The organism is Rhodococcus sp. H-CA8f (genome assembly GCF_002501585.1).
Classification (GTDB): domain Bacteria; phylum Actinomycetota; class Actinomycetes; order Mycobacteriales; family Mycobacteriaceae; genus Rhodococcus_F; species Rhodococcus_F erythropolis.
Window position 1 is genome coordinate 402,421 of sequence record NZ_CP023720.1, and the last position, 229,174, is coordinate 631,594.

Sequence of the window (229,174 nt, forward strand, 5' to 3'; positions counted from 1 at the left end):
AAGTGCAGCACGTTGGAAATCGTTCGCGCTGCAGTGATGGTTCGGGTGGTGTGGTTGGGGTGCCCCTCGAGCAAGATTTGCGCAATCCGCGTTTGCAGGCGCTGCGAGAGTTCCAGACCTTCGGCCCGGAAACATTCGCTGGGCTCGCCGAACAACACTTCGCGTTGGTAGATACCGGTGTTCTCGTCGTTTCGGCGACTCGCGATCAGCAGGGGTGAAACCAGCTCGAGCACACGATCTTCTGTGCCCGTCGATTTGGCCTCACGCTCTTCTCCCAGTTCGATCTGCTTGCGGTACTCCGCGTTGTACACCATGAGCAGTAGCTCGGCTTTGCTTGCGGCGTAACGAAAGAGGGTGCCACCGGCTACATCGGCGCGATCGGCAATTTCTTGAGTTGTGACTGCGCTGTAGCCCTTTTCCGCGAACAGTTCGGCCGCGGCGTCGAAGATGCGTGTCTGCTTCTCGAGTTTGTTGCGTTCACGACGACCCAACTCTTGGTCCGATTTCGTCATCCCGCTCACCTCGTCTCATTTCGGATCACGCTCATAAATGAGTCTACTCCGAAATATTGAGAGGGTGGGGTCTCCTCCGTCACATCACCGCAGGCCGCTGACCCAACCGGCGAACACGTCGGAGAACACGTCTGCTTCGCACGCATGCGCCGATTCGGGGTAGGCACATTCGGGGTATCCGGCGACGACGGCGGCAAGTTCGGCATTGCAACACTGCGCCAAGAGGCCGCGCAGGAGGTCCGCGGCCGACCAGCCGGCGATGGATGCTGCGGGGATCCCCTCTTCCTCGTACACCTTCACCAGATCGTCATGCCTCCAGGACAATTCCTCGGCCACCAGTGCATCGGGATTGAAAGACATGGCGCGGTCGAGTGATCCGCGCAGAAGCGAGTGTGGATCGTCCTCACCGCGCAGCCTGGTCGCGAGGTCGGCCGGTGCCTTCTGCATGACGAACATCCAGGGTTTGCCGTCGGGAAAGACTCCGCCGAAGCCTGCCACGTTGAAGGGGAGGTGGCTACTGAGAAAATCTGTCTCCACGTCGACGTGCTGATCGTCTCCGAGGTGAATGAAGTGGCCGGACGCGATCTCCTCTCCGGTTGCCGGCTCGGCCCACGTGTTGTTCCACAGGTCGGTCATCCGACTGCCGTCGGGAAAATCGAGAACCTCGAAGAGGAAACCCATGTCGTCACCACTCTCCGTCGAAGTGGGTGGTTACTCCACCGGTGAGTCGAGAAACCGTTTGAGCCGAGGTCGCGAGGACGACTCGGCTTGTCTCGAAGGTCATCTCGTCGCGTTCGGTGTCCTCCGATTCGGGATCCTCGGCGAGTGAGAAGTCGAGTTCCACCTCTCGATCGGTGCTGGAACAGACCGAGATCATCAGCCCGAGTCGTTCGTCGGTGAACGCCGGTAGCGATTTCTCGGGATGAAAGTCTGCGGCCGCGTGAAAGAAGAATGCCGCCAGCCGTTCGACAAATCCTTCGTCGGTGTGTCTGCTGAGATACTGATTGAACCGATCGGGGCTGAGCAGGCCTACGTCGAAAACGAGTGTGGGTACGTCGGATTCGAAGACAGCGGCGGGTACCGCATGACTGCGAAGGAATACCGCGGCGCCGCCGTACCCCGGCAACCTGAACCCATCACGCATCTGGTGTACTCCCGTCGCAGAGGTGTCCTGTCCACGCTAGGCCATAGCCCGGACGCGTGCTGCTTACCGGACACGTCGGTTGATGGAAGAATTACCGCCTATGAGCGCTGTCCTGTACCCGCCCGTCGAACCGTACGAGTCGGGACTGTTGGAAGTGCCCGATCGTCAGAGCCTCTACTGGGAGACCGTCGGTAACCGGCCGGTGTCCCGGTTCTCTATCTCCACGGTGGCCCCGGTTCCGGGTGCACTGTCGGTGCCAGGCGTTTTTTCGATCCCGAAACCTTTCGCGCAGTTCTGTTCGATCAACGAGGCTGTGGGCGCAGCCTTCCTCTCGCGAGTAGCCCGGACGTCGATCTCACCGTGAACACGACGGCGCACATCCTCGACGACATCGAGCGTCTTCGTGAACATCTCGGTATCGAACGATGGATCGTTTCCGGCCTTTCTTGGGGCGTCAGTTTGGGTCTGGTGTACGCCCAAGCGTTTCCCGAGCGGGTGATCGCGATGGCTTTGGGCGCGATCACCGGCGGGACGAGAGTGGAAATCGAATGGATCACCCGTGCCATGGGCAGGATATTTCCGCGTGAATGGGAAGAGTTCGTCGCGCCGCTGCCGGTGGAAGAGCGTGACGGGAATCTCCCGGCGGCATACGCGCGACTGCTCGCCGATCCGGATCCTGTTGTGCGGGAAAATGCTGCGGTGCAGTGGTGCCGCTGGGAAGACGTACATGTGTCGCTGATGCCGGGGTGGACTCCGAGTGTTCGATACCAGAATCCGGACTTCCGTCGGGTGATGACCAGGCTGGTCACGCACTACTGGGCCAACGATTGCTTCCTCGCGCCGAATCAGATCCTGGACGGAATGGACCGTCTCGCCGAGATTCCCGCGATTCTCGTGCACGGCCGGTATGACATTTCCGGACCACTCGATACTGCCTGGGCGATCCACCAGCGTTGGCCGGGCAGTGAGTTGGTGGTGCTCGACGACGCCGGGCATGGCGGGGGTGGATTCAACGAGGCAATTGTGGAAGCGCTGAATTCACTGGCTCATTCGGTCTGATCGAGTGCTCCGGCGTGCGCCGCAGCGAGCGCGCCGGCAGCAGCGCGATCGGCAACCGACTGGTCGACAGGTAGATCGGCGACCAACAGGCGATAGTAGATGGGCGCGGCGACGGCCGCCAGAAGATCAGCAGCTGAGACCTTTTCGGAGATTTCCCCGCGTTCGACTGCTCGGCGGACCACGATGTCGGCCAGTTCGTAACGTGCGGAATAGAACTCGCGCTTGAGTCTTGCCACTTCTGGCGTACGAACCGCGTCCGAGAACAGTGCAGCCACCAACGCGCCGCCCGACTCGCTTGTCACCAGTGCGACTATCGATCTGGCCATCTCGCGCAGGTCGGATTCGATGGAACCGGTATCCGGGATGGGGACGGTAGTTGCCGACACCTCGACGGCCGCGTCGGCCACCAGTTGGGACAGCGTGCTCCATCGCCGGTAGATGGTGGTCTTGTGGACTCCGGAACGGGCGGCTATGTCCTCGATGCTCATCGCTGCAAATCCGCGTTCGGACAGTTCGGCCGCGGTGGCCGCCAGGACGGCCTCGCGCACCCTGGCGCTACGCCCTCCGGGCCGTTGTGGTGTCGAGGTCATGGGTAAACCTTATCGCAACAAGGTGTTGTGTTAGCTGGAGACACATGGTTCACTGAGCTAATGCAACTGATCGTTGCGTTAGAGATGAATTGAGGGGTGTTTCCCATGTCATACGAATTTCCTGTCGATCACCGAGGCCTCTTCGAAGAGCGCACAGGACAGTTTCTGAGCTTCGGGCTCCCCGTCTCGGATCTCGAGGAACTGCGCGCGTCCATCAACTCGACCTGGGCCGACGCGCCGGGTGGTTGGTCGTACGAGTGGTCGGCGCTGGCGGCGAAGTACTCCGCGGCCGGCAATCATTCCCTGGCAGCGATGATCTACGGAATCGCCAAGTTCCCGGTGCTGGCCAACGAATCCCGTCGACGGGCTCTGCGCAATCAGGTGGACGAATACGTCAAGGCAGCAACAGGATTCGGGCTCGAGTTCGAGCGTCGAATCCTCTTCCTGCCCTACCGAAACGGCGAGATCGAGCTACCGGTACACATCCTCTCGGCGGACGGACGGTACGAAGACGCACCCGTCCTGTTGCTCAGCGGCGGCGTCGACGGCTGGAAGATGGACATGCATCCGTTGGCCAGTGCGTTCGCGACGAACGCCGGGGTGACGGTTGTTGCTTTCGATCAGCCGGGAACTGGTGAATCACCCGTTCCTCTTGATGCTTTCGGTGACGAGGTGATCGACGGGCTCGTATCGACGGCTCGCGCTCTCGGCAACGGGCAGGTGGCGCACCTGGGAGTCTCCTTCGGCGGCAACTTCGCCGTGCGCTCGGGGTTGACCGGCGCCGTCGATGCGGTGATCAACATCGGCGCCCCGGTCAAGGGTGCGTTCGAGACCGTGAATGCCGAGCGCCTGGTCTACGGCATGGGCGACATCGTCGGAAACGCACTGGGTTTCGATGCCCCGGCAACCAAAGAGGCGCTGGTACAGGGTCTCCGTGCGTTCGATCGCAGTGTCTTGATGACCGCCGACGACGGCCGGACCCCGATGCTTGTGGTCAACGGGGCCGACGACGTTCACATCCCGCTCTCGGACACAACACTCTTCGAAGAGCGCCCGAACACGCAGGTACACGTCATCCCGGATGCGGGGCACTGCGCAGTGACCAAGCTGCCCGAGTTGACGCCGATGATGATCGACTGGCTACGAGATGCCCTGTCAGGAACCGCTCCACGAACCGGTAGATGATCCGCCGCCGAAGCTGGCAAAACGATACGTCGCAAGAACGGCCTTGTGATCGGTCGGCCACGGCGTCGGTGAAGCGATGAAGTTGTCCTGGGAGTTCTCCTCCACTCTTTTGTTGTGCACGATCGTCTTTCGGGGTCCGATGATTCCCACAGATCCCAACTTCAGGTCGGAAGCGCGGTCGGCGAAGATGTAGTCGATCCGATCGCGTTCGTCTGCCTCGGGTGCCCAGGTGAGCTGTGAGGTGTCGACGTCGGGATTGTCGGACGGCCAGGTGAAGCCCGGGTGTGTAGCCGGGTTCGGGTACTTGCTGCGGTATGCATCGACAAATCCGGCTTCGTCGAGCAGACGGGTGGATTCCCACGGAATGACGACACCGTTGTGGTCGAACAGATTTCGCGTGCCGTCGGTCCAGTCCAGGGCCGACGGTTCGTTGAAATCGCCGCCGAGGATGACGGACCTGCCCCTCGCCCGTTCTGCGGCCGCATCGTCGATGAACGTCGAAATTGCCAGGGGTCGTCCCGAATTGACGTTCACACGCTGAACCGTCTCGGGGTCCGTGACCGGACCGGACGGCATCTTGTTCCAGCCGAACTCGGAGAACTCTCCAGGCGTGGGAACACCCGCGCCGTATCCGCGCGGTAGATAGGTTGCGTAGGACGTGTAGGCCAGATGTGCCGAGTAAGCAGCGATTTGTTTGCCGTCGACCGTCACGACTGCCTTGATCATCGAGTTCAGGTCGGCTGTTTCCTCGATCGGAAACTTGGAGAGAATCCCCACGTCGGAGGACGCTGCTCCGTAGAAGGTGGTTCCTGACTTGGTCAGCATGTCGGCCAATACAGTTGTCGCAGTGCCGGCTTCCGACAGGAGAACTATCGACGCCTGGGTCGAGATGATCATGTCGGCGATCAGCTGCAGGCCACCGTTGATCTTGGTTCCGCCGTGCCAGGTATTGAGGGAGAGCACTTTGACCTCCTGCGCGGGGTTCGCCCCCGCGACGGAGGTATTGGCACCCAAGGTAAATGCGCTTGCGGTGACTGTCCCTGCGGCTACCGCCATCGCCTTGACCATCTGGCGGCGCGTCAATCCATTCATCAGATCCCGGCTCTCGTTGTCGTGTGCTCGAACCCCCGGAAGATGATTACCATCGCTACCTAAACGGACAGTTAACCAATTGCAAAATGGCAGATTTCCACAGAACGCCGCGCGGGCAATAGTCTTCTGGTCGTGGTACTCAGTGAGCGTTTCCCCGGTAACAAGACCTTCGCGAAGGTTCGTGTCCTGCCGCCGGTGGTGAAGTTGCTCCTTCTTTCGATGGTGCTGTTCAACATCGGGTTCTATCTGGTTGTCCCCTTTCTCGCGGTGCACCTTTCGGAGGACCTCGGATTCGCGGCCTGGATTGTCGGCCTGGTCCTCGGACTCCGGATGTTCAGTCAGCAGGGCATGTTCTTCATCGGTGGAAGCCTCGCCGACAGGTTCGGCAAGCGTCCGATCATTCTGCTGGGCATCGCAGTTCGCGTGGTCGGCTTCCTGATGCTCGGATTGGCCGAGAGCATGGCGGCGGTGATCGTAGGTGTGCTTCTGGTCGGGTTCGCCGCGGCTCTGTTCGCACCCGCAGTGGAGTCGGCCAACGCCGAATACGGACGCGAACTCGAGACCTCAGGAGTCATGCGTCGTACGGATCTGTTTGCAGTGGAACAGATGTGCAGTCGTCTGGGAACCGTGATCGGTCCGGCGTTGGGTGCTGCTCTGTTGATGTTTCCGTTCTCGTGGACGGCGTCGAGCGCGGCGTTGCTGTTCGCGATCATGTGGGTCGGGTTCTTCATCTGGTTCCCGCGGCCGGGCGATGCCCACGACGGCCCGGTGTCGACCTATACGCTGCGCGACGTCTGGCGAAGCGTCCTGACCAACAACAACTTTCTGCTCTTCGCGACGCTCTGCAGTTTTCAGCTGGTTGCGTACAGCCAGCTGTACCTGATGCTTCCGGAACAGCTCGAGCGCGGAATCGGTTCGCAGTCGGCGCTGGGATGGTTCTACGTGGGCGCAGCGGTGTTGGTGATCGTCGGACAGGGGCCGACGGTCGCGGTTGCCCACCGCATCGGGCATCGACGCGCGATCACCTTCGGGCTTGTGCTCATTTCGGTGTCGTTCCTGGTTCCGCTGGTCACCGGCGTCGAATCCGCAGCTTCGGCGTCGACGCAGATAGTCGGTCTGGCGGTGTGGATCGGGCTGCTGCACCTGGGACAGATGTTGATGGTGCCGCCGATGCGAGACACCATTGCCATCCTCGGTCGTGAAAGCAACCTCGGAGCGCACTTCGGCATGCTCAACACGATCGGCGGTCTGCTCGCGCTCCTGGGAACCGTGGGAGTCGGATTCGTGTACGACCTAGTCGACAACGGCCACGCAGCGCCGGCGTCACCATGGGTGATCGTTTCGGTCTGCGTGGCCGTGTCGGCTGTGGTGTTGTGGGTGTGGTCCGGTCGAACGAAGGTTATCGACCCGCGATCGTCTGATTGATCTTTGCTACAAAATCTTCCAGCACAAACGGAATGGTGAGCGGGTTCGGCATGGACACCGCGTCACTGACGATGGGGTCCAAGCTGATCAGGCCGCCGGTCTTGACCACGTTCAGATTGGTGAACGCCGGCTGCGTCTGCATCTCGGGGCGCGCCTTTTCGTAGTTGTCGAAGAGCAGGTAGTCGCACTCGAGGAGGTCGTAGTTTTCGGCGGAGATCTCGTAGTTCAGCTTGCCCGCGAACCGATCCTTCAGTGCGGCAGGAGCCGTGAATCCCAATTGCGTGAGCAACTGAGCGCGCGCTGCCTCAGGGCTGAACGCCCGCAGATTTCCGTCGCTCCAGCGAATGACGAGAGCTGCTGTCTTGCCTTCGAACTGGGGGTTCTCCGCGCGGGTGCGAACGATGAGGTCTTCGACTTCCTGGACCTCCTGCTTTGCCTGCGCGGGAACGCCCACAGCCGTACCGATGCGGGTCGTGACTTCCTGCCAGGGCAGCACCCAATCCGTCTGATCGGCGGCGTGAAGCACAGTCGGCGCGATGGCGCTGAGCTGCTTGTACAGATCCTCGTCGATCGCGTTGTTGACGGCGATGATCAGGTCAGGCGCTGCTGCCACGATCGTTTCGATGTCGAAATCGGTGGTGGCGTTGGCCAGTGGTGTCGGCTCGGCGCCCTGGACTGCCGAGTCGGCCCAGACTCCGATTCCGTCGTCGGTCGATCCCTTCCACACCGGGACCAGGACGGGCGTCAGCCCGAGGGAAAGCAGTACGTCTGCGTCGCCGATGCCGACCGCTGCGATGCGGCTGGGTGCCTGCCCGATGGTGGTGGAGCCGAACTTGTGGTCGATCGTCACCGGGAAGGCGTTGGCCTCGGCGTGAGCACCTTCGGTGCCGGGAGTGGATTCGTCCTTCGCGCTGTCGCCGCAGGCAGCAAGGGCAAAACCTGCTGCTGTTGCGAAGGTGACGGACAGCATGGCACGGCGGCTCAACATTGGGTTCACAGCAACCTCGGGTTTCATGGTTATGGGACCCTAACCATAGTGGAGCGGCAGTGTCGGCAGTGTTTGTTAGTCTCCGCCCATGACGGCGGTTCTCGACTACACATCAGCAGGACCGTTCACCCGCATCGACGGAGTGGACCCGCTCGCCCTCGAGTCACTCCCCACCGACCCCGTGCAAATATGCCGGGTAGTGCCGTACCTGGTGGTCCAACCCACCGATGCACGGTCGCTGAATCTGCCTGCCGACCGATTCGACGAAAACCAGATCCGGCCGGCAAGCGTTCTGCTCCAACGCTTGCTTGCGCTCGATCCGGCACCGGTGACCTCCGCCCGAGAACCCGACAAGCGGCTCGTCGGAACCTGTCGGCACTTTGCTGTTTTGAGTTGTGCGTTTCTGCGCCACCGCGGAATTGCCGCTCGCGTCCGCTGTGGTTTTGCCACCTACTTTCAACCGGGACAGGGCGTGGACCACTGGATTACCGAGTACTGGGACGACGCCGGCAAGCGGTGGATCCGCATCGACTCGGAGATCCTCGGACAGAACGTCCTTCCTCACGCCCATAACCTGCAGCCGGGAGAATTCCTCAGTGGTGGTGAGGCGTGGTTGGCGTATCGACGCGGCGAGATCGACGCCTCCCAGTTCGGGGTGTACGGAACCCAGAACTGGGGAGCCGCCGAGATCCGCGGCAACGCTGTGAAAGACCTTGCCGCGATGAACAAAGTCGAAACCCTGCCATGGGACGAGTGGGGCCGCATGACCGACGCCTACGACGGAAAGACCGGTGCGGCGTACGACGTACTTCTCGACGACATCGCCGACGTCTGCGCCACTGACGATCCCGTGGCCGTGCGAGCGTTGTACGAGCACGAGGATTTACGCGTGCCGGAGAAGCTGCTTACTTTCTGAGAGACTTGCCTGCATGAATCAGGAGCACCGCCAACTCGAGTACGGACTTCGATTCGACTGGGGCCTGCGCGGCGCCGAGGCGATCGCTGCGGGAGTCGATACCGCCGTTGTGGTCGACGTCCTCTCGTTCACGACGACGCTGAGCGTCGCCGCCGATGCGGGAATCGACGTACTTCCCTTTTCCTGGAACGACGAGAGGGCGGTCGATTACGCGCGTGATGCCGATGCGGTTCTTGCAGTGCGACGAAGTGTGGCCAGGGAGGGGCAGATCAGTCTGTCTCCCAGGACGATTCGCGAGTCCGAGGTCCCGAGTCGGCTGGTACTGCCGTCGCCGAACGGGTCGACTATCGCGTTTGCGTTGGCGTCCCAGGTTGCGGTGTGTGTCGGCGCTTCATTGAGGAACGCTTCCGCCGTCGCTGATTGGATTGTGCACGAACATGGTCCGGGATCGCGGGTTGCGATAGTCGCATCCGGGGAGAAGTGGCCCGGTGGAGAGTTGCGTCCTGCAGTGGAGGATCTGTGGGGCGCCGGCGGGGTTGTCACGGCGTTGACCGCGGCTGGTTGGGAAGGTTCCCTGTCGCCCGAGGCACAGATGGCGGCGGATGCCTGGACAGCGGTGTCGGATTCGTACGAGGACCGCCTGCGGGACTGTGCCTCAGGGCGCGAGTTGATCGTCATGGGGTTTCCACACGACGTCGCCATCGCCTCGGAACTCGACGACAGCGACACCGTACCTGTTCTCGAAGATCGTGTGTTTCGAGGTCAGCGCACCGGGCGTCGATTGAACAAACTCCGCGCCCAGAGGTAGGAGAGGAAGGTGATTGCGACGCACCATCCGATCGCGAGTATGGCGTTGTTCCCGATCGCTTCGCCGAGAAGAAGTCCTCGAAGAGTCTCGATGATCGGAGTGAACGGCTGATACTCGGCAAACCATCGCAACACGGTCGGCATCGAGTCGGTGGGGACAAATCCGCTTCCCAGGAAAGGTAAGAGGATCAACACCATTGGAAGATTACTGGCCGTCTCGACGCTCTTGCTGACGAGGCCGAAGGCAACGGACAACCAGATCATCGCGATGGAGACCAGGATGAGTAGAGCAAACGCGGCGACCCACTCCACGAAGCCTGCAGTAGGCCGGAAGCCGACGGCTATCGCCACGGCGATAACTACAACGAGGCTCACGATCGTCTGAAGGAGACTGCCGAGAACGTGACCGGTCAGGACGGACGTGCGCGTGATCGCCATCGTGCGGAATCGTGCAATGATCCCCGCGGTCATATCGGTTGCGACGGAGATGGCAGTACCTTGTGCCGCTGATGCCACAGTCATCAGAATAATCGCCGGTGCAACGTAATTGACATACTCGGCTCGGCCGCCACCGCCTGGGCCGAGGCCGTTCCCGAGCGTTCCGCCGAGCACGTAGACGAACAGCAGTAGGAAGACGACTGGCATCCCGACAAGCATCACCGTCATCGACGGATATCGAAGGATGTGTCGAATGCTGCGACGCAGCATGGTTTTCGAGTCCTGATAGGCAAGCGTCATGGTGGTCATCGCGCGTCGGTCCTTTCGGTGGCGGTCAGAGTCAGGAACACGTCGTCCAGGTCCGGTGTGTGCACGGAGAGTTCCTTGACGTCGATCGAGTGAGCGTCGAGTTGGTCGAGAAGAGAGCGCAGCGAGCGGACACCGCCGTCGCTGGGAACCTGCAGGACATAGGCGGCATCGTCACGGGTAGACTCGTCGAAAACAGCAGCAGCAGAGTCGAGTTGGTCTCGATCGATGAAGTGAAGACGAATGTGGCCGCCGGGAATGCGTCGTTTGAGTTCCGCTGCCGTACCTTGGGCGACTATCCGTCCCTGATCGAGGACGGCGATGTGGTCGGCCAGTTGATCGGCTTCCTCGAGGTACTGCGTCGTGAGGAAGATGGTGACACCGCCCTTGACCAACTCCCGGATGATCTGCCACATGGTGCGTCGACTCCGGGGATCGAGGCCGGTGGTGGGCTCGTCCAGGAAGATGATCTCCGGTCGTCCGATCAACGTCATTGCCAGGTCGAGCCGTCGGCGCATTCCGCCCGAGTACGTCGACGCGAGTTTGTCCGCGGAGCCCTGCAGATCGAACTTCTCCAGGAGTTCGTCAGTGCGAGTGCGGCGTTCGTCCTTGCCGAGGTGGTGAAGATCGGCCATGAGGAGAAGGTTTTCCTCGCCGGACAGGTAGTCGTCTACCGCCGAGAACTGTCCGGTGACACCGATGCGCGAACGCACCGCGTCAGGATCGTCGGAAGGGTTGTACCCGGCGATGCGGATGTCGCCGCCGTCTGCGGGAACGAGGGTCGAGAGGATTTCCACGATGGTGGTCTTGCCGGCGCCGTTGGGGCCGAGGAGTGCAAAGACGGTTCCGCGGTCGACGGAGATGTCGATTCCGTCCAGTACCGTCTTGTCGTCGTAGGCCTTCTTCAGGCCCGTCGCGGTGATGGCTGGTTTACGGGACATCAGCGTTCCTTTCGCTAGATCTTCTTGTTGGATTCTTCTCGGGGCTCCGAACGTCGAATGACGATGTCGCCGTAACTGGTTTGTGCCCGGACGTCTACCCGGCGTTCAGTGGAAGCCGGACCGTGCGTGGCATTCATCTGGTTGTCGACGCGGCCGAAGGACGTATGCGCGTCGAATCGTGCGGCGGTTCCGGATCGAACGCCGATATGGATTCGCCCGGCGGCCGTCTTGGCGGATACGACTCCACTCTCGATGGTCTCGAAACGGATGTCGCCGTTGGCGGTTGCGGCACTCGCGTCGGATTCGGCGTGTTCGACGGCGACGCTTCCGTTGGCGGTCTTCGCCTTCAGCGCGCCGGTGATCGTGCCGATGTTGATGTCGCCGTTGGAATTCTTGACCTCCGCGTTGCCGTCGACGCGGCCGATGCGGATGCTTCCGGACCCGGTGCTCGTGTCGATGTCACCGGCCACATGCTCGACGATGATCGCTCCGGCGCCGGTGCTGACGTTGAGCGGTCCGGTCGTGTCCAGTGTGCAATCTCCGGCCGAGACCTTCACGCGTGAGCGTCCGAGAGTGCCTTCGGCGCGCAGGCTGGCAACTGCTGCAGTGCCTTCGAGTTCCGAGCCGGAGGGAAGCTGAACGGCGATGTCGACAGATCCTGTCTTCCCGAAAATGCCGAGACCGCGCTGTTTCGGAGTCTTGATCTGTAGCCGGCCACCTGCGAATTCGACGCGCGTTTGTTCGGCGACTCGAACGTCTACCTCGCGAGACGAGTTGCTGGGCAACACTTCCACGACAGTGTCGTTGCGGCTGCTCGCAGCGATCCGGATGTGTCCGACTGCCACGTCGAAGTTCAAGGTGATGGGGTCAGGTGTGCTGAATGTAGGCATGGTGATACTCCCGATGAGGTTGTCTCGGTTGGTGATAGAGGGTCGTGCGAAAGGTGAAGCCGGTGTCAGTGCACCCAGCCGCTGAAGCTTTCGGAGCCTTGGGACGTGCGCTGTCTCGGAGTGCTTCTGCTCATGCCGCCTTCCAGCGCAGTTGCAGCCGAGCGAACCAGCCACGCGTTCACGGAGATCCCGGCTTCCTTGGCCGCCGCCTCGATCCGGTCTTTGAGGTCTTGCCCAAGCCTCAGGTTGATTCGAGTCATCGAGGCGTCGTCGGACTCCGTGACGGGGCGCGGAGCCGGAGTCGGTTCCTCTTCGGCGGGGGCCGGAGCCGGTTCGCTGATGGCTGGTGCCACCACGAATTCGGGTTCGCGTCCCCGTAGGCGCAGGTCCACCGAGCCCGGGGCGAGGTCACGCGTGATCTCGGCGGCTGCCGCAGACAATGCGTCGAGAAGGGTGAGTCGCACTGCTGATTCCAGCGGTGCGGTCAAACGATCGGCGAGGGCCTTTGCGTCTTCTCCGCCTGCTTCGGCCGCCACCGCGAGTTCGTGGCGAAGGTTGTCTACGTACGGTGTCAAGTCCATGGCATCACTATGGCACCACTTTGGTGCCATAGCAATACTTTGGTGGCACCTTCGTGTGAGTTTGATGAGAAGTGCCAGCTCATCGGGGTGGTTGGCGTTTCGATTCTCGGCAGGCTGGCACACTCGTAAGGGTGAGTCCTGCCGAACCCAACCGTCGCCGCCGTATCTTGCTCTGGATTGCCGGGGTGCTCGGCGTCGTGATCGTGGTCGGGGCGGTTGTCGTCGCGGTCGCGCCTTCGCGGTATCTGCCCTGGGACACTGCCGAGTTCCCGACGGTCGACGCCAGTTCGGTGACTGCGGACCAGGCTCGAGTGCTCGAACTGCTGCAATCCGAGCACGAGCGGGACCGTCCGGGCACTTTCTATTCCGACGGTATCGACGAAGAATGGTGCGCCGATTTTGTCAGCTGGATAATGAGGGAAGCGGGTCGACCGTTGTCGAACCCGAACTCCGGAAGCTGGCGTATCCCGGGGGTGTACACCCTGCAGGAGTACTACCAGGGGATCGGCGCGTACGCCGAGAACGGCAGCGGGTACACCCCGAGCGTGGGTGATGTGGTGATCTACGACAGTTCGAGATGGGTGGGTCAGCACACCAACATCGTTGTGGCAGTGGACGGTGACTCGGCGATCACGGTCGGCGGCAACGAGTTCGGCAAGGTGCGGGTCCATGATCTTCACTGGCAATCCGACTCCGCCGTCGTGGGGTTCGGAAAACTTCACCCCTGATTGCTGTGGTTCGAGGTCAGGGCAAACCATCGAGCGGATGCACGTGCCTCGCCGCCGGCGTCGATGTGCAGCGTGTTCGTGCCGGTTCGCACGCTCACCTGCTCACCTCTCTTGACGGGCTGGGTGTACTCGAGGATCGCGCGAAAGGGTTCGCTTCGTAATTTTTCAGGCAGTGCATCTTCCACGGGTTGCCAATAGATCGCGTTGTTCACGTGATCGAAAGGGTCGAAATCGCTCGAGCGCAACGGGAATGGAGAATCCGCGTAATCGTCGGTGTCGGGGTCGATCCACCGACGCCAGTGAAGATGCTCATCCACGGCCGTCGATGCCAGGGCAGCGGTGAACTTTTCACTGATGGTTGCCGGCATTCCGGTTTTCGGGTCGATGTTGATCCAGAATGCCTCGGTCTCGATCAATCCACCGCTGTCGGACCTGATCCGAACCCGCATCGAACACCACTTGCTGGAGAGTCCGGAACACCAGCGCTGCAGATGAACTCGATCCGGCCAGACGACGGGTTCGAGTACGTCGATCACCGTCCTTCGCACCATCCACAGCGGGTGTGTATCCATGGCGCCGCGGTCGACGAGATTGTCGAAGCCCGCGTCTTGGAGGTAGCGCGCGATCGCGTCGAGGCGCAGTTGCTTGTCGGTGTGGATGTCGCCCGTACGCACCGGCCAGGAGGCCTGGAAGATGCTGCCGGTTGTCGGTAGTTCGGCCATCGCTACGTGATCGTCGACTTTTGTACGGTTCATCGGATGTGGGCTCCCGGTGTTCGCTTACCCGGTCGGGTGGCTTCACGCTTGCGTTACCCGCTGGCAGGATCTTGAACCATCTGAGTTCACTGTTTTCTGAATACAGATTTCGATGTACTGTCGTACGTATGGATGTCGAGGGCGTAGATGTGGTGACCAACGTGGCGGTGCTTGCGAGGTTCGGGCATGCCTTGTCCGACGAGACTCGGACACGGATACTGCTCGAACTGAAAACTGCCCCTCGGTACCCGTCCGACCTCGCTGAAACACTGGCTGTGACCAGGCAGAAGCTGTCCAATCATCTGGCTTGTCTGCGCGGTTGTGGCTTGGTAGTGGCCGTCCCGGAAGGGCGCCGGACCAGATACGAACTCGCCGACGCACATATCGGTCAGGCCCTCGACGACCTGCTCGGGGTCGTACTCGCGGTGGATCCGTCGTACTGCCCGGACAGTGAATCAGAAGGATGCTGCTGATGGTTGCGCCCGTTGACGGTGGCGGCCTCTCGACTGCCCGGCGTGCGCTCTTGTCGAGACGAATTCGCATCTTCGTGGCGATCACGATCAGCTACAACGTCGTCGAAGCGGTCATCGCGCTGGCGGAGGGCACACGGGTGTCGTCCGCAGCACTGTTCGGTTTCGGCCTCGATTCGGTGATCGAAGTGTCCTCGGCGGCAGCGGTTGCCTGGCAGTTCTCGGCTCCGGATCCGACGAGCCGTGAGAAGACGGCACTGCGAGTGATCGCATTCTCGTTCTTCGGGCTCGCTGCGTACGTCTCGTTCGACGCGATTCGGTCGCTGTTCGGTCTGGGTGAAGCGCAGCACACGAGCGTCGGAATAGTATTGGCTGCAGCCAGTTTGGCGATCATGCCGGCCCTGTCCTATGCGCAACGCCGAGCAGGTAGGGAGTTGGGTTCGCTTTCGGCGGTCGCGGATTCGAAGCAGACGCTGCTCTGCACCTACCTTTCTGCGGTCTTGCTGGTCGGTTTGCTGCTCAACTCGGTGCTCGGCTGGTCGTGGGCGGACCCGATTGCGGCACTGGTGATCGCCGTCATCGCCGTGAAGGAAGGCATCAACGCGTGGAAGGGTGATCCGTGCTGCCCGGTTGTGACGGTGCCCGAGAGCGGTGACGAGTGCGACTGCTGCTGAGTGAACACAGGTTCAGTTGAGTGAACACCGTCTGCAGCGCGTCGGAGAGGGTGCTCACTCGGTGAAAGGGGTGCCACCTTCTGCGCGGGTCTTGATGTGCGCGGCGCGTTGCTCGAGAAGACGGCGCAGATACGGGCCGACAGCCAACCTCAGTGCCAGGTGTCCGAGCGCGCCGAAAGGGGCCGTAACCGTGAAGCGGTCATGCATCCGCGTCCACCCACCCGGCTGATCGTCGAAGACGTGCTCGTGTTGCATTGCGGCAAACGGGCCGCGGACCTGCTCGTCTGTGAACGAGTACGGACGGTTGTACTGCGTGATTCGGCTTGTCATCGAGAATCTCCACCCGAAATGCCGAGCAGCGAACGACACCTCGTCGCCCTCTCCCAGCGTCGATCTACCCGTACTTGTGACTGCCACCTCATCTGTTGCGTGGAGCGAGGCGGAGTGTTCGTCCATGTCGAGTTCGAGATCGAAGATCACTGCCGGTGGAGCGTAGATATCGGTGATCACGACCACGGTGTGTTGCACAGTGCCAGTCTGCCAATGTTGGTTTGCGACGCCGACAAGCGGGTACGGGTCGGTGACCTGCGGTTCATCCGCGACGGGTGATGTTTTCGCTTCCCAGCCCCTCGAGACTGAGTATGGGAAGTGCATTCTGTCGAAAGGAACGCTGATGACTGCTCCACCGCGGGAACCCGCGAATCACCCTGTCCGGCAGGGTTTCGCGGTAGGTACGACGTTTGCAGCAGCAATTCTGCTGCTCACCGCAGGCATTGTCGCTCTGCTTCAGGGCATTGCGGCGGTCGCCGACAACAATCTGTTTGTCGTGGGTATCAACTACACGTACAAGTTCGACATCACGACGTGGGGCTGGATCCACATCATCTTGGGCATCATCGGAATCGTGGTGGCTCTCGGCCTCTTCACCGGTGCAGTGTGGGCCAGGGCGGCGGCGATAGTCATTGCGTCGCTCTCGATCATCGCCAACTTCTTGTGGATGCCGTACTACCCGCTGTGGTCGATCCTGGTCATCGCGCTCGACGTCGTTGTGATCTGGGCCGTCGCGACCTGGGACACAGACAGAGTCTAGGCGCCGAACAACTCGAGAGCAGTTGGTCCCGACCGAATCGACTCGGTCGGGACCATCGCTCGTGCGCGGGGGACGATCCGACGGAGGGCCGGCTCGGATCAGTCGGCTCGGGTCAGTCTGGGAGCCTTCGTAGTTCGGCTACGGTCAAGCCGAGGGAATCGAGGCGGGCCATGATGCTTCGCATAGCAGTGTGATCCGCGACGGGCCCGTACAAACTGGTGAATCCGCCGGCTGCACTGGCAACGCTGAGTTCGGGAAACGCCGCTTTGACGCGGTCCGACACTTCGCCGTCGATGAGGAATTGATACCGAGTGGGAGCATTCATCAGTGTCCGCTCCATTTCGTAGGGCCATGAGGTTCGGTCAGTACCGCGTCGAGCCTCGAAATCACGTGTCGTCAGGGGCAATCGGCGTCGCCGCTCGATCCAGGACTCCGTATCCGTGAGATCCAGTCTTGCTCCCACACGCTCCCGAGGCGTCATCCCCAACGGGTGAATGTCATCGCGGCTCCGTTCATCCCTTTTGTGTGAGGCTGCGAAGGAACGTCACCCCTAGTGTCGACCGGGAGAGAGAAGAGGTCGGCATGGGATCTGTCATCGGGGATCTTCTACCCTTAGCGGTCGGTGTTGCGGTATCGCCCATCCCGATCATCGCGGCGATCTTGATGTTGTTGTCCAAGCGAGCCGGTAGCACCAGCGTCGGATTCGCCCTGGGCTGGATACTCGGAATAGTTGTCGCCACTGTGATCTTCGTGCTCCTGTCCAGCAAGCTCGGCGACTCCGAAGGTGATCCCTCTGCGACGGTGTCGTGGATCAAGCTGGCGTTGGGTGTGTTGCTGCTTGCGTTCGGAGTCAAGCAATGGCGTGGCCGCGGTGGCGAGCATGAAACCCCGAAGTGGATGCAAGCCATCGACGACATGACCGCTGCCAAGGGCGTCGGCTTGGGCTTCGCGCTGGCAGCGATCAATCCGAAGAATCTGATGATGTGTATCGCGGCTGGAATCTCGATCGGCTCTGCGTCATTGGGCTCCGGCGAAGTAGTCGTCGCGGTTCTGGTTTTCACCGTCATCGCTGCATCGACAGTGTGCGTGCCCGTGATCGGTTACCTCGTTGCAGCGGAGCGACTGCGCGGTCCGCTGGCCAAGCTGAAGGTGTGGTTGCAGGACAACAACGCCACTGTGATGAGTGTGTTGATCCTGGTTATCGGTGTTGTTCTCATCGGTAAGGGCATCGGCGGTCTCTGACAACGGGAGGTAGTTATGGGATCGCTGCTACTGCAACAGATCCCGCTGGCACTCGGTATCATCATGAGCCCGCTGGCGGTTGTCGCCGTTGTCGCCGTGCTCTTTTCCGAACGAGCGCGTCTCAACAGCATCGCGTATCTGATCGGGTGGTATCTCGGAATAGTTGTCGCCCTGGCCGGGTCGTACATCATCTTGACCGCACTCCAAGTTCATCAGAGAACACACCCACCCCTGTGGGTGCCCATCCTCCACCTCGTTCTCGGCGTGACGTTGCTCGCGGGTGCCTGGTTCGTCTACACGCGTAGTCGGCGCGGAGTGCAGGCGATGGCGGCTGCAGTGGCTCCGGGAGATGTTGTCGCGGCGGCCCCTCAACTGCCGAAAATGCTCCAGTCGGTAGAACACTTCCAGCCGATGCGATCGGGTGTGCTCGGGTTCGCGCTGTTCGTTCTCAATCCCATCGACATGTCCTGTGCGATTGCCGCTGCCATGAACTTTCGCCTCAGCACCGTGGCGCCGACGTCGCAGATCGTCTCGGCCGTGATCTTTTCTCTGGTGTCCGTGACCTCGGTCGCCGTGCCTGTCGCCCTTCTCCTGATCAAGAAGGAGGAGGCCACCGAACCGCTGCAGAAGATCCGCACCTGGATAGCCACCAACACGCACTTGCTGAACGTCGGGCTCCTCGTCCTGATCGCGGCGATGCAGATCAGTAAAGGGGTGCAAGGGCTATGAGTGCTCCGCACACACGGACGTGGTGGGTCTTCGGATCACTGTCCGACTATCAGCGAGGCTGGCTTCGACCAGACATCATCGCCGGCCTCACGGTGTGGGCTGTCCTTGTCCCGGAAGCGCTCGCGTACGCCACCATCGCCGGAGTTCCGCCGGTGGTCGGGCTCTACGCTGCAGTTCCGTCACTGATTCTGTATGCAGCAGCTGGTAGTTCGCGGCATCTGATCGTCGGACCGATGTCGGCCACTGCCGCGTTGTCCGCGGCGATGATCGCGCCACTGGCGTCGGGAGACGACACCAGATTTGTCGCATTGTCGGTCGGGCTCGCGATCGTGACCGGACTCGTCGGATTGCTCGCAGGATTCATGCGCCTCGGATTCATCGCATCCTTCATCTCCGAGCCGGTTCTCAAGGGATTCATAGTCGGTTTGGCACTCACGATCATCATCGGTCAAGTACCAAAACTCCTGGGCGTGGACAAGGGCGAGGGGAACTTCTTCGTCCAGGCGTGGACGGTGATCAAGGAACTTGGCGAGGTCGACGGTCCGACGGTGGTCATCGGATTGCTCAGCTTGGCAATGGTTCTGGGAGTCAAGCGATGGCTCCCGCTCGTGCCAGGTTCGCTTCTGGTTGTGTTACTGGGGATTACCGCAGTGGCGCTGTTCGGACTCGACGACCGTGGCATCGACATCGTCGGACACATCGATTCGGGCTTGCCGACTATGGGCCTGCCGAGTGGAGTAGGAGCCGAGGACTACCTCGACCTAGTGGGGCCGGCCGTCGGTGTTCTACTCATCGGTTTCGCCGAAGGTCTCGGCGCTGCAAAGACATACGCGGCGAAGGCCGGATACACGATCGACGCCAATCGGGAACTGGTAGGACTGGGGGCCGCCAATCTCGGATCGGGCATCTGCTCGGGAATGGTGGTCAACGGCAGCCTCTCGAAGACGGCTGTCAACGGGGGAGCGGGTGCCAAATCACAGGTCAGCGGGTTGGTGGTCGCCGCATTGACGCTGCTGACACTGCTGTTCCTGACTGGGTTGTTCGAGAAACTACCGGAAGCGACACTATCGGCGGTGGTCATCGCCGCAGTGATCGAACTAGTGGATTTCTCTTCTCTCGCAGCGCTGTACCGGGTCTGGACAAAGCGATTGGGCAGCATCTACGGGCACGCCGCTCGGGCCGATTTCGCCGCCGCTGTCGCGGCGATGTTCGGAGTTCTCCTGTTCGATACCTTGCCCGGTCTGATCATCGGAATCGTCGTCTCGATGCTGCTGCTCCTGTATCGAGTCTCCAAACCGCACGTGGCCGCTCTGGCCAAGGACGGCACGCGCTGGGTCGACACCAGCAGCCATCCTGATCTGAGGACACTCGACGGCGTCGTGGTGGTCAGGGTCGAATCCGGACTCTTCTTCGCGAATGCCGATCACGTGCGTGATCAGATCACCGGCATGGTGACCACCGGGACCACGACGGTCATCCTCGACGCCGAGACTTCACCGTTCATCGACGTCAGCGCGGCCCAGATGTTGGCTCAGCTTCGAGATTCGTTGGCTCGCAAGAATGTGAGCTTCCGGGTGGCCCGCGACATCGGGCAGTTCCGCGATGTCTTGTCCGGGGCCGACGAGGGTGCGCTGAAGGTCGACGTCTATCCAACCGTCTCGCAGGCGCTCGAGGGTCGGGACAACACTTCAGCGTGAGGTCCGCAGCCAGATTCCCAGTGGCCCCGCATCTTTTGCGACCGATCCGACGATCGACGACGCGACCACCACGATGGCAGAGAAGATGAACAGCCACCCGATCACGGTGAACATCACGCCGAGAAGGCCGAACTCGTCCTGAGACGTTTTGGTCATCCGCGGCAGAAATAGAGTGCCGGCCACGTGCAGTCCGGTCAGACCCGTCGCGGTGAGCAAGCCGGACCCGACACACATACGAGTGGTCATGCGATTGGCGGTCAACAGCATGGGCACAGCAGTCCAGACCAGTGCCCACACTGCGTAGACAGCAACAAATTCCAGGAGACTGCCCACTCTCGGAACGGCATTCAGTTCGCGGCACAGCGCCGCACCGACCACTGACGCGGCGACGACGAACACGACCGCGATCCACCGCCATGCCTGGCGAAGCGTCGCAGTCGGCACGCTCCAGATTCGTCCGTACATCCGGCCAAGGGCGCGAGCGTAGGACGTGGAACTGATCAACAGCATGAGCAAGCCGACAATCCCGAACGCGGCCGCAGTGGAGGTGTCGGTCATCACGGCGTCGGGAAGCTGCACCCCGAGGTCGTCTCTGGCGACATCGGCCAAGGGCTTCAGCTTTTCCAGGGTGGACGCTGCGATCATCACCGGCAGCAAGGACGTGAACGCCTGGGCTGCCAAAGTCATGGCGCTGTCGACGAGTCCGACTTCGAAGACGTCGATCGTCGCGTCGGTAGCCAAGCGTCGGCTCGGCGTGCGTCTCGCCCAGACGGTCATTCGATCGCGCGTATCGGAGTACAGCTTCGGGGGCATGGAAGCAGTCTTGCTCAGATGAGTCCGCCGCGGCGCGCAGCCTTGAGTGCGTCGCGGCGGTTACTTACTTCCAACTTCCGATAGATCCCGCGTAGATGCGTCTTGATCGTGTTGACGGACAGGAACAGCGTGTCGGCGATCGACTCGGTGGTGTCTCCCGAGGCCAGTTCGCGCAGCACGGTGTATTCGCCCGGTGTGAGGATCGGTGCACTCACCAACTCTTGTGGACGAATGCGGTTGCGTACCTGTTCGGCAAAAGCCTCCTGATCGCCGAAGTGCCCACTGAACTCGTCGAAGATCGGACGCAGTGACGCGCCGTAGTCGAGGAAAGGTCGCAACAGCCCACCGGTTTCTGCGGCTCGCAGGGCTTTGTGCAGCGAACGAAACGACTTGCGCTCGTGACCGGTGGCAGCGTGGATCCCAGCCTCGAGTGTCCAGGCGTAGACGGTGTGGGCGAGCACAGGCTCTTCGGTGGATCCGAGGGCTTCGGAAACCTCGACGAGTGCTTCTGCGAACTTGTTGGACGAGAAAGCCACGGCAGCTCGCGCCAGGTGTATCTCGGAAGTCTCGCCGAACTGATCAGCCGCATCGCGCACGAGTCGGCCGGCCCATTCCACTTCGCCGACCGACAGGCATGCGTTCACGACCGGTGGGAGTAGGGCCAGAGTCGCCAATGAGAAGGTGCGCAGTGCGATCGCGCTGAGCATCGCATCGCGGACGTCGGCAGCGGTCGACCGTCGATCGGCCGCGTCGCCGAGACTGTGGAGCCCGAACGTGACGACGGTGTGCCACCCGAATGCCGGGACGCTGGCGCCGAGAACATCTGTGCTCCGGTAGTTTCCGATAGTCGGTATGCGGTACGGAAGTTCGCTGGTGGCGCAGAGATATGCAGCGAAGGCCACCACGGACGCGGACAACTCGTACTCCGCCGTCGTTGTGATTCGGTGTTCGACCGCGTAGTCGATGGCGTAGGTGGAGTGTGCCCTCATCGCCTCGATGTCCCCGCTGAGTGAGGCGACGAATCCCAGCCCGGTCAGTGCCTTCAGTACGAATCGCGACCTGCCTCGTAGTGTTCCGAGCGCGACCGCCTGGGTGTATTCGACAGTTGCCCTGTCGAACTCGCGTTTGAGTAGGAGGGCCGTCGCTACCTCGAGGTGAGCGTAGGCTTCGACGTCCGAGTGAGTGCTGTTCTGGCGCCGCACCAGGCGCGAAACCAATGGATTGTTGTCAGAAGTTGGCGAAGCGCAGGAGATTTCCAGACTCATCGCCAGGAACAGTGGCTCGTCCGCAATAGGCGGATGAGTTGCCTCGAGGAGATCGAGGCACGTTGTCGCAGAGGTCACGTCACCGGAATGGAGGGCGGCCGCAGCCAGGACCAGGCGGGTGATCGGAGATTCGGAGACCTGCGTCGGCGCGGATTCGAGCACTCGGACGACGTCTCCGCTGTGCCCGTCGAGTACGAGGCCCAGTCCGCAGCGCTCGAGAAAAGCGAGGATGCGGCACGGGTCGCCGATCGACACCTCGAGTTCGAGCGCCTCGAGTTCGAAGTGATGACTCTCGAACCAGGTTGCTGCTCGAAGGTGCGCGCGATTTCTCTCCTCGTGATCGACCCGGCGGAACTCCGCGCGGAGGTGTTCGAGGAGAAGGGGGTGGTAGCTGAACCACGTGGTGTGGTCGGCGGAGTCGGTCCGCGTCACGGGGAAGTTGTATTGAATCAGAGCGTCGATCTCGGACCGAGCATTCGAATCGGTCAGCGTTTCTGCGAGTTGAGCAGAGAACGAATCGACGACGGATGTCCGCAACATGAATGTCGTGACATGCTCGGGCAAGGATGTCAGGACCTCGTCGACGAGGAAGTCGGCGATCGGGCGCGGCGTATGGGTGAACTCGTTCAATGCATCACCGATGTCGCTCCGGCCTGCCAGGAACGCTGCGGTCAGGCGAACAACAGCGCCCCACCCCTTGGTGAAGTTCTCGACGATTGCGAGCTCGTCGTCGCCGAGGGTGATGTCGTATTCGCCGAACATCGCAGTGATCTCGGTGCGGTCGAAGGCGAGATCGGTGGATGCGAAGCGAGTGAGTCGGCCATCGAGCGCGAGACGATGCCAGGTGAGCGGAGGTTCGTATCGAGCAGCGACGATGATCGACAGATTGTCCGGCGTGTGCGTGAGTATCTGGTCGAGAAGACCGATCGACATCGGATCGTGAAGTGTGTGCACATCGTCGAGGATCAGCGTCGTTCGGCGATCGTGAGCTTCGACGGTTTCCGCGAAGTGCGCGAGCCACTGTTCGACGGGTCGTCTCGATCCCGCCTGTGCCGGGAACCCTTGCCCGGTGGGCGCGCGACCGGCCGGGTCGAGAGGCGTCGAGATGGCCTCGGCGAGGGATTCGCACAGCACCGACACGTTGTTGTCGCGCTCGGCCAACGTCAGCCAGGCGAGGTCCACGTCAGGGGACGCCCGCGAATACTCACGAGCCCAATTCGCCAGCAGCAGGGTCTTTCCCGCTCCGGCCGGTGCAGAAAGCAGCCCGACGGACCCGGGCCCCGAGCCCTCGGTAGTGGTGGACGCGGTGAGTTTCTGGTGCAACCGGGGACGTGGAACCAGTCCCTTGATTGCAGAGGGTGGGTGAAAGCGCCCGCTGACAGGCGCGTCCGACGCGTGAGTGTGCCCGACGCGGTGAGACGCGTCGAGCGTCACTGCAGCGGCATCACGAAATGGGCTGCTCATCCGACTCCTGTTCGACTGGCTGCACTGGACGTGACCGCTGGATCGACATACGTAACGAGTTAGATGATGTGAAACTACCCAATTCGGACACTTGTTAAGCGTCCAAATCAAAAGATTCGGACCAAAGTCCCTGATTTAGCGAGGGGTGCGTTCGAACTACGACGGCGTCGCCAGTGCTACCGCCTGAATGGCGGGGTGCGAGCAAACCTCGAATATCGGTCGAATGCCTTTTCCAGGCCCACGAGATCCGGATCTGACAACAAGGCCGCCAGAAGTACACGTGCCTGACCGGCCCGAAGATCGGTGGAAAATACAGCGCCTGCGGCGATCAAGTCGTGGCCGCCGCCACCACCTCCGTAAACCGGGGAGATTGGCCCCGAGGGCACACGAGTTGTCACTACCACCGGAATGTGAGCGCCTACGCAGTCTCGGACGGCCTCGACGATCGTCGGATTGGCATTTCCCGAACCGAGTCCGTCGAGAACGAGTCCATTTGCCCCGGCGCTCACGCAAGCGTCGATCTGTACGCGGTCTGCCCCGGGATACACGGCGATGATGTCGACGCGGGTGTTCGAAATCGGATGCCACGGCAATGGTTCGGGAGTGTGCAGCAGTGCCGGATCGATGCGCAAGGAGTGGAAGGCATCAAGTGCCGTCGTGTCGGCCTTTCGCGTACCTGCGGCCGGGTGGACCGAACCGCCGAAGGCGATGAGGACACCACGTCCCTGCGACGAGATGTCGAGTCCGGCCGCGATCGCCGCGGCCAGATTCGAACGAGCGTCGGACTCGGGATGGTCGAAAGTGCGCTGCGCCCCGGTGAAGACCACCGGACGTCGGTCGTCGTGGTGCAGGTCCAACAAGAACGCAGTTTCCTCCATCGTGTCGGTGCCGTGAAGCACGACCACCGCGTCGAGTCCAGGATCCTTCAATTCGTCGGCTACGGCGTCGCGAACACGATCCATGTCCGCGAAGGTCATGCTCGAGCTGTCCTTCGACATCACGTCCACGACTCGAAGATCGATGTCGGTCTGCTCATTGCCGAGCAGATCTGCACCGGTGATTGCGGGCCGACTGATTCCGTGCGCATCTCGGGTGCTGGCGATGGTGCCACCAGTGGTGACGACTGCGACTTTCGACACTGAGGTCCTTTCACGTCAAGCTGTGGGGCGATGGATGGCCAACTCGCGAATGCGATTCCTGGCGCCGTACCAACCAATCATCAACAGCGGTGCGATGATCGCGATGGAGCCGACGGTCCATGTTCCAACAGGGTTGTCGAATGCCATCAATACGATAACGACCGCAAGAAAGACCAGTGTCGCGATCCCGGTGTACGGTGCGCCGAATATGCGGAAGGGAGGGCGGGTGACTTTGCCTTGTTTCGCAAGTTGCCAGAGCTTCAACTGGCACAACACTATGACTGCCCACGCACTGATGATGCCGAGGGCTGCAAGATTGAGGACTATTTCGAAGGCTTGCGCTGGGACAACAGCATTGAGCCCGACGCCGAACAGAATGACCACGCCGGTGAGTGCGATTCCCCCGTACGGCACTCCGGCTTTGTTCATTTTGGCAGCGAAGGCAGGCGCCGAGCCTGCCATCGCCATCGAATGGAGTATTCGTCCGGTCGAATACAATCCGGCATTGAGGGAAGACAAGGCTGCAGTGAGAACGACCAGATTCATGATCGCATCCGCGCCTTGGATGTTGATCGAACCGAAGAATGTGACGAATGGACTTTCACCGGCGTGGTACTCCGTGTACGGGAGCAACAGCGAGAGCAGTAGTACCGATCCCACGTAGAAGACGAGGATCCGAATGATCACTGTGTTGATTGCCTTGGGTATCACCTTCCGGGGATTTTCGGTCTCTCCGGCCGTGGTTCCCACGAGTTCAATTGAGGCGTAAGCGAACACGACGCCCTGAATCACCACGACTGCCGGAAGTATTCCGTTGGGGAACAGCCCACCATTGTCGGTGATCAGGCTGAATCCGGAGGAATGCCCTTCGATGGGCGTGCCGAAGAGTACGAAATAGACACCGAACCCGAGGAACGCGGTCAACGCAACGACCTTGATCAACGCGAACCAGAACTCCAGCTCTCCGAAGACTTTCACGGACACCAGATTCAGTCCGAGAACCAACACCACCGCGATCAGAGCGAACATCCACTGATCGATGTGCCCCAGTGGCGCCCAGTACTTTTTGAAGAAGTTCATGTACAACGCCACAGCCGTGACATCGACCACGGCAGTCATTGCCCAGTTCATCCAGTACAGCCAACCCGCGGCGAAAGCCATCTTCTCGCCGAAGAATTCGCGTGCGTAGGAAACGAAGGATCCCGAAGTCGGGCGGTGCATCACCAGTTCGCCGAGTGCCCTCAGGATCAGGAACGCGAAGAACCCGCACAACGCGTACACGAGAACCAAGGCCGGGCCCGCCTGTTGGAGTCGCCCTCCCGCACCCATGAAAAGGCCTGTTCCGATCGCACCACCGATCGCGATCATCTGAATCTGTCTGGGGCCGAGCGCCTTCTGATATCCGAGATCCTCTTCAGCGGCAACCGCGGCGTGGGGTGTCTCTTCCCGTTCGACGGTCATCAAACCTCCTCCGCGACGGCGGTAGCATGAGGCTTCTCGCCCGCAACGCGGAGATTGGCGAGATGTTCGGGGCTGAGCAACCGATCGAGTTCCTCGCGGTCGAGCAGGCCCGCTTCGATCACGAGATCGGCGACGCGACGCCCGGAAATCAACGCCTCCTGGGCAATCCGGGTGGACGCGGTATATCCGATGTAGGGATTGAGCGCAGTGACGAGGCCGATGGAGTCTTCGACTCGCGCGCGCAACAGTTCGGTGTTGGCCGTGATACCGAGTACGCACCGGTCCGCCAGAATGCGGCAAGCCGCACCGAGGTGTCGCATTCCTTCGGACAGTGAGTGCACGATGATCGGCTCGAAAGCGTTGAGTTGGAGTTGCCCGGATTCCGCAGCCATCGTAATCGTCACGTCATTGCCGATGACTTCGTACGCGACCTGATTGAGGACCTCGGGAATTACCGGATTGACCTTGCCCGGCATGATCGACGAACCTGCCTGCACCGGAGGCAGATTGATCTCGTTCAATCCGGCTCGCGGACCAGAAGAGAGCAGCCGAAGATCGTTGCACACCTTGGACAACTTCACAGCGACCCGCTTGAGTACGCCGGAGAGGTGGACGAACTGGCCCACGTCTTGGGTCGCTTCGACCAGATCCGTTGCCAACACCAGCGGCAGCCCGGTTAGTGCGCCCAGGTCGGAACAGGCCACCTCGGCGTAGCCGGCAGGTGCGTTGAGACCGGTGCCGATAGCAGTGGCGCCGAGGTTGATCTCGTGAACGAGAAGAGCAGCCTCAGCCAGGCGCGCTCGATCCTCCTCGATCATGACCGCGTAGGTGCCGAACTCCTGACCCAGAGTCATCGGCACGGCGTCCTGCAGTTGGGTGCGTCCCATCTTCACTGTGTCGGCGAACTCGAGAGATTTGGTCGTGAACGCATTCTGGAGTACACGAAGTGCATCCAGCAGGTCCTCGATCGCGAAGATCGTCGAGATGTTGACGGCCGTGGGGTAGACGTCGTTGGTCGATTGGCTCAGGTTCACGTGCTCATTGGGGTGAAGTCGTTCGTAGTCGCCGCGCTGGTGGCCGAGGATTTCCAATGCGCGATTGGCGATTACCTCGTTGGCATTCATGTTCGTCGACGTTCCGGCACCACCCTGGATGACGTCCACCACGAACTGTTCGTGCCACCGGCCGTCCACGATTTCCTTGCATGCCTGTGAGATGGCCTCGGCTCGCGGGCCGTCGAGGATGCCCAGCTTCTCGTTTGCGCTGGCTGCGGCCCATTTGACGTAAGCGATGCCGCGGATCAGATGCGGGTTCGTGGAAATTGTTCGACCAGTGATCGGGAAGTTCTCCATCGCGCGCAAGGTGTGGATTCCCCAGTACGAATCGGCTGGAACTTCGCGATCGCCGAGCAGATCGTGTTCTGTTCGCGTTTCGAGCACTTGATCAATTCCTCGTGTCTCTTCGCGCGAGCATCACTCTGCGCGGTGGGTGTATTTCGGGATCGCAGCGCTGACGGACAAGTAGTAGACCCGCCCAGCTATCGGGCTATCAGGCTGTCTGACAGGTCTAATTGTTACCTCGCTCACTCCTGCACGTCAACCCGTCACCAGGTGCGATGTTTGACGCGGGACTTCGGCAGTCGCAACAATGACGGCATGAACCTGTCAGACAGCTGGGTCACCAGGCGACCAGTCGCCGCGCGGGTGAGTGCTGCCGAGGCAGTCCTCGCAGACCTTCGTGCCGCAATAGCCTCCGGCGATCTGGCAGTCGGAGAGCGTCTCCCGTCCGAAGCGTCCCTGGCCGAAAGGCACGGGGTCAGTCGATCGGTCATCCGTGAAGCCCTGCGCTCGTGCCACGCACTCGGGCTCACCGAGACAAAATCCGGGCTCGGCACCTTCGTCGTCAGTGATTCGATAGCGCGAGACCTCGATTTCGGCAGTTACGCGGCCAACGAATTGGTCGAAGCACGGCCTCATGTCGAAATTCCGGCCGCAGGATGGGCTGCGCAACGGCACACAGCGGAGGAACTGGCAGCCCTCCGCGGACTGGTACAGCAGATGCGTGACGAGGACGATCCGCTCGTATGGGTTGCACTCGACGCCCAATTTCACGGACTGATTGCAAAAGCCAGTAGGAATCGTGTCTTCGAGTCGGTAATCGTCGATATCCGTGAAGCGCTGACAAGGCAATCCGAGACACTCAATCTTGTTGCCGGTCGCCAGGAAAAGTCGAACGAGGAACACGAACGAATAGTCGAAGGAATTGCATCCGGGAGTTACGACCACGCCTCCAGGGCGATGGCCGAACACCTGGACGCCGTCAGGATGACGCTCGAAACACTTGTCCAAGAAAGTGATTCGCTGTGACGGCGCGGCCGCGCAGGTTTGTCCTCGCCTGCGCAATCTTCGCGGTATCAGTGACCGGAGCGTTGGCGGGTTGCAGTTCGTCCGACACCGCGCTGACGCCGACAACCGCGGCGTCAGCGACAACAACGGCAGCTGTACCACCTGCGGGTGTAAAGCCATCGTCGACGCCGGAATCCGAACGCACGCTCTTCGATGCTGTGGACCGCAATGATCCCGCAGCTGTTACCGCTGCCCTGACTGCCGGCGCGAACATCGAAGCGCGCGGCGAGGGCGAACGGACTCCACTCGTCGAGGCCACCAAGAACAACGCCGTCGCTGCGGCTTCTACGTTGATTCTTGCCGGAGCTGACGTGAACGCGAAGGATTCCATGCAGGATTCGGCCTTCCTGTATTCCGGAGCCGAGGGATTGAACGAGATTCTGGCACTGACGCTCAGCCATGGCGCGGATGTCGACAGCGTGAACCGTTACGGCGGTACGGCTCTGATTCCCGCGAGTGAACACGCGCATGTCGAGACCGTCCGGATGCTGATTGCTGCCGGGGTACCGGTCAATCACGTCAATGATCCGGGGTGGACGGCGCTTCTCGAGGCCGTTGTGTACGGCGACGGCTCGGCGCGCTACGTCGACGTGATCACTCAGCTTCTCGACGCCGGGGCAGATCCCTCGATCCGGGATGCGTCGGGAAAGACCGCATTGGACAATGCCGAAAGCCGTGGTCAGTCAGACGTTGTGGCGTTGCTGCAATCGCGGAGCTGACGCCAACGAGTCGGGCTCAGCCCGTAGGCCTGTCGAAAGCGTCGGCTGAAGTGTCCGGCGTCGACAAATCCCGCACGGCGCGCAATGGTGGCGATCGGCAGGTCGACGGTAGCGGGTCGAGCCAGTTCGTCCCGAGCCTTCTGCAGGCGCTGGGTGATGATCCACTGCTCGAGCCGGAATTCGTTGTCCGAACAGATCTTGTACAGCTGACGCAGTGAGATGCTGTGGGCGTGGGCAATTCGTGCAGGATGCAGCGCCGGATCGTGAAGGTGTTCGCGGATGTATCGGCGGACCGATGTCAACGTGAGTGCCGATCTCGGAGCGGAGGCGTCGGGATTTGCATGCGTGATCGAAGCGACCAAAGCGCGCGCCAGTTCGATCGAGGCCTCGCCCAATTGTTCGGCGGCAGGATCGGTCTCCAACTGATCTGCGCTGCGGAATAATTCACGAACGTGCGCGATCATCAAGGGGTACAGGTTGCTGTGGTGAGGTCGCGTGGCAGCGTCACGGATGGAGTCGATCGGTAGTCCCAGCCGATCCATCGGAACGTAGAGGCACTGGGAAGCGCCCGTTACCGTCCAGGAAAAATCGTAGGTCGACGTCAGGTCCGTCATGAGTAGTTCACCGGCCGGGACTCTGCGTTGCTCATCGTGCTGATCTAGATGGCCGATTCCGCTCTCCTGCAGGGCAATCGCGAGAACCGGCATCGACGCTGATCGCACGTGCCGCGGTGTTCTGGTCAATCGCATCCCCGTCGACTCGGAGCGGAACAGTGATGCTGCGCCCAGATTCCACACGTTCATCCGGGCGCTCACGCCCGCCGGATCCTCCAAGTGGATCGCACAGGGAACCGATGCGCGTCCCATCGCGTCGACGAAGGCGTCCGTGCGTTGGTCAGGCTCCAGCACGGAAGTATCCAGGAGCAAAGCCATGCAGCCTTGATACCCCGGGATGTGGACGCTCAACCAGAATTTGTGCACCGTGAGCCCAGAAGTCTGCACGGACAGTCACGTCCGTCGCAGCAGGTATTTCTAGGATCGAAACGGGTGTGTCCCGGCCTACCGCAGTTTCTCGCTTGCCTACGAGAGTGAAGGAAACGCATGAAGATCTCACGTGTATTCACAGCAGTTCTGGCAATGCTCATGACAGTCGCGGCCGGACTGATCTTCGGTTCCGGTGCTGCGGTGGCAGGCCCCAAGCCAACTGTCGTTCTGGTTCACGGAGCCTTTGCCGACGCCACCAGTTGGGACGGAGTTGCCGCCGACCTACGCTCGCGTGGCTATCGCGTCGTGACGCCGGACAATCCTCTGCGCGGGCCGGCTTACGACGCGTCCGTGATCGAGAAGACGGTTGCGGACATCGACGGCCCCGTCGTTCTCGTCGGGCACTCGTACGGCGGCGCGGTGATCACCAATGTCCACGATCCGAAGGTCCAGTCGCTGGTCTACATCGCGGCGTTCGGTCCGGTGGAGGGTGAGCCGGTACAGATCACGATCGACCCGATTCGATTTCCTGGCAGCCAATTGCTTCCTCCCGCTCTGGGATTGAGGATCGTCGACGATCCTCACGCGATCGGCGGGAAGAACGTCGACGGCTACGTCACGGACGAGTATTTCCATTCCGTCTTCGCTCAAGACGTTTCCGACGAGACGGCGGCAACGATGTTGGCTCACCAGAAGTCCGCCGCTTTGTGGGCGAACCTCGAACTCGGCGGGCCACCGTCGTGGGCGAACACACCGAGCTGGTATCTGGTCGCCGGTGAGGATCGCGTGATCCCAGCTTCGGCGCAGCGGTTCATGGCAAACCGGATGGGCGCGAACACCAGCGAACTCCCGACCTCCCATGCCTCGCTGGTCTCACAGCCAGGGGCAGTGGCAGACGTGATCGTGGCGGCCGCTCACGGGTGAGTGTGCGACCGCCACGAAAGTAGAAACAGGGTCAGGCGGAAACGATCACCGAGGAGCCGTGTCCGAACAGGCCTTGGTTGGCGGTGATACCGATGCGGGCGCCTTCGACCTGACGGCCTTCGGCTTGTCCGCGCAGCTGCCAGGTGAGCTCGCACACCTGCGCAAGTGCCTGTGCGGGAACGGCTTCGCCGAAGCACGCGAGACCGCCGGACGGATTGACCGGGATGCGGCCTCCGATACTGGTGTCACCCGCACGCAGAAGGTGCTCGGCCTCGCCCCGCTTGCACAGCGCGAGGTCTTCGATCCAGTCCAGTTCCACCGAGGTAGCGAGGTCGTAGACCTCGGCGACGTCGACGTCTTCGGGAGAGATTCCGGCTTCCTCGTACGCGGCGTAGCCGATGGATTCCTTGAACGTGCGCTCCGGAGCCGGGACGGCGGAGCTGGAATCGGTGGAGAAGTTCGGCATATCCATGATCGTCTGCGGGAACGTCGGCGTGACCGTCGAAATAGCCTTGATGCGAACAGGTTCCGCGATGCCCATCTTGCGGGCGTATTCCATCGACGTCAGCAAGATTGCGGCGCCGCCGTCGGACGTCGCGCAGATGTCGAGCAGGTGAAGGGGATTGGACACCACGGGGGAGGCCAACACGTTCTCGACGGTGACTTCCTTGCGGTAGCGCGCATTCGGATTATTGAGCCCGTGCTTGGCGTTCTTGACCTTCACGTTGGCGAAGTCCTCCGCGGTGGCGCCGTAGAGGTCGATGCGACGACGCGCGTTGAGCGCGAAGTACGCCGGGTTGGTCATACCCATGAGGCGGAAGCGCAACCAGTCCGGGTCGTCCCAACGCTCACCGGCGACGGGAGCGAGGAAACCCTTGGGGGTGGTGTCCGCGCCGACGACCAGGGCAACTTCGCTGAGGCCGGCCAGGATTCGTGCGCGAGCGGTGTCGAGTGCCTGGGCTCCCGTCGCGCACGCTGCGTACGACGTGGCGACGCGAGCGCCGTTCCAGCCGAGTGCCTGTGCGAAGGTGGCTCCGGCGACGTATCCGCCGTAACCGTTGCGGACTGTCTCGCCGCCGACGATGAAGTCGACGTCCTGCCAATTCACACCCGAATCGGCGAGCGCGGCGCGAGCGGCGGCAACGCCGTATTTCACGAACGACTGGCCCCACTTGCCCCAGGGGTGCATACCGACACCGAGTACTGCGACGTCCTTGCTCATGACTGCGACCCCTGATCAGCTGCGGCGACAGGCTTCCAGCGCCACGTCGTACGTACTCCGGTTTCGTCGGTGTACAGCGGCTCGACAACCAATTCGACGGTATTGCCGACCTTGAGATCATCGACGCCGAATCCGTCGGCCACCTGGCCGAGGATGACGATCCCCTCGGGCAGTTCGACTGCTGCAAGAGCAAAAGGCTCGTACGGATCCGAGCGCGGGATGTACGGCGGCGGGGGCTGGTACTGCGCGTCGGTGTACGACCAGACAGTGCCGCGGCGGGAGAGTTCCACGTCGTCGAACTCCTCGCTGAAGCAGCTCGGGTTCTTGCAGAACGTCGCCTCACGAGGGAAGGAAATGGTGCCGCAGGATTGGCACTTCGTGCCGATCAGAGCAGGTTCGTCGCCGGTGGTGAACCAACCCTCTACTGCAGGTGTCACACTCCCGTTCGGCGCCGGCGTTGCAGTCTCGCTCATGCAATCCTCATCTGGTTGGCGAGCCTGATCCGGGGGATCGTGGGCCCGCTGTGCCGCTTACTGGAACAGGTTGCAGTATTACACGATTTTGGCCGCTGACGGGCAAAAATTTTCGCTGAGTGGGACGCTGCCGGAACGCAGACGGCCCCGCCGGGCAGACGAGTCTGCAGGCGGGGCCGTGTGCGTGAAAGTAGCTGTTTACCTGTAGCGGATCAGCGAGCGCGAACGGGTCGACCGAATCGACGCGCCGGTTTCACCCGGGCCGCAGCGTCGAGGATGGAGGTGATCTCGACCTGATCCAGAACCTTTTCGCGGACACGGTCGTGCGCAGCGCCGCGTTCCAGTTCCGCCTTGTCGATGGCGTGCCAGCCCTCGCGGTCGACTACGTCGGACTGTCGTGCCCGGACCAGACGATCGACTGCGGAGTCGTCGGCGACCGGGTTGGTCAGGCGTCCGTCGTTGAAGTCGTCGACGAGCATCCTGATCGTTTCCTGCGCGCAGGACTTGTTGGTGCCGATGAACCCACTCGGTCCGCGCTTGATCCAACCGGTCGCGTAGACGCCGGTTGCGGGATCGCCGTTCGGAGCTTCGAGGACGCGGCCGTTCTCATTCGGAATGACCGAAGCACGCTCGTCGAACGGGACGCCGGTGATGGGCACTCCGCGGTAGCCGATCGAGGTGAGGACCAAGCCGGCATCGATGGTCTCGGTATCGCCCGTCGCCTCGATCTGCACGGTTCCGTTGGCGTCGACCAGGGCGTTGCGAGCGAACTCGATTCCACTGACCTGATCGTCGCCGGTGATCGACGTCGGCGTGAGCAGGTAGCGCAACGTGATGCGCTTGTTGCCGACGTCGACGTGATCGCGGTTCTTCAGGGCTTCGAGTAGACGCAACTTCTGCTCGACGGCATGCGGAAGCTCGCCGCGTTTTGCCAGTTCTTCGGTGGCCGAGTCGAGAACCATGTCGTCGGATCCGACAGAGAGTTCGATGTCCGGCAGTGCCATCAGGCCGGTGAACTCGGGGACTGTGAACGCGGACTGCGCGATTCCGCGTCGACCCACGATGACAACTTCTTCGACGCGACTCTTCCGCAGAGCGGCGAGTGCGTGAGCGGAGATGTCAGTGCCCGCCAACTTCTCGGGATCGGCCGTCAGAATGCGAGCGACGTCGAGCGCGACGTTTCCGTTTCCGATGATGACCGCGCGGCGATGCGAGAGATCGAAGACGTCGTCGGCGTGATCGGGGTGGCCGTTGTACCAGGCCACGAAGTCGGTGGCCGATGCCGTGCCAGGCAGATCAGCACCCGGAATGCCGAGACCACGGTCGGACGAAGCGCCGACTGCGTAGAGCACCGCATGGTGATTTTCGAGCAGTTCGCTGTGCGAGATGTGCTTGCCGATCTCGACGTTGAGGTAGAACTCGAAACCCTTTTGTGCGGCGATCTTGTCGAACAAGCGAGTGACCTGCTTGGTCTTCTGATGGTCCGGAGCAACGCCGGCGCGAACCAGGCCGTAAGGCACAGGAAGGCGATCGAAGACGTTGACCTGCACGTCAGGCTGAGTCAGCAACTCGTCCGCGGCATACATCGCCGACGGTCCGGAACCGACGATCGCAACGCGCAACGGCGGTCGGCCCTTGTCGACGTGGGCTGCCGGAATGACCTTGGCGAGAAGCGGCCTGGGCCGCTCTTCCTTGTAGAAGTCCGCATTGATGGACAGGAAGACTCGCTGCGGGTCGGTCAGCTTCGACTCGGGGACGATGGCGTCGACCGGGCAGGCCGAGACGCATGCGCCGCAGTCGACGCAGGCCTGCGGATCGATGTGCAGCATCTCGGCGGTGAGGAAGTCCGGCTCGTCCGGCGTCGGATGGATGCAGTTGACCGGGCAGGCGTAGACGCACGAGGCGTCGCTGCAACAGGACTGCGTGACTACGTGTGGCATGGCGCTATGAGTCCGATCTCGACTGTCCGGGAGCTACGCGGCGGCGTTGTGCGAGCTGCGGTGAGGTTCGCTACGGAAACGTGATGCGCGGCCGTCCATCTTGCAGGCCTTCCACACCAGGCGCGAGGCACGGTTCATCAGGCCGGTGTCGGTGGCCAGCATGCGGACGTCACCGAAGTAGTTGCGCAGGGTCTGGCGTGACTCGGGCAGATCCCAGAACAGGTCCTTCTTCACGGACTTCGGGATGTCGAACTGCTTCCAGAAGGACTTCGGCGGGATGACGATGGCGTCACAGAGAATGCGCATGACGATCGGGAACAGCAGCGAGAGGACGAACCGGTTCGGGCGTGACATCAGCGGGATGCGACGGCTCAGAAGCTTGTGCGCGAACGAGATGTGACGCGCTTCCTCGGCTACGTGGATGGCCATGACCGACTGCATGATCGGGTGGATCTGGCCGCCGGCGCGCAGGATGCTCTTCTGAATGTGGTCGATCGGCTCTTCACCGGCGAGGACACCGACGAAGAACAGTTCGGGGAACGGACCCGCAGCGAGGGGGATGAAGGGTGCAAGCATCTTCATCGGACGGCTCATGCCGGGAGCGTCGGCACCGATGCGGTTGACCATCTCCTGGAACATCATCGTGTGGTTGCACTCTTCGACCGACTCGTGCGTGCAGTAGCGCGCCTCGGCCGAATCGTTGGGCAGCGAGAAGACGTACTGCATCATGCCGCGGATCAGAATGTTCTCGAACTGGAGACCGACCTTCGCGACATTGGCCTGGCGCCACATGCCGATTTCGATCTGCCTGGCCTCGGACTGCGACTGGTACCAGGGGTGAGCACCCAGCGGGTCTGTCTCGGCCGGGAGGATCCAGCGGCGATCGTTCGGGACGACGGCAAACTCGGGGGAGTCCCAGTCGATGTCGAGGTACGGGTCGAAGTGCTTGTGCACCGAGCCCTCGGACAGGAGTCGAAGCGTCTCGTTGTACGAGTCGTCGGATGCTTCTCCGCGCTTGTCGAGCGGCGATGTGAGCGTCATGGCGTCTCCTCTTCGTTTCGGTCACCGCTGGTATTTCTCGCGGTGTTCGGTGGAATCGAGGGCCGGTTGTGTGATCGCTGGCACTCGGTCTGGGTTTAATGTAACCCGAGGTATCAGGAAAAGCTAGTGGCAGATACTCCTGGATCTCGACGAATTCTTGACACGGTCGAAACGGCGCCATAACTTACTTTTGAGTAATTTCCGCGGTGCGCTCGAAGTTGGCTGTTCAGGGATGGGTTCGCACCGAAACGCACGCGAAGATCGAACCGAGGCCGATGTGATCAGAACGCTGCTCAGCAATATTGCCTTGAGTCCGCCGACGCGTCTGCGCTCTCTTGTTCCGTCACGCGGTGTCACGCTCTCCGACAAGACGATCGTTCTGACAGGAGCTTCCTCGGGGATCGGCGAGGCGACAGCTCATCTCTTGGCTCGTCGGGGAGCCGAGATGATCCTGGTCGCGCGCGGTCAGGAAAACCTCGAACACGTACGGGACGAGATCCACCGCAGGGGAGGGTGGGCGCACATCGTGCCTGCGGACCTCTCCCGCGGTGAAGCCGTCGACGAACTCGCGGAGACGATCGCGGATCGATTCGGGTCGGTCGACATCCTCGTCAACAATGCGGGTCGCTCGATCCGGCGTACCGCGTTGGATTCGGTCGACCGATTCCACGACTACGAGCGCACCATGGCACTCAACTACTTCGGACCTACACGACTGACGTTGCGTCTGCTGCCCGCGATGCTCGAGGCGAAGTCCGGACACATCATCAACGTCGGAACCTGGGGAGTCACTGCCGGCGTGATGCCGAGGTTCAGTGCCTACCACGCGTCGAAGTCTGCTCTCAGTGCCTTCGGCCGAAGCCTCGGCGCGGAATGTCACGGCACCGGTGTCGATGTCACCACAGTGCAATTCCCACTCATACGAACACCGATGATCGCGCCGACGGCGGATTACGTGAGCCAGCCGGCGCTGACGGCCGATCAAGCTGCATCGTGGATCTTGCGGGCGATCAATACGCGTCCCGTCGAGCTGTATCCGCGGTACGCGGGGCTGTTACGAGCGATTGACGTTGTATCCCCTTCTGTCACTGACGCTCTCGTGCGAAGGGCCGGGATCTGAGGGGCTGGGATCTGAGGGGCTGGGATCTGAGGGGCTGGGATCTGAGGGGCTGGGATTTGAGGGGTTGGGATCTGACCAGAAACGTGCACCAGCACCGGGGCATGGTTCGTCCCCGGTGCTGATGTATTCGATTTTCGCGATTCACGCCGCTGTGGGTGGGCTGTTCCCGCCGATCGGCTGTTGATACGGATCGATCGACATCGGTGGATAGAACACCGACTTCCGATCCGGACCGATCTCCACCCGCCACTCCGTGTGGTGCATCGTCCGATGATGATGGCCGCACAACAAGATCAGATTGTCGAGATCTGTTGGGCCACCATCATTCCAGTGAACAATATGATGAGCATCGCACCACCCCGACGGCGTCCCACACCCCGGAAACGCGCACCCACCATCACGAACCGCCAACGCCCGCCGCTGCGGAACCGTCGCCGTTCTCGCTTCCTTACCGCAGTCGAGCGGAACACCATTCTCATCCAACAAGATCCGCGTCACGGTGCAGTCGCACGCCAGCATCCGGGCAGTGTCGATACTGATCGGGCCCACCCAATCCGTCCACGCGAATCCCAGCTCCTCGGTGGACGGCAACAGGTCTTTCAACGCCTGCAGGTCCGTCATGTCTTTCGCGGACGCGGTGACCGTGATGTGTGGTTTCACGCCGCCCTCGATCGGACCCAACCCCGCCCGCTCATACCGGCGCAACAACTCGCAAAACCCGTCCGCACGCCGTAATGCCGGAGTACGCGTGTCCTTGACACCGTCCTTCTCCGGCGTCGGCGCCGACAAACTCGACAACAACGTGATCAGACGGGCCCCGTTGACCGCATCCAGATCACCCTTCACAGTCACTCTGCCGTACAAGCCTTTCGAGGCGTAGAACTCGTTACGTTCGGAATCCTCGCCGACCGGGACCCCGTCCTCCCGTTTTCCGTACTGCTTCTCGATCCGCCGGATCGCCGCCCGCACCGCATCACAATCCGCGATGTTCTTCGACGCCAACCGAAGCAGAATCCCGCGGGCCTTGTCCACATCCGCCAGGGTCATGTTCTTCGGCGGATGCTGACAAAACGACGCCACCTGCCGGGCCTTCAACGCATCAACATCACCCCGGTGAAACGCATCGCCCACAACAGGTTCGAGCATCAACAACCGCGCCAAACCGACCAGCAGACTGCACTCACCGATCTCCAGATTCGTCGAACCGTGCAACCACTGCGCGATCGACCGAAAACCCTTCCCGCCGAGAACCTCACGGGAAAACATCTCCACGATCAGCAACACCATCCGCGACTGCAACTCGTGCCGGGCGCGCACCAGATCCAGAACCTCACCCTTGAGGCCCTCACCATCCAGCTGCCATGCTTCCCGACTGTTCATACCGAAAGTTTAATCGAACAAAGTTTCGAACACAAGAGATTGTTGATCGAAAATTGCTGCTATCAAATCGATTTCGACATTTCGGACATTCGGTTATAGGCGGGTCGCCGACGTAGTCCACGTGCGCCGACGAGTGCGAGCGCCACCATCAACCCGGAGCGTAACAGCATCACGTCGGAATTGTCTGAGCCCCAGCACATTGTGTAATCGGCGTCGATCATGTTGCCGCCTGTCCCCGGCAAGCGCATGGGTCCAGCCGAGCACCAGGCCCAGGAGTGTCATCGCCAGCGTAATGGGAACGAAGACCACCAGGACCCGCGAGAAATGCCCTCGAACAAGGCTGGTGGATTCGCGAAGATCGACGAGTAGTGGAAGCGCCGGACACGACGGACACCGATTTATTACTCATCGGTCTGGTGTCGAGTGCGCATCTGCAGTCCCGAGCCAAAACCAATCTTCAGCGCTTCCGGCGGCCGAACAATACGCCGACCGCCGAGATCATGATCAGCGCCACAAGAACGACGACGATGTGCGACCTGTCCGCGGCCGGTGCCACCGTTTCGCTTTCTTTGGTCACTGCATCAGTGAATGTACAGCTTATGCCTGGAGGGAACCATCCCCAGAAGTCTGTAATTCCTGCCGCTACCCTCTCCGCCCGGTCGGGAAGGAGATAATTGAATCGTGATGGGATTCCATAGTGATCAATGCACCAGCTGGGCTGATGTTGGAGGCGCAAAGAAAATGCGTCCAACAAATAGACCAAGGTTAGTGCGATCAGCGATATTGCTAAAGACGCTTGGCTTGCTCGTAATAATCGAATCTTCACGACTCGCCCGCAACAGTCACGTCATCACGAGGTGACGATGGTATTGGTTGCTGCGATCCACCGAATCCAGCCGTGCTCAAAATTGACCTGTCGACTTTGGGAGTCGCCGAACTCTCCTGACATCGGTAGTTAAAATCGGCCATCCTCGCAGCCCTGCCTCCCATAGTCAGCAAAGATAGCACCGTGGACACTTTCTCCGTGCCGAGAAACAATCGATCGTGAGATCGGGGAAGTGGTTACTGCTAGTCCGCGACAAACAGCTCGCTATTCTCATCGAATGGATCAGGCAGTGTCGAACTCGCAGGCAACGAGAAGGTCCGGTGCACTTCGTTGGGTTGCTTTGGTAAACGCACTTATCGCAGCGTCGGCGTCGGCGATGTATGTCGCAGCGAAATGCCATCTCACCTGGCCCGAACCTGCGGATAGTGCACTCTCGATCGCCGGTGCGGTCGTTCTCTGGGTCCTCACGGCGAGTGTTGCAATCGTGCTGCTCGGAGTGTGCTGGTGGCAGCGACGCCGATGGTTGTGGTCCGATGTCGCTGTTCCGGTTCTCGTGGTGATCGCACTCGGGATCGCGGCCGCGGGGCAGCCACATTTCGATCAGTATCGGGCAGACTTCGAAACCGTTGCACAGCAACTACTTCAAGAACCTGACGATCCCTATTCCGATGGGTATCATCGTGATCTACGAATCGGCAGATTCGATATCTCCTACGCCAACGTCAGCAGTGAAGGCCACGTCTATTTCTTTGACGCACGAGACGGATTGGATATCTTGGACAATCCCGGCTGGGTGTACGCACCCGATGGCGTGTCCGACAAGACCTTCAATCAGCTCCAGTTGGAAGACATCGGGGGCGGATGGTACCGATTCCCTCATCTTGTCGTTGACAGCTATTGAAACTCAAACCACCCGACCAGCATTCCGGAGGCGAAGGGAAGTAGGAGTACGAAAAGCGTCGTGAAGGTCAAGGCGGTGTCGGTGCGGCAACTGCCACCTCCGTCGTACCAGCGTGAGCAGATGTCCCCGAAGTCCCAACTCTCGCCGAACGCTGAACGAACCAACCTGAAAACGCGGCTGTCAGGATCAGGAGGAATATCACCGCCGCTGGCCGCCCGATCTGCCCTCGGCATTGCCGCCAGGTCGCGCACATCATCGGCAAATACAGCTCGGTGAAGTGCGGATGCGTCTCATGATGAAACAATACTGTTCGTCTGGTGATCCGCACGGATTCCGAAAGCCGATACCCCGGACCTTCTCCGAGGTATCGGCCTGAGGTCAGAGGCAGAAGAAACTGAGCGAACTGATTGCCGCGTTCTGCTCGAGCTGGCCTGCGTCTCCGACGTTGCCGGCGGCGACTGACAGATCTTGAAGGGAGAGAATAGCGTCCATTGTCATTTCCTTTGTTGATCGGCGTTCTTGCCGATGGATTTGATCGATCGAGTTTGCTTGCGGTGTTGATTTCATTCCAGGTTTTTCGCCTGGTACTTCTGTGCTCCAATCTGCCGTGGGTGATAACTTCCGAACAATTAGGCGATGTGGCAGTTCGACGCGCACATCAGTGGAAACGACTGTCGGGCAGTTGCCGATCCGGTATGTCGGAGCGACGCCAGTATTCCTGCAGATCCGGTTGCCCAGTCTGTCGAGAGTCTCAGGTTCTGTTCACCTGGAAAGTGCAGTCCTCCTGCGTGATTGAGGCTGTGTAAGCCCAGAAGCTGGAACTGCTGGGCAAGCGTCTGCTCACAATCGGCGCCGGCATATGGACTCTTGGAGAGTTCGCCGAGAAAGAGAATCAGCCCGGCTCGCCCGTTGAGTAGTCCGGCTTGGGCAGTGAATTCGACGGCGGCAGCGCGGGATATGGCAAGTAGCGCAGACGCGTAGCGCGGCTCGTCGACATGTCGAACAAGTTGAAGAAGTACCAGGCCCACGCCGACGGATCCCGATCCGAGGTACGGCATTGTCCGGCGCTCCTCTCTCAGCTGCATCGAACCGTCAGGGCACATCTGCATCACGGACAGGTCGATGTCGACAAGCTGTCGCGCGTGTTCCAGCGATCGAGGATCACCGGTCCGTTCGTAGTGGCGAGTCCAGAACAGCGCTTGCCCGCTCGGCCCTCTCATCAAGCCTCCGCGACCCGTTGTCGCCCAAGATGTTCCGTCGGTGAAGCGGACGTGTGCGCGAGCAGCCGGAAGGCGATCCCGCAGAGTTTCGGTGACGAGAGCGAGAGTTGACGATGCCGCCGGACATGACTCCGATTCCTCGAGTAGAAGGCACCCGATTCCGGAAAGGCCGCCGAAGAGGCTGGAGTCGAGATCGTCGAGTGGGACTCCACGCAAAGTCTCGACCCATCTGTCGGCAGTCGAGTGTCGTCCTAGCTGCCGAAAGGTATGCACCGCACCTGCGAGCCCGTCGAAGAAACCGAACCGTGGTTGCGTATCCGAATCAACTTGATGTTCAGTCCATTCCAGAACTGTCTCCAAGGTGTCGGTGGGAAGATCATCGGCGAGTAGGTTTCCGCACGAGCCGTGAGCAATGCCGTAACCGTTCACTTCGAACTGGGCGATGTCACCGGGAAAGAGTCGATCAGCGCGGGAGAGATCAAGTGTGGTGAGGATGCCGCAGCGCAATCGAGCGTCCATACGTTGCAAGGTTTCCCTCGACGACGTGTCCCAACGATGCGGGTGATCCGCCGGTTCCGGCGGCTGTGCGTCGAGCATCGAATAGAGCGAGGCGCAGAAGGCACGAGGAAGATCGAATCGAGACACCGCGTAGTCGATGAGTTCGGGAATCTTGTTGCGATCGAGGGGGAGCAATGTAGTAAGTGGGACAAAGAGTCCCAGCTCGATGCATCCCAAGGAGTATCGATCTGCCTCGATTCCTGTCAACTGTTGCGGTGCGGTGTACCCGGGAGCCCCGGTGGACCGGGGCGGTTGCTCGTCGATGCTGTGGGCCATCTCGAAATCGATGATCCGAATACCCGACGGTGAGCACATCACGTTGCCGGGGTGAAGATCGGCATGAACGATTCCGGCGTGGTGGAAGCTCTCGACTGCGGTAGTCAGCTGTTGTGCAATACCGAGCGCCCAGGTTCTGTATTCCGTTCGGGAGCTGAGTGTCTGATCCGCACGTATCAGCGGATAGCGGACCGCAATCTCCTGATTCAGGGGAGCGCCGGGAGCGCGCTCGGTGACAAGAAAGTGGTGTCCTTCGCGCTCGAACAAGTTGAGCGCGGAAGGTGAGTACGGGTTGTCGGCAAGGTGAGTCAGCGTGTCGTACTCGTTGCGGATGCGGTCGATTGCGTACCGGCCGTTGGCGTCCGGGGCGGTGAAGGGTCGACCCTCTTTGATGACCAGATTGATGCCGGCGTCGTCCAGCGCGGAGTAGATCCCCCCGCTGTTGCTGAAGTGCAGGGCTTCAGTGATCGAATAGGGGAAGGCGTCGCGTGATTTCAGCTTGTCTTGCTGCGCGCGAACGAAGTCCGGGATTTGTACCCAGTCTGGAGTTCTGAAGGAAGTGCCGCGCAGATCGGGTTCGAGCGATCCGTCAGGGCGCCGTATTGCCGGGACGCGATCGCCGAATGAATCGTTGGTGTGCATGGGCAGGTACGCGCCGTACCGTAAGTAGAGTGGTCCCCGGTTCCATCGCACATCGCTGAGGATGTATGGCCCGTCGGCAGCCGTGACAAGCTCGTCCAGTTCGGTGATGACACGTTGTGTGGCAACGCTATCCGCCGGATAGATCGTGATGAATTTTCCGCTGGATGTTCGATTGGCCTGCTTGCTGTTGGAGAACATGAGGTCTGCTGCCGTCCGAAGAAATTTGAAAGGCACCAGATTGTGGCCGCAATACTCGGAGACGGTATCGAGCAGCTCCTGCGCGTTGGCTTGGGTAGCGGAGCAGTGAATCTTCCATCCCTGTTCTGGCAGCACGCTGTCAGGCGGTTGGAAGTAGTTCCACGGTCCGCTTTGGGGACCGCGTCGCCAGAGTGACCAGTCCACCGACTTTGCAGGCTTAAAGTGCTGGTCAGTCGGTGCGTCAGGTCGAGTGGCCGTTCTGATTCGGTCGTAGAAATGCGAGTCGGCACGTGTGAATGCAACGTATCGCAGGTCCACGCTCTACCTCCGGGTCAGTCCCCCTGCGGTTTGTCATCGATTGGTGCCACGCCCCGAATCCCCTGTGGCTTGGATTGCTTGTGGCGGAAGGTTATCCGATTCCGGACATTTCGGGCGAAGATTGAAAACCTATCATTCGAAAGTACTAATGAAGGGCGTGGGTCAGGGGTTCCTGATCGCCCAACTTTTCATCTGCCCACATCGGCTTCGAGTTCGGTAGCCCTCTCTTGACGGACGGTCCGACTCGGTGGTAATTGTTTAGCGAGCGCTAAGTCAGGGTGCTCTCACGATCTCGGTTCGGCATCCGGTGCCACGAACTCGGGTGCCGGACCGCCCCAGCAATGCACGTCCTCGAAGGGAACGAAGATGACCAAGGCAGTGATCGTCGATGTAGTCCGGATCGCGTCTGGCAAGGGAAAGCCGGGCGGAGCACTGTCCGGGACGCACCCTGTCGAACTGATGGCGCACGTTCTACGTTCCATCGTCGATCGAAACGGCCTCGACCCCGCCCTGGTGGACGACGTGATCGGCGGTTGCGTCGGCCAGGCCGGTGAGCAGGCGCTCAACATCACCCGCAGCGCGGTCCTGTCGGCAGGGTTCCCCGAGTCGGTACCCGCCACCACGATCGATCGCCAGTGCGGATCAAGTCAGCAAGCTGCGCACTTTGCGGCTCAAGGCGTGATCGCCGGGGCCTACGACATCGTTATCGCGGCAGGCGTCGAATCCATGAGTCGTGTCCCGATGGGTACCGCGACGATGGGGAAGGATGCTTCCGGTCCGGGCATCGCGGCTCGCTACCCCGAAGGCCTGGTCAATCAGGGCATCTCCGCGGAGTTGATCACCGCGAAGTGGAAGCTTGACCGCGAGGCTCTCGACGCATTCGCTGCGCAGTCCCACCAGCGGGCAGCAGAGGCTGCGGCGCAGGGGCTCTTCGACAAGGAGATTCTGCCGATCTCGGTGACCAACGCCGCCGGTGAGACCGTCTCGCATACCGTCGACGAGACGGTTCGCGCGTCTACTACCGCCGAGGGACTCGCCGGCTTGAAGCCGTCGTTCTACTCGGAGAAGTACGCGCAGCGCTTCCCCGAAGCGCAGTGGTCGATCACTCCCGGTAACTCGTCGCCGCTCACCGATGGCGCGTCCGCAGCACTGATCATGAGCGAAGAAATGGCGTCGAAGCTGGGGCTGACCCCGCGAGCTCGTTTCCATTCCTTCTCCGTTGCGGGCGACGACCCGATCTTCATGCTCACCGCACCCATCCCAGCCACCCACAAGGTGCTCGCTCGCGCGGGTTTGAGCATCGACGACATCGACACCTACGAGGTCAACGAAGCCTTCGCTCCCGTTCCACTCGCCTGGGCTCACGAGTTCGGCGCCGATCCGGCAAAGCTCAACCCGTGGGGCGGCGCGATTGCACTCGGCCATGCCCTGGGGTCCTCGGGTACTCGACTGTTGACCACGATGGTCAACCACCTCGAGGCCACCGGCGGACGCTACGGATTGCAGACCATGTGCGAGGGCGCCGGCATGGCCAACGCCACCATCATCGAACGCATCTGAAACACATAACCTTTCGAAAGGAACTCTCATGATCGTCAACGACAGCGTCGCCGTCGTCACCGGTGGAGCATCCGGCCTCGGCCTAGCTACGACCAAAGCCCTTCTTGCCGACGGTGCCAGCGTCGTCATCATCGACCTTCCGTCGTCCAACGGTGAAGCCATCGCCAAGGAACTTGGCGACCGGGTCCGCTTCGCGGCTGCAGACGTCACCGACGAGGCTGCGGTCACCGCGGCACTCGACGTGGCCGAGTCCCTCGGACCCCTGCGCGTGGCAGTCAACTGCGCCGGAATCGGCAACGCAGTCAAGACGGTCAGCAAGAAGGGTGCTTTCCCGCTCGACGCATTCAAGAAGGTCATCGACGTCAACCTGATCGGCACCTTCAACGTTCTTCGTCTTGCTGCGGAACGTATTTCGAAGACCGAACCCATCGACGGTGAACGCGGCGTCATCATCAACACCGCCTCCGTCGCAGCCTATGACGGTCAGATCGGGCAGGCTGCGTACTCCGCGTCGAAGGGTGGCGTCGTCGGTATGACGCTCCCCATCGCCCGTGACCTCGCGTCGCTGCTGATCCGCGTCAACACCATCGCTCCCGGCCTGTTCAAGACCCCGTTGCTGGCCGGACTGCCTGAAGCCGCTCAGGCGTCGCTGGGTCAGCAGGTGCCTCACCCCTCTCGCCTGGGCGATCCCAGCGAGTACGGCGCGCTTGCTGCGCATATCGTCTCCAACCCTATGCTCAACGGTGAGACGATCCGCCTCGACGGTGCAATCCGTATGGCACCGCGGTAATTTCGGCTATTCATGACTCGCGAGGTGGAGCCGGTGAATTCGGTGGCAGTGGACTGGAGGACTTTCCCGCCGCTGGTGATGACCGACATCCTGATGGCTTCGCTCGAGCTGTTCGACGAGAACGGTTACCACGGCACGACGGTGCGGCAGATTGCCAACCGTGTCGGGGTAACCGTTCCCGCGCTCTACTATCACCACGCGAACAAAGAGGCAGTCCTCGTCGCTCTGTTCGAGATCTCGATGAGTGAGCTGAATACCAGAACCGAAGCGGCAGAGGTGGAAGCCGGCGAAGATCCGGTACGACGCTTCGCCTTGGTGGTGGAGGCGATTGTTCTCTACATGACCCACCGGTCGCGGCATGCTGCGTTGGACACCGAGATTCGGCATGTCTCACCGGAAAGCCGAAGTCGATACGCCGCCAGTCGTAAGCGGCTCGAGTTGCTCATGCGCAGGATCGTCGACGACGGTGTGGCATCGGGAGATTTCGCGGTCACCGACACCGAAGAGACCGTCCGGGCCATACTCGGTATGGCGCAGTCACTGCCGCGTTGGTTCCAGACCGGCGGGCCGATGTCGCCGACGCAATTGGCGCAGAAGTACGTCGACATCGCTTTTCACACGGTCGGTTATCGTCCGTAAAGTGCATTGCTCGTTAAACGAAGGTGGGCAACAGAGTGAAAACCTGTTGCCCACCTTCAGTATTCATGCTTCAGCATTCACTCCGTGTCAGAGGCGAGTGACTTCGAGTCCGCCTTCGTGGTAGTCGGCCCTCAGGCGCTTCTTGTCGAACTTGCCGACGCTCGTCTTCGGAACTTCCTGAACCACAGCCCAGTTCTCGGGGAGCTGCCACTTGGCGACCTTGTCCGAAAGATATTGCTGGAGTTCGGACATCGTGGTCTCGGAACCGGCGCGCAGAACAACCGCGACCAACGGGCGCTCGTCCCACTTCTCGTCCGGCACGCCGATGACGGCAGCTTCGGTGACGTCGGGGTGACCCATGACGGCATTCTCGAGGTCGACCGATGAGATCCATTCGCCGCCGGACTTGATGATGTCCTTGGAGCGGTCGGACAGGCTCAGGAAGCCGTCGGCCGTGATGGATCCGACGTCACCGGTCTTGAGCCAGCCGTCGTTGAACTTGTCTTCCGCATCGACGCCGTAGTACGACCCGGTGATCCAGGGGCCGCGCACTTCGAGCTCGCCGACGGAAACGCCGTCGTGTGCAACAACTTTGCCGTCATCGTCGATGAGACGTGCCTCGACGGATGCCGGGAAGCGGCCCTGAGAGTAGCGGTACTTCCACATCGCGTCGCCGGTGACACCGGCCGGCGGGCGGGCAACGGATCCGAGTGGGGAGGTTTCGGTCATGCCCCAGGCGTGCAGGACGGAGACGTTGTGGTCGGCTTCGAATGCGTGCATGAGGGCGGGCGGTACCGCGGAGCCGCCGATCAGAACCTCACGCATCGAGGAGATGTCCTGTGGGTTCTGCTCGAGGTAGAGGTGCAGGCCCTGCCAGATGGTGGGTACGGCCGCGGCGAACGTCGGCTTCTCGCTGGCGATGATCGCAGCCAACGGAGCAGGCTGGAGGAAGCGATCGGGCATGATCAGCGAGGCGCCGATCATGAACGCGGCGTAGGGAAGTCCCCACGACATGGCGTGGAACTGAGGCACTACGGCGAGTGCACGATCGCCCTGCGCGAGGTTGGGGCCGTCGCTCATGCAGACCTGCATGGAGTGCAGGTAGATCGAACGGTGGGAGTAGACGACGCCCTTGGGGTCGCCCGTGGTGCCGGACGTGTAACACATTGCGGCAGCGCTGAGTTCGTCGACCTCGGGCCAGTCGAACTCGGTTGGCTGATCGGCGATCAAGCCCTCGTATGTGTGAACCTGCACGCCCTCGGGAGCTTCGAGTCCCGCAGTGGAGGAACCGGTGACGATGATGTGCTTGACGGTTGTCAGCGACGGAAGCTGCGGAGAGAGAAGCGGAATCAGGGACGGATCGACGATGATCACGCGGTCCTCGGCGTGATTGGCGACGTGGATCAACTGCTCGGGGAACAGGCGAATGTTCAGCGTGTGGAGCACAGCACCCATCGAGGGGATCGTCAGGTACGCCTCGAGGTGCTCGGAGTTGTTCCACATGAACGTGGCGACTCGCTCGTCACCCTCGACACCGAGTCCGCGCAGGGCGTGCGCAAGCTGTGCGCAGCGCTTGCCGACGTCTGCGTATGACACACGGCGCGGGCCGGACTCGGTCCACGTGACAACCTCGGAAGCGCCGTGAACGGAGGCACCGTGGCGGAGAAGTTGAGCAATGGAGAGGGGGGCGTCTTGCATGGTGCTCAGCATGGGCTGCTCCTGTGTGGTGTGTGAGACCGGTGCTTTTGCCCACGGGCCCTCACAAACGATGTGCTGTGGCTGCCAGATTAGTCACAGCTGCGAAGTGCTCGCTAGTGACCCACTGCACTAGCGAAGAACCACGCTATGAGTAGCGCTCCCGGATCGACCACTCCGCGAGCGGCTTCGCCCACATAACTTGCACGTCCGCGGTTCGCGAGCATGGTTTCGGTCGACTCCGCGCCGGCCGCCGCCGCTGCCGCTGCGCTGGCCAGAGCGGCGTCCCGATCGGCTCCCGAGTTCACGGATTGCTCCAACGACTCGACCGCCGGAACTATCGCGTCGACCATCGTCTTGTCGCCGACGCGTGCGCCGCCGAGTGAGGTGATGTTGTCGAGCCCCGCCCGTGCTGCAGTCGCGATCGCACCGAGGTCGAGTTCGGAGTCCGCTGATTCTGCGGCGACGCGGAAGAAATGCCGGAACCAGATGCCGAACAACGCGCCGGACGTACCGCCGGCGTGACCGAGGTACGCCTGGGAGACTGCATCGAATATCGTTGCAGTGGAATAGGTGTCACGGATCGCCGAGATGTCGAGCTGATCCAGTGCGGCCACCATGTTGGTCCCGAAGTCGCCGTCTCCTGCTCGTCGGTCGAGATCGGTCAGGGCAGGTTCCTGCTCCAGTACCTTCGCGGCCCAGTCCGCAATCCAGCCGCCGACGAAGCTGCTTTCGGCAGTGCGTGAGGTGTCGGGTGTGAATGTGGGACCGAATGACTCACGCTTGCCCATGCCGCTGTACTCACGTGCCATAGCATTCGGCCAGGCGGGCGCTTTTGTTGGCGCGTCCCATAATTCGAGGATTTCTTTGTTTGTGCGAACAAGGGTGATGGATGCTCCGGCCATGTTCAATGCAGTGACGAACGTTCCGATCAGCGTCCGCTCGATGTGAATTCCCTGGTCGGCCAGATAATCTCCGAGTTCGGCGAACAGTAGTTGCAGCTCCATTGGGTGGGTGGCTCCCAGCCCGTTGACGACCGCAATGACGTGATCACCTTCGGCGAGACTCAGGGACTCGATGATCGGATCCGTCAGCCGTCGCACCAATTCCGGTGCGGGCAGGGCGTCCACGCGTTCTGTGCCGCGTTCGCCGTGGATTCCGATACCAAGTTCCATCTGCCCGTCCGGTAGGTCGAACGACGGCTCGTCAGCCCCCGGCAAGGTGCATGGGCGAAGAGCGACGGCCATGCTGCGAGCCGAGTGCGCGACGTGTTGTCCGATCCGGGTCACCTCGGCCAGGTCGTCACCGCGGGCGGCCGACGCGCCGCAGACCTTCTCCACCACGATCGTTGCCGCAGTGCCGCGTCGCCCCGGGCCGCGACCGTCTGCGCGTTCGGTCGCGACGTCGTCGTCGACCAAGACGACGTCCGTGTCGATCTTGTCCTCGCGGAGTAGTTCCCGTGCGATACCGAAATTCATCACGTCGCCGGTGTAGTTCTTCACGATGTGCAGGACGCCGCCACCGGCGTCGGCAGCTTTGGATCCTTCATGGATCTGCAGTGCGTTGGGTGAGCTGAAGATCAACCCGGGACAGACGGCCGTGAGCATTCCTTCGCCGATGAATCCGGCGTGCATGGGTTCGTGACCCGAGCCGCCGCCGGAGACGAGCGCGACTCGCCCGCGCGGAAGGGGCTGTGCACGAGTGAGGTATCCGGGATCGGGGTTCCACGCGATGTCGTCGGTGGATGCGATCAACCCGCGGAGTGCGTCGGGAACAAATGTCTTTGCGCTGCGCATGAACATCACTTCAGAGTAGGTCTAACGTCGAGTTCGGGCACGGATCGTGATCGACGAGAGGTGGACGGCGTGAAATTGGGGTTGGTACTTGCCGGTGGCGGTGTTGCGGGGATCGCCTGGGAAACCGGTTTTCTGTTGGGCGTTCAGGACAAATCGCCGGACGCTGCCGCAGCGCTGCTGGCAGCGGACGTATTGATCGGCACTTCTGCAGGTTCCACCGTGACTGCTCAGATTGCGGGCGGCGCGACACTTCAGGAGCTTTTCGACGCACAAACGGCCGCTGCGACCGGTGAGATCGATCCGGAGGTAGATGTCGAGGTCCTCGGTCAGATGTTCGTCGACGCGATCGCGGGCTCCGCGGATCGGTCCGAACAACTTCGTGCGCTCGGCGAGGCAGCGATGGCCGCCGACACCGTCGAACCCGCCGTGCGTCGTGCGGTCATCGAGGCAAGGCTGCCCAATCGGTTGTGGCCCGAGCGGGAGTTGCGCATCCCGGCGATCAACGCACAAACCGGTGAGTTGAGGGTGTTCGGCAGTGCTGACGGCGTAGAACTGATCGACGCAGTCGGAGCAAGTTGCGCCGTACCAGGGGTGTGGCCGGTAGTCATGATCGAGGGCGACCGGTACATGGACGGCGGAATGGCAAGTGGCTCGAATGTTCATTTGGCTGCCGACTGCGATGTGGTCGTGGTTCTTTCACCTGCTGCCGATCCCGCCCCGAATCTGCTGGGCGGCAGCCTACGAGAGGAAATCGACGCGATGACGCAGTCACGGGTACTGGCGATCTTCGCCGACGACGCCGTCGTGGAAGCGATCGGAACCAACTCCCTCTCGCCGGCGACAAGGCGCCCGGCAGCTGAACTCGGACGCGAACAGGGTCGCCGAACAGCTGACGAGATCGCTGCGTTTCTGGTGACGGCATGAGCGCCGCACGGATTGCCGTGGTCCTGCGTCCGGAGCAATCCCCGGAAGATCTGGTTCGGCATGCGGGGTATGCCGACGAAGTCGGTATCGACGAGGTCTGGCTGTGGGAGGACTGCTTCTTCGGTGGAGGAATAGCCACTGCTGCAACTGTATTGGCCGAAACCACGCGCCTGGGAGTGGCGATCGGTGTGCTGCCGACGCCGATGCGCAACACCGCGATCACGGCGATGGAGATTTCGGCGCTGGCCAGAGTTCATCCGGATCGACTGCGTGTTGGCTTCGGTCACGGCGTTCAGAGTTGGATGCGGCAGATCGGCGCCAAGGTCGAATCGCCGTTGACCCTCCTCCGGGAGCAGTTCGGAGCACTCGAGCGATTACTGCGCGGTGAGTCGGTGACGGTATCCGGTCGATACGTGAATCTCACGGACGTCAAGCTGGCGTGGCCGCCCGAGAAGGTGCCGCAGTTGCTCGTCGGTGCCACGGGGCCAAAGACTTTGGCGCTCAGTGGTGAGTTGGCGCAGGGCACCGTGCTCTCGGGTGGGACGACCCCGGAAGGTGTTCGCCGGGCGATCGCTCATATCGGAGCGCAGGATCTCGAGGTGGTCGTTTACGTCATCTGTGCATTTGGTTCCAGCGGTCGTGAGCGCGCCCTTGCCGAGGCCGCAGCGTCAGGGTGCGAGTCGCCGGAGGAAGCGATTGCCGTGGGGACCGCGGCCGACGTTGCGGCCGCAGCAGTGCGATGGGTGGACGCGGGTGCAACCACCGTGGTACTCCAACCGACCGTTGACGAGCCGGACGTTCGCGAGTTCATTCGCCTTGTCGCGCAGGAGGTTCAACCGCTGATGGTGTAGCTCAGGCGGCTAGTCGGGACAGAACTTCGTCGATGTCGGCAGTGCTCACGTCTCGATGTGTCACGAACCGAACCTTCCCGGCGACGGTGACTGCACCGACGTCGACAGCGGCGAGCTGAGCAACGGTGGCCGACGGATCGGCTGTGGCGGCGAGAACGATGTTGGTTGCGGGTTCGTCGACAGCCCAACCGCGTTCACGAAGGCCCGATGCCAGGCGTTGCGCATTGTCGTGATCGTCGGACAGGCGAGCTTGTGAGCGAAGCGCGACGATGCCGGCTGCGGCAAGCACCCCGCCCTGACGAACGCCGCCGCCGAGCATCTTGCGGATCCTTCGGGCTTCGGTGATCAATTCAGGTGATGCGGCCAGAATCGAGCCGACCGGCGCACCGAGTCCCTTGCTCAGGCACACCTGGACGGTATCGGCGCCGGAAGTCAGTTCGGTGGGCGAAACATCGAGTGCAGCAGCGGCATTCCAGAGGCGGGCGCCGTCGAGATGAATCTTCAAGCCGCGTAATCTCGCCGCGTCGACCAGTTTCGTCCACTCCGTCGGATTCATGACGGCGCCGCCGGCGAAATTGTGGGTGTTCTCGAGACAGAGCAGCGTGGTGTTCAACGTGAAGTACGGGCCGGGGGAGCCCGCCGCCTTCACGACGGTCTCGGGACTGGGACGTCCGGGTCCGCCGTCGTGCGGCAGCGCCATCGGCATTCCCTGTGCGAGCCAAGCAGCGGTGCCCAACTCTGACCCCAAGACGTGAGAGTGATCCGGTGCGAGGAACTGATCGCCGCGGCGAAGGTGCAGCATCAGCGCAATCAGGTTGCCCATCGATCCGCTCGGTACCCACAAGGCCGCCGGAAAGCCCAGAGTATGTGCGACCTCTTCCTCGAGCGCCGCCATGGTCGGGTCGTGATCGAGGACGTCGTCACCGACCTCGGCGTCAGCCATCGCCTTCCGCATCTCCGCATCAGGCTTGGTGACGGTGTCCGAGCGTAGGTCGATGTACGACGAAGTCATGGCTCATTCGATCAAGCCGCGTGTTCCGGCGTCAAACCGCGGCCTTTGCTGGACGGCTATTCCGGCCTGATAAATCAATATCGCTGAGGATGCCTTCCGTGTGATGATGGGCGCCGGCAATCGTCGGTGAAGAGAACAAGAAGTGGAAGGGACAGGCATGCGCGACTCGAAGCAAGCGTTGCACCTGCGCGGGCACTCACCCCGCGGCATTTCCCTTCCTGCATTCGGGGAACAGAGTGGCGCTGGATATATGCCGTTCCCCGTTTCTTGCATTTGCTCCTGACCCGTCTTCACGTCCAGGAGTTCCACTCCTCGACATGAACTGAGACGTCTCATGCGGAACCCGAACCGCGCATCTACCGCCGCTTCTCACAGTTGGATGAACCGGTCCGTCCGGGTACTCAACGCAACGTACGAGTACCTCGGTGAAGTGAGCGCCGATCGTGCGGTCGTCCTGATCGCCACCGGTTCTGCGCAGTCCACCGAAGACGTGATCCCGATATTTCCGGTGCGCTCCAAGCACGTCGAGATCCCACTGCCTCGGACGATCCTGCTTGCCGAGTACGTGTATGTTGCCCACCGGGTTACGGTCACCGATTCCAGCCGAGCGACCTTCGCCGGCATCTTCGACCGGGACGGTCGTCAATGTGCGTACTGCGCCGCCAGAGCAACGACCATCGACCACGTCCAGCCGCGAAGCCGCAACGGGCCCAACACGTGGGGGAATCTGGTGGCGTGCTGCAGTTCCTGCAATCAGCGCAAAGCGGATCGCACACCGGCTGAGGCCGGCATGCGGCTGCTGTGGGAACCGAAGGCACCTCGACGCATCGAGAAAGTGCAGCAGAAGATCTGGCGTGAATTGAGTCGGACGTGACGGTCCAAAGGAGTAAGTGATGTGCGCTGACGAAATCTCGAATCTGGCTGAGCTTCTGCCGATCTCGGACGACCCAACCTGGTGGCAGGCGGAATGTCGAGGAGACCCCGAGCCGGACCGCTGGTTTCCCTTTCCGTCCGAGGGATACGACTACGCGACCGACGTGTGCAACAGGTGCCCGATTGCGGAATCGTGTCGTGAATTCGCCTCTGCCACTGGTCAGACCGGAATCTGGGGTGGAGTGAAGTTCGAGCAGGGCAGGATCGTCGCGGCGTGAGGGATCAGATTCCCGGCTCCGCGGCGATCGTACCGGCCGATACCGCCCGGCACAGAGCGTCGTGGTCACGTTCGGTTTGATCGGCGTAGAGCCGAGCAAACCGGGTGAGGGCGGTGTCGACCGTGTCCGAGGTTCCCAGGTAACCGGAAATCAGTGACGCGCCACTGGTTCGTGCATGTCCCTTGGCCAGTAGGCGACCGCAGATCGCGACATAATCGGTCAAGGCTGCTGCATCGATATTGTTCAGGTCCACAGAACCTTTCATGTTCCGGAACTGACGGACGTAGTACTGGCGGTCGTCCACGGTGCACCACCCGAGCAGTGGATCACTGACTGTCTGGAGAGCCTGCTGGTATTCCGCGACGCGTCGTCCTTGATGGTCGTGCCAGGCCGAGTCACCGTGCACGAAGGGTGCAACGACGGATCGGCGAGCCTGCTTGAGCTGCAAGAAGATGACGTCGTCCGGGATGCTCCCTTCACACAGGGCGACATACGCACGCAGAGCGACGCTTCCGACTCCGACAACCCGGTGCGCAACGTCGATGACGTTGTATCCCGAGACGACTCGGCGCCAGTGTGGTGCAAGGGTTTCGAGATACTCGTCCAGACCCTCCAGGAGGAAGTCGGTGTCCTTCGGCGTGAGTCGTGTTGTGAGCGGCGGGTTCTCGAGCAACTGGCGCCGTCCGTGATCCTCGACAGTGAACCGAGGAACCGCGTGATCGCTCGTACGCCGTCGTGCCCGCTCCGCGGCGCGGCGGATCTCGGCCAGCAACCCGGGATCAGTGACGTGGTCGGTCAGTCCGTCGAGATCGACCCGGTCGAAGGAGCGATCGAACAGTGGACGCTCGGAAAGCTTTGCCAAGTGGAGGCGATATGCGGACACACACGAGGTTGTCGCTGTTTCGCATTGAGCTTCGGTGAGACCGTTCTGCCGCCCGGCCACCCAGATGCTCGCAGCCAACCTTCTCAGGTCCCATTCCCAGGGGCCCGGATGTGCTTCGTCGAAATCGTTGAGGTCTATGACAAGTTCGCGTTCCGGGGACCCGTAGAACCCGAAGTTTCCGACGTGCGCATCCCCGCAGATGACGGGAGTGATGCCGGTGGACGGGAGCTGCGCCATGTCCTCTGCCATCAAGCCGGCGGTACCGCGCAGGAAACCGTACGGTGAAGCGACCATGCGTCCCACACGAATCGGAACCAACCAGTCGAGTCTTCCCTCGTGTGCCGTGTTGACCTGATCGACCGGATCGCGTCGGTTGGGCGGGGGCGTCCAATCACCAAGCGACGATCGTGCTACTCGCTTGCGCAGGCCCTTCCCGATTTTGCGACGCTCACTGCGGGGCGTCTGACGCGCCCGCAAAGTCGCCCTGCCGTCCGGTTCGTTCTCGAGAGCCAGCTGACCGGCAGGCCTGTTCACCGGGTCCATGTCGGGCTCTCTTTCGTCGGGCGTGCGAAACTCGCGCTCGATCCTATGCCCGCTGGATTGCGCGCCGCGCGACGAGTTCCTTAACGACCCGCCTGGGCAATCAACTCGACAGCGCGGTCGGCGCACAGTTCCGGGTCCGGCATTCTCCCGATACCGAGGCATTCGACAACGGCGAACGACGTATCCGGTGTCGTTTCCACGCCGAGCGCCCACCCGAAGTAGTGATTCCAGGCGAGTACGGCTCGGTGGCCACTGTGCTGCGGAATCTCGCTGCCCAGAACGAGTACTGCGTCGAACGCGGGGCCGTCGCACCAGATGACCGATTCGGCGAAGGTGGAGCTGGCGACGGCGACTACGTACCTGTGACAAGTCGATTCACTCGGAATGGCGATGTGTGCACGCATGGTCGCTCCTCCGGCTCGGTTGCGATCGGAGGGTTCCCCGTTGCCGGCGCCGAAAAAACGCTTGGCAGATTACGTCCCGGCCACAGATCTACGACGCAGACGGTGTCTGAGATGTTTTTGTGCTGCCCGCGCGACCGAGCGAGTCGAGAGATACTGCTCGGCGGGTATCAACCGGGAACCGAACAAGTAGAACCTTTGGGCTTCGTCGTGGTCATGTGTGGCCGCGGAGATGAGCAGACGTTCGATCGCGGTGAACTTTCGCCCACCGGCGTAACCGCTCATGTAATCGATGTGTTTCGTCATACTCTCTCTGGCACTGCGGTATTCGGCCAAGGCAGCGTTCACGTTCCGATGCGAGTCGAGTGTGTGTGACGTCGTCTCCGTCAGCATTTGGGCGGTCGCGTCGACCAGCATCTGAGCGGTCTCCAGTGCCCACGAGCATCCGATGCCCCATAACGGGTCGTTGGTTGCCGCGGCATCGCCGATGAGTGCGAACCCGTTACCTACCGGGTCGGTGAGGATTGTGGAGAAGTGTTTGGTACCAACGATCTTCCCGATGATGTGCTCTCGGCGAACTGGCGGAGCGCCGGGTAATGCGTTGGCGTACGCGAGGAAAGCAGTAGACAGGTCGTCAGTGAACGGGCCGAGCTTGTCGAGGGCAGGGAAGACGACCAGCACGCTGATTCCGCCGTCGTTGGGGAGCAGATAGGCGACGTCGGGATCCATGAACCACGACAATGAAGATTCTCCGTCGGGTCGTTCGAGTCCGGAGAGTTGAGCGAAGTAGCTGAAGCGCCCGTTGGACGCACTCACCGAGTCGCAACGCGCGGATCGTGCGACGGTCGAATCCTTGCCGTCTGCTCCGACGGTCAATCGTGCTTCGACAGTGAAGGCCGAACCCTGTTCGGTGCCGTAGACGCCTGCAGTAGTGCCTTTCTTGGTCAGTAGTCCGGAAACACGATGTCCGAGAAGAAGGTCGACGTTCTGGTAGTCGTTCGCGAGTTGGCGCAGGAGGGGGTCGAGAGTTTCCCTTCGGACGTTGAATCCAGGCGGCGGTGAGTTCTCTGCAGCATCAGGGGTGATCATTCCCCACGGGGTCCAGAATTTCGGAACGGTTTCCACCATTCCCAGGGCGAGCAGTTTTTCCGTGGCGCCGAGTCGTTGCAAGATCGGGGCACCGCAGGGTTGTAGGTGGTGAGTGCACAGGACTTTGTGCGCCCGGATGTCGGAGCGAGCGTCGAGAAGCGCTATCCGCAGACCTTGCTGGGCGTACATGATTGCGGCCGCGCATCCTGCGATGCTCGCGCCGACAATCACAACGTCATAGTTTTCCCGTGCCTTCGAAGTCACTCGATCAGTTTAATGCATAAGGTTATAACTTAAATTTGACTGGATTTAGTCATCGTGTTCGGGCGTTAAGTCCCGAACCGCGGCCCGGATGGACTGTTCACGAAGCTCGTTCTCTCTGCGCAGTTCACGACGCCGACGACCGGCCTCGAATCGCTGCCTCGCGATTGTTCCGGTCGGCCGGAGTTGGGGTACCTCGGCCGGTTTTCCGTCGCTGCCCATTGCGACCATCGTGAAGTAGCAACTATTGGTGTGTCGAGATTTTCCGAGAAGAATGTCTTCGGTTTCGACGCGTATTCCGATTTCCATCGAGGTGCGCCCGGTGTAATTGACCGAAGCGCTGAACGTGACGAGTTCTCCGACATGCACCGGTTCGCGGAACACCACACGATCCACCGACAGGGTCACGACGTACGTCTGGGCGTATCGACTCGCGCACGCATAGGCGACCTGGTCGAGAAACTTCAGAATCGTTCCGCCGTGAACGTTGCCCGAGAAATTGGACATGTCCGGCGTCATGAGGACGGTCATGGACAACGTTTGTTTCGATGCTTGCTGCGACGCTTGCTTCAATTCGGGCAGGGAGTTCGATTCGGACATCGAGCGGGCCTCTTCGGGTCGGTGGACGGTGAAGAGACCGTATCCGGCCAAGAGGGTTACCCGCGCGTTCGGAAGAGCGCGGTGTCAGAGTTCGGGACAGGGCCAACGTGGAGGATGTATTCGCTGGTGGCGACGGGGCCGGCCGCGCTCGACCTGAGATAGGGCTCGAGCGTCGAGCGGAGGTGCGCTGACATCGAAGCCCAATTCCCTGTGCTTCGAACGGCCTCGCGAAAGTTCTTCAACGCCGGTGCCTGGTCGCACAGTTCCTCGACGGGATCCGATCCGGCTGGTAGTTGCCACTCGAGCAGGTGGGAGGCCGAGCTCACCGACTCCAATCCGGCTGCTGCCTTCTCGAATTCGCTCGAGCTCGACCATGTCGTCGGTAGTGGTGTGAAGCCATTCCACGCCGAGGCGGCCTCCCGGCGGAGTGCTGCTGCCCACCCGTTCTCCGACCACGTTGCGACGCAGATCTTTCCGCCTGGCCGGGTCACCCGCATCATCTCTGCGAGGGCAATCGAGGGGTCGGGGCAGAAGATGATCCCGAAGATGCTGACGCAGGCGTCGGCACTCGAATTCGGCCAGGGTAAAGACTGCGCATCGCCGATCGTGAAGGTGGGTTGGGTAGTGCCGGGGTGGGGAATCCAGCGTTCGCGTGCGACCTCGAGCTGGCTGGCGGAGAGGTCGAGTGCGTGGACCGTCATGCCTGACTGAGCCGCCGGGAGCGCAAAGTTCCCGGTTCCGGCGCAGACGTCGTACACCGTGCTCACATGCCCGATCGAGCGCAGTGCCTCCGTCGATGCCGGTGAGAGTTGCTCGGCAAGAGGCGAATACGTCGTACCGTTCCAGTTTCCCTGATTCACGCCAAGCTCCTTTCGACTGCGTCGATGACCGTATCGAGCGCTGCGCCCGCCGCGCGCGCTGCTTCGTCGGGGTTGCGTTCCTCGATGGCTGCGATCAAGGGTCGGTGCTCGTCGACGTGGAAACCTGGACCGACACTGACGGCGGACAGCGAATCCGTCACGGCGGCAAGGACTCCCCGGTAGACGTCGATCAGTGCGGAATTGTGGGACGCCTCGACGATCGAAAGGTGCAGGGCCATGCCGGCTTCGACAGTGAAGCCGCCGACGTGACCGGGGTGGGCATTCCAGGCTGCATGTATCCGCGCGAGATCTTCGGGGGTGTGGCGCTGCGCTGCAAGTCGCGCGGCTTCGACCTCGAGTCCGCGTCGCAGGCTCAGTACGTCGAGAACGTCACCTCTGGCGAGCCTGCGCCCGAGTAGTCCTTCGACCGGCGACGCCGCCATGACGTACACGCCGCCACCGTGACGAACGGACAGAACTCCGGCGTGTGCAAGCGCCCGTACCGCTTCGCGCATGGTGTTTCGGGCGACTCCCAATTCCTCGACCAGTGCGGTCTCCGGCGGGAGTTTCGATCCGACGGGCCATCGGCCGGTCGATATCGCGTCCTCGATCGCCGCAGCGACGATGTCTACCTTGCGTCCGGAGTCGGACATGTGTGCCACCTCGGGTAAGTGAGTCAATGACTTTGTCCGAGGTTAGCGTGCTCTCACGAGTGGGTCAATGACTTGGGAATTATCCGCGTACGTCCAGGCTGCGGGCGTAGTGCTCCTTGAAAACCTCGAGATGCGCCCACGATTCCAAGCCGCTGACACCGTCGATGCCCCGGATTCGCTCGGACAGGGCATGGAGGTCGTTGGACGAGTTGGCGGCGACCGTCGCGATCACGTCGTACCGTCCGAGGGTCCGCGCGAGGAATTCGATTCCGGGCAGGGACTCGATCTCCGATACCGCGTTGTCGTCCCGTGAGCCCAGATTGACGCCGATGCCCATCGCCAGCGTCCGGCCACCACCTCGCCGCTTGACGACAGCGCCGACGCGCAGTGCCGTGCTCGCGATCAGGTGATTGACGCGATTGCGCACAGCGCTCGGCGACAGGCCGGTGTGTTCGGCCAGCTCGAGAAATGGCATGCGCCCGTTGCGTTCGAGCAGTTCGATCAAGGTGACGTCAGTCGAATCGAGTCGGATGTCGGCTTGTAAAGCGGTCTCGGGCATGAAGATTCCCTTGATGACGTCGACGTAGACCAGCGTGCTCACGGATCTGACGCCACGCTGTGAGCGGAGTTCGGCGATGGCGCGGTACAGATCGTCGTGGCTGGGCACCCGAAGTTCTGCGATCACGTTGTACTGCCCGCTGACTGCCGAGATGTAGACCGCAGCCTCGGATCCGATCAACGCGTCCAGTACCGGGGTCATCGGTCCGGACACGGCGATCGACACGTGTGCGAGTGCCTTCAGGCCGAGAAGTTCGGGGTGTGCGACGGCAACCACGGACACCGTTCCCGAGTCGAGTAGTGCCTGCACCCTGGTGGACACTGCCGCGCGTGGGGCATCGACCGCCACGGACAGTTCGCGGTACGTCGCTCGCCCATTGCGTTGAAGAGCAGCGATGAGCTTGGAATCGAGATCGACCGTCATGGATGCCCCAACTTTTCCAGAGATTTTTCTGTATGAGCTTCCTATTAGAACAGTCGCATGTGGGCATAGATGATGTGGATAAGTGCAGAAATGCTCGGAAACTTGTACAAAAAAGTTGTGTACCACCTGGTCTGAAACTTTGATGCATTGCATAGCTCCAGGTCAGGGCGTAGTTTTCGCTCAACACGCAGTGACCTGCACCACCATCTCGACGAAGGACCACCATGCGCAAGTTGCACACGCACGAAGCCTCGCCGCTCGACGCCACCGCCACGATCTTCACCGGCGCCAAGATCCACACCGTTGACGACAGCACGGCGGGAGCCGAAGCGTTCCTGGTGTTCGGAAACCGCTTTGCCGCGGTGGGGACACTCGAGGAATGCCGCACGGAGGCGCGACGCCTGAGCACTCGCACGACCGCGGTGGTCGAACTCGACGGCGCCACCGTCGTCCCCGGATTCGTCGATCCGCACGCACACCCGTTGATGTACGGACAGATGCTCAGCTGGGTGGACTGCGGGCCGGAGAAGGCGCACTCGATTCCCGGAATCATTGCCCTGCTTCAGGAAGCGGCACTCACAGCTCCTGCAGGTGTCCCGATTCGCGGATACGGCTATGAGCACCGCAACCTGATCGAAGGGCGTCATCCGCTCAAGGAAGAGCTCGATCAGGTGGCCACTGATCGCGAGGTCTACCTCATGAACGCGAGCGGTCACGGCGGCGTCGTCAACTCCTTCACTTTCGACAAGCACGGCATCGATGCGAGCACTGAGAACCCGGCCGGTGGCGAGTTCTTCCGAGACGCAGACGGCGAGTTGACGGGCGAGCTGTCCGACGCCGCGTGCAACATCCTCACCGGTGTCAACGGTGTGAAGGTCGGCCATCACGGACCCAACTTCCATCTCGAGGACGAGCCGGAAGAGCACCTTCGCCAGCTGTCGGTCGCTCAGGACAAGTTCCTGGCCGGCGGCGTCACCACCATCGGCGACTGCCAGGTGACGCGTCGTGAATTCGACATGTACCTGCGTCTGGCCGAGCAGGATCAGCTCAAGACGCGTGTCAGCATGTACATGCTCAGCCATCTCCTTGATCACGTCATCGACACGGGAATGCATGGCGCCTTCGGCAATTCGCGGCTCGCGTTCGGCGGCATCAAGTTCTACGCCGACGGCACTCTCGGCGGCTGGACCGCATACTTCCCCGACGGCTACGTGGGCGACCCGTGCCGCACCGGGCAGCTCTACCATGAGCCGGCGGACTACTCGGAGCTCATTGCCAAGGCACACTCCGTGGGTCTGCAGACCGCCACGCACGCACAGTCGCCGACCGCCATCGACATGGTGCTCGACGCCATCGAAGCAGCGCAGAAGGCTCACCCCGACGCCGACGCGCGTCACCGCATCGAGCACTGCGGACTCCCGACGGCCGAGCAGATCGCCCGGATGAACCTGGCCGGTGTCTACCCGGTGAACCAGCCGCAGCACTACTACAACTGGGGCGAGGGCGTCACCGCGGCGATCGGCACTCCGGGTGAGCGGTTCAACCCGCTCGGGGAGTTCATCGCTGCCGAGGTTCCCGTGACCATCAGCTCCGACGCCCCGGTCGCAGAGCCCAAGCCGCTCGAGGCAATTCAGGCAGCCGTCACTCGTGTGACACGTCAGGGCCATCAGCTCGGCTCCGATGCACTCCGCATCTCCGCCGACCAGGCACTGCAGGCTCACACGCTCAACGGCGCGCGTGCGCTGGGTCGTGAAGCGGAACTTGGCAGCATCTCGGTCGGCAAGCGGGCCGACTTCGTGATTCTGGGCGCGGATCTCCTCGAGGTTCCGGCCGACGCGATTGCGCAGATCGAGGTCCGGGAGACCTGGATCGACGGCGAACTCGCACATTCAGGTTATAACCACCTATTGTCGAGCACTTCGACCACCGAGGAAAAGTAATGAACCGAGAGCAACAGATCGTGAAGGCCCGCAAGGCGGGATTTGCAGCCTTCGTCGGTACAACCATCGAGTGGTACGACTTCTACGTCTATGCCACGGCAGCCGCCCTGGTGTTCGGTGACATCTTCTTCCCGCCCGGAACCGATCGCCTGACCGGCGTTGCGGCGGCGTTCGCGACGTACGCCGTCGGGTTTTTCGCCCGCCCCCTTGGTGGAATCGTGTTCGGCCATGTCGGTGACAAGATGGGCCGACGCACCGCCCTTGTTGTCACCCTGACGCTGATGGGTGCAGGAACATTCCTCATCGGCATGTTGCCCACGTACGCGTCGATCGGGTTCTGGGCGCCGCTGCTGCTGGTCGTGCTCCGCTTCGTCCAGGGCTTCGCCGTTGGCGGCGAATGGGGTGGCGCAGTCCTGATGGCCGTCGAGCATGCTCCCGAGGACAAGAAGACCTTCTACGGCGGATTCGCTCAGCTGGGCAACCCGGCCGGCGCCCTTCTTGCCACCGGTTTCTTCAGCATTCTCTCCACCTTCGGCGACGACGCTCTGCGCGAGTGGGCCTGGCGTCTGCCGTTCCTCTGCTCGGCACTGCTGATTCTGGTCGGCTTGGTCGTTCGCTTGAAGGTCGAGGAGTCCCCGGTCTTCGAGTCCGAGGTGAAGTCCGCGGACGTCCCGGAGATGCTGCCGCTCAAGTACGCGCTGGTGACCAACTGGCGTCCGATCATCCTGGGCATCGGCATTTTGCCGGTCGCAGTCGGCGGCTACTACCTCGTGACGACCTTCATCACGGCATACGCGACCGACCCCGACGTCGGCTTGTCGGAGACGCTGATCCTCAACGCGCTCAGTGTCGCTGCAGTGGTCGAGTTGATCGCGACCCTGGGCGTGGCGTGGCTCGGCGACAAGGTGGGGCGCGTCCGCGTGGTCACCTGGGGTCTTGCTGCGGTCGCAATACTCGCAGCGCCGCAGTTCCTGGTGCTGAAGTCCGGATCCGTGTTCCTGATCTTCCTGACGTTTGCGGTCATGCGACTGGTGCTTGCTGCCACGTATGGTCCGATCGCCGCCGTTCTCTCGCAGATGTTCAAGCCGCAGGCGCGCTACACGAGCATCTCGTTGGCGTACCAGGGTGCCGGCGCGATCTTCGGCGGATTGTCTCCGCTGGTCTCGACGCTGATGTACAAGGCAACCGGCAGCATCTGGCCGGTCATCGCACTGCTGATCGGCATGTGCATCCTGAGCATCGTCTGCCTGCTCTTCGCTCCGCAGCATGTGGACGAGGCGACGGATACCGACGGTGTGCGGCAGGACCTCAACAAGGAATCGGCCTCCGCCTGACTGCCGAGAATCGGCTTCCGCCTGACTGCCGAGAATCAGCTTCCGCCTGACAACTGAAAACACGAAGCTGGGGCAGTACACGATTTCCGTGTACTGCCCCAGCTGTCGTTTCAGGTCAGTTGTCGTTCAGCGACTGTTACGCGCCGACGAGATGGCGGTGAAAGTGATCGCTGCGTCGGTGGGCCTGGCTGAGATTCCTGATCTCGCGAAGCCAGAAGTGAGACGCCAGAGCGTTGTTGCTTCCGTAGCCGGTGCCGGAGGTGTCCTCGTCGATCAAGGCGACAAGCGCCTTGATCAGGCTGGTGACCTTGAGGTTGTTGGTCTGAGAATGTCGTACCAGCAGGTCGGCGGCTTCGTCGGTGCTGCAGCGGTAAAGCGTGCAGACAATTTCGAGAGCCCGTTCGCGGAGACGGCCCGAAGTAGTCGGGATCCGTAGTCCGTTTGTCGGGACACTGTTCGTCTGGTTGTTCGTGTCGTCGGGGTGAATCATGGTGTTGTACAAGGTATTCCTTTGAACCACATGGGTTTTGGGCCCGTGCGGTGTGTAGCGCATGTTGATACTGGTGCAGTCGGTACGCGATTGGCGGCGGACTCTGTCGGAGCCTTCGGCCTGGTCAACAATCTGCGGGACTGATGAAAGTGCGTAGTGATCAAAGGCGCGGATTTGCACCGAACTGGAAGTCTGCCCCTGGAACGAATATTGGAACTGTCGTTCCGGGCGAAGCGACCGGCTGCCTGACTGACGGCTGCCCTCTGATAACCCCACCGTACGTCATGGAGTTGGTTTCAGCTAATCCTTTTGCGGGCGATCATGCTCACAGTAGGCGGTTTCACCTGCTCAAGGAGTGTTTACGTGATCGATTATTGCTTGCTTGGTGATAGCCCAGGCGTTGGTTGTCGGGTTTCCGAAGTCGCCGTGGCCGACGCCGGGTAGTTCGATCAGATCGACCACGTCGCCTGCTGCTCGTGCGGCACGGGCATAGCGCCGGCTCTGTTCGACCGACACGACCTTGTCGCCGAGTCCGTGGATCGCCGTGACGGGGAGCCCGGTGGGGAGATGTTCGATCGGTGACGCGATGCGGTAACGGTCAGGGTGATCGACCGGCATGCCGCCCAGAAGATTTCGAACAAATCGATCTTTGCCCGCGGTTGCGGCGAGTGTCATGTCGAAGACGCCGGCCATGATCGTCGCCGAACGAATCGGCACGGTGAGGTCAGGCGCGGGAGCATCCGTGTCCTGTTGTGGTCGCGACGCGACCCACGCGGCCAGTTGTCCGCCCGCGGAGTATCCGGCGATGTGCACGCGACCCAAATCCAGTCGCCCGGAGGCCTTTTCCTGAACGATGCCGGCAAGCGCGTTGGTCGCCGCAACGGTATCGGAGAGAGTAGTCGGCCAACCGCCCTGCCCACCTATACGTCTGTATTCGATGTTCCAGACCGCAATTCCGTAGGGGGTCAGCGTTTTTGCCCACGCACCCGCGTACTCCAGATTGCTCTTCTGCGCCCAGCCGCCGCCGTGGATCAATACGACGACTGGCAGGTCGCCGTCCGATCCGGGTGGAAGATACAGATCGCCGAAAGTATCTGCGGCAGCAGCGTAAGCGATGCGTACCGCAGGGACATCGCGGTCGAGACCGGAGGCGCTGGCGACCGAGATCACGAGCGTGAAGATGCAGACGAGCGCTACGGCGAGGTACCTGGCCAAGCGGTCGCGGGAGCGGTGCGCGATGGCTTGATTCCTCTCGGTCTGCGACGGACGATTGTCAGGAAATCAGTCTATCGGTGCCGAGTGAATTCATGGGGTGAGCGAATGCGCCGTGCTTGCTCGTATGCGTAGTTCGCTACGCGTGTGGGTCGGCGCAGAGGGTTCGTCACCGTCGATCAGGGCGAGCAGTGCATCCACCGCCAAAGCTGCTTGTTCTTCGGGGAAGAAGTCGACGGCGGTGATCGGGGGATCGGAGATCAGTAGAGCGGGCTCGTCACTGTCCTGGGCGATCAAGATACTTCCGGGAATTGACAGGCCGAGATCGAGCGCCGCTCGTGCAGCGGCGGGGGCGCAACCGAGGATGACCGAGAGAATCGCGTCAGGGGGATTCTCGGATGTCAGTGCTTTGTGAGTCGCCGCGTATGCCGCGGAGACGAGTTGTTCGACGGAATTGACGCCCTCGAACGACGCCAGGTCGTCGGTGGCTCGGGGCGACACGCCGTGGATGCGGCACCATTCGAGGTAAGCGATGGTCGTTGCGCGAGTCCATGCCGAATCCATTCCGGGATTGAGGACAAGGATATCCGTTGCGCCCTGTTCGGTGAGGTGGTTCAAGAGCGTTTCGGTCGTGGCGAAGAGATCCGGCGAAATACTCCATCCGAATTGCTCAGGGTTGCCGGGACCCACTACGACAGAAGGTATTCCGAGTTTCTTCAAGATGTCGACGCGAGGGTCGTGCATCATCGGGTCGACGACGATCACACCGTCCATCTCGATGCGACGCAGTCCGTTCGGGTCTTTCATCGACGGCAACAACAGGAGTGAGTGATCGGCGTGGAACGCTGCCTGTGTGGCGGCGGTCGCCACACGGCCGTACCAGTCGAAGTTGAGGCACTCGGCCGAGGAAGGCTCGTCCGGGGCCGGGAGCATCAACCCGAGGGTGGCGGTTCGACCCGAGCGAAGGTTTTGTGCCGACCGATTGGCTCGGTAACCCAAGCGATCCGCAACCTCTTGAACACGCGCCCGGGTGGCAGAGTCGACTCTGCCCTTGCCGTTGAGTGCGTAGGAAACTGTGGACACGGCGACGCCGGCGGCTGTCGCGACATCGCGAAGCGTCGGGACGTTCGGCGTGATCATCGGGGTCGCGTCCTCTAGTTGCTGGGCGGTTTCTACTCAAGAGTAACGCCCAATCGTTTCGGCAGGGGGAACCTGGCGGACGATTGTTCAGTCGAAGAAATTGCGCCGAATCGTTTCATCAAAGCTATTGACTATGCCGAAACGTTTCGGCACTCTCTTAGAACACCGGGACAACTTCGAGTGAAATTCGGTCGACCTCGGGCACCCTCATTCCCAGTCCATGCGCCTAAATACGACGATCCACGGAGTTACCCATGAGAGAGAAAACCCGTCCACGTCGCGCGGGTGCTGCTGCCGCGTGGTCGGCCACTGGTGGTTTGGTCGAACGGCCGGGAATGATTCCGGGAGCACCCGAGATCTGGGTCTACGCAGACAAGTTCTCCTACTTCGCCGGCGATACCGTCTCGGTGCGCGTGCACACCACCGCTGACGAATAGAACATCGAGGTGGTCCGTGACGGCGCGCGCCCACAGAGCATCGTCAAGTACATCGGGCTACCAGGCAAACAACAGTCGACGCCCGACGACGCCTATGCGACCGGGTGTGATTGGTCGGAATCCGTTGCCTTCACCGTTGCACCGAATTGGGCTTCGGGGATGTACCTGATCCTGGTTCGAATGCGCCACGAAGGTGTGGTCGTCGAACGTGAGGGCTTCTTCATTGTCAAGGCACGTGAACCCGAGCACGCTGACATGGTCCTCATCCACACCACGAGCACGATGTTGGCTTACAACGACTGGGGCGGAGCCAACAATTTCCGTGGTGCCCCGGACGGTTTCGGCGACGTGGCGACACCGATTTCGTCGACGCAGCGTCCCATCGCGCGCGGGATGTTGCGCAAACCCGAAGGTGCAGTGCGAAACATTCACACCGATATGCCGGGAATCGGATGGGTTCCGCGGCACCCGCCGTACGAATGGGCCTGGGTGAACGGATACTCGCGCCATCACGCCGACGCATTCTGGGCGACGTACGAACGCCCGTTCACGGTGTGGGCGGAGGAGCAAGCGTTTCTCGTACACCACATCACCCAGCACGACCTACATGAGGATCCTTCAGCGCTGCGCGGATATTCGTGTGCAGTCGTCGTCGGTCACGACGAGTACTGGTCGTGGGAAATGCGTGATCGTCTCGACGCATTTGTCGAAGGAGGAGGCGGCCTGGCGCGATTCGGCGGGAACTTCCTGTGGCAGGTACGCATCGAAGGTGACGCGCAGATTTGTTACAAGAACCCCTTCGACGATCCCATACGAGAAGTAGACCCCACCCGCGTCACCACGGCATGGGATTCCCCCGAGATTGATCGGCCGGGCGCGTGGACGATGGGTTTGACCGCGATGGCGGGGGTGTACAACCGTTACGGCGCAACAACTCCGAGGTCATCCGGCGGCTTTACCGTATACCGGCCCGACCATTGGGCATTGAACGGAACCGACCTGTATTACGGTGATAACTTCGGAATCGCGCCGGTCTGTATTGCTGCCTTCGCAATGGACGGTGCGGACTACACGTTCAGGAAGGGTCTGCCGTACGCCACCGGTGTCGACGGTGCACCAGAGGATCTGGAAATCATCGCAATGGCGCCGGCAGTTTCGGGGTCACGGGACAACTGGAACGGCACCGTTCCGATTGGTGCGCCCTTCGCCGAGTTGTCGGGAATCTTCGAAAGTGCCTATGGGAGAGAACTCCCCGAGCATCTGCGCGAGTTCGAATACGGTTCGGGAATGGTGGCGACACATCAGCGCGGTCTCGGAACCGTTTTCAATGCCGGGACGACCGAGTGGGTCAGTGGACTGATTCACCGGGATCCTTTCACCGAACGAATAACCGCAAACGTACTGAATCTGTTTGCTGCGCAACTGTCGAGTTTCACTGAGGAGACAGACTGACGGCGGCGACCAGCGGTAGAGTTTGTTGCCCGAGGATGATGGTCGAAGGAGGATTCATACGTACGTATGTATGGAGATAGAAATCGACTTGACCAGGGTTTTTAATCCAAACTACCGTAGTCTTCGCCGTTCAGTTGGATGGCGGGTGGGTGTGGGGAACTGCCGAACTTCGGCAGTCACGTGCGGATCTCCACGATCAGATCCGCACGTGACCTGGCCGCTGCGATTACGTCGGCGTTCGGTTGATCCACCCGTCTCACCCAGTCCGCGGCCGCTTCGGAACTCCTCCCGAAGCGGCTGTGGCGTTTCACCAACCGCTGCGTGCGTGTCGCCTCCGGAACCTCGAGGTACCAGACGGTGTCGATCGCCGCTCGTACTTGTGGCCAGCTGCCGTTTGGTAGGAGGAGGTAGTTTCCCTCGGTGACGATCAACGGCGTTCGAGGCTCGACAGCGGTTGCGCTGCCGATTGATTCGTCGATCTCGCGATCGAAGACGGGCGCGTACACAATGGAGTCTGCCGATCGGAGGCGGTGTAGAAGCGCCGCGTATCCGTCGGCGTCGAAAGTTTCCGGAGCGCCTTTTTGTCCACGCCTGCCGAGTCGGTCGAGTTCCCGATTGGCAAGGTGAAAGCCGTCCATCTCGACGACGGTGCACAGTGAGTCCAGTTTCTGCGCAATTGCCTGTGAAGCCGTCGATTTCCCGGCTCCAGGGGCTCCCGCGATGCCGAGGATGTATCGGCCGTTGTCGGTGATCAGTGAAGCGGCGCGTGAGGCAAGTTGATCGAGCGTCAGCGAGACGGTCGGCGGTGAGGTCCTCACTTGTTGCTCCGATCAGTCCGAGGTCCGGTGGATCGAGGGTACGCCGGAGGTCTTCAACCGTTGACAGTCTGAATGGACTGTGAAACTGTGAGCCATGCCACTCGAGAGACTGGAGGTGTGACCGTGACCCTGCGTGACGCGCAGCGCGAAGCCACGCGCCACCGGATTCTCGATGCGGCAACGGATTTACTGATAGCGGACGGGTATTCGTCGTTGACGACGCAGTCGGTTCAAACGGCTGCCGGAGTCAGTCGGGGCGCTCTCCTGCACCACTTTCCGAATATGCAGGAGCTCACTGCCGCGTTGGTGTCGAACATCGTCGTGCGGAACGAGGCGGCGGTGAGGTCGGCGATGTCTCGACAAGACCCGTCGGTGGATACGATCGAGAACTCGATCTCCGCTTTGTATTCGGCGTTGACTCAGCCGCCGTTCCAAGCGGAACTCGAACTGTGGTCGGCGGCTCGGACGGATCCGGTGTTGGCGGAGGTTCTCCGCGAATCGGAGCGCGTCGCCGGGCGGGATTTGCAGCGAGTTGTCCATGACGCGTTCGGGCCTGAAATTGTTGCTTCCGAGAACTATTCGCAAATTGCAGATCTAACCGTGCTGATGCTCCGTGGTTTGGCGTTGTCCCGGGCGGTACACAAGAGCGATGCCTCTGCGCGTCGTTCGATCAGTCAATGGGCGGGCGTCGTTCGCCTGCTGCTCACCCAGAACTAGCGCAACTCGTTTCGTTCGAAATGCGCTCGATCGACAGGACCGATGATGACAGATTTTGCGACCCTGAAATACGAGACCTCTGGTGGTAAGGCGTACATCACCCTGAACCGCCCCGATCGGCTCAACGCAATCGACGATCGGATGCCGTCGGACATCCGAAATGCAGTTGCGGCGGCCAATGACGACGACGACGTTCGCGTGATCATCTTGCAAGGCGCAGGCAAGGCGTTTTGCGCCGGGTACGACCTCAAGAAGTTCGCCGAAGGAGATCTCGACGGAAAGTGGAATCAAGGCCCGGTGTGGGACCCCATCAAGGACTTTCGGGGCATGAAGCAGAACACCGACGACTTCTTCACCCTCTGGCGATCGCTCAAGCCGACCATCTGCAAAGTTCAGGGTCATGCAGTCGCAGGCGGAAGCGATATTGCGCTGTCCTGCGACATGCTGATCATGGCTGACGACGCCCGCATCGGATACCCGCCTGCTCGCGTCTGGGGTTGCCCGACCACAGCTATGTGGGTGTACCGCCTCGGGGCGCAACGCGCCAAGCGAATGTTGTTGACGGGAGACACCATTGACGGTGTCACCGCCGCCGATTGGGGATTGGCGCTCGAATCGGTGCCGGCCGACGAACTGGACGCTGCGGTGGAGGCGTTGGCGGATCGCATCGCCGGTGTCCCGCTCAATCAATTGGCAATGCAGAAGATGATGATCAATCAGGCGTACGACAACATGGGGTTGCAGGGCACCCAGGTGCTGGCAACCCTGTTCGACGGAATTACGCGTCACTCGCCGGAAGGGCGCTGGTTCAAGGATTTTGCCGAACGCGACGGATTTCACGCCGCGGTGCAGTACCGCGATTCCGGCCGCAAGATTCCAGACGGAGGCGGGCCGCTCCCCGAATCCGACACCCCTTCACGATAGAAAGTGGATGTGAGATGAGCAGTGTTCTCGAAACGTCGTACTTCCCCGCGGACGTGTCGGACCCGATAGTGGAACAAACGGTCGGCGGGTTGCTCCGAGAGTGCGCCGCGGACTCGCCGAACCTGATTGCAATCCGAGAAGTGGTTCCGACGCAATCGCATTCGTTGTCCGGTGCCTCCGAGACGGATCGCACCTGGACCTTTGCGGAACTCCTGGGTGAAGCGGAGGGGTGCGCGCACTACCTCTTGTCGCAGTTCGACCGCGGCGACCGGATAACGGTCTGGGCTCCGAACATTCCGGAGTGGATGATTCTGCAGTACGGCGCCGCGCTCGCCGGAATGGTTCTGGTGACTGCCAATCCGGCGTTGGGCGCCGAGGAGTTGGCGTACGTCTTGTCGCAGTCCCAGTCCCGCGGGTTGTTCCACACCGGAAAGTTTCGCGGCGGTGACATGGCGGCGGTGGCATCCGAGGCGATTTCGATTGCGGGAGCAGAAGTTCTGGCAGTGAACTTCGAGGACTGGGATCGTCAGGTTCGAGGTTGGGCGGGCGAACGGGGCGCACTGCCGGAAGTCTCTCCTGACGACAATGCGCAGATCCAGTACACGTCGGGAACCACTGGAGTTCCCAAAGGTGCGCTGCTGCATCACCGAGGACTGGTCAATAATGCCGATTTCGTCAGTCGGAGAGGTCAATTCCCCGAACAGGGTTCGGTGGTGTCGGCGATGCCGCTGTTTCACACTGCCGGGTGCGGCATCCTGGTTCTCGGTGCTGCGCAGCGAAGAATGTCCATCGGTCTGATCCAGTATTTCGACCCGACTGCGGTTCTCGATGCGGCGGAACGCTTTCGCGCGGATGTGGTCAGTGGAGTTCCGACGATGCTGATCGCGATGATCAACGACGCCAGCTTCGCGAGCCGCGATTTCTCGACCTGTTCGGTGGTCGTGTCGGGTGGGTCGTCGGTCCCGCCCGAACTCGTGAGCACGGTGGAGTCGGCCTTCGGTGCGGGGTTCAGCATCGTCTACGGACAAACCGAGGCGAGCCCCGTGATCACGCAGACCAGCCCCGCCGACACCCCCGAAGACAAATCGGAGACGGTCGGTCTCGCGTTGCCGCAGGTCGAGGTGAAGATTTCCGACGTGGTGACCGGGGACAGCGTGCCACTCGGCGAACAAGGTGAGATCTGCGCGCGCGGGTACCTCGTCATGACCGAATACTTCCGCAACCCGGAGGCTTCGGCCGCCACCGTGGACAAGGACGGTTGGTTGCATACCGGCGACTTGGGGACGATGGATCACCGTGGATACGTCCGGGTGACTGGCCGGCTCAAGGACATGATCATCCGCGGCGGGGAGAACATCTATCCGCGAGAGGTCGAGTCCGTGATCTTCACGCATCCGAAGATCCTCGATGTGGCGGTCGTGGGTGTGCCCGACGAGGTGTGGGGCGAGCGGGTGGTTGCCGTCATCAGGTGGAAAGACGAGTCCGACCAGCCGACCGCAGCCGAACTGGTCGAGTTCTGCACCGAGCGACTGGCACGCCACAAAGCACCCAAGGAGTGGTTCAGTGCAGAAGCATTTCCTCTGACCGGCTCGGGCAAGATTCAGAAATATCGAATTGCGAGCCTGGTCGGCGAGGGCGCCTACGGCGTCGTCAGCTGACCCGAGTCCTTAGCACGTCGGAGCGATTCTGTCTGGGTTATCCCCGTAAATCGCTTCGACGTGCCCTGTTTATCCTGGTGTCGTGAGTTCAACCTTCGGTGAAACCGGACACAAAGCCACCTCCAGCCGCATTCGCGCCACAGCCTTTGCGTCGAAGGTGATGGCCGCGTCCGACGCTGTGAAGTTCATTCACCCCGGAGACACGGTCGCGATCAGCGGTTTCGCAAGCGCCGGTACTCCCAAGGTGATCATTCCGGCGCTGGCCGAGCGCATTCACCACACCCGCGGCAACGGATCGAACTTCACGATCAATCTCCTGACCGGTGCTTCGGTGTCCACCGAGACCGAAAGGCTGCTCGCCGAGGTCGACGGAATCGCGCTGCGAATGCCGTATCAGTCCGAGGCCACCGCGCGTCGCCGCATCAACGACGGTCGCATGGACTACGTCGACATCCATCTCTCCCACGTTGCTCAGCAGGTGTGGGAGGGCTACTACGGCAATGTCGACGTCGCGGTCGTCGAAGTCGCCGGTATCACCGAATCAGGTGAACTGATTCCCTCCGCGTCGATCGGCAACAACAAGACGTGGCTCGACGTCGCAGACAAGGTCATTCTCGAAGTCAACTCCTGGGTGCCCGAGGCGATGGAAGGCATCCACGACGTCTACTACGGCACCGCGTTGCCGCCGCATCGCAAGCCTCTCGAGATCACCCGCGTCGAAGACCGGATCGGCCAGACGACATTCCGAGTGGATCCCGCGAAGGTTGTGGCCGTTGTCGAGACCGACTGCCGAGACAGCGCGAGCCCTCTCACTGCACCCGACGCCGTCAGTGAGGCGATCGCCGGCCACGTCCTGGAATTCTTCGACTCCGAGGTGCGCGCCGGACGGATGCCGGCGGATACCTTGCTTCCGCTGCAAGCAGGCATCGGCAATGTCGCAAACGCGGTGCTCGGCGGTCTCGATCGGGGGCCGTACCGCGGCCTGACCTGCTACTCCGAGGTCATCCAGGACGGGATGCTCAAGCTGATCAAGGACGGAACCGTCGCGCATGCGTCGTCGACGGCCTTGGCGCTCACCGACGAGGGCATCGAAGAACTGACCGCGAACATCGACTTCTACCGCAACCACATCACGCTCCGTCCCCAGGAAATCAGCAACCACCCAGAGGTGGTGCGCAGACTCGGAATCCTCGCCATGAACGGCATGCTCGAAGCCGACATCTACGGCAACGTGAACTCGACGCACGTCATGGGGACGAAGATCATGAACGGAATCGGCGGCTCGGGGGACTTCGCTCGTAACGGCTACGTGTCCATGTTCCTGAGCCCGTCGACGGCCCGCGGCGGTGAGATCTCGGCGATCGTTCCGATGGTTCCGCACGTCGACCACACCGAGCACGACACTCAGGTGTTGGTCACCGAGCAGGGGTTGGCCGATCTGCGCGGTCTGTCTCCGCGGCGACGCGCGCGCCTGATCGTCGACAACTGTGCTCACCCGGAGTTCCGGCCACTGCTCCGCGATTACATCGCTCGCGCCGACGCTCAGCCGGGCGCGGGGCAGACGCCGCACATCCTGGGCGAGGCATTCTCGTTCCATCAGCGGTACATCGACACGGGTTCGATGCGCCTTTCCTGACGCCGGGCAATTCCGCTGACAGTGAGAGAATGCGAGGGTGAGCCGAACCGGGGTACCTGACGACGCCATCCGCCGGGTTGCCGCGGCAGGGGCGGACGACGCCGGTGGCCTACCCGTCGAGTTGCTGGGTGATTTCCTGGACGTGCTCAGTGTCGCCGTATGCGAGGGGAAGCCGCTGCAGCGTCGTCAGCTGCATCGTTTCCGTGCCCGCGGTGAAGAAGCGGCGCAGCAGGGTGTTGCCCTGCGAGCCCTGCTCGATCTTTATCTCTCCTCGGCGTGGCGCCTGTGGCGTGAGCTCCCCGCTGTTATTGCGGCACAATCGGATCCGACTGCCGTCGTCTCGGCCGGCGAAGTCATGCTCCGCGCCGTCGACGATGCCGTCGCCGAACTGGCCGAAGGATTTCAGTTGGCCAGGCGTTCTCTGGTCCGCTCGCAGGTATCGGCACGCCGTGAGTTCGTCGACGACCTGTTGACCGGTGGAGCCGATGTCGTCGGATTGTTAGGTCGTGCTTCGGGATTCGGGCTCCATCTCAGCGGTCCGCATGCCGTCGCGGTCGTGACCGCGACGCGCGAGTTCACCGACGACAATCCCTTGGTGCGGGCCGTCGAACGTGCCGTGCTCGGCAGCAAGGGTGACGCCGACGCGTTGGTTGCCAGCAAGAGCGGCAAACTGGTCGTCGTTTTCGCGGCGCCGGACCGTGATGCCGTTGATCACGTGCTGGCGGGTATTCGGTCGGCTCTCGGACCGGGAACCGATGACGACGGGCGAGTTCAGTTGCAGCGGCGTGCTTTGGACGGCACCTGGCAGATCGCTGTCGGGCGCCCTCGCACCACCGCTTCGGGCGTCGTGGCGTCGTACCGGGAGGCGCTCGACGCACTGGACCTGGCGCAGCGCCTGTCGTTGACCGCACCGATCATCGATGCTCGTGACCTGCTGGTCTACCGCGTTCTGGTCAACGACAGGCCGGCGGTCACCGACCTGATCCACACCCTGCTCACCCCGCTGCTCGAGGCACGCGGCGGCGCTGGGCCGATGATCGACACCCTGCTCGCGTACTTCTCCGCCGGCGGCAATACGGCAAAGACCGCCCGAGACCTGCATTTGTCGGTCCGGGCGGTCACGTACCGCTTGGACCGTATCCGTGAACTCACCGGCCAGAACGTCAACGACCCCAATGACAGCTTCGCGCTCCACGCTGCCGTGCTGGGCGCGAAGTTGCTCGACTGGCCGGCCACGGAGCTGGCCTGATCAGCTGGTGCGCGCCCGTTCCTCGTAGGCAGCACGGGCCGCGGTGTCGACGTCGCCGAGAAACTGCGTCTCGACGCCGAACAGTCGGCTCAATGCCTCGTAAGGCCGTCGGGGCACGAAACCCTGTGCCTGGACAAGCAGTCCGGACACTCGCGTAATGCGCACGCGTGGTCGAGGTTTGGTGATCAAGCCGACGATTGCTTCGGCGATTTCCTCCGGCTGAACCTCACGGAAACCCTTCATTCCCGAAGTCCCGGAAGTGAGTTGGGTGTTGGTGAGCGTCGGCAGTACGGACGAGACGTTCACTCCGGTGCCACGAACTTCCTTGCGGACAGAATCGGTGAAGCCCAACACCGCATGCTTGGCGCCGCAGTACGTCGACAGACCGGGGCACGGGAGTTCGCCGGCAAGCGAAGCGATGTTGATGACGTGTCCACGTCCGCGTGGAAGCATCCGTCGCAGTGCGAGTTTGGTTCCCGTGATCACGCCGAGGACGTCGATCTCGATGATGCGTCTGGTCACGGTGTCGTCCTCGTCGACGATCCGTCCGACCGGCATGATGCCCGCATTGTTGACCAGTACGTCGATCGGGCCGAGTTCACCTTCGACGGTGTCGAGGAAGTCGAAGAACGACGCGGGGTCGGTGACGTCGAGACGCCCGAACGTACGGATGCCCAAATCTTTTGCAGCCTGCGCGAGAGTGGCTTCGTCGATGTCGCCGATCGCGACCCTCGCGCCCAGGCTGATGAGCCGTTTCGCGGTGGCGTATCCGATGCCCCTGGCGCCACCGGTGATGACCACTACCTGACCGTCGAAAGGCTTGTTCATATCGCGAGCGTCTCCAAAAACTAGAGGGATGGGATTGCAGTGACGTAAATCTGCAGCGACGTGAAACTGCAGTGAGATGTGATTGTGGACCAGTTGAAGTTGGGTAGATAGGGCTTGTTGGCCGAACCAAGGCGATAGATTTATGACTAAGTCACAATTCGGGGAGGCGCCATGGAAACATCGGAGTTGGACGGCTGGATTGCGAATCTCGCACCCATCTATCTCCAGCCGGAGGTGATCGACGGTTTCGTCCAACGCATCGACGACGCCATTGCCGAGGCCAATCCCGAGGTAGCGGCTGATCGGGAGCTACGACGCGATGTGGATGCGAGCACCGCGGCGCAGCTCCGCGTCATCGTGGCGGCGATCGCGGGCGGTTCCCAAGAGGTCACGCCGCCGGCGGAGTCGGTTGCGCTTGCACTCACCGTCGCTCGGCGCGGTATGGATCTTCGGGTCCTGCTCAAGATCTACGGCGCCGGACGCCTCGCGATGCTGGGTTTCGTCGACGAGTCGATAGAGGCACTCCCGATCGGTCCGGAACTCAAACGCGCACTTCTCGTTCGAGTGTGGGGTTCGGCGATGAGATGGCTGGAAGTGACCACCGAATTGTTGGTCGCGACGTACGCGAAGGAGCGGGAGAGCTTGGCGCGCGGCGCTTTTGCGCGTCGGTCCGAGACGGTGCACGCGATTGTCGCGGGCGAAGCCCTTCACTCCGACGAAGCGTCCCGGATCCTGGACTATCCGATGCGGCGCCACCACACGGCGTTTGTTCTCTGGACGGACGACACCGACCCGGCTGCAGACGTATTGGCGCGGTTGGACTCGTACGCCCGTACCTTTGTGGACGAGTCCAATGGCGAGCGTGTTCTGACTTTGCCTTCGGGCGCGCGTGAGCTGTGGTCGTGGGTCGCGCATTTCGACGGCCAGGAGTGGGCGTCACATGTTGATGCCCGGCATTCGGATCTTCGCGTTGCAGTGGGAGCGAGCGGTTACGGAATGGAAGGATTCGCTCGCAGTCATCGCGAGGCGCTCGCCGCGCAGCGCGTGGCGGTCCGTTCCGGGGGCTCGCCGGGTATCACCGTCTACGAGGATGTTCAGGTTCCCTGTCTGCTCACCGAAGATCTGGGCGAACTGCGTGAGTTGGTGGCTCGGGAACTGAAAGGCCTGGCCGGCGCGGACGGCGTCACGACGCGCATCCGTGACACCGTCCGGGTCTACTACGAGAACAACTGCACCGCGGCCGCTACTGCCGCTGCCCTCGGCCTGCACAAGAACACCGTGCGGTATCGACTCGATCAGGCCGAAAAGCTACTGGGTCGCAGCGTCGACCAGCGTCGGCTGCCGACGGAGTTGGCCCTCATCGCACTGGAGAGCTACGGAGCCACCATCGCGCCGGCGCCGTGATTCGCTACTGCATGTCATCGAGTCCGGGGAGCGAGTAGCCGGAGTTGTCATCCCAATCTGCGGGGGTGTCATCGAGTGAAACGTCCCAGTCGGCGTCGGGCACCGCTCGCCGGAGTTCGGTCAGTGCGTTGAACCAGTAGACGAGTGACGGAATCACCTCGGTCGGATCGCTCGAGATCTTGGTCGAGCCGTTGAGCAGAGTGTTGGGGATATCCGACGGGTAGAGGTCCAGGACCTCGTAGTCGAACGGAAATTCGTCGTTGTGGACGGCGATGAGTCGGTCGACTTCGGCCTTCTCGTCGTCGGTCAGCGGTGTGGAGCGGACGGCGGAGTAGTACAACGAGGTGCTCATGTTTGCCAGGCTAGAACAAGTTGCCTTCCAACGGCGGTTTCGGATGCAACACCTTTAGATTGCATGATCTCGGCAACTTTAGATACAAAAGTCGTCGATATTTCGACAGGGATGGATAGAAGTCGGCAAGGAACACTGGAGAAGACGGCGAGACGGCCGTCCGAACCCAGTGAAGGAGCTCCCCGTGACCGCAGTCATCAGTGCCATTCGGGTAGGTGGTCAGCGATGAACGTTCCCATGTGGGCGTGGGCCGCGTTCGCCGCAGTCATCGTCGTCATGTTGCTCATCGACTTGCTCGCCCACCGCGGCGCGCATGTCATCGGCTTCAAGGAAGCGGCCTGGTGGAGTGCACTCTGGGTCGGTTTGTCTCTCGTGTTCGCGGTGGTTGTCACCCTGACCTTGGGGGTGAACTCGGGCGTCGAATTCACAACAGCCTGGCTGTTGGAGAAGAGCCTCTCGGTCGACAACCTCTTCGTGTTCGCCCTGATCTTCGGTTACTTCAAGGTGCCCCGTGAGTACCAGCACCGTGTGCTGTTCTTCGGTGTCATCGGCGCCCTGATCTTCCGCGGAATCTTCCTCGCTGCCGGCGTTGCCGTGGTCAGCAAGTTCACGGCCGTGCTGTTCGTCTTCGCCGCCATCCTGCTCTACAGCGCTTACAAGCTGCTCAAGGACGACGACGAGAGCTTCGATCCGGGTACGTCGCTGGCAGTTCGCCTGCTGCGCAAGATCATGCCAGTTCGCGAGGAATACGCGGGAACCAAGTTCTTCGTCAAGGAAGCCGGAAAGCGCGTCGCAACACCGCTGTTCGCCGTCGTCGTCGCCATCGAAGCCGCCGACCTCGTGTTCGCAGTCGACAGCGTCCCGGCAGTCCTGGCAGTGAGCGACGACCCGTTCATCGTGTACTCCAGTAACGCGTTTGCGATCCTGGGTCTGCGTGCCCTGTACTTCCTGCTCTCGGGTCTGCTCGAGAAGTTCCACTACCTCTCCAAGGGTCTGTCGATCATCCTCGCCTTCATCGGCGTGAAGCTGATCATGCAGGCCAGCCACAAGGTGATCAGCACGTCGATCCCCGAGATCCCCTCGCTGGTCAGCCTCGCGGTGATCATCGTGGTCTTGGCAGGCTCGATCATCCTGAGCCTCAAGAAACCGCTACCGCAAGAGCCTGAGGCCGAAGAGGTTGCGTCCGGTGATGCACCGGTCGACCTCGAGAAGACAGGCCCGAATGGGGGCGTCGAGTCTTCCGACATCGCGCTTGCTGCCGGCGAGCACGACGACGATGACGACAAGGTGGATGCTCGCAGTAGGAGCTGACGCCTGATCGGCTGAACCGAATCGAAAAGGGAGACCACACAACGAGGTGTGGTCTCCCTTTTCGTTTCTCACGACTTCTCGTAACCAAACAGACCACTGATCGGGAAGGTGTGTTCTCACTCGGCCGCGCGCGATCTACCTTGGCGGATGCCCGACGTCCGAGATCAGGAGTGCACATGACAATTCACGCGGAAGTCATCACCATGCTGGCCACGCTCAACGCCGCATTTCCGGATGTCACCAGCTTCGAGCCGTCGGAGTTGCGCGCTCTGCTTCGGAATCGACGCGCCCCGTTGGAGCGGCTTCCCGATTTGCGTACGGTCGAAGACCTCGCAATCGAGGGCCCCGGTGGAGATCTGGCGATCCGCGTCTACCGCCCGCACACTTCCTCCGACGCCGTACCGCTGGTCGTCTTCGCTCATGGCGGAGGCTTCGTGTTCTGTGACCTGGACAGCCACGACGAATTCTGCCGGTCCATGGCGGAAGGGGTTGGCGCCGTCGTCGTCTCCGTCGATTATCGTCTGGCCCCTGAGCACCCCGCGCCGGCAGCACACGACGACGTCTACGCCGCATTGGAGTGGGCGGCGAAACACGCGGCACAGTACGGCGCAGACCCGAGCAAGATAGTCCTTGCCGGCGACAGCGCGGGCGGCAATCTTGCTGCGACAGTTGCCATCGCCGCCCGCGATCGTGGGGGGCCGGCGGTTGCGGCGCAGGTTCTCATCTATCCGGTGATCGACGACGATTTCGACACCGAGTCCTACCGTCTCTACGGTACCGACCACTACAACACGACCACGGCCATGAAGTGGTACTGGGACCAATATGCTCCCGAACGCCGAGATGACGTGCGGGTGATACCCACTCGGACAGAGTCGTTCGCCGATCTTCCCGCGGCTGTTGTCGTGACAGCCGAGCTGGATCCGCCGTGCTCGTCCGGTGACGAGTACGCGAAACTGCTTGCCTCGGCCGGCGTCCCCGTGCAGCATCATCGCTTCGACGGGTTGTTTCACGGGTTCCTCACTATTCCGTCATTGTCGCTCACAGAGCCGGCACGCCAGAAAGTTTGGGCGATGATCCGCGAGGTATCAGCCGCCGCTCGATAGGATCTCGTCGCCCAGTTCGCCGAAGGTATGGCAGATTCTTTCCCGCACAATGGCTTCGGTGCATTCGGGATCGAACCATCGATCAACGACGCCCCAGTGGATCGGATGATCGAGGTATTGGGTCTGCAGTGATTCGAGGTCGGTGAACTCCTGCTCCCACACATGGGTCCACGGTGCTTCGTCACATGCAGGTGTTGCGCCGGTCGCCGCACTCACCCGACTGAGTCGCCAGGCAGCGATCGAGGAGATATGCCCGGGCATCTTCAGCAGGTCACTTTCGAACTGTTCGATTTCGTCCTCGGAGGTAGTGGGTTCAACGCGAATCAGCAGCGCTCGGTACACCCCGTTCGGGCCGGTGGCGCGCGAGCGACCCTCGGTTCCGGAACCGTACTCGGCGCCGTGAAAGCGTTCGATGGCATCGTGGTGAAGTTCGGCGTCGACGGAATCGCTAACGGCTCGCCACGCGGCTTCATTCGCGAACTGAAGATGAACGATCAGATCTCCGCCGTTGATGGCGCCGGGCAGAGTAGCGGTGACGAGATGGCGAACTGCGCCCGACGATTCTGCCACTGCCGCAATGGTGTTCACCGCATTCGCCCAGCCGTCCGAGTCCGTGCTGTCGGCAGCAAAAACAACCCTCGTGACGTTATACATCGGCCAGTGCCTCGACGTCGTCGGCAGCAGCCGCCATGGTGCGGCTACGTTCGCAGATGAGTGGTTCCATGGCATCCCACCACTGCCGAAGCGTGGTGTCGCCGCGACTCAGACGAGTCATGGCCCACCAACCGGAGGCTCCGTCGACGGTCCACGTGATAGTCACGACGTTCGGTTCGTACTCGGACCACAACGGCGGACTGACAAGTATGTTGTCGAGGGTCAGGCTGCGTCGCCGGGCGTTCGGCAGGTAGCCGGCACGCCATTCGTCGACGAACTTCTGCCCGCATCCGGGATTCGTGACGATCCGGTCGATCACGTAGAGAGTCTCACCTGCCATGTGCGCAGGCTACGTTCCGTCTAAGTCTCTGCGGTACTACCGATCTCACGCAGCGGGAGGTTGTTCGGAAGCGGACGGGGAGCGTGCCGGTCGCAGCCCCAGCCACCCCACCAGTCCCACCAGAACGAAGGCAACGCCCGCGGTCGCGAACGTGACGGTGAAGGCAGATTCGCTTGGCATCGCCGGAACACCTTCGGGGAGGTTCGCGATTGTCATCGACGCCAGAATCGTTGTCACTACTGCGCTGCCGATGGCGCTGCCGGTGGAACGTGAGATCGAGTTGATGCCGTTGGCGATGCCGCTCTGATGATGCGGCACGTTGGACATGATGATGGCGGGCATGGCTGCATAGCCGAGGCTCAGGGCGGCGCCGATCACCATGCCCGCACCGATGACCGACGCGGTGTGCGTGTGGTCGAACGCGAGCCACGCGAACGGCACCGCGCCCAGGATCGCAGTGAGTCCCAGAACGAATCGCGGCCCACGGAGTCTGATGAGACGACCGCCGATCGGGGCGGCGATCAGCGAAACTATCGCGCCAGGCAGCAGGAATTCGACCGACGCACGCAGAATGCTCGCGTCGAAGCCGTATCCGGTGAGATCGCGGGGAAGTTGTGCGAGATACGAGATCCCGAGGAAGTTCGCGAACATGCCGAAGCCCACCACGACGCCGGCAAGATTTGCCATCATCACCGGGCGGTGGACGAACATCCGCATGTCGACAAGCGGTTCGTCGACGATCTTCTCGATCCATACCCAGACTGCGAACATCACGATCGAGCCCACGAAAACACCGACGGTCAAGGGTGACAACCACCCCCATTGGTGGCCTTGAGAAATGGCCAGAAGAAGCAGAAGTAGTGCCGCGCCCAGACTCAGCGCACCGATGAGGTCCACGCGCCCACCGCTTTTGTGCGTGGTGGGCGGGACCAGCGTGGCGACGGCAATCAAGGCCAGCACTGCGAATCCGGTGGCCATCCAGAAGGCGTTGCGGTAGTCGGCATCCGGAGCCGATGTGAGCAGACCGGTGGCCACGAGGGCGAGACCGCTGCCGAACGCGAGAGTTCCGCTGACCAGGGCCATGGCGCCGGGAAGCTTCTGTGGTCGTATCTCTTCGCGCAAGACAGAGAGTGCGAGAGGGAAGATCGCGGTGGCTGTTCCCTGGAGTACACGGCCGAGGATCAGCAGTGGCAGATTGTGCGCCAATGCCGCGACAATCGAACCGATCACCATGACGACGAGGACGCCGACCAAGGTGCGCTTCTTGCCGTGCTGATCGCCGTAGCGTCCCAGCAGGGGAGTAAAGACGGCAGCGGAAAGCAGGGTCGCCGTCGTCACCCAACTGACGCCGGCGGACGAGGCTCCGAGGTCGGACTGAATCCGTCCCAGGATCGGAACCGGCAGCGTCTGCATCATCGAGACGATCATCGCTGCCAGGCTCAAAGCGCCGATGATCACGGCCTCCCGGCGCGGCGATCTTGCTACGGACTGGTCCGGGGAATCGGTGGCAGTTGGCGTAGCGCTGGGGCTCGCGGCACTGCTCGTCGTAACTGTGTTCGTCAACGGGTCCTTCTCGGGAACAACAAGAGAAAATGCTTAATGTGGCGAAGTAATTTTCTCTGGATGGTAAGTCCGCGAGATCGATCCCGTCAATGCTGGTCAGCGACCGAGTGGGACATGCCCTGTGAATTCGTTCTAGAAGGGGTATACCGGGAGTGCGCTTTGCGCCGTCACCCATTGTGTTTCCGTGAAGGCATCGAGGTTTGCACCGATACCGCCGACACGGCCGCCGTTACCCGAAGACGCCATGCCGCCGAACGGGATGACGGCTTCGTCGCCGACCGTCTGATCGTTGATGTGGACCAGGCCGGTGGGAATCTGTTGGGCGAGTTCGAGTCCGCGCATCGCGTCGGAGGTCAGAATGCCCAGCGACAACCCGTACTCGGAATCGTTGGCTATGGCGACGGCTTGTTCGACGGTGGCGAAGGGGGTCACCGGTGCGACCGGCCCGAAGACCTCGTCGGCGAAGGCAGGCGCGGTGAGTGGGGTGTCGGCTAGCACGGTGGGCCGGTAGAAGAGATCCTCGTAGGTGCCGCCGGCAGCCAGTTTTGCTCCGGCCGCGATGCTTCCGGTGACCAGAGAGTGGATGTGGTCGCGTTGTTTGGCGTCGATGATGGGTCCGAGTGCGACCTGACCGGTGAACGGGTCGCCTACCGGAAGCTTGTCGGCGTGTTCGGCAAGGAGTGCGGTGTAGTCGGCGGCGATACTTTCGTGGACCAGTTGGCGGCCGGTGGTCATGCAGATCTGTCCCTGGTGCATGAACGATCCGAAAGCGCCGACAGATGCGGCCTTTTCGAGGTCGACGTCATCCATGACGATCAGCGCATTGTTGCCGCCGAGTTCAAGATGAGCGCGCTTGAGATGGCGGCCCGCCAGTTCGCCGACCGCGCGTCCAGCTCGGGTCGACCCGGTGAATGCGATGACGCGAACGCTCGGATGAACCACGATTGCCTCACCGGCGTCAGCGCCGCCCGGCAGCATGCTGAACACTCCGGCGGGCAAGCCTGCTTCTTCGAAGATGCGAGCGAGAACCACACCGCCGCAGATCGCCGTGCGCGGGTCAGGCTTGAGAATCACCGAATTGCCCAGCGCCAGTGCGGGAGCGACTGCACGGATCGACAAAATGATGGGGAAGTTGAACGGCGCGATGACGCCGACGGTTCCGACGGGTACGCGACGAGAGAAGCTCAGCCGAGGTTGCTCCGAGCGCAGAACCTCGCCGACAGGGTGTGCGGCCAAAGCTGCTGCGTTGTAGCACTCTTCGGCAGCGGTATGGGTTTCCAGCCCGGCCTTGGCCGGGATGCTGCCGGCCTCGCGGATTACCCATTCGCCGATTTCGTCGGCGTACTGCTCGAACAGTTGACCGGCGCGGCGTAGAACGGCGGCTCGTTCAGTGTATGGTCTTGCCGCCCAATCCTTCTGAGCTGCAGTAGCTTTTGTTGCAGCGGCCGCCACGTCGTCGGGTGTTGCCATGCCGACCGTCGTCAACTGCTTGCCGGTGGCCGGCTCGACGACAATACGATCGTCGGCGCTACCGCGAACCCATTCGCCGTCGAAGATCTTCGATTCCCACACAGGTTCGCTCAGCAAACGCGTCATGGCCGCTCCTCGGTAAAGGGATGCAACCGCGCGCCGCATCACATGGTTGCCCACCACGTTGCTCTGTGAGGGGGTCGATCGCCATCACACTTTCACTCAGTGAAAGACGGATTCATGGCGTCCTTGAGTGCTTGGATCAGATCGGCGAACTCGGTGGAGTGGGTAGCGCCGCTGCGGGTCACACCCGAGACGGGAATGCGCAAGCGGCCGTGCGATTCTCGCATGAAGCTGATTCCAGCGCGCGGAGATTCGCCTGCGGTGATCGAATAGAGCAGGGTCCAGGCGCGCGGGTTGGTGATCACGTCCAGCGTGGCTGTGTGATCGCTCGGAATTGCGGGGCCCAGTTGGACGCGTCGATCGATCTCGCGGAATGCGTCCTCGACCACCTTGTGAATGAGCACCTGACTTTGGCGCGGCGGCAGGAGCAGGGGATATGCGGCCAGATCATTGAGGTCGACGCTTTGCTGGCCGGCTAGGGGGTGTCGGCTCGACATGACGACCAGGAGATCTTCGACGCCGAGGTCCAAGGGTTCGAGTCCGGGGCGGTCGACGCCGCCGCGAATCAGGGCGATGTCCGCGTCACCGGAGGCCACAGCATCCATGCGGTGGGCAAAGCTCTTGATGACGAACTCGACGTCCAGGTCCGGATGAAGTTCGCGCACGTGTGCGATGGCGTCCAGCGTCTGAGCGGCAAAGCTCATGTTTCCGGTGATTCGGATCCGGGCTCTCGGGTCTCGTGCGACGGAGTACGCCATCGTTTCGAGACTGAGGACTTGCTGCGCGATGGGCACCAGTCGCGATCCTGCCGGGGCCAGGCGAACCGCCCGGGTCGAGCGCTCGAAGAGTGTCGCCCCGAGCTCCTTCTCCAGTCGTGCGACCTGATGGCTGATCGCCGACTGCGAGATGAAGCAGCGTTCGGCGGCGCGACTGAAGCTCAGTTCCTCGCTCACGACGAGAAAGTACTTGAGTTGGCGGAAGTCCATGAGGACAGCTTACTTATGAGCAATCGAGATAACAGTCTTGCGAATACTCCAGCTAGCTGGACCCGACCCATGATCAGTCCATACCGTAATAGTCATACTTTCAATTTGGTTGAGGAGTTCGTTGTGGATAGAACAGCTGCGGGTCGCGCCGACATCGACGCGACTGGACACGAGAAGACTCAGGTTGTGATCGTCGGTTCGGGATTCGGAGCCCTCGCCGCGGCCAAGACCCTCGCGAAGTCCAAGACGCCGTTCGTTCTCATCTCCGCCACCACCGAGCACCTCTTCCAGCCGTTGCTCTACCAGGTGGCGACGGGTGTCCTGTCGGCCGGCGAAGTTGCTCCGCCCATCCGCACGATCCTGCAGAAGTACCCTAACGCCGACGTCCGCCTCGGCCGCGTCGTCGAGGTCAACGCCGAAGAGAACACCGTCGTCTACGAAGCCTCGGGCACCCGCCACACGCTCGGGTACCGCTCGCTCATCGCAGCCACCGGTGCCACGCAGGCGTACTTCGGTCATGACGAGTTCGAAAAGGTCACCTACAAGCTCAAGACCGTCGAGGACGCCGAGGTACTGCGTAAGCAGATCCTGCGTTGCTTCGAGGAAGCGCACACCACCAACGACGCGCTGGTTCGCCGTAACCTGCTCAGCTTCGTTGTCGTGGGTGCCGGTGCGACCGGCGTCGAGCTCGCCGGACAGATCAAGGAACTGGCGCGTCGCTACTTTGCGAAGGCCATCAACAACATCAGTGCCGACGAGGTCACGGTCACCATGGTCGAAGGCGCCGGCGTTGCGCTTCCGGCCTTCGGCGGCAAGCTCAGTGAGTACACGCAGGCCTCGCTCGAGAAGTCGGGTGTCGAGGTAGTCCTCAACACCATGGTCACCGCCATCGACGAGCATGGTGTCACCGTCTCTTCGGCAAAGACCAAGGAAGAGAAGCGCATCGACGCCGAGACCGTCATCTGGTCGGCCGGTGTACGCGCCAACGACTTCGCCGCAGTGCTCGGAGAGGCAACCGGTTGTGAGAGTGACCGCGCAGGTCGTCTGCTCATCAATCCGGACTTGACCGTCGGCGGGTTCGCCAACGTCTTTGCCATCGGCGACATGACTTCGCTCAACGGTCTGCCCGGTCAGTCGCCCGTTGCGATGCAGGGTGGCCGTCACGCCGCGAAGACTGTGAACGGAAAGGTCAAGGCCGGAACGCCTTTCAAGTACTTCGACAAGGGCAGCATGTCGATCATCAGCAGATTCAGCGCTGTATGTCGCGTCCGCAAGGTCGAGTTCAAGGGCACGATCGCCTGGTTCATGTGGCTGGCCGTGCACGTGATGTATCTGGTGGGCTTCCGCAACCGGTACGTCGCTGTGATGTCGTGGTTCGGTTCGTTCATCGGTCACCGTCGTCCGCACTTCCACTACGCGCAGGAACCGATGAAGATCGAGGCCGCACCGCCGGTGACCGAACGCGAACCGGAATTGGCGCACTCCGCGTAGCTCCGCACCGCCTGAACACGTTTCGCCTGATGCCAGTCACAGTGGATTCTTAGTGGCACTGCCCTGTCACACTGTGTGAATGGCATCAGGCGACCGTTCGTTGATCGGCCGGGCATTTATCGTGCTCGGTGCCTTCGACGCGAAATCGCCGCGGTTGACGCAGTCGGAGATCAGTCGTCGCAGCGGTTTACCTCTGCCCACCGTTCATCGGCTGTGTGGGCAGTTGGTGGCTGAGGGCGCACTCGAGCGTCGGAGTGACGGCAAGTACCAGGTCGGAGTGCGGTTGTGGGAGATCGGCGCTCTTGCTCCAGGGGCGCACGGGCTCAGACAGGTGGCGTTGCCGTTTCTCGAGGACCTGTACGAGGTCACCCGGGAGAACGTGCAGTTGGTCGTTCGTGAGGGTACCGAGGCTCTGTACCTCGAGCGCTTGTCCTCGCGTAGCGCTGTCACCGTTGTCGGTCGCGCCGGGGGAAGATTGCCGTTGCATGCGTCCAGCGGTGGACTGATTCTCCTCGCGCACGGCGGAACCGAACTTCTCGACGACGTCCTCCAGGCAGGTCTCGAGTCGTTCACTCCCAAAACCATTACGTCCGAGCGGATTTTGCGAGCAACTCTCGACGAGATTAGACGCACCGGGTTTGTCGTCTGCCGTGAGTATCTGAACGTCGGAACCCTTGCCGTCGCCGCTCCAGTACGCGAAGCCGGTGGCAATGTCGTCGCAGCAGTCTCGACAGTTGTTCCGGTGGAGCAGGATCCGGCTCCTTTACTGCCGGCCTTGGTCGCGGCCGCCCGTGGAATTTCACGCGGGCTCGGTGGCGGCGGACTTGGATAGTTCGTATTCGGTCTTTCACTGAGTGAAATTACAGCTGTTCAGGGGAGTGATCGTGGTCGATGGTGGTCTCAATCGTCACTCACCTCAGGAGTTCTCTGTATGTCTTCTTCGCGCACCCAGGTCGGAATCGTCGGTGGTGGTCCCGCCGGGTTGATGCTCTCGCATCTGTTGCATCTGAAGGGAATCGATTCGGTAGTCCTGGAATGTCGCACCCGTGAAGAGGTAGAAGGCACCATTCGTGCCGGCGTGCTCGAACAGAACACGGTTGATCTCATGGTCGAGACCGGACTCGGTGATCGACTGAAGCGGGAGGGCCTCGAACATCACGGAATCGAGCTGCGATTCGGCGGGCGAGGGCACCGAATCGCGTTCGACGAATTGACCGACGGGAGCGCCGTCACGGTGTATCCGCAGCACGAGGTGCTCAAGGATCTGATCGCGCGACGTCTTGCTGACGGCGGGGACATTCGATTCGGAGTGTCCGACGCGAAAGTGCACGATCACGAATCGGATCGCCCGAGCATCACTTTTGTCGACTCGGACGGAAACGACCAGAAGCTCGAGTGCGCCCTGGTGGCCGGTTGCGACGGATCACGTACGCAAACGCGAAAGCTGATTCCCGAACCGTCGATCCGAACGGATCATTTCCGCCAATATCCCTTCGCGTGGTTCGGCATCCTGGCCGAGGCTCCGCCGTCATCGGAAGAATTGATCTACGCCAACCATGAGCGTGGGTTTGCACTGATCAGCACGCGGACGCCCGAGGTGCAGCGTCATTATCTTCAGGTCGATCCGGACGACTCCGTGGACAACTGGTCCGACGATCGAATCTGGGACGAGCTGCACATGCGCGTCGACGGCGAGGGTGCAGAGATCAAGGACGGCAGGATCTTTCAGAAATCGATCCTTCAGTTCCGCAGCTTCGTTTGTGAACCGATGCAGCACGGCAACCTGTTTCTTGCCGGCGATGCGGCGCACACCGTGCCGCCGACCGGTGCGAAGGGAATGAATCTCGCGATCGCCGACGTTTACGCTCTGGCGAAGGCAATGGACAGTTTCTTCACCTCGTCCGACCGAAAGATGTTGGACGGGTACACCGAAACGGTGCTGCCGCGTGTGTGGCGGACGCAGCACTTCTCGTGGTGGATGTCGTCGATGCTCCATCGCTTGCCAGGCGACAGCGGTTTCGGGCATCGCCGTCAACTGGCCGAGTTGGACATGGTCACGCGTTCGGTCGCCGGACGAACGCTGATCGCCGAGAACTACGTCGGAACGCCCTTGATCTAGAGAGCTGTCGCAGATTTTGCGGTGCGTAAATCAGTGGAGCGGGGTGCCTTGATGGTGTACCAGTTGCCATCCGGCCGGGGCGCGGCGCCACAGGGATGTGCGCCGAGCTCGACGCACGCCACGGAGTGAATCCCACTGTGTCAGGACGTATCCGTCGTCGATGATGCGACCGGTCAAGTTGTGAACTTCGATGCCGTCGCCGTCGATGGGTTCGTTTCGCAGTGATTCAACGGTCGACGGTAGGTCCCGGACGCTACCCGACGCACCTATCTCGGTGAAGACTTTGTGGGGTCATGAATGCTCCTCTGCCTACGCATTGGTCGGGCACGATGTCGATCGTGATCATCGCAGAGGTGGGTGTCGAGTTTCCAACATCCGTTCTCGGAGACTGTCGTAGATAGGTGCCGACCCTGCCGCGGTGGCGACGAATACCGCTGCCGCAGTGGCAGCGAGCATCGGGACGAGCGTCGACGTCACCGCTGTCATCTCGACCACGATCACGATGCCGGTGAACGGTGCGCGCACTACAGCGCCGAAGAAGGCAGCCATGCCGATGGTGGCCATGGTGACCGTGAGCCCGGCGTCCACTCCGGGCACGAAGCTCGACAGTCCGGTGAAGATCGACCCCCAGAGTGCACCGAGTGCAAGTAAGGGAGCGAACAGTCCGCCGGGAGTTCCAGCGGCATACGAGAGCGGGCCAGTGAAGAACCGAACCGCCAAGTACAGCAGCAGGATCGGCAGTACGAAGGTCCTTCCGCCGACGATCATCTGTGCAAGAACGTCGCCGCCCCCACTGGCCAGCGGGTCGAGGAACAGCGTCAGGCCGATGGTGGCGCCGATCGTTGCGCCGATGACAGTCGGCGGGATCCTGTCGAGTCGTGCAACGGCGTCGAGTAGACCCAGAATCAAGCGGTTGTAGGCGATACCGAGTAGCCCCGTGAGGATTCCGAAGACGACAAACAGTGGCAAGAGTGCGAGTTGAGGCGTCGGGACGGTGCCGACCTCGAAATCGGGTTGGTCACCGATGACAAGTCGTGCACAGCCCACCGCGACCGAAACACCGAAAAGTGTTGGCAGGACGGTGCGCAGCCGAAATGAGTGCGTCACCTCCTCGCAGACGAACAGTGCCCCGGCGATCGGCGCGTTGAACGCGACGGCGAGTCCTGCTCCGGCCGTGGATGTTTGCAGCATGGCGACGTCCGGTTCGGCAAGGCGGGCCCGCCGTCCCGCTTCTGCCCCGATCGCCGCACCCATGTGTACGGTGGGGCCCTCGCGGCCGAGAACCAGACCGGAGCCGATCGCCAAGAGGCCGCCGATGAATCTGGCAGGCACGAGATTGATTCCCGGCGGCTTCGCTTCGCCGCGGGACACCGCCTCGACGTGCTGGATGCCGCTTCCCTTTGCGAGGGGTACTCGTCTGACGATCAGTACGGCCAGCACGGTGCACAAGGCCACCAGGACGACCGGCACGAGCCACCCGACGTACGGAACGTGATGCGCCCAGTTCACGATCGTCCGACGGAGTTCGTCGGCCCTGATCAGACACCAGCGGAATGCACCGCCGACAAATCCGACCCCGACGCCCGCGACCGCAGCGAGTAGACACAGCAAACTCAGTCCGCGGTTGGAGTCACGCGGTTCGGTGCCGCCGTCGTCCTCGGTCATCGTGATCAGCCCTACCTGATGGTCACAACTCGCGACAGGTGAATTGAGCTTCCTCACCTTGGACGGTAACCCATCCCGATACCCGCAGTGTCGGATCGAGGTTGTGCAGCCGAGTCACAATTCGACAAGCAGACTGATTCCGAGAACCGCCATCATCACGGCGATCAGAGCGTCGAGAATCCGCCAGGCGTTGGGTTTCGCAAAAAGCGGCGTCAGCAGACGTGCGCCGTAACCGAGGGCGCTGAACCAGACCACACTCGCGGTGATGGCACCGGCCGCAAACCACCAACGTCCGATTTCGCCGCGACCGTTGGCAATTGAACCCATGAGCACCACGGTGTCGAGGTAAACGTGTGGATTGAGCCAGGTGAGAGCCAATGCCATCGTGACGGCGGCCAGCCTCGAACCGTTGCCGTGCTGATCCGGCGCCAGCGTCTGGGGTCGAAGCGCCCGCTTGGCGGCGAAGATTGCATAGCTGAGGAGGAAGACCGCACCGGCGATACGAACGAACGTGATCAGCGACGGTGCGTGTTCGAGGAGGGTCCCGATTCCGCTGATGCCTGCAAGGATCAGAATTGCGTCTGACAACGCGCACACTGCGACGATCGGGAGTACGTGCGATCGCGTCAGACCTTGGCGAAGAACAAACGCATTCTGGGCGCCGATTGCGACGATCAATGACAGTCCGACTCCGAAACCGACGAGGGCCGACGCAGGGTCGTTGGTGCTGAGCATGTTGTCGAGCCTGCCGCGCAGATATCATTCAGTCCAGCTAATGATTCTTAGGACGCATCAGAGTAGCTTCAGATTATGTTGGATTTCGAGCAACTGAGGGCATTGCACGCCGCGGTCGACGAGGGAACCTTCGAGGCGGCGGCGCGGAAGCTGCACATCACGCCTTCGGCGGTCAGCCAACGAATCAAAGCTCTCGAGACCGCGGTTGGCCGGATCCTGGTGCAGCGCACCAAACCCATCCAGGTCACCGATTCCGGGAGAGAAGTCCTGCGTCTTGCCCGTCAGATAGACGCACTGTCGCGTGACACCGTGCGAGAACTCGGTTTGGAAAATGGTTCGAACACCTTCGCCCGCGTCTCGATCGCGGTCAATGCCGATTCGCTGTCCACTTGGGTTCTCGGGGCCCTCGCGGAGTTCACGCAAGAAGTCAGTTTCGATTTTCATCTCGACGATCAAGACCACACCACCGAACTGCTGCGCGACGGTTCGGTCATGGCTGCTGTCACGTCTGTTGCGTCACCGATTCAAGGGTGTACCTCCAGTCGGTTGGGCATCATGCGGTATCGGCCGATGGCGAGCGCAGAGTTCTGCCGTCGCTGGTTCGCAGATGGTGTCACGGCCGAATCTCTTTCGGAGGCGCCGCTGGTGGTGTTCAATCGCAAGGATCTGCTGCAGGATCGGTACCTCGATCAAAAGGTCGGCCAACCGGCAGATCCGCCTCGCCATCTTGTTCCGTCATCGGCAGACTTCGTGGACGCCGTCAGACGGGGATACGGGTGGGGGTTGATACCGGACCTGCAGTGCGGCGAAGACGATCGCGGCGGAGTGCTGATCGGATTCGATCCGGACTTCGTGGACGACGTTCCGCTGTACTGGCAGCAGTGGAAACTGTCGTCACCCGTCTTGCGCCGGATCTCCGAAGTGGTGACCCGACGTGCCCACGAAGTGTTGCATCAGCCCTCGATCTGATGTTCGCCGCCCTTGCGGCGTTGTGCTCAGGGAACAAAGAACCTGGATAAGTTGATCCCCTGAGACCGTTTCTTCGGCCACAGGACGCCGATAGTGTTTTGAGTCACACACGAATGAAAGGTGCTGACTCTCGTGGCGGACATCGGATATCTGGCTTGGGATCTTGCGGAGAAGTACGGGAAGAAGCCGTGCCTGCGGGACGACCACGTCGAACTCACGTATGAAGAGTTCGCAGAGCGTACGGAAGCTGTTGCCGCGCAATTGGCCGGACTCGGAATCGGACTCGGTGACGTGGTGGCGATCATGCTGCCCAATCGCGCCGAGTTGCTGATCGCGATCATGGCTGTCTGGCGCATCGGTGCTGCAGCTACACCCATCAATCCGATGTTCACCGCGAACGAAGCGGATTACCAGATCGCGGACTCCGGGGCCGAGTTGGTCATCACCGCTACTGCCGATGCGCCCTCGGGTGGCCGTGCGGTGTTGGTCGTCGACGATCTGGCGACAGTGCCGCCGACCGATCCCCGACCCGGAATCGATGTTGCAGCAGACGATCTGGCGTTACTCATCTACACCAGCGGCTCCACCGGACGGCCCAAGGGAGTGATGCTCACGCATTCCAACCTGCAGTTCATGGCTTCGTCGATGGGCAAGAACATCGGTGTTACCGGCGCGGATCACTGCCTGCTGATTCTGCCGTTGTTCCATGTCAACGCGATCTGCGTCAGCGTCCTGACGCCCTTGCTTGTCGGCGGACAGGTGAGTGTCACCGGGAAGTTCTCGGTTTCGAGATTCTTCGACGACGTTGCGCGGCTTCGCCCCACGTATTTCTCGGCGGTGCCGGCAATCTACGCGATGCTGACCTCGCAGCCGGAAGACGCCTCGATCAACACGTCGTCCTTGAGGTTTGCCGTGTGCGGTGCGGCGCCGATCAGCAAGGAACTCCTCGAACGCGCGGAGCAGCGTTTCGGTTTCGTGATCGTGGAGGGTTACGGACTCACCGAGGGGACCTGTGCGTCGGCCTGTAATCCTGTGGAGGGCCTGCGCAAACTCGGTACGGTCGGCCCGGCGTTGCCCGGCCAGCAGATTGCCATTCTTGCCGAGGACGGAACCTTTGCTCCCGTCGGAACTGCCGGAGAGGTGGTCATCAAGGGCGGCAACGTGATGCGTGGCTATCTGGGCAAGCCGGAGGAGACCGCGAAGACCGTCAAGGATGGTTGGTTGCATACCGGCGACGTCGGGGTCCTCGACGAAGACGGCTACCTGACCCTGGTCGATCGCATCAAGGACATGATCATCCGTGGGGGCGAGAACATCTACCCCAAAGAGATCGAAAATTCGCTCGCCACACATCCTTCCGTGCTCGAGGCCGCCGTCATCGGTGCTCCGCACCAGGTCTACGGAGAGGTGCCAGTTGCCTATGTCGTTGCCTACCCCGACGCGCCCGTCACCGAAGGCGAACTGCTCGAACATGTCACGGCCTTGCTCACCCGAGTAAAGGTGCCAGTGGCGATCTACGTCGTCGATACGCTTCCCCGAAACCCGGTGGGCAAGATCGACAAACCCGGAATGAGACGAGCTTTGAGCGCAACTCCCGCTCACTAGTCCCTTCCCCGTAATACCAGCACAACTCGACGACGTGCGTCGAGTCGATCCGTCATGCCCACATTCCGTAGTTCAGGAGCACATCATGGGATTCAAAGAAGGAAACTTCCCTCCCGTCGATCCGGCAACCTTCATGGACAAGCCGTTTCTCGAGCGTCTGCGTGACATGTCCACGCACTGGGTGGATTACGGCTTCGGTACACCGAAGATGGTCCACACCGTCTACATCATGAAACTGTTGTTCCTCTACCTGGCAGCTGGAACAGCCGTTGCCACTTTGACTTCCGGCCTCTCGTGGTTCGACATCGGATCATGGTGGAACCAGCCGATCGTCTACCAGAAACTCATCATCTGGACCATGATGCTCGAAATCCTGGGCCTGGCAGGGTCTTGGGGTCCATTGGCCGGCCACTTCAAACCGATGACCGGTGGAGTTCTCTACTGGATCCGCCCCGGCACGATTCGCCTGCCACCGTGGCCGGGCAAGGTGCCGCTCACCTCGGGTGACACCCGCACGGTGTTCGACGTCGTCATCTACGTCGCCGTAGTCGCCAATCTTCTTGTTGCCGCGGTTCTTCCCGGCGTTCACACCGCAGGAATCGATTCGGCAATCGCCGACAATGCCGGACTGGTACGCCCGACGGTCTTGTACTCCTTCCTCGTGCTGGTGGTGATTCTCGGGTTGCGGGACAAGGTGCCCTTCATCGCTGCCCGTAGTGAGCAGTACCTGCCGGCGATCTTCTTCTTCACGTTCCTGCCCTTCGTCGACATGATTCTGGCGCTCAAACTGCTGATCGTCATGGTGTGGATCGGTGCCGGTGTCTCGAAGTTCGGCCGTCACTTCTCGCTGGTGGTCCCCCCGATGCTCAGCAATACGCCGTGGATCCCGTCGAAGAAGATCAAGCGTGCGCACTACCGGAATTTCCCGGAGGATCTGCGGCCCTCGCACCTCGGCGGCGGGGTCGCACACGTGGCCGGAACGATGGTCGAGATCGTCACCCCGCTGATACTGCTGTTCTCGACGAACAAGACACTCACCATCCTTGCGGTGATCCTCATGGTCGGATTCCATCTCTTCATCGCGTCGACCTTCCCGCTGGCCGTTCCGCTGGAATGGAATCTTCTGTTCGCTTACGCCTCGGTCTTCCTGTTCCTGGGCTTTCCGGCGTGGGACGGCTACGGCCTCGGCGCCATGTCTTCACCCTGGATCACAGCGGGAATTATTGCAGCCCTTGCCTTCTTCCCCATTCTCGGAAACCTTCGACCCGATCTGGTGTCGTTCCTGCCGTCGATGCGTCAGTACGCCGGCAACTGGGCATCTGCGACGTGGGCATTCGCGCCGGGCGCCGAAGCGAAGATCGACCAGTACATCAAGCGTCCGTCGCCGGATACGCGTAATCAGTTGATGACGATGTACCCCGAAGATGTGTCCGATGTCGTTCTGCATCAGCTGTTGGGTTGGCGTTCCATGCACAGCCAGGGGCGTGCACTGTTCTCACTGATGATCAGGCACCTCGGCGACGACATCAACACGTACTCGCTGCGGGAAGCCGAGTTCATGTGCAACTCCATCGTCGCCTTCAACTTCGGTGACGGGCACCTGCACGACGCGAAGTTGATTGCCGCCATTCAGCGTCGCTGCAATTTCGCGCCCGGCGAGTTCCTGGTGACCTGGATCGAATCGCAGCCCATCCACAAGGGAACGCAGGAGTACCAGGTGATCGACGCCGCTCTCGGCGTCATCGAACGGGGTACTTTCAAGGTCGCCGACGCAGTTGCCGAACAGCCGTGGTTGCCGAACGGGCCCATTCCGTTCGACGTTCAGTGGACACTGGACGTACGGGCCGACCGCGCGGCAACAGATCCGCAGGTTGTCTCCGAGCCGAAGATGCGTACGAGGGCCAGCGGTAGCGAGCAAGAGGTGAGTAAGTGACAAAGGCCGTAGTCGTCGGCAGCGGGCCCAATGGGCTCGCTGCCGCGGTACACCTCGCACGTAGCGGTGTGGACGTGCAGGTGCTCGAGGCCGCCGACCAGATCGGCGGAGGCACTCGCTCCGGTCCGATCGACGTGCCGGGGTTGATTCACGATCACTGCTCGGCGTTTCACCCGATGGGTATCGGCTCGCCGTACCTGTCAAAGCTGGACCTCGAGCGATACGGGCTGATCTGGAGATGGGCAGAGGTGGACTGCGCGCATCCGCTCGACAACGGGGACGCCGGTGTTCTGTACCGCTCGCTGGAGCAGACGGCGGCGGGACTCGGCGCGGACGGACCTCGATGGCAACGCATGTTCGGTGACTTGTCGACGGGATTCGATGCATTGGCGTCCGACCTGATGCGCCCGATCGTCAATGTCCCGCGGCATCCGCTGCGGCTCGCAGCTTTCGGTCCGCGAGCGCTGCTTCCGGCAACCGTGACCGCGAAGTTGTGGAAGACCGACAAAGGGAAGGCGCTGTTCGGCGGGGTTGCCGCGCACGCCTTCTATCCACTCAACCGTCCGGCCACCTCGGCGGTGGGATTGATGATCACTGCTGCTGGTCACCGCTACGGTTGGCCGGTTGCCGAGGGAGGTTCGCGTTCGATCACCGACGCCATGGCCGCGATGCTCCTCGATCACGGCGGCAAGATCGACACCGGCATTCGGGTTCGCACGGCCTCCGAGATTCCGGACGCCGATGTTGTTCTGCTGGATGTCAATCCGGGGGGTGCGCTCGAAATCCTGGGCGATCGACTCCCTGGCCGAGTGGCGAGAGCCTATCGAAAGTTCAAGCAGGCTCCCGGAGCGTTCAAGGTCGATTTTGCGATCGAAGGTCATGTGCCGTGGACCAATCCGGATTGCGCTCGGGCCGGAACTGTCCATCTGGCAGGTGGTTTCGACGAAATCGTGGCCGCTGAGCGTGAGACGAATTCAGGCCGCATGCCGGATCGGCCGTTCGTGCTCCTCGGTCAGCAATACCTGGCTGATTCCACCCGATCCGCCGGGAACGTTCATCCGCTGTACGCCTATGCGCACGTGCCACACGGATATGCCGGCGACGCTACAGAGGCGATCATTCGTCAGATCGAGAGGTTTGCGCCAGGATTCCGGGATCAGATCGTCGCGACAACGAGCAGTGGTACAGCTGACCTGGCACAAGACAATCCGAATCAGGTAGGCGGCGACATCATCGGAGGTGCCAACACCGAACTGCAGGTTGTCTTGCGTCCGCGCGTGGCAGTCGATCCGTACAGCACGGGGATCGCGGGCACTTACCTGTGCTCGGCCTCGACCCCGCCGGGTGCCGGAGCACATGGAATGTGCGGGTACAACGCGGCCGAATCGGCTCTGAAGTACCTGCGACGAAAGGGTGCGGAAGTTCTGTGAGTAGTCCATCGCACAAGGAGCGAGGCGCCGGCGCGATGCGGCGTCTCGCCCGAGTGCCTGCAGCCGCGGAGCCGGAAGTGCTTGCGGTGGTTGCCGAGTTGGCCCGACGACTCGACGAGCGCAGTGCCGACATTGCGCGTGAGATGGCCTTCATGATGGCTCACGAAATCGACCAATTGGATGCAGACGCCAAATTGCTCGAAATGCTCGAGGCCAGCGTGCAGGGAAACATCACGACGATCATCCACGTATTGGCCAACGACATTCCGATCGATCATCTCCAACCGACCACTGCCGCAGTGGAATACGCTCTGCGTCTGGCGCAGCGGGACGTTCCGTCCAACTCTCTCGTTCGGGCCTACCACATGGGCCAAGGCGATCTGATGCGGATCTGTCACGACGAGATCAGCACACTGGATATTCCGGCGCGACTCACTTTGGCTGTCCTGAAACACACTTCGGATGTGGTCTACAGCTACATCGACTGGATCACGCTCTACGTCTTCGACGCGTACGAGCGGGAACGCAGTCGATGGATGGCAGCGCAGGGAAACCTCCATTCGGCCGCGATCCACGCCCTCCTGTCCGGCACCAACGCAGATACCGCTGCTTTCGAAGCGGAGACCGGGTACCGCCTGGGTCAGAACCACGTCGCCCTGGTGGTTTGGTCGACGTGGGATGCGGACGTCATGGGCATCAACACGCTCGATCGACTCGTACGTGATCTCGGCGCAGCGGCGGGAGCGGACAAGCCGCCGATCATCACCGCCATCGATCGACGCACGGTGTGGGCGTGGCTGCCGTTCGGTCGCCGGGTGCCTGCGCCGGATCCGGAGGTTCTCGCTGCGGCAGTGCCGTTGGACGGCGGAGCGCGGGTGGCAATCGGACTGCCAGGGTCAGGGGTCGAAGGTTTCAAGCGATCTCACGAACAGGCAACCGCCGCCTATTCGGTTGCTGCCGTGCCGGATACGCCGCAACGGCCGGTGGTGAGCTTCGGGGACCGCGGCGTCGCTGTGGTTTCACTTCTGTCCGAGAACATCGATTCTACGAAGTCATGGGTCTGGGAGGTGCTAGGCCCGTTGGCGGACGATACGCCTTCTGCTGCATCCTTGCGGACGACGTTGAGCGTGTACTTCGCCCACGGAGAAAGTCATCTGCACACTGCCAATCACATGAATCTGCACCGGAATACAGTGAAGTATCGCATCAACAAGGCGCTCGGAGATCCAGTCGCTGCCGGCCGAGACAAGTTGGATCTCGCTCTGGCCCTGCAGGTTTGTGAGTTGTTGGGTAGATCGGTCCTGCGCCCCGCTAAAACCTCGTGAGCCGTGGATGCGACACGGCCTGTGGGCTCCGTATCGGGTTCTGATGTCCGATGCGGAGCCTGGCCGTGTTCTGTTGTGCCTGAGGTTCGTCCTCAGGTTTTGAATGTGGTGTTCGCGGGCCGTGGGTGCTGCTGCGGGTCGATCGAGGGTGGTGGGATGAACCAGGGTTTGTTGTCGGTGCCTATGCGAATCTCCCATTTCCCGACGAACCCGGATTTGCGGTGCATCAACCGATGATGCGAACGGCACAGCAGGACAAGGTTGTTCATCACGGTCGGCCCGCCGTTGGCCCAGTGCCGAATATGGTGTGCATCCGTCCAGGCGGGCACGCATGTGCAGCCGGGGAATGCGCAGCCTTTGTCTCGGGCGATCAACGCCACTCGCTGTTCGGCGGTGACCAACCTCTTTCCGGGTTTCGCATCCAAGGGCGCCCCGTGATCGTCGAGCAGCACCGTGGACAGGAAACAATCACACCCGAGAAGCCTGGTCTGCGACACCGAGAGTGGTCCGAGCCAGGGCATGTGCCCGACATCGAGATCCGATACAGCCGTTTCACCATCAGGAGCAGCGGGTGTTGCGGCGCAGTCACGGTGCTCCGCCAGATCACGGGCGTTGATGTGCACGTTCACGTGCGGACGCTGCCCACCATCGAAACCGGTCTTGGCGCAGTCCAAGTACCGGCGGATCAGTTCGGTGAACCCGTCCGCCGTGCGTTTCGCTGCGGACCGGGCGTCCGGGGTTCCATCGGGTGCCGGGGTGGGCATCGTCAGATTCGACAACGCCGACAACAACATTTCCCCGGTGAGGGCATCGAAATCGCCGCGCACCACCACCCGGCCGTTCAACGTCGACGCGATCCGCAACTCGTTCCGGTCGACATCTTCGGCAGGCGGAATCTCATCGGATTCGAACACTCGCTCCAAGGTCGCGATAACACTCCGCACTTTCGTGGTCGTCGCCTCCACCCCGGACGCGGCAGCCAACAACAAATCGATACAGCGAGGGAGCGCCTCCTCCGGCATGCCCTTCGGCGGGGATTCGCCGAACGCCACGATCAACACGGCGTGCTCGAAGGAGCAGTCCCCGACGTCGAACCGGGCAGCCACCGCGGGAAACGGTCGTAGCGCTGCACCGAGGGCGGCGATCTTCTTCCCGTCCCGGATTTGCAGCATCGTGTTGGCCGCCAACCACGAACCGACACCGCGGCTGGCGATCACCTGATCATCGGGACGCATCGACAACTCGTCGACCACTGCCACACGCACAGCCTCGAGACGAAGAATCTCCGCACTCGCCGACACCGCAGCAGCACGCAACTCAGAAGCCGTCAACCGCCACATGCGTCCGCGCAACCCCACCGCAGAACCCGAGACCACATCCGACAACAGAACACTCATTGAATCCCCCGATCCCCACCCCCAACAATACTCGAACATGCGTTCGAGTCAAGAGCTGATTCACTAAAGGATCGACCTGACTCTGCGATGTCAGCGGGTTGTCATACTGTGGTCGAGTGACTTCGCCGTGGACAGCTGGGCAGGTGGCGTCGGTAGCTCCCGACGCCGCATCGCTGGCCGCTGCGCGTAAGTTGGCTGGTTCGTGGAGCCATGCCGGCAGTAGCGGTCTCGCGCTCTGGGGGCTGTGTCAGGGCAGCGGCTCGAAGCCGTATCAAGCAGTGGTTGACCTGCGGGGCCCTGCATACAAGTGCTCGTGCCCCAGTCGAAAGTTTCCGTGCAAACATGCTCTGGGGCTGCTGGTGGAATGGTCGGAAGGGCGTGTGCCGTCGGCGGACGAGCCCGCCGACTTCGCGGCAGAGTGGTTGTCGCGCCGCGAGGAGAAGACCGAGAACACCGGCGAAAGCGGCGACGAGGCGCCCAAGAAGTCTCCCGACCCGGCGACAGCGCAGAAGCGCGCCGACCGCGTTGCGAGCGGGCTCGTCGAATTGGACCTGTGGATCACCGATCAGATCCGCGGTGGTCTGGCGGCGATGGACACGTCCTGGGCGGGCTTCGACGCGGTAGCCGCTCGCATGGTGGATGCTCAGGCGCCCGGTATTGCAGGCGCGCTTCGAGCATTGGCGGGAATCGTTGCGTCTACGGAGAACTGGCCCGAGAAGGTCCTCGACGAGTTGGCTCGGTTGCACCTGCTGGTCGCTGCGCATCAGAAGCTGTCCGAGTTGCCGGAAGATCTTGCCCATTCGGTGAAAGCGCACGTCGGCTATCCCGTCTCAACCGAGAGTGTGATGGAATCGATTCCGGTGAAAGAGAACTGGATGATTCTCGGTTCCGGGATCACCGAGGAGAAGCGACTGTTCACCCGAACCGTGTGGATGCTCGGCAGGAATTCGAAACGGTGGGCCATGCTGCTCGACTTCTCCCACGGGTCACCCAATTTTGCCACCGAAACGCCGCCAGTCGGGTTTCTGCTCAATGCCGATGTTCATTTCTATCCCGGTGCCGCGGCATTGCGGGCGCGGATGGGGGCAACGCACGGTGAACCGGAGCCCTTCACAACCATGCCGTTCGGAAGCATCGACGCTGCGTTGCAGCAGTTTACCGATGCCCTCGCCGCAGATCCCTGGTTGCGCTCGTGGCCGGCAGTGATCAGTTCGGTGGTCCCGTCGTTCGTCGACGGTTCCTGGTTTCTCGTCGACGAATCGGGCACAGCGCTTCGGGCAGAAGGTGATTCGGATCTTCTGTGGAAGTTGCTCGGTATTTCCGGCGGTTACCCGGTCACGGTCTGCGGAACGTGGAATGCGCTGGCTCTTACTCCGATCTCGGTTTTCACGGGAGGGCAGGTGATCGTGCTGTGAGCACTTTGATCTCGGCTGCTCTTCTCGGGACTGCCAGAACCTCGACAACATTCGAGGAGCTGCCGGCCGAAGTGCGAGGCCATGCCCGCGAACTCGACGGCGATCCTGCCGAGATGCTTCTGGCAGCAGCAGCGGTGGAGAGGGCGTACCGCCGTGGCGGTGCGGGCTCCACCACGGCGGCCGTGCCGACACCTGCTCCAGACGATGTGCGATTCACGCTGCCGGAATCCTCATCGGCGCACCTGCTGTCGATGCTCGCGGCCAAGGCGACCTTGCTCGACGAGTGGTTCGCAGTCGCGTTGGAGCGCAACTACCGTGCGCCTGATCATCTGGTCGCCGAGTTGCTTTCCTTTGCACGTGCGAGCGAAGCTCACCGGGAGAGCATCCTGCAGATCGTCGGCGAGCGTGGCCGATGGCTAGCCGCGCAAAACCCCGAGTGGAGCAAGCTCGTCCGAACCAGGGATGCAAATCCGGATGTCTGGCGTCACGGAAGTTCGTCCCAGCGCACGCAGTGGCTGATAGACACTCGCCGAACAGATCCCGCGCTGGCACTGGCCGAACTCAGAAAATCGTGGGGCACCGAGCGGGGCGAACAGAAGGCTGCATTTGTCTCGACTCTGGCAATCGGATCGAGCGCCGACGATCAACCATTGTTGGAGGAAGCCCTCGACGACCGTCGCAAGGACGTGCGACGCGCAGCAGTGGAGGTGCTCGGACGTATTCCCGAATCGGAGTTCGGGGAGCGAATGGCCGCGCGGGTTCAGAAATGGGCGCGGGTGGAGCGGAAACTGCTTCGATCCACGTTGGTCATCTTGCCGCCTGAGGAAGTCGATGCGGCGGCGAGGCGAGACGGCATCGAAGATCGGCCGAATCCACACACCGACTATCGTGCTGAGTACGTGCGTCAGGCGATCAGTTCTGCGCCGTTGTCTTTGTGGAACAATATGATCGGTGAACCCGGCAAGGTCTTGGGGGTGAGCGTTGACGAAGGCTGGGAGCCGATCCTTCACGACGCTTGGTCCACCGCTGCAGCCGCGCAGAACAATGCGGAATGGGCGCTGGAACTCTTTCGCACGCGCGGCACGGCCACCGATCGACGCCTACTCCCGTTGGTGCCGGCCAAGGCGCTGGCTGACCTGTTGAGGTCTGGAAACGGCGACGCCAATGTTCTGCACCCGGGCAGGGCAGCGATCTACGACGCTCTGCGAGGTCCATGGCCAGACGACATCACCCGGGCAGTCGTGGCCCAGTGGGAACGAGTTGCGGCCAGACGTGCCGATGGGGGCGCCAAGGCCGGCGAATTCTCGCGCTACAAATACAGCGCATCGCTACGCCTAGCCGAGAGTCGATTTCCCTACAGCGCAGTAACTTTGCTCGATCGGGCTGCGGAACGTGCACGTGACCCGGACTGGCGGCAGACCTTCGCCAGAACTGCCAGCGCCATCACCCACCGCAAGACCCTGCTCGAGGAGCTCACATGACTGACAGCGCAACCGTGCCCACCACAGAACCGGCAAAGCTGATGCGGCCCCACGCAGAGCAGGAGTACGCACTCGAACTCGAAGCACTGGCCGCGCAGGACACCCGCCCGCGTCCACCGTCGTGGAACTTGTCGCCCTGGGCCGTGGTGACGTATCTGTTGGGTGGCACTCTCGACGAAGGAACGGTCATTTCACCGAAGTACGTCGGTCCACGGCGGTTGATGGAAGTGGCCGTCGCAACTCTTGCCACCGACCGGGCGCTACTGCTGTTGGGCGTGCCGGGTACAGCCAAGACCTGGGTCTCCGAACACCTTTCGGCTGCAATCTCGGGTGCGTCGACGCTCCTGGTTCAAGGCACGTCGGGTACGCCCGAGGAAGCTATCCGCTACGGCTGGAACTACGCACGCCTTCTCTCGGAGGGGCCGACCGCCGGTGCGCTGGTGCCGTCACCTGTGATGACCGCGATGGAAACCGGGAAGATCGCCCGCGTCGAAGAGCTGACGCGTATTCCGGCCGACGTGCAGGACGCCCTCATCACCATTCTCTCCGAGAAGACGTTGCCGGTGCCGGAACTGGGCATCGAGGTGCAGGCAGCCAAGGGCTTCAATCTGATCGCTACCGCCAACGATCGCGATCGCGGTGTCAACGATCTGTCGTCCGCACTGCGTCGACGGTTCAACACAGTTGTTCTCCCGTTGCCGGCCAGCGAGGAGGACGAGGTGGCTATCGTGGCACGCCGAGTCGAACAGTTGGGCGCAGCACTGGAATTGCCGACAACCCCCGCAGCAGCCGAGGAAATTCGCCGGGTCGTCACCGTGTTCCGGGAACTGCGATCAGGCACGACCACCGACGGCCGCACCAAGTTGAAGTCCCCGTCCGGAACTCTGTCGACGGCGGAGGCGATCTCGGTGGTCACCAACGGTTTGGCGTTGTCTGCGCATTTCGGGGACGGCGTACTGCGGGCATCCGACGTCGCTGCCGGAATCCTGGGTTCGGTGATCAAGGATCCGGTCGCAGACAAGGTTGTGTGGAACGAGTACCTCGAGGCAGTAGTGCGTGAACGCGGCGAGTGGTCCGACTTCTACCGGGCGTGCCGCGAGGTCACCGGGTGACCATCGTGATTCCGGACCTGCGTGTCCGGGTCTTCGGTATCCGTCACCACGGCCCGGGATCTGCTCGTTCGGTTCGGCAGGGCCTGGACGAGTTTTCCCCCGACGTGGTCCTGATCGAAGGTCCTTCGGATGCAGACCCGTTGGTGATGCTGGCGGCATCGGAGTCGATGGAACCGCCGATTGCGTTGCTCGCGTACGCCACTGGCGAACCGTCGAAGGCGGCCTTCTGGCCGTTTGCGGTGTTCTCACCTGAATGGCAAGCGCTGCAGTGGGCTGCGAAGAACGGTGTGCAGGCAAGATTCTGCGATCTGCCCGCGTTCAACGTGTTGGCGGATCAGGGGATTCGTACTGTCCGCGAGGGCGATCCTCTGTCTGAACTGGCCGCGGCCGCGGGTTTCGACGACACCGAACGCTGGTGGGATTCGGTGATCGAATCAAGTTCGGGCGCAGATTCTTTCGATGCGATCACCGAGGCGATGGAGGCGCTGCGTGAGACGGTGCCGATCGACGAGGAGACAGCGCATCGCGAAGCATATATGCGGCAGGTGCTGCGAAAGACGTTGAAGGATGGCGCCGAGCGGGTAGCGGTCGTCTGCGGTGCCTGGCACGCGCCGGCGTTGGTCGGAGCCTTGGGGCCTGCGGCACCCGACGCCCGCATTCTCAAGGGGATGTCCAAGGTCAAGACCTCGCTGACCTGGGTTCCCTGGACACATTCACGCCTGGCGTCGGCATCGGGTTACGGAGCTGGAATCACCTCGCCGGGCTGGTATCACCATCTGTTCACCGCGAACGACAAGACGATCACGCGGTGGCTCACCAAAGTTGCGAGGGTGCTCAGGGACGAGGACCTTCCCATCTCGAGTGCTCACGTCATCGAAGCTGTCCGATTGGCAGATACGTTGGCTGCACTGCGTTCTCGCCCGCTGGCCGGATTGTCGGAAGTTACCGAGGCTACGAGGTCGGTGATGTGCGACGGAAACGACGTTCTTCTGGATCTGATCACACGAAGACTCGTTGTGGGCGAAGCCCTGGGTGCGGTGCCCGAAGAAACTCCGACGGTTCCGCTCGAAGCAGACCTGCGAGCACGTTCGAAGACTTTGCGGCTCAAACAACAAGCGGGAGCAAAGGCTCTCGATCTGGACCTGCGACGCGATATCGACGTCGAGCGTTCCCAGTTCCTGCACCGACTGGGGATCCTCGAGATCGATTGGGGAACCCCGGCCGACAGTGAGGTCCGTTCCACCGGAACTTTCCGAGAGACTTGGGCGCTGCAATGGAAGCCCGAATTCTCGGTCTCGGTGATCGAGGCGTCGCTGTGGGGTACGACGGTGGCCGCAGCGGCGGCATCACGTGTCGTCTCGAAGATCAACGAGCCGGACATCACTCTCGCGTCACTGATCGGACTACTGGAGAACTCACTGCTCGCAAACCTCCCGGCAGCTTTGTCTGCGGTTTTGGAGAGTGTGAAAACAGTTGCGGCACTAGACCATGACGTGTCACATCTGATGGCGGCGCTACCGACGCTGACCCGAACGCTGCGATACGGCGATGTGCGCGGAACCGATGTGACGGCGTTGATCGACGTCGCCGACAGCTTGTTGATCCGGATCTGCACCGGCCTCGCAGTCGCCGTCACAGGACTGGACGATCCCAGCGCCGAGGAGTTTCGCGATCACCTCGACAAGGTTCACTCGGCAGTCATGGTCCGTGACGATCGCGATGCGAGCGCACGGTGGCTGCAGGCGATGGCCGGCGTGATCGACCGTGACGACGTCAACGGTTTACTCGTCGGACGGATGGTGCGGCTACTGCGCGACAGCGGTTCGATCACGGAAACCGCTGCAGCCCAGCGCTTGTCTCGGGCCCTGTCCGTGGGCAGCGCGCCGACCGCCAAAGCCGGGTGGGTCGACGGGTTTCTCGGCGGCGGAGGGCTTGTGCTCGTTCACGATCGAGCGTTGCTCACGCTGATCGACACGTGGGTCCGCCAACTTCGTGAGCAGGACTTCATCGACACGCTTCCGTTGCTTCGACGCACGTTCGGAGCCTTCGAGGCAGGGGAGCGTCGAGCGATCGGTCAGGCGGTCAGAGGTGGACGACGCGTCGAGACGACAGTGGAGACCGATACTCGACGCGGCCGAGCGGCAATGGCGGTCGTTGCCGAGATACTGGGAGCGCGCGTATGAGCGACGACGATCAGCGCCTTCGGCGCTGGAGATTGATGCTCGGGGAATCCGCCGAAGAATCGACGGGAGGGCTGGGCCAACCGGGCGACAGTCGAATGGATGCAGCTCTCGCAGCGCTCTACGACTCGTCCGGCCCGACCAAGGGGCGCCGCCGCTCAGCCGGATTGGGGGCGTCGGCGCCGTCCGTCGCCAGATGGCTCGGCGATATCCGGACGTACTTTCCCAGCACGGTGGTGCAGGTGATGCAGAAGGATGCAATCGACCGACTGGGTTTGGCGCAGTTGCTGCTCGAACCGGAACTGCTCGATGCCGTCGAGCCCGATGTACATCTGGTCGGGACGCTGCTGAGCCTCAACCAGGTCATGCCGGAGGCCAGCAAGGCCACTGCTCGAATGGTCGTCGGGAAGGTGGTTCGGGAGGTCGAAGAGCGAATCGCGCAGAAAACGAAGGCCGCGGTGACCGGGGCACTCAATCGTTCGGCCAGAACGTCGAATCCGAAGTTGCGTGACATCGACTGGGACCGAACCATCCGAGCAAATCTGTCGCACTACCTGCCGGAGTATCGAACCGTCGTCCCCGAGCGGCTCGTCGGATACGGCCGCAAGTCGAAATCTGTGCAGCGCGACGTGGTCCTGGCGATCGACCAATCGGGTTCGATGGCGTCCAGCGTCGTCTACGCGTCCGTGTTCGGCGCGGTGTTGGCGTCGATGCAAGCGCTGAAGACTTCGCTCGTGGTTTTCGACACCGCCGTCGTCGATCTGACGGACAAACTGTCCGACCCCGTCGACGTCCTGTTCGGGACCCAACTTGGTGGGGGCACGGACATCAACCGCGCAATCGCGTACAGCCAGTCGCTGATCTCGCGTCCTGCCGAGTCGATGCTTGTTCTGATCTCGGACCTCTACGAGGGCGGTATTCGGAACGAGATGCTGCGGCGCATGGCGGCCATGAAGAATGCCGGCGTTCAGGTTGTGGTTCTGCTGGCGCTCTCGGACGACGGCGCTCCATCGTTCGATCACGACAATGCAGCGGCGCTGAGTGCCCTCGGGATTCCCGCGTTTGCGTGCACGCCGGACAAGTTTCCGGAACTGCTCGCGGTCGCTCTGGAACGCGGCGACGTGTCGGCCTGGGCGGATCAACTCGCACTCGAACAGCGCTGACTCGAACGGCACTGACTCAAACAGCCTCGAACAGCCTCAAACAGCACTGACCGGTCTGCTTCGAAGACCTGAGCACCGGGTACACCCGCACGATGGGTGACGGACAGGTTGCTGGTTCGACTACGCAGGCGGGTTCGGGGCTGGTTCTCACGGTGTTGGCGAGCAGCCAGTTCCTGATGACCCTGGACAGCTCGGTCATGAATGTTTCGATGGCGACCGTCGCCGAGGACGTCGGCACGAGTATCACCGGCATTCAAACCGCGATCACGCTGTACACCCTGGTCATGGCGACTCTGATGATCACGGGTAGCAAAGTCGGTTCGATGATGGGCCGTCGCCGAGCCTTCGCACTCGGCTTGGTCATCTACGGCGCTGGTTCTCTGACGACTGCGCTCGCTCCGAATCTCGTGGTCCTGTTGATCGGTTGGTCGTTCCTCGAAGGCGTCGGCGCGGCGCTCATCATGCCCGCGATCGTTGCGCTCGTCGCCACCAACTTCCCGGCGGAGAAGCGTCCGGCGGCCTACGGCCTCGTCGCTGCAGCAGGCGCGATAGCCGTGGCAGTGGGGCCGCTGATCGGCGGCGCGGCGACGACATTTGCGTCGTGGCGTTACGTGTTCGTCGGCGAAGTCGTGATCGTCGTCCTGATCTTGCTGGTGCTCAGCAAGGTGGTCGACGTCCCACCGTCGAAGTCGCGCCTCGACTACTTCGGTTCGATCCTGTCCGTGGTGGGACTGGGAATGATCGTCTTCGGTGTGCTGCGTTCGAGCGAGTGGGGTTGGGTGCAGGCCAAACCTGGCGGGCCGCAGCTGGTGGGGTTGTCTCCGGTGGTGTGGCTGCTGATCGTCGGGCTCCTTGTCGTTTACGGATTCCTGCGATGGGAGGGGCGCCTGGCCGCTGCGGGGAAGGAGCCTCTGCTCGATCCGGCGATGCTGAGAAACCGCGAACTCAGTGGCGGGCTGTCGATGTTCTTCGCGCAGTTTCTGGTGCAGGCGGGCGTGTTCTTCGCGGTTCCTTTGTTCTTGTCCGTAGTTCTGGAGCTCAGCGCTCTCGAGACCGGAATTCGCATCCTGCCGTTGTCGGCGGCGCTCGTCGTGGCGGCGATCGGTATTCCGAAGCTACGGCCTACCGCGAACCCGCGACGCGTGGTCCGAGTCGGATTGTTGGTCATGGTCGTCGGCATTCTGATGCTCGTGGCAGGCATGGACCCCGGCGCCAATGCGGCGATCGTGATGATTCCCATGCTGTTCATGGGTTTCGGCTTGGGGTGCCTGTCTTCGCAGCTCGGAGCCGTCACGGTGTCCTCGGTCCCGGACGAACGCAGCACCGAGGTCGGCGGGTTGCAGAACACCGCCACCAACCTCGGCGCTTCCTTGGGAACTGCCCTGATCGGATCGGTTCTCATTGCCACTCTCACGACGTCGGCGATCGCCGGAATCGAAGACAATCCGGCGGTTCCGACATCGGTGCAGCAGCAAGCGAGCACCGACATGGCCTCGGGGGTGCCGTTCCTGTCGACGACGCAACTCCGATCCGCTCTCAGTGACGCCGGCGTCGCCGAGTCCACGGCGGATGCGATCGTGGACGTGAACGAAGAAGCCAGGCTGGACGCGTTGCGTGTCGCCTTTGCCGTGGCAGCGCTGCTCGCAATCGCCGCGTTGTTCCCGACCGCTCGAATCCCCCGCGTCGCGGTCGGCGACAAACGTGGTTCGAGCTAAGAATCAGCAATCGCGGATCGACCTGGACGATCGACGGAACGACCTCTGGATATAGTGATCTGCGCACAATCGATTCGTCAGATGGCTACCGTTGTGAAGGAAACAAGCAGCGAGTCTGAAACACTGACGTTTCACCGGATAAGGGTTCGGTGGGGAGCCAGGGGAGGTTCGGATGGCCAGGCGAGCGGATTCGACGCCCGCTGATGGCGCCTGCGTTAGTGTCGGGATGCCTCACTGATGAACCGTCTGAGTCGATTGAGTCGATTGAGTCGGCAAGATCCTGCTTCGGAGACCGACTGCAACAGCCTGTTTCGCCGTCAGATCGACGAGGCTGCGGCCGTCGCGCCGTTCGCCAATCTTGCGTACATGGCGAGTTTGGTCGTGATTCTGACCTACACCGTCCCGCCCGGACGTCAGACGCTCAGGTGGTTGGGCGGCGCCCTCATCTTTCTTGTCCTCGCGAATTCGATTCGAGTATGGATACCGCTTCGCTGGCGACCGTCGAAGCACACACCGCGCTACGACTACGTGGGTCTGCTCGTCGAAGTGATCGTTGTCGCGACCCTAGACGTCGCACTTTTTGCCCTGCTCTTTCACGACATGGACGTCTTCCGCGACTTGGTTCTGATCGCGACGATGGCAGGAATCATGGGCGCCGGGACCGTGACGTTCTCCAGTCTGAGATCGGTGAGCCTGACCTGGATCTACATTCACGGCCTCGGCGTCTTCACTGTTCTCATCGTCCACGCCGAACCCCACTTTCGCGTACTTGCGATTCAGTTGTGCATCTACATGTTTGCGCTCACCGTAGGGGCGGTCTATCTGTCGGCCTCGTTCCAGAGACGTTGTCTCGCAGAGTTTCAGGCGGAATCCGAGCGTCAGACGGTGGCGTTGTTGCTCGACGGTTTCGAAGGCGGTTCCCGCGACTGGCTGTGGGAGTGCGACACCAACGGCCGGTTCTCCCACACCTCGGCACGTCTCGCCGAGGTCGCAGGTATGACGGTGGACGAGTTGCAGCAACTCACCTTCGGGCAACTCCTCACCAGACTCCAGATCGCGTCGAGTCCGGAGGGGCGTGCGGCCGCGGCCCAGATGATCGACAAACTCGAATCGAGTGCCCCCTTCCGGGACACCGTCGTGCCGGTGCATGTCGACGGTAGGCGGCGCTGGTGGTCTCTTTCCGGTAATCCACGGGTTCTCGAATCCGGCGTGATTCTGGGTTGGCGCGGTGTCGGTTCCGACATCACGGAGAGGTATGTCCACGAGCAGGAGATCCTTCGCCTTGCGGCCACCGACTCGTTGACCGGGTTGCCGAACCGTCGTGCGTTCGGTGTGGCGCTCGAGGAAGCGATCAATTCTCGGGCGCCGGACAAGCAGGTTCTCGTCGGGATTCTCGACCTCGACAATTTCAAATCGGTCAACGACACCCTTGGACATCCGATCGGGGACCAATTACTTCTCGAAGTCACGACACGCCTGCGCAAGGTCGTAGGTTCGGACATGTGCTCGCGGATGGGCGGCGACGAATTCGGGCTGATCGTCTGCACGTCGTCGCGCGACGATCCCGGAGTGATCTTCGATCGGTACCTGGAAGTGCTGCACGAACCATTCTTCGTCGAAGGCAATCGAATAGAAGTGCGGGCCACGATCGGTTACTCCAGCGCGCCCGAGGATTCAACAGACGCAGACGGATTGGTGATGCTGGCGGATCTGGCTCTGTACGAAGCGAAGTCGACGGGGCGCAATCGAGTAGGCAAGTTCTCACCGCTGCTGCGGGCGAGGGCATCGGCGCGGGCGACTGCGCTCCACGAGCTGGACAGAGGGATCGAGGAAGGGCAGTTCGATCTCCACTATCAGCCTCAGGTCGACACTCAGACCGGTGAAGTGGTGGCCTTCGAGGCTCTTCTACGGTGGAACCATCCCAGTCGCGGCCTCATCGGGCCCAGCCAGTTCATCTCGGTGGCGGAGGAAACCGGAATGATCATTCCCCTCGGCGCGCAGGCGATGGCGATGGCGACCGCGGCTGCTGCGGGGTGGCCGACCGGAATCGGTGTCTCGGTCAACGTTTCGCCAGTGCAGTTGGTGTCGCGAGAGTTCGGTGCGATGGTGAAGAAAGCTCTGACGGATTCGGGCTTGGCTCCGCATCTGCTGCAGCTCGAAATCACCGAGACAGGTGTTGTGGACGATCGCGCGATCCGGGATCTCTACAAGCTGCGTGAGCTCGGGGTTACCGTCGCGCTCGACGATTTCGGCACCGGCTATTCTTCCTTCGCCACGCTCCAGAGACTTCCAATCGACGTTCTCAAGATCGATCGCATGCTGGTCACCGACTCGGACGATCCGAAGATGTCCGTGGTGAAGTCCATTGTCGAATTGGCCGCGGCCCTCGGTATGAAATCGTTGGCCGAGGGCGTCGAGACCATCGAGCAGTTCCGCCGCGTTCAGTGGGTCGGGTGTGACCTGGTCCAGGGCTATCACATCAGCAAGGCTCTGACCGCTGAGCGCGTCGATGTGTATCTTGCCGCCACGGACACGGAAACCGGGCGCAGCGTCCACCCACTTACGTGGCTGTGAATCAGATCTGAGCCGAGCGGATCGTATTACCGCCTGCCGCTTTCGCTTGATACATCATCGAATCCGCGACGTTTGTCGCCGCCAGGATTGCGGAAGCACCGCCGCTCCACGCCTTCGATTCGGCGGTCGTCATCACAGCTCCGACGCTCACCGTTGTGGGGATCGCGTCGGAACAATCCGACAGCGCCGCGTTTATCCCTTCGATCAACAGGGTTGTCGATTCGGGATCACCGGCAATGACAGCCAGATATTCTTCTCCGCCCGTACGAGCGATGATTCCGTGTTCGCCGAGATGTGTGCTCAATCGGTTCGCGGTTCTTCTGATGACATGATCGCCTTCGGCATGACCGTGAAGATCATTCACCGTCTTGAATTTGTCGATATCGACGACGACGAAAGCGAGAGACGAAGAATCGTCTCGGGTGCTCTCGAAGAGATCGCCGACTGCCCCTTCCAGTCCCCGACGGTTGAACAGGCCAGTGAGGGGATCGCGGTCCGAATACTGGGCATCGCGGTAGAGAGTGCGCCAGGTCAGGTGCGCAAAAATGGGAACGAGTGTGACAGCTCCGAAAAGAACGGTGCCACGGGCCAGAAGCGTCGTGATATCGACGTCGCCTTCTAGATAGGCAAGAACAAAAACGGTAGTCGTGATGGTCGTCGACCAAACGACATGAGCGACAAGCCACCTTGCGCTGACAAAAAGAGTCGCAAAGGTTCCGGTGACTGCGAAGACGGTGCAACCGAACGTCGCGGACGAGCGATCCGGCACCAGAAGGACTGCGGCCGCGATCCCGAGATCTGCGAATATCCCGAATGCAAGCAACCCCCGGCGTCCGGGAAATGGTTGTGTGAACCAGCACGCGGCGATTCCCACACACGTGCAGATCATGAAAATCGAAAGTGCTTTGCCGGGAGTGGTCGGCGGCGTATCCGGGCCGATCAATTTGTAGAACGCGGAGAGTCCGAAGATGATCGTCATCATTCCGAGCAAGGTTCGGAAGATCGGAATGATTGCTCGGCCGGATCTCTGGTGCTTTATCCACTCGTAGTCGTGTGGTTCGTTGAACCATTCGTGAAGTGTTTGCCAAGAACTGTGCCCTTCGGGGGCGATGACAGGGCTCGGCATGCTGTCTATTTTGCCTTGAATTTAGGTAAAGAGAAAATCTGTGTTCGACCGGTTCCACCGGTTCGATTTTTTTCGGGGAAGAGGTTCTCTTATCGAGTCGAGCGCTTACTCGATGCTTGTTTCAAGCCTTCTTCGAACTGCTGTGTGCGTTGTTCGAGGCGGTCGCGAACGATACGACTTTTCGCGTACGAGACCTTCTCACGCTGTAAGCGACGAGGATGACTCCCAGCGCGACCAGGCTTTGGACGAACTCCGCGCGCGTCGGTTCGTTGAGACCCATTCCCACCAGGATCACGAGAATCAGGCCGGTGACCACTATCGGTAGGCCGGGATACAACCAGACACGGAATTTCAGAATCTCGGGACTTTCGCGTTCCCATCGGCGTCGGAGGCGTAGTTCGGATACACAGATCAGGATGTAAACGAACAAACAGATTGCGCCGGACGAATTCACGAGGAACAGGAAGATCGTGTCTGGCCAGATGTAACCGGCCGCGATACAGAAATACCCGGCCACGGTGCAGGCGAGTACGCCCTTCACGGGCACGCCGCGACTGTTGGTCCGTGTCATCCATGCCGGCGCGTCGTTGTAGACGGAGAGTGCGAAGAGCATCCGTGACGCCGTGTACAGACCGGAGTTGAGGCAGGACAGCACAGCGACCAGAACCACGAGATTGAGAATGTCGGCGGCGCCGGGAATGCCGAGCAGGTCGAGTGCGGAGATGAACGGAGAATCGCCGACGACGAACGAATCCCACGGCAGCATCGTCACGAGGAGGAAGGTGGCGACAACGAAGAACGCGAGAATGCGGAAGACGACGGTGTTCGTGGCTCGTCTGATCGCTCCGGCCGGTTCGGCGGATTCCGCTGCGGCGATTGTGACCAGCTCGGCTCCGGTCATGGAGAAGATCACGGCGACAACGCCCACCAGCACGGGGGTGAAGCCATTCGGCAGAAATCCTCCGTGGCCGGTCAGATTACTGAAATCGACTTCACTGCCGGGCCAGATGCCGAAGACGAACAGACTGCCGAGCACGATGAAGCCGATGATGACGGCGACCTTGATACCTGCAAACCAGTATTCGGCCTCACCGAAGTTGCTGACGGAGAGAAGGTTGACCCCGGTCATCACCAACAGGAGTGCTGCTGACATGAGCCAGAGCGGTACACCATGGATCCACCGGGAGAGCAGGGTAGCTCCGACGACGGATTCGATGCCGACGACGATCACCCAGAAATACCAGTAGAGCCAGCCCGTGGTGAAACCCGCCCAGTCGCCCAACGCCATTCGCGCGTACTCGGTGAATGATCCCGTACACGGCTTGGCGACGGCCATTTCACCGAGCATGCGCATCACCAGGAACACGATGATGCCGCAGATCGCGCAAGTGATGACTGCGCCGGGGCCGGCCTGGTTGATGATTCCGCTCAGCCCGACGAAGAAACCGGCGCCGATGACACCACCCATGGAAAGCATGGTCAGGTGGCGCTTCTTCAAGCCTGTCTTGAGCGTCGAATGAACGCTGGCGGCTTCGGCTGTTTCGGTGCTGCTGTCGGGCATCTGGGCTCAGCTCCTATTGCATGACGCGATCAGTTCTTTCGGAGAGACGCTAAGCTCGTCGTGTGATCCAGAACATGGACCTGATGTACAAATTGGAACTGAAGACTGTCAGTTCTGTCCACTGCCTTCGGAGGTTCCGGTAATGCCGATGACTGTCCGGCGCTTGGCGGCTACCAGCTCTCTCGGTCTCTCGGTTGTTGCAGGTCATGGCCACGTCGATCTGCCGATCAGTTGGGCGCACGCAATCGAGTTGCAGGATCCGAGTCGATGGCTCGCCGGTGGAGAGCTTGTCATGACGACGGGGCTGCACCTTTCGCGATCGGCGACAAAGCAGTACGAGTACGTCGAGCGCATTGCGCGGACCGGCGCCGTGGCACTGGCATTCGACACCGGCACCGTGCACGAGAAGGTGCCGAACGCGATCATCAGGGCCGGCGACGAACTGGGTTTTGCCGTGCTTTCCGTCGCCAAGGAGACGCCGTTCATCGCCATCTCGCGGGCCGTGATCGACGAGCTGACCGCCGACCAGATACGAACGGTGCAGGCGGTGGTCGATGCCCAGGAGAAGTTGGCGCGTGCCCTGCTCGACGGAGTGCCGGCCCTGATCGCTGCACTGGGTCGAGCGGTTCACGCAGCAGTGTGCGTTCTCGATCGGGACGGAGCGGTGCTGGCTCTGACGGAAGGTGCGAGTTCGTCTCTGCCCGAACGCATCAGGGAGCGATCAGGCAAGGAGCGCAGCCGGGTCGTGGTGGACGACGACGGCCATCTGGCCATTCACAAGCTTGCCGTGAGCGGCACGCTGGCGGTGGCGTCCGATGCTGCCTTGGATCAGTCCGAACGACTGCTGGTCGGCCACGCGGTGTCGCTGTTGACCATCGAGCTCGCCAAGCCGTTGCGGGTTGTCGATGCCGAACAACGGCTGAGGTTGGCGGTCGCGACGATGGTGCGCCAGGCTGGCGGCGAAGTAGACGAAAGTCTGTTGCGGTACTTCGGATTCGAATCCGGATCCCCGGTGGTTGCAACTGCCTTGACCGATGTCGGGCCTTTGCTGGCGGCAACCGATATCACCTCAGCGGCCCTCGAAGAAGTGGCGGTGCCGTACCTGTTGGCTCCACTGAATGACGGCACCGGCGTGTGGTTCGTCGTGAAAAGTGAAGTTGCGGAGAAGGTCGCGCGCAGTGTGTATGCGAGAGTGCGGGAGAATTCACGCCGGAGTATCAACGGCGGAATCGGTAGCGTCCGGCCGATGAGCGGTGTAGCAGCGAGTCTGCGCGAGGCCGTCTCTGCTGCCAAAGTGGGGCAGGTCGATGGACACACGCTCGTTCCGTTCTCGGAACTCGGGACTTTCAGTCTCTTGTTGAGTGTGCAGTCGAACGATGTTCTGCAGTCGATCGCGGCCGGCGGCCTCGGTGTGCTGGAAGGCTACGATGCCGAGAACGGTTCCCGTCTGGTGGACTCGATCGAAGCGTTCCTGCACCACAATGGACAATGGGAGTCCGCTGCAACGCAGTTGGGTGTTCACCGGCACACGCTGCGTAACCGCATGGACAAGGCCGCCGAGTTGATCGGCCGAGATCTCGATTCCGCCCACACACGGTCCGAGTTGTGGATCGCACTCAAAGCTCGTGAACTGCTGCAGGCGGAATCGAATTCAGATCACGCTCGGCCGCCCCTGAGATAGACGGTGGTGGTGTGAGTGAAGAACTCCCGCGCCGCGTCGCCTTGTTCCTTGGGCCCGTATCCACTCTTCTTCGCACCGCCGAAAGGTACGTGAGGATCAGCGCCTGCCGATTCCGAGTTGACGTGCAGGATCCCCACGTCCAGGTCATCGATACCGGCAAGTGCGCTGGTCAGGTCCTGAGTGAACAGCGCTGCGGACAAACCGAATTCGCCCTCGTTCGCCAAGCGGAATGCGTCTGCAGTTGTTGCTGCCCGCTGCACCGCAAGCACCGGGCCGAAAAGTTCCTCGAACCATAGTTCGGTGCTCGCCGACAGTTCCAGCACCGTCGGCCGGACGTAGTGGCCCGATTCCGGCGCTTCGGCGCTGGCCACAACTCTGGCGCCGCCGCCGCCGACGGCTCGATCGATTCCCTCGATGATCGTTTGCTGTGCGTATGCGCTGACCACGGGACCTGTAGTGACGTCGGGATCGAGTGGATCTCCGACTCTCAATTCTTCGACCTCGACGGTCAGCCTCGCCAAGAATTCCTCGGCGATGGATTCGTGGAGCACCAGACGCGAAGTGGCCGTGCATTTCTGGCCGGTTGACCGGAATGCTCCCAACATGACCTGCTCGACTGCAAGCCCGAGATCTGCGTCGGCAAGTACGATGGCTGCGTTCTTTCCACCCATTTCCGCCTGGGCCGGAACTCCGCGCGCTGCAGCAGATCCCGCGATTCTTCGGCCGACGCCGGTGGAACCGGTAAAGGTGACGGCGTCGAGGTCCGGGTGGTCGACCAGCGCTTCACCTGCCGCGCTGTCGGCAAGGATCATGTTCAGGACGCCATCGGGTAGGCCCGCTTCGGTCAATGCCTGCGCGAGACGGAAGGCCAGAAGGGGCACCGCGGCAGCCGGTTTCCAGACAACAGTGTTTCCGTATACCAAGGCGGGCGCAATCTTCCACGCCGGGATCGCGATCGGGAAGTTGAACGGCGTGACGACGCCTACCACGCCGAGAGGTTTGCGAGTGACAAGAATTTGCTCGCCGCTACGTGGGGAGGAATACACCGTCCCGGACTCGCGGTCTGCGGCGTTGCCGTAGTAACGCAGAATCTGCGCAGCCCGGCGCACTTCTCCGATACCCTCGGCCAGCGTTTTCCCCTCTTCGCGGGTGAGTTCTTCGCCCCAGGCATCGGCGTTGGTTTCGATGATTTCCGCTGCGCGAGTGAGGTATGCGCCGCGTGCGGACATCGGTAGGCGCGCCCAGTCGTTCGCGGCGATGCGGGCGACGCGAACACCGGTCGCCATTTCAGATGCGCCGGCGCGGCCTCCGGTGGCGACAACTTCGTCGGGGCGAGCCGGGTTGGTGTCCGTCAGTGTGCCTTCGCTACCCGTGACCCAAGCTCCGCCGATCAAGCTGTGAACAACGACGCTCATCGGACTGCTGTCACAGCGTCGCGAAGGATGCCGAGTCCTTCGGCCAGCAATTCGTCGGAGATGCTCAGCGGCGGGAGGAATCGAACGACGTTTCCGTAGGTGCCGGCAGCGAGGAGAAGTAGGCCGTGCGCGTGGGCGTAGCTGACGATCTGGGCGACGGCCTCGCGATTGGGAGCCTTGTCTTCGTCGTGGATCAGCTCGATTGCAATCATGGCGCCGCGTCCACGAATGTCGCCGATTATATTTGTGTCCGAAGCGATTTCGGACAGCCCTGTGGTCAGGATTTCGCCGATGTCCTTTGCGCGGTCGAGGAGGCCTTCCACCTCGATCGTCTCGAAAACTGCCAGGGCGGCCTCGCAGGCCACGGGATTGCCGCTGTACGTACCGCCGATACCACCGGGATGCGCGGCGTCCATGACGTCGGCACGGCCGGTCACGGCGGCGAGTGGCATTCCGCCGGCTAGACCTTTTGCAGTTGTGATGATGTCGGGGACGAAGTCCTCACTCTCGCTGGCGAACCAGGCTCCAGTTCGTGCGATACCGGTCTGGACCTCGTCCGCGACGACGAGAATGCCGCGCTCACGGCAGAATTCGGCGATGCGCTTCAGGAATCCCGGAGCGGGAACGATGAAACCTCCCTCACCCTGAATCGGTTCCACGACCACAGCGGCTACCGATGCGGCACCGATCTGAGTGTCGATCGCAAGACGGAATTGGGCGAATGCTTCGTCGGCAGCGTTTTCGGGGCCGCTCGGCCAACGGTAGGGGTAGGCCATCGGAACCCGGTAGACCTCTGGTGCGAACGGGCCGAATGTGGCCTTGTACGGCTGGTTCTTGGCCGTCATCGTCATGGTCATCAGCGTGCGACCGTGGAATGCGTGGTCGAAGACGACAACTGCCGGGCGACCGGTGGCGGCACGTGCGTATTTCACGGCGTTCTCGAGCGCCTCGCTGCCGGTGTTGAACAGCGCTGTTCGCTTCTCGTGATCTCCCGGGGTCAGGCGGTTGAGCGCTTCGCAGACCTCGACGTACCCCTCGTAGGGGTTTGCGAGGAAACACGTATGGGTGAACTGACCGAGCTGGCGTGTGGTGCGTTCGACCACGCGCGGCGCACTGTTTCCGACGGTGGTCACGGCGATGCCGCTGCCGAAGTCGATGAACGAGTTGCCGTCGACGTCGACGACAACTCCTCCGCCCGCTGCAGCTACGTAAATGCTGGATCCGCTGGTCAGTCCGGCCGGCAGTGCGGCGCTCCGGCGCTTCGCCAAAGTGCGCGAGTTGGGGCCAGGCACTTCGGTGACGAGGCGTCGTACCTGGGGAAGGGTCGGTCCACCGGTGCACGTTTCCGTGCCGTGCTCGAGAATGGTCATCGCAGTGCCTCCAGTTGTTTTCCGAACTGTAGGACGGCGATTAACAGACCGGACATGGCCGGATTGTCGAGTGGCTTCTATCTCATAGGACGCCGCGTCCAGCTAGTTACTTCGCGAAACTGGCGAGGAACCGCTGCAACAGAGGGTTGTAGATCTCGGGTGCTTCCCAGAACGCTGCATGCCCGACTCCCGGGATCACGTGATACGTGCCCTCCCAGAGATTCGTGAAGGTCAACGACGCGACATAGGACGTGTTGACGAACGGGTCCTCGGCGCCGTCGATCACCGCGAGAGGCACAGACGCCGTTGCAACCAGTGCCTTCTGATCCGATTCGCGGCCGGCGCCGAATGCGTCGAACATGATCTTGCGAGCTCGCCCGTCCGTGCGTATCGCGGCGTCGAGGGCTGACTGCTCGAAGGGAACGGCGGTCATCCGTGCGTAGAGTTCGGCTTCCTGCGCGGTGATGACCTCGGTGCCGCCGATGGACAATCCGTCGCCGGCATTGAATGCGTCGCCGAGCGTCTCGGGATTTGCCGGTGGCGTACCGGTGATGACGATTCCGGTGAGCCCGGGGAATTTCGCGATCAACTCGAGGGCGATGTGTCCGCCGAGCGACCACCCGACGACAACCGCTCGTTCGACGCCGAGTTCGGTCAGAACATCGACGATGGCGTCGGCGTAACCGTTCTGTGTGTACGCGGCTTCGGGTTCGCCCGCGTCCTCGGAGTCGCCGTGGCCGAGCAGATCCAGAGTGATCATGCGGTAGTCGCCCGCCCATCCGGCGTCGACCTGATGACGGAAGATGGAGCGGCTGGCCGAGTTTCCGTGGATGAAGACAACCGGGAAACCTTCGGTGGCACTGTCGTCGACTGCCATGACGCCATGCCGGGTTTCGATCTTGGTGGTTGTCATCGGAATCCTCATCGTTCGAAGTGCACGGTCAGCGGGTATCCACGCTACCGGGCATATGCGGCATAGAGTTCACCCGTGGACTTCGCATTGCGCTCGTGCAGTTGGCACGGTCACGAGACCTACGCTCCGGACGAACCTGAGCTGCGGGATCGACTTCATGTGGAGACAGCGGTAGGACAGGCTTGGCGGTGTCTACGTTGCGGCAACTTCGTCCCGGGAGCACCGCGAGCGTCCGGGCCGGCGGACGCCGCTCCCGAGGTTCCGCGGGGACGGCTGCTTCGCGACCGGTTGATCATGCGACTTCTTGCCACCGAGAGAATGTTCCGCGCTCTGGGGTTGGTTCTTCTGGCGATCGGGGTGTTCAAACTCAGATCGTCGAAGGGGCGCGTCGAGGACGCCTTCGAGAACGAATTGCCGTTGATCAGACCATTGGCCCGCCAGCTGGGTTGGAACATCGACGATTCCAAACTGGTCCATCACATCGAGCAGGCGTTTTCGTTGTCGGCGACGACGCTCACCTGGATCGCGGTCGGTCTGTTGGTCTACGCCGGCCTGCAAGTGATCGAGGCCGTCGGGCTGTGGATGGTCAAACGCTGGGGCGAGTACTTCGCAGTGGTGGCGACCAGCTTGTTCCTGCCCCTCGAAATCTACGAATTGACCGAGAAGATCACGTGGTTGAGGGCCGGGCTGCTGCTGGTGAACGTCGCCGCCGTCGTGTGGCTGATCTGGAGCAAGCGGCTATTCGGTGTCCGCGGCGGCGGCGCGGCGTATCACGCCGAACATTCGGAGGAGAGCCTGCTGACGGTGGAGCGGGCCGCGGTCAAACAGGCTTCGTGAGACCGGCTTTCGACGCGGCAGCACCAGCCAGTGTTGCTGCCCCGATCGTGATCATGGCGGCGAGGAGGATGGCTGCGGGTTCACCGTCGCCCATCACCCCCAATTGAGTGCCCACCGTCACTGCGGCAACCGGTACTCCCAGTTGTGCGGCGGACAGCACGCCGAGAGGGAGCGGAAGACCGAGGACGCGTATCGCGGCGTGAACCACGAGAGTTGCTCCGCCCAAGACCAATCCGAGCCAGATGGCGGACGGATGAGTGACGAGGTCGCGCAGATTGATCGCCGCTCCCAACCAGACGAAGAAGAGGGGCGCGAAGAAGCCGTCGGTGATCGCGAAGAGTTGTTTGGCGAGGCGGCGGGGTTCACCGATTGCGGCCAGGACCAGTCCGAAGGCGAAGCCCGCGAGCATGATCGACACGTGAGTGCTGGAGGCCAGCGCTGCCAGAGAAAAGAGGATCACCAAATTGATCCGGAGTTCGAGTGCAAACTTTCGTTTCTCCGAGAATTTGTGGAGCTTTCGCCAATGGCCGGACCGGTGGAAGGCTCGCAGTACGAAGAACAAGGCAACCGCACACGCCGCCACCGCCAATGCGCCGACACCGGCACGAGGGGCATTGTCCGGATCGATCACCAGAGGCAGCGCGACAATGCAGACGGTGTCCGCGATCGCGACCTGGGCAGTCATCTGCAGAACCGAGGTTCCACCGAGCCCCAGCGAATCGACGATGGGGAGAATCAACGCCGCGGACGACGACGCGATCAGGACCGCGTACAGCGCGGCGTGACCGGTGCCGAATGCCGTCGCCGCACCGTAGCCGGCAACAACCGACAGGAGTCCGACGACAACCGAACGAACGGCACCCTTGCCGATTGCCGCACGAACTGCCGGATCGCGGACCGGGACGTGCGAGCCGGCCACCATCATCGTGAGCGCGAACCCGATATCGGCCAGGAACGTGAAAGTCTGGTCCGAAGAGTCGAGCAGCCCGAAACCGGTGACACCGAAGACGACGCCCGCGGCAAGTTCGCCGACCACCACGGGGACATGCCAACTGACGCGAGCGCTGAGCAGCGGGCCGAGGATGCCGGCCAGCGCGACGAGGGCAAGGATGCCGAAGGTCATCGACGACCTACGGCGTCACTGTCGAGGGAGCGATCTTTGCAGGGATGCCGGTGTTCTCGTCCACGTGGTAGCTCGCACAGACACGGTGGTAGCCGTCGGCGATCTGCGCCGGTACTCCGGCGCGGAAGTCTCCCTGCACCAGCAGGATCGGAGACAGCGCGATCCCCTTGCGGATCTTCAACAGGTCGGCAGCAACGTGCGGGTTGTCGACCGGGAGCAGGGGTAGCCCGGCGGCCCGCAGGATGTCCTTGGCCTTCTTCGAGACCAGCGTCGCCGTCTTGAGGGCGTACACGAGAGCTTGGACCTGAACCGGTGTCGCGCCCAACTGGAGGTAATCGCGGGCCGCCGGGTAGTCGTGCTCGTCCGGCAGGTCCTTCCAGAGAACGGCAGGAGCCTTCTCGGCTACCTTCGGCTGGGCTGTCTTGGGAGCCTTCGGCTGGGCTGGCTTCGGCGCCTTCGGCTGGGCTGCCTTCGACGTTTTGCTCTTGGCCATCTGTGCTGTTTCCTTCAGTGTCGGTCCGCGAGTGGAGCTGGTGCAGAAATCGTGCACTATCAGCGCCGCAGGCACCACATCGGAGCTGTTTGGCCCCCTAGGCGGCGGGTAATCAGCAGACTGCGGGGGAACGAGCAGGAGGCGAAGCAATGAAGCGGATTCTCGCAGTGCTCGCAGCGCTGATCCTGGCGGTGTTCGCACTGACCGCGTGCAGTGACAACAACGATTCGTCGGACAACGATTCGGCCGATCACGACGGCATGGCGATGACCAGTATGCCGATGACCAGCATGCCGACCAGTATGTCGATGCCGAGCATGCCTCTGGGTATGTCGACGCCGGGAGCGTCGTCGATGGGAATCGTGATCAGCGGTTTCGAATATTCGACGCCGGAGTCGGTGATGCCCGGACAGGTACTGACCATTCAGAACAACGACACCGTCGAGCACTCGGTCACGTCCGATACCGCAGGGTTGTTCAACGAGGACATCGAAGCGGGTGAGACGGAAACCATCACGGTGCCGAACGAGCCTGGAACGTACACGTTCCACTGCACCTACCACCCGAGTATGCGCGGCACCTTGACGGTCAAGTAGAGGTCGTCCCCGTCCGGCGTAGCTTTTGCTGCGGAAACTTCGGCGGCGCGCACCCGATCAGGCTGGTGGAGAACAGATCCGGGTGTACGGTTTTCAGGTGCGCCGGAGAATAGCGATCAGTGTCGTCACGCTCGTGGTTTGTGCCCTCGGCTTTTCGCCGCCGGCGCTCGCGGATTCACCGAACGGCTCGTATTCGTCACAGCTGCTGTACTTCTCGGTCGATGTCGGGCCTGAACTCTCGACGCCGTGCACCGTCGTCGGTGAACTTTTCGTTCCCGACGGCGTCGATGCGGACAACCCAGCGCCCGCGATCCTGACCACCAACGGGTTCGGTGGTTCGTACAAGGACCAGATTCCCGCGCTGCAGAACTTCGCCGAGAACGGGTATGTCGGACTGACGTATTCGGGATTGGGTTTCGGCGGCTCGAGTTGCAAGATCACACTCGATTCTCCCGCGTACGACGGCGTCGCTGCCTCCCAGTTGGTCAGCTTCCTCGGCGGCCAAGAAGGGATTGCCTTCACGGATCAGGCTCTGACGCAGCCCTATCCGGCGCTCACCGCGGTGGTTCAGGACTCCGTCGATCACACCGGTGCACCGTCGACGAACGACCCGCGGGTCGGAATGACGGGTGGCTCCTACGGCGGCGGGATTCAATTCGCCGCCGCGAGTGTCGATCCCCGTATCGACACGATCATCCCCATGATCACCTGGAACGATCTCTCGTATTCTCTGGCGCCCAACAGCACGGGAATCATCTCCGGTGTGTCGACAGCGGAGCCGGGAGCTGCGAAGGTGCTCTTTGCATCGCTGCTCTTCGGCGCGGGCATCGCGAATCCCGGTGTGGACGGCTACATCGCGGATCCCGCACGGCTACCCGGCTGCCCGAACTACGTCCCTTACATGTGCAACGCGATCGCCGAGGCGGTGGTGACCGGCGACATCGGACCGCAGGTAGTGAGTGAGCTCCGAGCGTCGTCGGTCTCGTCGTTCGTCGACCGGATCAACATTCCGGTACTGCTTGCTCAGGGACAACAGGACACCCTGTTCGATCTGAACGAGGCAACCGCGACTTACGACGCGCTGAAGGATCGTGGCGTCGATGCCAAGATGATCTGGCATTCGTGGGGGCACAGCCATTTGGCCGCTGCGCCCGGCGAATTCAGCTTCTCCGCTCCTGACGAAGACGCGCAATACGAAACCGGTCGCTTCATGGACTGGTTCGATCACTACCTCAAGGACGAGAACACGGAGACAGGACCGGAATTCGCGTATTTCCGTAACTGGATCGACTACGAGGGAAACGCGGCGCCGGCATACGCGACGTCCGACACCGTCGATGTCGGGACCGCCCGCGCCTTCCATCTGTCCGCTGACGGGGGACTGCTGCCGGACGGCACGCCGGTGATACCTGGTCCGAAGACGATCGTCACGGCACCGGGTGGGCTGCCGACAGGCGTCGAGCCACTCAATATCAATCCGGCCGGAAACATTCCGAATGCACAGATTCCGGGAACCGAGGCGCTCTGGACCACTGCGCCGATGACCGAGGCGATGGACGTGGTGGGAGCCCCCACTGTGACGCTGCGTGTTGCGGCGCCCGGACAGCCGGTGGTGTTCGCGAAACTCTACGACGTGGCCCCGGACGGAACTTCCTCGCTGATCAACGGACTGATTGCGCCCATACGCATCAGTGATCCGTCCCAGCCGGTCCCGGTGACGATGCCGGCGATAGTGCATCGATTCGAGCCAGGGCATTCCGTGCGTCTCGCGATCACCGGTGGCGACATCAGTTTCCGTGGGGGACTGCAAGGTATGCCGGTGACGATCTTTGCCGACGGTTCCGGCCCCCTCGAACTTCCCGTCGTGAGCTGAAACACCGTGGGCTGAATTTCAGCGAGAAATGGTTCGACTGTCGCCGCGGAACTCGGCCACGACGGTGTTGCCGTTGCGAACGGTCACGTCGTAGATCCCACTTCGACCGCCTCGTGCCTTCTCGGTGGCGATCGCGGTCAAGGTGTCGCCCAGACGGGTCGGACGTAGAAATCGGATGTCCGCGCGCGCTGCAACGGCTGAATCCTCGTAGCCGTTGCAGGCGAGCGCAAACGCGGTGTCCGCGAGCAGGAAAACATAACCACCGTGTGTGATTCCGTGACCGTTCACCATGGTTTCGCCCACGGTGACGGTCACGGTTGCGCTACCGGGCGCCAGCTCGGAAATCTCGATACCGAGTGCCTGCGACGCCTGGTCCGCGTCGAACATCTCTCTGGCGGTGATGCTTCCTGTACTCACGAGACAACTCCTGTGGGATCGGAGAATTGCAGGGGTCTAGAGGACCGAGACAACTTCCTGGACGTACATGTCGACTGTGCCGGTGGCAAAGTTTGCGACATCTTTTCCAGCGGCGCCCATCTCCGGGGACTTCAGGCCGCTCTGCATCGTCTCGAGATCGGGAAACACCAGGTTGGCGACGGCGTAGAAGACTGGATCGGAGCCGTCAAGCGTCGAGCACTTGCTGAACGTGAAGTCCGAGAGTCCTGGCACTGCGCTGGCGAGCGGGACGTGGATCTCGTTGTAGTACTTGTCGAAAGCCTCCGGATCGGTGGGGCGTCCGTAACATACTGCTACTCGATAGGTCATGTGCTTTCAATTCCCTTCGGGGCGAGTCTTGGCTACCAGAGTCAGGACGTCGTATGTCGCGACCGGATCGTTGTCCTGGTTCGTCACCACGGCATCCCAACGAACCTCACCGTAGTCGGCGCTGCTGCGAGGTGTGATGGTCTTGGCTGTGAGGGTGACCGTCAGGCTGTCTTCGGCTTTCACCGGGGTCAGGAACCTGAGGCTGTCCACGCCGAAGTTCGCGAGAACCGGGCCGGGAGCCGGGTCGACGAACAGACCGGCAGCGAGTGAGACAACCAGATAGCCGTGTGCGACGATGCCGCCGAACAGCGGGTTCGCCGCTGCGGCCACCGGATCGGTGTGTGCGTAGAAGGTGTCACCGGTGAACTCTGCAAAATGATCGATGTCTGCGAGTGTGACCTGGCGCGGACCGCCGACAACGGTGTCGCCGATCTTCAACTCGGCGAGACTCTTTCGGAATGGATGTTCGGATCCGGTCGTGCGCGCTGACCCGGTGAACCAGCGCTCGCCGACCGCGGTGAGCACGTCGGGTGTGCCCTGCACGGCCGTCCGCTGCATGTGGTGTAGAACTCCGCGGATGCCACCCAGCTCCTCACCGCCGCCGGCACGGCCCGGACCGCCGTGTACGAGGACTGGAAGGGGAGAGCCGTGGCCGGTGGATTCCTTGGCGTCGTCGCGGTTCAGGACGAGCACTCTGCCGTGAAAAGCTGCGAGGCCCAGCACCAGTCGACGTGCGATGTCGGTGTCGGCAGTGACCACCGAGGCGACGAGGCTTCCCTCGCCACGGGCCGCGAGTTCGATCGCATGATCGATGCCGTCGTATCCGATGACGGTGCTGACGGGTCCGAAGGCCTCCAGCTCGTGTACCTCGTGCGCATTCTCTTCCGCCCGGAGAAGGACAGGGGAAAGGAAGGCCCCTGACTGGCCGTCGGCACCGATCACGTCGACGTTGTCCGGGTCTCCGAATACGATAGTTGCCGACTTCGTCAGACCGCGAATGGATTTCAAGACTTCATCGCGCTGCTCGATGCTGGCGAGCGCACCCATCGTGACGCCGTCGGCATCGGGGTGTCCCACGACCACTTTGTTCAGTCGCTCGGATGCGGCGTCGACAACGGCGTCGACCAGCGAGACCGGCACCAGGGCGCGCCGGATCGCCGTGCACTTCTGACCCGCCTTGACTGTCATTTCGGTGACGAGTTGTTTGACGTACAAATCGAATTCGGGCGTTCCTGGTACGGCGTCCTCGCCAAGGATCGACGCGTTGAGTGAATCGGCCTCGGCATTGAAATGGACGCCCTTGCCGACGACGTTCGGGTGAGCACGCAGCGTTGCGGCGGTGTCGGCGGATCCGGTGAATGCCACTGAGTCCTGCCCGCCGAGGTGATCGAGGAGGCCCCGTGCACTACCGGAGAGCAGTTGGACGGAACCCTCCGGGAGCAAGCCTGATTCGATGATGCGCCGGAAGACGAGTTCGGTGAGATATGCCGTGGAACTGGCAGGTTTGACGATGGACGGCACACCCGCGATGAATGCCGGTGCCAGCTTCTCCAGGAACCCCCACACCGGGAAATTGAAGGCGTTGATCTGTACGGCGACGCCGCGGCGTGACGTATAGATGTGTTGCCCGAGGAAAGTTCTGCCCTTGCCCAGAGCTTCGACGTTTCCATCCAGAAAGACTGTGCTGTCGGGCAATTCGCGCCGAGCCTTGCTCGCGTAGCTCAGCAGGGTTCCGAATCCACCGTCGATGTCCACGCCGGAATCTCGCGTCGTCGCGCCGGTGGCAGTGGAGAGTGCGTAGAACTCGGCTTTTCCTGCCATCAACGTGAGACCGAGAGCCTTGAGCGCGCCGGCACGTTCATGGAAGGTCATCGCAGACAGTGCAGGCCCGCCGACCTCGCGTGCGTACGTAACCATCTCGGCGAGGTCGACGCCGGTTGCGGAGATCCGGGCCACCTCCGATCCGTCCACTGCGCTCGGCAACGGGGTACCTGCGTCCGGTGCGGCGTACCAGCGACCGGCTACATAGCTTTCCAACAGTCTGCTCACGACAACTCCATCTCACCGTACGTTCGGTCGGTAATTACGATCGCCCGGTAACGCCGCGTTGTCAAGGATTCGGCAGAACTGCCTGGAATCAGGCCTTGCGAAGTCCGTCGAAAGTGACGGCGACGACCGCGTCGGCAATGTCGGAGACGGACTCGCCCGCTCGGGGTTTGTACCACTCGATCAGTGAGTTGACGGTGCCGAACATCAGCTTGCTCGCGAGGGCCGGTTCGATGTCCGGGCGCAGGTCTCCCTCCGCTGCGGCGGACGAGACGAGGCCTCCGACGAAGTTGTCGAATTCGCGTCGACGGGCGAGCGCGGCCCGCTCGACCGTCGTGTTGCCGCGGACGCGCAGGAGCAGGGTGACGTACGGAAGCTCTGCGACCAGCACCTCTACGCTGCGCCGGACCAGGTATTCGAGCCGGTCGATGTACGGACCGGTGGTGGCGCCTTCTTCGGTCGTGACCGCAAACAGGGCGTTGAGTGCACGCGAAAGTGCGAGTTCGAGAAGTTCCGACTTGCCGGACACGTGGTGGTAGATCGAGGACTTCGTGATGCCGAGCTTCTTGGCGAGCACCTCCATGCTGGCGCCGTCGTAGCCCTTGTCGTTGAACACCTTTACAGCCACGGCTAAGAGCGAATCGAGGTCGTAGCCGGGACGTCCGGGGAGGCCGGTGCGTCGAGTGGGGCGTGCCGTAGTCATGCCCCCATCTTCTCAGTTCGGGCAAAGCTGTGCACCAACCTCGTTTTCACCCTTGCCAAACGACCGAATGTTCGGTTATTAATGTAAGAGAGCGAGAAGGAGCGAATGTGAACACCCTGCACGTGGACGAGCGCGAGGATCGCGTCGTGGTCACCCTCGACAGGCCCGCGCAACGCAACGCGATCAACGCGGAAATGATCGACGAACTGCATCAGGTTTGTGGACGCCTCGAACGGGATCCGAAGCTGCTCCTGCTTGCCGGGCGCGGAGACCACTTCGCGGGCGGCGCTGACATCGCGGAGCTCCGAGAGCGCGGACGGGAGGAAGCGTTTGCGGGTATCAACCGGACCCTGTTCGACCGTATCGGAAAGCTCCCGCTGCCCACCGTGGCCGCCGTGAGCGGCTATGCGCTCGGCGGCGGGGCAGAGTTGACCTACGCCTGCGACATTCGCATCGCGACAACGACGGCGGTCTTCGGTAATCCCGAGCCCAATCTCGGCATAATGGCAGCCGCCGGCGCCAGCTATCGGCTGCCGAAGCTCGTCGGAGTCTCGATCGCGAAGCAAGTGCTCCTCGGTGCCAGGAACCTCGACGCCGAGCAGGCGCTACGAGCGGGCCTGGTTGCCGAGGTGACCGAACCGAACTGCCATGTCGACGCAGCGCATCGGCTGCTCGACCGTATTTCCCGACTGTCCCCGCTGGCACTGCGATTGACGAAGATCATCGTCGACGCGCCGGGATCGCATCCGTTTGCCGACGACATCGCCCAAGCCGTCCTGTTCGAGAGTTCGGACAAGCACGATCGCATGACGGCCTTCCTGGAGAAGAAATCATGACTGAAGCAGTTGCACCGAATACCGTCGGAGTCATCGGCGGTGGACGTATGGGTGCAGGTATCGCCCAGGTGTTCGCCGGTCTCGGCGGGGCGGTCACCATCGCGGAGAGTGGCGACGCCGAGGCAGCGTTACAGCGTGTTTCCACCGGCCTCGACCGCGCCCACGAGCGAGGGAAACTCGGCGACCAGGATCCCGCGACGGTCCTCGCGCGCGTGAGCGTCGTAGGCGCAGTGAGCTCCTTACCCCCGTCGCTCGACCTGATCGTCGAGGCGGTCCCGGAAATTGCGGCCCTCAAGGTCGAGGTGCTCGCCGCTGCGGAAACCGTTGCCGGAGAACGCACCGTGATCGCCAGCAACACCAGTTCCATGTCGATCGCCGAACTCGGCGCAGCGCTGACGGATCCGAGCCGGTTCATCGGTATGCACTTCTTCAATCCAGTCCCGGCGTCGCTGTTGGTCGAGATCGTCCGGGCGCCTCAGACCCGCCCCGAGGTTGTCGACTCGGTACGGGCATGGGTGTCGATGCTCGGCAAGGCCGAGGTGCTCGTCAACGACTCACCTGGTTTTGCAACCAGCCGGCTTGGCGTCGGTCTCGGGCTCGAAGCCATCCGCATGCTCGAAGAAGGTGTGGCGGACGCGGAATCGATCGACCGGGCCATGGAATTGGGGTATCGGCATCCGATGGGGCCGCTGCGTTCGACAGATCTGGTCGGGTTGGATGTGCGCCTGGCGATCGCCGAACACCTCGCGAGCACTCTCGGTGATCGATTTACTCCTCCAGCATTGCTGCGAGAGAAGGTGGCTCGCGGCGAGTTGGGGCGCAAGACGGGACAGGGTTTTCACACATGGAGCTGAACCGAACTGCCTGCGAAAGGAACATCGATGACTGACGTGATCCGCTTGGAGATCGAGCGAGGTTTGGCGACAATTACTCTCGACCGACCTGAGGCCGCCAATGCCGTTAACGGCGAAATGAAGTCTCAGCTGCTCGAAACATTGCTGCAGGTCCGCGCGGACGCAGAGGTTCGAGCGGTGTTGATTCTCGCCGAAGGCAAGAACTTCTGCGTCGGTCAGGATCTGGGCGAGCACGCCGCAGCATTGGATGCTGATCCGGCGCACGCGATGGATACCGTCGCCGCGCACTACAACCCCATCGTCACGGCGCTGTCGACGCTCTCTGTCCCGGTAGTGGTGGGTATCGGCGGGGCCTGCGTCGGGGCCGGGTTGGGAATCGCGTTGGCCGGAGACATCCGGGTCGTGGGGGCCCGCGCGAGCTTTGCGACGGCATTCACCGGCATCGGTCTGGCCAGTGACTCCGGGCTCAGTCATGCGCTCGTGCACGCGCTCGGACCTAGCCGTGCCAGTGGCCTGATGTTGCTCGGCGACAAGTTCGACGCACAGAGCGCACTGGAGTGGGGCTTGGTTCATCGCGTGGTGGCCGACGAGGACGTCGCAGCTGAGGCTCGGGTACTCGCGCGTCGGCTTGCCGACGGACCCACCGCGGCCTTCGCCCACGTGAAATCGCTGATCCGTGCCGTTGCTCCTGGGCTTTCCCAGGCGCTGGAGGCGGAGGCGAACGCGCAGGTGGAGCTGGGTTCCACGGCAGATCATCAAGGCGCAGTCACGGCTTTCCTGTCGAAGCAGAAGCCGGTTTTCGAGGGCCGCTGATTTCTGGTGCGTCGAAAGATTCTCTTGTGCGCTGGGACACCTCGGTGCATACTAGTTACCAACCGATCATTCGGTAATAAAAGGTAGGTACGATGACCAACGTGGAAGCTCCACAAGACCTGCAGAACCTGTTCGACGAGACGATCGCGGCAGACCAGCGCATCGAGCCTCGCGACTGGATGCCGGACGGCTACCGCAAGACTCTGATTCGTCAGGTTGCCCAGCATGCCCACTCCGAGATCATCGGAATGCAGCCCGAGGGAAACTGGCTCACCCGTGCGCCTTCGTTGCGACGCAAGGCGATCTTGATGGCGAAGGTCCAGGACGAGGCCGGGCACGGTCTGTATCTCTACTCCGCGGCCGAGACGCTCGGTGCCGATCGTGGCGATCTGACCACCAAACTGATCGAGGGAAAGCAGAAGTACTCCTCGATCTTCAACTATCCGACGCTGACCTACGCCGACGTGGGTGTGATCGGCTGGCTGGTCGACGGAGCCGCTATCTGCAATCAGGTTCCGCTGTGCCGCAGCTCCTTCGGGCCGTATGCGCGCGCGATGATCCGTGTGTGCAAGGAGGAATCGTTCCATCAGCGGCAAGGCTTCGAGTTGTTGGCGACGATGATGCGCGGCACGGAAGCTCAACGTGCGATGGTGCAGGAAGCCGTCGACCGATGGTGGTGGCCCGCTCTGATGATGTTCGGGCCGCCGGACGACGAATCGCCGAACACCGAGCAGTCGATGAAGTGGCGCATCAAGCGGCACACGAACGACGAACTGCGGCAGCGATTCGTGGACATGTCGATACCGCAGGCCGAGGTACTCGGTGTGACCTTCCCTGATCCCGACCTGCGCTGGAACCCCGAGCGTGGCGCACACGATTTCGGCGAGCCGGACTGGAGCGAATTCATGGATGTGGTCCGCGGCAACGGAGCGGCGAGCGTCGAGCGGATCACCAATCGGAAAGCCGCACACGACAACGGGGCCTGGGTTCGCGACGCCGCCCACGCCTTTGCACAGCGCGAGAGACTCGCGCACGATCGCACGACTGGGGAAATATCATGAGCGAGAACGATCAGGTGCGGGGCGATCAGGTGCGGGGCGAATGGCCTTTGTACGAGGTATTTCTGAGGGGAAAGCGCGGACTGAACCACGTGCATGTCGGATCCCTGCGCGCGGCAGACGACCAGATGGCGCTACGCCACGCGCGCGACGTCTACACCAGACGTAACGAAGGCGTGAGTATCTGGGTCGTGCCATCCGCGAAAATCGTGGCTTCGAGTCCGGCAGAAAAGGATCCGTTCTTCGCGCCGAGCGGCGACAAGGTCTACCGGCACCCGACCTTCTACGACATCCCGGACTCCGTTCCCCACATGTGAGAATCACTTCGACTTCGAGGACCAACAGATGAACGATCACGACAGTGCCTACGACGGCCTGGTCGACGGTGACGGCCACGGTCAGTGGGCGTTCGGAACCAGCTTCGACGACCCCCTCGCCGGAGTCGACACCACGGTGCCCGGCGACGTCGATCTCGGTGCGCTGGCGCGCTACTGCCTCATGCTCGGTGACGACGCGCTCGTCAGTTCGCAACGACTCGCCGAATGGTCCACGCGAGCACCGGAACTCGAAGAAGAGGTAGCTCTCGCCAACGTCGGCCTGGACTTGATCGGGCAGGCCAGGCTGCTGCTGGCTCGCGCGGCAGCAGCCGATTCCACTGTGGTTCCGTTCATCTCCGATACGTCACCGGTGCCGGCCGAAGATGCGCTCGCCTTCTTTCGTGATCAGTTCGGTTTCCGCAACGTGAGACTGGTGGAACTCGCCAACGGCGACTTCGCGCACACGGTCGTTCGGCTACTCGTGTTCTCGACCTGGCGGCTGGCGCTGTTCGATCGGCTGCGCATGTCGCGCGATCCGGTTCTCGCAGCTGTGGCGAACAAAGGTGTCAAGGAACTGACCTATCACCGCGACTACGCGGCAAGATGGGTCGTCACCTTGGGCGCCGGCACGGCAGAATCCAAGCGTCGGACGGCCGACGCTTTGCTCGAGATCTTCCCGTTCGTGGACGAACTCTTTGTTCCCACTCAGGACGAACTCGTTTTGGCAGAAGTTGGCGTCGGAGTGGATCCGCGTACTGTTCGGCCGGAGTTCGACGCTGTTCTTGCCCAGGTCCTCCATGCGGCCGAAATGGAAGAGCCGCCTTCACGTTTCTCCGGTTTCGTCGGTGGCCGCGGCGGACGTGCCGGACTGCACACCGGGGCGCTGGGACTTCTTCTTGCCGAAATGCAGAGCGTCGCTCGGGAGCACCCGGAAGGGGTGTGGTGACCGTGGCTGCCACCACCGTCTCTTCCGCGCAGGAGATCGTCGCCTCGGTGATGGATCCGGAGATGCCACTGCTTACTCTGGCCGACCTCGGCGTCATCCGATCGGTCGACGTCGAAGCGAACTTCGTCTGTGTGACAATCACTCCCACCTATTCCGGGTGTCCCGCGATGGCGACGATGCGAGACGACATCGAGCACAAGCTGAACGATGCGGGATACGGCAGCGTCCAGATCAAGACTCAACTGTCGCCGCCTTGGAGTTCGGATTGGATCAGCGAGGAGGGGCTCGCGAAACTTCGAACGGCTGGGTACTCGGTGCCGGGGGCAGCGCCGCGCCGCACCTCGGGGCCGATCGCATTGACCTTGACGGCCAAGCCCCGCGACATCCTCTGCCCCCAGTGCGGTTCGGCAAACACCAGACTGAGTTCGGAATTCGGTGCGACCCTGTGCAAAGCGCTGTATCGCTGCCTCGACTGCCTCGAGCCGTTCGATCACGTGAAGGAGATCTGAACAGATGAGTACCGCAACGACGAACCGGAACAAACCCTTTCACCCGTTGACGGTTGCCGGTGTCGAATCACTGTGCGACGACGCAGTTGCCGTCACCTTCGACGTGCCTGCCGATATCGCCGATCAATTCGATTTCGGCGCCGGGCAGTCACTGACACTGCGGCGGATGATCGACGGCGTCGAACACCGTCGTTCCTACTCGATCTGTGCACCGGTCGGGGCGTCTCCACGTGTGGGGGTTCGCGAAGTAGCAGACGGACTCTTCTCCACCTGGTTGGTGCGCGACGTCAAGGCCGGGGATCAAATCGACGTCCAGGGTCCTTCGGGCAATTTTGTCGCCGATCCGGCACTGGGTGGACGGCACGTTCTGATCGCGGCGGGCTCTGGCATCACGCCCATGCTGTCCATCGCTGCAACACTTTTGGCGAACCCCGAGGCCGATGTCACCCTGCTGTACGGGAACAGGCGTACTCGTTCGGTGATGTTCGCCGAAGAAATCGCCGACCTGAAGGACCGGTACGGTGCACGCCTGGACGTCATTCACGTTCTCTCTCGCGAGCCGCGGGAGGTCGAGTTGTTCTCGGGCCGTCTCGACGCCGACCGGTTGCGTGAGATCTTCACCTCTCTCGTGCCGTGCGACCAAGTCGACGGCTTCTGGTTGTGTGGCCCCTTCGGGATGGTCAACGACGCCCAGGAAGTGCTGGCCGGCTTGGGAATTGCCAAGGATCGCATCCATCACGAGCTGTTCTACGTCGACGACGTCGCTCCGCCGGTCGCGGTGCATCGTGAGCGCGGAATTGTCGGACCGAGCAGCGAGGTGACTATTACTCTCGACGGTCGATCGACCACCGCGACGTTGCCACGCGACCAGTCGATTCTCGATGCGGCCGAACAGTACCGCTCGGATCTGCCCTTCGCCTGCAAGGGCGGAGTGTGCGGAACCTGCCGCGCCAAGGTCACCTGCGGTGATGTCGAGATGCGCAGGAACTACGCACTCGAAGACTACGAAGTCGACGCGGGTTTCGTGCTGACCTGCCAGACCTTTCCTGTCGGTGAACAGATAACAGTCGATTTCGACGCCTGACCGCCCGCACAGCGCCCTCACTGAGCCCACCGGAGACAATCATGACCGAACTCGCCACTGCTACTTCGCAAGAAATCGAATTTGCCAGCCGGGACCGCATTTCGACGCTCCAACTCGAGCGGATGCAATGGTCACTGATGCACGCGTACACCAATGTTCCGCACTACCGCAAAGCTTTCGACGACGCCGGCGTCCACCCGAGCGACTTGAAGGATCTGAGCGATCTCGCGAAGTTCCCCTTCACCACCAAAGCGGATCTGCGTGAGAACTATCCGTTCAAGATGTTTGCGGTGCCCCAGGACAAGGTCTCGCGAATTCACGCGTCTTCGGGGACCACCGGTCGCCCGACGGTGGTGGGGTACACGAGCAACGACCTGAACAACTGGGCCGATCTCATCGCGCGCAGTCTCTCGGCCGGCGGCGTGCGGTCTTCGGACAAGGTGCACGTGGCTTACGGGTACGGTCTGTTCACCGGCGGGTTGGGAGCACACTACGGTGCGGAGCGTTTGGGCTGCACGGTCATTCCCATGTCCGGCGGCATGACCGAGCGGCAGATCCAACTGATCGAGGACTTCGAACCCGACGCGATCATGGTGACGCCGTCGTACATGTTGACCATCGTGGATGCGATGATCAAGAAGGGTATTGATCCTTCGAAAACCTCGCTGCGGGTTGGAGTTTTCGGAGCGGAGCCGTGGACCGAACAGATGCGTACCGAGCTCGAACAACAACTCGACATGCACGCCGTCGACATCTACGGACTCTCCGAGATCATGGGCCCGGGCGTGGCAATGGAATGTGTGGAAACCAAAGACGGGCTCCATATCTGGGAAGACCACTTCTACCCGGAGATCATCGACCCGGTCACGGGTGAGGTGCTGCCGGACGGAGAGGAAGGTGAGCTCGTTTTCACCTCGCTCACCAAGGAAGCGCTGCCTATCATTCGCTACCGAACCAGGGACCTGACCCGTCTGTTGCCCGGGACGGCGCGCTCGATGCGACGGATGCAGAAGGTCACCGGCCGGACCGACGACATGATCATCCTGCGTGGGGTCAATCTGTTCCCCACACAGATCGAAGAACTGATCCTGACGGTCCCCGCCCTCGCGCCTCAATTCCAGTGTGTGCTGGAGCGTCCGGGTCGTATGGACACCCTGACAGTTCGCGTCGAGGCTCGCCCAGACGCGGCAATTTCGGACCATGCGGCAGCGTCGTCTGCATTGCAGAAGCTGGTGAAGAACAAGATCGGTGTCACGGTCGAGGTAAACGTTCTCGAACCCGGCGGACTCGAACGCTCGATCGGTAAAGCGCGTCGGCTGATCGACCAACGCCCGAAGGACTGAAATTACTCCAGGGCCATGCGGGTGGCGAAGATTCCGAGAATGCCACCAGCTAGCCACTTCTGAGCCCGCATCCACACCGGACGTGCCACGAGGAAGGTCGACACGGCCGCCGCACAGCACACGATCAACGCGTTGACGGTGACTGCGACCAGGATCTGCACGCCGCCGAGTACGAGTGCCTGTTGCCAGACCGGGCCCGCAGTGGGATCGACGAACTGGGGGATCAGGGCCGCGTACATCAGCGCAATCTTGGGATTGAGCAGATTGGTGGTCAACCCCATCCCGAACAGACGGCAGCTACCGTGGCGGTCGACTTCGCCCACCTCGAAGGCGGACTTTCCACCTGGTCGGAGCGTCGACCAGGCGAGATAGGCCAGATACAGGGCGCCGCCGATTTTCACCGCGGTGAACACCGTGGGTACGGCGAAGAGAACCGCTGTCAGTCCAGCGCACGTGGCGGCGAGGTAGACCAGGAAACCGGTTGCGACTCCGCCGAGCGAGATCAAGCCTGCCCGGCGGCCCTGGCTGATGCTGCGTGACACCAGGTAGATCATGTTGGGGCCCGGTGTCAGAACCATCGCCAGGGCTATCAGCGCGACTCCCGTCATCGACGCTGACGTGATCATGTCGGTCTCCCACTACTCGGTACGTATGTTCCGTCGAGTACACAAGGGATTACCGTGGCGCGCCAAGGTCCAGTTCGCAGGCAGTGGTCCGCTCAGGTGTTGGCCCAGCTGTCGGGCCCGAATACCTCGTAGTGGATATTCTGCGCCGGGACGTCCCTTTCGAGCAACGATGCGCGCATCGCCAACATGAACGGCATCGGCCCGCAGAGGAAGGCTTGGGTATCGGGCTCCACTGCAATGTCCTGCAAATCCGCCCGTCCTTCGTGAACAGATCCGAACGCCACGTGCGTGCCGAGATCCTCGTACCAACGATGCAAAGTTGCGGCGGGAATCTTGTCGACGAGTGTGCTGAGTTCCGCGCGGTGAGCATGGTCCGCGATGGATCGATCAGCATGAATGACAGAGACCGAACGCTCAGCGCCGGTGTCCACGAGATGATTGAGCATCCCGATCATCGGTGTGCAACCGATTCCGGCCGACGCGAGTAGAAGAGGTGAGTTGTCATCCGGCATGGTGAGATCACCGAAAGGCGTGGTGACGGAGAGTTCCTGCCCCTCGAATACGTTGTTGTAGAGGAAGTTCGACACTTCGCCATCAGGAGTACCGGAGATTCGCTTGACGCTGATCCGCCAGTCTGCGCTGCTCGGTATCGAACACAGGCTGTATTGGCGGATCTGGCGAGCGCCGTCGGGCAGCGTAACCCCGACCGAAAGATACTGTCCGGGCGCGAAGGTGGGGAGTGCACTGCCGTCTATCGAAGTGAGCGTCAGTGAGACAGTATCGGCGGACTGAAGAACTCGTTCGCTGATCCTGACCGTGCGCCAGACGTCACCGGCGTCGACGCCGGCGAGTTGGTAGAGGCCACGCTCCATCGTGATGAGGGTTTCCGCCATCAGCCAGTAGACCTCGTCCCAGGCTGCTGCGACGTCGGGAGTGACTGCATCGCCTAGTATTTCGACGATCGCGGCAAAGAGGTGTTCGTGCACGATTGCGTACTGGTCGGGCGTGATTCCCAGCGACGCATGCTTGTGGGCGATACGTGAGAGTATGAGATCGACCTTGGCGCTGTCCGGCTCGAGCTGAAGCGTCGCGAATGCCGCGATGGCGCCGGCGAGAGCCTTCTGCTGTTCGCCCTGTTTCTGATTGCCGCGATTGAACAAATCACGTTCGAGTTCAGGATGTGCGTCGAACATCTTGCGGTAGAACAGGGTTGTGATATCGCCGATGGCGGCGCCGACCACGGGAAGGGTGGCGCGAATGACCTCGGTTGACTGTGGGGAAAGCATGAGCTGCTCCGTTCGGTCGAAATTCGATTGATCAGCCTGCTTCGTCGCTCCGGGTGGTGAGGCGTAGCAGGACAGTTTTGGATGGCTGCCGGATGACGTCTTCGATCGTGACCGCGTCGAGTGAAACGAAAAACGCTTCCTGCGCTTCTCGCAAAGCGCTCCGAAGGAGGCAACCGCCGCGCAGTGGGCACGGTTTGTCGCCTTCGCAGTCGACGACTTCACCCGGGCCTTCGAGGCGTCTGGCCAGCCAGCCGATGGTGGCGGTGCGGCCGAGTTCGGTGATGGAAAGCCCACCGCCGCGACCACGCCTGGTTGTGACGATGCCAAGCTCACCGAGCCGTGTAACCACCTTGGTGGCATGGGAGTACGACACGTTGAGCTGCTGCGCAACATCCCGGGTACTGGGGGAGGCATCCGCGTCGAGTACGGCCAACCGCATGACGACGCGCAATCCCAGATCGGTGAACTGCGTCAGTTGCATGACCTGAACCTACATAATTCGCATCTGAGATGACTATTTATGTGAGGGGGATCTCGAGGGGTCCCAACCAGGGCGAACGGTACGTTCGGCGCCTCCAGTGCGCTGAACGTGCCGTTCGCTCAGAGTCGGGCGGCCGAACCCCCGGCAACGACGCCGAGAAAGTGGGGTGCTCGCCAGCCCCGCGCCGCAAAGTCGCGGCTCACCGACGCGATGACCTCCGCATGACTTCCTTCCGGAACCAATGCGATGGCCGAACCTCCGAATCCGCCGCCGGTCATCCGGGCACCGATCGCGCCGCCGCGTCGTGCTGCGGCAACGGCGACGTCGAGTTCTTCACACGAGACCTCGAAGTCGTCGCGCAACGACGCGTGGGAGTTGTCGAACAGCTCGCCGACGTCGCTGAATCTGTTGCTGCGCAGAAGTTCTGCGGTCTTCCGTGTCCGTTCGATCTCGGTCACGACGTGCCGTGCCCGCGCCCGGAGGATCGGGTCTCGCACTGTCTCGGCTTGGTCTGCAGTAGCCTCTCGCAAGCTGCCGACGCCGATAGCTGCTGCTGCATCGACGCATTGAGAGCGTCGCAACCCGTACTGTCCGTCTGCGAGCGAGTGTTTGACCCGAGTGTCGATGACGATCAGTTCGTACCCCGCACCGTGGAGTTCGAAAGGGATGGGTTCGGTGGATCCGTCCAGGCAGTCCAACAGGAGCGCAGTCGAGGGTCGGGCAAAGAGGGCAATGGTTTGATCCATCCCGCCGGTCGGTGCGCCGACGCCGTCGTTCTCCGCCTGGATGCATATCTGTACCAGCTCATCGCGGGTGAATGGTGAATCGTGAAGTTCATTGACGGCCAACGCAACCGAACAGGTGAGGGCAGCGGAACTCGACAGCCCGGCCCCGACCGGTACCGACGAGTCGACTGCCAGATCGATTCCTCCGAGCGGGAGGCCTCGGCGCGCAAGAGACCACAGAACGGCTGTGGGGTAGGCGGCCCATCCTGCTGCGATGTCGCCGATGGGCCCGGTGTATGTCTCGTCGGATTGCCGACTGTGCACGCGGACGACCCCGTCGCTGCGCAGTGCGACGGCAACCAGCGTTCGCTGCGCGAGAGCGACCGGTAGGCACAATCCACCGTTGTAGTCCGTGTGTTCACCGATCAGGTTGACTCGACCGGGTGCCGCCCAGGCTCCGGTTGCCGGATAGCCATAGGCGTCGCGAAACTGTTGGAGCACAGATTGTTTCGAGACGGTATCCACTATTTCAACTCCCGTAGGCGGGCCGCGACTGCCTCGGGAATGGTGTCGTTCACCCAGGCGCCCATGGCGGACTCGGACCCGGCGAGGTATTTGAGCCTGCCTGGTGCGCGCAAGATCGAGAACAGCTGAAGATGCAGTCGACCCAGAGGTCGGTCGATGCGGACGGGAGCTTGGTGCCAGGCCGCGATGTACGGTACCCGATCGACGCCCGGATAGAAGCGATCGATACGGCGCAGGAGATCTTGGTAAACGACCGCAAGCTCTTCGCGCTCTTGGTCGTTCAACGAGGGAAGGTCCGGGACGTCTCGGTGCGGTGCCAGGTGAATCTCGATGGGCCATCGTGCGGCGGTCGGGACGTAGGCGCTCCAGTGATCGCCGTCGTAGATCAACCGGGTCCCGTCCTCGCGCTCGAACGCCAGAACATCGGCGAGCAGTGAGCGACCGGTGCGCTCGAAGTGTTTGTCCGCCTGCGTCAACATCGATCGGGTGCGTGACGTGACATACGGGTATGCGTAGATCTGTCCGTGTGGATGGGTGAGTGTCACCCCGATTTCTTCGCCGCGGTTCTCGAAGCAGAACACCTGTTCCACAACCGGATCCGCCGACAACTCCTCGGTCCGAGAGATCCATGCACCCACAATCGTACGCATGCGTTCGAGTGGAAGCTCGGCGACGGACGCCGTGTGATCGCTCGAGAAACACATCACTTCGCAGTGGCCGACAGCTGGGCGATCACCCACACCGTCTCCGGGACCGTCAATGGCTTCCTCGGGTGCCGCGGCAAAGCTCGGAAACCGATTCTCGAACACCGCGACGTCGTAGTCTCCGTCGGGTATCTCTGTGGGCGTGCGTGTTTCGTTGGTCGGGCACAAGGGACATTCGGCGGCGGAGGGGAGATGTGTCCGTGTCATGCGATGCGAAGCCATGGTGATCCACTCCCCGGTGAGAACGTCGTACCTCATCCGAGACGAGTAGTCGATTGCCGGCAATTCGCGGGAATCTCGCGCAGAGTGGGCGCGGGTACGGCCGGCATCGTCGAAGTAGAAGATCTGACGCCCGTCGGCGAGGGTGCGACGGGTCGGATCCTGCTTGGGTGTCATGCGTCGACTTCCCATTCCAGAACACCCTTGCTGACAACGGGTTTCCACACTCCGATCGTGGATCCTGTTTCCAGCGCTGCGGCATGGGCGCCCAACATGACCGAGATGGACGCCCAGATCGGACCGCCGTTGTCAGTGGCGTCCGACGCATACTCGGTCACACAATGATGGAGTGCGCCGTTTCGTGTGTCCACGAAGTAGTGGTACTCGTCCAGTCCGGCAAAGGGAACGAAGGAGGGGATGAACATGGTTGCGGCAGTGCCTGCGTCGCGTTGATCGTGTCGATCCATCTCGTCCTCGGCGTAGAGGTCCGGATTCTCGTAAATCGTCTCGTCCCACGTTTCGAGCAGAGTGAGACGAACTTCGGTTGCGACGTCGATGGGGTAGAAGAACTTGTCGGGAAGCACGCTGCCGAGAAAGAGCCCGGTCCGGTCGTCGTGGGTCAGGCTGCCGTTGTGCACCCGATACAGCTCGCGAAGTTCGTGGGGCCACGTGACGCCGGTCGACGCTTCGAATTCCTCGATAACGGCGTCACCGAGCCCTGGCTGAAACGCTGCAGCCGTCACCGGTGCGTGTGTACGGCACCACGCTTCGATTCGGCTCCATTCGTTTGCAACGCTCATGGGCTTTACGATACGTCCGAGTCAGGACCCGTGAATCAGGTACTGCAGTGTGTCCACGAGCTTTCGGTCCGAAGCCTCGGACTTTCGGCCGGTGATTCCCGATCGGAGAATTGCGGAACCCTCGAGCAGGCTCACGATGGTCTGCGCTGCCGCGCCCAGGTCCGCCGCATCCAGATCCGGTTGTGCACACGTAACAGCGCGCTCTACGTGTGCGATGTACTGCGCGTAGAAGTCTCGAACCACGACCGCCACTTCTTGGTCCGCCGCCGCAATGGCCCATACTTCGACGTACAGACGCACCGTGGCCTGGTCGTCCTGTTCTCCGAGCAGGACTCCGATGAAGTGTTCGGATTCCTCACGGGAAAGACTCTGATCCGTATCCGTGACGACGGCAAGACGATCCAGTGAGCGGGTCAATGCCCGTGACATGACTGCGCGGATGAGATCTGCACGGGTGGGGTAGTAGTGCTGCAGGTGCCCCACCCGCACTCCGGCTGCGGCTGCGAAATCGCGCATCGCCGAGTTGGCATTGCCCTGCGTGGCGAGGACCTGTTCTGCTGCGTCGAGAAGTGCTTCCGCGCGGGCGGCGCCCTTGGAGGGGGTCATGCCCGCAATACTGCCACCCCGAAGCTCTCCAACTCGGAGACGGTGCGGCGCGGGTTCGGAAGCGACTCGGGGAAAGCGACTCCAGGCTGGGCATCGTCGGCCAAGGCTTGTCTGACGGCAAGTGCGCCGCCCACCGCGGTGAGGTGAGCTTGGCCCTGCGGGTCGACGATTGTTGCGCTTGTCGTGCCGCTCGGGCCGGTGACGTCGATGCGTACTTGCGCACTCCCGCCCTTGCCAGGCGAGTACAGGAGTCCGCGTCGTAGCGGTGTGAAGCGGTCGCCGCGACCCCAACGGAACAGACCCACCTTCTTGGCGGCGAGCAGCGCAGTTGTGGATGCATGCGAACTGAAACCTATTCGAGTGCTGGCAGTTTCGGCGCCCAGGGTCATGGGGAACGTGAATTGTTCCGGAGTGTCGATTCTTCCGACCTTGGTGCGCGATCCGGGGAAGTCGACCCAGCGTGTATCCGTCAACGGGCTGACGGTGATCGGGTTTCCTTGCTGCATCACCTCGAAATCCTGGCCGAGGCGATCAATGAAGTCGACGGAGTCGAGCCCGGCAATGTCGTTGACGTCGTAGCGAATCGAGACGTCGATCGTGCTCGCGCCACCCAGTTCCTCGGCCAGCGCTGCGGCGACGATATTGGTGACTCCGCCCATCCATCCAGACGACAGGTACACCGGTGCGCTCGGCGACTTCTGACCCGCCAGAGTGGCGGCGCGAGCGACGCGGGTTGTCCAGCGGGTGATGTCCACGTAGGGAATTCCGGCCTCGACGGCGGCGGACAGAACACGATCGTGGGGATCGTTGACCGTCGACACGACCGCGCGTACGGACGCGTCGAAGGGCGTCGGGTCGAGGAGGTCCCAGCGGCGGACGGAAGCGCCGTGACGACTGGCCAGTTCGTTGCCGCGCTCGGGGGTGCGTCCGGTGAGGAGTAGTGGGAAGTCGGGGGCGAGCAAGGCGGTCAGGGCGCTGCCTACGGTTCCGTATCCGCCTGCCACGAGGATGGGGCCGTCGGCTGAATACTGCAATGAATCGGTCATGCACCCAATTCTAGGTCAAATGACCTAAAACGTCGAATGGAGTCTTTCCAGTGCTCAGTCCCGGTGTCGCACGATGTTGACGACGTTGCCGTCGGGTGCCCGGACGAGGAATCGGCGAACACCCCACTCTTCGGTCGTAATGGGGTGCACGATTTCGTAGCCGAGTCTTCGGGCCTCTTCGTAGGCGCCGTCGACGTCGTCCGTGTGGACGGAGATGACCGAGTCCTCGGCTGCAGTGGCGTCGTGCGTGACGAGTTGTACGTTCGCGCCGGAGTCGGGAGAGGTGTAGCGAGCGACCCACCCCATGTTGAACTCTTCGGTGCTCAGGCCGAGATAGTCGGAGTAGAAACTCTTGGAGGCTCCGACATCGGCGACTTTGAGATTGGCGGTGATGCGTCGTGTACGCATGTGGTTCTCCTACTCTCGGCAACAGATGTGCTCGATGATCGTCCGAAAGCGGAGTCATGTCGACTGCGCCGTCCGAAGATGCGGGCTACCTGGCTGATTCGATTTGTCACTGCGGATCGAACGAGCTCACAGTTCCCAACCGGGAGAAGGGAAGGACGATCAATTGAACCTTGCCGATGACATTGTCGATCGGAACCGTTCCGCTCAGTTCGTCATCGAGATGGAATCGTGAGTCTTTGGAGTCGCCGCGATTGTCACCCATCACCCACAGGTTCCCGTCGGGAACCGTGACCGGCCCGAAATATATTCCCTGACAGGGGATACCGTTACCTGAGATGCGATTGTCGATGTACGGCTCGGTCAGCGGCTTGTCATTCACTCGAAGACCCTCTTCCTCGGACAGGCACTGCACGGTTTGCCCACCGGCCGCGACTACCCGCTTCACGAGATCGTTCTCGTCCGGCGGGACCAAACCGACCATGGATCCGAGTCCTTGAAGTGCCCGGACCACCGAGTTGTCCGATCGAATGGATTGATACTCGTCGTTCCAGGATTCGGGTCCCTTGAACACGACCACATCCCCAGGCTGTGGATCCCCGAATCTATAGCTGATTCTGTCGACGAAAATCTTGTCTCCCGTGCAGCCGGTGCATCCGTGAAGCGTCGGTTCCATGGACTCCGACGGGATCAGAAATATGCGTCCGACGAAGTTCTGGATGACAACACTCAGGACAAGTGCGACGACAACGAGGATGAGAATCTCACGCCACAGTGGACGTTTTCTCGGGTGATCAGCCGTCGTCGGTTCAGTCGAGTCTTCGTGGGCGTCGGATTCCGTCACATTCCCGACAATAGATGGCGCAACCAGTCGGCGGCCCGATACCGACGTTCTCGATTCGAGGGTCTACTTTGTCGGCCGATTTGCTTCAGAATCGGATCACATCACCCACACGGATCTGGTCGGGATCGGCAATCCACGCATTCATGACCCAAACATCCTGCCAACGAATACCTTTCGCAGCAGCAAGGTTGAACAACGTATCGCCCTCGGAGACTGTCACCGTGTCGCCCGCTGAACCTACCGACGATCGAGCCGAGGTTGTCGAATCAGGGGTGGTGCCGCCCCAACCTAGGTAAGCGCCACATACCGGCCACGCGCCGATGCCTTGAGCTGAGAGGGTTGCTTCCGCGGCCGCGACTTGATCGGCTGTCGACGCCAAGTCGGCGCGAGCCGGTGCACCTGCCGGTTTGAATGCATCCCACGTCGACTGCGTGAATTGAAGTCCGCCGTAGAAGCCGTTGCCGGTGTTGATGTTCCAGTCGCCGGAACTCTCGCACATGGCCACCTGCGACCAGTCGTGCGCACTGGCTACGCCGGTGTTGACGATTGCACCGCCAATTGTCAGAACGCCTGCTCCTGCGGCTATCGTGACGAATCGTTTGGTGTGTGAACGTTTGTTTTTCCGGTGGTTTCCCATGATATTTTCCTTGATCGGTCTGACGGGACAGGGATCTCGGCTCGGCGTGCGGCTCGAGTGTTCTGCTGCATGTCGCGGTAGACGAAATCGTCAGTGCTGAAATGTGATTGAGGTGGACAGACTGTGAAGGCCTCGTCTCCAGATTTCAGTTCGGAGGCGTGACTAGATTCGCGGTCTCACACGCTTGCCGACAACGGCTCAATTACCCGGTTACATACCTGTTTTGCGGACCGATACAAAACGTCGGTGTACTCGGTGCTGAGCGGAAACAGGTAGTTGAACAGGCCATTCGACCCATGTGCAGACGAGCGCCGATTGGCATGCTGAAACAACACCGAAACAGGGTCTCTCCGAGATTCAAGCTTGCGGCACGCCGGCGCCTCCTGTTGATCGATTGGCGCACCCTTATGAGGGAGATGTGTCGCGCCCCGGGCCGCTGTCTGCGCCCCGGGATGAGCCCTCCTGCGGAATCCAGAGAATCGGATACCGCAGGAGGGCATTCTCTCGACCTTCGATTGACCGCACGAAAACCGGACGTTTGGGGGACAATGATCTGGGGCGATCACCTGGGGCGAGAAGTCGAGGAGATGTACATGTCCGAGGCCAAATCCGAAAGCACCGAGTCTCTCGCTGGAACGACACCGCCGGCAAAGACACCGCCGGCCAACACACCGCCGACGGAGCCGTCGAAACAATCGGTGCTCAGGCGGTACTACCCGGCTGCGGTGCCCGTCATCCTCGGCTTGATCATCTATTTCATGCCGGTTCCGGACGGTGTGGACCCCAAGGGCATGCACATGCTCGGAATCTTCGTCGGCACCATCGTGGCGTTGATTTTGCAACCACTGCCGACGGGTTCGGTGGCGCTGGTGGGCCTGTCGATCGCCATGATCACCCAGACGGAGACGCCGACAGAAGCGTTGTCCGGCTTCAGTAACACCACGATCTGGCTGATCGTCGCGTCGTTCTTCATCGCCGAGGGCTTTCTGGTCACGGGGCTCGGCAAACGGGTTGCACTCATGTTCGTGACCAAACTCGGCAAGTCGAGCCTCGGATTGTCGTACGGAATGGCGTTGACGGACTTGATACTTGCTCCGGCGACACCGTCGAACACCGCCCGCGCCGGTGGCGTCGTCTATCCGATCATCGTCTCACTGAGCAAGTTGGAGGACTCCAATCCCGAGCCCGAGGACTCTCGCAAGAAGCTCGGAGCATATCTGCTGCTCACGTCGCTGCAAGTCAACGTCGTGACCTCCGCGATGTTCATTACCGCCATGGCGGGTAACCCCGTCGCCGTCGATGCGGCGGCCAAGATCGGCATCGACATCTCGTGGGGCAAATGGGCGCTGGCAGCATCGGTTCCGGGAATTGCAAGTCTCATCGCGATCCCGTGGGTGATGTCGAAGATCTTCCCGCCCACGATGTTGAAGACTCCGAAAGCGCCCGAGCAAGCCAGGGAGGAACTGCGCAAGGCAGGTCCGATCAGCCGCAACGAGAAGATCATGGCCGCCACCTTTGTTCTGCTGCTGGTGCTCTGGTGCCTGGGCTCGCAGCTCAACGTCAATGCCACTACAACAGCATTTGTCGGAATCGGCATCCTGTTGGTGACCAAGGTGCTGACGTGGAACAACCTGGTCCACGACACCGGGGCGTGGCAGACGCTCGTGTTCTTTGCCGTGCTGGTCGGTATGGCAAGCCATCTCGAAGAACTCGGCGTGATCTCGTGGATCGGAACCCAGGTCTCCTCGAGTGTCGACGGTTTGCCGTGGATCTGGGCTTTTGCGATCCTGACCTTGGTGTACTTCTACGCGCACTATCTGTTTGCGTCGAACACCGCGCAGATCGTCGCGATGTACGCGGTGTTTCTCGGCGCGGCGGTGGCAACCGGTGCACCGCCGCTGTTCTCGGCCCTGGTATTCGGCTTCATCGGCAGCCTGTTCGGCGGTATCTCGCACTACGCTTCCGGTCCGGCCGGAGTGATCTACGGTTCCGGATACATCAAGACCTCGGAATGGTTCCGAATCGGTTTCGTGATGAGCGTCGTGATCATCCTGATCTGGACGATCATCGGCGGCGCGTGGATGAAGCTGATCGGCGCCTGGTGACGATCAGTTGTCCTTGCGCCGCAATCCGAATCGCATCGATTCCTTGTTGACAGCGGCAATCGCGGTCAGCGGTATCTCCGCGGGACACACCTCTGCACATTCACCGTAGGTCGAGCACGGCCCGAAATCGGCCTCCATCTGGTGCGACATCGCTCGGGCCCGCTTGCCACGTTCGTTGCGGCCCTGCGTGACGAGGGACAGGTGGGTCAGTTTGGACCCGGTGAAGAGGTGCGCGGCACCGTTGGGGCAGGCTGCCACGCAAGCGCCGCAGCCGATGCACGCGGCGAAGTCCAGTGCAGCTTCGGCACTTTGATGCGAGAGTGGCTGACTGTCCGCGTCCGGTGCAGTTCCCGCATTGACCGATACATAGCCACCGGCTTCGAGGACCCGGTCGAGAGCCGAACGATCGACCACGAGGTCGCGGACCACCGGAAAAGCGGCGGAGCGGAACGGTTCCAGTTTGATTCGGTCACCGTCGGAGAAGCTGCGCAGGTGCTGACGGCACGTGGGAGTGTTCGCAACCGGCCCATGGGGAACGTCGTCGACCGTGATGCCGCAGGACCCACAGATCCCTTCTCGGCAGTCGGAATCGAAGGCGATGGGTTCGTTGCCGCTCTCCACGAGTTGGTCGTTGAGTCGGTCGAGAAGTTCCAGCAGTGACATCTCCACTGTCGCGTCGTTTACTTGGTAGGTGTCGAAAGCACCGGACGAGTCCGGTCCGGATTGGCGCCACACGTCCACGGTGATTTTCATACGTAGTTCCTCGTCTGCAGTGGAACAGCGGTGAAGGACAACGGCTCGTCGTGTCGAATGTGTCTGCCGTCCTTGGCGGTTTCCCACGCGGAGACGAAGCACCAGTCCTGATCGTTTCGCTGCGCTTCGCCGTCGGGAGTCTGATGTTCGGCACGAAAGTGGGCTCCACAGGACTCGTCACGATCGAGAGCGTCGACGCACATCAGTTCGGCGAGTTCGAGGAAATCGGCTACCCTGCCGGCCCTTTCCAGCTCCTGGTTGAACTGGTTTCCGCTGCCGGCGACTCGTAGGTTCGACCAGAAATCGCCTCGTAATGCTCGGATTTCGGAGATGGCCTTGGTCAAGCCTTCGGCCGTTCGGGTGACACCGCAACCCGCATAGAGGATCTCGCCCAGTTGTCGATGAAACCTGTCGGGGCCGTGTGTTCCGCCGACCGAGAGCAGCAGGTCCACCCGACCGCTCACGTCACTGAGCGTCGACGTCACGGCGGGATCGGAAAGTTCGAGAGGTGCTGATCCGAGTAGCGGCGCAAGATAATTCGGAATCGCGTACGGGAGGGTGAACCAGCCGTCGACGCAGGCCGAAAGCAGCGAATTGGCACCGAGGCGGTTGGCCCCGTGGTATCCCCACCCTGCCTCACCACCGACGAACAAGCCGGGGATGGAAGTCATCTGGTCGTAGTCGTTCCACAGTCCTCCCATGGTGAAGTGGGCTCCGGGGGCGATGCGCATCGGCACCGTATAGGGGTCTTCGCTGGTGGCGTCGCGATACATCGAGAACAGATTTCCGTATCTCTCCTCGATGGTCTTGCGGCCGAGCCGTGCCAATGCGTCGCGGAAATCAAGGTACACACTGTTTTTCAGAGGGCCGACGCCGTGACCGGAGTCGATTTGCTCGCGGGCGGCCCGTGAAGAGACGTCGCGGGGAGAGAGGTTCCCGAACGCCGGATATTTGCGCTCGAGGTAGTAGTCGCGCTCATTTTCGGGAATGTCGCCTGGTTCGCGATCGTCTCCGGGCTTGGCCGGTACCCAGATCCGGCCGTCGTTGCGTAGTGATTCGCTCATCAGAATGGTTTTCGACTGCCACTCGGAGTTGACGGGAAGTGCCGTCGGATGGAATTGGATGAACGAGGGTGAGGCAATCAGCGCGCCGCGTCGGTGCGCTCGCCATGCGGCGGTGGCGTTGGAGTTCTTCGCAAGTGTGGACTTGTGGAACACGGTGCCGTACCCACCGGAGGCCAGTACGACGGCATGGCCTGTGGTGGCGCCGATCTCACCGGTCACGAGATCGCGTGTGACGATCCCTTGCGCTCGGCCGTCCGAAACGATGAGATCGAGCATCTCGGTTCGGGTGTGGAGGTTGACCGTTCCGGCTGCGATCTGACGTTGCAGTGCCTGCGACGACGCTATCTGCAACTGCTGGCCTGTCTGCCCGCGCGTGTAGTACGTGCGCGACACCTGTACGCCGCCGAAGGATCGGGTAGCGAGAGTGCCGCCGTACTCACGGGCGAACGGTGCTCCGATGGCATTCATGTGATCGATGACGCGTACGGATTCCTCTGCGAGTCGGAAGCAGTCGGCCTCGCGGCCGCGGAAATCGCCGCCCTTGACGGTGTCCTTCACGAAGCGGGCGAGACTGTCGTTGTCCACCTTTCGGGCACGAGCGGCGTTGATGCCGCCCTGCGCGGCGACGCTGTGTGCACGGCGCGGTGCATCGTGGAAGGTGAAGGATTCGACGTGGTAGCCCAGTTCACCAAGTGAGGCGGCGCAGGCCGCGCCGGCGAGTCCGGTACCGACGACGATGACCGTGAACTTGCGCCGGTTGAGCGGGCTGACGAGCTTGTAGTCGAGTTTGCGAGTGGGCCAGGCTGTCTCCGGATCGCCGGCTGGGACCTTACCGTCCACCGGCGTCCCGATGCTGCGCAGATCGTCGAGTTCGAAGCTGTTCACTTATGACGCTCCTGTCTTCGAGATGACGCCGGTCATCACCGCGATGGGGATCGACATGTTTCCGACCATCACGACGAGCGCAAAGATTCCGGAGAGTGCAACGGCAATCTGGCGCAGCCGTTGGCCGGTCACGCCGAGATCGTTGACCGCACTCCAGAGTCCGTGCGCGAGATGCATTGCCAGCAGAGCCATCGCGACGATGTAGAACGACGCCACCAGTGGACGCTCGAAGCTGGCGATCAGGTTGTCGTATGCGTAACTCTGCGTGCGCGTGGCTGCTTCGTACTCGGCGCTGCCGATGGGTCGGGTTCCGGTCGTGAGGTCGAGTATGTGGAAGATGACGAACAGCAGCAGCACTGCTCCGGTGACGGGCATTGTGCGCGCGGTAAAGGACTTGATTCCCAAGCCTTTACGTCGAAACTTCCCTCGAGCTCGGCGGCCACGGACGGTGAGCAACCAGGCGCACCAGACGTGTGCGACCAATGACGCGAGCAAGACGATGCGAAGAATCCACAGAAGTCCCTCGTATGGCAGGAAGGGTTCGAACACTGTGCGTAGCCAGTGTGCGTAGTCGTCGAAGTGATCGGCCCCGGTGTAGACCTTCAGGTTTCCGATCATGTGGACGAGCACGAAAGCGGCGAAGATCAGTCCCGTCACGGCCATCAGAATTTTGCACGTGATATTGGACGGCCGCGGTCGAGCGCGAGGTGAATCGCCGGTAGCTCGCGATACACGGGTCGGAGCACTCACAGACAGACCTCCCACGCCAGACTTGCCGGACAGGTGCCGTCAGCCTAAGCCCGATCGAGGTTTTCGGCCAACGGATCGGTGCCCGACTTGTCTGTTAATGCAGGTGAATGGGAGTGTAGGGGTGCTCATTACCCGAAAGTAAGGAACCTGTGAACGATGTTTGACTCGACGTGGCGACGGTGGTCATGGCGCGCCGGAACGGCATCGGCCCTGGCAGTGGCCTTGTTTGCGGTGGGGTCGCCGGCTGGTGCGCAGGAGACCGTCGACCTGGCCGACGTGTTCAACCCGTTGGTCGTGAAGGCACTTCAAGGCGCTGATATCTCTACCGAATTGACGCCACTCGGGCTCTCGTCCGACGATCCGTGGTTCGACGAGCCCGAAATCGAGCCCGGCACCGCCCCCGGAACTCTTCTCAAAGCGCGTCCGGTCAGTGTTCAGGTCTACCAGGTCCGCCCGGACGTGGTCTCGGCTCACCAACTCATGTACACAACCACTGATCACTTCGGTCGCCAGGTGATCAGTACCGGAATTCTGATGATTCCCGAGGACGGAACTGCGCCAGGCGATCGCAAGATCATCGGATACGCCGAAGCGAACGACAGCCTGGGGGCGAACTGCGCACCAAGTCACCAGTGGACCGGCGGCAATCAGAGCGACCCGGCGATGTTCTCGGCGCTCGGCCCGGTGGCCCAGATGTTCGGTCACGGCTGGGCAGTGATGATGAGCGACGTCGGCAACGACGGCGACACTGCTCCCCATCCGTTCTCGATCGGACAGTTCTCGGGCAAGGCAACGCTCGACGGCGTTCGGGCAGCACTCGCGCTTCCGGACGCCGGTCTCGAATCAGACACCCCTGTCGGCATCTACGGTGTCGCCGGCGGCGGTGTCGCAGCGGGCTTTGCCGCAGAACAGGCGCATGACTACGCGCCGGAACTGAACGTACAGGCCAGCGCCATCCAGGCGATGATGATCGACCCGGCAACATTCGAGGAGACGGCGGCCGGTGGGATCGGTTCCGGCTTCGTCTTCTCGAGCATTCTCGGATTCGACGCGGGCTACCCCGGCGTTCGGCTCGACGAACATCTCACTCCGATCGGTCACAACGTCGCCGCAGCATTCCGCGCGTCCTGCCAGGCGCTCTACCTCGGACTCCCGTTCGTTCCCTTCGACGTCCTGCTCACCAACCCGGCGCCCCGAACGATCCCGGCACTGGCCGCGGCCTACGCGGACAACACGTTGGGAAAGCAGGCGCCGGCCTCGAAGCTTCTGATTTCTTCCTGTGAGGACGACTTCCTCGTTCCCTTCAGTGAGGCAGAGCAATTGGCGCAGACATATCGAGCAGACGGCGGCGACGTGGACCTGCTCCCGTCGCAGTGCGGGCCGCTCGATTACGTGACCAACCTGTACAAGACGGTGACCGATCAGCTGGGTATGCAGGACATCGCCTGGCTGGCGAAGACGTTCGACGAAGCCGAAGGGAAATGAGTATGCGGAAGTCTTTGACACGCAGGGATTTCGCGCGCACAGTTCTCGTCGCTTCGGCAGGCATCGGCGGTGCGGTCGTACTGGGAGGCCGGGCGTCTGCGGGTACTGGTGAACTCGACAGGTACCTCGACCTGGAAGCGGTGAACGCAAACGCCGAAGCCGCGGGGGGTCTGCATCCTTCACTGCCGTCGGATTCCGCGACGCTGCGGAGTTTGGTCGATACCGCCCGAGCATCGGGAGTGGCTCCGCACCGCTATCAGACACTGCTCAAGCAGTACTGGCTCGCAGTCGGGACGGAGTCGGCAGGTATCGATCTCGCTTCGTGGACTCCCTTCGACGGTGTGCACGCGAATCTCGGAAACCTCACCAACACTTTCCAGTTCTACGAGCGACTGCAGCTCGAGCATCAAGAACTGCAGTGGGCAGGCATGGGCGGAATGGTCGGGCCCGCTTTTGCCGGTGGACTCCTCGACTTGGACTACGGGCGGGTTGTGCTGGAAGTCCAAGCGATCAGCGAAGCGATGGCACTGGTGTGGCGAGAGATCGACCGCATCGGGTCGCCGGTCGCAACGTCGATGGGAGCACCCGAGGACGTTGCGGCGCTGCTCCAGGTCGGCCACGACATCCGCCCCGAGGACGTGATGTGGTTCCAGGGGAAAGTGATTGCGATGAGCAAACACATCTTCTCGGATCTGATTCCCATGCACATGGCGTGGGTTCACGACGGTGTCGACGGCATCGCCGAACTCGATCGGGCAGGGCTGCTCGACGAGAACGCCCGTATCGCGTGGGACAACATTGCTTCGGGGACACCGGAGTCGGTCTTCGACGGCAATGTGCGTCTGCTGCGCCGTGAGCAGTACCAGTCGGTGGGTGATCAGTGGGACGAGGCGAAGGCCTACCGCGGCAGCGTCGGTCGCTCGTTGACCTACCTGACCACCTTCGCCGCATCACCGTCCATGCCTGGCGTCGTACCGCCGCGTGAGTCGAACCCGCTCTCGTTCGCGGTGGGCAATGCCGTTGTGCAAACACCGCTTCCGGACTTCAACTGGGCGGACCGGGACGGTCGTTGGACCTACATCAACGGTCAGCTGCTCCCGGTCTACAACAACCTGATGAACAATCAACCGGAACTGTGGCGAGCGACGCTGGCAGCGCCCGTCTCCGTTCGGATAACCGAGCAGAGAATGATCGCTCGCTTGCCGGACATGTTGCGGTCCATGCTCGCAACTCTGGCGATCACGGTCAACTGAACTCGGCGGTGGCGGGGCCTCGGGGCCCCGCCACCGCCGTGAACTCCTGGGTCAGGCCTGGCTCAGCTCCGCTTGCATACGCGCGGCGTCCTTGCCGACAGTGCGAGTGGCCAGGTAGATGAATACCGCAGTGAGCGCCAACATGATCGGCACGAGATACATGGCCGAGTTCAACCCGTCGCCGGCGTACTGAGCCAACTTCCCGGTACCGGCATCGGCAAGCGCACGCTTGGCGAACCAGTCCGAAATCGCGCCCACGGCAACTGGTCCCGAGAATCCGCCGAGAAGATACATGGCAGCGAAGAACAACGCCGTCGCAGTGCCTCGGAGCCTGGGAACCACGACGTCGTGAATGGCAGGGTAGACGCTGATGTAGAAGCCGTAGGCCAACAACCACCCGGCCGAGAACAAGAGCGTGAACATCACGACGTTCCCGCCGTGCTGCAACAGTGCCAGTGCCGTCAAAGGTGCTGCCAATGCCGAGGTTCTGACACCGATCATCAACCGTGCGCGCGGTGAGCGTGCGCTGGCCTTGTCAGCGTAGCGAGCGCCGAGAAGCAATCCGATGAGGCCCGTGATTCCGACGATGATGCCGGTGACCGATGCCGCAGCAGTCAGTTTCAGGTGGTACTGGCGCATCAGAAGCGGGACGACAAACGAATTCACTGCGTAGGCGGCGAAGTTGAACGTCAGTCCGGCAAGGATGAGCCAACGAAGCGTGGGAATTGCGAGCAGACGACGGATCGGACGGGTGATCGGTGCCTGTGAAACAGCGGCTGCGCGGGCCTCCGGACTTTCGGAACCTCCACGAACCGGATCTGCCATGCGGTAGAGCACGACTGCCAGCAGGACACCGGGAATCGCCGCGAGGAAGAACGGTGCACGCCAGCTGTCGAATGCCTCGGCGATCTTGCCGACGGTGAAGTAGGCGAGCATGAGGCCAATCGGCAAACCGAGCATGAAGACACCAAGTGCGCGTGAGCGTCGTTCTGCCGGGTAGATATCACCGATCATCGAGTTGGCTGCAGGTGTGAAGGTCGCTTCGCCCACACCGACGCCTAGACGTGCGAGGATGAACAGCACATAGCTGCCGGCGGCACCGGTTGCTGCCGTCAGTCCGCTCCACACCAGGAGTCCGATCCCGATGATCTTGGGACGGTTCTTCGTGTCGGCCAACCGGCCCAGAGGCAGCCCTGCGACTGCGTAGACGAGGGTGAATGCAGAGGTGATCAATCCCAATTGCAAGTCGCTGAGCGAAAACTCGTTCTTGATCGGCTCGGCAACGACCGAGGGGATCGCCCGGTCGAAGAAGTTGAGCATGTTTGCGAGAAACAGTGCGACGAGTGTGCCGCCCAGAAGTTTGTCGCGTGTTCCGACAGGGGCGCCGTCGATGGACGGCAGCGGCGGAGCGTCTCGTTGAATTGACATGATTGTTCCACCCTTTTCGCGAGTGCTGAATGAATTGTGTTGGGGGAGAGGCTCAGGACAGAGCGTCGGCGACGGTTTTGCCGATCGCCTGCATCCCGGCCGCAGTGGGATGCAGTGGAACCGCCGGCTGGGTAGGGACGATTCCGGTGTAGTAAGCAGTGGCAGGGTCAGTGCAGATGTCATGCCCGGCAGTGGCTTCGGTGATGTCGATGTACTCGACGCCGTGACGGGCCGCCGTTGCTGCCATGACCGTGTTGCCGTAGTCGATCACACTCTGGAGATAGTCGGCGTCGCGCGGCCAGAACGGCTGGGTGCCGGGGCATCCGTCGGCGGCGATGTATGTTCCGTATCCGATCACGACGATGCGCGCCGAGGGCGCTCGGTCGCGAACCGATTCGAGCATGGAACTCCAACCTGCGGAGGCATTTTCGACCAACTGTCGCTGTTGATCGACGCCGCCTGCGGTGAACTTGTCACGGCAGGACGTTCCGGTGGGTTCGGGGAGCGGGTTTACGCAGCTCAGAACTGTCGGGAACAACGAGATGTCGTTGGCGCCGATTGTGATGGTGACGAGGTCGGTATCGGGCCCCAATGCTGTTTCCTGCGGCGGTACTTGACCGGAGAACGTCGATTGTGCGGTGTCCGTGACGTTGGCGGATCGCGCCGACGAGCAGGTCACATCCGTGAGGTGAGCGTCGAGCCTTTGCGCCACCACGGAAGGGTAGTTGCCTAGTGATCGTAGGCAGCCCGGCGCCGATGAATCTTGTTCGGTGACCAGCGGGCCGGCCGCCGCGGAATCGCCGAGAGCGACGTATTGGATGGGGCTGGCATGCGTTTCGGCATGTGACACACCGGCCCCGAGTGCCGCGATCGAACCGGCAGCCACGACGCCTGCCAGAATGGCTGCGCTGTGCGTTTTCCACGTCACTCGAGGCTCCTATTTGGTCGAAGGTGGGACTTCCAGGTACGCCGCTGATTGTGAATTCGAGAGTGGCGTGGGTTACATAGTGATAGGAAAAAGGCAGGTCGGCCTTGTGGTGGCAATTCAATTCTGTGGAGGGTTTTGTGTCAGGAAACAAAGATCTGCCGTTCGAACCGATAGTGGTTGGCGGCAGATCTCTAGCCGACCGATTGGCGCAACGCACCCATCCGCTGGTCAATGCGACGGTCGATCTGGTCCACCGCGACGTCACCTTCTACCGGTTGCTTCCGGACGAGGCGTTGCGTAACGACGTGACGACCATCGTGAGGCGCAATCTGGAACTGTTCATCTCGATGCTGCGAACGGGTGCCGAGCTGGCGCCCGAGACGCTCGCCGACATCAGTGAGTCAGCCCGGCAGCGAGCCCAGGAATTGGTCCCGCTCGGCGAGGTGTTGCGGGCGTATCACCTGGGTGCAGGGCTGTGGTGGGAGACGATCAGCGAATGGGCGGTTCCGGAAGACGGAGTTGCGCTTGCTCGCACCGGACGACTCCTGAATGCATACACCGCGGCCTCCACGTCCGCGGTTCTTGCCGGCTACGGTTCCGACCACGCCACCCAGACGGACGAGGATTCGGCGCGAAGGTCCCTGTTCGTAGCACTTTCGACGGGTGTCGACGTGGATCGCGTCTCCGACGAGGTGGGAATCAGGTTGGCGCGCCTGTACTGGGTGGTGGCGCTGCACGTCGAGCGGAATGACGACGAGTCCTCGACCGAGGTGGACACTGCCGTCGCGGAGCGGAGGAAGGTGCGCCACCTGCAACGAGAGCTCGATCAGGTGGGACGTGACAAAGCCCTCGGGGTGCTCGGGAGCAGCGGCGGAGCCGTACTGATTCCCATTGTGGAATCGGAACCCGCAGAGGGAAACTGGGCGTCGAGTCCGCAGTATTTGTCATTGTGTCGACGTTTGGGTGATCTCGAGAAGGTCATCGGTGCATCGACGGTTGCCGCTGTACACGTCGCGGCGCCCACGGCAATTCCAGCGGCGGTCACGCAGGCGCGCGAGGTGCTGAACGTTGCCCGAAAGTACGGACGCACCAGTGGGGTCGTCCGTCTCGAGGATCTAGCAGTGGAGTATCAACTGACCCGCTTCAGCGCTGCGCTGCCGATACTCGCAGATGTGTTGTTGCCGTTGGAGTCCGATAGCGCGGTACTCGAGACGCTCGAATCTTTCATCGACTCCGGATTCGATCGAGCCGCCACCGCCCGGCAGCTACACGTACATCCGAACACAGTGGTGTACCGCCTGCGAAAGGCGAGTTCCCTGACGGGACTTGACCTGTCGTCTCCGAAGGATCTTGTGCAAGTCACCATGGCGCTGGGAGCGCGTCGCGCAATCGGTATGGAGGCGGACTCTTCCCAAACGTGATGCGTCTGTGGTTCTCGGTGAACGAGCCGGAGGGCTGGCGATCGGGTGGGGAGACATGGCCAGGCGCCGTATGTCGGGTCACCCACACACGGTTCGGGTGGTCCGCCCGTCGAGACCCGGCAGAGCTTGTCGGTTTCGCGAACCCTGAATTGATCTTCGACACCTTGGACGGGACGGGGCGGAAACACCTGGATGCAACATCGTGATCTGTGACAACGAATTGTTGCCGTTCCGCGTTGTCAACCTTCTCGGTGACTCTGCTGCTCAGATAGGTAATGCGGCGGGCGCGTCGATACGAGATGCTGGTAGATGACGGTTTCGAACCCGAATTGTTGCCCAATATTTATGTTTAGTCTGTGTGACGGTCAGTGAACAGTAAATTTGAGTCAAATGATGCAACCGTGGCGAAATGTTCGCTACCGTGTGCTGGACAACCGACAATCTGGGGGTTCGGCTACATGGCAAATGTTCGCAGGTCTGTGACGAAGGGATTGATCGCTGCTTCGGTGATCGCCGCAGCTGGCGTGGGCCTTTCGCCGGCGACAGCGAGCGCCGACATCACACCGACCACGGTCGTCAACGGTATCTTGTCGACTGTCGGCGGCTGCCAGACGCCGGTGCGGTCTCTCATCCTTGCGTGCACGAGTGCTGAGACGCTGACGCGCCAGTCGCCCGTGCTGCTCGACCTCAACCCGGTGGGTACCAACATCGTCGTCTTGGGCGCCGGCCTCTTCGACGACGGCACGATGCGTCCGATGCTGGTCGACCGACTTCAGGCGGCGCTGCAGCTGGCTCGTCAGTACCCGCAGTCTCCGATCATCACGAGCGGTGGGGCCCCGAAGGCCGGAGTGACGGAAGCCAGGGCGATGCGCGAGTGGCTCGTCGCCAACGGCGTCGACCCGGGCCGGATCACCGAAGAAGGAACGTCGTGGTCCACGGTGGAGAACGCGCTCAACTCTGCGCGGATTCTCGCCGATCGAGGAGCAACGGGCGTGGTTGTGGTTTCGAGCGCCAATCACGTGGAACGCGCGATGGTGGACTTCCGGGTTGCAGTTCTCGGCCGGATCCCGGTCGCAGGTGTGATCGCTGCGACCTGACTCACCCAGCTGCCCATACAGTTCCGCGTACCGCCGGAATCACCCGGACGGTACGCGGAACTGTTTGTGGGTGCTACTTGCGTCGTTGAAACTCGTCGTCACCTTCGGTCAGAAGCGCAAGTTCGGCATCGACGGTGTCGGAATCGATCTCACCGGGAACGGCGATCTTCGCCAGGAGTTGCTCGTCACCACTTTCCGTCCGAAGCGCCTTCTCCCTGATGAAGGCGATCGCGATCAGACTCAACAGAGCCAGGATTCCGGCGATGAGGAAGACCCGTGCGGTGGCATCGCCGTACGCAGCGCGGACCACATCCTGGATCGCTTCGGGTAGTTCGTTGAGGTTCGACAGCCCTGCGCCGGACCCTCCGGAGGCACTCAGATCGACCCCGATTGCGCTGAGGCCCTTGGTCGTCAGATCTGCAACGTGAGTGGAGAGCACTGCGCCGAGGACGGACACGCCTGCCGCGCCGCCGAGTGAGCGGAAGAACGAGACCGTCGAACTTGCGGTGCCGAGATCGCTAGGCGCGACGGTGTTCTGAACTGCGAGAACAAGATTCTGCATCACCATGCCCATCCCGGCGCCGAGCACGAAGAGGAACAGTCCGACCCAGAACATCGGCGTCGCGTGATCGATGGTCGATAGGAGGAAGAAGCCTGCCGACATTGCGACGGCACCGGCGATCAGGAAGCCCTTCCAGCGCCCGAACTTCGTGATCATTGCCCCGGACAGGCCGGCGGAGAGCATGGAACCGATCACCATGGGCAGTGTCAGAAGACCTGCGGCAGTGGGAGAGTAGCCGCGGGCAATCTGGAAGTACTGACCCAAGAACACTGCTCCGCCGAACATTGCGACGCCGACGGCGATGCTTGCCAGCGTCGCCAGCGTGGTAGTCCGATCTCGGAAGAGGCGGAGCGGAATGATGGGTTCCTTGACCTTGCTTTCCACCCACAGCGCTGCGGCGAGCAGCACCACGCCGAGTCCGACGAGGAAGAACGACATCGCAGAAGCCCACTCGAAGTTCTTACCTGCCAAAGTGACCCAGATCAAAAGAGTGCTGACACCGGCGGCAATGAGGGTTGCACCGACGTAGTCGATGCTGACGTCCTTCTTGACGATCGGGAGGTTCAACGTACGCTGCACGACGATCAATGCGATGACTGCCAGCGGCACGCCGACGAAGAACGTCCAGCGCCAGCCGAGCCAACTAGTGTCCACGATCAGGCCGCCGATCAGCGGGCCGGCGACTGTCGCGACGGACATGACGGCTGCGATCGGTCCCTGGTATCGACCACGCTCACGCGGGCTGAACATCGCCGCGATCACGATGATCACGAGGGCTTGCAATCCGCCGAGGCCCAGTCCCTGAACAGCGCGGAAACCGATCAGCATGCCGACCGATTGCGACATGCCCGCAAGGATCGAGCCGATCGTGAACAGCGTGATGGACAGCTGGACCAACAGCTTCTTACTCACCAGATCCGAGAACTTGCCCCAAATGGGAGTTGTTGCGGTGGAAGCCAACAGCGTTGCCGTCACGACCCAGGTGTACTGATCCTGGGTGCCGTGTAGTTCGGTGATGATGGTGGGGAGTGCATTCGAGACGATCGTCGACGACAGGAATGCGACGAACATGCCGAGTAGGAGCCCGACAAGTGCCTCGATCTTCTGCTTGTGGGTCATCGGCGCATCGGTCGATGACTGAGATGGTGGAACGTCGGTAGACGTGAAAGAACTCATGAATGTCCTTGCATCGGAGAATGATTCGATCTGATCGTGCAGCGTCGGTCAGTGCGCCGCGTGGGACTCTGGGCAGGTCGAGCGTCGTAGTCGATCGAGTGCACATGCGACGTCGACGGCGTCCTCTTCGGTCCATCCGTCGAGATGGTCGATGAGTCGCTGCGCCTGGGCGCGACGATGGAAGACCAGGGTCTGGACGCCGAGTGGAGTCAAGGACAGGAGCGATGCCCGTCCGTCGTCCGGGTCCGGTCGCCGCTGAATGTATCCACAAGATTCGGCGTGTGTGATCTGTCTGCTCAGCGTCGAGACTGTCACTCTCAACTTTTCCGCCAGATCCGTCGATCTCGTGGAATCTGCGGCCGACAACTGCGAGAGGAGGGCGCCCAGTGGGTCCGGCAACATGCCGGGGGACAGTTGGCGTGAGCCGGTCGACGAAACCTCGCGGTGGCGCCGGACTAGGGCGCGAAGGTTGTCGAGGATTGCCTCGGCACTGTCGTGAGTGATCACGGCCACCCCCTCGAATAGTTGATATTTGCAACTATAGATCAAGTTGGTTGCACTGCACAACTACTTTGTTGTCAGTCCTCGGAACTGCCCAGTCGGTGCAGCAAGGCCGTCAGCGTGGTGATGTCGTCAGTTTCCCATTTTGCGAGTCGGGCGCGCCAACGATCGATCTGATGATTGCGGATCGTCGTGAGCTTCGTCCGAGCCTCAGGGGTCAGGGTCACCAGCTTCGCGCGAGCGTCGTCGGGGTCGGGGATCCGTTCCACCAGGCCGAGCCGAGCTGCGGCATCAATTTGCCTGGTTAGGGTGGACTTCTCGATATCGAGCGTGGAGATCAGGTCGGACATCCGCACGGCATCGGAACGGTTCAGGATGACAAGAACCGGGTAGAGCGCCGGATCGAGTTTGGGATGAATTGCACGCGCATAGGTGCGCGCCTGGGCGCGTCCTCGTTGCCACATGTCGGCAAGTTCCATCTCCAGGCCCGTGATCGGATCTGAAACCACTGTCGTTCCCCTTTGGTGCGATTCGTTCGGTGTTCATCAAACCAGAAGGGGGGCCGGAGTGATTTGGGTGAAGTCACGCTGAGCGAAAGGTACGTTCGGCGTACTGAAGGCGCTGAACGTACCTTTCGCTCGGAAAGTGGGTGGGTCAAGCCACCGCATACGCCCGCACGCACGTCTTCAGGTCGCGGGTGAGATCGGCCGCTGTACTGGTCGGAGAACCGAATTTCACGACGGACCCGTCGCTCCCGTGGAACAGCAGCGTCGGAAACGAAGTGGCGCCGAGCCTGCGTGCCCGGACGAAATCGGCGCGGGCGGCGTCCTTCGAATCTGCGGTGAACAGGGAAGACACTGCGGCAGATGGGTCGAGCCCGAGCGATTTCGCTATGGCGCGGTAGGTCTCGGGATCGGAGAGGCTGCGACCGTCTCGGTAGAACGCGGTCTGCATGGCCTCCGCGATGTCGAGTGCGCGAGTCGGATCTTGTGTGCGAAGCGCGGCGAGTCCGATCGCAGCATCCGTCGAATCCATGACGAACCGCCCGTCAGACACCAGTTGTGAATATCCGTCACCGAAAGCGGCGCCGGTCTGGGCTGCGATGGTGGCGTTGGCTGATTTCAGGTACGGAGCCGAAGACATGGGTGCGACGCGTTCACCGGTGAACAGCCCGCCGCTGACCACGGATAAGTTGATGGAATCGGCATTTTGACGGACGAACTCCGTCAACGCAGGGCCGAAGCCGAAACACCACCCGCAATAGGCGTCGAAGACGTAGGTGAGTTGCGTCGTGCCTGCTGTTTTCGAGCCTGTCGATTGCACTGTTGATTCCTATCCGAGCGCGAACTGATTGATACTCTGACGGTATGTCGCATTCGGGTATTCGGTCACGGTGAAGATGAGTCCCGAACTAGTGAAAAACAGACAAGTACCCGTCCGGGACGTCGGGTACGCGTCTTCGGTGGCTGACGCGACCGAGATCGAAGTACTCAGCCTGGACACCATTCGCATCAACGGGGGTAGTGCAGAGTTCGTCGGCCCCCAACGCCCGCAGTTTCACTTACTCGCGCTGGTGACCGAGGGTTCGGCGCTACACACCATCGACTTCGTCAACTACGCGGTGAGTCCGGGGACCGTGTTCTGGGTCAGACCGGGGCAGGTGCAACAGTGGGGGCGAATCCAGGATTTCGAGGCGATGGTCGTTCTGTTCACACCCTCGTCGCTCGATGCCGTCAGCCAGCAGTTGTTGGACGGGAACGCTCACAGTCGGCAGGCAGCGTGGCAGTTGTCCGGCGAGAACCTCGAGACCATCAGCACGGGTATGAAACACCTGAACTTGAACTACGGTTGTCCGGATACTTCTGCGCCGGTCGTTCGCGCTGCCATTCTGCGGCACACGTTGACAGCAATTCTGTTGAAACTGACCCACCTCGGTGGACAGGAACAGAGTTCCGTGCTGGCACACAATGACGTGTTCGAAAGGTTTCATGCCGTTGTCGAACGTGACTTCGCCACGGTCCGTTCGGTTTCGGAGTACGCCAACAAGATCGGGTACTCCGAGAAGACTGTATTGCGGGCTACCCGAGCTGCTGCCGGAATGACGGCAAAGCAGTACATCGATCAGCGTGTGGTGCTCGAAGCGAAACGTCTGCTGTCTTTCGGCACGGACACGGTCACCCAGGTGGCGTCGAAGCTGGGGTTCGACGATTCTGCGAACTTCACAAAATTCTTCGCCACCCGGGTGGGTGTTTCTCCGCTGACCTTCCGTCAGGACGTCAGAGCGCGCTGAACGCCGCCCATCGTGCGTCAGCGCTGTCGAGGGTTCCGATGCTGTTCTGCCCCTTGCCATGTGCGATGCCGTCCAGATCCTGGATGATCCAGTAGATGGCAAAAGGATGGCTGCCGAACCAGAGATCGCCGCTGACGTTCAATGCGTGCGCCGGATCGGGTGTCAGGTTGTCGAACAGTGGAGTGTTTCGCACGATGGATGCGTCGTACTGCTGCCCGGAAAGTACGGCGACGGTCTGCGCCGCATGCTCGGGTAGAAGTTCAGGTGAGACGGGCGAAATCGTGCCGGTGTCTTGATTGTTGGTCGCGTTGACTTCCGATGCAGGCCTGGTGAATCCGGCCTCGGTGACCAGTGTGGAGATGGGAGTGGTCGGTGGCACGGTGAACAGGTTTCCGCTGTAGCCGAGAAGGATCGCAAGGCTCTGGCCGGCAGCCGCGGACTTGACGTCTTCGAGGCCGGATTCCAGCTTTCCGATCATGGCGGTTGCTTCGCTGCCTCGATCGAGCTGTGCCCCAGCTTGTTCGAGCACGTCACGCCACGGCGCCGAGTACGGGAGGACCAAGGTTGGCGCCACGGAATTGATCTGCGCGAACAGGCTCGGTAGCGGACCGGCATTGCTCATCAGGATCTCATCGGGTTCGACGGACGCGATCTCTTCGACTGCGGGGTTGGCGAAGAAAGTCGGCTTGTCGAGAACTTCGACGCCCTGCTCCCGCAGAATCGACTTGGCGACGTCCGATCGCAGGGTGCTGTAGACGACGGTGGGCTTCACGCCGAGTGCGAGTGCACTCAGCCCCGCGTACTCGTCGAGCGCGAGAATGCGCTGCGGTGAGGCCGGAACTTCGACGGTGCCGAGTTCGTGTGTGACGGAGCGAGTTGCAGAAGCGGTTTCGGACTCGGCGGAGCTGCTGCACGCGCTTGCGCCGGCAACGGTGAGGAGAAGCGCCGAGACGATGCCGAATGCGGTTCGGGTGGTGAACATCTGAGGTCAACGATCCATTCGTGGGAAGAAGAAGGACAGGAGGGTGCCGGCCAGCAGTAGGCCGGAGCAGACGAAGAGGGCTTGGGAGTATCCGGAAACCAGTGCTTCGGTCGGTGCGCTGTCCGAGTGCGCCGTCGAGGAAGCGGCGACGCTCACGAGAACGGCTAGTCCGAGTGAACCGCCGATCTGACGCGATGTGCTCAGTAGCCCTGATGCCATGCCGACTTCTTCGGGGGGAGCGTCGGCGGTGGCGACGTTACTGAGCGGCATGAACGACAGACCGATGCCGATGCTTGCCAGAAGCGAAGGCACCAGGATGACGGCCCAGAAGGGACTGTCGAGGTTCATGGTCGAAAACATGAAAGTCCCGATTGCGGCGACTGCTGTTCCGACTACGAGCAGCGGTCGAACTCCGTAGCGCGGAAGGAGTTTGGTGGACGCGAGGATGCCGATCACCAGGCCGAAGCAGAAAGGCAGGAAAGCCAGACCGGTGGTGGTCGGTGAATAGCACAGCCCGCGTTGCAGGAAGAGTGAGACGAAGAAGAACGCGCTGAACTGGGCCGCACACACCAGGCACATGATGGCGTTGGCCAGTCCGATTCGGGGTCGAAGCAGGGTGGACAGTCGTACCAGTGGTGTGGCGCAGCGGCTTTCGACTACGACAAAGGCAGTCAGCAGGACGACCGTGAGTGCGAATCCACCCACCACGTAACCCGAAGTCCAGGAATGTGATTCCGTGCCGATCACTGTGCCGACTAGGGCGGTGATTCCGGCCGTCGCCAAGATGGCTCCGGGGAGATCGAGGGAGCCACCTCTGGCGGCTTGGCCGGCCGGCAGGCCACGGGCACCTGCGACCGCGGCGATCAGGGCCACCGGTGCGCCGGCGAACATCACCCATCGCCAACTGAGCCCTTCGGTCAAAATGCCGCTCAGGACGACACCGAGTGCGCCGCCCAGTGCTGACGACATTGCGCCGATGCCGAATGCCTTGGCTCTGGCGCGTCCGGTGGGAAAGGCCTGACTGAGGGCGGCGAGCCCGGCTGGCGCGATCAGTGCAGCGCCGACGCCTTGAAGCGCCCGAGCTCCGACAAGCATTTCGGCGGACACGGAGAAGGTGCCGACGATGCTGACGAGGGCGAACAGCAGAAGCCCGGAAACCAGAACTCGACGAGTGCCCATCACGTCGCACAGACGACCGCCGAGAAGCAGCAGTCCACCGAAGGCGAGGGCGTACGCGTTGACGACCCAGGACAACCCGGCGTCGGAAAAGTTCAGCGATTCCTGGATGTCTGGCAGCGCGACGTTGATGACCGACATGTCGAAGGCCACCAGGAACTGCGCTGCCGCGGCGGCTGTGAGGACCAAAGCCGGTGCGGCTACCGCTCGAGTTGTTGTTGTCATTGCAGGTACCTAATTTGTATACGCGTTCTCATAAGTAGTTAGGTTTACCTTGCTGACGACTGAGATGCAAGGGGTTCCCCGGGCGAGGGCGTCGTAGCAGGGGCGCGCACAATCGACGGATGGCCGAAAAGATGGAACCGAGATCACCGCGGCTCGGACGTCCCCCGACGATCACGTCGGAGCAGATAGTCGACGAGGCGAAACGGCAACTTCAGTCCGGCGGCGCCGACGCGTTGAGCATGCGAGCGTTGGCGAAGTCGCTCGGCACCACGCCGATGGCGCTGTACCGGCACGTGGGCGACAAGGAACAGCTGATCAGCGCGGTTCTCGATGTGTACTCACAAGATCTCGGCGCGCTGGTCCTGCCGCAGGATCAGGTCGAACGGCTTCGCATGATCTTCACCGCGATCTTCGAAACGCTGGCATCGGAGCGCTGGATCATCGAGTTGCTTCAGCGAGGTGGGCGCGGCGGGAGCGGCGCTGTGGTCTTGGTCGATCGGGCCATGGCCGCGTGTGTCGAACTCGGGATGTCGCCGCGCCGCGCACTGTTGGTCTATCGAGCGCTGTGGAACTACACACTCGGTGCACTGCTCAACATCTACGACACCACCACACGACCGGAAGGCAGTGTGTCACCTCTCGCGGTCAAGATCCGAGAAATCGGTCCCGAGAAACTGCCGGTACTCAGTGAGGTGCTCGAGGACTGGCCGGGAGGGACGACGACTGAGAGTTACCTGGAAGGTCTCGAGGTCTTGATCAGTGGATACACAAATTCCGACTGAGAGTGTTTACAACAGCCCGTGCCTCGGTGGGATTGTCCCCGACAGCGTCCAGCGGCCGATGTGTTGGACCTTCCACCTCGTCGGATCGTGCAGAGTATGCGTGCGTGCGTCACGCCAGAATCGCGAGAGGTTCGCTGATTCGCCCGCGCTTCTCGTGCCACCGATCTCGAACAGCGTGCTCGTGGCCGCCAATGACGCCCTGGCACCGACCACTTTGGCAGTTGCAGCGTCGATGGATGCTCGGGCCGTGGAGTCCTCGGTGGGATTACGACGCGCCACGTCGATCGATCGCGCCGCTTCCGCCAAGAGGGATCTGGCAGCGCGAACCTCGATTGCCGCTTCGCCGGCGAGTTGAACGAGCAGTGGATCCTCCACCGCTGTATCGACTTTCGCCTCGAAGAAGGGCCGCGCCTTTGCTGCGAGTTTCACGGATTCACGCAATGCGGCCGACGCTATGCCCGTGTCGATCGCGGCGTGCAGAATCTGGGCCTGTGCCCCGTAGGTGGTCGGGTGAGTGAACAACGATGTGAAGGGTACGACGTTGAACCGCGGCACCGACACGGATTCGAGTGTCACGGTTCCGCTCGCAGTTGTCTTCTGCCCCATGCCGTCCCAGTCGTCGACGATCGACAGTCCGGGAGTATTCCGGGGTAGGTAGACCGCGGATTTCACCTGTGCGCCGGTCTCGGTGAACTGATCCGCATTGGCGGCACGCACCACGATCCAATCTGCGAAAAGCGCTCCTGTGCAATAGAATTTTCGACCTTCGAGCACAAAGTCTTCCCCGTCGGGTGTGAGAGTCGTGCCGTCGATGTCGATGGTCTTGTTGCCGCGCTCGCTCTGGGCGTTGGCGAACTGCTTACCCGACAACGCCTCGGCGTAGAAGAACTGCTTCTGCTCGTTAGACCCCTGGTACCGGAGCGCTTCCAGGAAAGTGAAGTGGCTGTGCGGAATCTGCGCGATACTGGGATCGCCCTCGGCGAGTAGGCGGAAGACCTCGGCCAACGTCTCGGTGCTCGCGTCGATGCCACCGAACTCCTTCGGCACCGACAGCCCCAGCAGACCGGACTGCGCCAGGGTGCGAACCTCGTCGTGGGGAAGGAGGCGCTGCGCATCGCGGACGCCGGCACCTGCCGCGAACTCGTCGGACAGCTGTGACGCTACCGAGAGCGCCTCGTCTTCACTGGTGATGCGGTGCGCGATCTCCTGAATGTCCACAGCAGTCATGCTGCCACCGTTTCACAGTCGTAGCACCCACCCAACACTTACAACCTGTGTGATCGCTACCCTGGAAACCCCCGGGAACTGCATGTTTGCTGGATTTCATGTCTACTGAACGTATCGCCGACGAGATCAAGTTCGCCTACTGGGTGCCCAATGTCAGTGGTGGTCTGGTCACCTCCGACATCGAGCAGCGGACCAGCTGGGACTACGAGTACAACAAGAAGTTGGCGCAGACCGCCGAGAACAACGGCTTCGAGTACGCCCTGAGTCAGGTTCGTTACGAGGCGAGCTACGGTGCCGAGTTCCAACACGAATCCACGAGCTTCAGCCTTGCGCTTCTCTTGGCCACCGAGAAGCTCAAGGTCATCGCCGCCGTGCATCCCGGACTCTGGCAGCCGGCAGTGTTGGCAAAACTGGGCGCTACCGCTGACCACCTGTCGAACGGTCGATTCGCCGTCAACGTCGTCAGTGGTTGGTTCAAGGACGAGTTCACTCATCTGGGCGAGCCGTGGCTCGAGCACGACGAGCGCTATCGGCGTAGCGCCGAGTTCCTTCAGGTTCTTCGGAAGATCTGGACCGAGGACGACGTCGATTTCCGCGGCGACTTCTACCGCATTCACGACTTCACGTTGAAGCCTAAGCCTCTGAACACTCCGGAGCGACCCAATCCCGAACTGTTCCAAGGTGGTAACTCGGCGGCAGCCCGTGAGAACGCCGGTCGCTATTCGGATTGGTACTTCAGTAACGGCAAGGACTACGACGGCGTCACCGAACAGTTGGTCGACGTCCGCCGTGTTGCTCGCGAGAACGATCGGGAGGTCAAGTTCGGACTCAACGGGTTCATCATCGCCCGCGACACCGAGGCCGAAGCAAAAGACACGCTGCGCGAGATCATCGCCAAGGCGAACCGTCCCGCAGTCGAGGGTTTCAAGAATGCAGTCCAACAAGCCGGCGCGTCGACCTCGTCCAAGGACGGGATGTGGGCAGATTCGACGTTCGAGGACTTGGTTCAGTACAACGACGGCTTCCGCTCACAACTGATCGGCACGCCGGAACAGATCGCCCATCGGATCGTCGAATATCGCCGTCGCGGTGTCGATCTGATTCTCGGCGGATTCCTGCACTTTCAGGAAGAGATCGAGTACTTCGGGGCCAAGGTGCTCCCGCTGGTTCGTGAACTCGAAGCAGCCGACAGTGACGAGCAGGTGCTCGTCACCGCCGGCTGATCGCCTGGCCTCTCAGGACTTTGCGTGGCGCTTCGCCAGCATCCAACGAGAGATCTTCATGTCCCGAGCTTTTCGCTCGATGGTCAGCAGGTCCAGCGGAGCGCTGAATTTCTGAACGGCCAGTGATTTCACACTGCTGAACTCACGCAGCCCATCGGCTCCGTGGATACGCCCGAACCCGGAATCGCCGACCCCGCCGAACGGCAGGGCGGCGATTCCGGCGAATCCGAGAACCGAATTGACTGTGACGACACCGCATTCGAGCTTCTCGGCAATTGCTCGACCCTTCGACGAACTCTTGGTGAACACCGAGGCGCCCAAGCCGTACTTCGACGCATTGGCACGCTCGATCCCCTCGTTCATGTCGGCGACCTTGTTCACCACGACGCTCGGGCCGAACGTTTCCTCGGTGATCGCCGTGGAATCCTCCGGAACATCCGTCAGGATGATCGGATCGATGAACGGACCGTTGAACGAATCAAGTCCGCCGAGTACAGCTTTCGCGCCGCGACCGAGAGCGTCTTCGATCTGGCCTCGGACTATCGCAGTCTGCTTTCCCAGCGTCATCGGCCCGTAGGTCGAGCTGTCGGTGGCGCCGGCGTGGGCGTCCTGAAGCGCGGCGGTGAGCTTGGACAAGAAGGCGTCGTACACGGGCGCTGCGACGTAGATTCGTTCGACGCCGGCACAGGTTTGTCCGCCGTTGCCCACTGCCCCGAATGCAGCGAAGCTCACGGCCGCATCGAGGTTGGCGTCGGAGTCCACCAGCATGGCGTCCTTGCCGCCGCATTCGGCGACCAGGGGAGTGAGGGTGTCCGCGCAGGCGGCCATCACGCGCTTTGCGGTAGCCGTCGAGCCGGTGAATGCGATCTTGTCGACACCGGACGAACACAGAAGTGCACCGGTTTTTCCGTCACCGGTAATGGTCTGCAGGACAGGGTGTCCGGGTGCGGCGATGTTCCACAGCCGGGCCAATTCGACGCCGACGCCTGGTGAGAGTTCGCTCGGTTTGAAGACGACGGCGTTGCCGGCGGCCAATGCGTAGCCGATCGACCCCATCGGTGTGTACAGCGGATAGTTCCAGGGGCCGATCACACCGACGACGCCCATCGGCCGGTAGCCGACGGATGCAGACTGGTTGGCGCTGATCAGTCCTGCACCGACGCGTCTGCGGCGCAATACTTTCTGTGCGTTGCGTGCCGCCCAGTCGAGATGTTCGACGGCCAACATGACTTCGAGAAGGGCGTCGTCGCTGGGTTTTCCGGTCTCGGCGGAAATGATCGCCGCCATCGATTCGGCGTGAGTGGCGATCGCGGCGCGGAAATTACCGAGCACCTTCCGGCGGCCTTGGAATCCGAGTTGATCCCACCACTTCGACGCCGTGCGTGCTGCGGCGACCGCTTTCTCGATCTCTTGCTGATCTGCAATGGGGTGCTGCGCGACCACGGAATCGTTGCGAGGGTCGAGGCTCGCGAAGGTGTGATCGTCCGTTTTCGGATCTGTCGACGTGGACGTGCTCTGGCGGCCGAGCTGTTCTGTCATGTTCTTCAGATCCTCCACATGTCGGTGCATCACATATATGTGATGTGATTTACTGTGCTGGTAGTCACAGTATGCGTCGGACCGAGCTCCGACAAGCCTCCAGCCTCATCTCACTCGGGAGTTTTCGATGTACATGGATTTCACGCAGGAGCAGTCTGATTTCGCCAAGTCGGTAGCGTCGTTCTGCAATAAGGAAAGTGGTACCCGTGAGCAGCGAGACCTGCTGACCGATCATGGCGCCCATAACCACAACCAGGCGTTCTACGAGAAGATGGCGGAATTGGGTTGGCTCGGGCTGACTGTCCCGGAGGAATACGGCGGATCTGCCGGAAGTACGGTCGACCTGTGCATCTTCCTGGAGGAAGCCGCCAAGGGCATGGCGCCGATCGGTGGACTGGGCCCGACCGTCATCACCGGGGCTGCATACGAGAAGTTCGGCAGTCCGGCCCAGAAGGAGGCAGTGCTCGGCGGGATCGTCCGTGGCGCGTCGCAGTCGATCTCGATGTCCGAACCCGAAGCGGGCTCCGACGTGGGAAATTTGAGTTGCCGCGCCGAGAAGGTCGACGGTGGGTGGCTGATCAACGGCCAGAAGACGTGGTGTTCCAACGCGCACTTCGCCGAGAACATCCTTCTGGTGGCTCGCACATCCCGAGGTGAAGGCAAGCATGAGGGTCTGACGATGTTCCATGTCCCGGCCGACATCTCCGGATTGAAGATCAGTGGAATCGACACCATGGGCGGCAAGGAGGTCAACGATCTCTACTTCACCGACACATTCCTGCCCGAGGACGCGGTGGTTGGGGAAGTCGGCAACGGCTGGCGTCAACTCATGGCCGGACTCAACATCGAACGCCTCATCCTCGCGGCGATGATGCTCGGGACCGCGCAGCGCGCTTTCGACGACACCCTCGAATTCGTCACCACGCGTAAGCAGTTCGGCCGTCCGGTCGGATCGTTTCAGGCGCTTCGCCACCGGATCGCGGATCTCGCCACGGAGATCGAATGCGGCCGTCTGCTGGTCTACAGCGTTGCCCGAATGGTCGACGCCAACCCGACCAAGATGTTCCCGCGGGAAGCGTCGATGGCCAAGCTGAAGCTGACCGAGACCGCCAAGAAGGTCGCGCTCGAGGGGATGCAGATGATGGGTGGGTACGGTTACGCGACTGAGTTCGACATGGAGCACCATGTGCGAAAGACTCTTGTGTCCTCCATTTATGGTGGTACCAACGAGATTCAGCGAGACATCATCGGCAAAACGTACGGACTGTGAGGATCGGTTGTGGCAACGTCTGCACGCACTCGGAGGGCGACGTCTGAGCTGAGGAGACGGCCACAGTTGTCGGAGGACGTGGCCAACCACGTTCGTAACCTGATCATGTCCGGCGCTGTGCGTCCGGGCGAGTTCGTCAGATTGGACGAAACCGCAGCCGACCTCGGTGTCAGCGTCACGCCGGTGCGAGAAGCCCTCGTCGCATTGCGCGGCGAGGGAATGGTCGAGTTGGTTCCGCATCGCGGCTATCTCGTCTCGCCCCTCAGTCGCCAAGACATCGAAGACATCTTCTGGTTGCAGGGGCAGATCGCAGTCAAGCTGGCTTTGCGGGCGATGGACACCATCACAGCTGATCAACTGGTGGAACTCACGGAACTCAACGCCGATTTGCGAGCGGCGGTCGACGCTTCGGATGCAGCTGCGATCGAGCAGTGCGAATTCGAATTCCACCGCTTGATCAATCGCGCTGCGGGTGGTGCGAAGCTGGCATGGTTCCTGTTCGGCGCGATTCGGTACACCCCGGCTCGTCTATACGCGACGGATCCAGGCTGGGGTGAGCTTGCGGTATCGAGCCACGACGCTTTGATCGAGGCGTTCGAGAAGCACGATCGAGAACAGGTGGACGCGCAGATGAGTCTGCAGTTCTCCGACGGCGCTGCTCGACTTCTCGCTCACCTCGACAACATCGGGATCTGGGACTGAATCAGGAGCTCAAGACGGAGGTAGGGCGGGAGCGAGCAGGATCGCTGCACATTCGGCGACCAGTTCTTCTTCCGTCACGTCGATGTATCCGTCCAGCCATGAACTGAGGGTCTGCGCCAGGCCGCCGACCAGGAAGGTTGCCGTCAGCGTCAAGTGGCCGCTGTCGTTCAATCGGTAGAAGGTCTTGGCGTTGGCGGCCAGGAGACCGATGAATATCGTCGTCGACGCTCGTCGTTTCTCGGCCAGGACAGGGCTCGTCAGGGCGCTGGAGAACAGTAGACGTCCGCGACGGGGATCCTGCGCGATCGTGCGGACGATGTTCGCGATTCCGGCGAGCGCCTTGCCTCGTTCGGTCTCGGCGGCGTCCACCGCGGCCTGGGTTGAAACGGCGATGTCCGTGATGACGGTGTCGTAGACGGCCGACATCAGAGCATCACGATCGGTGAAGCTCTCGTAGAAGTACCGCGCCGCGACACCGGCCTTCTTGCACACTCCGCGGACCGTCAGTTCGGGCTCGGCGGAGCCCATGAGTTCCAGACCGGCCTCGATCAGCGTCTCTCGTCGTTGGGCTACGCGGAGCGCGCCGTCGACGCCACCGTACGAACGCGGTTGGTCATTCATGAAGACCATCTTTGCATCCCGAGATTGCTTGACATCTCGGCATTTCGGCGTTTCACTCATCTGAGAACATGCGTTCGCAGATATCGACTCGAAGGGGTTCTGCCATGACGGTGAGTAGGGATTCGATGGACGGGCGCGAGGAAGCGGTGACGGGCGGCATCGGAGCGGTCGGCGTCCAGGCGGTCGACATCGACGCCGAGGTCGAAAAGGCGATGTCCGGGCTCGGACTGTTGGCCGCAGGCGCCAACGTCATCATGCAGTTGGCGCGCCCGGCGGTGGGGTACGGCGTGTACGAGAGCAAGGTCGAGACGGGTCGGTTGGATCGGCATCCGGTGAAGCGAACCCGGACGACGCTGACGTATCTCGCCGTCGCGAGCCTGGCGACGGACGAAGAAAAGAAGCTGTACCGACGCGCAGTCAACGGCTCTCACAAGCACGTTCGCTCCGATGAGAACAGCGCGGTCGAATACAACGCGTTCGATCCCGAGCTGCAGTTGTGGGTAGCCGCCTGCCTGTACCGAGGCTTCGAGGACGTCTACAAAATCTTGTACGGGGATCTCGATCCGGTCACCCAGGATGCGTTCTATCAGCGAAGCGCCACGTTCGGTACAACCCTTCAGATGCGACGCGACATGTGGCCGGCGGACCGGGATGCGTTCGAGGTCTACTGGAACGAGAACCTCGGCAAGGTGGCGATCGACGAGACGATTCGTGAGCATCTCTACGGGATCGCGTCGGCGACCTTCACGCCGAAGCTGTTGCATCCCGTGGTCGGTCCGCTCAACCGATTTGTCACCACCGGGTTCCTGCCCCAGGCCTTTCGTGACGAAATGCGGCTCCCGTGGTCAGTGCGTCAGCAGCGTAACTTCGACCGATCCATGCGCGTCGCCGCGCTGGTCAATCGGTTCAGCCCGAAGATTCTGCGGATGTTCCCCTACAACTTCTATCTCTGGGATCTGCGTCGGCGCATCGCCAAGGGAATCCCGTTGGTCTGAGCCGACTCTGACACTTGAAGTGATTGACACCACAGGTGAATCGGACACATACTCAACATAGTTGAAGTTGACGTCAAGTTTTAACTTTCCTGTGGAGGCTGTCAGTGGCGAACATCGAAGGCGTATGTGACCAGCGATTCTCTGGCTTGAAGGAGGCGCTGGCACGCAATCTCGATTCCGGCGAGGACGTCGGGGCAGCGATCGCACTGACGATCGACGGCGAATCCGTCGTCGACATGTGGGGCGGTTGGGTCGACGTCGAGCACACTGCTCCTTGGGCCCGTGACACCGTCACCAACGTCTGGTCCTGCAGTAAGACCGTGACCGCACTGGCCGCGCTCATGCTCGTCGACCGCGGGTTGCTGGATCTCGATGCCCCGGTCGCGCAGTACTGGCCCGAGTTCGCAGCAGCGGGTAAGGACCGTATTCAGGTCCGGCAACTGTTGTCGCACACTTCGGGTGTTTCGGGGTGGGATCAACCGTTCACCTTGGAGAACATTTGCGACGACGCGTACGCCACAGCCCGGTTGGCGACGCAGGCTCCGTGGTGGGAGCCGGGTACTGCATCCGGATATCACGCCCTCAACTACGGCCACCTGATCGGCGAGGTCGTCAGGCGCATCGACGGTCGAACCCTCGGCCGCTTCATCGACGAGGAAATTGCCGGTCCGCTCGATGCTGATTTCCGCCTGGGCTTGCCGAAGTCGGAATATGGGCGAGTCTCGAATGTGATTGCGCCACCGCCTTTGCCGATCGACATCGCGGCACTCGGGATGGACAACATCATGGTGAAGACCTTCACCGCGCCGCCGGCCGACGCGACAGGTTCGTGGACCGACGGGTGGCGAGCCGCCGAGATCGGTGCGGCCAACGGTCATTCGAATGCGAGGGCGCTCGCAAGGATCCAATCGGTGATTGCGTGCGGGGGCAAGGTCGGTGACGTTCGCCTGCTGTCGGAGGAAACGATCGACAAGATCTTCGAGGAGCAGTCGTACGGGGTCGACCTCGTCCTCGGTGTGCCGGTCCGCTTCGGCGTCGGATTCGGATTGCCGACGCCCGAGTCCGTCCCGTTCATTCCGGAGGGGCGAATCTGCTTCTGGGGAGGTTGGGGTGGCTCGCAGATCATCATCGACACCGAGAAGCGCATGACCTTCTCGTACGTGATGAACAAGATGGGGCCGGGCCTGCTCGGTTCCGAGAGATCGGCGCAGTACGTATCGGCTGCCTACGACGCACTGAGTTGATCGATGTGACTGCGTTTGATCGATATGACAGGGAGGGCGAAACGCTACTCAAATCCTTGCTGAGTAGTAGCCGACGGGGCTGGTTGTAGGCTCGATCGCTAATCCGGCGGAACGGTTGGTTCGTCCACTGCAGCTGACTATGCTGCCGGATATGCCAGTGTGCTCCGGGGGGAAATCAGCTTGTCCGCTACGTCGAAGTATGCCCGAAAGTTGCAGACCTGAATCGGCTGACCGGCGATGAACGGTTTCGTCGAAGTTGTCATGCGCTGGTGGCAGTTGCCGGACCAGTTCCACAGTTTCAGCAGGTACCTCGAAGATCGTGGGTTCTTGACTTCCTGCCGGGCGCTGGTCGGCGGAACGGCACTCTGGATGGGGTTGGTGTTGCTGTCGGCGCGATTCAGTGACGTCGGTCCGCAAGGTACGTTCTGGCGAGCGGTCAATTTGACGGTTATCGTGTTGTGCCTCGGCGCTGCCCTGATCTGGTGGCTGTTTCCGCCGACGCCGCTGTGGTCGTACACCTTTGTCGTGGGTTCCGACGCTGCGATTGCGGCGGCCGCCGCAACCGACTCGGAACCGCTGGGACGGCTCATCGCGTGCGTCGTGTTCGCGTCGATCGGCGGCTATATTGCGTTCTTCCACAATCCGAAACTCCAAGTCGGTCACTTGGTCTTCGCCTCGATGGTCACGGTGTTTTCGGGGTGGACTTTGTTGTTCGGGCCAGCAGCGGACGTCGGCTTGGGGTTGGCGAAAATCGCGGTCGTGATGGCCACCATCATTGTGATTCCCGTGGTGTCCCAAATTGTCTTGGCAGTTCTGGGATCTGACGCCACTACTTCCGACATAGACCCGTTGACCGGTCTGCTCAACCGTCGCGGGCTTTCGCGTCGGGTGAAGGATCTGATGGGGCCTCCGGTGACCGAGGCCGACGCGGTTCTCGTGGTGGTGATCGATCTCGACCGATTCAAGACGATCAACGACGTTCACGGCCACGACGTGGGGGACAGCACGATCCTGCGAACGGCGCTGCGTATTCGTCTGTGGACAACCAAAGCTGCACTGACCGCCCGCGTGGGCGGTGACGAGTTCGTCGTGGTCGAGCGGGTGCCGGTCAGCGTGATAGCGAGGCTGGAAGGACAGATCCGCTCGGCAATGGACGGGGCGACCGATGATCCACCGACGAGCGCGAGCATCGGAATGGCGGTCCGCACCGCGCCCCGGCATCCGGGTGAGTCGGTCGACGAAGCCTTTGCCGAACTCTTCCGCGTCGCGGACTCGGTGATGTACGAAGCGAAGCGCGAAGGTGGCAACCAGGTTCGGGCGAGCCTGGTCTGATGTGAGAGCTCAGTCGGCGAAGCTCAGGCCGCGTTCGGCGAGTGCTTCACGCAGAATCCTCAGAGCCTTCGGTCCCATCCCGTGCAGAGCGCCGAGTTCCTTCTCGGACACGGACGTCAATTGCGCGAGGTGGGTGTAGCCCGCTCCGATCAGCGCGCGCTGTGCGGGAGCTCCCGTTTTCGGGAAGTCGGTTTCCACTGTGCCCGGATCCGGTTCTGTCACTGGTCAACTCCTCCGTGTGGGTTTTCCACAGTTTAGCGAGCGTCGTGAACGATTTCGGGGCTGTCGATTTTGTCGGGCGTTCGCGGAAGTGCGCGAGCTGCCACGGCAATGCCGATGATCGCGATAGCGGCGAAGGTGAAGAGAAGCAATTGCGCAGAACGAAGCGTCGACGGTTCGCCGATGTTCACCAGCACTCCGGCCAGGGCTGCGCCGAAGGCATTTGCGATCAGCTGAACGGTGTTGATGGCAGCGGAGGCACGCGCACCTTCTCCGGGATCGGTGACCGAGGTCATCGCACCGACTGCAAGATGGGGCCAGGCGATGCCGATTCCGACACCGGCGACCAGCAGTCCGATCACCCACGCGACCATCGCACCGGCGCCGGCGTGTTCGGTGAGAAATGCTGCCATGATGCCCAACCCGATCGCGACGAGGATCGGACCGCTGACAACGATTCGTCGCACGATACGAGGGGTAGTCGCCGAGGCGCTCGGGATTTCGCCGAGAGTCCAGCCGAGAGCGAGTGCGGCCCCGAGGAATCCGGCCGCGAGCGGTGCCAGTCCGGCAAGTCGTTGGCCGAAGAGTGGAATGAACGTCTCGACGGTCGACGCAACAGCGAGGACGACGATGGTCAGGTATACCCATTTGAGCGACGACGCGTTGAACGTCGACGGCGGTAGTACGCCGTGGCGCGAGCGACGGTCAGCGGCGACAAAGGCGATCAGTAGCAGCACAGCGGCGAGAACCATTGCTGCGGTCACTGCGAGGTTGGACAGAATTCCGGCAACGCTGACCAGCAAAGCTGCCGCAGTCAGCAATGCCAGTGAGAGGACCGGCACCGGGCTACTGGTGGTGCTGCCCGGTTCATGTGCCGGTAGCGCGCCGGGGACGAGAGCTGCGACTGCGATCGTCGCGATGACCAGAACGCCGAAAGCCCATCGCCAGGCTCCGAATTGAGCAAAGACGCCGCCGATTGCAGGGCCGGCGAAGGTGCCGACTCCCCACATTGCCGAAACCAGCGCGGCCCCGCGGGTCCACAGATGTCTGGGGAGCGCGGCATTGATGACGGCGTAACCGAGACCAGCCAGGAGGCCACCTCCCGAACCCTGGATCGTGCGGCCGACCAACAGCAATTCCATGGTCGGGCTGACCGCACAGACGACGGTGCCGAGCGCGAAGATCGCGAGGCCGATCAGGTAGGCCCCGCGCGGTCCCCTGGCGGCGAGGACGTTGGTGACCAACATCGAGGAGATGACGGAAGCGATGAGGAAGACCGTCGCGGTCCAGGCGTAGTACTGCTGACCGCCGATGTCGTCGATGGCAGTCGGAAGCAGGCTGGTCGTCAGGTAGACGTTGGTCGCGTACAGCGCGACGCCGCCTGCGAGGACGGTAGCGGTGCCGAGGTATCGACCGCTCAGGAGCTGCCGCCAGGTTCCGGCGGGAGCATCGGTGGGGGAGTGCATGGTGTCGAAGGTAGAATCTCAAGTGCGCTTCAGGTCAATGTCGCGCAGCCATTGGGAGGCAGAATGATCCGTAAGAGTGACGAACTTCTCTCGATCGGTGAGGTATCGGCGCGCACCGGCGTCGCCGTGTCGGCGGTGCGCTACTACGAAACACTCGGTCTGGTTCCTGCAGAGCGGACGGCAGGAAATATGAGGAAGTTCCCGCGCCACTCGATCCGGCGGGTGTCGCTCATCCAGTTGGCAGTCAGGTTCGGGATACCTCTGGCCGAAGTTGCCGAAGTATTCGGGTCGTTGCCGCAGGGGCGAACTCCGACGAAGAAGGACTGGCGCAAGATTTCGACGGAGTGGAATCAGCGCCTCGAGGATCGCAAGCAGGCGATCAGCCGGATGCAGGACGAACTGACGGGCTGTATCGGCTGTGGGTGTCTGTCACTCAAGACATGCAACCTGCTCAACCCTGGAGACGAACTGGGCCGGGAGGGGCCCGGCGCCAGACGTCTCTGAAACTACTGTCGGTCAAACTCTTTCGCGTGGCCGCGACTGAGCATTCCACCGACCACCACGACGCTCGATCTCGATGGGATGCGAGAAGCACTCGCTGATGTTCTGGGTGGTGATCACATTCTCGGCGAGGCCGCTGGCGGTCACGACGCCGTCCTTGATCAGGAGAGCATGTGTGGTGGTGCTCGGAATCTCTTCGATGTGATGCGTCACGAGGATGCTGGCAAGTGACGGGTTCTGATTGCGGAGATCGTCCAGAGCCGTCAAGAGCTGTTCGCGCGCAGCAAGATCGAGCCCGGTCGCCGGTTCGTCGAGCAGGAGCAGGCGTGGTTCCACCATGAGTGCACGGGCGATCAGGGCTCGCCCTCGTTCGCCCTGGGACAAGTTGGGCCACAGTGCGTCCGAACGCGGACTCATCCCGAGTAGATCGATCAGTGCGTCGGCATGAGCCTCTTGCTCCGGCGTCGGTGACCACCGCGGCATTACCTCGGTGGTGTTGGTGAGGCCGGTGATCACGACGTTGCGGACGGTGATCGGAATTCCGATCGTGTGGCGCGGGTTCACGTGCCCGATGTCCATCCGCAGTTCCCTCATGTCGACTCGGCCCAGCTTGTGCCCGAGGACGTAGACGGAACCGCGAGTGGGGTGGGCGGTTGCTCCGAGAAGGCTCAGGAGGGTGCTCTTGCCTGCACCGTTCGCGCCGAGGAGTACCCAGTGTTGCCCGGGTTCGATCGAAATGTTGATGTCTTTCAACAAGTATCGGCCGTCGCGGACGAGATCCACGTGTTCGGTCGACAGAACTGTGCCATTGGGGTGTTGCACGAGAACTAACCTCTCTTAGGCGTCGAGCACACGCAACCGCCGTAAGACGGTGTCGATATTTGCTCGGGTTGCCGCTACCGCGGCTTCTGGGTCGGCGTCTTGAAGGGCCTCGACCAACTGATCATGGGCATGTGAGGTGTCGGGGACGCCGGCTTCGTGGGCCATCATCTCGACGAGGGATTCACGAAGGAGTGGACGCACCGACGTGAACAGCGAGAGTAGAACCGCGTTTCCGGACAACCGAACGACTTCGGTGTGGAAGTCGAGGTCGACGTCGACGAACTTTTCAACGTCACCCTCGAAATGACTGTGTCGCATGGTCAGTCGCCGCCGCAGGCCGTCGAGGTCCTCGGGTTGTACCCGCTCCGCGGCCAGTCTGGCGGCCTCGATCTCGAGTGCGCGACGGACTTCGAAGACCTCGAGGATCCTCGAGCGTCGAAGTAGTTTGGTGAATTCGTCGACGTGCTCGAGTTCGGACGCGGCAGCCACGAAGGTGCCGACGCCGTGTCGGACTTCGAGTAGTCCGTCGCGAGCGAGGAGGCGGATTGCCTCGCGAATCGAGGAACGCCCGACGCCGAGTTCGACGGCAAGGGCCGCCTCGCTCGGTATGCGCTCGGACGGCGCCCACGTTCCTTGCCTGATTCGCCCGCGAAGCAACTGTTCGAGTTGCGGCACCAGCGGACCACTGCGAAGTGTGAATCCTGTGTGGTCGTCGGACACGGCTTGCCTCTCGTGGGGGTACCGACAGCGTAACAACTCATCAGACGTCTGAGGACTCGGGTGGGCCGTGTGTCGGAGCAGTGCTCACGCAGTCGATACCGTCAGTTACGGGTGACGCCGAGGAGCAGTGCGATCAGGTCGAGGGCCGTCTCGATCTCCGCCTTTTCCCGCCCGAGTAGGGGGGCGTAGAGGTGTACGTCGCAGATGCGAACGAGAGCTTCGCCCAGCACTTGCGGCGAAAGCGTGATCGTCAGTTGGCCGGCGTCGACCTGGGACTGCAAGATTTCGGCGGTGATGGAGGCGGAGATCGATTCGATGGAGCCGGGCATCATCGCGAGTTTGATGAACACCATTGGTTCGCGTTTGGTCAGCGCTCGCAGTTCGGTCGACGATTCCACCGACCGCATGACGCGTCCGAAGACGTCGAGGATGTACTCCGGACCTTGCCCCGACGCCTGTGACATCGCCTTCCGGTATGTCCGTTCGGTGGCCTCGGCCAGCACTGTTCCGAGCAGTTCGTCGCGATTGCCGACCCAGCGGTAGAGCGTCGCGCGGCCTACTCCGAGACGTTCGGCGAGCAGTGACATGTCGAGTGGTTCCTCCGCGAGGTACATGCTCGCGGCGGTGTCGATCGCGCGTCGGCGTTCGAGGTCGGTAGGCATCGGGACATTCTCTCCGGTTGTCCGGTACTGCACAATTTCGGCGGTCGAACAGAGGTGGGCTTCGGGTGGCTCCAGCCTATTGACGAACCAAGCGACGTGAGACACACTAGCTCATTGTCTCATGTTAGTGATGGCGATCACAGTCAGGGGTTCGATCGATGAGTTCAGTACAAACCGTTCGTGGGCCGGTGGACACAGCCGATCTGGGAAAGGTGTTGATGCACGAGCATGTCTTCGTTCTGGGGGAGGAGATGCGTCAGAACTATCCCGACTACCCGGAGCCTTGGGACGAGGAGGCTCGAGTAGCCGATGCGGTGACCAAGCTGTCCGAACTGAAGTCGCGAGGGATCAGCACGATCGTCGATCCCACGGTCATCGGACTCGGTCGCTACATCCCGCGTATTGCGCGGATCAACGAGCAGGTCGATCTCAATATCATCGTCGCCACCGGTGTCTACACGTACAACGACATCCCGTTCCAATTCCATTACACCGGTCCAGGTTTGCTGTTCGACGTGCGCGAGCCGATGGTTGATCTATTTGTGAAGGACATCAAGGACGGCATTGCCGGCACAGACATCCGCGCGTCATTCCTCAAGTGCGCCATCGAAGAACCTGGTCTGACTCCCGGTGTCGAGCGTGTGATGCGAGCGGTCGGTCAGGCACAGGTCGAAACCGGGGTACCGATCACGGTTCACACGAACCCGCACACGGAATCGGGCCTCGTTGCGCAGAAGGTTCTGGCCGAGGAAGGTGCAGATCTGAGCAAGGTCGTCATCGGGCACTCGGGTGATTCGACCGACCTGGACTACCTGTGTGCTCTCGCCGATGCGGGTTCGCTACTCGGGATGGACCGTTTCGGTCTCGATGTTCTGCTCCCGTTCGAGGAGCGGGTGAACACCGTCGTGGAACTGGCCCGCCGAGGCTATGCCGAGAAAATGGTTCTGGCACATGATGCCTCGTGCTTCATCGACTGGTTCTCGAGTGAGGCCAAGGCGGCCGCAGTACCGAACTGGAACTTCACCCACATCAGCGATCAGGTCATTCCCACGCTGCTCGAGCGCGGCGTCACCGAGGATCAGATCAACACCATGCTGGTGGATAATCCACGTCGGTACTTCGAGAGCTGAGTTATGACCAACGTGTACGAGAGCAAGCCATGGCTCGCCAATTACGACGCCGACACTCCACCGAACGTGGACATCGAGCATGCCAACGCCCTCGCGATGTTCCGTGCGTCGCTGGAGCGCGATCGCACCGCCCCGATCATCAGGTACTTCGACAGGACTGTCAGCTTTGCCGAGCTCGACGAGATGTCGGACGCGCTTGCCGTAGCCCTCGCCGTGGACGGAATCGGGTTCGGCGACAGAGTTTCCTTTGTCCTGCAGAATGTTCCGCAGTTCGTCATCGCGACGGTCGCAGTCTGGAAACTCGGCGCTGTCGTCGTTCCGGTCAATCCGATGTACCGGGACCGTGAGCTGTCCACCGTACTCGCGGACAGCGGCGCGGTAGCAGTCATCTGTCTCGAGTCCTCGGCCGAGACCGTGGCGACTGCGTCCGAGGGCACCGAAGTGCGACGGGTCATCACCACGTCGGAACGGGATTTTCAGTCGCGCGACGATGAACGGATCTTCGGTTCGGCGTCCAGGATTCGTCATGATGGATTTCCGGACCTATTGGAACTGATCGAGGCTCATCGAGGACAGAAGCCCGAGAAGGTCGATCTGTCCCCGGAAGACCTTGCCTACCTTCCTTATACGTCGGGGACGACCGGCCCGCCGAAGGGGTCGATGAACACGCACGCAAATGTCGTGTTCGCAGCGCAGATCTATCGGGACTGGTTGGGGCTGCGCCCCGGCGGCGCGATGTTCGCGGTGGCGCCACTGTTCCATATCACCGGGTTGATCGGGCACGTCGCGGCTCCACTCCTGGCCGGCGCGCCCACGATTCTGACCTGCCGATTCCATCCCATCGTTGCAGCGGAGTCGATTTCGGAGCATCGGGCTACCGCGATCATCGGAGCGATCACGGTATTCATCGCGTGGACGGACAGCGCCGCAGTCTCGAGGGAATCGTTGAGCTCTCTCGAGTCGGTGTATTCAGGTGGCGCGCCGATCCCGCACGCGGCGTTGGAAGCGTTCCGGGCGAAGTTCGGTCACTACATTCACAACGGCTACGGGCTGACCGAGACGAACAGCCCGGCGATCGTGGTGCCGAATTCGCGTGAAGCGCCGGTAGATCCGGCGTCGGGGGCCGTTGCTGTCGGCGTTCCGGTATCGAATACGTACGCCGAGGTGGTGGACGAGAACGACAGGCCGGTACAGATCGGGGAGTACGGCGAGATCGTGGTCTCCGGTCCCCAGGTTGCACTCGGATACTGGAACAAGCCGGACGAGACCGCACATGCGATGCCGGACGGGCGTTTTCACACCGGCGACATCGGATTCATGGACGGCGACGGTTGGTTTTACATCGTCGACCGGATGAAGGATCAGATAAATGCCTCGGGCTTCAAAGTGTGGCCACGCGAAGTGGAAGATGTTCTCTACGAACACCCTGCCGTACGAGAGGCTGCCGTCGTCGGTGTCATGGATCCGTATCGCGGCGAAACCGTGAAGGCCTTCGTGTCTTTCAAGGACGGTGCCGAGGCGACCACCGAGGATCTGGTCGAGTTCTGCAAGGAAAGGCTTGCAGCATACAAGTATCCACGCATCGTCGAGGTCATGAATGACCTGCCGAAAACAGTGAGCGGCAAGATTCTTCGTCGTGAACTGCGGGTACCGAACTAGATCTGCCTGACAAACGAATTGCCGGCCGCCGACAAGGTGAGCCGGCCATTCGTCGTGGTGATCGGCGAGCATCGATAGGGGATTTAGTCCCTTATGCGGCAATGCATTTCAGTGATTGACATCACTCTTTTTGTATCGCAGACTGATCGCAACGCCATAGAGTTGAAGTTGGTGTCAGTTTCTACTTCTGGCCCGGTTTCACTTCTCAACTCCCGGCGCGACGAGCGTCCGACCCATCGAGGAGTAACCCATGACGAGATCGGCAGTGGATTCGAACACGCAGGCAGGGGGCCTGTCCGATCAGGAACGGAAGAAGAAGAAAGCGCACCGCAAACTTCTCGGCGCGGGACTGCTCGGCAGTTCCATCGAGTGGTACGACTTCTTCTTGTACGGAACGGCTGCGGCACTGGTCTTTCCGCATGTGTTCTTCCCCGATTCATCCGCACTGATGGGCACATTGCTCTCGTTCAGTACGTTCTGGGCCGGCTTCGTTGCCCGCCCCATCGGCGGTTTGGTCGCCGGACACTTCGGCGACAAGTACGGACGCAAGCCCGCCGTCGTCACCTGCCTGTTGCTGATGGCTGTCGCGACATTCCTGATCGGCGCGATTCCGAGTGCGTCGGCAATCGGCGTCGTCGCTCCGATTCTTCTGGTGACACTGCGATTCATCCAAGGTCTCGCCTGCGGTGGCCAGTGGGGCGGAATCGTCCTTCTCCTCACCGAATCCGCGAGTCCCAAGAAGCGTGGATTCTCAGGCACTTTCGGTCAGATGGGTGTCTCGTTCGGTGTAGTGCTGGGCAACCTGGTCTTCCTCGTCGCGACCGCGACCATTTCCAACGAAGCATTCCTGAGTTGGGGTTGGCGGGTTCCGTTCTTCGCCAGCGCGCTGCTCTTCCCCGTGGTTCTGTACATCCAGACGAAGGTCGAGGACACGCCGGAATTCCTCGAGTTGCAGGAAGACGCCAAGAAGAACCAAAAGGACGTCGTCGTTCAGGCTCCACTGGCGCAGGCGCTCAAGGATCACTGGCGCAAGATCCTGCTTGGCTGCGGACTTCTGGCCGCCACCAATGCACTGTTCTACATCAGCATTGCCGGCGTACTCAGCTACGGCACAACCGAACTGGGGTTGAAGCGGAACTCACTGCTCATCATCTCGCTCCTGAGCGCGTTGCTGACAGTCGGCGTGGTGCTGTGGTCCGGGAAGATGTCCGACAAGATCGGTCGTCGTCCGATGATCCTGATCGGCGCCGCGGCGATCGTGGTCTGGGCATTCCCGTACTTCTGGTTGATCAACACCAAGTCCCTGCCGCTGTTCTTCATCGCAGTCACGGTCGGCAGCGTGTTCCAGTCGATGACCTACGGGCCTATCGCGGCATACATGGGTGAACTGTTCGCACCCAACGTGCGCTACTCGGCAGCATCGTTGGCCTACCAGTTGGCTGCGATCACGGTCAGCGGCGGCACCCCGTTCATCATGACAGCACTTATCGCGAAGACCGGAACCACGACATGGGTTGCCGTGTTCGTGGCACTCATGGGCTTGGTGACCTTCTTCAGCGCTTGGGTGCTGAAAGAGACCAACCCGAAGGAAGTTCGGGACGATCCGAACGCAATTCCGGGCGCGCACCTCTACGCCAGGTAATACCTTCGGTCTCGAACAGGCGCCCGCTATCGGTCACCGGTAGCGGGCGTCTGACGTATAACTGGAGCATGGCTGCAGCACGCACAGGCTCCGAAGATGCTTCGTCGACAGTGTCACGGGAACTCCCCTCCACTCAGCGTGGTTTGCGTACGCGTCGAGCGTTGATCGATGCGGCTCGCACCGTCTTCGAACGGACCGGTTATCTGGACTCGCGTCTGATCGACATCACGGTGGAGGCGCAGTGCTCGGCCGGTACGTTCTACACCTACTTCGCAAGCAAGGAGGAGATCTTCGCGGCTGTGATGGAGCTGGCGCGCGAAGACATGATGCATCCGGGCATGCCGCACACTCCGAAAGGAGCGGATCCCGCTGAGGTCATCGCGGCGAGCAACCGCGCGTACCTCGAGGCGTACCGACGTAACGCGAAGCTGATGGGACTGCTCGAGCAGGTCGCAAGTATCGATCCGGAGTTCCGGGTTCTCCGCCTCGAGCGTGCTGACGCGTTTGTTCGACGCAACGCGCGCAGTATCGAGAAGCTGCAGAAAGCCGGTCTGGCGGACGCGAACCTGGATCCGCTACTGACGTCTCGGGCACTCTCCGGGATGATCAGTCGACTTGCGTTCGGGTACTTCGTATCCCGTGGCGGCGAGGACGGCGCCGCCGGAGTGACCTTCGATGGTCTGCTCGATACGGTCAACCGGTTGTGGATCAATACTTTACAATTCTCGCTGCGCCAAAACTGATGTTGACGCCGGGTTCATGTTTGGTGTCTGATGGAGCAATGACACCTACGCGTACGGCAGTGCTCGTCGATTTCGGTGGAGTTCTCACCTCCAGTGTTCTTCAGGCCTTCGAAGATTTCGGGGCCTCGCTTGGGGGAGACCCACGACTTCCGTTGACCCTGCTCTCCCGCGACGACGTCTCGAAGAGGCTGCTCTCCGATCACGAATCCGGAAAGATCGACCAGGAGGCCTTCGAGGCCGGATTCGGAGAACGTCTACGAGCGCACGGCGCAGTCGTCGACAGCGTTGGATTGGTCGACCGTATGCAAGCCGGGCTGATTCGAGACGAGGAGATGGTGCGTCTGCTCGCAGACGTGCGGGCGGCGGGACACCCTGTTGCGCTCGTGTCCAATGCTTTCGGGCGTGATTGTTATGCGGGGTTTGTTCTCGAGGACCTGGCCGACGAAGTGGTGATCTCCTCGGAAGTCGGGATTCGTAAGCCCTCTCGTCAGATCTACACCATCGCGTGTGAGCGCCTGGGCGTCGCGCCCGAAGATGCCGTGATGATCGACGATCTGCAACAGAATCTCGACGGTGCGGCACGATTGGGGATCGCCGGCATTCTCCACACCGACGCGGAAAGCACTCGCAGGCAATTGGCATCGACGTTCGGACTACTGCCCACGCAGTGAAACTGTAGGTTTCTCGGTAACACTCGAATACTGCTGGAACACTTTTGGAGGAACGAATGATTGCTGTCATCGCGGATATCACCGTCAAGGACGGAAGCGGCGAGCAGTTCGAAGCCGTAATCGCCGAACTTGCGGAAAAGGTGCGCACGGAGGAGCCCGGAACGGTTCTGTATCAACTGATCCGATCGAAAACGGATGCGAATTCCTACAAGTTCATGGAGCTGTATCAGGACGGTGCTGCCATCAAGGCTCACGGAACGTCCGAGCATTTCCAGGCTGCAGGAAAGGCGATGGCGCCCTTCCTCGCCGGCGCCCCGCAGATCGAGTACTTCGACGCTCTCTGAGCGAGTGAACAGGTGAGCCCCGGCGAAATCTGGCCGGGGCTCACCTGTGTTTTCAGTTCTGCTTCTGGGCGAGGAGTTCGGTTCGGTCGATCGATCGCTTGAGGATCTTTCCCGTCGAACCCTTCGGGAGTGCGTCGATGAACTGGACGACTCGGGGAATCTTGTAGGCGGAGAGACGTTCCCGAGCCCACGAAGTGACGGCGTCTGCTTCGAGGTCGGAGCCTGGACGCACGGCCACCACTGCGGCAACTTCCTCCCCGTAGTAGTCGTCGGGTATGCCGATCACTGCGGCTTCGATGATGTCGGGGTGCTGGTAGAGCACCTCTTCGACCTCGCCCGGATAGACGTTGTATCCACCACGGATGATGAGGTCCTTCACTCGGTCGACGATGCGAAGGTCCCCGTCGGGATCGGTCTCACCGAGGTCTCCGGTGCGGAACCATCCGTCGTCGGAAAGAACGGCGGCAGTGTCTTCAGGGCGCTTCCAGTAACCCTTCATGACCGTCGGTCCTTTGATGAACACCTCGCCCACTGTGCCTGCCTCGCAAACATTTCCGTCGTGATCACGCACCTCGACCTCGGTGCGCGGTACGGCGCGGCCGGTGTATCCGATCTTTGCGACGCGGTCGATGCTGTTGAATGTCCCGAACGCGCTCGTCTCGGTGAGGCCGTAGCCCTCGAGGATCGTGCAGTTGAACCGTGCTTCGAAGGCACGAGCGACTTCACCGGGAAGTGATGCGCCACCGGAGATTGCGATCCTGAGTTGTTCGAAGTCGGAGCTGTCCACATCGGCGGCGGCGTGCAGCATGGCATTCCACATGGTGGGGACACCGGCCATGATGGTGAGCTTGTCCCGGCGGACCAGGTCGAGCATGGCAGCGGGGTCGAACCGGGCGAGCAGGGACAGTGATCCGCCGCCGGTGAAGGTTGCCATCATGACCGAACCCTGGCCGAAGATGTGAAAGAGCGGCAGTCCGGTTCCGGTGCGGTCCGAGGGGTTTCCGCGGCTGCTCTCGGCGCCGATCTCACCGGCGGACAACAAATTCCCGACGGTCAGCTGAGCGCCCTTCGGGCGTCCGGTGGTGCCGGAGGTATAGAGAATCGCCGTGGTGTCTGTTGCTTCACGGTCGACCACAGTTGCGGGTGCATGATCGGCCTTCGCCGACTCTTCGGTGAGTGTCCACACCGGGACGCCGCGCGCGCTCCCTGCATCCTGGACTGCGGGACCGAGCTGATGCCACGCGATGGCCAGGGAAATCTCCGCGTCGTCCAGAACGTACTCGACTTCGGGTTGCGCCGACATCGTGTTGATCGGTACCACGACACAACCTGCGGCCTGAATTCCCATGTACGCCACGACGAATTCCGCTACCGACGGTGCCGCTAGGAGAACCCGATCGCCTACGCTCAACCCGGCGTCGCGAATGCGGCCGGCGAACGCCAGGGATGCGTCGTGGAGCTGCCGGTAAGTCCAGTGTTCATCCGTGCCGCGGATCGCAATGCTGTTTCGAATTGCGATGTTGTCCGGTGTGACTTCCGCGTGACGGGTCACCGGGTCGAGAACGCTAACCATGGTTCTGCCTTTCGGGAGGAATCGACCGATTGTGTGTCCTGGGTCTCACCAGAGCGTACACTTGAATCCGGCGTCAACATCGAGTCTGCTGGGATTGTCCCGAAATGATGTTGGCTCGGAAGGATGGGGAGCGCACCGTGCTCGATGACGAATCGCGAATTGCCGCCCTGCCGGTGGCTCCGCCTGCGCTGCTCCGAGATCGGCCCACCACCGAGCGGGGAACCCGCACGCGCGCAGCGCTGATTGCCGCTGCCCGCACGGTATTCGAGCGTAGTGGCTATCTCGATGCCCGTCTGATCGACATCGCCAAAGAAGCCGGCTGCGCGACGGGATCGTTCTACACCTACTTCGCGAACAAGGAAGAGGTCTTCGCCGCCGTCCTCGAGGTCGCGCGAGACGACATGATGCACCCGGGCATGGGACGCGTGGCGGGCGCAGACGATCCGTACGCCGTGCTCGAGGCAAGTAATCGAGCGTATCTGGCGGCGTATCAACGCAATGCGAAATTGATGGGGCTGATGGAGCAGGTTGCTCACATCGACCCGGAGTTCCGAAAGTTCCGCAGCGAGCGTGCCAATGCGTTCATACGCCGTAATGCCCGCGGGATTGCAGATCTGCAGAGTCGTGGTATCGCGGACACGACGCTGGATCCAATGACAGCGTCAATTGCTCTGTCCGGCATGGTGAGTCGGCTCGCCTACAGTCTGTTCACCCTCCATGAGGGTGAGGTGGACGGGCGTTCGCCGGAGTTCGATCAGATTGTCGCCACGGTGACAGACCTGTGGGCTAACGCGCTGAAGTTCCCTGACCGATCCTGAAGCGGCAGGTCGCCCCGGCCGTATCGACGTTCGAGCGGCCGGGACGTGCCGAGTCTTGTTTCAGCTTTTCTCTAGTCAGCTTTTCTCTGTTCAGCCTTTCTCGACGACGCGAGCGACGGATTCGGCCACGACGACTGGCTTGTCGGAACCTTCGCGCTCAACCACCTGGCTCATCTTCACCTGGATTCCGCCGGGCAACTGCTCCGCGGACACAACGGTTGCACGCATGCGGACCCGGGATCCCACGGGAACCGGAGCGGGGAAGCGAACCTTGTCGTAGCCGTAATTGAGGCTGTGCGCGAAGCCGTCGAAGTGGATGAGTTGGTAGGAGAACTGTGGGCCCAGCGAGAGGCTGAAGAGTCCGTGCGCGATGGTGCTGCCGAGCGGGCTCGATGCGGCTCGTTCCGGGTCGACGTGAATCCACTGATGATCGTTTGTGGCCTCGGCGAACGCGTTGATGCGCTCCTGGGTGATGTCGTACCACTCCGTCGGGCCAAGTTCCTGGCCGATGAGCTTCTCGAGCTCGGCGAAGGTGGACGGGCGGACGGGCAATTGGTTTTCAGTCATCGTTGATCCCTTTACTCGCAGTTCAGGAGGACGGAACGGGCCGTTCGGGTGACCGTCGCGATTCGACGGTTGAAACTGACGCCGGATTCAACTATACATGAGGGGAGACGTGGATCACTGTCAGCGCGTAGGTATGACGCAAGCGAGAGGAATCGCTCATGAAGGTTGCCCAGAAGGTAGCAATTGTCACCGGTGGCGGCGGGGGGATCGGCGGTGCGTTGGCGCAGCGACTGGCCGCAGAGGGCGCTCGCGTCGTAGTAGCCGACCTCGACGGGGCGGCAGCTTCGGCAGTGGCAGAGGCGATCAACATGGAGCATCCCGGCGCAGCAGTGTCTGCGGGTGGCGACGTCTCCGACGAGACGGTCATTGCGGGCCTCATCGCGCAGGCGGAAAAGGAATTCGGCCCGGTCGACCTCTACTTCGCCAATGCCGGCGTCACCGGAGGCATGGGCCTCGACATCAGTGAGGACGTCTGGGACACGACGATCGACGTCAACGTTCGCGCCCACATTCGTGCCGCCAGGCTCCTCGTCCCTGGTTGGGCCGAGCGCGGGGAAGGCTACTTCATCAGCACTGCCTCTGCTGCCGGCTTGCTCAGTCAGGTCGGGTCCGCCGCGTACTCGGTGACCAAACATGCCGCGGTCGCGTTTGCCGAGTGGCTCTCGATCACCTACGGAGATCAGGGCGTTCGCGTCAGTTGCCTGTGTCCGATGGGTGTCAACACCAAGCTTCTCTACGAAGGCGAGAACTCCGGCGATCCGGTCGGCAAGGCCGCAACCGGGGCCGTGCTTGCGGCAGGCAATGTTCTCGAGCCTACTGAATGCGCCGAAATCGTTCTTGCCGCAGTAGATGCCGAGGAATTCCTCATCCTTCCGCACAAGAACGTTCTGGACATGTACCGGCAGAAGGGCGCCGACTACGACCGTTGGCTGCGCGGGATGCGCCGGTATCAGGCGTCGCTGCTCGCGGGAACGCGATGACCGAGGAACTCGTCCTCTCCGAGCAGAGAGGAGCGGTGCTGGTCCTGACATTCAATCGGCCCCGCGTTCTCAACGCGTGGACCAACGAGCTCGAAGATCAGTACTACGACCTTTTGGCCGCAGCAGACGAAGATCCCAGTGTCCGAGCAATTGTTGTCACCGGCTCCGGTCGAGGATTCTGCTCGGGGGCTGACCTCGGCAATTTGAAGAACGTCGGCGACGTCTCCGAAAGTGATCTTGTCCGACCACGGGACCGTGATTTCCCGACCACCGTTCGCAAGCCGCTTATCGCTGCCGTCAACGGCGTCGCCGCAGGGCTCGGAATGGTCGAGGCTCTGTACTGTGACGTTCGTTTCGGTTCGAGCGCAACGCGATTCACTACCGCGTTCGCGCGTCGAGGCCTGATTGCGGAGTACGGCATCTCCTGGATGTTGCCCCGCTTGGTCGGTCACAGCCGAGCAGTCGATCTTCTGCTTTCCAGCCGGATGGTGGATGCCGACGAGGCGTACCGTATCGGTTTGATCGACCACCTGGTCAGCGGCGGTGACGTTCTGGATGCGGCGATTGCTTACGCCGAGGACATCGCGGCCAACTGCTCGCCGACGTCCCTCTCCGTCATCAAATCTCAGATGAGTGCCGACGCGCACTCGACCTTCACCGATTCCGCCAGGCGTGCGGAATCGCTGATGCTGAACGCATTTCACGGCCCGGATGTCGTCGAGGGCGTCAACAGCCATCTCGAACATCGAGCCCCCAATTTTCCTTCCCTCTCTGTCAGGAGTTCACATGTCAGTGTTTGAGTTCTCGGATCGCACCAAGAAGTACCAGGCCGAACTGCTCGATTTCATGGACAAGCACGTTTACCCGGCCGAAGCGGTCTACGAAGAGCAGATGCGTGAGTCCGGTAACCCGCACTTCCAGCCGCCGATCATCGACGACTTGAAGAAGGAAGCCAAGGCGCGCGGGCTGTGGAACCTCTTTCACCCGCATCCCGAATGGGGCCCCGGGCTGACCAACCTGGAATACGCACCGCTTGCGGAGATCATGGGCCGCAGCCACCTGGCTTCCGAAGCCACCAACTGCGCCGCTCCGGACACGGGAAACATGGAGGTGCTCACGCTCTTCGGCACCGACGAGCACAAGGAGAAGTACCTCAAGCCGCTTCTCGAAGGCGAAATCCGTTCTGCTTTCGCGATGACCGAGCCCGAGGTTGCCAGTTCCGACGCCACCAACATCCAGCTTCGTATGGACCGTGACGGCGACGAGTACGTACTGAACGGCCGTAAGTGGTTCGCTTCCAACGCTTTGCACCAGAACTGCAAGGTTCTGATCGTCATGGGCAAGACCGACTTCAATGCCGCCACCCACCGTCAGCAGTCGATGATGGTCGTTCCGATCGATGCTCCCGGCGTCACGATCCTGCGCAACCTGCCGGTCTTCGGCTACCAGGACCGCGAAGGACACGGCGAGATCACTTTCGAGGACGTGCGCGTCCCGGCCAAGGACATTCTCGCCGGCGAGGGCGAAGGATTCGCGATCAGCCAGGCCCGCCTCGGCCCCGGCCGCATCCACCACTGCATGCGTGCAATCGGAATGGCCGAGCGCGCACTGGAACTGATGTGCAAGCGCGCATCCACCCGCATCACCTTCGGAAAGCCCGTCAGCGACAACGCGAATATCCAGGACTGGATCGCCGAGGCTCGTATCGACATCGAGATGGTTCGACTCCTCACGCTCAAGGCCGCACACATGATGGACACGGTGGGCAACAAGGAAGCGCGCACCGAGATCGCAGCCATCAAGGTTGCAGCGCCGAACATCGCGCTCAAGATCATCGACCGCGCCATCCAGGTTCACGGCGGCGGCGGCGTCACGGACGACTTCCCGCTCGCGATGGCTTACGCCCACATGCGCACCCTTCGCCTGGCTGACGGCCCGGACGAGGTGCACAAGCGCGCCATCGCCAAGCAGGAACTGCGCAAGTACCGCGAAGTCAAGGCGAACTGACATGGCAGGACTGGATCTCACCGGTAAGACGGCAATCGTCACAGGCGCATCGCGGGGCATCGGCCTCGCGACCGCGCAGGCGATTGCGGCGGCGGGCGGAAACGTCGTACTGACCTCGCGCTCACAGGAATCCGCAGATGCGGCTGCCGCGCAGGTGAACGGCAACGCGATCGGCGTCGGCGCTCACGCGACGGACGAGGATGCTGCCAGCAAGTGCGTCGAGCAGACGATCGAGCGTTTCGGCAGTCTCGACATCTTGGTGAACAACGCGGGCACCAACCCGTCGTTCGGGCCGATCATCAACCAGGATCACTCGCGCTTCGCCAAGACCTTCGACGTCAACGTGTGGGCTCCAGTCCTGTGGACCGGCCTGGCAGCGCGGGCCTGGATGGGCGAGCACGGTGGTTCCGTGGTCAACACCGCCTCGATCGGCGGCATGGCATTCGAGGCCGGGATCGGTACGTACAACGCGTCGAAGGCTGCTCTGATCCACATCACCAAGCAGTTGGCGCTCGAGTTGTCACCGAAGATTCGTGTCAACGCCGTTGCTCCGGGAGTGGTGAGAACCAAACTCGCCGAAGCTCTGTGGAAAGAACATGAAGAAGCGGTGTCCGCGTCGACCGCTCTCGGACGCATCGGTGAACCCGAGGACGTGGCCGCTGCCATCGCCTTCCTGGTTTCGGATGCAGCCCAGTGGATCACCGGCGAGATCATGACCATCGACGGTGGCCAGTTGTTGGGTGACGCACTCCCGTTCCGGCAGGGAGCGTCCGTCGGTGGCTAGCGTCGGAGTAGTGGGACTCGATACCGAAGCGGTCACCGGGTGGATAGCAGGCCTGGGGATCGACTTCACCGGGCCGTTGTCCTTCGATCGAATCGGCCTGGGGCAGTCGAATCTCACGTACCTGGTTCGCGATCAAGACGGCAATCGCTGGGTGCTACGACGCCCACCTCTGGGGCACCTGCTGGCCTCGGCTCACGACGTGGCGCGCGAAGCTCGAATCCTGAGCGCTCTCGAATCCACCGACGTGCCTTCGCCGCGAGTATTCGGGTTGACCGAGGATCCAGCCGTCACCGAAGTTCCGCTGCTCCTCATGGAATTCGTGGACGGCGAAGTGGTGGACCGAATGCCTCTTGCGGAGGCGTTGTCGGAAGATCGTCGCCGGGCAATCGGAATCTCGCTCGCTCAGACGCTGGCGAAAATACACGCCGTCGACCTCGGGAAGGCCGGTCTCGACGACCTGGCAAGCCACAAGCCTTACGCTGCACGGCAGCTGAAGCGCTGGGGCGGACAGTGGGAACAGTCGAAGACGCGGGAATGCCCTGACCTGGACGATCTCACCCGACGTCTCATTGCAGCTCAGCCGGCTCACACCGAAACCACGTTGGTGCACGGCGACTTTCACCTACGCAACGTGATCACCTCCGCTGAGAACGGCGAAGTTGTCGCGGCCCTCGACTGGGAACTCTGCACACTCGGTGATCCGTTGGCCGATGTCGGAAGCTTGTTGGCGTACTGGCCGGCGGCAGGGGAGGACACTGGTGGCGATTTCCCGGCGTCAGCGCTCCCGGGATTCCCTTCGCGAGAGGAGATCTCCCGGATCTATCTCGAGGCCACCGGACGGGATCCGGCTGCGCTGAAGTTCTGGCACACCTTGGGGCTGTGGAAGATCGCCGTGATCGCCGAGGGCGTGATGCGTCGCGCCCGCGACGAACCGCAGAATGCCGCCGAGAGCGGAACTCCCACCGTGGAACGTATTGACGCCTTGGTAGCCAAAGCCAGGGAAATTGCAGATCAGGCCGGGATCTGACGAGATCGTCCGGTGTCCGTCGAATCACGAAATTATGGAGGGCCAGTGAGCCAGGAACGTAGAACCGCAATTGTCACGGGTGCAGCACGCGGAATCGGTGCGGCAGTGGCCAAGCGACTGTCGGAAGACGGCTTTGCCGTTGCCGTGCTGGATCTCGACGAAGCAGCGTGTGCCGGAACCGTCGACGCGATCAAGGCCGCAGGCGGCCAAGCACTGGCCGTGGGCGCTGACGTCTCCGACGAGGCTTCGGTTGCTGCAGCGGTGGATCGTGTGGCCGCAGAACTCGGTGCACCTACCGTGCTGATCAACAATGCCGGCATCACTCGCGACAACCTTCTCTTCAAGATGAGCGTTGCCGAGTGGGATTCGGTGATGAACGTCCATCTGCGCGGAGCGTTCCTCATGTCGCGTGCGGTGCAGAAGTACATGGTGGAAGCGAAGTTCGGCCGCATCGTGAACCTCTCGAGCACGTCGGCTCTCGGCAACCGCGGACAGGTCAACTACTCCGCAGCCAAGGCCGGCATGCAGGGATTCACCAAGACATTGGCCTTCGAATTGGGCAAGTTCGGCGTCACCGCCAACGCCATTGCCCCCGGATTCATCGAAACCGAGATGACCGCCGCAACGGCTGAGCGCATGGGAGTCGGCTTCGAGGACTTCAAGACCGCTGCCGCTTCGCAGATTCCGGTCAACCGCGTCGGTCAGCCCGAGGACATCGCGCACACCGCGTCGTTCTTCGTCAGTGAAGGCGCGGGCTTCGTTTCCGGTCAGGTCGTCTACGTCGCCGGTGGACCCAAGGACTGACCGTCCGCTCACCGCTCGAACCGAAGGAATGGGCATGGCTTTCGACGAAGAGGCAGTATCGCGTGATCTCACCGAAAAGGTGAACACGCTTCTCGCGGAGAACGATCCGAACAGTGTGTCGGTGTCGGATTTCCTCGGCGCACGATTCGACGCCGGACTGGCGTGGGTTCATTTCCCCGAAGGTCATGGGGGACTCGGTGTACCGCAGAGCTTTCAGCGTCAGGTGAACGCTCAGCTGGAGGCCGCCGGCGCACCCGGCCCGGCCACCGGCAAGAACGGCATCGGACTCGGCATGGCGGCACCGACCATCGCCGCCTTCGGTACCGAGGAGCAGAAGCAGAAGTTCCTGCGCCCGTTGTGGACTGCGGAGACGGTCTACTGCCAGCTGTTCAGTGAACCGGGCGCAGGGTCGGACCTCGCGGCCGTCGCTACCCGCGCCGTCCGCGACGGCGACGACTGGATAGTCAACGGGCAGAAGGTATGGACGTCGGGCGCGCAGAATGCGCAGCTGGCGATTCTCGTGGCCAGGACCGATCCGTCACGTTCCAAGCATGCGGGTCTGAGCTACTTCATCTGCGACATGACCGACCCGGGCGTCGATGTCCGGCCGCTGCGTCAGATCACCGGCGAGGCCGAATTCAACGAGGTATTCCTCACGGACGTCAGGATTCCGGACGCCAATCGCCTCGGAGCCGAAGGCCAGGGGTGGAAGGTTGCGACCACCACCCTGAACAACGAGCGTGTTGCCATCGGTTCGGGCGCACCGCGTGAGGGAGGCATGATCGGAAAGGTCGCTCAGGCCTGGCGTGACGAGCCCGAGCTGCGTAATCCGGCGATGCACGACGAGTTGATGCGGCTCTGGACCGAATCCGAAGTTGCGCGTCTGACCGGTGAGCGACTGCGCCAGCAGCTCGCCGCCGGCCAGCCTGGCCCCGAGGGCTCGGGAATGAAGCTCGCGTTTGCCGGTTTGGCTCAGCAGATTTCGGGTTTCGACCTCGAGCTGCACGGCGAAGCTGGTCTGCGCTATGACGACTGGACGCTGCGTCGACCGGATTCCGTCGACTTCACCGGGCGTGAACCCGGATACCGGTACCTGCGAGCCAAGGGCAATTCGATCGAGGGCGGAACGTCGGAGATCCTGCGCAACGTCATCGCAGAACGTGTACTCGGGTTGCCGCCCGAGCATCGCGTCGACAAGGACATCGCCTGGAAGGACTTACCCCGATGAGCGCCGATCTGCTGTACTCCGAGACCGAACAAGATCTGCGAGCCAGCGTCAGACGACTGCTGAGCGAGCGGGCCGGCGCCGACACCGTGGTCACGGCGTACGACGACGTGTCCGCCGACTTCACCGGGCTGTGGAAGTCGCTGGCGTCGGAACTCGGTTTGGCGGGACTGCTGGTACCCGAGGAACTGGGCGGGGCAGGTGCGTCGACGCGTGAGGCGGCGGTCGTGATGGAGGAGATCGGACGTGCGGTCGCTCCCGTTCCGTTCTTCACCAGCGCGGTGCTGGCGACGACGGCGTTGCTGAAGGCCGGCGAGACCGAGGTGCTCGGTCAACTGGCAGCGGGGGATTCGACGGCTGCTCTGGTCGTCCCGTTGTCCACTGCACCAGGAACTTTCACACCTACTGTCAAGGTAACGGCGAGTGGACTCGTCGGCAGCGTCACGACGGTTGCCGGCGTCGCCGAGTCCGATGTTCTTGTTGTTCCGGTTGCCGGTGAGAGCGGCCTGGAGCTGCACACCGTTCGGATCGCCGACGCTACCGTCACGCCGGTTCTGTCCCTGGACATGACGCGCCGATTGGCGGACGTCGAGTTCTCGGGGTCGTCGTCGGTGCGGGTCGACAGCGGCAATGCGGCGCAAGCGGTCGAGGAAGCGTTGCTCTGCGGAAGCGCACTTCTGGCGTCCGAACAGTTCGCTGTAGCTCAGTGGTGCCTCGAAACGACTCTCGCGTATGTGAAGGAGCGCAAGCAGTTCGGCCGGGCGATCGGTTCGTACCAGGCGATCAAGCACCGCCTCGCCGATCTCTGGCTCGAAGTCAGCTCTTCGGGAGCGGCAGCACGATATGCGGCGGACACCTACGCGCGCGGCGACGCCGATGCGGCGATCGCAGCGACGGTGGCCCAGGCATTCTGCAGCGGCGTCGCGGTTCATGCTGCGGAGGAATGCGTCCAACTCCATGGTGGTATCGGAATGACGTGGGAGTATCCGGCGCACCTGTACCTCAAACGGGCGAAGAGCGATCAGCTGTCGCTGGGAACCGCGTATCAGCATCGGGCACGCCTCGCCGAGTTGGTCGACCTCCCGATCTCGTCCTGAAACTCACCCACTATCTGTCTGGAGAAAACACTGTGAAGGCTTGGCGCGTCAACGAACTCGGTCAACCCCGCGATGTGCTCGCGTTGGAGGAGACCGCGGATCCCACCCCGAATGCGACGGAGATGTTGGTCAAGGTGCTGGCGGCTCCGGCCAACTTCCCCGACGTCCTCATGTGCCGGGGTGAGTACCAGATCAAGCCGCCGCTGCCCTTCACACCCGGTGTCGAACTGTGTGGTGAAGTGGTCTCGGTCGGTGAATCGGTGACCAAGTTCGCAGTGGGGGATCGGGTGATCGGTAATCCGAGTCTGCCGTCCGGCGGATTCGCCGAGTACTCGGTACTGGATCAGAACAACACGTTCCCGGCGCCGTCGGCTCTCGACGACGCGGAAGCATCCGCTCTGAGCATCGGCTATCAGACAGCGTGGTTCGCTCTGCATCGCCGCACCCAACTGCTCGAGGGTGAGACGTTGTTGGTCCACGCTGCTGCGGGTGGTGTCGGTAGTGCGGCAGTGCAACTCGGCAAGGCGGCGGGCGCCAAGGTCATCGGTGTCGTCGGCGGCCTGGACAAGGCCGAGTACGCGCGCAAGCTCGGCGCCGACCTCGTCGTAGACCGTCACAGTGAGGACTTCGTGGCAGCGGTCAAGGAGTTCACCGGCGGCAAGGGCGCCGACGTGGTCTTCGATCCGGTCGGCGGCGACGCCTACGCGAAGTCCACCAAGTGCATCGCCTTCGAGGGACGGATCGTCATCATCGGCTTCGCCGGTGGCACGATCCCGCAGCCGGCACTCAATCACGCTCTCATCAAGAACTATTCGATCATCGGACTGCACTGGGGGCTGTACAAGGCCTACAACCAGCAGGCCATCGACGACTGCCACGTCGAGCTCACCAGGCTCGCCGATGCCGGCTTGGTCAAACCACTGATCAGTGAGCGGCTGTCGTTGACGGAGGTTGCCGACGGTATCGGTCGCCTCGGCGACGGCACCACTGTCGGTCGCGTCGTGTTCCAGCCCTGATTCTTTGCTGTGCGCCTTTATTAACCCCCGGCGGTTAATAAAGGCGCACAGCACTTCGTGTTCGACGAAAGGTTTCCCCGATGAGGCAAGCTGTCATCGTTTCCACCGCCCGTACCCCGATCGGTAAGGCGTACCGCGGCGCGTTCAACAACACTCAGGCTCAAGAGCTTGCTGCACATGCCATTTCGAATGCAGTTCAGCGCGCGGGCCTCGAGGGCGGCGAGGTCGAGGACGTCGTCCTCGGCGCCGCGCTGCAGCAGGGATCTTCCGGCGGCAACGTCGCACGGCAAGCGGTGCTGCGGGCCGGGCTTCCGGACTCGGTTTCCGGAATGACGGTCGATCGTCAGTGCTCGTCCGGGCTCATGGCCATCGCGACCGCAGCCAAGCAGATCGTGGACGACGGAATGCAGATCGCGGTCGGCGGCGGAGTCGAATCGATCTCGTTGGTCCAGAACGATCACATGAACAACTTCCGCGCGGCTGATCCGTGGCTGAAGGAAAACAAGCCGTCGATCTACATGCCGATGCTGCACACGGCCGAGATCGTCGCCGAACGCTACGGAGTGACCCGCGAGCAGCAGGACGAGTTCGCGCTCGTCTCGCAGCAGCGGACCGCAGCAGCTCAGAACGCAGGTCGGTTCGATCTCGAGATCGTCCCGCTGCCCTCGATCAAGCAGGTGCAGGACAAGGAGACGGGTGAGATCCGCAGCGAGTCCGTGACGCTGACCCTGGACGAAGGCAACCGCGCTTCCACCACGTTGGAAGGGTTGTCGAGTCTGCGACCGGTTCTGGCCGACGGGACTGTCAGTGCGCATTCCTCCATCACTGCGGGCAACTCGTCTCAGCTCTCGGACGGTGCCTCCGCTTCGGTGCTGATGGAGGCAGGCGAGGCGGAACGCCGCGGGTTGGCTCCTCTCGGTATCTACCGTGGGATGGCTGTCGCGGGTTGTGCTCCCGACGAGATGGGCATCGGACCGGTGTTCGCGATTCCGCGTCTGCTGGATCTTCACGGACTGAAGGTCGACGACATCGATCTCTGGGAACTCAACGAGGCCTTCGCCTCTCAGGCCCTGTACTGCCGCGACAAGCTCGGGATCGATCCCGAGAAGTACAACGTCGACGGCGGCGGTATCTCCGTCGGCCATCCGTACGGAATGACGGGTGCTCGTCTGGTCGGCCATGCTCTTCTGGAAGGAAAACGGCGCGGAGCCAAGCTCGTGGTGGTGACCATGTGCATCGGCGGCGGCATGGGTGCTGCCGGGCTTTTCGAGGTCGCATGAGCTTGATCGAGGGACTGTTCGACGTCAGTGGCAAGACCGTTGTGGTCACCGGTGGATCACGCGGCATCGGATACATGATCGCTCGCGGATTTGTCGAAGGCGGAGCGACGGTCGTCATTTCGGCCCGAAAAGCCGAAGCCTGTGACGAAGCCGCGCGAGAGCTTTCGGAGTTCGGCACCTGCATCTCGCATCCGGCCGATCTGTCCACGGACGAGGGGATCGAGAGCCTCGCTGCGAAGGTCGCCGAGATTTCGCCGACGCTCGACGTACTGGTCAACAACGCCGGTGCCACGTGGGGAGCTCCCGTCGACGATTTTCCGGCTGCCGGCTTCGACAAGATTTTCGACATCAATGTCAAGGCAATCTTCCTCTTGACGCAGAAGCTGTTGCCGCAGCTGCGTTCTGCGGCCACTGCGGAAGATCCCGCGCGCGTGATCAATATCGGATCGATCGACGGACTCGTGGTGTCGGGTTCGGAGAACTTCTCGTACGGAGCCAGTAAGGCTGCGGTGCACATGTTGACGCGCAAGCTCGCGGCAACGCTTGCGGGGGAACAGATCACGGTCAATGCCATTGCGCCGGGCCCGTTCCCGTCGAAGATGATGGCATTCCTCCTCGAGGACGAGCAAAGTGCAAAGGCTGTGGCGGACTCGGTCCCGTTGGGCAGGGTCGGAACTCCCCAGGATGCTGCAGGTCTTGCCATTTTCCTGGCTTCACGTGCCGGGGCTTATCTGACCGGCGCGGTGATTCCACTCGACGGCGGTGCGAGCGGAGCGCGCTGACCTACTGACTGATCTTCTCTGTCCGAAAAGGCCTGAAAGTCTGAACTACTATGACTTTCAGGCCTTTTCGCGTCTTTGTCTGATTGGGTTATCTGTGACTGCAGTTGCTAGATTGTCCGAGGTTCGGGGGGAACGACGACGACAACACCAACAATCCCGGCCATGGGGGAGTCATGTTTCGCGCGGGGAGATCGTTGGGGGTGTTCGGGGTAGTTGCTGCTCTGGCAGCTGCTGCCGTCACGGCGGTGGCTTCGCCGGCGATGGCTGCGCCGGGATGCGTCGGAGTCAGTGGCGTCGGTAGTAGTGGAGGTCCGGCCAATGCGGCGCCGTGGCTCAACGGCAACACCGGAGGGTTGCCAGGTCTGTCCGGTCGTACTACCGCGATCGAAAAGATCACCGGCACATACAGTCCCAACAAGACGGTTGATCGCTTCAATGTCCTGGGAACCGACCTGGGCATCATGTGGGACAACGGTGCGGGGCAGATTCTGACCGCTTTCGGCGATACCACCGGGCTCAGTCGTAACCCCACCTGCGACGGTTTGGTGGGCGAGTGGCGAAGTAATGTGCTCTTCCGCAGCTCGGATCGGGTACTCGCCGACGGGATGCGCATCGACAGCGCGCCGAAGGACGGTACCGGTCAGGCGCGTGAGATCATCTCCGGTCTGAAGATTCCGGGCGTCGAGGCTTCCAGTATCCCCACGAGCGGCATAGCAGTGAACGGTGTGCAGTATCTGAGCTACATGTCGGTGCGCAACTGGGGCGAGGCCGGGCAGTGGAGTACAAACTACTCACAGATTGCCACCTCCTCGGACAACGGCGAGACGTGGACCATGCGTCCGGAGACGCTGCGCCCCAACATCGGTGGGGTTCTTCCCGCGGGTGTCGCCCCCGTCGCCGGTAGCGAGAACTTTCAGATGAGCTCGATGGTGAAGGACGGCGGGTTCGTCTACAACTACGGAACCCCCGCGGGACGATCCGGCGAGGTTCGACTTTCTCGCGTGCTCGAGGGGGCGATCCTCGATCTTTCCGCCTACGAGTACTGGAACGGAAACGGCTGGATCCGAGCTGATCCCGCTGCGGCCGTACCCGTCATGGGCGGCCGCATCGGGGAGATCTCCGTTCAGTACAACGAGTTCCTCGGCAAGTTCGTGGCGATGTACGCCGACGCGTTCAGTTCGATCGTGATGCGAACCGCTCCCAGTCCGGTCGGTCCGTGGACGGCACCGGAAACATTGGTCAATCTGGTCGAGGTTCCCGGTATCTACGCTGCATACATCCACCCGTGGTCCAGTGGTTCGGATCTGTACTTCCTTGCCACCACGTGGGCCGACTACAACGTCATGTTGATGCGTACGACGCTCGTTCGCTGATCCGACTCACGTTTGCGCTGACTCAGGTTTGCGCCGAGTTACATTTGCGTTGGTTGGAGGTACACGATCTCCTCGGTGATCGGCGCGTCGTCATCGGCGTCGGTCGGCGGTTCTTGTCGGCGGCGCCACCAGATGGTGAACAAGACGGCTCCGATCACCAAGGCAGCCAGAGCGATTACCGCCACCCAGAATTTCGGGCCGTAGTATCCGACAAGGACCATGCGCATGGCGTTGCGCGCCCACGTGAGTGGCATCAGAGCGTGCAGCCACTGCAGAACCGTCGGCATCTGTTCGATGGGGTATACCGCGCCGAAGGCGAAGATCTGAATCATCAAGGCACCCAAAGCGATGAAGGTTCCGTTGACCGCTCCGAACACAACGGTGAAGAGCCTGCCCGAGCTGACCGCGGCGGCACCCACCAGGATCATCACTGCGATCATCGCCAGAACACTAGGTGGTTCGACGTTTGCCACGGTCAGTGACACCACCGACAACACGAGCGCCGCGACCAAGGTGACCAGGGCGGGAATGCGGTAGCGGCGCAGCCCCTCACGCACCACGCTGGTGTGCGAGTTCAGTGAACGTCCGCGTCGTGGACGGACGACGAACCACGTGAGAATTCCGCACAGGAACAGTGCCACCGAGATTACGGCAGGGACGGCTCCCGGTCCGAAACCGGCTGCGGGATAGTTGTTCCGCGCGTCGACGGCAACCGGGGACGAGAGCAGATTGGCTGTGGTGGCGCGTTCGTCGTCCGAGAACTGCGGCACCTGGGCGGCGCCGTCGGACAAACCGGTGGCGAGTTCTGCGCTGCCCGCGTCGAGCTCGCCGACGCCGGCCGATAGCTGCCCGAGACCGTCACGGAGCGCAATACTTCCGGTGTCCAACTGCCCGAGGCCGGTGGAGAGTTCCTGTGCGCCGGTAGCGAGTTGGCCTGCGCCGTCGGACAGTTGGCCCAGGCCGGTGTTGAGTTCACCTGCACCGGCCGCCGCGGCAAGAAGCCCGCCACGGTAGTCGCTGCTCGGATCAGTGAGTTGGCGCGAGATCTCCCGCGCACCGTCGCGAAGCTGACCGAGCTGACCGATCACGTCGTCGTCCGACGGTTGTGCAGTCAGGGAAGCCCGCAGTCCACCCAGGGCTTCGACGAGTCCGGCGGAGACCGGATCAGCCGAGTTTCGAAGCATCGACGTGAGGGCGTCGATCTGACCGACGACGGCGTCCGAGGACCCCGCGAGGTCGAGTACCGGGGTGGTGACCATGTCGACCACTTCGCTGATCTGACGGGCGCCTGCGCCGAGTTCGTCGGTTCCCCCGACCAACTGGTTGAGTCCGCTGCTCAGCTCGCCCGAGCCTGCAGCAGCTTCGTTCGCTCCAGCAGCCAGCTCGCCGGCTCCGGCGGCCAGCTCCTTGCCGCCTTGATTCGCTTCACCCATGCCGGTGGCGAGTTCCTTGCTTCCGGCGTAGAGCTCGTTGGTTCCGGCGAGTGCCTCGGAGGATCCGTCGGAGAGTTGTTGCGCGCCAGCGGCTGCTTCACCGAATCCTGTTCCGAGTTCACCCAACCCGACCAGCACCTGGTCGATGGACTGCTCGCCGATCGACTCGGAGACCGCCGAGCGCACCTGAGCGATGATGCTTTCACCGACCGGGCCGGCGACCAGACTGTTGTAATCGTTGTACAAGACGTCGAGTTCGGCCTTGCGGCCCGAACCCGATGCGGCACTGGCCACGTCTGCGCTGAAAGTCTTGGGAATGACGACCGAGAAGTAGTAGGTGCCGTCGTTGACGCCGTCGGCGGCTTCCTGTTCCGAGACGACCTTCCATGCAACGTCTCCGCTCTCGACGAGCGCGGCAACAACTTCATCGCCGGCTTGCAGACGTGTTCCGTCGAGTTCTGTGCCGGCATCGGCGTTGACGATGGCGACGGGCAAGCGGTTGACCGTGTCGCCCGGATCCCACAGTGCCCACATGTAGAACGCCGCAATCGACAGCGGTGCGATGACGAGGACAGCGAGAACTGTCCGGATGATGTGCGTGCGTCGCGTCGTGGCCGCGTTGTCGACTACGGGTTGTGGCGCCATGTGGAGCTCTCTTCTCGTGGACCGAAGCAGTTGTGGCACGAAAGAAAGCCACCAAAACTGCTGGACATACGTCCAGCTCGGTCACGATACAAAGCAAACGGCCATCCTGTGACCGTTTTCGAAGAATTGGGCGTTATCGGCCGCCGTGCTCTGCCTCGATCTTTGCCCACTCCCACCCGCGGAAGTTGGCCAGACGAAGCTCCTCTGCTTCGTCGAAGGTGTACCACTCGGTGCTCGGCGCATCAGGGAGAGTGCCGCGCAAGTATTCGCCCAGGTAGTGAAGTGGGCCTTCCCAGCCGGTTCCGACGCCGTAGCAGCCGGTGTCCGGGTCGTTGCGGAAGACATCGGCGACGGAGGCGTGCTCCAACTCGAGCCAGGTGGCGTCGGGGCCGTCTGCAGTCAGCCGGATCTCGACCTGATCGCTGTATCCGCGATCGCCGGGCGGTGTCCACTGCAGTCGCAGCAGGTGTGGGGCGTCGCAGGCCAGGATCTCGCCACTTGCCTGGCCTTCGAAGGCGTACGAGCCGCCCACCTGGAAGTCTCCGCTCACCGGAAGGAAGAAACGGTTGATGCGGTCAGGGGTCGTGATGGCGTCCCAGACGTCGTCGACCGACGCGTTGTAGCGGCGCTTGAGTACGGCAGTTCGAGCCGCACCTTCTGCGATGTCGCGGTTGCCCATGCTCCGCTCTACCGCCGTGAGGCTGGTGTCCTGGTTCGCGATCTCGGTCATTGTGAGTCTCCTTCGTCGGAAAAATTCGATTGTGAAGATCTGCTCCGCTCGGAGCCGCGTCGTTTCCCTCGTGCGAGTTCTGTGGCCAATGCGTCGAGAGGGCCGCTCCAGAACTGCCGGAATCCGTCGAGCCATTGGTCCACTTCTTGCAATGGCGCGGGCTCGACGGCATAGAGACGCCTGGTGCCTTCGCTGCGGACGGTGGCGAATCCGTTTTCTCGGAGCACTCGCAGGTGCCCGGACGCGGTCGGTTGCGAGATTCCGAACTCCGCTGCCACGACTTCGGCGATCTGACCCGCCGAGCGCTCGCCGCTGGACAGGAGTTCCATGATTCTTCGCCGAACTGGGTCTCCGAGAACGTCGAACGCATGCACCAGTCATTTATATCGGCAATGGCCAATATAGGCAAGCGCCGAAACTTGTATTCGGGCGTCGGTCAGTCCGAGAGCGCGAACTCGTCGGCGTCGAAGAGTTCACCGATCAGCCCGCCGAGATGGCGTCGATGTTCGGCCGACAGTGTTGCTGCCGCCTCGGCATCGTGGTCTGCGCACAGCTCGATCAGCTTGTTGTGATGGTCGACGGAGTCCTGGCTGCCGAGAAGGCTCGAGAACTTGCGGTAGTAGATGCGGTGAATTTGTGGGTGAACCTGGTGAATCAGCTTCTTCAACAGCGGATTTGCCGCAGCGTCGATGATGACGCTGTGTAGGCGATCGTCCGCGGTCAGCGCTCGGCCTATGTCGTTTCGCTTGACGGCAGCGGCGAAGTCTTTGTTGGCGGAGCGCATCGCCCCGATCATCTCGTCGGTGAGGTTCGGTACAGCGGTGACGACGGCCAGTTGGTCGAGAGCTTCGATGACTGCGAGTGTTGCCTCGACGTCGCCGCGGTCGAGGGTGGTGATGCGCGTGTACGCACCGGGCTTCGCTTCCACGAGTCCGGTGTCGACCAGCCTTGCGAGCGCTTCGCGGACCGGAGTTCTGCTCAATCCCAGATACTCGGCGAGTTCGCTGTCCTTGATCTTCGAGCCCGGCGCCAGTTCACCGGTGACGATCGCTTCGCGAATGCGTTCGAGAGCGATGTCGCTCATTCGTGCTCGCTCAACCGGTTTACCGCCACGCAACATACTGGATATCGTACTCTGCACGTTGCTTGTCGCAGGTCAGCCCAGGTCGGCCAACGACGCGTGTTTCCGGGCATCCGCAACGCGTAGGAGCAGCGCGCGGGCGAGAATTGTTGCCGGATCGATGATCTGACAGGTTGTGGCGTCGGCGGGCAGTCCGAGCGGAATCTCGGTGCATCCGGCCACGACGACCTGCGCGCCCGATTCGACGAGAAGATCAGCGGCCCTGACGAGTTTGTCGGTGGTCTCGTTTCCGACGTTGCCACTCTTGATTGCTCGGATCGCCGGCATCACCAGTTCGTCCTGGATCGCAGGTCCTGGCACCAGGACGTCAATCGAGTATTCCGACAGCCATTGTTGATACAACCCGGTGCGGACCGTCCCCGTGGTGGCCAACAGTCCGACGGATGTGACGGCGGGTGAGAGCGTCCGGATGTGCCGAGCAACTTCGTCGATCATGTGGACGACGGGAAGTCCCAGTTGGGATGAGATGGCGGGCAGGAAGGCGTGGGCGGTATTGCATGGGATGGCGAGCGTCGTTGCGCCCGACTCTCGGAGGACGCGCGCGCCTCGGATCAGCCAGGGGGTGGGGTCCGGGCCGTTCTCGGTGAGTGCCAATGTCCGGTCGGGAACCGTGGGATCGGCCCAGATGACAACTTTGGGGTGCTCTTGATCCGTCGAACCTGGCGTCAGGGCAACGAGTTTGGAGTAGAAGTCCGCCGTAGCGGCCGGCCCCATGCCTCCGAGTATTCCGATGACGGGTTCGCTCATGCCCGCCGGAGAGTTGGCGCTCTGCCGTATTCGTTGCACCTTCATGTTGCAATCCAACCTTTCGCATCCAATATATTGGATACTCGTAATGTTGACTACAGTGAAGGAGGTTGAAGGTAGTTGTCAAGTAGGGCGCGGCGTTCCCAGAATTGCGAAGTTCGAGATCTCGCTCGATCAGCAGGGGTTGGGTTCGCCGATCTTGACGGCTGAGAGCACGGCTTCGATTTCACCGAAAGGGCTTCCGGCAGAAGGTGTCTGATCGACAACAATCCAGTTGGAATCGACCAGTTGGCGTCGACCCGCGCCAGTTGCGTCAGCACTTCTGGAGAAGAAGACTCCGGCCGACTGAATGGTGTCCTGCGCGTCTTGAAGATTCATGCACACGACGTTGGGCATGATCGCAGGAGTTGCAGGGGGCGTCACTTCTGCGGTGACTGGGGTGGTGGCCAGTGGAGTATTCGTCGGACCGGCCACCGAGGTGGTCAATGGGGCCTGAGTCGTCGTGGGTTGAGTTGTCGAGGTTGCAGTGGTGGTCGCGGTGGATGTTGATTCGGCCTCGCTGTCGGTGCTTGTTCCTGAGCATGCGGCAAGTGACGCCAAGGCGAATGCGCTGAGTCCGATGCGAACGGCAGTTGAGGACGGGCGAATCGATGTCGAAAAGAGTTGTGGTGCGCGCACAGACGTTCCTTGTCGGTAAAGGGGCGATGAAAAGGGGAGATTCGAGTCAGAGCACATCCGACGCCGCCGATGTGCCTTATGTCGAATAGAACCATAGGCTTTCGGCACCGGATTCGAGAGGAATTGCCTACATGCATTTTCTGGAACTACGACACGCGCAGTGTGAACCCCCAGCGGCGTATTCGCCTGTCCTGGAGAGCTACGGAGATGTGCAGACCGTTCTTCTGGGTACCGACCCGCTTCCCGCCCATCGACGGTTCGACGCCGTGATCGTGATGGGCGGGCCGATGGGCGTCGGCGATCAGGGCGAGGTCGAGTGGTTGGCATCCGAGATCGAATACATTCGCGATCTAGTCGAGAACGATGTCCCGGTGTGGGGAGTGTGTCTGGGTTCGCAGTTGCTCGCCGCGGCGCTGGGTGCTCGCGTCTACACGGGCGCTGTGCCCGAAGTCGGAGTTGAGGAGATCACCTTGACTGTCGAGGGCCGGCAAGATCCCGTGTGGGGAGATCTGCCCTCCACATTTCCTGCAATGCAATGGCATTCGGATACCTTCGACATTCCGAACGGCGCGGTGCGGCTCGCTGGTTCTGCCAAGTATCCGAATCAACTCTTCCGATACAAGCAGAGTTACGCCGTTCAGTTTCACCTCGAAGCGTCCTCCGAGGTGGCGCGCGAATGGATGGAACTGGCCGAGTACCGCGACTCGCTGCATGCTTCGCTGGGAGCGGACGGTCCGCGCATCTTCATGCAGCAGTTGAGTGCTGCCGAGTCTCAGGGGCTCGAGATTGCCGCAGCGGTGATGGAGAAGTGGTTGAAATCGATCTCTGTTGAATAAGGCCGTTTTGTCCTGATTGACTGATTTACCTGTTACCTTGTGTTGTCGTGGGTGGATGAACCGATCCGGTCGAGCAAGACACCTCGTAGAGTCCGGATCACCCCCGCGAAAGGGGAGCGATGCGCCGGATACGGAAGATATCGACAGCTGCAGTGACGTGTGTACTCGCGTCGACCGCGGTCTTGGGGGCGACCCAGGCTCATGCATCCCCGTGGGATTGCAACGTCACCGGCAGCTTGGATCAATCAGGTGGGCCGACCAATCCGATTCCCTGGCTCAACGGAACGGACGGGAAACTTCCGGAATTGCAGGGCCGCACCTCGGCGGTCGAGTACATCACCGGCGCGCTCAGCCCCAACCAAACCGTCGAGCGGTTCAACGTTCTCGGCACGGATCTCGGCATCATGTGGGACAACGGCGCAGGTCAGGTCCTGACAGCCTTCGGCGACACCGTCGGAATCGGATCTGACCCCCTGTGCTCCGGGGTGGTCGGTGACTGGCGCAGCAACGTCCTGTTCCGTAGCTCGGACGGAAATCTGTCCGACGGCATGAACATCGACTCCTCACCGACCGACCGGCCGAATCACTCACGCGAGATCATCGGAAGTCTGAAAGTCACCGGCGTCGAAACCAGCAGCATTCCGACGACGGGTATCTCGGTGGGTGGCGTTCAATACGTCAATTACATGTCGATCCGCTCGTGGGGAGGGTCGGGCGAGTGGGTCACCAACTTCTCGCAGATCGCGTCCTCACACGACAACGGTGAGACCTGGCAGGTCGAACCGGCTTCGTCCCGGCCCAATCTGCCGTTGACGGGTAACGACAACTTCCAGATGGGTTCTTTCGTCAAAGACGGTGGTTACGTCTACAACTTCGGGACCCCCGCGGGACGTTTCGGCGAGGGGCGCCTCTCGCGGGTCAAGGAAGCCTCCATCGCGGACGTCGCGGCGTACGAATACTGGGACGGAAAAGCATGGGTCCCCAACAATCCCGCTGCCGCTGCAGTAGTTCTCGACGGGGATGTCAGCGAACTGTCGGTGCAGTACAACGACTATCTCGGCAAGTTCGTCGCGATGTACTCCAACGAGTGGGGAGCGCTGGTGCTGCGGACGGCGTCGGACCTGACCGGCCCGTGGAGTGCACCCGACGTAGTGATCGGCACCGACGAGGTTCCGGGACTCTACGGCGCGTACATGCACCCCTGGTCACAGGGGCAGGACCTCTACTTTCTCGCCACCACCTGGTCCGACTACAACGTGATGCTCATGAAGACCACGCTGCACCAGTGAACCGGATGGTTATCGTTGACCGGTGAGCACCACCGACAATGCGCTACTGATCACCGCCCTTCGAGACGTGTTGGTGGGACCACTACCCGAAATCGGCCGACGATTTTCGACGTTGATCGCGGACATGGCGCCGCACACTTCCCTGGTGATCTTCACCCGTGAATGCACCGGTAGGCCGCGCAAGGTCGCCGGGGATCCAGCCGTCGTCGATCGTGTGACCATCGCCGAACTCGACCGTATCCGTACGGATCTCACTGTCGGACAGATCTTTCGGGGAAAATGCGCTTTCGCCGGCCGGGACCGTGAAGTGCTTGCGATGCTTGATCGAACCGATACGCTTCTCGTTTTGACACCGCACCCCGTACCGGTGAAGACAGCATCCCTCGAATTGATCCAGGCGCTGTTCGCAGTGACTGCAACCGGAATTCAGCTCCAGGTCCGGAACGCGAGCCCGGCATATCTCGCCGAGTCACGGGCAGCGTCGTCGGAGCGTGCACGCACCGTGGCGGAGATGACGGAGGTGCATGCGGCCACCCTCGAGACGATGCTGGCGACGCTGCGCTCGGCGGATCTCGACGACACACGTGCGCGAACCTCGGCCAGGGAGACTGCGGCCTCGGCTCTGATCGGCCTGCGTTCAGCCGTCGACGTGCACCGCGAATTAGCCGAAGAGTCGACCACCACGGCTTTTGCGCGGATGCGTGGGGAATTGCGTTCGCTGCTCAAGCATCGGGAAATCGCGTTGGAGTTGGTGGAGCCACCCGTCGACGGGCGTGGGTTACCCGGTGAAGTGGCGCACGGCGCGCGCGCGGTCGTCCGCGGCGCGGTCTTGGCGTTGTCGGATCAGCAGATGCTCTCGCGTATCCGGGTGGCCTGGACGCTCGACGCGGCTTCACTCTCGATCGACATTCGCGACGACGGCGGTGGTGAAGCCGACGTGGTTGACGTGGAACGCCAATTACGTTCGAGGGTAGAGACTTTGGGTGGAACCGTCGAATCCGAGTCGACGCCCGGGTGGGGGAACCGGATCAGCGCAACCATCCCGCTCGACGCCCCCGTCGCCCTACCGAACCGCGACGTCCTCACCGAACTGGCTCCGCGGGAGTTCGAGGTACTCGAGCATCTGGTGGCCGGACGGCGCAACAAGGCGATCTCGGAGCGCCTCGGCGTCAGCGAGAGCACAGTCAAGTTTCATGTTGCCGGGGTCCTGCGGAAATTGGGCGTCGAGAGTCGGGGTGCGGCGGCCGCCGCGGGCGCGGAGGCCGGCGTGAAGCCTGCACCCTAGTCCTTTCGGCCAGGTCGGTCAGTCAGTTCGACCAGGGTTGCGGGCACCTGCTTCGGGCTAACCTTTGAACGAGTGCACATATCGCAATGTGAAAACACGGCGCCATGTGACGACACGTCCTCAATCGCACGAAGCCAGGAGCAAAGCCATGCCACAGCAGGTACGCGGCGTCATCGCCCGATCCAAGGGTGCCCCCGTCGAAATCGTCCCCATCACGATTCCCGATCCCGGTGCCAACGAGGTAGTGGTCGCCATTGCAGCGTGCGGTGTGTGCCACACCGACCTGACCTACCGCGACGGCGGAATCAACGACGAGTACCCGTTCCTGCTCGGGCACGAGGCGTCGGGCATCGTCGAGAGCGTCGGCCCCGGTGTCACTCACGTCGAGGTGGGCGACTTCGTCGTCCTCAACTGGCGTGCCGTGTGCGGGCAGTGTCGTGCGTGTAAGCGTGGCCGCCCGCAGTACTGCTTCGACACGTTCAACGCCGAGCAGAAGATGACGCTCGAAGACGGCACCGAACTGACGCCGGCACTCGGCATCGGCGCATTCGCAGACAAGACGCTGGTTCACGAAGGCCAGTGCACCAAGGTCGACGCCTCGGCCGATCCGGCTGTCGTCGGACTGCTCGGTTGCGGTGTCATGGCCGGCATGGGTGCCGCGATGAACACCGGCAACGTCGGGCGCGGTGATTCAGTGGCCGTGATCGGGTGTGGCGGCGTCGGCGACGCAGCGATCATGGGTTCACGCCTGGCCGGTGCCAATACCATCATCGCCATCGACCGGGATCCGCGAAAGCTGGAGTGGGCCACGGAACTTGGTGCCACACACACGATCAATGCCACCGAGGTCGACGACGTCGTCGAGGCAGTCCAGGAGCTGACCGGAGGTTTCGGTGCCGACGTGGTTGTCGACGCAGTCGGTCGCCCGGAGACCTGGAAGCAGGCGTTCTACGCCCGCGACCTCGCGGGAACTGTAGTGCTGGTGGGTGTTCCGACGCCGGACATGAAGCTGGAAATGCCGCTGGTGGACTTCTTCTCACGCGGCGGAGCCCTCAAGTCGTCGTGGTACGGCGATTGCCTGCCCGAGCGTGACTTCCCCGTTCTGGTCGACCTGTACCAGCAGGGGCGTCTGCCGCTCGAGAAGTTCGTCAGTGAGCGCATCAAGCTCGACGAGGTGGAGAAGGCATTCGAGACGATGCACCGCGGCGAGGTCCTCCGTTCGGTGGTGGTCCTGTGACATTGCGAGTCGATCGTGTCGTCACCTCGGGCACGTTCAGCCTCGACGGCGGAACGTGGGACGTCGACAACAACATCTGGCTGATCGGTGACGACAACGAAGTGGTGATCGTCGACGCAGCTCACACCGCGCAGCCGATCATCGACGCTGTCGGCGGACGCAAGGTGATCGGAATCGTCTGCACCCACGGTCACAACGATCACGTCACCGTTGCGCCGGAGCTGGCCGAGAAGCTCGACGCTCCGATCTACCTGAACCCGGCCGACGATGTCCTCTGGGAGATGACTCACCCCGGGGTGAAGCATCTGAGCTTGGAAGATGATCAGCGTATTGCTGTGGCGGGCACGGATATTCTGGCCATCCACACACCCGGCCATTCGCCGGGGTCGACGTGCCTCTACCTGCCGGAGGCCGGCGAACTGTTCAGCGGCGACACCTTGTTCTCCGGTGGTCCCGGTGCTACCGGGCGGTCGTACTCCGACTTCCCGACCATCATCGGGTCCATTCGCGACAAGCTGTTCGCGCTCCCCGCCGAGACCAAGGTTCACACCGGTCACGGCGACGGCACGACGATCGGTACCGAGGCGCCGCATCTCGAAGAATGGATCCGCGCCGGATCCTGATGTGATCAGAAGTGAAGTGGGGACGCCGGTACCGGCGTCCCCACTTTTGTCACAACGCTGATGCCCAACCGGCGGTGTCGTTCTCACCCGGGATTGCCATCAGGCCGTGCCACAGTTCGAGGATCTCGAACCATTCTGTCTCGGATCGGCTGAGGGGACGTACAGATTCGTAGCCGGCGCGCAGGCTCTGCCGTACCGCGATCGGTGTCGGTCGCCAATCGGTGAACAGGGTGCCCAGATAGACGCTTGCCTTGGCCAGGTCGCTCACCCGGTGGTCGATCACCACGTCGTCGAAGTCGAGTACTCCGGTGGTCCGAGAGTTTCGAGTCAAGATGTTGGCTGCGCGGAAGTCGTTGTGTACCAGTTGAGTTTGGTCATCGAGCTCGGACGCACGCGCCAGGAGGCCCACGAGCCTACGCGTTGCCTCAGACGCGAACCCGCGGTCGAAATTCTCGAGCCAACCACCGATGCGCTCCTTCAACCCGGTGCTGCGCGACGAGAAAACCGATCCGTCGACATGGGTGGCGCCGAGCGTTCGGTGTATTTCTGCCAGACATGCTCCTGCCGAACGGACCGCCGCGTGGTCCTGTACGTTCAACCAATCTCCCGCCAACTCCGGCAGTACGGTGAATGACACTGCGCACGAAGGAACTTCCAGTGTTTCCCGGACCAGCAGTGTTTCCCGGTCCAGCAGTATTTCCCGGTCCAATCCGTTCAGGGATGTGATCGGCGACGGAACGGGCACGCCCTGCGCGGCGAGTGCGCTCAGCAGGCGCGTCGACGCCTCCAGGTTCGCGAAGCGCTCTGTGGCGCGCGACCACTTCACCACCAGCCCACCTCGGTCGCTCGCAACCCACACAATCGCGTTCTGGTCACTGATCGCCATTCGCGAGCACTCGAGGGCCGTCAATCCCCAAGTCTGCTCGAGTACCGCCGAGACCCAATGGGTGGCTGCGCCAAAGCTGTTGAATCCGAATCGCTCCTCCAGAGCGGCTTCCGGCTCCACCGACTCCCAGAGCATGGACAACCCGAGTGGCAACATGCTGTCCGACTCTAGTGCGGTGGAGGATATCTGAGTAACGTGTCGTGCTTTGCCATTCCTGGCTAACGAATAAGTTTGGGGTTCGACGAAAGAGCCTGGTAGATCATACTTTAACACTAGTTTGGCTGGCACTTTCGAATGATCTTTTGTGACTGTAGTCGGTCTGCCTCAAAAAAACTGATATCTGTTCTAGTGTGGCTCTGCGGTGACGAACGGAAAGTGGAATCAGGTTTTGACGAAGTCTTGATTCCATGAAGCCTGTGAACTTCGGGCGTCGTGGTGCGGTGCAATCGACACAGGCTCATGTTGCTGCGAGCTGAGAATCTGACACGGCGAATGGCGCGTGTCGCGGAACGAGAGGTAGGAGCGCACGATGTCAGCTGACCTTCTGGCTGCACTGAGGACCCTGATTACCGGGGTGGCACCCATTCTTGGGGGCTCAATAGACATTTTGAACACGATGTCTACCAACGACTATTCGAACGAAGGGTGAGCGGTATGGAATCCGTCGCAGAGGCGACGTCATCGTTGGGCGAGACAGTTGTCCAGATGCTGCCGACATTGTTTTTCATGTTGATTCAACGTCCACTCGAACTTTCGATGGGCTTCTGAGGGGAAGGTAAGGCATGTCGCTTCAGCCAATTATGAGTGATTCTTTGGGGCTTGCTGCAATGGTGTGGCCTGCTCTCTCTGAATACCTCACCGCATTTCTGATCTCTCTATCCTGAGAAGGAGTACAAAGATGTCGTCAGACTACTGGGCAGGGATGGTCAATCTCATGTCGAGTTTCGTTGGGGTTGTATTGTTCGGCCTCAGCACTGCTTCCGCCGAAGGTGCGGGCTGGTCCAGCGCAGAGTCGCTCAGCGCCGGCAGGTGACGCCACTTGATTGGTGGACGAATTCACCAATCTCGTAGCTCGAAAGATGTTTCGGCACAAGTGTTTTCTGAAGTTGATTGATGAGGTGGGCGCACGTGGTGCGCCCACCTCTCTTCGTGCAATCGAACGCTGGTGATTGTGCCGAGGAAGTGTTGCATGAGCGTCTTCGCTATCTGACTGCCTGTGTGGCTGGCGGGACCACATCCTGCGCCCTAGTGGCAACGAAGGATCTCGAAAAGTGATGTTGTGCAACATTTTTGAGAATGTCTAAATCGCCGACAAGCGTAAAAAAGTGCATATAGTGTATGTAGCACGACGGTTAGTTCAGTTCACGGCCGGAGCGTCGAACTGCCGAGTGCCCAAGACGGGGAAACTCAGATCATCGCCACAGCTGCATGAACCATGTGTCTTCCCTGCGCTCTGAATGGCGTGCAAACAGGAGGTTTCCGAGCCGCACAGTGGACAGAAGATTCGAATAGCGATTCGTTCGCGTTTCATCTACGAAAGGTGTTCACAGTCATGGGATTTAAGAGAGTCGGAATTGGTGCGGGTGTTCTTGCGTCCGCCGCTGCCCTCGCGTTCGCAGGAACCGCTTCTGCCGCTCCCGCGGTCGAGGCCGTACCTACCGCTGATTACCAGCTGTGTGGCAATGTTTACAGCGGTGCGGGGTTGGAGTACAACGCCGCACCACCGGCGGCCGCACAAGGTGTCTCCGGGGTCGTAATCTCCGGCGTGATTAGCACGGCACCCTCCACGACGTATACCGCGACCACCGATTCAGCGGGGCGTTACTGTATCCAGGCTCCGAATACGATGAAGGCTGATGTACTGGGCGGAGCCACGGTCAAGCTCACTGCCGGCACCCCGCCGTCACCGTTCACCACCATCACCAACAATCCGTGGAAGAGTGCAGCAGTTTTCGGGACTACGAACATCGGAACGATCATTTTTGCAGCGCATCAGTACGGATCGCTCAGTTCCAACTCGGCGTACCACTTTAATTTCGTTGCCTCGTAGATAATCCGTCGACTGATTTGACCGAGCGACATCTTGAGTCCGCACGTGAGGTCTGACTGTCGGCTGACGAGGTAGTTCAAGGATGGGGTGGGTGCAATCCAATGCACCCACCCCGTTTCACTTGTGCTCACATGATCGAACGGCAGCCAGACGACTGGTGCGATCGATCGACGATGATTGCTGTGCCCTGCGGTTCAGTCACCCTGCCGCAGTTCGCTGAAGATCAAGTTGGTCTGGGTATTGGCGATGGCCGGATCGTTGAGGTGCGCGCTGACGAAATCGCGAAGCCGAGTGGGAGATTCACACGAGACGTGCACCAGGAGATCACGGTCCCCACTCATCAGGAACACTCGCTGAACGGAATCCAGTCCGCTCAGGTGCTCGGCAATTTCCGTCATCCGGCTCCTGGCGTGGGAGTGAATCAGAATCGACACCATCGCCGAGATCTCGAGGCCGAGTAGCTCGAGGTCTATGTCTGCGTGAAACCCCTTGATGACGCCCGATTCGCGTAGCGCACGCATCCGCGCCAGAGCGGTCGACGGCGCTATCCCGACCTTCTCGGCGAGTGCATTGTTGGGGATGCGTGCATCCCGGACGAGTTCGCGGAGAATCGCCGTATCGACGTCGTCGAGCCGAACATGATTCGGCCGAGCTGCGGCAGCTGCCCGTTCGATCGCACTAATCATCCGATTTCTCCCTGCCGTCGCGAAAATATTCAGCATCTATTGACCGCGCCCGTCGATGATCCTAGCTTTTGCCAAACACATCGAATTATCAAACGGTCGAGATCGACACAGTCGACTGTTGCGGACGAAGGGGTCTGGATGCTTCCGAGGATCGGCCGACACGCGGGCGACGGACACACGGGCGACTGGGTGGCACGGTTGATCGACATCAGCCCGCCGATCTCCGAATCGACGCCCGTGTGGCCAGGCGATACCGCCTTCACCCGCGCTGTCACGTCAGACCTCGGCGGCAGTGACGCCGTCACCATCAACCGAATCACCACCACTCCTCATATCGGTGCTCACGCCGATGCGCCGGCGCACACCCGCATCGGCGGTGCGCCCATCGGTTCTGTTCCCCTCGAGCCCTATCTCGGCGAAGCACTGGTGGTCGACATGACGGGCGTCGACGGTGCCGCATGCATCGGGCCCGTCGAAGAGACGGTGGAGCGACTCGGCGGGCATCTGCCGCAGCGGCTGATTCTGAGGACCTACCCGAAGTACCCGCGCGAGTGGGACAACGACTTCGCCGGGGTTTCTCCGGAGCTGACCCACTGGTTCGCCGACCGCGGTGGAGTTCTGATCGGAATCGACGGCGCCTCGTTCGATCCGATGGACAGCAAGACCATGGACGGGCACCACGCGGCAAGCGATCGTGGCGTCGCGATCCTCGAAGGACTGTGCCTCGACGAGGTCGACGAAGGCTACTACGAGTTGATCGCACTGCCGCTGAAGTTCCTCGACCTCGATGCCAGCCCGGTACGGGGCGTGCTCCGGACTCTGCCTTCATCACCCTCAACGCCGACACATGCAGGAGAAGAATCGTCATGACATCGACAACCACCCTTTCGTTGGAAGACTGCGTCAAGGCCGACGCAGTGGATCCCCTGTGGGAGTTCCGCCGCGAGTTCGCGATTCCGGAGGGCGTTCTCTACTTCGACGGAAACTCGCTCGGCGCGCGTCCCATTGCCGCACAGGAATGCGCCGCGAGAGTGATCGGCGACGAGTGGGGCAACGGCTTGGTTCGCAGTTGGAACGAGGCTGGATGGTTCGACCTCCCGGTCCGCCTCGGTGACAAACTTGCCCCGTTGCTGGGAGCAGGTGAAGGCGAAGTGGTAGTGACGGATTCGACGTCGATCAACCTGTTCAAGGCATTGGCCTCCGCACTGTCCATCGCGGCTGCACAGGATCCCAGCCGGAAGGTGATCGTCTCCGAGCGCGACAATTTCCCCACTGACCTCTACATTGCGGAGGGCATCATCTCGCTGCTCGATCAGGGATACGAACTACGCCTGATCGACCAACCGGGCGACCTCACCGAAGCAGTAGGACCAGACACCGCCGTAGTGATGTTGTCGCACGTCAACTACCGCACCGGAAACCTGTATGCGATGACGGAAGTCACTGCAGCAGTGCAGGAACGTGGCGCCCTCATGATCTGGGATCTCGCACACTCGGCCGGCGCCGTCACTGTCGATCTGAGCGGCGCCGACGCCGACTTCGCGGTCGGGTGTACGTACAAGTACCTCAATGGTGGTCCGGGTTCACCTGCATTCATCTGGGTCAACCGTCGCCATCAGAACACCGGAATCCAGCCGCTGTCCGGGTGGTGGGGGCACGCGCGACCGTTCGCGATGGAGTCGGCCTACGAACCGGGCGCAGGAATACGACGGTTTCTGAGTGGTACTCAACCCATCACGTCGTTGTCACTCGTCGAATGTGGTCTCGACGTCATGCTCAAAGCTGACATGGCCGACATCCGCAGCAAGTCGCTCGCGCTGGCCGATCTCTTCATCAACCTCGTCGAGGAGCGTTGCGCTGCCTACGGTTTGGAGTTGATCACGCCGCGTGAGCACGAGCGTCGTGGCTCGCACGTGAGTTTTGTTCATCCCGAGGGCTATTCCATCATGAAGGCTCTCATCGCGCGGGGCGTCATCGGCGACTACCGCGAACCAGGAGTGCTGAGGTTCGGTATCACTCCGCTCTATCTCGGATACGCCGACGTGTGGAACGCCGTCGACGTGTTGCGAGACATCCTCGAGAACAAGTCCTGGGATCATCCCGAATTCCGCGAGCGCGACGCAGTCACCTGATTCTTCCAAGTTTCCGCGGACCGGAAGGTACCGCCTTTCGCAAGGAGCTTTCATGAGTGATTTCAAAAACATTCAGCAGCGAGAATCAGGTCTCAAACGCGAACTCGGCCCCAAGCAGATGAGCATGATCGCGCTCGGCGGTGCAATCGGCACCGGACTCTTCCTCGGTAGTAAGTTCGCCATCGGATTTGCCGGCCCGAGCGTCATCATCAGTTACGCGATCGGAGGGTTGATCGCCCTGCTGCTGATGGGTGCCCTCGCCGAAATGACCGTCGCACATGCGACATCAGGTTCGTTCGGTGCGTACGCAGAGTTCTACGTCGGACCGTTGATCGGCTTCCTCGTTCGCTATCTCTACTGGTCTTGCATCGTCCTCGCGGTCGGTACCGAGGTCACCGCGATCGGTGAATACATGCAGTTCTGGTTCGCCGACGTACCGTCGTGGCTGTGGATCGTGTTGTTCTCCGGAGTGCTGATCGGCGTGAACATGTTCAACGTCAAGGCCTTCGGAACGATGGAGTACTGGTTTTCGACGATCAAGGTCTTCGCGATCGTGGCATTCATCGTGATGGCAGCGTACGTCGTGTTCGGTAGCGGGAACCCGGACTAGGGATTCCACAACTACACGGCCGGTGGCGGATTCTTTCCGAATGGTTTGTCCGGCATGTGGTTTGCCGTGATCGTATCGATCTTCAGCTACTTGAGCATCGAGATGATCGCCATTGCGGCCGGTGAGGCGGAAAACCCCGCGGTGGCGGTGAAGAAGGCGTTCCGTGTGACGATCGTCCGGCTGTTCGTCTTCTACATCGCAACTCTTGCTTTGATTCTGGCAATTGCTCCGATGGACAAGATCTTGAGCGGCGGAAGCCCTTTCGTCACGGTGATGCAGGTCGTGAAGATTCCGGGCGCAGACAGTGTGCTGAACTTCGTGGTGATCATTGCCGCGCTGTCCGCGATGAACAGTCAGTTGTACGTGTCTTCGCGAATGATGTTCTCGCTCTAGCGTGCTGGTGACGCGCCGGCCATTCTCGGCAAGGTCAGGGCCAACGGCTCGCCGGTCAACGCCTTGCTGCTGTCGACGTCGGGCATCGCCGTCGCGACCATCGTCTACGTTCTCTTTCCCGAGCAGGCATTCACGTTGATGATCTCGTTGTCGATGTTCGGAGCGATGGCGACGTGGCTGCTGATCTTCGTGACGCACTGGTTCTTTCGCAAGCGGATGAAGGAGGACGGAACCAAACTTTCCTTCACGATTCCGTTCTTTCCGGTGGGAACAATCCTCGGCGGAGTCCTCATGGTCGCGATTCTGATCACCACGCTGTGGGTCGACGATTTCAAGATGACGCTGGTGTTCGGGGTGCCGTTTGTTCTTGCCGTGATCGGCATCTACTACTTCACCCGATCACGTCGGGCGCAGAGTCGAGCGGTAACGGCTGAACAGGTTCAGGACGAGATCACCGGCACGGTGGTCAAGCGGGTGCCCTGACTCGCATTGGGAATCACAGGGTTTCGGCGAAGAACTCCATAGTGCGGGTCCAGGCGAGGGCAGCAGAATCCGGGGCGTAGTGGCTGGTCGAAGTGTCGTTGTTGAACGCGTGGCCGGCGTCGGCATAGCGGTACACCCGGGCGAGATCGGACGCGGTTGCGCGCAATTGCTCGACGCTCTCCGGCGGGATACTCGGATCGAGGTCGCCGTAGTGACCGAGCCACGGGACCTGCAGTTGCGCTGCAAGTTCGGTGCCTGCCGCGATTCCGTCCCATCGGGCCTCGGCGACACCGCCGCCGTAGTACGTGACAGCGGAATCGACGAGGGGTACCGCGGCACACCACAGTGACGCGGTGCCGCCCATGCAGAATCCGAGGGAGCCGACTCTGTCTGCTCCCTCGGATCGGCTGTAGTCGACGGCGGCACGTACGTCGTGGCCGATGCTTGTGCTGTCGAGTGCCATGAGCGCATCCTTCGCGGACGGGAAGTCGGTGAAGGAGGTCTGTGCGCCGCGGTGGTAGAGATGCGGGGCGACGGCAAGGTAGCCGGCGTCGGCGAGGCGTTCGAGGATGCTCTCGATGTGTTGGTTCACGCCCCACGCTTCTTGGAGAACTACTACCGCATGTCTCGGTTCACTCGGCGAATCCGGTCGGCTGACGGTCAGCGGTACGTCACGTGTGGTCGTCGTGAAAGTTCCCATGTCCCGACTGTATGCGAGTACGGACTGTATTCGAGTACGGACTGTGGGTGCCCGGTCGAACTAGACTCGTCGAATGTTCAGTTCCGACGTTCCGCCGATCAGCCTGGGCAGTTGGCCGACGCCCGTCGAACCTTTGGCGCGTTGCGCGAAGGCACTCGGATTGGGGGCCGGAAGACCTGTGGATCAAACGTGACGATGTCACCGGACTAGGCGGTGGCGGCAACAAGATCCGAAAGCTGCAGTACACCTGCGCTCAGGCTTTGGCCGTCGGCGCGACGACTTTGATCACTACCGGTGCACCGCAAAGCAATCACGCTCGGTTGACTGCATCCGCAGCAGCCCGTTTGGGATTGCGTTGTGTGCTGGTGCTCGGTGGTGCCGAGCCGGAATCCGCGCAGGGAAATCTCGTTCTGGATGCACTCGCGGGCGCTGAGATCGTCTGGGCCGGTGGGGACAGGGCATCCGCGGTCGACGCCGCGGTGCAGGCCGTCGCTGACTCGGGCGGAGTTCCTTTTGTCATTCCCTTCGGTGGTACCAGCGCGGTGGCCGCGCAGGGTTACGTCGACTGCGCACGCGAGATCGAGCAGCAACTCCCCGGAGTGGAACGCGTCGTGGTTGCACTCGGATCGGGCGGAACGATGGCTGGACTTGTCGCGCATCTGGGCGTCGACAGAGTTGTCGGCGTCGATGTCGGGGCTGTTGCCGATCCAGTGTCGACTGTCGTTGGGTTATTGGACGAGATGCCTGGTCCGACCGTGCGAGCCGCGGATCTTCAGATCCTGCGAAACCAAGTTGGACAAGGATATTCGACGCTCACGGAAGCATCAGCCGGCGCGATCCGATGTTTGGCTCGTACGGAGGGCATCTTCCTCGACCCGACGTACACCGGCCGAGCCTTTGCGGGATTGATCCAACTCGTGAAGGACAAAGCCATCACGGCGGGATCAGAAACGGTCTTCCTGCACACCGGTGGGTTACCTGGCCTGTTCGGACATCCCGAACTGTCGACGCTGCGGTGAGCGAGCAGATCGACTACCCGCTCAGCAGCCCGCTCGACGAGCTGTCCGAGTGGCAACGCGTCGTGCGACCGCTGCGCGTCAGTGCCGACGGGTATCTGCGTTTGGCGACCAATCGGCTGTCAGTCGATTCGGACTATACGTGGGAGATGCACCGCCACAGCGATCACGAATTGCTGTGGGCGATCGACGGTGTTCTCGAGGTCCGTACTCCGAAGACTGTGTACACGGTGCCGAGTGGGGTCAGTCTATGGATCCCGTCCTATGTTCCCCACGAGGTGACGGCGCGTAGCGGCACAGAATTGTCGTGCACGTGGTTGGTGGCATCCGATGTGACCGGGTTGGATCGTGTGGTGGCCTTGTCCACCCCTCCGCTGCTCGAACAAGTACTCGATCACCTCACCCGAGACGACTTGACCGACGCGGCTCGTCGACGAGCCGAGGCGTTTGCCATCGACCTCGTCGAACCCGTTCCGCGACTGATTTTCGATGTGCCGCTGCCGACGACGCCGTGGCTTCGGCAGATCGCAGATCAGTTGGTTGCCAGCCCGGCCGACACCCGATCGGTCGAGGAGTGGGCCACCGACGCGAAGGTCAGTACGAGGACCCTCACACGAAGGTTTCCGGCCGAAACTGGATTGACCTTCTCGGAATGGCGTATGCGACTGCGGGCTCATCATGCGATGCAACTTCTGGCACTCGGTCGAAGCATCTCGTTTGTATCGAGGAAGACGGGTTTCCGTTCCGAAAGCGCGTTCGGTGCGGCTTTTCGTCGGACGATGGGTGTGACCCCGGGGGAGTTCGCAAGCCTGATCGATCATCCGCGCGCGCCAATGACCGATTGGCTACAGGACTAGTCCGAACAGCGACTCAAAGCGCCTCGATCGGACTTGTGTCGTGCCACAGAATGAACTTAGGGTTGGCTAAACAATCACCTCTGTAGGAGTTCTGCGTGCGCGCAATTCGATCATTTTCTTTCGGTTCCAGAGTCATCGCAGCGGCGGCAGTTGCCGTTGTCGGTGCGATGGCGGTGACTGGCTGTTCCTCGTCATCGGCCGACTCCGAGCCGACGGACGTCCGGACGGTTGCCTCGGCATACGGGGACATCGAGGTTCCTGCCTCGCCGGAGCGCGTCGTCGCCGCGTCGTACGACACTCCTTGGCAGCTCATGTCCCTCGGAGTGAAACCGGCTGCTGTGCAGGACTACGGCAAGTGGATCAGTGAATTCACGCCCGAGCAGCAGGCCTTCGTCGACGGGCTCCCGACCATCGGGCCGTACGGGGAAATGAACTTCGAAGCGATCGCTGCGGCAGATCCCGACATCATCGTCGGCGACGCCGACGAAGTGGACCAAGCGGCGTTCGACCGTCTGTCTGGCATTGCGCCCACTGTCATCGTCAAGGGCGAGAGTCGAGGTGACTGGAAGACGATCACCACGGAGATCGCCGAGGCGATCGGCAAGACGGACGTGCTCGAGTCGACGCGCACTGCTTACGAAGAGAATCTCGAACTTGTTCGTGGCGAGTACGCGGACGTGATCGCGAACAACAAGTGGATTCACATTTCGCTCGGAGACGCACCCGGCGCTTTCTCGGTTCAGCAGCCCACTGGTGCGATCGGCAATTTGGTCGTCAACGAACTCGGATTGGCGTACGGGCCCGGTGTTCCGACCAATTACACCGATGCCGGATACGAGTCCTACCCGATGGAGCAGCTGGCCGACATCATGAACGGTGTGACGGTCGTGCTGTATCCCCTGAATGCGGACGGATCGACCAATGCGGCGGTTCAAGCGGTCCTCGACGACAACCTCTTCACGAGGCTGCCGGCGGCGCAGGCTGGCCACGTCTTCGGATTGCAGTCGAGTGTCACAGATTTCGTGACCGCGAACGGTTGGCTGAACGAAGTGAAAACGAAGGTGTTTGCAACGCTCTGACGCTTGCTCACCTTTTGACTGCGCGCCCGCAACTGACCAGTTGAGGGCGCGCAGTCTTTTTGGTTGCCGCTCCGGGTGAGAACCCTGTCCTCTGCTTATGATTTCTGTCACGGCTGGTTACCGTTACTTCGTTGAACCGGACCAGGGCTGGTCTTGCCAGACCCTTGACGTTTCGAGGCGCGGCAAAAGGTTGATGCGGTGTCCATTGCCGCAGATCGATGGGGTATTTTGTCCGAATCAGCTGTCGGGGTGAACAGTGGCTACTCGGGGGAGAGCGCGTGCCGGACATGTGTCCCGGTCGGGTTTCCAGTAGGGCGTCGTGCGTTCACGGCCACATCCGTCAGCGCGCGAGTCGTGGTTTGCTGAGCGTGAACGGTGCGTGGGGCGAATCGTTCGAGGGGACGAAAGGCGAGATCGGCGAATGACAGCGACTTCCGACGCACGGCATACCGAATCGAAGGCTGTCCAGAACACCGACTCGCCGTCTGGCGAAAACCCGCGCTGGCGCGACCGCAAAAGGTACCTGTGGCCGCTCGGATTGCTGATTCCACTCAGCCCGTTCATCTCCTGGTTTCTCGTCGACAACCTTCGTCTCGGATTGTTCTGGGCGACCGGCGCGTGGCTCCTGGTCATCGTCATCCCGATCATCGACATGTTGGCTGGTGAAGACGGCGAAAGTCCGCCGGACGATGCGATCCCACAACTGCAGAAGGACCGCTACTACCGCTGGTGCACTTACGCGTTCCTCCCCTTGCAATACGCCGGTCTGGTCTTCGCCTGCTGGTGCTGGATCAACGCTCCGATGGGAATCGCGGAAAAGATCGCGATGTCGTTCACGGTGGGTGTCGTCGCCGGCGTCGGTATCAACGCGGCCCACGAGCTCGGCCACAAGAGCGAGAAGAGCGAACAGTGGCTCGCGAAAGTGGCGCTTGCGCAATCTCTCTACGGGCACTTCTACGTGGAACACAATTTCGGCCACCATGTGCGTGTAGCTACTCCGCAGGACCCGGCCAGCTCACGGTTCGGTGAGAGCTTCTGGAGGTTCTTGCCACGAAGTGTCTTCGGCGGGCTGCGTTCGGCATGGCGCATCGAGAGCGCGCGACTCCAGAGGAAAGGCAAACGAACCTGGAGCTTCGAGAACAATATTCTCAACGCTTGGGCGATGAGTGTTGTCCTCTTCGCGACGCTGATCGGTATCTTCGGTTGGGAGGTCGCGCCCTGGCTCCTGCTGCAGGCAGTTGCCGGATTCACCTTCCTCGAAGCGGCGAACTACCTCGAGCATTACGGTCTGCTGCGTGGCAAGCGTGCTGACGGCTCGTACGTTCGCGCCAGCCCCGCTGACAGTTGGAACAGCGATCACGTCGTGAGCAATCTGTTTCTCTACCAACTGCAGCGGCACAGCGATCACCACGCCAACCCGAAGCTGCGGTACCAAAGTCTGCGTAGCGCGGCCGAAGCGCCGCAACTTCCGGCCGGCTACGCAGTGATGATCGTGATCGCGTGGATTCCACCACTGTGGCGCCGGGTGATGGATCAGAGATTGTTGGACTACTACGACGGCGACACAGAACGAATCAACGTCGGCTGATCACGTAGCCGTCCGCTGAACTGTTCGGAGTTGTCGTCTCAGCGACCGTCATCCCACACGGTGTTACCGCTTGCGGTCGTCGAAGGGTAGTCCTGGACCGCGTCCCAGTGTTCGACAATTTTGCCGTTCTCGTCGAATCGGAAGATGTCCATCGAGCCGCTGCCGGCCGTTCCCTCACCGGACGAAGCGAAGGTCTGAACAAAGACGAAGTCGCCCTCGGCTACCGTCCGTGGAAACTTGGTGGCCTTGTCTCCGGTAACGGGTTCGATCCCGGCCAGTGCGGTGACAAATGCGTCCTTGCCGTCAGCGAACGAGAGGTTGTGCTGGGTGTAGGTCGGGCCGACCAGCTGGTCGGCAGCCTCGGCGGCTTTGCCCTCGTTGAAGGCGAGCTGCAGGAACGTCAACGCGTTGGCCGTGTTGCGCTCCAAGACTTCTGACGACTTGGACGGCGACGAGGTGGGTCCGTCGAACATCGTGTTCGGATTTGCGGACGTTTCCGGCACGTCTTGAATGGCATCCCAGTGTTCGACGATCTTGCCGTTGTCGACGCGGAAGATGTCGAACACGGCCTGGCCGCGGTCGCCGGGTGCAGACGTGGTGTGAGACTGGAGGGCAACCAGATCGCCCTCGGCGAAAACACGAGTGATCTCGGCGTGTAATCCGGGTGTGGCCTCGACGTAACCGCCTATGCCGCTGACAAATCCGGCTGCCCCGTCGGCGGCAGTGGGGTTGTGTTGGATGTAGACGTCGCCAAGGTACCGGTCGGCGGCTTGCTGTACCTGACGGCCGTTGAACGCCAGTTCGTAGAAGTCCGTGACGACGGTCTTGTTGGATTCGAGTTGATCGCCCTGTTCGGCGACAACGGTCGTGGACGTCGCAGAACTGCTGGGCGTTGCGGATTCCGCGTCGTTGGAGCACGCGGTGAGCAGGAGGGCGGCGGCAGCGGGAACAGCGATCCAGGCTGCGCGCCTACGAAGGTTGCTCATGTTCAGTGTGCGACGGTGAAACGCTGGCGACGGTGGGCCGGAGTCTCGATCTCGTCGACAAAAGCGTGTGCGTAGTCTTCGCCCGCGACGGCGGAGTTGCCCTCGGCGTCCGTCAGGAGAATGTCGCCACCCAACTGGAACGATCCCTTCGGGGCGACGCCGGCATGGGCACCGAACGCTGCGGCCGGGCTCACGTAGAACCAGTCGACATTGCTGTCGGTCGCGCGGAGCGCATCGAGGACGTCGGCGTGAGCGAGCGCCTCACCCTTGTATGCGTCCGGGAAATCGGGGGTGTCGACGACGCGCGGCCCACCCTCGGCGACCAACAGGCTGCCGGCGCCACCGACTACGGCAATGCGAGCACCGTTGCGTGCGGCGGCATCTGCGAGGGGAGTGACGGCGTCGAGCAGGCGCTTGCCGTCGATCTCGCGAGCGGGGATGGCAACGACAACGACGTCGTTGTCTGCCGTGATCTGCTCCACGATCGTGTTGTCGTGAACCGAACCCTGCACGACATTCGTGTCGGTTCCGGACTGCGCGCTGCGAGCGACGACGGTTACCTCGTGGCCGCGTGAAGCGGCTTCCTTTGCGATTGCGCTTCCTGCAAAACCGTTTCCACCGAATACTGCGATCTTCGACATGGCGTGTGCCTTTCCTTGATGTCGTCGTTGTGCTTGTAGTAGTAAATTTATTCACCTGGAAGGTCGATGTCCCGGTCAGATGCGGGCAGTAATTGGTGAAAAACAGACATCTTGATGACGATGGGCCGACTGCTTCGGGTCGAAGTTGCGAACCGTAGGGTTGGTACATGACTCTCACCGCCGACAACAACGCAGGTCCGCTGGCAATCGAGCGCTCGGATGTCGAAGCCGCACGGACTCGTATCGCAGGACTGGCGCGGCGTACTCCCATCTTTCGAACTGCGGTGCCGACACCACACGGTGAGGTGCCGGTTCTGTTCAAGCTCGAGTACCTCCAACACGGCGGCTCCTTCAAGGTGCGCGGCAGTCTCAATGCAGTGGAACGAGCGGTCGCCGACGGCACCATGCCTGACGCAGGCGTGGTGATCGCGTCCGGCGGCAACGCTGCGATCGGCGCTGCGTGGGCCGCGCGGCGCCGAGGACTCACCTGCACAGTGGTGGTGCCGGAGACAGCGCCCGAAGCAAAGGTGAAGGCACTTGGGGAGCTGGGTGCAACCGTTCACAAGGTCGGCGACCGGTATGCACTCGCCGCTGCCGCTGGGGCGGACATCGCACGCTCGAGCGGTGCGCTCGAACTGCACGCCTACGACCTGCCCGACATCGTCAGCGGAGCCGGGACCATTGCTCTCGAGATCGAGGACGACGCATCCGGACCGATCACGTATTGCGTTGCAGTCGGCGGCGGCGGGTTGGTCTCTGGAATCGTCGCGGCGGCTCGTCCCGAAGATCAAGTGGTAGCCGTCGAGCCGACCGGGGCTGCCACCTTGCACACCTCGCTCGATGCGGGGCGTCCGATCGATATCGAAGTGAACAGTATCGCCGGGGACTCATTGGGGGCCACACGGATTGGCGCCATCGCCTGGGAGACGCTGCATGAGAGTTCGGTTAACAGCGTTGTGGTCGACGATGATTCGATCCGGCAGGCGCGGGCGTTCCTGTGGCGGGAGTTCCGGATCCTGGTGGAGTTGGGAACCGCGGCAGCAATGGTTCCGGTTCTGAACGGAACGGTGACGCCGCCGTCCGACGGTGAATTGTGCGTCGTTTTGTGCGGTGCCAACACGCATCCGACTGACCTGTAATTTTTGCGTATTTCTTTGCCTGCGTGTGAGAAAGTCCCAGGTGGGTACCTCTCGCAGTATGAGTACCAGCAGCATAATCTGGATAATTGTTGCCGTGGTCGTGGTGATAGCGATCGTGGCCGCACTCCTGTGGGTGGCGCGAAACAGGCGCGACGAGCGTCGTCACATCGAGGCAGAACAGATCCGCGAAGACGTCGCAGACAAGTCGCTGCAAGTAGGCGAGCGCGAGGCGCGGGCAGAAGAGACAGCAGCCAAAGCGCGCATGGTGCAGGCAGAGGCCGACGCCAAAGCGGCGGAAGCGTCTGCGCTGCAACATCATGCAGCGCAACATCGGAAAGAGGCGACGAGTTCTCGCGAGGAACTGAACCAGCAACGAGATCATGCAGACACGATCGACCCCAAGGTTCCCAACCCCGAAGAACCGCGGTCGACGCCGGATCAGAACCCTCGAAACCCTTGATCTCGAAACACTTGATGCAGGCGTTCGAGGGAAGCGTCTGCCCGTATATGGTTCGACGATCATGATGAACAAAGAATCGTCACCGCAGGACCAGAAAAGTGTCACGTCCACGGCGGCTGACGTTGCACAGAACAATGTCTTCGAGCGCTTTGCCCGCGCAGGATTTGTCGTCAGCGGTGTGGTTCATCTGCTGATCGGATATATCGCGATCCGCCTTGCTCTCGGTGGATCCGGGTCTGCGGACCAATCGGGTGCGATGGCCGAGTTGGCAGGAAAACCAGGGGGTGTCTTCGCTCTGTGGGTCGGCGTCGTGGCCTTCCTTGCCATGGCGTTGTGGAGATTGGCCGAAGCTGCGTTGGGGAGCTCGTCGTCGCCGTCCTCGGACGACAAGAAGAAGGAGTTCTTCAACCGCGCAAAGGCTCTGGGCATTTCGCTCGTCTATTTCGGTTTTGCTTTCACTGCATTCGGATTCGCCCGCGGAAGCGGGAAGTCCAGCAGCGGTCAGAGTGCGGGAATCACGGCGCGTTTGATGGAGAACACGCTGGGGACTATCGCATTGGTGATCGGTGGGATCGCGATCATCGCTGTGGGTGTTTACCACGTGTACAAGGGCGCGAGCCAGAACTTCCTGGATGATTTGAAAGGCACACCCAGCAACTTCGTGCGCCGACTCGGAACCGTCGGGTACGTCGCCAAGGGCTTGGCCATCGCTGCTGTCGGCGTTCTGGTTCTTCTCGCGGTCAACAGTTCCGAACCCGGCAAGTCCTCCGGACTCGACGGAGCGTTCAAGACGCTGGGTGCGCAGCCGTACGGAGTGGCCCTGCTGATCCTTGCCGGATTGGGCATCATCACCTACGGGCTCTACTGCTTCGTGATGGCACGCTCGACGAAGATGTAGCGCCCCTGGGTAAGTGGGTCTATCCGAATGACCCGGTCTGGAAACCGACGTCGCTGCCCGACGAACTTCCCGTCGAGCTACCGATTATCGGTCGTCTCGGAACCAGATCATGCATCAGGTTCACTGCTGCAGGGTCGATCAT

General features: G+C 61.7%; 218 protein-coding genes and 2 pseudogenes (2 of these 220 running past the window's edge). 114 read left to right on the plus strand and 106 right to left on the minus strand.

Annotated elements, in window-relative coordinates; all coding sequences use genetic code 11:
* From CPI83_RS01865 to CPI83_RS01875, 3 genes are all read right to left on the minus strand, one after another.
* Positions 1–512, minus strand: the 5' portion of a protein-coding gene (locus CPI83_RS01865) for a TetR/AcrR family transcriptional regulator (protein ID WP_021333352.1). It extends 109 nt beyond the left edge of the window; 512 of the gene's 621 nt are visible here — the first part of the coding sequence; it begins with the start codon at positions 510–512; its stop codon lies beyond the left edge, outside the window.
* An 84-nt stretch (positions 513–596) separates the two neighbouring features.
* Positions 597–1,193 carry a hypothetical protein gene (locus CPI83_RS01870; RefSeq protein WP_020909569.1) on the minus strand — a complete coding sequence of 199 codons (597 nt, stop codon included), beginning with the start codon at positions 1,191–1,193 and terminating at the stop codon, positions 597–599.
* Between the two features lie 4 nt (positions 1,194–1,197).
* Positions 1,198–1,656, minus strand: a complete 459-nt coding sequence (locus tag CPI83_RS01875) for a hypothetical protein (RefSeq protein ID WP_019745870.1) — start codon at positions 1,654–1,656, stop codon at positions 1,198–1,200.
* 100 nt (positions 1,657–1,756) lie between these two features.
* On the opposite strand from CPI83_RS01875, the pseudogene pip reads away from it, so the two are divergent.
* Positions 1,757–2,715: pseudogene (pip, locus tag CPI83_RS01880) on the plus strand (prolyl aminopeptidase).
* Here the strand turns inward: pip and CPI83_RS01885 are convergent.
* Complete coding sequence (locus tag CPI83_RS01885; protein WP_051253138.1) at positions 2,703–3,305, minus strand: TetR/AcrR family transcriptional regulator; 603 nt, start codon at positions 3,303–3,305, stop codon at positions 2,703–2,705. The pseudogene pip and the gene CPI83_RS01885 sit on opposite strands and share 13 nt — an antisense overlap.
* Positions 3,306–3,410: 105 nt before the next feature.
* Here CPI83_RS01885 and CPI83_RS01890 point away from each other — a divergent pair, with 105 nt between their 5' ends.
* Entirely contained in the window at positions 3,411–4,490 is a 1,080-nt protein-coding gene (locus tag CPI83_RS01890) for an alpha/beta fold hydrolase (RefSeq protein ID WP_097386685.1), read from the plus strand.
* Here the strand turns inward: CPI83_RS01890 and CPI83_RS01895 are convergent.
* Positions 4,461–5,582: an endonuclease/exonuclease/phosphatase family protein gene (locus tag CPI83_RS01895; protein ID WP_097386686.1), complete on the minus strand. Its 1,122-nt coding sequence runs from the start codon at positions 5,580–5,582 to the stop codon at positions 4,461–4,463. The genes CPI83_RS01890 and CPI83_RS01895 overlap by 30 nt on opposite strands.
* 132 nt (positions 5,583–5,714) lie before the next feature.
* Here CPI83_RS01895 and CPI83_RS01900 point away from each other — a divergent pair, with 132 nt between their 5' ends.
* Positions 5,715–7,007, plus strand: coding sequence for an MFS transporter (locus CPI83_RS01900; RefSeq protein WP_019745865.1), 1,293 nt, complete (start codon positions 5,715–5,717; stop codon positions 7,005–7,007).
* Here the strand turns inward: CPI83_RS01900 and CPI83_RS01905 are convergent.
* Entirely contained in the window at positions 6,982–7,995 is a 1,014-nt protein-coding gene (locus CPI83_RS01905; RefSeq protein ID WP_223257822.1) for an ABC transporter substrate-binding protein, read from the minus strand. The two genes, CPI83_RS01900 and CPI83_RS01905, sit on opposite strands and share 26 nt — an antisense overlap.
* A gap of 88 nt (positions 7,996–8,083) precedes the next feature.
* On the opposite strand from CPI83_RS01905, the gene CPI83_RS01910 reads away from it, so the two are divergent.
* Both CPI83_RS01910 and CPI83_RS01915 read left to right on the plus strand, forming a co-directional pair.
* A complete protein-coding gene (locus CPI83_RS01910) occupies positions 8,084–8,911 on the plus strand; it encodes a transglutaminase-like domain-containing protein (RefSeq protein ID WP_097386687.1) in 828 nt (275 codons plus the stop codon).
* 13 nt (positions 8,912–8,924) lie between these two features.
* Positions 8,925–9,719, plus strand: a complete 795-nt coding sequence (locus tag CPI83_RS01915; RefSeq protein WP_097386688.1) for a 2-phosphosulfolactate phosphatase — start codon at positions 8,925–8,927, stop codon at positions 9,717–9,719.
* On the opposite strand, the gene CPI83_RS01920 is transcribed toward CPI83_RS01915, so the two are convergent.
* The 4 genes from CPI83_RS01920 to CPI83_RS01935 form a co-directional block, all read right to left on the minus strand.
* Complete coding sequence (locus tag CPI83_RS01920; RefSeq protein WP_019745861.1) at positions 9,674–10,465, minus strand: ABC transporter permease; 792 nt, start codon at positions 10,463–10,465, stop codon at positions 9,674–9,676. The genes CPI83_RS01915 and CPI83_RS01920 overlap by 46 nt on opposite strands.
* A complete protein-coding gene (locus CPI83_RS01925) occupies positions 10,462–11,403 on the minus strand; it encodes a daunorubicin resistance protein DrrA family ABC transporter ATP-binding protein (protein ID WP_021333361.1) in 942 nt (313 codons plus the stop codon). The genes CPI83_RS01920 and CPI83_RS01925 overlap by 4 nt, the downstream gene beginning before the upstream one ends.
* A 14-nt stretch (positions 11,404–11,417) precedes the next feature.
* Complete coding sequence (locus CPI83_RS01930) at positions 11,418–12,293, minus strand: DUF4097 family beta strand repeat-containing protein (protein WP_020909560.1); 876 nt, start codon at positions 12,291–12,293, stop codon at positions 11,418–11,420.
* 65 nt (positions 12,294–12,358) lie between these two features.
* Positions 12,359–12,874, minus strand: a complete 516-nt coding sequence (locus tag CPI83_RS01935) for a toxin-antitoxin system HicB family antitoxin (RefSeq protein ID WP_029256566.1) — start codon at positions 12,872–12,874, stop codon at positions 12,359–12,361.
* Positions 12,875–13,005: 131 nt separating this feature from the next.
* Here CPI83_RS01935 and CPI83_RS01940 point away from each other — a divergent pair, with 131 nt between their 5' ends.
* Positions 13,006–13,602, plus strand: coding sequence for a CHAP domain-containing protein (locus CPI83_RS01940; RefSeq protein ID WP_021345932.1), 597 nt, complete (start codon positions 13,006–13,008; stop codon positions 13,600–13,602).
* On the opposite strand, the gene CPI83_RS01945 is transcribed toward CPI83_RS01940, so the two are convergent.
* On the minus strand, positions 13,593–14,357 hold the full coding sequence (locus CPI83_RS01945; protein ID WP_097386689.1) for an acyl-ACP thioesterase domain-containing protein: 765 nt from the start codon (positions 14,355–14,357) through the stop codon (positions 13,593–13,595). The genes CPI83_RS01940 and CPI83_RS01945 overlap by 10 nt on opposite strands.
* A gap of 128 nt (positions 14,358–14,485) precedes the next feature.
* Here CPI83_RS01945 and CPI83_RS01950 point away from each other — a divergent pair, with 128 nt between their 5' ends.
* A complete protein-coding gene (locus CPI83_RS01950; protein ID WP_020909557.1) occupies positions 14,486–14,830 on the plus strand; it encodes a metalloregulator ArsR/SmtB family transcription factor in 345 nt (114 codons plus the stop codon).
* Positions 14,821–15,501, plus strand: coding sequence for a cation transporter (locus CPI83_RS01955; RefSeq protein ID WP_041815388.1), 681 nt, complete (start codon positions 14,821–14,823; stop codon positions 15,499–15,501). The genes CPI83_RS01950 and CPI83_RS01955 overlap by 10 nt, the downstream gene beginning before the upstream one ends.
* 54 nt (positions 15,502–15,555) lie before the next feature.
* Here CPI83_RS01955 and CPI83_RS01960 read toward each other — a convergent pair whose 3' ends face one another.
* Positions 15,556–16,029 carry an SRPBCC family protein gene (locus CPI83_RS01960; protein ID WP_197535017.1) on the minus strand — a complete coding sequence of 158 codons (474 nt, stop codon included), beginning with the start codon at positions 16,027–16,029 and terminating at the stop codon, positions 15,556–15,558.
* Positions 16,030–16,174: 145 nt separating this feature from the next.
* Here CPI83_RS01960 and CPI83_RS01965 point away from each other — a divergent pair, with 145 nt between their 5' ends.
* Positions 16,175–16,591: a hypothetical protein gene (locus tag CPI83_RS01965; RefSeq protein ID WP_020909554.1), complete on the plus strand. Its 417-nt coding sequence runs from the start codon at positions 16,175–16,177 to the stop codon at positions 16,589–16,591.
* 112 nt (positions 16,592–16,703) lie between these two features.
* Here CPI83_RS01965 and CPI83_RS01970 read toward each other — a convergent pair whose 3' ends face one another.
* Complete coding sequence (locus tag CPI83_RS01970; protein WP_078377385.1) at positions 16,704–16,916, minus strand: hypothetical protein; 213 nt, start codon at positions 16,914–16,916, stop codon at positions 16,704–16,706.
* Positions 16,917–17,173: 257 nt separating this feature from the next.
* Here CPI83_RS01970 and CPI83_RS01975 point away from each other — a divergent pair, with 257 nt between their 5' ends.
* Genes CPI83_RS01975 through CPI83_RS01985 form a run of 3 tightly spaced genes read left to right on the plus strand, consistent with a single transcriptional unit; the run spans position 17,174 to position 20,259 of the window.
* On the plus strand, positions 17,174–17,833 hold the full coding sequence (locus tag CPI83_RS01975) for a GAP family protein (protein ID WP_097386690.1): 660 nt from the start codon (positions 17,174–17,176) through the stop codon (positions 17,831–17,833).
* Between the two features lie 15 nt (positions 17,834–17,848).
* A complete protein-coding gene (locus tag CPI83_RS01980) occupies positions 17,849–18,562 on the plus strand; it encodes a GAP family protein (RefSeq protein WP_019745851.1) in 714 nt (237 codons plus the stop codon).
* Complete coding sequence (locus tag CPI83_RS01985) at positions 18,559–20,259, plus strand: SulP family inorganic anion transporter (RefSeq protein ID WP_019745850.1); 1,701 nt, start codon at positions 18,559–18,561, stop codon at positions 20,257–20,259. Before CPI83_RS01980 ends, CPI83_RS01985 begins: the two co-directional genes overlap by 4 nt.
* Here CPI83_RS01985 and CPI83_RS01990 read toward each other — a convergent pair.
* The 5 genes from CPI83_RS01990 to CPI83_RS02010 form a co-directional block, all read right to left on the minus strand.
* Positions 20,251–21,072 carry a hypothetical protein gene (locus tag CPI83_RS01990; protein ID WP_020909552.1) on the minus strand — a complete coding sequence of 274 codons (822 nt, stop codon included), beginning with the start codon at positions 21,070–21,072 and terminating at the stop codon, positions 20,251–20,253. The genes CPI83_RS01985 and CPI83_RS01990 overlap by 9 nt on opposite strands.
* 14 nt (positions 21,073–21,086) lie before the next feature.
* Positions 21,087–23,801: a LuxR C-terminal-related transcriptional regulator gene (locus CPI83_RS01995; RefSeq protein ID WP_046379516.1), complete on the minus strand. Its 2,715-nt coding sequence runs from the start codon at positions 23,799–23,801 to the stop codon at positions 21,087–21,089.
* Between the two features lie 176 nt (positions 23,802–23,977).
* Complete coding sequence (locus CPI83_RS02000; protein WP_097386691.1) at positions 23,978–24,940, minus strand: asparaginase; 963 nt, start codon at positions 24,938–24,940, stop codon at positions 23,978–23,980.
* 15 nt (positions 24,941–24,955) lie between these two features.
* Positions 24,956–26,401, minus strand: a complete 1,446-nt coding sequence (locus CPI83_RS02005) for an amino acid permease (RefSeq protein ID WP_021345920.1) — start codon at positions 26,399–26,401, stop codon at positions 24,956–24,958.
* Positions 26,401–27,840: an aspartate ammonia-lyase gene (locus CPI83_RS02010; RefSeq protein WP_021345919.1), complete on the minus strand. Its 1,440-nt coding sequence runs from the start codon at positions 27,838–27,840 to the stop codon at positions 26,401–26,403. The genes CPI83_RS02005 and CPI83_RS02010 overlap by 1 nt, the downstream gene beginning before the upstream one ends.
* 216 nt (positions 27,841–28,056) lie before the next feature.
* Between CPI83_RS02010 and CPI83_RS02015 the strand changes: the two genes are divergently transcribed.
* Both CPI83_RS02015 and CPI83_RS02020 read left to right on the plus strand, forming a co-directional pair.
* Positions 28,057–28,767 (plus strand): FadR/GntR family transcriptional regulator, encoded by a 711-nt coding sequence (locus tag CPI83_RS02015; protein ID WP_021345918.1) that lies wholly within the window; start codon positions 28,057–28,059, stop codon positions 28,765–28,767.
* Positions 28,764–29,525 (plus strand): ankyrin repeat domain-containing protein, encoded by a 762-nt coding sequence (locus tag CPI83_RS02020; RefSeq protein ID WP_232816837.1) that lies wholly within the window; start codon positions 28,764–28,766, stop codon positions 29,523–29,525. The genes CPI83_RS02015 and CPI83_RS02020 overlap by 4 nt, the downstream gene beginning before the upstream one ends.
* Here CPI83_RS02020 and CPI83_RS02025 read toward each other — a convergent pair.
* Positions 29,486–30,457 (minus strand): helix-turn-helix domain-containing protein, encoded by a 972-nt coding sequence (locus CPI83_RS02025; protein WP_021345916.1) that lies wholly within the window; start codon positions 30,455–30,457, stop codon positions 29,486–29,488. The two genes, CPI83_RS02020 and CPI83_RS02025, sit on opposite strands and share 40 nt — an antisense overlap.
* Positions 30,458–30,625: 168 nt before the next feature.
* Between CPI83_RS02025 and CPI83_RS02030 the strand changes: the two genes are divergently transcribed.
* Positions 30,626–31,432: an alpha/beta hydrolase gene (locus CPI83_RS02030; RefSeq protein ID WP_070795494.1), complete on the plus strand. Its 807-nt coding sequence runs from the start codon at positions 30,626–30,628 to the stop codon at positions 31,430–31,432.
* A 31-nt stretch (positions 31,433–31,463) separates the two neighbouring features.
* Here CPI83_RS02030 and CPI83_RS02035 read toward each other — a convergent pair whose 3' ends face one another.
* From CPI83_RS02035 to CPI83_RS02050, 4 genes are all read right to left on the minus strand, one after another.
* Positions 31,464–32,654 (minus strand): lipid-transfer protein, encoded by a 1,191-nt coding sequence (locus CPI83_RS02035; RefSeq protein ID WP_020909545.1) that lies wholly within the window; start codon positions 32,652–32,654, stop codon positions 31,464–31,466.
* On the minus strand, positions 32,651–33,127 hold the full coding sequence (locus tag CPI83_RS02040) for an OB-fold domain-containing protein (RefSeq protein ID WP_097386692.1): 477 nt from the start codon (positions 33,125–33,127) through the stop codon (positions 32,651–32,653). Before CPI83_RS02040 ends, CPI83_RS02035 begins: the two co-directional genes overlap by 4 nt.
* 212 nt (positions 33,128–33,339) lie before the next feature.
* Positions 33,340–35,067 (minus strand): FAD-dependent oxidoreductase, encoded by a 1,728-nt coding sequence (locus CPI83_RS02045; protein ID WP_097386693.1) that lies wholly within the window; start codon positions 35,065–35,067, stop codon positions 33,340–33,342.
* Between the two features lie 33 nt (positions 35,068–35,100).
* Entirely contained in the window at positions 35,101–36,108 is a 1,008-nt protein-coding gene (locus tag CPI83_RS02050; protein ID WP_003943163.1) for a diiron oxygenase, read from the minus strand.
* A gap of 232 nt (positions 36,109–36,340) precedes the next feature.
* Between CPI83_RS02050 and CPI83_RS02055 the strand changes: the two genes are divergently transcribed.
* On the plus strand, positions 36,341–37,228 hold the full coding sequence (locus CPI83_RS02055) for an SDR family oxidoreductase (RefSeq protein WP_092765524.1): 888 nt from the start codon (positions 36,341–36,343) through the stop codon (positions 37,226–37,228).
* Positions 37,229–37,369: 141 nt separating this feature from the next.
* Here CPI83_RS02055 and CPI83_RS02060 read toward each other — a convergent pair whose 3' ends face one another.
* Together CPI83_RS02060 and CPI83_RS30610 are read right to left on the minus strand one after the other, a co-directional pair.
* Positions 37,370–38,608: an HNH endonuclease signature motif containing protein gene (locus CPI83_RS02060; protein WP_092765525.1), complete on the minus strand. Its 1,239-nt coding sequence runs from the start codon at positions 38,606–38,608 to the stop codon at positions 37,370–37,372.
* A 457-nt stretch (positions 38,609–39,065) separates the two neighbouring features.
* Positions 39,066–39,185 (minus strand): LPXTG cell wall anchor domain-containing protein, encoded by a 120-nt coding sequence (locus tag CPI83_RS30610; protein ID WP_117435002.1) that lies wholly within the window; start codon positions 39,183–39,185, stop codon positions 39,066–39,068.
* Between the two features lie 526 nt (positions 39,186–39,711).
* Here CPI83_RS30610 and CPI83_RS02065 point away from each other — a divergent pair.
* Positions 39,712–40,335, plus strand: coding sequence for a hypothetical protein (locus CPI83_RS02065; protein ID WP_092765526.1), 624 nt, complete (start codon positions 39,712–39,714; stop codon positions 40,333–40,335).
* A gap of 629 nt (positions 40,336–40,964) precedes the next feature.
* Here CPI83_RS02065 and lanKC read toward each other — a convergent pair.
* A complete protein-coding gene (gene lanKC, locus CPI83_RS02075) occupies positions 40,965–43,547 on the minus strand; it encodes a class III lanthionine synthetase LanKC (protein WP_092765527.1) in 2,583 nt (860 codons plus the stop codon).
* A 366-nt stretch (positions 43,548–43,913) separates the two neighbouring features.
* Between lanKC and CPI83_RS02080 the strand changes: the two genes are divergently transcribed.
* Genes CPI83_RS02080 through CPI83_RS02090 form a run of 3 tightly spaced genes read left to right on the plus strand, consistent with a single transcriptional unit; the run spans position 43,914 to position 46,536 of the window.
* Positions 43,914–45,107, plus strand: a complete 1,194-nt coding sequence (locus tag CPI83_RS02080) for an acetyl-CoA C-acyltransferase (RefSeq protein WP_046379506.1) — start codon at positions 43,914–43,916, stop codon at positions 45,105–45,107.
* A gap of 28 nt (positions 45,108–45,135) precedes the next feature.
* Entirely contained in the window at positions 45,136–45,897 is a 762-nt protein-coding gene (locus CPI83_RS02085; protein ID WP_003942978.1) for a 3-hydroxyacyl-CoA dehydrogenase, read from the plus strand.
* A 12-nt stretch (positions 45,898–45,909) separates the two neighbouring features.
* The gene (locus tag CPI83_RS02090; protein ID WP_047888253.1) at positions 45,910–46,536 is read left to right on the plus strand and encodes a TetR/AcrR family transcriptional regulator; all 627 of its coding nucleotides are present in this window, start codon (positions 45,910–45,912) and stop codon (positions 46,534–46,536) included.
* An 87-nt stretch (positions 46,537–46,623) separates the two neighbouring features.
* On the opposite strand, the gene CPI83_RS02095 is transcribed toward CPI83_RS02090, so the two are convergent.
* Together CPI83_RS02095 and CPI83_RS02100 are read right to left on the minus strand one after the other, a co-directional pair.
* The gene (locus CPI83_RS02095) at positions 46,624–48,246 is read right to left on the minus strand and encodes a long-chain fatty acid--CoA ligase (RefSeq protein ID WP_019745828.1); all 1,623 of its coding nucleotides are present in this window, start codon (positions 48,244–48,246) and stop codon (positions 46,624–46,626) included.
* 101 nt (positions 48,247–48,347) lie between these two features.
* Entirely contained in the window at positions 48,348–50,033 is a 1,686-nt protein-coding gene (locus CPI83_RS02100) for a dihydroxyacetone kinase family protein (RefSeq protein ID WP_198586332.1), read from the minus strand.
* Between the two features lie 54 nt (positions 50,034–50,087).
* On the opposite strand from CPI83_RS02100, the gene CPI83_RS02105 reads away from it, so the two are divergent.
* Both CPI83_RS02105 and CPI83_RS02110 read left to right on the plus strand, forming a co-directional pair.
* Positions 50,088–50,951, plus strand: coding sequence for a patatin-like phospholipase family protein (locus tag CPI83_RS02105; RefSeq protein ID WP_042953212.1), 864 nt, complete (start codon positions 50,088–50,090; stop codon positions 50,949–50,951).
* Entirely contained in the window at positions 50,948–51,802 is an 855-nt protein-coding gene (locus CPI83_RS02110; protein WP_020971177.1) for an LLM class flavin-dependent oxidoreductase, read from the plus strand. The genes CPI83_RS02105 and CPI83_RS02110 overlap by 4 nt, the downstream gene beginning before the upstream one ends.
* A gap of 1 nt (position 51,803) precedes the next feature.
* Here the strand turns inward: CPI83_RS02110 and CPI83_RS02115 are convergent, their stop codons facing one another.
* The gene (locus CPI83_RS02115; protein ID WP_092765529.1) at positions 51,804–52,814 is read right to left on the minus strand and encodes a GntG family PLP-dependent aldolase; all 1,011 of its coding nucleotides are present in this window, start codon (positions 52,812–52,814) and stop codon (positions 51,804–51,806) included.
* Between the two features lie 334 nt (positions 52,815–53,148).
* On the opposite strand from CPI83_RS02115, the gene CPI83_RS02120 reads away from it, so the two are divergent.
* Together CPI83_RS02120 and CPI83_RS02125 are read left to right on the plus strand one after the other, a co-directional pair.
* Positions 53,149–53,688 carry an HNH endonuclease gene (locus CPI83_RS02120; RefSeq protein WP_031333862.1) on the plus strand — a complete coding sequence of 180 codons (540 nt, stop codon included), beginning with the start codon at positions 53,149–53,151 and terminating at the stop codon, positions 53,686–53,688.
* A 19-nt stretch (positions 53,689–53,707) separates the two neighbouring features.
* Positions 53,708–53,965, plus strand: a complete 258-nt coding sequence (locus tag CPI83_RS02125; RefSeq protein ID WP_042953210.1) for a WhiB family transcriptional regulator — start codon at positions 53,708–53,710, stop codon at positions 53,963–53,965.
* Between the two features lie 4 nt (positions 53,966–53,969).
* Here the strand turns inward: CPI83_RS02125 and CPI83_RS02130 are convergent, their stop codons facing one another.
* The 7 genes from CPI83_RS02130 to CPI83_RS02160 all read right to left on the minus strand — a co-directional run bounded on the left by CPI83_RS02130 (position 53,970) and on the right by CPI83_RS02160 (position 60,237).
* Complete coding sequence (locus CPI83_RS02130; protein WP_021345906.1) at positions 53,970–55,391, minus strand: DUF2252 domain-containing protein; 1,422 nt, start codon at positions 55,389–55,391, stop codon at positions 53,970–53,972.
* An 80-nt stretch (positions 55,392–55,471) separates the two neighbouring features.
* A complete protein-coding gene (locus CPI83_RS02135) occupies positions 55,472–55,795 on the minus strand; it encodes a DUF6292 family protein (protein WP_097386695.1) in 324 nt (107 codons plus the stop codon).
* Between the two features lie 69 nt (positions 55,796–55,864).
* On the minus strand, positions 55,865–57,145 hold the full coding sequence (locus tag CPI83_RS02140; protein WP_232816838.1) for an NAD(P)/FAD-dependent oxidoreductase: 1,281 nt from the start codon (positions 57,143–57,145) through the stop codon (positions 55,865–55,867).
* A 45-nt stretch (positions 57,146–57,190) separates the two neighbouring features.
* The gene (locus CPI83_RS02145) at positions 57,191–57,673 is read right to left on the minus strand and encodes an acyl-CoA thioesterase (protein ID WP_029256546.1); all 483 of its coding nucleotides are present in this window, start codon (positions 57,671–57,673) and stop codon (positions 57,191–57,193) included.
* A 125-nt stretch (positions 57,674–57,798) separates the two neighbouring features.
* Positions 57,799–58,602: a class I SAM-dependent methyltransferase gene (locus CPI83_RS02150; RefSeq protein WP_097386697.1), complete on the minus strand. Its 804-nt coding sequence runs from the start codon at positions 58,600–58,602 to the stop codon at positions 57,799–57,801.
* Positions 58,599–59,255: a FadR/GntR family transcriptional regulator gene (locus tag CPI83_RS02155; RefSeq protein WP_069145391.1), complete on the minus strand. Its 657-nt coding sequence runs from the start codon at positions 59,253–59,255 to the stop codon at positions 58,599–58,601. Before CPI83_RS02155 ends, CPI83_RS02150 begins: the two co-directional genes overlap by 4 nt.
* A 79-nt stretch (positions 59,256–59,334) precedes the next feature.
* Positions 59,335–60,237: an Lrp/AsnC family transcriptional regulator gene (locus CPI83_RS02160; protein ID WP_046379499.1), complete on the minus strand. Its 903-nt coding sequence runs from the start codon at positions 60,235–60,237 to the stop codon at positions 59,335–59,337.
* 224 nt (positions 60,238–60,461) lie between these two features.
* On the opposite strand from CPI83_RS02160, the gene CPI83_RS02165 reads away from it, so the two are divergent.
* Complete coding sequence (locus tag CPI83_RS02165) at positions 60,462–62,177, plus strand: amidohydrolase (protein WP_020909525.1); 1,716 nt, start codon at positions 60,462–60,464, stop codon at positions 62,175–62,177.
* Positions 62,177–63,511: an MFS transporter gene (locus CPI83_RS02170; protein WP_092765533.1), complete on the plus strand. Its 1,335-nt coding sequence runs from the start codon at positions 62,177–62,179 to the stop codon at positions 63,509–63,511. The genes CPI83_RS02165 and CPI83_RS02170 overlap by 1 nt, the downstream gene beginning before the upstream one ends.
* Positions 63,512–63,647: 136 nt before the next feature.
* On the opposite strand, the gene CPI83_RS02175 is transcribed toward CPI83_RS02170, so the two are convergent.
* From CPI83_RS02175 to CPI83_RS02185, 3 genes are all read right to left on the minus strand, one after another.
* Positions 63,648–64,013 carry an ANTAR domain-containing protein gene (locus CPI83_RS02175; RefSeq protein WP_024487573.1) on the minus strand — a complete coding sequence of 122 codons (366 nt, stop codon included), beginning with the start codon at positions 64,011–64,013 and terminating at the stop codon, positions 63,648–63,650.
* A 336-nt stretch (positions 64,014–64,349) separates the two neighbouring features.
* The gene (locus CPI83_RS02180; protein WP_060937804.1) at positions 64,350–65,216 is read right to left on the minus strand and encodes an alpha/beta fold hydrolase; all 867 of its coding nucleotides are present in this window, start codon (positions 65,214–65,216) and stop codon (positions 64,350–64,352) included.
* Between the two features lie 90 nt (positions 65,217–65,306).
* Positions 65,307–66,353 (minus strand): LacI family DNA-binding transcriptional regulator, encoded by a 1,047-nt coding sequence (locus tag CPI83_RS02185; protein ID WP_020971166.1) that lies wholly within the window; start codon positions 66,351–66,353, stop codon positions 65,307–65,309.
* Between the two features lie 254 nt (positions 66,354–66,607).
* On the opposite strand from CPI83_RS02185, the gene CPI83_RS31125 reads away from it, so the two are divergent.
* Together CPI83_RS31125 and CPI83_RS02190 are read left to right on the plus strand one after the other, a co-directional pair.
* A complete protein-coding gene (locus CPI83_RS31125; protein WP_232816839.1) occupies positions 66,608–66,790 on the plus strand; it encodes a hypothetical protein in 183 nt (60 codons plus the stop codon).
* A 9-nt stretch (positions 66,791–66,799) separates the two neighbouring features.
* Positions 66,800–68,242, plus strand: coding sequence for a N,N-dimethylformamidase beta subunit family domain-containing protein (locus tag CPI83_RS02190; protein WP_232816840.1), 1,443 nt, complete (start codon positions 66,800–66,802; stop codon positions 68,240–68,242).
* A gap of 176 nt (positions 68,243–68,418) precedes the next feature.
* Here the strand turns inward: CPI83_RS02190 and CPI83_RS02195 are convergent, their stop codons facing one another.
* On the minus strand, positions 68,419–69,060 hold the full coding sequence (locus CPI83_RS02195; RefSeq protein WP_020909520.1) for a nucleoside/nucleotide kinase family protein: 642 nt from the start codon (positions 69,058–69,060) through the stop codon (positions 68,419–68,421).
* Positions 69,061–69,177: 117 nt separating this feature from the next.
* Here CPI83_RS02195 and CPI83_RS02200 point away from each other — a divergent pair, with 117 nt between their 5' ends.
* The 5 genes from CPI83_RS02200 to CPI83_RS02220 all read left to right on the plus strand — a co-directional run bounded on the left by CPI83_RS02200 (position 69,178) and on the right by CPI83_RS02220 (position 75,244).
* Positions 69,178–69,777, plus strand: a complete 600-nt coding sequence (locus CPI83_RS02200) for a TetR/AcrR family transcriptional regulator (RefSeq protein ID WP_021331692.1) — start codon at positions 69,178–69,180, stop codon at positions 69,775–69,777.
* Between the two features lie 42 nt (positions 69,778–69,819).
* Positions 69,820–70,701, plus strand: coding sequence for a crotonase/enoyl-CoA hydratase family protein (locus tag CPI83_RS02205; RefSeq protein ID WP_024487574.1), 882 nt, complete (start codon positions 69,820–69,822; stop codon positions 70,699–70,701).
* A gap of 14 nt (positions 70,702–70,715) precedes the next feature.
* Positions 70,716–72,359 carry an AMP-binding protein gene (locus CPI83_RS02210; RefSeq protein ID WP_092765536.1) on the plus strand — a complete coding sequence of 548 codons (1,644 nt, stop codon included), beginning with the start codon at positions 70,716–70,718 and terminating at the stop codon, positions 72,357–72,359.
* Positions 72,360–72,441: 82 nt separating this feature from the next.
* Positions 72,442–73,995 carry an acetyl-CoA hydrolase/transferase family protein gene (locus tag CPI83_RS02215; RefSeq protein WP_092765537.1) on the plus strand — a complete coding sequence of 518 codons (1,554 nt, stop codon included), beginning with the start codon at positions 72,442–72,444 and terminating at the stop codon, positions 73,993–73,995.
* A gap of 37 nt (positions 73,996–74,032) precedes the next feature.
* Positions 74,033–75,244: a PucR family transcriptional regulator gene (locus tag CPI83_RS02220; protein ID WP_070385031.1), complete on the plus strand. Its 1,212-nt coding sequence runs from the start codon at positions 74,033–74,035 to the stop codon at positions 75,242–75,244.
* On the opposite strand, the gene CPI83_RS02225 is transcribed toward CPI83_RS02220, so the two are convergent.
* Positions 75,245–76,072, minus strand: a complete 828-nt coding sequence (locus tag CPI83_RS02225; RefSeq protein WP_019745803.1) for an SDR family oxidoreductase — start codon at positions 76,070–76,072, stop codon at positions 75,245–75,247.
* Between the two features lie 171 nt (positions 76,073–76,243).
* Between CPI83_RS02225 and CPI83_RS02230 the strand changes: the two genes are divergently transcribed.
* Positions 76,244–77,476 (plus strand): helix-turn-helix domain-containing protein, encoded by a 1,233-nt coding sequence (locus tag CPI83_RS02230; RefSeq protein ID WP_019745802.1) that lies wholly within the window; start codon positions 76,244–76,246, stop codon positions 77,474–77,476.
* Positions 77,477–77,480: 4 nt separating this feature from the next.
* On the opposite strand, the gene CPI83_RS02235 is transcribed toward CPI83_RS02230, so the two are convergent.
* Complete coding sequence (locus CPI83_RS02235; RefSeq protein ID WP_020909514.1) at positions 77,481–77,828, minus strand: hypothetical protein; 348 nt, start codon at positions 77,826–77,828, stop codon at positions 77,481–77,483.
* Positions 77,829–78,053: 225 nt separating this feature from the next.
* Between CPI83_RS02235 and CPI83_RS02240 the strand changes: the two genes are divergently transcribed.
* Both CPI83_RS02240 and CPI83_RS02245 read left to right on the plus strand, forming a co-directional pair.
* A complete protein-coding gene (locus CPI83_RS02240; protein ID WP_019745800.1) occupies positions 78,054–79,139 on the plus strand; it encodes a TerC family protein in 1,086 nt (361 codons plus the stop codon).
* A 176-nt stretch (positions 79,140–79,315) separates the two neighbouring features.
* Positions 79,316–80,245, plus strand: a complete 930-nt coding sequence (locus CPI83_RS02245; RefSeq protein WP_097386698.1) for an alpha/beta hydrolase — start codon at positions 79,316–79,318, stop codon at positions 80,243–80,245.
* Here CPI83_RS02245 and CPI83_RS02250 read toward each other — a convergent pair.
* From CPI83_RS02250 to CPI83_RS02270, 5 genes are all read right to left on the minus strand, one after another.
* Positions 80,228–80,899: a Dabb family protein gene (locus CPI83_RS02250; RefSeq protein ID WP_097386699.1), complete on the minus strand. Its 672-nt coding sequence runs from the start codon at positions 80,897–80,899 to the stop codon at positions 80,228–80,230. The genes CPI83_RS02245 and CPI83_RS02250 overlap by 18 nt on opposite strands.
* On the minus strand, positions 80,892–81,239 hold the full coding sequence (locus CPI83_RS02255) for a hypothetical protein (RefSeq protein ID WP_019745797.1): 348 nt from the start codon (positions 81,237–81,239) through the stop codon (positions 80,892–80,894). Before CPI83_RS02255 ends, CPI83_RS02250 begins: the two co-directional genes overlap by 8 nt.
* A 45-nt stretch (positions 81,240–81,284) precedes the next feature.
* The gene (locus tag CPI83_RS02260; protein WP_029537174.1) at positions 81,285–82,802 is read right to left on the minus strand and encodes an MFS transporter; all 1,518 of its coding nucleotides are present in this window, start codon (positions 82,800–82,802) and stop codon (positions 81,285–81,287) included.
* Between the two features lie 132 nt (positions 82,803–82,934).
* The gene (locus CPI83_RS02265) at positions 82,935–84,398 is read right to left on the minus strand and encodes a benzaldehyde dehydrogenase (RefSeq protein WP_097388111.1); all 1,464 of its coding nucleotides are present in this window, start codon (positions 84,396–84,398) and stop codon (positions 82,935–82,937) included.
* Between the two features lie 92 nt (positions 84,399–84,490).
* The gene (locus tag CPI83_RS02270; protein WP_003943104.1) at positions 84,491–85,381 is read right to left on the minus strand and encodes a LysR family transcriptional regulator; all 891 of its coding nucleotides are present in this window, start codon (positions 85,379–85,381) and stop codon (positions 84,491–84,493) included.
* Positions 85,382–85,504: 123 nt separating this feature from the next.
* Between CPI83_RS02270 and CPI83_RS02275 the strand changes: the two genes are divergently transcribed.
* The 3 genes from CPI83_RS02275 to CPI83_RS02285 all read left to right on the plus strand — a co-directional run bounded on the left by CPI83_RS02275 (position 85,505) and on the right by CPI83_RS02285 (position 88,991).
* A complete protein-coding gene (locus tag CPI83_RS02275; RefSeq protein WP_019745793.1) occupies positions 85,505–86,872 on the plus strand; it encodes an NAD(P)/FAD-dependent oxidoreductase in 1,368 nt (455 codons plus the stop codon).
* Between the two features lie 79 nt (positions 86,873–86,951).
* Complete coding sequence (locus tag CPI83_RS02280; RefSeq protein ID WP_019745792.1) at positions 86,952–87,704, plus strand: IclR family transcriptional regulator; 753 nt, start codon at positions 86,952–86,954, stop codon at positions 87,702–87,704.
* 99 nt (positions 87,705–87,803) lie between these two features.
* Positions 87,804–88,991 carry a 4-hydroxybenzoate 3-monooxygenase gene (locus CPI83_RS02285; RefSeq protein WP_097386700.1) on the plus strand — a complete coding sequence of 396 codons (1,188 nt, stop codon included), beginning with the start codon at positions 87,804–87,806 and terminating at the stop codon, positions 88,989–88,991.
* 30 nt (positions 88,992–89,021) lie between these two features.
* Here the strand turns inward: CPI83_RS02285 and CPI83_RS02290 are convergent, their stop codons facing one another.
* The 3 genes from CPI83_RS02290 to CPI83_RS02300 form a co-directional block, all read right to left on the minus strand.
* Entirely contained in the window at positions 89,022–89,261 is a 240-nt protein-coding gene (locus tag CPI83_RS02290; protein WP_097386701.1) for a DUF4440 domain-containing protein, read from the minus strand.
* Positions 89,262–89,333: 72 nt separating this feature from the next.
* Positions 89,334–90,656: a ClC family H(+)/Cl(-) exchange transporter gene (locus CPI83_RS02295; RefSeq protein ID WP_070796033.1), complete on the minus strand. Its 1,323-nt coding sequence runs from the start codon at positions 90,654–90,656 to the stop codon at positions 89,334–89,336.
* A 114-nt stretch (positions 90,657–90,770) separates the two neighbouring features.
* Positions 90,771–91,391 carry a LysE/ArgO family amino acid transporter gene (locus CPI83_RS02300; RefSeq protein WP_020971145.1) on the minus strand — a complete coding sequence of 207 codons (621 nt, stop codon included), beginning with the start codon at positions 91,389–91,391 and terminating at the stop codon, positions 90,771–90,773.
* A 75-nt stretch (positions 91,392–91,466) separates the two neighbouring features.
* On the opposite strand from CPI83_RS02300, the gene CPI83_RS02305 reads away from it, so the two are divergent.
* From CPI83_RS02305 to CPI83_RS02325, 5 genes are all read left to right on the plus strand, one after another.
* Complete coding sequence (locus tag CPI83_RS02305) at positions 91,467–92,360, plus strand: LysR family transcriptional regulator ArgP (RefSeq protein WP_097386702.1); 894 nt, start codon at positions 91,467–91,469, stop codon at positions 92,358–92,360.
* A 132-nt stretch (positions 92,361–92,492) separates the two neighbouring features.
* Positions 92,493–93,965, plus strand: a complete 1,473-nt coding sequence (locus CPI83_RS02310) for an AMP-binding protein (protein WP_097388112.1) — start codon at positions 92,493–92,495, stop codon at positions 93,963–93,965.
* 85 nt (positions 93,966–94,050) lie between these two features.
* Positions 94,051–95,898: a DUF3556 domain-containing protein gene (locus tag CPI83_RS02315; RefSeq protein WP_097386703.1), complete on the plus strand. Its 1,848-nt coding sequence runs from the start codon at positions 94,051–94,053 to the stop codon at positions 95,896–95,898.
* The gene (locus CPI83_RS02320; protein ID WP_097386704.1) at positions 95,895–97,328 is read left to right on the plus strand and encodes an NAD(P)/FAD-dependent oxidoreductase; all 1,434 of its coding nucleotides are present in this window, start codon (positions 95,895–95,897) and stop codon (positions 97,326–97,328) included. Before CPI83_RS02315 ends, CPI83_RS02320 begins: the two co-directional genes overlap by 4 nt.
* Positions 97,329–97,363: 35 nt before the next feature.
* On the plus strand, positions 97,364–98,653 hold the full coding sequence (locus CPI83_RS02325; RefSeq protein ID WP_019745783.1) for a helix-turn-helix domain-containing protein: 1,290 nt from the start codon (positions 97,364–97,366) through the stop codon (positions 98,651–98,653).
* 92 nt (positions 98,654–98,745) lie between these two features.
* Here CPI83_RS02325 and CPI83_RS02330 read toward each other — a convergent pair whose 3' ends face one another.
* Entirely contained in the window at positions 98,746–100,050 is a 1,305-nt protein-coding gene (locus CPI83_RS02330) for an HNH endonuclease signature motif containing protein (protein WP_097386705.1), read from the minus strand.
* Positions 100,051–100,166: 116 nt separating this feature from the next.
* Here CPI83_RS02330 and CPI83_RS02335 point away from each other — a divergent pair, with 116 nt between their 5' ends.
* The 7 genes from CPI83_RS02335 to CPI83_RS02365 all read left to right on the plus strand — a co-directional run bounded on the left by CPI83_RS02335 (position 100,167) and on the right by CPI83_RS02365 (position 111,690).
* Positions 100,167–101,465, plus strand: coding sequence for an SWIM zinc finger family protein (locus tag CPI83_RS02335; RefSeq protein WP_097386706.1), 1,299 nt, complete (start codon positions 100,167–100,169; stop codon positions 101,463–101,465).
* Positions 101,462–102,946 (plus strand): DUF5691 domain-containing protein, encoded by a 1,485-nt coding sequence (locus CPI83_RS02340; RefSeq protein WP_097386707.1) that lies wholly within the window; start codon positions 101,462–101,464, stop codon positions 102,944–102,946. Before CPI83_RS02335 ends, CPI83_RS02340 begins: the two co-directional genes overlap by 4 nt.
* A complete protein-coding gene (locus CPI83_RS02345; RefSeq protein ID WP_097386708.1) occupies positions 102,943–104,058 on the plus strand; it encodes an AAA family ATPase in 1,116 nt (371 codons plus the stop codon). Before CPI83_RS02340 ends, CPI83_RS02345 begins: the two co-directional genes overlap by 4 nt.
* Entirely contained in the window at positions 104,055–106,241 is a 2,187-nt protein-coding gene (locus tag CPI83_RS02350) for a DUF5682 family protein (protein ID WP_097386709.1), read from the plus strand. Before CPI83_RS02345 ends, CPI83_RS02350 begins: the two co-directional genes overlap by 4 nt.
* Positions 106,238–107,401, plus strand: coding sequence for a VWA domain-containing protein (locus CPI83_RS02355; RefSeq protein ID WP_097386710.1), 1,164 nt, complete (start codon positions 106,238–106,240; stop codon positions 107,399–107,401). The genes CPI83_RS02350 and CPI83_RS02355 overlap by 4 nt, the downstream gene beginning before the upstream one ends.
* A 92-nt stretch (positions 107,402–107,493) precedes the next feature.
* The gene (locus CPI83_RS02360) at positions 107,494–109,116 is read left to right on the plus strand and encodes an MFS transporter (RefSeq protein WP_020971136.1); all 1,623 of its coding nucleotides are present in this window, start codon (positions 107,494–107,496) and stop codon (positions 109,114–109,116) included.
* 237 nt (positions 109,117–109,353) lie between these two features.
* Positions 109,354–111,690 carry an EAL domain-containing protein gene (locus CPI83_RS02365; RefSeq protein ID WP_232816841.1) on the plus strand — a complete coding sequence of 779 codons (2,337 nt, stop codon included), beginning with the start codon at positions 109,354–109,356 and terminating at the stop codon, positions 111,688–111,690.
* A 1-nt stretch (position 111,691) separates the two neighbouring features.
* Here the strand turns inward: CPI83_RS02365 and CPI83_RS02370 are convergent, their stop codons facing one another.
* On the minus strand, positions 111,692–112,816 hold the full coding sequence (locus tag CPI83_RS02370; protein WP_232816842.1) for a GGDEF domain-containing protein: 1,125 nt from the start codon (positions 112,814–112,816) through the stop codon (positions 111,692–111,694).
* Between the two features lie 121 nt (positions 112,817–112,937).
* A complete protein-coding gene (locus CPI83_RS02375; RefSeq protein ID WP_019745774.1) occupies positions 112,938–114,377 on the minus strand; it encodes an amino acid permease in 1,440 nt (479 codons plus the stop codon).
* 148 nt (positions 114,378–114,525) lie between these two features.
* On the opposite strand from CPI83_RS02375, the gene CPI83_RS02380 reads away from it, so the two are divergent.
* Positions 114,526–116,058 (plus strand): PucR family transcriptional regulator, encoded by a 1,533-nt coding sequence (locus CPI83_RS02380; RefSeq protein WP_232816843.1) that lies wholly within the window; start codon positions 114,526–114,528, stop codon positions 116,056–116,058.
* On the opposite strand, the gene CPI83_RS02385 is transcribed toward CPI83_RS02380, so the two are convergent.
* The 3 genes from CPI83_RS02385 to CPI83_RS02395 form a co-directional block, all read right to left on the minus strand.
* Positions 116,034–117,473 carry an aldehyde dehydrogenase family protein gene (locus tag CPI83_RS02385; protein ID WP_021345864.1) on the minus strand — a complete coding sequence of 480 codons (1,440 nt, stop codon included), beginning with the start codon at positions 117,471–117,473 and terminating at the stop codon, positions 116,034–116,036. The genes CPI83_RS02380 and CPI83_RS02385 overlap by 25 nt on opposite strands.
* On the minus strand, positions 117,470–118,843 hold the full coding sequence (gabT, locus tag CPI83_RS02390; RefSeq protein WP_046379478.1) for a 4-aminobutyrate--2-oxoglutarate transaminase: 1,374 nt from the start codon (positions 118,841–118,843) through the stop codon (positions 117,470–117,472). Before gabT ends, CPI83_RS02385 begins: the two co-directional genes overlap by 4 nt.
* 106 nt (positions 118,844–118,949) lie before the next feature.
* The gene (locus CPI83_RS02395; protein ID WP_046379477.1) at positions 118,950–119,756 is read right to left on the minus strand and encodes an alpha/beta hydrolase; all 807 of its coding nucleotides are present in this window, start codon (positions 119,754–119,756) and stop codon (positions 118,950–118,952) included.
* 75 nt (positions 119,757–119,831) lie between these two features.
* On the opposite strand from CPI83_RS02395, the gene CPI83_RS02400 reads away from it, so the two are divergent.
* Positions 119,832–120,593 (plus strand): DUF2127 domain-containing protein, encoded by a 762-nt coding sequence (locus CPI83_RS02400; protein ID WP_020971129.1) that lies wholly within the window; start codon positions 119,832–119,834, stop codon positions 120,591–120,593.
* Here CPI83_RS02400 and CPI83_RS02405 read toward each other — a convergent pair.
* Both CPI83_RS02405 and CPI83_RS02410 read right to left on the minus strand, forming a co-directional pair.
* The gene (locus CPI83_RS02405; RefSeq protein ID WP_097386713.1) at positions 120,577–121,716 is read right to left on the minus strand and encodes a cation:proton antiporter; all 1,140 of its coding nucleotides are present in this window, start codon (positions 121,714–121,716) and stop codon (positions 120,577–120,579) included. The genes CPI83_RS02400 and CPI83_RS02405 overlap by 17 nt on opposite strands.
* 7 nt (positions 121,717–121,723) lie before the next feature.
* Positions 121,724–122,086 (minus strand): hypothetical protein, encoded by a 363-nt coding sequence (locus CPI83_RS02410; RefSeq protein ID WP_080910364.1) that lies wholly within the window; start codon positions 122,084–122,086, stop codon positions 121,724–121,726.
* A 272-nt stretch (positions 122,087–122,358) separates the two neighbouring features.
* Here CPI83_RS02410 and CPI83_RS02415 point away from each other — a divergent pair, with 272 nt between their 5' ends.
* Positions 122,359–122,805, plus strand: coding sequence for a cupredoxin domain-containing protein (locus CPI83_RS02415; protein WP_029256507.1), 447 nt, complete (start codon positions 122,359–122,361; stop codon positions 122,803–122,805).
* 97 nt (positions 122,806–122,902) lie between these two features.
* Positions 122,903–124,678: a CocE/NonD family hydrolase gene (locus CPI83_RS02420; protein WP_232816844.1), complete on the plus strand. Its 1,776-nt coding sequence runs from the start codon at positions 122,903–122,905 to the stop codon at positions 124,676–124,678.
* An 18-nt stretch (positions 124,679–124,696) separates the two neighbouring features.
* On the opposite strand, the gene paaI is transcribed toward CPI83_RS02420, so the two are convergent.
* The 4 genes from paaI to CPI83_RS02440 all read right to left on the minus strand — a co-directional run bounded on the left by paaI (position 124,697) and on the right by CPI83_RS02440 (position 128,192).
* Complete coding sequence (gene paaI / locus CPI83_RS02425) at positions 124,697–125,065, minus strand: hydroxyphenylacetyl-CoA thioesterase PaaI (RefSeq protein WP_198586356.1); 369 nt, start codon at positions 125,063–125,065, stop codon at positions 124,697–124,699.
* A 66-nt stretch (positions 125,066–125,131) separates the two neighbouring features.
* Positions 125,132–125,443: an EthD family reductase gene (locus CPI83_RS02430; RefSeq protein WP_003943191.1), complete on the minus strand. Its 312-nt coding sequence runs from the start codon at positions 125,441–125,443 to the stop codon at positions 125,132–125,134.
* Positions 125,444–125,449: 6 nt separating this feature from the next.
* On the minus strand, positions 125,450–127,492 hold the full coding sequence (gene paaZ, locus CPI83_RS02435; protein WP_097386715.1) for a phenylacetic acid degradation bifunctional protein PaaZ: 2,043 nt from the start codon (positions 127,490–127,492) through the stop codon (positions 125,450–125,452).
* 88 nt (positions 127,493–127,580) lie between these two features.
* Entirely contained in the window at positions 127,581–128,192 is a 612-nt protein-coding gene (locus CPI83_RS02440) for a TetR/AcrR family transcriptional regulator (protein ID WP_019745762.1), read from the minus strand.
* Between the two features lie 107 nt (positions 128,193–128,299).
* Between CPI83_RS02440 and CPI83_RS02445 the strand changes: the two genes are divergently transcribed.
* From CPI83_RS02445 to paaK, 9 genes are all read left to right on the plus strand, one after another.
* Complete coding sequence (locus CPI83_RS02445; RefSeq protein ID WP_097386716.1) at positions 128,300–129,028, plus strand: enoyl-CoA hydratase/isomerase family protein; 729 nt, start codon at positions 128,300–128,302, stop codon at positions 129,026–129,028.
* Positions 129,025–129,882, plus strand: a complete 858-nt coding sequence (locus tag CPI83_RS02450; RefSeq protein ID WP_097386717.1) for a 3-hydroxyacyl-CoA dehydrogenase family protein — start codon at positions 129,025–129,027, stop codon at positions 129,880–129,882. Before CPI83_RS02445 ends, CPI83_RS02450 begins: the two co-directional genes overlap by 4 nt.
* A 27-nt stretch (positions 129,883–129,909) precedes the next feature.
* Entirely contained in the window at positions 129,910–130,695 is a 786-nt protein-coding gene (locus CPI83_RS02455; RefSeq protein WP_097386718.1) for an enoyl-CoA hydratase-related protein, read from the plus strand.
* 92 nt (positions 130,696–130,787) lie between these two features.
* Positions 130,788–131,756, plus strand: coding sequence for a 1,2-phenylacetyl-CoA epoxidase subunit PaaA (paaA, locus tag CPI83_RS02460; RefSeq protein WP_019745758.1), 969 nt, complete (start codon positions 130,788–130,790; stop codon positions 131,754–131,756).
* Positions 131,753–132,070 carry a 1,2-phenylacetyl-CoA epoxidase subunit PaaB gene (gene paaB / locus CPI83_RS02465; protein ID WP_097386719.1) on the plus strand — a complete coding sequence of 106 codons (318 nt, stop codon included), beginning with the start codon at positions 131,753–131,755 and terminating at the stop codon, positions 132,068–132,070. The genes paaA and paaB overlap by 4 nt, the downstream gene beginning before the upstream one ends.
* 28 nt (positions 132,071–132,098) lie before the next feature.
* On the plus strand, positions 132,099–133,016 hold the full coding sequence (paaC, locus tag CPI83_RS02470; RefSeq protein WP_007730623.1) for a 1,2-phenylacetyl-CoA epoxidase subunit PaaC: 918 nt from the start codon (positions 132,099–132,101) through the stop codon (positions 133,014–133,016).
* 50 nt (positions 133,017–133,066) lie between these two features.
* Positions 133,067–133,525, plus strand: coding sequence for a 1,2-phenylacetyl-CoA epoxidase subunit PaaD (gene paaD, locus CPI83_RS02475; RefSeq protein ID WP_044480149.1), 459 nt, complete (start codon positions 133,067–133,069; stop codon positions 133,523–133,525).
* A 4-nt stretch (positions 133,526–133,529) separates the two neighbouring features.
* Positions 133,530–134,609 carry a 1,2-phenylacetyl-CoA epoxidase subunit PaaE gene (gene paaE, locus CPI83_RS02480; protein ID WP_019745755.1) on the plus strand — a complete coding sequence of 360 codons (1,080 nt, stop codon included), beginning with the start codon at positions 133,530–133,532 and terminating at the stop codon, positions 134,607–134,609.
* 41 nt (positions 134,610–134,650) lie between these two features.
* On the plus strand, positions 134,651–135,952 hold the full coding sequence (gene paaK / locus CPI83_RS02485; protein ID WP_019745754.1) for a phenylacetate--CoA ligase PaaK: 1,302 nt from the start codon (positions 134,651–134,653) through the stop codon (positions 135,950–135,952).
* A gap of 2 nt (positions 135,953–135,954) precedes the next feature.
* On the opposite strand, the gene CPI83_RS02490 is transcribed toward paaK, so the two are convergent.
* The 11 genes from CPI83_RS02490 to CPI83_RS31290 form a co-directional block, all read right to left on the minus strand.
* On the minus strand, positions 135,955–136,578 hold the full coding sequence (locus tag CPI83_RS02490; protein ID WP_097386720.1) for a LysE family translocator: 624 nt from the start codon (positions 136,576–136,578) through the stop codon (positions 135,955–135,957).
* Positions 136,579–136,670: 92 nt separating this feature from the next.
* On the minus strand, positions 136,671–137,864 hold the full coding sequence (locus CPI83_RS02495) for a globin domain-containing protein (protein ID WP_097386721.1): 1,194 nt from the start codon (positions 137,862–137,864) through the stop codon (positions 136,671–136,673).
* Positions 137,865–137,895: 31 nt separating this feature from the next.
* Entirely contained in the window at positions 137,896–138,345 is a 450-nt protein-coding gene (locus tag CPI83_RS02500) for an Rrf2 family transcriptional regulator (protein ID WP_003943059.1), read from the minus strand.
* A 119-nt stretch (positions 138,346–138,464) separates the two neighbouring features.
* Positions 138,465–139,595, minus strand: a complete 1,131-nt coding sequence (gene galK / locus CPI83_RS02505; RefSeq protein ID WP_097386722.1) for a galactokinase — start codon at positions 139,593–139,595, stop codon at positions 138,465–138,467.
* Positions 139,595–140,695: a galactose-1-phosphate uridylyltransferase gene (galT, locus tag CPI83_RS02510; protein WP_097386723.1), complete on the minus strand. Its 1,101-nt coding sequence runs from the start codon at positions 140,693–140,695 to the stop codon at positions 139,595–139,597. Before galT ends, galK begins: the two co-directional genes overlap by 1 nt.
* Positions 140,692–141,318, minus strand: a complete 627-nt coding sequence (locus CPI83_RS02515) for an SMI1/KNR4 family protein (RefSeq protein WP_084325462.1) — start codon at positions 141,316–141,318, stop codon at positions 140,692–140,694. Before CPI83_RS02515 ends, galT begins: the two co-directional genes overlap by 4 nt.
* Before the next feature lie 21 nt (positions 141,319–141,339).
* Entirely contained in the window at positions 141,340–141,924 is a 585-nt protein-coding gene (locus CPI83_RS02520) for a TetR/AcrR family transcriptional regulator (RefSeq protein ID WP_097386724.1), read from the minus strand.
* Positions 141,921–142,970, minus strand: coding sequence for a saccharopine dehydrogenase (locus CPI83_RS02525; protein ID WP_046379465.1), 1,050 nt, complete (start codon positions 142,968–142,970; stop codon positions 141,921–141,923). The genes CPI83_RS02520 and CPI83_RS02525 overlap by 4 nt, the downstream gene beginning before the upstream one ends.
* A gap of 54 nt (positions 142,971–143,024) precedes the next feature.
* The gene (locus CPI83_RS02530) at positions 143,025–143,378 is read right to left on the minus strand and encodes a VOC family protein (protein WP_070795526.1); all 354 of its coding nucleotides are present in this window, start codon (positions 143,376–143,378) and stop codon (positions 143,025–143,027) included.
* A gap of 106 nt (positions 143,379–143,484) precedes the next feature.
* The gene (gene lepB, locus CPI83_RS02535; RefSeq protein ID WP_097386725.1) at positions 143,485–144,219 is read right to left on the minus strand and encodes a signal peptidase I; all 735 of its coding nucleotides are present in this window, start codon (positions 144,217–144,219) and stop codon (positions 143,485–143,487) included.
* An 85-nt stretch (positions 144,220–144,304) separates the two neighbouring features.
* Positions 144,305–144,856: a transglycosylase family protein gene (locus CPI83_RS31290; protein ID WP_097386726.1), complete on the minus strand. Its 552-nt coding sequence runs from the start codon at positions 144,854–144,856 to the stop codon at positions 144,305–144,307.
* A 593-nt stretch (positions 144,857–145,449) separates the two neighbouring features.
* Between CPI83_RS31290 and CPI83_RS02545 the strand changes: the two genes are divergently transcribed.
* Positions 145,450–146,961, plus strand: a complete 1,512-nt coding sequence (locus CPI83_RS02545) for an anion permease (protein WP_047889067.1) — start codon at positions 145,450–145,452, stop codon at positions 146,959–146,961.
* 3 nt (positions 146,962–146,964) lie between these two features.
* On the opposite strand, the gene CPI83_RS02550 is transcribed toward CPI83_RS02545, so the two are convergent.
* Genes CPI83_RS02550 through CPI83_RS02560 form a run of 3 tightly spaced genes read right to left on the minus strand, consistent with a single transcriptional unit; the run spans position 146,965 to position 150,413 of the window.
* On the minus strand, positions 146,965–147,714 hold the full coding sequence (locus CPI83_RS02550) for a succinate dehydrogenase/fumarate reductase iron-sulfur subunit (RefSeq protein WP_020909463.1): 750 nt from the start codon (positions 147,712–147,714) through the stop codon (positions 146,965–146,967).
* Positions 147,711–149,663 carry a fumarate reductase/succinate dehydrogenase flavoprotein subunit gene (locus CPI83_RS02555; protein ID WP_021331731.1) on the minus strand — a complete coding sequence of 651 codons (1,953 nt, stop codon included), beginning with the start codon at positions 149,661–149,663 and terminating at the stop codon, positions 147,711–147,713. Before CPI83_RS02555 ends, CPI83_RS02550 begins: the two co-directional genes overlap by 4 nt.
* Positions 149,664–150,413: a succinate dehydrogenase cytochrome b subunit gene (locus CPI83_RS02560; protein WP_041816310.1), complete on the minus strand. Its 750-nt coding sequence runs from the start codon at positions 150,411–150,413 to the stop codon at positions 149,664–149,666.
* Between the two features lie 156 nt (positions 150,414–150,569).
* On the opposite strand from CPI83_RS02560, the gene CPI83_RS02565 reads away from it, so the two are divergent.
* Positions 150,570–151,898, plus strand: a complete 1,329-nt coding sequence (locus tag CPI83_RS02565; protein ID WP_097386727.1) for a lipase family protein — start codon at positions 150,570–150,572, stop codon at positions 151,896–151,898.
* Positions 151,899–151,900: 2 nt separating this feature from the next.
* Complete coding sequence (locus CPI83_RS02570; protein ID WP_225989586.1) at positions 151,901–153,151, plus strand: Tat pathway signal protein; 1,251 nt, start codon at positions 151,901–151,903, stop codon at positions 153,149–153,151.
* Between the two features lie 51 nt (positions 153,152–153,202).
* Here CPI83_RS02570 and CPI83_RS02575 read toward each other — a convergent pair whose 3' ends face one another.
* Together CPI83_RS02575 and CPI83_RS02580 are read right to left on the minus strand one after the other, a co-directional pair.
* A complete protein-coding gene (locus CPI83_RS02575) occupies positions 153,203–154,579 on the minus strand; it encodes an MFS transporter (protein ID WP_097386728.1) in 1,377 nt (458 codons plus the stop codon).
* A gap of 52 nt (positions 154,580–154,631) precedes the next feature.
* Complete coding sequence (locus CPI83_RS02580) at positions 154,632–155,507, minus strand: SGNH/GDSL hydrolase family protein (RefSeq protein WP_097386729.1); 876 nt, start codon at positions 155,505–155,507, stop codon at positions 154,632–154,634.
* A 137-nt stretch (positions 155,508–155,644) separates the two neighbouring features.
* Between CPI83_RS02580 and CPI83_RS02585 the strand changes: the two genes are divergently transcribed.
* Together CPI83_RS02585 and CPI83_RS02590 are read left to right on the plus strand one after the other, a co-directional pair.
* Positions 155,645–156,928, plus strand: a complete 1,284-nt coding sequence (locus CPI83_RS02585) for a PucR family transcriptional regulator (protein WP_097388114.1) — start codon at positions 155,645–155,647, stop codon at positions 156,926–156,928.
* Between the two features lie 368 nt (positions 156,929–157,296).
* Positions 157,297–158,025, plus strand: coding sequence for a YdcF family protein (locus CPI83_RS02590; RefSeq protein WP_029256486.1), 729 nt, complete (start codon positions 157,297–157,299; stop codon positions 158,023–158,025).
* A gap of 73 nt (positions 158,026–158,098) precedes the next feature.
* Here CPI83_RS02590 and CPI83_RS02595 read toward each other — a convergent pair whose 3' ends face one another.
* From CPI83_RS02595 to CPI83_RS02610, 4 genes are all read right to left on the minus strand, one after another.
* Positions 158,099–159,706: a DHA2 family efflux MFS transporter permease subunit gene (locus CPI83_RS02595; protein ID WP_097386730.1), complete on the minus strand. Its 1,608-nt coding sequence runs from the start codon at positions 159,704–159,706 to the stop codon at positions 158,099–158,101.
* Between the two features lie 105 nt (positions 159,707–159,811).
* Positions 159,812–160,270, minus strand: coding sequence for a MarR family transcriptional regulator (locus CPI83_RS02600; RefSeq protein WP_020971103.1), 459 nt, complete (start codon positions 160,268–160,270; stop codon positions 159,812–159,814).
* Positions 160,271–160,341: 71 nt separating this feature from the next.
* On the minus strand, positions 160,342–160,773 hold the full coding sequence (locus CPI83_RS02605; protein ID WP_019745731.1) for a MarR family transcriptional regulator: 432 nt from the start codon (positions 160,771–160,773) through the stop codon (positions 160,342–160,344).
* Positions 160,774–160,918: 145 nt separating this feature from the next.
* Entirely contained in the window at positions 160,919–161,587 is a 669-nt protein-coding gene (locus tag CPI83_RS02610; RefSeq protein ID WP_080909804.1) for a DsbA family protein, read from the minus strand.
* Between the two features lie 139 nt (positions 161,588–161,726).
* Between CPI83_RS02610 and CPI83_RS02615 the strand changes: the two genes are divergently transcribed.
* Positions 161,727–162,554, plus strand: coding sequence for an AraC family transcriptional regulator (locus CPI83_RS02615; RefSeq protein ID WP_019745729.1), 828 nt, complete (start codon positions 161,727–161,729; stop codon positions 162,552–162,554).
* Here CPI83_RS02615 and CPI83_RS02620 read toward each other — a convergent pair.
* A complete protein-coding gene (locus CPI83_RS02620) occupies positions 162,541–163,536 on the minus strand; it encodes an ABC transporter substrate-binding protein (protein ID WP_097386731.1) in 996 nt (331 codons plus the stop codon). The genes CPI83_RS02615 and CPI83_RS02620 overlap by 14 nt on opposite strands.
* Positions 163,537–163,542: 6 nt before the next feature.
* On the minus strand, positions 163,543–164,937 hold the full coding sequence (locus CPI83_RS02625; RefSeq protein ID WP_097386732.1) for an MFS transporter: 1,395 nt from the start codon (positions 164,935–164,937) through the stop codon (positions 163,543–163,545).
* 119 nt (positions 164,938–165,056) lie between these two features.
* Between CPI83_RS02625 and CPI83_RS02630 the strand changes: the two genes are divergently transcribed.
* Positions 165,057–165,719 (plus strand): TetR/AcrR family transcriptional regulator, encoded by a 663-nt coding sequence (locus CPI83_RS02630; protein ID WP_021331743.1) that lies wholly within the window; start codon positions 165,057–165,059, stop codon positions 165,717–165,719.
* A gap of 6 nt (positions 165,720–165,725) precedes the next feature.
* On the opposite strand, the gene CPI83_RS02635 is transcribed toward CPI83_RS02630, so the two are convergent.
* Complete coding sequence (locus CPI83_RS02635; protein ID WP_047888996.1) at positions 165,726–166,946, minus strand: SfnB family sulfur acquisition oxidoreductase; 1,221 nt, start codon at positions 166,944–166,946, stop codon at positions 165,726–165,728.
* Positions 166,947–167,044: 98 nt separating this feature from the next.
* On the opposite strand from CPI83_RS02635, the gene sfnG reads away from it, so the two are divergent.
* Complete coding sequence (sfnG, locus tag CPI83_RS02640; protein WP_024487492.1) at positions 167,045–168,169, plus strand: dimethylsulfone monooxygenase SfnG; 1,125 nt, start codon at positions 167,045–167,047, stop codon at positions 168,167–168,169.
* A gap of 12 nt (positions 168,170–168,181) precedes the next feature.
* Here the strand turns inward: sfnG and CPI83_RS02645 are convergent, their stop codons facing one another.
* On the minus strand, positions 168,182–169,708 hold the full coding sequence (locus CPI83_RS02645; RefSeq protein ID WP_232816845.1) for an aldehyde dehydrogenase family protein: 1,527 nt from the start codon (positions 169,706–169,708) through the stop codon (positions 168,182–168,184).
* A gap of 127 nt (positions 169,709–169,835) precedes the next feature.
* Here CPI83_RS02645 and CPI83_RS02650 point away from each other — a divergent pair, with 127 nt between their 5' ends.
* Together CPI83_RS02650 and CPI83_RS02655 are read left to right on the plus strand one after the other, a co-directional pair.
* On the plus strand, positions 169,836–170,978 hold the full coding sequence (locus CPI83_RS02650) for an acyl-CoA dehydrogenase family protein (protein ID WP_097386734.1): 1,143 nt from the start codon (positions 169,836–169,838) through the stop codon (positions 170,976–170,978).
* A 9-nt stretch (positions 170,979–170,987) separates the two neighbouring features.
* Positions 170,988–171,680 carry a GntR family transcriptional regulator gene (locus tag CPI83_RS02655; protein ID WP_019745722.1) on the plus strand — a complete coding sequence of 231 codons (693 nt, stop codon included), beginning with the start codon at positions 170,988–170,990 and terminating at the stop codon, positions 171,678–171,680.
* A gap of 9 nt (positions 171,681–171,689) precedes the next feature.
* Here CPI83_RS02655 and CPI83_RS02660 read toward each other — a convergent pair whose 3' ends face one another.
* A complete protein-coding gene (locus CPI83_RS02660; protein WP_232816846.1) occupies positions 171,690–172,310 on the minus strand; it encodes a TetR family transcriptional regulator in 621 nt (206 codons plus the stop codon).
* Positions 172,311–172,426: 116 nt separating this feature from the next.
* Between CPI83_RS02660 and CPI83_RS02665 the strand changes: the two genes are divergently transcribed.
* The 3 genes from CPI83_RS02665 (at position 172,427) to CPI83_RS02675 (ending at position 175,872) form a co-directional block, all read left to right on the plus strand.
* Positions 172,427–173,296, plus strand: coding sequence for an oxygenase MpaB family protein (locus CPI83_RS02665; RefSeq protein ID WP_046379458.1), 870 nt, complete (start codon positions 172,427–172,429; stop codon positions 173,294–173,296).
* A 104-nt stretch (positions 173,297–173,400) separates the two neighbouring features.
* Positions 173,401–174,540: a serine hydrolase domain-containing protein gene (locus CPI83_RS02670; protein ID WP_020971091.1), complete on the plus strand. Its 1,140-nt coding sequence runs from the start codon at positions 173,401–173,403 to the stop codon at positions 174,538–174,540.
* 237 nt (positions 174,541–174,777) lie between these two features.
* Positions 174,778–175,872 (plus strand): GGDEF domain-containing protein, encoded by a 1,095-nt coding sequence (locus tag CPI83_RS02675; RefSeq protein ID WP_019745718.1) that lies wholly within the window; start codon positions 174,778–174,780, stop codon positions 175,870–175,872.
* A gap of 9 nt (positions 175,873–175,881) precedes the next feature.
* Here the strand turns inward: CPI83_RS02675 and CPI83_RS02680 are convergent, their stop codons facing one another.
* Together CPI83_RS02680 and CPI83_RS02685 are read right to left on the minus strand one after the other, a co-directional pair.
* On the minus strand, positions 175,882–176,094 hold the full coding sequence (locus CPI83_RS02680) for a hypothetical protein (RefSeq protein WP_020971089.1): 213 nt from the start codon (positions 176,092–176,094) through the stop codon (positions 175,882–175,884).
* Positions 176,095–176,126: 32 nt separating this feature from the next.
* Positions 176,127–177,557 carry an MFS transporter gene (locus CPI83_RS02685; protein WP_092764819.1) on the minus strand — a complete coding sequence of 477 codons (1,431 nt, stop codon included), beginning with the start codon at positions 177,555–177,557 and terminating at the stop codon, positions 176,127–176,129.
* A gap of 63 nt (positions 177,558–177,620) precedes the next feature.
* On the opposite strand from CPI83_RS02685, the gene soxR reads away from it, so the two are divergent.
* The gene (soxR, locus tag CPI83_RS02690) at positions 177,621–178,061 is read left to right on the plus strand and encodes a redox-sensitive transcriptional activator SoxR (RefSeq protein ID WP_020909439.1); all 441 of its coding nucleotides are present in this window, start codon (positions 177,621–177,623) and stop codon (positions 178,059–178,061) included.
* A gap of 12 nt (positions 178,062–178,073) precedes the next feature.
* On the opposite strand, the gene CPI83_RS02695 is transcribed toward soxR, so the two are convergent.
* The 3 genes from CPI83_RS02695 to CPI83_RS02705 all read right to left on the minus strand — a co-directional run bounded on the left by CPI83_RS02695 (position 178,074) and on the right by CPI83_RS02705 (position 180,262).
* Positions 178,074–178,880, minus strand: a complete 807-nt coding sequence (locus CPI83_RS02695; protein ID WP_020909438.1) for an ATP-binding cassette domain-containing protein — start codon at positions 178,878–178,880, stop codon at positions 178,074–178,076.
* Between the two features lie 15 nt (positions 178,881–178,895).
* Positions 178,896–179,600 carry a FadR/GntR family transcriptional regulator gene (locus CPI83_RS02700; protein ID WP_019745713.1) on the minus strand — a complete coding sequence of 235 codons (705 nt, stop codon included), beginning with the start codon at positions 179,598–179,600 and terminating at the stop codon, positions 178,896–178,898.
* A gap of 101 nt (positions 179,601–179,701) precedes the next feature.
* Positions 179,702–180,262, minus strand: coding sequence for a QsdR family transcriptional regulator (locus tag CPI83_RS02705; RefSeq protein ID WP_003943195.1), 561 nt, complete (start codon positions 180,260–180,262; stop codon positions 179,702–179,704).
* 158 nt (positions 180,263–180,420) lie between these two features.
* Here CPI83_RS02705 and CPI83_RS02710 point away from each other — a divergent pair, with 158 nt between their 5' ends.
* The 6 genes from CPI83_RS02710 (at position 180,421) to CPI83_RS02735 (ending at position 186,451) form a co-directional block, all read left to right on the plus strand.
* A complete protein-coding gene (locus CPI83_RS02710; RefSeq protein WP_019745711.1) occupies positions 180,421–181,392 on the plus strand; it encodes a phosphotriesterase in 972 nt (323 codons plus the stop codon).
* 3 nt (positions 181,393–181,395) lie between these two features.
* Entirely contained in the window at positions 181,396–183,051 is a 1,656-nt protein-coding gene (locus CPI83_RS02715; RefSeq protein ID WP_097386736.1) for an AMP-binding protein, read from the plus strand.
* Between the two features lie 250 nt (positions 183,052–183,301).
* The gene (locus tag CPI83_RS02720; RefSeq protein WP_019745709.1) at positions 183,302–184,693 is read left to right on the plus strand and encodes an MFS transporter; all 1,392 of its coding nucleotides are present in this window, start codon (positions 183,302–183,304) and stop codon (positions 184,691–184,693) included.
* Positions 184,694–184,761: 68 nt separating this feature from the next.
* Entirely contained in the window at positions 184,762–185,436 is a 675-nt protein-coding gene (locus CPI83_RS02725; protein WP_019745708.1) for a TetR/AcrR family transcriptional regulator, read from the plus strand.
* A gap of 38 nt (positions 185,437–185,474) precedes the next feature.
* Positions 185,475–186,107, plus strand: a complete 633-nt coding sequence (locus CPI83_RS02730; protein WP_097386737.1) for an HAD family phosphatase — start codon at positions 185,475–185,477, stop codon at positions 186,105–186,107.
* Between the two features lie 56 nt (positions 186,108–186,163).
* On the plus strand, positions 186,164–186,451 hold the full coding sequence (locus tag CPI83_RS02735; RefSeq protein WP_019745706.1) for a putative quinol monooxygenase: 288 nt from the start codon (positions 186,164–186,166) through the stop codon (positions 186,449–186,451).
* Between the two features lie 52 nt (positions 186,452–186,503).
* Here the strand turns inward: CPI83_RS02735 and CPI83_RS02740 are convergent, their stop codons facing one another.
* Positions 186,504–188,024: an AMP-binding protein gene (locus tag CPI83_RS02740; protein WP_019745705.1), complete on the minus strand. Its 1,521-nt coding sequence runs from the start codon at positions 188,022–188,024 to the stop codon at positions 186,504–186,506.
* Between the two features lie 137 nt (positions 188,025–188,161).
* Between CPI83_RS02740 and CPI83_RS02745 the strand changes: the two genes are divergently transcribed.
* Positions 188,162–188,842 carry a TetR/AcrR family transcriptional regulator gene (locus CPI83_RS02745; protein ID WP_024487498.1) on the plus strand — a complete coding sequence of 227 codons (681 nt, stop codon included), beginning with the start codon at positions 188,162–188,164 and terminating at the stop codon, positions 188,840–188,842.
* 90 nt (positions 188,843–188,932) lie between these two features.
* Here the strand turns inward: CPI83_RS02745 and CPI83_RS02750 are convergent, their stop codons facing one another.
* On the minus strand, positions 188,933–189,409 hold the full coding sequence (locus CPI83_RS02750) for a MaoC family dehydratase (RefSeq protein ID WP_097386738.1): 477 nt from the start codon (positions 189,407–189,409) through the stop codon (positions 188,933–188,935).
* A 158-nt stretch (positions 189,410–189,567) separates the two neighbouring features.
* On the opposite strand from CPI83_RS02750, the gene CPI83_RS02755 reads away from it, so the two are divergent.
* The 12 genes from CPI83_RS02755 to CPI83_RS02810 all read left to right on the plus strand — a co-directional run bounded on the left by CPI83_RS02755 (position 189,568) and on the right by CPI83_RS02810 (position 201,784).
* Entirely contained in the window at positions 189,568–190,389 is an 822-nt protein-coding gene (locus CPI83_RS02755) for an SDR family oxidoreductase (protein WP_097386739.1), read from the plus strand.
* The gene (locus CPI83_RS02760; RefSeq protein WP_019745702.1) at positions 190,386–191,189 is read left to right on the plus strand and encodes an enoyl-CoA hydratase-related protein; all 804 of its coding nucleotides are present in this window, start codon (positions 190,386–190,388) and stop codon (positions 191,187–191,189) included. The genes CPI83_RS02755 and CPI83_RS02760 overlap by 4 nt, the downstream gene beginning before the upstream one ends.
* Positions 191,176–192,396 (plus strand): acyl-CoA dehydrogenase family protein, encoded by a 1,221-nt coding sequence (locus CPI83_RS02765; RefSeq protein WP_019745701.1) that lies wholly within the window; start codon positions 191,176–191,178, stop codon positions 192,394–192,396. Before CPI83_RS02760 ends, CPI83_RS02765 begins: the two co-directional genes overlap by 14 nt.
* A 1-nt stretch (position 192,397) precedes the next feature.
* On the plus strand, positions 192,398–193,180 hold the full coding sequence (locus CPI83_RS02770) for an SDR family oxidoreductase (RefSeq protein WP_019745700.1): 783 nt from the start codon (positions 192,398–192,400) through the stop codon (positions 193,178–193,180).
* Complete coding sequence (locus tag CPI83_RS02775) at positions 193,173–194,207, plus strand: phosphotransferase family protein (protein WP_029537145.1); 1,035 nt, start codon at positions 193,173–193,175, stop codon at positions 194,205–194,207. Before CPI83_RS02770 ends, CPI83_RS02775 begins: the two co-directional genes overlap by 8 nt.
* A gap of 45 nt (positions 194,208–194,252) precedes the next feature.
* Positions 194,253–195,011, plus strand: coding sequence for a 3-oxoacyl-ACP reductase FabG (gene fabG, locus CPI83_RS02780; protein WP_020909429.1), 759 nt, complete (start codon positions 194,253–194,255; stop codon positions 195,009–195,011).
* A 34-nt stretch (positions 195,012–195,045) separates the two neighbouring features.
* Positions 195,046–196,239 carry an acyl-CoA dehydrogenase family protein gene (locus tag CPI83_RS02785; protein WP_003943047.1) on the plus strand — a complete coding sequence of 398 codons (1,194 nt, stop codon included), beginning with the start codon at positions 195,046–195,048 and terminating at the stop codon, positions 196,237–196,239.
* Positions 196,236–197,333, plus strand: a complete 1,098-nt coding sequence (locus tag CPI83_RS02790; protein ID WP_021345810.1) for an acyl-CoA dehydrogenase family protein — start codon at positions 196,236–196,238, stop codon at positions 197,331–197,333. The genes CPI83_RS02785 and CPI83_RS02790 overlap by 4 nt, the downstream gene beginning before the upstream one ends.
* Positions 197,334–197,365: 32 nt before the next feature.
* On the plus strand, positions 197,366–198,349 hold the full coding sequence (locus tag CPI83_RS02795) for an NADPH:quinone oxidoreductase family protein (protein WP_097386740.1): 984 nt from the start codon (positions 197,366–197,368) through the stop codon (positions 198,347–198,349).
* A gap of 80 nt (positions 198,350–198,429) precedes the next feature.
* Positions 198,430–199,629 (plus strand): acetyl-CoA C-acyltransferase, encoded by a 1,200-nt coding sequence (locus CPI83_RS02800; protein WP_097386741.1) that lies wholly within the window; start codon positions 198,430–198,432, stop codon positions 199,627–199,629.
* Complete coding sequence (locus tag CPI83_RS02805) at positions 199,626–200,411, plus strand: RhlG family 3-oxoacyl-ACP reductase (RefSeq protein ID WP_020909426.1); 786 nt, start codon at positions 199,626–199,628, stop codon at positions 200,409–200,411. The genes CPI83_RS02800 and CPI83_RS02805 overlap by 4 nt, the downstream gene beginning before the upstream one ends.
* Positions 200,412–200,584: 173 nt before the next feature.
* The gene (locus CPI83_RS02810; protein WP_097386742.1) at positions 200,585–201,784 is read left to right on the plus strand and encodes a DUF4185 domain-containing protein; all 1,200 of its coding nucleotides are present in this window, start codon (positions 200,585–200,587) and stop codon (positions 201,782–201,784) included.
* A gap of 38 nt (positions 201,785–201,822) precedes the next feature.
* Here the strand turns inward: CPI83_RS02810 and CPI83_RS02815 are convergent, their stop codons facing one another.
* The 6 genes from CPI83_RS02815 to CPI83_RS02840 form a co-directional block, all read right to left on the minus strand.
* The gene (locus tag CPI83_RS02815) at positions 201,823–203,862 is read right to left on the minus strand and encodes a YhgE/Pip domain-containing protein (protein WP_020971076.1); all 2,040 of its coding nucleotides are present in this window, start codon (positions 203,860–203,862) and stop codon (positions 201,823–201,825) included.
* A 133-nt stretch (positions 203,863–203,995) separates the two neighbouring features.
* Positions 203,996–204,592, minus strand: a complete 597-nt coding sequence (locus CPI83_RS02820; RefSeq protein WP_020909424.1) for an SRPBCC domain-containing protein — start codon at positions 204,590–204,592, stop codon at positions 203,996–203,998.
* Positions 204,589–204,966, minus strand: a complete 378-nt coding sequence (locus CPI83_RS02825) for a metalloregulator ArsR/SmtB family transcription factor (protein WP_020909423.1) — start codon at positions 204,964–204,966, stop codon at positions 204,589–204,591. Before CPI83_RS02825 ends, CPI83_RS02820 begins: the two co-directional genes overlap by 4 nt.
* A 62-nt stretch (positions 204,967–205,028) precedes the next feature.
* Positions 205,029–205,712 carry a GntR family transcriptional regulator gene (locus CPI83_RS02830; protein ID WP_019745689.1) on the minus strand — a complete coding sequence of 228 codons (684 nt, stop codon included), beginning with the start codon at positions 205,710–205,712 and terminating at the stop codon, positions 205,029–205,031.
* Between the two features lie 36 nt (positions 205,713–205,748).
* Positions 205,749–206,525: an amino acid racemase gene (locus CPI83_RS02835; protein WP_232816847.1), complete on the minus strand. Its 777-nt coding sequence runs from the start codon at positions 206,523–206,525 to the stop codon at positions 205,749–205,751.
* A gap of 129 nt (positions 206,526–206,654) precedes the next feature.
* Positions 206,655–207,158: a PASTA domain-containing protein gene (locus CPI83_RS02840; protein ID WP_019745687.1), complete on the minus strand. Its 504-nt coding sequence runs from the start codon at positions 207,156–207,158 to the stop codon at positions 206,655–206,657.
* 131 nt (positions 207,159–207,289) lie between these two features.
* Here CPI83_RS02840 and CPI83_RS02845 point away from each other — a divergent pair, with 131 nt between their 5' ends.
* From CPI83_RS02845 to CPI83_RS02865, 5 genes are all read left to right on the plus strand, one after another.
* The gene (locus tag CPI83_RS02845; RefSeq protein WP_069145449.1) at positions 207,290–207,994 is read left to right on the plus strand and encodes a type 1 glutamine amidotransferase; all 705 of its coding nucleotides are present in this window, start codon (positions 207,290–207,292) and stop codon (positions 207,992–207,994) included.
* Between the two features lie 119 nt (positions 207,995–208,113).
* Positions 208,114–209,283: a DUF4185 domain-containing protein gene (locus CPI83_RS02850; RefSeq protein ID WP_019745686.1), complete on the plus strand. Its 1,170-nt coding sequence runs from the start codon at positions 208,114–208,116 to the stop codon at positions 209,281–209,283.
* 22 nt (positions 209,284–209,305) lie between these two features.
* Positions 209,306–210,568, plus strand: coding sequence for a LuxR C-terminal-related transcriptional regulator (locus tag CPI83_RS02855; protein ID WP_097386744.1), 1,263 nt, complete (start codon positions 209,306–209,308; stop codon positions 210,566–210,568).
* Between the two features lie 148 nt (positions 210,569–210,716).
* A complete protein-coding gene (locus tag CPI83_RS02860) occupies positions 210,717–211,805 on the plus strand; it encodes an S-(hydroxymethyl)mycothiol dehydrogenase (RefSeq protein WP_007730860.1) in 1,089 nt (362 codons plus the stop codon).
* On the plus strand, positions 211,802–212,428 hold the full coding sequence (locus CPI83_RS02865) for an MBL fold metallo-hydrolase (RefSeq protein ID WP_007730862.1): 627 nt from the start codon (positions 211,802–211,804) through the stop codon (positions 212,426–212,428). The genes CPI83_RS02860 and CPI83_RS02865 overlap by 4 nt, the downstream gene beginning before the upstream one ends.
* 49 nt (positions 212,429–212,477) lie before the next feature.
* Here the strand turns inward: CPI83_RS02865 and CPI83_RS02870 are convergent, their stop codons facing one another.
* Positions 212,478–213,470 carry a phosphotransferase gene (locus tag CPI83_RS02870; RefSeq protein WP_097386745.1) on the minus strand — a complete coding sequence of 331 codons (993 nt, stop codon included), beginning with the start codon at positions 213,468–213,470 and terminating at the stop codon, positions 212,478–212,480.
* Positions 213,471–214,212: 742 nt separating this feature from the next.
* Here CPI83_RS02870 and CPI83_RS31295 point away from each other — a divergent pair.
* Together CPI83_RS31295 and CPI83_RS02875 are read left to right on the plus strand one after the other, a co-directional pair.
* The gene (locus CPI83_RS31295; protein ID WP_019745682.1) at positions 214,213–214,347 is read left to right on the plus strand and encodes a hypothetical protein; all 135 of its coding nucleotides are present in this window, start codon (positions 214,213–214,215) and stop codon (positions 214,345–214,347) included.
* A gap of 519 nt (positions 214,348–214,866) precedes the next feature.
* Positions 214,867–215,364: a hypothetical protein gene (locus tag CPI83_RS02875; protein WP_020971070.1), complete on the plus strand. Its 498-nt coding sequence runs from the start codon at positions 214,867–214,869 to the stop codon at positions 215,362–215,364.
* A 194-nt stretch (positions 215,365–215,558) separates the two neighbouring features.
* Here CPI83_RS02875 and CPI83_RS02880 read toward each other — a convergent pair whose 3' ends face one another.
* On the minus strand, positions 215,559–216,050 hold the full coding sequence (locus CPI83_RS02880; protein WP_042953153.1) for an Lrp/AsnC family transcriptional regulator: 492 nt from the start codon (positions 216,048–216,050) through the stop codon (positions 215,559–215,561).
* 138 nt (positions 216,051–216,188) lie between these two features.
* Between CPI83_RS02880 and CPI83_RS02885 the strand changes: the two genes are divergently transcribed.
* The 3 genes and pseudogenes from CPI83_RS02885 (at position 216,189) to CPI83_RS02895 (ending at position 219,668) form a co-directional block, all read left to right on the plus strand.
* On the plus strand, positions 216,189–216,920 hold the full coding sequence (locus CPI83_RS02885; RefSeq protein WP_097386746.1) for a cyclase family protein: 732 nt from the start codon (positions 216,189–216,191) through the stop codon (positions 216,918–216,920).
* The gene (gene kynU, locus CPI83_RS02890; protein ID WP_097386747.1) at positions 216,917–218,182 is read left to right on the plus strand and encodes a kynureninase; all 1,266 of its coding nucleotides are present in this window, start codon (positions 216,917–216,919) and stop codon (positions 218,180–218,182) included. The genes CPI83_RS02885 and kynU overlap by 4 nt, the downstream gene beginning before the upstream one ends.
* A gap of 52 nt (positions 218,183–218,234) precedes the next feature.
* Positions 218,235–219,668, plus strand: a pseudogene (locus tag CPI83_RS02895) (amino acid permease).
* Between the two features lie 13 nt (positions 219,669–219,681).
* Here CPI83_RS02895 and CPI83_RS02900 read toward each other — a convergent pair.
* Complete coding sequence (locus CPI83_RS02900) at positions 219,682–220,368, minus strand: dienelactone hydrolase family protein (RefSeq protein WP_069145454.1); 687 nt, start codon at positions 220,366–220,368, stop codon at positions 219,682–219,684.
* Positions 220,369–220,415: 47 nt separating this feature from the next.
* Between CPI83_RS02900 and CPI83_RS02905 the strand changes: the two genes are divergently transcribed.
* The 4 genes from CPI83_RS02905 (at position 220,416) to CPI83_RS02920 (ending at position 224,908) form a co-directional block, all read left to right on the plus strand.
* Positions 220,416–221,387, plus strand: a complete 972-nt coding sequence (locus CPI83_RS02905; RefSeq protein ID WP_232816848.1) for a D-cysteine desulfhydrase family protein — start codon at positions 220,416–220,418, stop codon at positions 221,385–221,387.
* Positions 221,384–222,241 (plus strand): AraC family transcriptional regulator, encoded by an 858-nt coding sequence (locus CPI83_RS02910; protein WP_097386748.1) that lies wholly within the window; start codon positions 221,384–221,386, stop codon positions 222,239–222,241. Before CPI83_RS02905 ends, CPI83_RS02910 begins: the two co-directional genes overlap by 4 nt.
* Positions 222,242–222,336: 95 nt before the next feature.
* Positions 222,337–223,320 carry an ABC transporter substrate-binding protein gene (locus CPI83_RS02915; RefSeq protein ID WP_060937855.1) on the plus strand — a complete coding sequence of 328 codons (984 nt, stop codon included), beginning with the start codon at positions 222,337–222,339 and terminating at the stop codon, positions 223,318–223,320.
* Positions 223,321–223,741: 421 nt separating this feature from the next.
* The gene (locus CPI83_RS02920; protein ID WP_097386749.1) at positions 223,742–224,908 is read left to right on the plus strand and encodes an alkane 1-monooxygenase; all 1,167 of its coding nucleotides are present in this window, start codon (positions 223,742–223,744) and stop codon (positions 224,906–224,908) included.
* A 38-nt stretch (positions 224,909–224,946) separates the two neighbouring features.
* Here CPI83_RS02920 and CPI83_RS02925 read toward each other — a convergent pair whose 3' ends face one another.
* Positions 224,947–225,894 carry a nuclear transport factor 2 family protein gene (locus CPI83_RS02925; RefSeq protein WP_097386750.1) on the minus strand — a complete coding sequence of 316 codons (948 nt, stop codon included), beginning with the start codon at positions 225,892–225,894 and terminating at the stop codon, positions 224,947–224,949.
* 2 nt (positions 225,895–225,896) lie between these two features.
* Entirely contained in the window at positions 225,897–226,535 is a 639-nt protein-coding gene (locus CPI83_RS02930) for an NAD(P)H-binding protein (RefSeq protein WP_019745669.1), read from the minus strand.
* A 167-nt stretch (positions 226,536–226,702) separates the two neighbouring features.
* Here CPI83_RS02930 and CPI83_RS02935 point away from each other — a divergent pair, with 167 nt between their 5' ends.
* From CPI83_RS02935 to CPI83_RS02945, 3 genes are all read left to right on the plus strand, one after another.
* The gene (locus CPI83_RS02935; RefSeq protein WP_069145459.1) at positions 226,703–227,674 is read left to right on the plus strand and encodes a serine/threonine dehydratase; all 972 of its coding nucleotides are present in this window, start codon (positions 226,703–226,705) and stop codon (positions 227,672–227,674) included.
* A 58-nt stretch (positions 227,675–227,732) separates the two neighbouring features.
* Complete coding sequence (locus CPI83_RS02940) at positions 227,733–228,134, plus strand: hypothetical protein (protein WP_020971062.1); 402 nt, start codon at positions 227,733–227,735, stop codon at positions 228,132–228,134.
* A gap of 61 nt (positions 228,135–228,195) precedes the next feature.
* The gene (locus tag CPI83_RS02945) at positions 228,196–229,032 is read left to right on the plus strand and encodes a DUF1206 domain-containing protein (protein ID WP_019745667.1); all 837 of its coding nucleotides are present in this window, start codon (positions 228,196–228,198) and stop codon (positions 229,030–229,032) included.
* A gap of 19 nt (positions 229,033–229,051) precedes the next feature.
* Here the strand turns inward: CPI83_RS02945 and CPI83_RS02950 are convergent, their stop codons facing one another.
* Positions 229,052–229,174, minus strand: partial view of a serine hydrolase domain-containing protein gene (locus CPI83_RS02950; protein ID WP_097386751.1) — the 3' portion only. The gene runs 1,185 nt beyond the window's last position; 123 of the gene's 1,308 nt are visible here — the last part of the coding sequence; its start codon lies off the right edge, out of view — the gene reads right to left on this strand; the stop codon is at positions 229,052–229,054.

Excerpts from the sequence above, each read along its gene's own strand:
- CPI83_RS01870 (WP_020909569.1), bottom strand. The coding sequence starts at position 1,193 with ATGGGTTTCCTCTTCGAGGTTCTCGATTTTCCCGACGGCAGTCGGATG.
- CPI83_RS01875 (WP_019745870.1), bottom strand. The coding sequence starts at position 1,656 with ATGCGTGATGGGTTCAGGTTGCCGGGGTACGGCGGCGCCGCGGTATTC.
- CPI83_RS01885 (WP_051253138.1), bottom strand. The coding sequence starts at position 3,305 with ATGACCTCGACACCACAACGGCCCGGAGGGCGTAGCGCCAGGGTGCGC.
- CPI83_RS01890 (WP_097386685.1), top strand. The coding sequence starts at position 3,411 with ATGTCATACGAATTTCCTGTCGATCACCGAGGCCTCTTCGAAGAGCGC.
- CPI83_RS01895 (WP_097386686.1), bottom strand. The coding sequence starts at position 5,582 with ATGAATGGATTGACGCGCCGCCAGATGGTCAAGGCGATGGCGGTAGCC.
- CPI83_RS01905 (WP_223257822.1), bottom strand. The coding sequence starts at position 7,995 with ATGTTGAGCCGCCGTGCCATGCTGTCCGTCACCTTCGCAACAGCAGCA.
- CPI83_RS01910 (WP_097386687.1), top strand. The coding sequence starts at position 8,084 with ATGACGGCGGTTCTCGACTACACATCAGCAGGACCGTTCACCCGCATC.
- CPI83_RS01915 (WP_097386688.1), top strand. The coding sequence starts at position 8,925 with ATGAATCAGGAGCACCGCCAACTCGAGTACGGACTTCGATTCGACTGG.
- CPI83_RS01920 (WP_019745861.1), bottom strand. The coding sequence starts at position 10,465 with ATGACCACCATGACGCTTGCCTATCAGGACTCGAAAACCATGCTGCGT.
- CPI83_RS01925 (WP_021333361.1), bottom strand. The coding sequence starts at position 11,403 with ATGTCCCGTAAACCAGCCATCACCGCGACGGGCCTGAAGAAGGCCTAC.
- CPI83_RS01930 (WP_020909560.1), bottom strand. The coding sequence starts at position 12,293 with ATGCCTACATTCAGCACACCTGACCCCATCACCTTGAACTTCGACGTG.
- CPI83_RS01935 (WP_029256566.1), bottom strand. The coding sequence starts at position 12,874 with ATGGACTTGACACCGTACGTAGACAACCTTCGCCACGAACTCGCGGTG.
- CPI83_RS01945 (WP_097386689.1), bottom strand. The coding sequence starts at position 14,357 with ATGAACCGTACAAAAGTCGACGATCACGTAGCGATGGCCGAACTACCG.
- CPI83_RS01950 (WP_020909557.1), top strand. The coding sequence starts at position 14,486 with ATGGATGTCGAGGGCGTAGATGTGGTGACCAACGTGGCGGTGCTTGCG.
- CPI83_RS01955 (WP_041815388.1), top strand. The coding sequence starts at position 14,821 with ATGCTGCTGATGGTTGCGCCCGTTGACGGTGGCGGCCTCTCGACTGCC.
- CPI83_RS01965 (WP_020909554.1), top strand. The coding sequence starts at position 16,175 with ATGACTGCTCCACCGCGGGAACCCGCGAATCACCCTGTCCGGCAGGGT.
- CPI83_RS01970 (WP_078377385.1), bottom strand. The coding sequence starts at position 16,916 with ATGAATGCTCCCACTCGGTATCAATTCCTCATCGACGGCGAAGTGTCG.
- CPI83_RS01975 (WP_097386690.1), top strand. The coding sequence starts at position 17,174 with ATGGGATCTGTCATCGGGGATCTTCTACCCTTAGCGGTCGGTGTTGCG.
- CPI83_RS01980 (WP_019745851.1), top strand. The coding sequence starts at position 17,849 with ATGGGATCGCTGCTACTGCAACAGATCCCGCTGGCACTCGGTATCATC.
- CPI83_RS01985 (WP_019745850.1), top strand. The coding sequence starts at position 18,559 with ATGAGTGCTCCGCACACACGGACGTGGTGGGTCTTCGGATCACTGTCC.
- CPI83_RS01990 (WP_020909552.1), bottom strand. The coding sequence starts at position 21,072 with ATGCCCCCGAAGCTGTACTCCGATACGCGCGATCGAATGACCGTCTGG.
- CPI83_RS01995 (WP_046379516.1), bottom strand. The coding sequence starts at position 23,801 with ATGAGCAGCCCATTTCGTGATGCCGCTGCAGTGACGCTCGACGCGTCT.
- CPI83_RS02005 (WP_021345920.1), bottom strand. The coding sequence starts at position 26,401 with ATGACCGTCGAACGGGAAGAGACACCCCACGCCGCGGTTGCCGCTGAA.
- CPI83_RS02015 (WP_021345918.1), top strand. The coding sequence starts at position 28,057 with ATGAACCTGTCAGACAGCTGGGTCACCAGGCGACCAGTCGCCGCGCGG.
- CPI83_RS02025 (WP_021345916.1), bottom strand. The coding sequence starts at position 30,457 with ATGGCTTTGCTCCTGGATACTTCCGTGCTGGAGCCTGACCAACGCACG.
- CPI83_RS02030 (WP_070795494.1), top strand. The coding sequence starts at position 30,626 with ATGAAGATCTCACGTGTATTCACAGCAGTTCTGGCAATGCTCATGACA.
- CPI83_RS02035 (WP_020909545.1), bottom strand. The coding sequence starts at position 32,654 with ATGAGCAAGGACGTCGCAGTACTCGGTGTCGGTATGCACCCCTGGGGC.
- CPI83_RS02040 (WP_097386692.1), bottom strand. The coding sequence starts at position 33,127 with ATGAGCGAGACTGCAACGCCGGCGCCGAACGGGAGTGTGACACCTGCA.
- CPI83_RS02045 (WP_097386693.1), bottom strand. The coding sequence starts at position 35,067 with ATGCCACACGTAGTCACGCAGTCCTGTTGCAGCGACGCCTCGTGCGTC.
- CPI83_RS02050 (WP_003943163.1), bottom strand. The coding sequence starts at position 36,108 with ATGACGCTCACATCGCCGCTCGACAAGCGCGGAGAAGCATCCGACGAC.
- CPI83_RS02055 (WP_092765524.1), top strand. The coding sequence starts at position 36,341 with ATGGGTTCGCACCGAAACGCACGCGAAGATCGAACCGAGGCCGATGTG.
- CPI83_RS02060 (WP_092765525.1), bottom strand. The coding sequence starts at position 38,608 with ATGAACAGTCGGGAAGCATGGCAGCTGGATGGTGAGGGCCTCAAGGGT.
- CPI83_RS02065 (WP_092765526.1), top strand. The coding sequence starts at position 39,712 with ATGGATCAGGCAGTGTCGAACTCGCAGGCAACGAGAAGGTCCGGTGCA.
- CPI83_RS02080 (WP_046379506.1), top strand. The coding sequence starts at position 43,914 with ATGACCAAGGCAGTGATCGTCGATGTAGTCCGGATCGCGTCTGGCAAG.
- CPI83_RS02085 (WP_003942978.1), top strand. The coding sequence starts at position 45,136 with ATGATCGTCAACGACAGCGTCGCCGTCGTCACCGGTGGAGCATCCGGC.
- CPI83_RS02090 (WP_047888253.1), top strand. The coding sequence starts at position 45,910 with ATGACTCGCGAGGTGGAGCCGGTGAATTCGGTGGCAGTGGACTGGAGG.
- CPI83_RS02095 (WP_019745828.1), bottom strand. The coding sequence starts at position 48,246 with ATGCTGAGCACCATGCAAGACGCCCCCCTCTCCATTGCTCAACTTCTC.
- CPI83_RS02100 (WP_198586332.1), bottom strand. The coding sequence starts at position 50,033 with ATGTTCATGCGCAGCGCAAAGACATTTGTTCCCGACGCACTCCGCGGG.
- CPI83_RS02110 (WP_020971177.1), top strand. The coding sequence starts at position 50,948 with ATGAGCGCCGCACGGATTGCCGTGGTCCTGCGTCCGGAGCAATCCCCG.
- CPI83_RS02115 (WP_092765529.1), bottom strand. The coding sequence starts at position 52,814 with ATGACTTCGTCGTACATCGACCTACGCTCGGACACCGTCACCAAGCCT.
- CPI83_RS02120 (WP_031333862.1), top strand. The coding sequence starts at position 53,149 with ATGCGGAACCCGAACCGCGCATCTACCGCCGCTTCTCACAGTTGGATG.
- CPI83_RS02125 (WP_042953210.1), top strand. The coding sequence starts at position 53,708 with ATGTGCGCTGACGAAATCTCGAATCTGGCTGAGCTTCTGCCGATCTCG.
- CPI83_RS02130 (WP_021345906.1), bottom strand. The coding sequence starts at position 55,391 with ATGGACCCGGTGAACAGGCCTGCCGGTCAGCTGGCTCTCGAGAACGAA.
- CPI83_RS02135 (WP_097386695.1), bottom strand. The coding sequence starts at position 55,795 with ATGCGTGCACACATCGCCATTCCGAGTGAATCGACTTGTCACAGGTAC.
- CPI83_RS02145 (WP_029256546.1), bottom strand. The coding sequence starts at position 57,673 with ATGACCGTCCTCATGACGCCGGACATGTCCAATTTCTCGGGCAACGTT.
- CPI83_RS02155 (WP_069145391.1), bottom strand. The coding sequence starts at position 59,255 with ATGTCCGACTCCGGACGCAAGGTAGACATCGTCGCTGCGGCGATCGAG.
- CPI83_RS02160 (WP_046379499.1), bottom strand. The coding sequence starts at position 60,237 with ATGACGGTCGATCTCGATTCCAAGCTCATCGCTGCTCTTCAACGCAAT.
- CPI83_RS02165 (WP_020909525.1), top strand. The coding sequence starts at position 60,462 with ATGCGCAAGTTGCACACGCACGAAGCCTCGCCGCTCGACGCCACCGCC.
- CPI83_RS02170 (WP_092765533.1), top strand. The coding sequence starts at position 62,177 with ATGAACCGAGAGCAACAGATCGTGAAGGCCCGCAAGGCGGGATTTGCA.
- CPI83_RS02185 (WP_020971166.1), bottom strand. The coding sequence starts at position 66,353 with ATGATCACGCCGAACGTCCCGACGCTTCGCGATGTCGCGACAGCCGCC.
- CPI83_RS31125 (WP_232816839.1), top strand. The coding sequence starts at position 66,608 with ATGAGAGAGAAAACCCGTCCACGTCGCGCGGGTGCTGCTGCCGCGTGG.
- CPI83_RS02205 (WP_024487574.1), top strand. The coding sequence starts at position 69,820 with ATGATGACAGATTTTGCGACCCTGAAATACGAGACCTCTGGTGGTAAG.
- CPI83_RS02210 (WP_092765536.1), top strand. The coding sequence starts at position 70,716 with ATGAGCAGTGTTCTCGAAACGTCGTACTTCCCCGCGGACGTGTCGGAC.
- CPI83_RS02225 (WP_019745803.1), bottom strand. The coding sequence starts at position 76,072 with ATGAACAAGCCTTTCGACGGTCAGGTAGTGGTCATCACCGGTGGCGCC.
- CPI83_RS02230 (WP_019745802.1), top strand. The coding sequence starts at position 76,244 with ATGGAAACATCGGAGTTGGACGGCTGGATTGCGAATCTCGCACCCATC.
- CPI83_RS02235 (WP_020909514.1), bottom strand. The coding sequence starts at position 77,828 with ATGAGCACCTCGTTGTACTACTCCGCCGTCCGCTCCACACCGCTGACC.
- CPI83_RS02240 (WP_019745800.1), top strand. The coding sequence starts at position 78,054 with ATGAACGTTCCCATGTGGGCGTGGGCCGCGTTCGCCGCAGTCATCGTC.
- CPI83_RS02245 (WP_097386698.1), top strand. The coding sequence starts at position 79,316 with ATGACAATTCACGCGGAAGTCATCACCATGCTGGCCACGCTCAACGCC.
- CPI83_RS02250 (WP_097386699.1), bottom strand. The coding sequence starts at position 80,899 with ATGTATAACGTCACGAGGGTTGTTTTTGCTGCCGACAGCACGGACTCG.
- CPI83_RS02255 (WP_019745797.1), bottom strand. The coding sequence starts at position 81,239 with ATGGCAGGTGAGACTCTCTACGTGATCGACCGGATCGTCACGAATCCC.
- CPI83_RS02265 (WP_097388111.1), bottom strand. The coding sequence starts at position 84,398 with ATGACGCGTTTGCTGAGCGAACCTGTGTGGGAATCGAAGATCTTCGAC.
- CPI83_RS02270 (WP_003943104.1), bottom strand. The coding sequence starts at position 85,381 with ATGGACTTCCGCCAACTCAAGTACTTTCTCGTCGTGAGCGAGGAACTG.
- CPI83_RS02280 (WP_019745792.1), top strand. The coding sequence starts at position 86,952 with ATGGCATCAGGCGACCGTTCGTTGATCGGCCGGGCATTTATCGTGCTC.
- CPI83_RS02285 (WP_097386700.1), top strand. The coding sequence starts at position 87,804 with ATGTCTTCTTCGCGCACCCAGGTCGGAATCGTCGGTGGTGGTCCCGCC.
- CPI83_RS02295 (WP_070796033.1), bottom strand. The coding sequence starts at position 90,656 with ATGACCGAGGACGACGGCGGCACCGAACCGCGTGACTCCAACCGCGGA.
- CPI83_RS02300 (WP_020971145.1), bottom strand. The coding sequence starts at position 91,391 with ATGCTCAGCACCAACGACCCTGCGTCGGCCCTCGTCGGTTTCGGAGTC.
- CPI83_RS02305 (WP_097386702.1), top strand. The coding sequence starts at position 91,467 with ATGTTGGATTTCGAGCAACTGAGGGCATTGCACGCCGCGGTCGACGAG.
- CPI83_RS02315 (WP_097386703.1), top strand. The coding sequence starts at position 94,051 with ATGGGATTCAAAGAAGGAAACTTCCCTCCCGTCGATCCGGCAACCTTC.
- CPI83_RS02325 (WP_019745783.1), top strand. The coding sequence starts at position 97,364 with ATGCGGCGTCTCGCCCGAGTGCCTGCAGCCGCGGAGCCGGAAGTGCTT.
- CPI83_RS02330 (WP_097386705.1), bottom strand. The coding sequence starts at position 100,050 with ATGAGTGTTCTGTTGTCGGATGTGGTCTCGGGTTCTGCGGTGGGGTTG.
- CPI83_RS02345 (WP_097386708.1), top strand. The coding sequence starts at position 102,943 with ATGACTGACAGCGCAACCGTGCCCACCACAGAACCGGCAAAGCTGATG.
- CPI83_RS02355 (WP_097386710.1), top strand. The coding sequence starts at position 106,238 with ATGAGCGACGACGATCAGCGCCTTCGGCGCTGGAGATTGATGCTCGGG.
- CPI83_RS02360 (WP_020971136.1), top strand. The coding sequence starts at position 107,494 with ATGGGTGACGGACAGGTTGCTGGTTCGACTACGCAGGCGGGTTCGGGG.
- CPI83_RS02365 (WP_232816841.1), top strand. The coding sequence starts at position 109,354 with ATGAACCGTCTGAGTCGATTGAGTCGATTGAGTCGGCAAGATCCTGCT.
- CPI83_RS02370 (WP_232816842.1), bottom strand. The coding sequence starts at position 112,816 with ATGCCGAGCCCTGTCATCGCCCCCGAAGGGCACAGTTCTTGGCAAACA.
- CPI83_RS02375 (WP_019745774.1), bottom strand. The coding sequence starts at position 114,377 with ATGCCCGACAGCAGCACCGAAACAGCCGAAGCCGCCAGCGTTCATTCG.
- CPI83_RS02380 (WP_232816843.1), top strand. The coding sequence starts at position 114,526 with ATGACTGTCCGGCGCTTGGCGGCTACCAGCTCTCTCGGTCTCTCGGTT.
- CPI83_RS02385 (WP_021345864.1), bottom strand. The coding sequence starts at position 117,473 with ATGAGCGTCGTTGTTCACAGCTTGATCGGCGGAGCTTGGGTCACGGGT.
- gabT (WP_046379478.1), bottom strand. The coding sequence starts at position 118,843 with ATGACCATTCTCGAGCACGGCACGGAAACGTGCACCGGTGGACCGACC.
- CPI83_RS02395 (WP_046379477.1), bottom strand. The coding sequence starts at position 119,756 with ATGACAACCACCAAGATCGAAACCCGGCATGGCGTCATGGCAGTCGAC.
- CPI83_RS02405 (WP_097386713.1), bottom strand. The coding sequence starts at position 121,716 with ATGACCTTCGGCATCCTTGCCCTCGTCGCGCTGGCCGGCATCCTCGGC.
- CPI83_RS02415 (WP_029256507.1), top strand. The coding sequence starts at position 122,359 with ATGAAGCGGATTCTCGCAGTGCTCGCAGCGCTGATCCTGGCGGTGTTC.
- paaI (WP_198586356.1), bottom strand. The coding sequence starts at position 125,065 with ATGTTCGACGCGGACCAGGCGTCGCAGGCACTCGGTATCGAGATTTCC.
- CPI83_RS02430 (WP_003943191.1), bottom strand. The coding sequence starts at position 125,443 with ATGACCTATCGAGTAGCAGTATGTTACGGACGCCCCACCGATCCGGAG.
- CPI83_RS02440 (WP_019745762.1), bottom strand. The coding sequence starts at position 128,192 with ATGACTACGGCACGCCCCACTCGACGCACCGGCCTCCCCGGACGTCCC.
- CPI83_RS02450 (WP_097386717.1), top strand. The coding sequence starts at position 129,025 with ATGACTGAAGCAGTTGCACCGAATACCGTCGGAGTCATCGGCGGTGGA.
- CPI83_RS02455 (WP_097386718.1), top strand. The coding sequence starts at position 129,910 with ATGACTGACGTGATCCGCTTGGAGATCGAGCGAGGTTTGGCGACAATT.
- paaA (WP_019745758.1), top strand. The coding sequence starts at position 130,788 with ATGACCAACGTGGAAGCTCCACAAGACCTGCAGAACCTGTTCGACGAG.
- paaB (WP_097386719.1), top strand. The coding sequence starts at position 131,753 with ATGAGCGAGAACGATCAGGTGCGGGGCGATCAGGTGCGGGGCGAATGG.
- paaC (WP_007730623.1), top strand. The coding sequence starts at position 132,099 with ATGAACGATCACGACAGTGCCTACGACGGCCTGGTCGACGGTGACGGC.
- paaD (WP_044480149.1), top strand. The coding sequence starts at position 133,067 with ATGGATCCGGAGATGCCACTGCTTACTCTGGCCGACCTCGGCGTCATC.
- paaE (WP_019745755.1), top strand. The coding sequence starts at position 133,530 with ATGAGTACCGCAACGACGAACCGGAACAAACCCTTTCACCCGTTGACG.
- paaK (WP_019745754.1), top strand. The coding sequence starts at position 134,651 with ATGACCGAACTCGCCACTGCTACTTCGCAAGAAATCGAATTTGCCAGC.
- CPI83_RS02490 (WP_097386720.1), bottom strand. The coding sequence starts at position 136,578 with ATGATCACGTCAGCGTCGATGACGGGAGTCGCGCTGATAGCCCTGGCG.
- CPI83_RS02495 (WP_097386721.1), bottom strand. The coding sequence starts at position 137,864 with ATGCTTTCCCCACAGTCAACCGAGGTCATTCGCGCCACCCTTCCCGTG.
- CPI83_RS02500 (WP_003943059.1), bottom strand. The coding sequence starts at position 138,345 with ATGCAACTGACGCAGTTCACCGATCTGGGATTGCGCGTCGTCATGCGG.
- galT (WP_097386723.1), bottom strand. The coding sequence starts at position 140,695 with ATGACACCCAAGCAGGATCCGACCCGTCGCACCCTCGCCGACGGGCGT.
- CPI83_RS02515 (WP_084325462.1), bottom strand. The coding sequence starts at position 141,318 with ATGAGCGTTGCAAACGAATGGAGCCGAATCGAAGCGTGGTGCCGTACA.
- CPI83_RS02520 (WP_097386724.1), bottom strand. The coding sequence starts at position 141,924 with ATGACCCCCTCCAAGGGCGCCGCCCGCGCGGAAGCACTTCTCGACGCA.
- CPI83_RS02525 (WP_046379465.1), bottom strand. The coding sequence starts at position 142,970 with ATGACCGATTCATTGCAGTATTCAGCCGACGGCCCCATCCTCGTGGCA.
- CPI83_RS02530 (WP_070795526.1), bottom strand. The coding sequence starts at position 143,378 with ATGCGTACACGACGCATCACCGCCAATCTCAAAGTCGCCGATGTCGGA.
- CPI83_RS31290 (WP_097386726.1), bottom strand. The coding sequence starts at position 144,856 with ATGGGAAACCACCGGAAAAACAAACGTTCACACACCAAACGATTCGTC.
- CPI83_RS02545 (WP_047889067.1), top strand. The coding sequence starts at position 145,450 with ATGTCCGAGGCCAAATCCGAAAGCACCGAGTCTCTCGCTGGAACGACA.
- CPI83_RS02550 (WP_020909463.1), bottom strand. The coding sequence starts at position 147,714 with ATGAAAATCACCGTGGACGTGTGGCGCCAATCCGGACCGGACTCGTCC.
- CPI83_RS02565 (WP_097386727.1), top strand. The coding sequence starts at position 150,570 with ATGTTTGACTCGACGTGGCGACGGTGGTCATGGCGCGCCGGAACGGCA.
- CPI83_RS02570 (WP_225989586.1), top strand. The coding sequence starts at position 151,901 with ATGCGGAAGTCTTTGACACGCAGGGATTTCGCGCGCACAGTTCTCGTC.
- CPI83_RS02575 (WP_097386728.1), bottom strand. The coding sequence starts at position 154,579 with ATGTCAATTCAACGAGACGCTCCGCCGCTGCCGTCCATCGACGGCGCC.
- CPI83_RS02595 (WP_097386730.1), bottom strand. The coding sequence starts at position 159,706 with ATGACCCACAAGCAGAAGATCGAGGCACTTGTCGGGCTCCTACTCGGC.
- CPI83_RS02620 (WP_097386731.1), bottom strand. The coding sequence starts at position 163,536 with ATGTTCACCACCCGAACCGCATTCGGCATCGTCTCGGCGCTTCTCCTC.
- CPI83_RS02625 (WP_097386732.1), bottom strand. The coding sequence starts at position 164,937 with ATGACAACAACAACTCGAGCGGTAGCCGCACCGGCTTTGGTCCTCACA.
- CPI83_RS02630 (WP_021331743.1), top strand. The coding sequence starts at position 165,057 with ATGGCCGAAAAGATGGAACCGAGATCACCGCGGCTCGGACGTCCCCCG.
- CPI83_RS02635 (WP_047888996.1), bottom strand. The coding sequence starts at position 166,946 with ATGACTGCTGTGGACATTCAGGAGATCGCGCACCGCATCACCAGTGAA.
- sfnG (WP_024487492.1), top strand. The coding sequence starts at position 167,045 with ATGTCTACTGAACGTATCGCCGACGAGATCAAGTTCGCCTACTGGGTG.
- CPI83_RS02645 (WP_232816845.1), bottom strand. The coding sequence starts at position 169,708 with ATGACAGAACAGCTCGGCCGCCAGAGCACGTCCACGTCGACAGATCCG.
- CPI83_RS02650 (WP_097386734.1), top strand. The coding sequence starts at position 169,836 with ATGTACATGGATTTCACGCAGGAGCAGTCTGATTTCGCCAAGTCGGTA.
- CPI83_RS02660 (WP_232816846.1), bottom strand. The coding sequence starts at position 172,310 with ATGGTCTTCATGAATGACCAACCGCGTTCGTACGGTGGCGTCGACGGC.
- CPI83_RS02665 (WP_046379458.1), top strand. The coding sequence starts at position 172,427 with ATGGACGGGCGCGAGGAAGCGGTGACGGGCGGCATCGGAGCGGTCGGC.
- CPI83_RS02675 (WP_019745718.1), top strand. The coding sequence starts at position 174,778 with ATGAACGGTTTCGTCGAAGTTGTCATGCGCTGGTGGCAGTTGCCGGAC.
- CPI83_RS02685 (WP_092764819.1), bottom strand. The coding sequence starts at position 177,557 with ATGCACTCCCCCACCGATGCTCCCGCCGGAACCTGGCGGCAGCTCCTG.
- soxR (WP_020909439.1), top strand. The coding sequence starts at position 177,621 with ATGATCCGTAAGAGTGACGAACTTCTCTCGATCGGTGAGGTATCGGCG.
- CPI83_RS02705 (WP_003943195.1), bottom strand. The coding sequence starts at position 180,262 with ATGCCTACCGACCTCGAACGCCGACGCGCGATCGACACCGCCGCGAGC.
- CPI83_RS02710 (WP_019745711.1), top strand. The coding sequence starts at position 180,421 with ATGAGTTCAGTACAAACCGTTCGTGGGCCGGTGGACACAGCCGATCTG.
- CPI83_RS02715 (WP_097386736.1), top strand. The coding sequence starts at position 181,396 with ATGACCAACGTGTACGAGAGCAAGCCATGGCTCGCCAATTACGACGCC.
- CPI83_RS02720 (WP_019745709.1), top strand. The coding sequence starts at position 183,302 with ATGACGAGATCGGCAGTGGATTCGAACACGCAGGCAGGGGGCCTGTCC.
- CPI83_RS02725 (WP_019745708.1), top strand. The coding sequence starts at position 184,762 with ATGGCTGCAGCACGCACAGGCTCCGAAGATGCTTCGTCGACAGTGTCA.
- CPI83_RS02730 (WP_097386737.1), top strand. The coding sequence starts at position 185,475 with ATGACACCTACGCGTACGGCAGTGCTCGTCGATTTCGGTGGAGTTCTC.
- CPI83_RS02735 (WP_019745706.1), top strand. The coding sequence starts at position 186,164 with ATGATTGCTGTCATCGCGGATATCACCGTCAAGGACGGAAGCGGCGAG.
- CPI83_RS02740 (WP_019745705.1), bottom strand. The coding sequence starts at position 188,024 with ATGGTTAGCGTTCTCGACCCGGTGACCCGTCACGCGGAAGTCACACCG.
- CPI83_RS02750 (WP_097386738.1), bottom strand. The coding sequence starts at position 189,409 with ATGACTGAAAACCAATTGCCCGTCCGCCCGTCCACCTTCGCCGAGCTC.
- CPI83_RS02755 (WP_097386739.1), top strand. The coding sequence starts at position 189,568 with ATGAAGGTTGCCCAGAAGGTAGCAATTGTCACCGGTGGCGGCGGGGGG.
- CPI83_RS02760 (WP_019745702.1), top strand. The coding sequence starts at position 190,386 with ATGACCGAGGAACTCGTCCTCTCCGAGCAGAGAGGAGCGGTGCTGGTC.
- CPI83_RS02765 (WP_019745701.1), top strand. The coding sequence starts at position 191,176 with ATGTCAGTGTTTGAGTTCTCGGATCGCACCAAGAAGTACCAGGCCGAA.
- CPI83_RS02770 (WP_019745700.1), top strand. The coding sequence starts at position 192,398 with ATGGCAGGACTGGATCTCACCGGTAAGACGGCAATCGTCACAGGCGCA.
- CPI83_RS02785 (WP_003943047.1), top strand. The coding sequence starts at position 195,046 with ATGGCTTTCGACGAAGAGGCAGTATCGCGTGATCTCACCGAAAAGGTG.
- CPI83_RS02790 (WP_021345810.1), top strand. The coding sequence starts at position 196,236 with ATGAGCGCCGATCTGCTGTACTCCGAGACCGAACAAGATCTGCGAGCC.
- CPI83_RS02800 (WP_097386741.1), top strand. The coding sequence starts at position 198,430 with ATGAGGCAAGCTGTCATCGTTTCCACCGCCCGTACCCCGATCGGTAAG.
- CPI83_RS02805 (WP_020909426.1), top strand. The coding sequence starts at position 199,626 with ATGAGCTTGATCGAGGGACTGTTCGACGTCAGTGGCAAGACCGTTGTG.
- CPI83_RS02810 (WP_097386742.1), top strand. The coding sequence starts at position 200,585 with ATGTTTCGCGCGGGGAGATCGTTGGGGGTGTTCGGGGTAGTTGCTGCT.
- CPI83_RS02815 (WP_020971076.1), bottom strand. The coding sequence starts at position 203,862 with ATGGCGCCACAACCCGTAGTCGACAACGCGGCCACGACGCGACGCACG.
- CPI83_RS02820 (WP_020909424.1), bottom strand. The coding sequence starts at position 204,592 with ATGACCGAGATCGCGAACCAGGACACCAGCCTCACGGCGGTAGAGCGG.
- CPI83_RS02830 (WP_019745689.1), bottom strand. The coding sequence starts at position 205,712 with ATGTTGCGTGGCGGTAAACCGGTTGAGCGAGCACGAATGAGCGACATC.
- CPI83_RS02835 (WP_232816847.1), bottom strand. The coding sequence starts at position 206,525 with ATGAAGGTGCAACGAATACGGCAGAGCGCCAACTCTCCGGCGGGCATG.
- CPI83_RS02845 (WP_069145449.1), top strand. The coding sequence starts at position 207,290 with ATGCATTTTCTGGAACTACGACACGCGCAGTGTGAACCCCCAGCGGCG.
- CPI83_RS02850 (WP_019745686.1), top strand. The coding sequence starts at position 208,114 with ATGCGCCGGATACGGAAGATATCGACAGCTGCAGTGACGTGTGTACTC.
- CPI83_RS02860 (WP_007730860.1), top strand. The coding sequence starts at position 210,717 with ATGCCACAGCAGGTACGCGGCGTCATCGCCCGATCCAAGGGTGCCCCC.
- CPI83_RS02870 (WP_097386745.1), bottom strand. The coding sequence starts at position 213,470 with ATGTTGCCACTCGGGTTGTCCATGCTCTGGGAGTCGGTGGAGCCGGAA.
- CPI83_RS31295 (WP_019745682.1), top strand. The coding sequence starts at position 214,213 with ATGTCGTCAGACTACTGGGCAGGGATGGTCAATCTCATGTCGAGTTTC.
- CPI83_RS02875 (WP_020971070.1), top strand. The coding sequence starts at position 214,867 with ATGGGATTTAAGAGAGTCGGAATTGGTGCGGGTGTTCTTGCGTCCGCC.
- CPI83_RS02880 (WP_042953153.1), bottom strand. The coding sequence starts at position 216,050 with ATGATTAGTGCGATCGAACGGGCAGCTGCCGCAGCTCGGCCGAATCAT.
- CPI83_RS02885 (WP_097386746.1), top strand. The coding sequence starts at position 216,189 with ATGCTTCCGAGGATCGGCCGACACGCGGGCGACGGACACACGGGCGAC.
- kynU (WP_097386747.1), top strand. The coding sequence starts at position 216,917 with ATGACATCGACAACCACCCTTTCGTTGGAAGACTGCGTCAAGGCCGAC.
- CPI83_RS02900 (WP_069145454.1), bottom strand. The coding sequence starts at position 220,368 with ATGGGAACTTTCACGACGACCACACGTGACGTACCGCTGACCGTCAGC.
- CPI83_RS02920 (WP_097386749.1), top strand. The coding sequence starts at position 223,742 with ATGACAGCGACTTCCGACGCACGGCATACCGAATCGAAGGCTGTCCAG.
- CPI83_RS02925 (WP_097386750.1), bottom strand. The coding sequence starts at position 225,894 with ATGAGCAACCTTCGTAGGCGCGCAGCCTGGATCGCTGTTCCCGCTGCC.
- CPI83_RS02930 (WP_019745669.1), bottom strand. The coding sequence starts at position 226,535 with ATGTCGAAGATCGCAGTATTCGGTGGAAACGGTTTTGCAGGAAGCGCA.
- CPI83_RS02935 (WP_069145459.1), top strand. The coding sequence starts at position 226,703 with ATGACTCTCACCGCCGACAACAACGCAGGTCCGCTGGCAATCGAGCGC.
- CPI83_RS02940 (WP_020971062.1), top strand. The coding sequence starts at position 227,733 with ATGAGTACCAGCAGCATAATCTGGATAATTGTTGCCGTGGTCGTGGTG.
- CPI83_RS02945 (WP_019745667.1), top strand. The coding sequence starts at position 228,196 with ATGATGAACAAAGAATCGTCACCGCAGGACCAGAAAAGTGTCACGTCC.